The sequence below is a fragment of the Ruegeria sp. AD6 genome (assembly GCF_056542325.1).
Genome location: NZ_JBQFZQ010000005.1, coordinates 1 through 224,183 on the forward strand (window position 1 = coordinate 1; position 224,183 = coordinate 224,183).

The following is a 224,183-nucleotide window of genomic DNA, read 5'->3' on the forward strand; positions in this document are numbered from 1 at the left end:
CCGAAAAGCCGACCATCACGTCGGGCATCCGTCTGGGCAGCCCTGCGGGCACCACGCGCGGCTTCGGCGAGGTCGAATTCCGCCAGATCGCGGATTGGATCATCGAAGTGGTCGACGGTCTGGCCGCCAATGGCGAAGACGGCAACAGCGCCGTCGAGGCCAAGGTCAAAGCCGAGGTTGCAGACCTTTGCGCCAAGTTCCCCATCTATCCGAACCTGTGATCGGATCGGCATGAAAAAAGAGAACGGCGCCCAGAACGGGCGCCGTTTTTTTTTCAGTAGACGTTCCCGCCCCTTTTGGCACACATCAAACATGCGAAGAAAAGGCTAGGGCAAGCGCCGCGCGAAGGACAAAACCTGCGATCAGATCAAGCCGCGCCACAGAAGAAACACCAGAACCAACACGGTCAAGGCCAGCAAGTTGAAGGCCAGACCGCCCAACATGCCAAGGAACCACCCCCAGCGCCGATCCGCCAGATTGATCGCCGTCAGGTGCGACTGAACCTCGTCCGAGGCTTTCGTCAAGGCAGGCGTATCCAGAACGCGGCGCAGTTTGGGGTGCGCCGCCATCTGTTCGGCCCTGGCCAGAATCATCGCCTGTTTGAACACCCGGCGCGGCAAACGGTGTCGGGCGCGGCGGATCGATGCCTCGAGCGTTTTGTCCCGCACACCCAGCTTGGCCCGCAGCAAAGCAACGGTTTCCGTGATCCGGTCCTGAATGTCGGTGTCTTGCGCCATGGCCCCTCCTGACGCGCGACACTAGCCTTTGATGCTGTACGCGACAATGGGGCTGGCTGTTTTGGAGCAAGGGCGGTATCACGCGGCTATGCTGAACACGATCATTCACGGCGAACCCACTGCGCTGCCGCCCCTTATTATCGCTCATGGCTTGTATGGATCGGCCCGGAATTGGGGCGTGATTGCGCGAAGGCTGTCGGATGAACGGCAGGTGATCGCGGTGGATATGCGAAACCATGCGCACAGCTTTTGGGACCCCCGGCACGACTATCCTGCATTGGCCGAGGATATCGCGCAGGTGATCGAAAATGTCGGTGGCCCGGTCGATGTGCTGGGGCATTCCATGGGTGGCAAAGCGGCGATGACACTGGCCTTGCGGCACGGCGCACTGGTGCGCAAGCTTGTGGTCGCCGATATCGCCCCGGTCGCCTATGGGCACAGCCAGATTCAATTCATCGAAGCTATGCGGGCAGTCGATTTTTCAACGATCACCCGCCGGTCAGACGCAGAACAGCAGCTGGCGGATCAAGGCGTTGAAAAAGCACTGCAGAGCTTTTTCACCCAATCGCTGGATGTCGCTGGGAAACGGTGGCTGTTGAACTTGGATGTGCTGGCCGATCAGATGCCAAACATCATGAGCTTTCCAGAGCTGGATGGCGCATGGGATGGCCCGGCCCTGTTTTTGTCAGGTGGCGCGTCTGACTACGTCCTGCCGGAACACCGCGACAAAATCCGGGCGCTACTCCCCGGTGCGCGCTTTGCCAAAATTCCGGGTGCCGGACACTGGCTGCATGCCGAAAAACCGCGCGAGTTCGAAGCCGCCGTCCGGGCGTTTCTGAACGCCTGAATCAATCGCCGTCTGTTGATCGGGCAGGCCACGCTTCAGGTGTCTTCGACCTCGCCGCCGCCATTCACCCAGTCGGCGAAACCGCCTAGATTGAACACCTGTTCATAGCCCATATCTTTCAACAGCTTGCCCGCCAAAGCGGCGCGACCGCCGGAGGCGCAATAGATCACAACAGGCCGGTCTTTGCGCATGTTTGGATCATGAGACTCCAGGCTCTCATCTGCCCGGAATTCGAGCATTCCACGGGGTATATGCACCGCCCCTTTTGCCCGACCGGTTTTCTGCACCTCAGCAGTGCCGCGAATATCTAACAGTAACGCGCCGTGTTCGATCAGCTCGCGCGCCTTGACCATATCAACCCGTGGGACGACAGCGTTGGCCGCCGCCATCATGTCTTTCACTGTAACCGGCATATGCACCTCGTGATTTCTTGCCTTCTGCAAAAGGCTAACATGCGAAAATTGGAAGGTGTAGCCTCAAGATCGCTTGGGTTGCGCCGAAAACAGATGTCGGAACTTGTTGCCAAAGCTCTGATCGAAACAAGATTGGTACCCGCGGCCGGACTCGAACCGGCACGGCGTTTCCGCCTGGAGATTTTAAGTCTCCTGTGTCTACCATTCCACCACGCGGGCATGTCGTGATCAGGGGCGAACCCCGTCCGCCTTCATTACAGGCGCGAATAAATGAAAACAATGCGGTAAGCTCAGGCAATGTGGTAAAATCGCGAGATTTCGAACACGCCCGCGCCCAACTGATTTTTCCACCGCACTGCTACTGCAATTGCAGGATATCCGGAATGCAAAGCTTCCGCTGCGCCGGCATTTGATCCGCACCGTCGGAACGCTTGAGCCGCTTTGGCCCGTCCTTGACCTTGACCTTCGGCTTGGCCAGCGGGCCTTTTAACGTGACCGGCCACGGGCTGCGCGAAAGCGGCTCGCCTATCTTGCGCGGTTGCAGGTTCAGGTCCAGGGCCTTGTCGGCCATGTTGACACCGCCAAAGACGACGACCTGAACCTGATCCGTTTCCAACGTGGTTTGTTTGGTCGAAATGTTGCCGTTGGAAATGCTGAGGGGTGCGCGAAGACATACGATTGGCGCGACCTTTTGCTTTTCTTTGGAGAATACCCAGGGCAGAACGCCCAGCCCTGCCAGATCCAACAACTGCGTTTCGATTGACCCGTCGCGCATGGAAACCGTCGCACTGCCGCTCATCGTGCTGGCAAAGTGTTTGGCGGACTCGGTTCCTCCGGTCACCGAAAAATCTGCATAGATCGTGCCGCTTGCGCCCTTTTTGAAGTTCAGGGTGTGAAGGATGTCGTCTAACTGCCAACCGCCCGCCTTGCCGGTCAGGGTCAGCAGATGCGCCTCATCCGAAAGATCCATCTGCCCACTTACGTCGAACTGGGCCCCGCCATATTCAAATGCCAGCGGACCGGCGCGAAGCTCGTTTTCGTCGAGCGTCAGTTCGCTTTGCAAGCTGCTGACGCCTTTGGCACCTTCGATATGCCGAAGGTCGATATCAACATCGATATCAATACCCGACAGAAGAATGGAACGTCCGATGGGTTTCAGCGTCACATCTCTCAATGCGCCGGGTCCATCGGCTTCGGCGCTGGCGTCTTCGACATCCTGCGCTGCGCTGCCAAGCTTTCTCAATTGCGCGGCGGCCTGAACGATATCACGCAGTTGATCGATCTTAATCAGGTCACTTTCAATCGCGCCCCGCAGCACAGGATCGCTTGTCGCGTCATCAAGATCGGCCTTCACGAGCAATACGGACTCGGCAAGTTCGACGCTGGCGTTTGCATTCCAATCGGTGCCTTCGCTCACCAAATCGATCCCAAAGCGCGCGCGCCCGGTTTCAACGGGGTCCAGCGACAATGCAGCCATCAGGTCTGCACCGGACGGAACATCAACATCGATTGCCAGATCCAGGTTTTCGAACTTGAGGACATTCTTAACCGTACCGTGCACCTCAAGGGACCAGACATCCGTTTCGCTCGTCTTGCCATCAAGGTTGATCAGTGAAAGTTGATTAATGTCCCCGTTCAAATGAAAGTCGCCCGAAAACCGGCCAAGCTGATCGTCTGGCCCCATGAGTTCGGGCGAGATCAAGCTGCTGGCGGGAATATCCATCAGACCTTCGGCTGATACGCCTTGCAATTGCAGCGCATCGTCAACAGATCCGTTCAAAATGACAAACGGATCAGCCGGGTTTCCGATCCGCAGATTGATGTTTCCGACCCGCAAAGCACCGTCCGGCGTTCTGGAAAGTTCCGAAAACTTGACCGGCGGCGGCCCTTCACCTGCGGTGTCCAGCGTGAACCCATTGGTTTTAATGACCATTTGCCGCTGAGGCACCTGCCCCGGCACGCTGTCCATAACCATATCAACCGCAATAAGCTTGAGGTCATAGCGAGATGCCGCAGGGGCCGGTTCCGCATCTTCGGGATAAAGCCGAATACGGGTCGTCAGCGACACATCTGCGGGGTTCCCCAACTCTCCGATTTGGCCCGTCAGCGAAAGGCTTTGCCCGCCATCCAATTCAGCCAATACGCTCAGATCATCAATCCGGGCGACGCCGTCAGCCGATTTGAAGGTTGCCGCCACATTGCCCGACCCTTCCAGCACGCGGTTAAGTTTCAGCACGTCCAGAAGCTGTCCAAGTTCTGCAATCTCCACAGTCGTCTTGAACTGAAACCCGTTCTCTTGGGGGATTTGTTCAGCCGCAATCGATATCTGTTCGAAGTCCAATGCCATCTGAAACGGGTCTTCCGCGGGGAATGTCCCATTCAGGTCAAACGACTCGCCATTTAGGGAACCGGTCCCAACGGCAGACGCGGTGTTCGTTCCCTCATCACGCGCCAGCACCAGATCCTCAAGCCGCAGATCCAGATCAAGTCCGTTCAGGCCGTTCTGGTACAGTATGGTGACGTCGCTCAGGTCAACTCGACGATCCGCCAGAATTCCGCCGACAGAGGGTTTTTGAGAGTTCTCAGGCTTTTCGGTTTCCACCGTAGAAAGCGACTGCCAGTTCGCATTTCCGTCTTTGTCGGTGATCAGGTTCAGGTGAATACCCGATATGGCAAGGTTGCTGAGCGACAGCTTGCTGTTCCAAAGATCGCGGGCGGAGATTTCGAACTCAATCGTGTCGATAGCCGCCAAATTCACGTCAGTCCCGGACGAACCGGGAAGCACCAGCCCCGCCGCCGAGACCTGCAGTTGCCGACCAAGGCCCAAACGCACCTCGTCCTCGATCAAGACGTCCTGACCAAGTTTTTTGGAGATCAGGTTTTCAACGAAACCGGTCCTAAGCGAAGAAAACAGCGCCGAGGACAGGAACAGCCAAGCCGCCAAAACAGCAACAAACGCGATCGCGCAGCAAATCAAAACGCCTTTGAAAATCAAACGCACGTTCTACTCCTTTGGTTTCGATGCACTGTGTGGCCGGGCCAATTCCACGTGCGACACTTGAATACGCGGCTCTGCTGATGTTCTGAGAACTGGGCGCACCTGAGGGATAAGTTGCCAATTTCCAGTGACTTAATCAAACAGGAATCAACTTCGGTTCGCGTGAACAGTTGCGCTGTCGTGATGCCGGGCGGCCCAGTACCAAAAAAACGGGAACACCCGCCCTTTTGGGATTTTTTGAAAACGAACAGTCATTTTATGCGCGATCTTTCTGACGGTTCTGACGGCCAACTCGTCCCGGTTTTTCATATCATCAAATTAATGATATATACGATTTCCAATATATATGAGGGACCAATGAACTCACTGAAAAGAATTACACGGGGCATAGGCGTCGCGTTTCGGGACGGCCGGGTCAAAAGCCTGCTTGCTTTCACGCTTGGAATGATCCTCTGGGCATCCGTTTTTTACCACTATGTTGAAGGCTGGAGCTGGCTGGATTCCATCTACTTTTCTGTCGTGACAATCTCGACCGTAGGGTTTGGTGATTTTTCCCCTCAGACTGCGGCGGGGAAGATCTTTACGATGGCCTATATCATCGTAGGTCTGGGCATCTTTGTGGCTGCGGCGACGACAATCGCAAACATGATCCTGTCTCAGGACGACGAATAGTCACCCAAAAAAATCCATGGGATTCAAACGCAGCAAGGTCGCCTGAAGGTTGGACTTTATTGATTGGGCTGATCGCCGTCCAAGGCGGCGCAAAGGTCCAATTTACGACCAAATCCCGGAAATCACAAAAGATATTCATATTAAATTTTTTGAGTGTATTGTTAACAAAGGAACGGAGGGATGGAATGGAAAAGACACAGGACGCCAAGATCGTCGATCTCGCAATACGTTTGCTCTTTCTCGGGTTATTCCTTTACAGCGCATTGGTAATGATCGCCCCGCTGGCAAGTGTGGTGATCTGGGCCACGATCCTTTGTGTGGCGCTTTACCCGGTATTCGATTGGCTACAGTCCAAGCTGGGCGGGCGAAAGTCGCTTGCCGCAACGATCCTGGTTTTGCTTGGCCTTGTGCTGACCTTGGGGCCGATTGCCACTGCGGTGTCGGGGGCTGCTGAACTTGGGTCCGAGTTTGCCGAACAGGCTGACAGCGGTGAATTGGAAATTCCACCTGCCCCGGACAGCATCAAGGACTTGCCGCTGATCGGAGAAAGAATTGCCGAAGTCTGGGGGTTGTTTGAACGAAATCTGGATGGTGCGCTTGCAAAATACGGGGCGCAGATTCTTGAGATCACAAAATCGCTGTTTGGAAAGGTTCTGGGCATCGGAATCGGGTTGTTGGGTCTTGCCCTTTCGGTGTTGATCATGGGGGGCTTGTTCAGCCCCGGCCCGACTTTGGTGCAAGGTCTTCAGCGCTTTGCCAACCGGGTGTTCGCACCGCGAGGCGGCGAATTCGTGACGCTGGCGGGGGCGACGATCCGGAATGTGACCAAAGGTGTCATCGGTGTTGCAGCCATTCAGGCCGTGGTTGTCTGGATTTTGCTGGCACTGTTCGGGATTTCTTCTGCTGCGACACTGGCATTCATTTGCCTGATCCTCTCGATCATCCAGATCGGGCCGGGATTGGTTCTGTTACCGGTCATCATCTACGCGTGGAGTTCGATGTCAGGTGGTGCGGCCCTGGCATTCACCATTCTGGCCATTCCCACGACGGTAATGGACAGCTTCCTGCGGCCCGTCTTCATCTCAAAAGGTCTCGAAACGCCAATGCTGGTGATCCTGATCGGTGTTCTCGGCGGCATGATGGCCTATGGATTGATCGGCATCTTCATGGGACCGGTTCTGTTTGCCGTTTTCTACGAACTGTTCAAGGTTTGGATCGATGCCTCGCCGGAAGGCAATGACGCCGCGGACGGAGCGGCGCAATGAGGAAGACAATATGGACGACGCTGGCCGTCATTTTGGTTCTTCTCGTCTGGTATCTGGTTGCTGATCGAAAAACGCCATTTACGGGAAACGCCAGGGTCAAGGCCGTTGCAACCCAGATCGTCCCGCAAGTCACCGGAACAGTGATCGAGGTTTTGGTCGAAAATGGTCAGGTCGTCTCGGCCGGAGATGTACTGGTTCGGATCGACCCCAGACCATACGAAATTGACCGCGACAAAGCCGAAGCGGACCTGGAAGCCGCAACACAAGAGGTTGGCGCTTCGTCGGCAGAGGTCAGCGCCGCTCAGGCCAAACTGGCACGGGCGCAAAGTGATCTGGACACCATGCGCATCCAGACAGAACGCGTTTTTGCGCTTGAAAAGAAAGGGCTGATTGCCGTTTCGAAAGCAGATGATGCGCGGGGGCAACTGGCCGAATCCGAGGCGAATTTTGAAAACGCCAAAGCAGATCTGGAGAAAGCCAAGCAGAGGCTCGGCGATGAGGGCATTGAAAACCCGAAAATTCAGCGCGCATTGGCCGCGTTGGCGGATGCAGAGCTGAACCTTGAATGGACGGAACTGCGCGCCCCGGCGACAGGCGTGATCTCAAACCTGCTGATCGCACCCGGAACCTATGCCCGATCCGGGCAGGACCTGCTGACCTTCCTGGATGCGACGGATGTCTGGATCGAAGCGTATTTTACCGAAAACAACCTGGGCCGGGCGTCGGTTGGATCGCCTGTAGATGTGGTACTGGACATGCATCCCGGCAAGATTGTTCCCGGCGTCATAGAAAGCTTCAGCGCAGCCGTTTCCCTAAGCGGCGGCGACACACCCGGACAGTTGGTCAGCCCCCCAAGTACCAAGGGGTTTCTTCGCGAACCCGAGCGCTTCCCGGTCCGTATCGTGCTGCCGGGTTACGAGGCCGGAAGCACCGAGGATGACCTGCGCTTTCAGCTCAACGGGCAAGCCGACGTGATCATGTACCTCAGCGACAGTTCTCTGCTGAACGCGGTGGGCCGCGCCTACATTCGCGTGGTTTCGATCCTGTCCTATGCGTACTGAGGATCGGCGCGCAGTACACAGACTTGCGCTGGGTGTAACTGGCGTCTTCGCGCTGGGGCTGTTTCTGGGGTGGCCTCTGGCCGTTGTCGGGGCCGTGTTCACGGCCCTGTTTCTTCAGGCCCCAGCTGCACTGCCATTGGCGGCCTTCGCGAAGCTGTTTGTCTTCTCGATTGGGTTGATGTTCATTTCCTTCCTTTTGTCATCGACCTTCGCGCCCTATCCGGTGGTTTTCCTCATTCTGGTGGCCATCGGGATTATCCTGTCGTTCATTTGGTCGGTATCCGGCGCAGGTGTTCTGCCCGGAGTCATCGCCCTGATGGGGGCATTGATGATCCCCAACCTTGCGCTGCAATCCCAGGATCTGGCTTTGGTGCTTGTATTCTGGATACCACTGAACCTGCTGTTTGCAGGGTTCGTTTCGACATTGATGTTTGTGCTGATACCAGCCGCACCCCAGACAGCGGCCGAGAAAAAAGCAGCATCCCCAACTGACTTTGACCCGCATCGCCGGATTGTCAGAATGTCACTTGTCACAGTTCCATTTGCCTTGGCGTTCTTTGTGTCCGGCGCATCGGCGTTGCTGGTTCTGTTCTTTGTGGCACTTCTCAGCCAGCAGCTGGCGGCGATGCCTGCCGCGGGCAAAACCGTGGCCAAGGCAATGCTGACGGCAAACCTTTTGGGTGCGGCAGTGTCGATCCTTTGCTACGAAATCAACGTCATCGCCCCGATTATTCTGACGCCAATTCTGCTGTGCTTTTTCTTCTGCATAACGCTTGGAGCACTCGGAAAATCTCAGGCTACGCTCGCCGCCGCGGCAGGCTCAGCGTTGACAACGGTGCTGATCGTCTATGGTGGATCAATCTCTCCGTTTTCGGATGAGGCCGACGTCAAAAGCATCACCCGCGTTTTGCAAGTCGCCAGTGCTGCGATTTTTGTGATCGTTGCCTATGTCGTGGTGGATGAGTTCTGGCCGGAAAAGAAACGACAGATGTCGACAAACACCTGACGGGGTGTTGCCTGCCGTCCTTAATCAAACGCGATAAAGCGCCAGCCAGATCAGAAAGCCGATATACACAAAAACGGTAACGTTCAGAACCGTATCGACAATTGGGCCGGTCATTTCGAAACCTCCTTTGACAGAGACTTGAGAAGGCAAATCACCAGAATCGGTACGATAAAAACAAATGCGATGGCTGAAAGCGCGATGATCGACCGGACCAGAGAAACGTCGTTCACAAAGATCATGGCCAGACCAAGGGCTCCAAGCACCGCGCCCCAGATTGTGCGAATGCCGGGCGACGGGTTTTCGTCCCCGCCTGTTCCAATCATTGCAAGCGTAAAGCCCGCGCTGACAACGCTGGTCACAACAAACAGGAACGCCGCTGCAATTGTCGCCAACTGCGTCACATATTGCAGGGGAAACTGTTGAAGCAACGCAAAAGTCGTCGCATCAAGGCTTTGGTCGTTGACCTCCAACAACTGTCCGTTTCCTTGCAGCATGTCGAAAATGCCGATCCCACCAAAAACACCGAACCAAAAGATTGAAAACAACGTTGGTGCAATAATGACACCGGTCAAAAACTCTCGGATCGTTCGCCCGCGTGAAATTCTGGCAATGAAGATGCCCACAAACGGGGACCATGCCAGCCACCAGATCATGTAATTCAGTGTCCAGTCCTGGAACCAGGTCGATATGGTTTGGTCGAAAAACTCGGTTGTCGAAAACCCGGCGGGAAGGACGTTGAAAACATACCGCCCAAACCCTGAAACGATCGTGTTCATTGCAAAAGACGTGGGCCCGACAACCAACAGAAAGACCAACAGGATGATCGCGATACTCATCGCCAGATTTGACAGTTTGGACATCCCCTCGCCCAGATCCCGTCTGAGCGGGATGAGGAAGGCAACGCACATGACGACAAATATGAGCGCTGTCAGGTAAAACGAGTTGGGTATTCCAAGAACTCCGGCCAACCCCGTCTGGATTTGAAACACGCCCATGGCCAAGGAACCCGCCAAGCCGACTGCGATGGCAACAACCGACAAGAAATCGAACACCCAAGCCAATGCACGAGTCCAGGCCCTGTCTCCGTACACATCCAACACTGGCGCGCTCAGCAACAAAGAGCGTTCTCGTCGAAAGGCGAAATAGGCAATGATCAACCCAACGACCCCGTATATCGCCCAGGCGTGAAAACCCCAGTTCAGATAGGTGACAAAGATAGCCTGACTTGCCGCTTGCGGATCAGGGCTGAACGCGCGAATGACCGAGAAATGCGTCAGCGGCTCGGATGCGCCAAAAAACAGCAACCCCACCCCCATACCCGCCGCAAAGAGCATCGCAATCCACGCGGGCGTGGAAAACTCGGGCTCGGAACCTTCAGGGCCAATTCTGATCGAGCCGAACCTGGAGAATGCAAGGTAGATCGCCAGCAACAAAAGCGCGCTGGCTTCAAGCATGATAAACCAACCTCGGCTTTCGAACTGCACCGCCACGATGCTGGCCGAGACGGACCCCAAGCCTTGAGGGTCAATAATCCCCCATATGGCAATCCCGCTGCTCACCAGCAGCGCGGAAACAAGTAGAGCGTTGATTTTCATCGCTTAACACACTGAATAACTGCGTCTGTGGTAGCACCGTACTCACAAATCATCTGTGCTCAAAGCTGCAAAACTTGGACGGCGTTGCGAGACGACCGACCTTTATCAAGCGGGTTAGTGGCACAGATTTCCAAAAACACGTGCGGCAGACCTGACTGCGGTGTCAATCGTACGGATGCAGCGGGTTGTTGTTCACACTATAATCACTTTTGAATATCAGAACTGTCTGCAATTTACCCCGATTATTAGGGGTGGCAGCCCATTGAAATCAGGTAAATGGTTCTGAGGCGTGATAGTGGTGCCCCCACACGGACTCGAACCGCGGACCTACTGATTACAAATGACTAGGACTAGACGCTAACCCACTTGGAAACGCAGCGTTTTTCAGGGCGTGGGATTGGCATTACAAGGATGTCACAAGGGCGGCAGGGATTGCTTGCATCGCCCTAAGACAAGCAAAAATCCTGAACCGCCTGCTGCAATGATCTGCTACGTTGGACGCGATTTTACAGAGGAGTTGTCCTCAAGCGGGAGATGCACCATCCGAAAAGGTTCTGCATGCTCGCTGCCCCAAATGCAGCCAGCGGAATCTGTAGCCAACAGTGCAGCAGCAAAAACCCGGCGACATCAAAGCTTTGATCGAAAGTCGAACAAAGCGATGCAGGCGAGGAACTGCCGAGACACCACTAGGTTTAGTATTTTTTGAGCCTGAGGGGCCAAGATACGTTGCAGATCGGCATACGATTATGTAGCAATGGGGACCAAAAGAAAAGTCAGGGGCAGCAGTAAAATGAACGTGGAACCAACCGATATCGACCTTGAAAAACTTGAACCGGTTGTCGATCCACGTAACAAGCTTAACGACCTTACTGCTAAGGAATGGATTGCACGAACTGTCTCCGTGATGGTCCAGAAAGGTCTCGGCAAAGGTTCCAAAGAAGCCCAAATTGAGCGCCAGCACCCCGCACCGTTTTCATATCAAGACGTGGCGCGCTTCATCGAGTTCTTTACGAAGTCGGGTGATGTAGTCTTGGATCCGTTCAGCGGCGTCGGATCAACCTCAAAGGCTTGCGCTACAATAGGGCGAAATTCCATCGGGTTCGAATTGAACCCAAAGTTCCACGAACTCTCCGAACTTCGTTTGGAAACGGAGATTCCCGAAGAGATTCTCTCCCGCACTCAACACGAAGTTCAACTAGGTGATGCCCGAGAACTGGCGAATAACCTACCAGAGAACTCAGTCGACTTCATAATCACCAGCCCTCCTTATTGGGGAATCTTGAACAAGATTGATCACAAGGCAAAGCAGGAGCGCTTAGACAACGGTCTTGACCACAACTATGGAGACACGCAGGCGGACCTCGCCAACATTGATGGTTATGAGGACTTTCTTGGCGAACTTGGTTCATTGTTCGGCTCGCTAAGCCGCGCGTTAAAGCCCAAGAAGTATGCAGTGGTCATCATCGGCGACTTTAGAAATAAAGACCGATACTACCTTTTCCATTCCGATCTTTCACGTGCTATCGAAGATCACGGTCCCTTCGCCTTGAAAGGCGTCACGATTATTTACCAGAAATTCAAGAGGGTATTCCCCTATGGTTACCCGTTTGCTTTCGTTCCAAACATTCACCATCAATATGCAATGATACTGCAGAAAAAATGACCGATACTAATCCGGAAAACGTGATCCTAAATGGCGATGTCATTGAGCAGTTGAAGAAGCTCAAGGATGGATCGGTTGATTTGGTTATTGCCGACCCGCCCTACGGCATTGAGAAGGATTTTGGTAAGCCAGATAGCTGGAGTAGCATTGAGGACTGGAAGGATTGGTGTTGGTCGTGGCTCGTCGAGTGCGAACGCATCTTAAAACCCTCTGGCAGTATTCTGCTTTATGGCATCAGCCACTACATATGCTTCAACCAAGTTCAACTTTATGAGCTTGGAATGAAATACCGGCGACAATTAATCTGGCACTATGAGAATGGTTTTTGTGGAAACAGGAACTTAAGGGCTACTTACGAACCCCTACTTTGGTTCTCAAAAACCGATGAGTTCTTTTTCAAGGAAATTCGCGAGCCATATAAAAGCGCGGATCGCCTAAAATACAGCGTGAAGAAAAATGGCAAGGTTTGGACGCCCAACCCAGAGGGTAGATTAGCTGGTGATGTCTGGAATATCCCGACTCTGGCTGGTCGGCGCTTCAAAGATGAAAAAGTTGGCCACCCAACACAAAAACCTTTGACAATTAGCGACCGTCTTGTTCGCCACTTTTGCAAACCCGACGGTAAGATTCTCATTCCATTTGCTGGTTCTGGTTCGGAATGTGTTGCCGCCCATCAGGCTGGGCGACAGTTTATTGGAATCGAACTCAACGAAAAGTACTGCGCAATTGCGGAAACTCGCCTCCGTGACGCAGGCTGGCCTAATTCTGGTTCACGAGAAAAGGTAGCCGATGTCGAAGGCGATCAACTCATCACCGTCAAGTAGCTGAAATTCATTCGGTTCAGTACGCCAGATAGGCAACACACCGTTTTTAGACAGAAATGCCGTGGTCGCATCGCTAGGTTTTTGCGAAAACAAGATGACTTGTTTCAATGCAGATGTGTCCACTTCTTCAGGCAGGTCAAAGTGAACATAGCCTTTGATCTGACCAAGTGCTTTTTCCGATTGGCGACGTTCATCGGAAGGGCTCCCGTCCAGTGTTTTCACCTCGATCAATAACCCCTGACTACCTTTGAGGGCCAAACAATCGAACGGGTCTTCAAAAAGTCGATATCCGTTGTTTGTAAGCACCTCTGCGAACTCTCTGACGACCTCCTGATGAAGCTTCGTCCGTCGATTTCTAAGCTCAATCGCACCCGACAAATCGACCAAGTTATTGCCCATTTGCCCCCCTGAAAATTCAGGGGTTGCGGCAATACTATTGCCATCGACTTCTTTGGTGATACGCTTACCACTCGAAGGTGCCGATTTCTTTTTCTTAGATTTGGCCGATACAGTGGCGACACCGTCCTCCGCAACTTCGACTGCGGCAGAAGGAAAGCTATGAGCCCCGTCTTTTACTAGATCGCCGACTTGGCGAGCTATACTTGGCAGGATTTTTACAGCATTGCGAGCTTTGGCCTCTCCAATTCCAATCGCATCAATCAAATCTTCAAAGTCCAACGCCAGATAATTTGAAACTCTCTCGTATTCAGCTTCTGAGTCGTCAATGGCCTCAAAGGCAAGCATTAGCTTGGACGTCTCAATTCCCGGGTTATCGCTGAGCAAGCGGAGCATCACACGATATGGGTGGCTAATGTTTCCATCCGCATCGCTCAACCGAAGATCGAGCATAGCTTCTCGCCAAAGGGCTTTCCTTACTGCTTCGCTATCGGCACCGAGCAACTCTCGACCCTTCGGGGAAACAGCAAAATGTCCGGCCACTTCATCCTGTTTAATGAAGCCAGAAAGTAACAAGAACCTCCGCATCTCACGCGCTGCGGTTTCAGTACCTCGGCTAGCACGCGGTTTTTCCCTCTCCGCCCGAAGGTTATCTTCCAGGCTGGCGTTACCTCGGAACGTGTAAACATACGCCCTAGCGAGATCGGGCCCAAATACGTCGTCACGGCTAAAATCACGCCCGGCCGCAATAGTGTCCGAGGCAACGTTTAAAGCTTCGGTTAATCTGTCAATGTCAGCAAACTGGTGCGGAAAGTTCTTCATACGGAATCTCATATACTAGTTCGGTAATTGAAGAGGTACTCTTCCGGCAAACCACTGGCAATCCTACAAAAACACTTTCTAACGGCTAGGGTTAAACCTGCGCAGGAATGGTTCCCATGATTACCGAACAACTGATTGACCGACTGAACTATCAGGCGCCACTGAACTTGGCGGAAAGGGGTCGTGTAGGCCGCAGGCGCGCCCTGTCGTCGATTTCCCGCTGCTGCGTTGTACTGACCGACGACGGGGGCGACACGCGCGAGGAGATATTCGACTAGCCGCCCACCATAGGGCAGCTTGAGGCCCGAGTCGGGCCGGATGCGTGGACATATCGGTAAAAATGCGGCGTGTGCCCCGCAGAGCGCGTCAGAGACAGACGATAGTAGCCCAGTAGTCACATTGGGCACAAATTAAACGGGCGGCCTCAGAGCCGCCCGTTTTGTCGTTTTCAAATCTTAGGCGCGGTCCACCATCGCCCTTCCATGAAGATGTAAGTCCGCCCACAATGCGTGAAACGCACATAACTATTGCGGTCGAGGCCTTGGCTGATGAGGCGCAGCCGTTCGCGCACGTTCGGGCTCATGCCGCTTCCCCTTTCTTCATTTCTTTCGCTGCGGCAAACCACACTTTTTGCATGTCGCGCATCACCTCGGCTGCTGTCTCGAAGTGACCTGCAGCAAAACCAAACTCCTTGTCTGCCATAAGGACAGACAAAACCTCTCGATCATCTTCGTCACACACATGTAGTATGTGCCCTTTTACCGATAATCTGTTGCCAAAACATTTGATTTCAGTCGCATCCACTTCCTCAGTCATCATCGCCAAGGCACGCTTGAGATTTTCTGGCTTCACAGTCATGCTGCTTCCTCCTGCAAAAGTTGCCCCGCCGCGTCGATCCAAACCATTTGCATGGAACGCAGTTGCTTTGTGGCATGTTCAATTCCACACACTGCGAAATCAATTTCCCCCAGCCTAGTGCATAAGATTGCAAGAGCACGAGTTAGGTTTTTGTCATGATTAGTCATGGTGCTTTACTCCTTTTTGACATTTAATCGCCACCTTCCTGTTTGATGGTGGCGTGATGGATAAAAAGCACGAAAATCAAAGGTCTGATACGGGATCACAGGGGACTGAACCCAACGAGTTCAAGCCCTCCGGGGATGAGCCAAGTGCAATCTTCCTGCAAGAACTTGAGGATTTTCTTCCTGAAAAGCCCATGGACAGCGGGGATGCGTTTGGCGCGCCTACACCCGCACGTCTGGCGCGAGAGATTGCTTTTCAGGCGTGGAAATACCTCGAACGGCATAATCCAAATCAGCCACTGCCAATCTGGGTTGCGGACTATCTGCGAGAAGTAGCGATTAAGGTGCTTAGTGATATGGGGCAGAGCGGAGGCTTGGAGCCTGCATCGGCCCATGCCGCACTTGGCCTTGTTGGTAAACAATGGCCAAACCACCACCCAGATTCTGTGTATTCAATCATTCAGACTTGGATGGGCACCAAACGGCCCGGTGGACCTATTGTCGATGGGCGAAAAGCGGGCGCGGTACGCTATATCCAAGAATACATGGGCAATGATCCCAACGTTCAAGTTGAGACAGTGATTGAGTGGTACAGGAAGGGACAGAAATCTCATAAGAAGGCGCTAGAAAGGGAACGGGCAAATGGCGACCGCCACCGTGAGCAGGAAAAACTGGTGGATTTTGAGCAAGCCGTTACGGGTAGCAACACCACCTGTGAAGAACCGAAATTAGTGGAATTCGATCACGCCATTTCTGGCGGAGCAACCAACACAGATGTCAAAAACATGACGGCACTTGACCAAGCTATCGCCAACAAAGATTGGCAAGCGTAGACGTCAACACAAGGCCAGAAAGCCCGATGTGCCTGACCGCAATTGCACGAGAATTACTCAGCGATTGGCGCTGGGGCGTCAGTGTCACGCCCACCCGTGCAGCCGGTGCGTTGTCGCCGCCATTGCGTCGTCGAGGTCGGAAGCCGACAGATAGCCAAGTGCGCAGGCAATGGCGCGGTCGGCGTGATGTCCTTTGCCCCCGCCCTGCAAAACCAGATTGCCAGCAGATGTGGACGCCAGTTCGAAACTGGCAATCTCATTCAGCAGGTCTTGCTTCCCCGGCAGATCATCAGCCACCATCAGCGCGCCGGTCTCAAGGCCGACGGCCATGTTCTCGAGCAGGATCGTTTTGCCGACTGTGACGTTCTTGCCTTTCTTGGTCAGGTTCGCACCAGCCGTCATAACCACCGCCCAGTGTTCGATCCCAGCATTGTCCAGTGTTGACGAGAACGGCGCACCAAGGCCCGACGCGTCGATAGCAAGTGACCAATGCGGGATTTGCGCCAGCCGCTTTGCCAGAAAATCAGCAAGGTCGGTGTACGAATAGAGTTGGATCGACTCTTGGAAAACGACGGTACAGCGCCGCGTGCCAAGGCGTTGCTCGAACCCGTTGCCCGTGAACTCAGGATAGCATTCGTCCCGAATGACAACGATAGCTGACGGGTCATTGCGCCCGAGATCAAGGCCGACGCGATGTCTGACCCAGCCGAACACCTGCGTACCGGCGGCGGCTGGATCGGCGTTTGATGGCAGGATAACGCGCCCGTCGGGCAGAAAAACATGCTTGGTCATGACAGTTCCAGTGCTTTGACGCCCGAAGTGCTCGTGCGTTCCAAGGTGTCCCAAGACAACAGCGGCGTGCCGGAGCCAACGAACTCGCAAAGATGTTCCCGGCGAAAGGTCGTCTCTGACATCGTTGCCCGGTCAAACTCGACCTGCGCCCGACGCCGCTCAATGTCGATTGACCTCGCCATGATGCGACGCACCCGCTTTGCAGATGTCCACGTGTCGTAGAAGTAGCCAGTGCGCAGGTTTGGCGTAGACAGCAGGAAAATGCGCCCAGTCTCTTTACGCATAGGAAAGAAAGCCGTCAGCGCGTCGTCGTCGAGAAAACAGGCTTCGTCTGCCAAAATGGTGTCAGCGGTCATGCCGCGCGCCTGATCGGTTGCAGGCACAACGATGATCCGGCCACCGTGCCTTGGGTGTGCCTCCAATTCCGTCTGTGTCTGGCGCACGATTGGCGGGCAGAATGGGTCACTGTTTTTGAACTCCAAAATGCGCCGGAACAACTCCGTCGATTGCCGCAATGATGGCGCGGTCAGTATGACGGTCTTGCCGACAGAAAAGTCATCATAGGCCAGGCATCCGCATGTCGTTGATTTGCCCGACTGACGCCCGCACAAAGCCATGACCATGCGGTCTGCCTCGTTGGCTGCGGGGTCAGTACGGAGCAATTCTTCCTGCCAAGGGTCGGGTTCACCAATCGTCAGCCGGAACCGTTCAATGGGGTCCAGACTGACGGTCAGTCCTTGGAGGAAAGAATGGAGATGCGGGTCGTGGATCATGTGGAATGCTTGATCACTTGCAGGACTTTCATCTGTTCCAGAAAGTCCGCCTTCGCGTCCGGGTGACGCCCCAATACGTCCAGAATGATCTGGCGCAGTTGGATGAACTGCGGGCTTTCGTTCAAGTTCAGATGGACATCCATCTTCTTGTTCAGCTTGCCGTGCAGGTCAGCAAGCGCCATGAGGCTCTGGCGCAACTCTTTCAACGTGCCGAGTTGCAGGACTTTTTCGTCGTCATCCTTGGCCGATTTCAGCAGATCTTTAAGTTCGCGCAGAACCCACTTGAGGTCTTTGTCGGTGTCTTCGCCAAACTGGTTTACGATGTCCGCATTCTCTTGGATTTCAGCCATCTTCGCTTCGCCCATTGCGGCGGCGATGATTTCCAAGCGCTCTTGTTCAGTCACGGTCGCCATGTACCGGCTGACGGAGGTGTCCGAGGTGTTGATCTCTTTTGCGACCGCATACATCGACTTACGCCCGAGAACGATGTCACGGACGACCTCGTTGCGCTGCTCCGTCGGGAGCAGCGCAATCTTATGCTGCTGACCCCGGCTCATTCGTCCGCGACGATTTCCAGTACGACGCCTGCCTTTTCGGCTTGCGCCCGCGCCTCGCGATATTTGCGTACATCGCGGGCATCAGTCCGGCTGAGCCGGATCGGTTCGTTCGGTTTGAAATTCTGCTGGGTGTCGTTGCCCTGCGGGCCATTCATAACGCGCGCCGCCGCATCCGTGATCGCTTGAAGGTGTTTTGCGCTTTCGGCGATCTCTGCGTCTTTTTTCATGTTTTGCAGCTTGTCCAGAAGTTCGTCATTCTTGGCGACGACACCTTTGATCTGGGTTTCTACCTGTTCGGCAATCTGGGGAATGATCGCTTCCGCGATCTTGGGGGCAATGGCCGCAATCAGCGCCTCTGCCTGCGTCGAGTTTTGGTCTTCGTCGGCCATGTTGGGACTCCTGTTTTGACGAATGGGACGAGCCGAAACCCGCCCCTTTTGTCGCCAAACAAGAAGTTGCAGGCCTCACCTACAGTTCGACAATCAGGCAGCTTCCGGTTCCGCTACAACCGAAGAAGAAGGTGCTAAGGAATAGACAAAGGTGCTGCTTCGTACGACCTCGCCTTTCGCAAGCGCATTGTTCAGGAGAGTGCGAATTGCATGGTCAGAAACACCGCCCATCGCTTGCAGTATGTCCTTGAATTTCATTGGTTCACGCCGGAGCAGGTCAAACACCATCAACCGCAACTCAGAATACCGATGCCTAACCGGCGTTCTTTTGCGTTTCTGCGGTTCGGCGCGCCGGTGCGCAACGATCTTTGCCTGACGTTCTCTTGCGGCCTGTGCGCGGTCGGTCTCTGTTTTCTTTTTCGCCCAAAGATCACGAGCAGCGTCCAAGTTGGTGAAAATTGACTGGCGGGCCTCATCCGGTGGATCTTGCCCCTCCAATATCGCAACAACTCTGCTCCGTAGGATGCTTGGTTCGATGTCGCATATCTCGCAGATGGTGTTTCGCGATTGCGCCCAACCACCAGTTTCAGCCGTCAGAAAACTCAACGCGTCGTCACGGGCGGCGCGGGCTTCGTCTTGCTGCGAGGTCAGTGACAGCGAACCAAACAAATCCATGATGGCGCGCGTGACGACGGAGCGGTAGAGGCCGACTTCGCCGACTTCCACAGCTTTCACATTTCCAGCGACATTGATCATGCGGCAGGAAACGGCAACACAGAGTCGTCGGTTTCGATCATCTCCTTTTCGTCGTCGATGGCTCGGTTCACGTCCATCAGTTCGCCTTTCTTGAGGTTCATAAGCAGGGTGTCATGCGAGATAGCGCCCGCCTGCCATGCCTTGACCAAAGCCGTGAGGACAGAGGCGTCCATTTGTGCTGTGATGAAGTCACGGTGCAGTTTGACTTTGACCTGATCGGCTGTGCCAGGGCTGGTCCAGTCAGCCGCAAGGCGCAGCAGTTTCAGGATGGCTGCTTCGACCATGTTGACCGACGAATGAAGCAGGGAAAGTTCGGAACGGTGGCGCAGCTTGGCCGTGTCAGTGGTCTCATTGCGCCCTTTGCCATCATAGACCATTCGCGCGCCAAGCGTTGCCATCTGGGCCGTCAGATCGTCCAGAGCGGCCTTTTGTGCTGCAATACCCGCGCCCGTAAACTCGAGCATCCCGGCTGTTGCGCCTTCGGGCAGAACCCAGAACGCACCGGAGCCAATTTGCTGCGGTTTGTTCTTTTCGTTGATTGAACCCGCAACCCACGGCGTTGGCTGGCTTGTTAGGTACAGGGACCAATAGTAATCCGCAGACAGTCGCCAATGCGCGAGATTGACATTGACCAAATCCAGAAACGGCGGCTTTTCGATATCCGCTTTCAGATTGTAGGGCGAGACGATGACCGCTGGGATTTCGTCAATCGTCTGGCCGTTGACCGATGGAATGATGTCTTCCCCGACCTGCATTTCTTCGACGGATTGGGTGAGATCGCCCGTGCGTTTGGTTTGCACATGAAACCGGCGCACGGTGTAGATGGGGTCCAAAGTCAGAACGAGATGCTGTTCGACGCCATTGTCCAGTTCGTCGTTGCGCTCGTTTAAACGCAGATAGGTCAGCTTCTGCCGACCATCGACCAGTTGTTCTTTCCAGTCCAGAATGCTGTCCGCATCGAAGGTCGAAATGAACGGAGCAGAACCCGGCGCAGCTTGGACAGGATAGTCGAGGACCATAGCGAAGCGACCCATAGACATCGTTTCGCGCAAGGCGTCTTCGATCAGCACATCCAGTGCGTTGCCTTCGAAGGTTGCGGCGTTGCGCATCGGTTCGATGCGGTTCGGCAGTTCGACGATGGGGGTATTCCGCGTGACCGCGCCGACCATGCCGCGTAGGGTGCGTTCGGCCACCGCGTAGAACGACGACCCCTGCACATACCGCGTGTATTGTGCCTGCGTCATGCCTTCGGGTCGCGGCAGGTAAACCGGGCCGCGATTTTTCAGCCGGTCTTCGCCGTGCAGAACGTCGCGGATTTTGTCATAGGCAAGACTCATCTCCGCATAGGTTGCGTGTTCGATCTTGGTCATTGGATCAATTCCTTGACGACGATATTCCAAGGAACGTCCATCCAAGATGTGTTTCTGACATGCTGGACGCGAACGCCCGTGGGCGTGCGGTCAACAGCAACACCGTCTTTCTCGACGCGGGGATGTTCGTCCGGTGTTTTGATCGCGTCCCGGATCAGTTGTTGCAGGGTGTCCGGTTTCACGGGCACATCGAGATGCCATGCGTTGAACAGTTCAGTCGCGCAGAGGCGTGACCCGTGAGGGGTTTCTTTGATGTGACAAGTTTTCACGTTGGGGTCCTTTCAAGACAGTTCACGGGCCCTTGGGAGGCGGGAAAGGGGCCGCTCTGTACGCGGCCCGTGAACGCTCGTGGCGTACACCGAACATTACGGGGATACGCGTGGGCGGCGTTACCGGAGTTTCAGGTCTTGGAGGCGGAAATTTTAAGTTCAGGAACGGGGCCGGAATGTTGCTGGAATTCACAGACTCGCAGAGCACGTCGGAGACGCGGTTTTTGGGGCGGTCGGGTATATGGTGTCAGATTTGATCGTTGCCCCGGTTTGTCGCCCAGTAGATCGTGGCATTCGGTGGATGGCTCAGGGTTAGCTTGCTGACACCAATGGGGTGCAGGGCGAAACGGGGGATTTTGGAAATTGATTTCTTCCAAATTTGCCCGGGCCGGGTTGGGCGTCTGTCAAAAAGGGGGTCGGTTGCGTTGGGACAGGATTTGCCATGCGTACCGGGCGTTACAAGACCGTTTACAAGAATTTCGAGCAACATTGCACTGTAACTTCAATACGTTATCTTCCTAGCCAAAGTGATTGCGCATAAGCGGCTGTGCAAATTTGTGTGCGAAACTGATCAGAGGACGCATTTCTGCGCGCTGAGTGGCAGCTTGCAGAGGAATGAACCAGATTGCTGTGCCATAACGCGCGTACATACGTGTGCATAAAAAAATGATGATGAAATTTTGACCTCAGGATACCAGATTTTTCATCATCATTTTTTTATGCACATGTGCGCGCGCGCCATATAGCGCAGCATAATTCCTGCCCTAACGATCTAGAACCTATAACTGAGTTATCATCACCCGGTATTCCGGTCGTCGAACCAAGCATGCGGCCCGTATATTGATCGCGCGCGAAATGCGCTGCATCAAAACGGAGACAAACCATGTATGACCCGAAATCCCGCGCCCATGAAATGCACGCCGCAGGTGTTGACCGCGAAATCATCCGTCGCTGGTTGATCCCACATGTGAAACGCAAAGAGCGTGCCGAAATCCTCGACACGCTCCCAGGTAGAATGGCTTTTGCTGCGTAGCTACAAACCTGTGTTGTTTAAGGCGTTCTCAAGCGCCTTATCAGCCCTCACAAGCTCCGCTTGAAGCTCGTCGTACTTATGCCGATTTGACCACATCTCGCATTGCTGGCGCAATTGCCTGACTTTTACCCGCGCGGCTTCAACCGCTTGTGTATACTGGTTGTTCGTGTCGCGACCCTCGGCCAGTGCAATGAAGATATCGTCAACGCCGTTAATCCAACCGCGCTTGTGTCGATCATCAGCAGGCGTCCAAGTCTTACCGTCCCTAGAAACCGCAACAATCTCTGAGTTGGAGCGAACCTCACGCTCCTGCTCGTCCACATAGTTTTGGCATCTAGACCGGTAGTGCAGACCATACAGATGTTCGTTGTGATCGACGGGGCCTTCTTCTTGCCGACGATCACCCCATTTGTCCTCGACGAAATACACCTCGTCTGACGCAACGGGCATCGCCATTGCCCTTGGTAGGCCAAGTTTAATGAGCTCATTAAACTCATGTTTCCGGTCTTCGATCTTCCTCTGGACATATTCGCGTTTCGAGGACGAAACCTTTTTCAAAGGTGACACAGGGTCTGCAGGATTGATCATTTCGAGATAGTGATTGTCGAGCTTGTCCGCGCGTTCCAAAAACTTCTCGCGCGCCTGATCAATCGACAATCCACTGTCGAGCAAATCCTTGATGAATGTGTCCCAAGACTGGACGCAGCGATGCGACCCGGATCCGTGTCGCTCTCTGTAACAGGAGTTATAGGCTGCTTGTGCCGCTGTATGTTCATAGGCATCATACAGTGCGGATTCCATGCGCACGTGCCAGTCGTCGTATTTCTCCTGCACCTCGGCCACCTTGGTCTTGCCCATCGTTCGCCCAGAAAACCATGCACTGAACGACGCCTTGGACATGGTGAGGCCGAGAGTTTCGTACCACCAAGGAGCTTTGGCCAGACGCTTCATGTCCTCGCGCAGGTCGTCTGTCCGCGTGATGTCGATGTATTTCCAAGGACGCGCGGTTTGAACGCACAAGAGATCATCCAGCGATTGAACGATACCTTCCCACACTTCCAAGCCATTCAATGCCCGGTTGTAGGTTGAGTAGTCGCGCTCGTCGAGCAACACGTCGTCCTCAAGTTCTGCGTTGCACAGGTCAACAATGCGCTGCTTTGACAAATTGAACCGCATCAACTGAGCGGCGTCGCGCTCGGGAAAAGTTGCAAGCTCAGCGTCGGAAAAGACGTGGCGCACTCGGTTATTCTTTTTAGCCATTACTGATACTCCCGTAGGAATTCGATCAGATCAGAACGCAGATACCGCACGACTCGCGATGTTGGCTGGCTATACTTCGGACCATTACCGTCTTTACGCCAGCGAAACAAAGTCTCGGTTGTGACGCCCAGAAATGTCGCAGCTTCTTCCGGATTCATTACTTGGGGTGGGTTCGCGCGGATCATATCAACGCGTAGGTCAGCAATCTGCTGACCAATATCTTGAATTGTCATGATGACTCCAACAGCTAAGTGATTGCAGTGAGGCCCAATAAGGGCGGTTCAGTTCTCTCTGCGTGCTGTCGCGCGCCTCCCTGTACCCGCAGGTCACAGTTCGGCACTGCCGCATCGCTTCACCGTTGATGATTTGAAATTAAGTGCCTGTTCGACCAATTTCAACAACATTGGAAGGTACATTTTGAAATTGCTTGTTTATTGCCGCCGCAATCGCCTCAGCCGCTGCCTTCTGCTCCTTGAGCATCGGCGCGCCGTAGTGTCCAAGCATCCGTAGATCGTTGTCGATCATGGTCTGTTGAGCCAGCCAGCGGTGGACATGGCGGGGTGCAACTTCGCGAGCAACTGTCATCCAGAAGTGACGCAAATCTCCAGGCAGAGTCTTTGGCAACCGATCCAGCACATCAATATGCCCACGCGTGTCACCCACAACCCGGCGGCTCGGGAACACATAGTCACTGTCCTCATACCTGATGTCTTTGAGGCGTTTAAACAGGCGGAGCGCATCGTCACTCAGAGCAATCGTGCGCGATGACTCCTGCCGTTTCAGCCGGTCGAACGTGACCGTCCCTTCGTCCAGATCAACCTGATCCCAAGTCAGCGCGCGGAACGACCGGCCACGAAACCCTGTGTACCACGTTAGCATCCAGCACAGACGGATATGCTCGTTCTTGATGCCGTCGATCTCTGTTTTGCGGTCTGCCCATGGCACGGACAGATCAAGTTTGCCGGTCTCGACACGGCTTTTCATCTTGGTCCCATCAAGGAGCGCGGGGATCGGCAGAGCAAGGGCACAAAGCCGGTTGATGAACCGCACAACCGCACCAGCTACAGACCCGGCCAGATGCGCCGCGTTCGGACGCGATTCTTGCAGCTTGTTCAGGTATTGATTGATCTCAAGGATAGGCAACTCATCGACGTGGATGTCGCCCCACTGACCGAGATGGTTCTTGAACGAGTTGCGATAGTCGCGCGCCGTTGTCTCCATCATACGGGCTTTGCCTGACGCCCGCGCCGTTGTCCGGTGGGTGATGTATTGCTCCAGCGCGTCCGCAAATGTCGGGATTCCGAGCTTCGCCCGTTCCAGTTCGCGCTCGCCCTTGGTCAGGACATTGCCCTCCTGAATTTCGAGCAGGGCCTTGCCGACCTGTTTCTTGGCCCAAGCGCAGTGTGTGCCTTGGTTCGCCCATTGGCCGAGTTTGACAGCTCGGGTCTTCTGGGCCTCAGAATCCCACTTGTTGACCCACCATGTTTTGACTCCGCCTTTTGTGACGCACAGGCGCAGACCCTTCACGTCGGGGTCGGTGAACCATGTCGTTTTGTCCGCTGACAGGGTTTTGAGGTTCGAATCTGAGAACTTAATGTGTGGCATATCGTGTCCTTGTAAAACCGCGTTCGTTACAAGGTTCACGTTACGTTCTAACCCATATCAAACCCAACCGAAGATTAAGTATGCACCTCAAGTAACTGAGGGAACATCTTATTTTGCCGGTGTTTGACTGGTGTTTAAGTGGTGCCCCCACACGGACTCGAACCGCGGACCTACTGATTACAAATCAGTTGCTCTACCAGCTGAGCTATAGGGGCACTGGCTGCCGATTACTGCCTTCGGAACAGGACTGCAAGTCGGAATTTCAGCATTCGGTTGGGGATTGCCGAAATTTCTGCGATTGTGTGAAACTCAACCTATCGAAGCGGCGGGCTTCGTTCTATGTGATGCGGGTCGAGGAACGCTTGGCAAAACCTTTGGGCGTAAGGAAAATATGCAGGTAGTCATTCACGCTGGGGTCGCCTTCACGGATGAAGGGCAATTGCTGGACTCGCTGGTCGCCAACAAAGGCGTCATCACTCAGACCGGGGCTTTTCCGCTGGGGCCGCGCAAGTGTCGGCATTTTGAAAGGATTATGTCGGATTCGATCCTGAAAAACCTGCCTCTCGCCGACACCCGGGATCAGTTGCGGGCGCTTCTGCCAGATACCTCGGGTTTCGGGCGTTTGATCGTGTCCAGCGAGAAATTCTTTGGCCCGATCAAGACTGCCTTGCAACATGGCCAGATGTATCCGTTTGCCGGACGGCGCATTGCATACTCGCAAGAGGTTCTGGAAGGGGCAGAGGTCGAGGTTTTTGCCGGGCTGATGAACCCGGGATCGTTCATTCCGAAGATTCTGACGGCAATGGACCCTGACCGCGCGCGGTCAATTCTGGACACCACGGACCTGAGCTGCCTGAGCTGGGTCAGCATGATCGAAGACCTGAGCGACCTGGCGCCCAACGTGAAGATCACGCTGTGGGAAAACGAGGACACACCCCTGATCTGGGGCGACATCGTGCGTGCCATGGCCGGTTTGGGGAATGACGTTGCGATAAAGGGCGAGCATACGCTGCTGGCCTCTTTGTTGACCGAGCAAGGCAAACACCAGCTTCTGCCGCTGATCCAACAGGAACAATCGGGGGCCAGGCTTGCCTCGCGCGATGAGTTGATCGCCTTGTTTGAAGACTATGCGCAGCCCGACCAGATCGAAGAGGAACTGGATCTGCCGGGCTGGAACGCAGATATCGTCAGCGCGTTTTCAGAACTTTACGCGCAGGATATGGCGAAAATCCGAACCCTGCCAAACATTCGGGTTCTGGACGTCTAGGCCGGGTTACATCCCCAGCGCTTCCTTATACATCTCCAGAACCGCTTCTTCTTCGGCGATGTCGTCTTTGTCGCGCTTGCGCAGCGCGATCACTTTGCGCATGACCTTGGTGTCATAGCCACGGGCCTTGGCCTCGGCCATCACTTCTTTCTGCTGTTCGGCGATGTCCTTCTTTTCGGCATCCAGACGCTCGAACCGCTCGATAAACTGGCGCAATTCGCCAGCGGTTACGCGGTAATTTGCGGTGGCCTGATCTTCGGTCATATCTTCCATCGACGTCTTTCCCTAAGGCTTGAATTGGATGCAGTTACCTCGCGGATACATCGGGTCCGCGCAGGTCGCAAGCACCCAATCCGTCACCGGGCTTGTCTGTGCCGGTGCGATCCAGTAAGCGCAGGTTCAATTCGCAGCAACTTTTTGGGGCGCCATGTTTGAAGTCATCACCTGGGGCGGGGCCGCCCTGTCACTGGCCGGGCTTGCCGGACTGGTCTGGTGCATTCTGCGCGTGATGAAGGCGCGCAAGGCCGGATTGTCGGATGATGAATTGCGTGCCGTGGTTCAGGGCGTTCTGCCATGGAACCTGGGGTCCCTGTTTCTGTCCGTGATTGGCTTGATGCTGGTCATCCTCGGGATCTCCTTCGGATGACCGCCCGGCGCTAGATCGGCATATTGTCGAACCGCGCTTCCATTGCATCTTCGCACAAAGCGGAATCCAACCGACGCAGGCGGGATGGAACATGCATGCCCTGTCGGCGCATATGATCGACAATCTTGCTGACACTTGGTTGCAGAGCCAGACGCGTATCCAGGCACGCGTTTTCCAGCTTTTGTTCAAGCTTCTCGACTTCGGAATAGATGGATTTCGGTTCCATATCGCTCCTCCCCAGTGATGCCAGTATCTCCGATATAGGTAACGGGATTAAGACCGGAACAGATTACTCTGATACTGTGCGGAAACCCGCCGGAGAGTCCGTCAATTTCGGCAATCCGGCGCGGTACGGTTAAAGTTTAAGCCAAATTAATCAAACCTGCCTTGACGGACATCAAAAACCAAATCGGATATTGCAACACATTCCATGGTCAATATATGAAGTATGGACAGGAGCGGAGGACCCCATGACCCCAAATGTGAAAGCGTTTTTTGACGATCAAACCTTCACGGTGTCCTATGTGGTGAACGAACCCGACGGAGCGGCCTGTGCCATCATCGACAGTGTTCTGGATTTTGACCACGCATCCGGTCGTACCACGACCAAATCGGCGGATGAGATTATCGACTACGTCCGGTCCCAGGGGCTCAGGACCGAATGGATCCTGGAAAGCCATGTGCATGCCGACCATCTTTCGGCGGCCCCCTACTTGCAGGATAAGCTTGGCGGAAAGATCGGAATTGGCGACCAGATCGTGACCGTGCAGGACACCTTCGGCAAAGTTTTCAACGAAGGGACCGAGTTTCAGCGGGATGGCAGCCAGTTCGACGCCCTGTTTGCGGAAGGCGACAGCTTTCACATCGGGCAGATGCGCGGCGACGTGCTGCACACGCCGGGTCATACGCCTGCCTGTTTGACCTATGTGATCGGGGATGCGGCCTTTGTCGGGGATACGCTGTTCATGCCCGATTTCGGCACCGCGCGATGCGATTTTCCGGGCGGTTCCTCATCTACGCTATATGCCTCAATCCAAAAGATCCTGTCTTTGCCCGATGATACTCGCGTTTACGTCGGACACGATTACAAAGCCCCCGGGCGCGATGAATATGCCTGGGAAACCACGGTGGGTGAGCAGAAGGCGCTGAACATCCACATCGGCCAGGGGCGCAGCATCGAAGAGTTTGTCGAAATGCGGGATGCGCGCGACGCGACATTGGCAATGCCGCGCCTGATCCTGCCGTCTTTGCAGGTCAACATGCGCGCAGGTCAGATGCCGCCGGCAGATGAACAGGGCGATGTGATGCTGAAGCTGCCGATCAACAAGCTTTAACAAAGGGATCAATCGAACATGATGACGGCTTGGGTGATGGGCTTGATTGGCGGTGTGCTGATTGGCCTTGGCGGCGCGGTATACCTGTTGGGCAATGGCCGCATCATGGGTGCCAGCGGCATTTTGGGTGGGCTGGTCGATGGCAGTGCGCGCAACGAAGCGGTCGAGCGTTTGGCTTTCCTCGCCGGGGTGATCGGGATGCCCTTGCTGCTGCGGCCATGGATCGCACCGGGGGCCGAAACGCATTTGACCGGCAATCTGGTGCTGGTGATTGTGGCGGGGCTGTTGGTGGGCGTCGGTACGCGCATTGCCAATGGCTGCACCTCGGGGCATGGCGTGTGTGGCATTTCCCGGTTTTCAATGCGTGGGATCGTGGCCACGTTGATCTACATTGCAGCAGGCGGGCTGACCGTGCTGGGCTTGCGGCATATTCTGGGGATCGCATGATGCGAGTATTGATCGCAGCACTTGCCGGGTCCCTGTTTGGCATTGGCCTTCTGGTCTCTGGCATGACCGATACGACCAAAGTGCAAGGCTGGCTGGACGTTTTCGGGGATTGGGACCCGACCCTTGCCTTTGTGATGGGTGGTGCAATCCTGCCAATGATCCTTGCATGGCGTCTTACGACCGGACGGCACCCCATGGCAGGCGGTGAGTTTCCGGCCCCGACGCGCGCCGAGTTTGACCGGAGGTTAATTGTGGGCTCGATCTTGTTCGGGATGGGATGGGGCATGGTGGGGCTGTGCCCCGGTCCGGCGCTGGCCTCGCTCAGCTTTGGCGGCAGCGGCGGGGTGGTGTTTCTGCTGGCCATGATCACGGGAATGTTCCTCGCCCCTCACGTGGGGCCACAGCTAGACAGGGCTGCAAACGCGGCCTAAGGAATTGGCATGGAGATTCGACCTATTACCCCCCGCTACGCCGTCTCACCCCAGATCACGGTCGAGGATGTTCCGGCCATCGCCGAAGCCGGTTTCGTCAAGGTGATCTGCAACCGTCCGAATGCCGAAGTTCCGGCTGACATGCAGTCGGATGCAATCGGCGAAGCCGTGCGTGCAGCGGGTCTGGAATATGAAGTTCTGGAACTGACCCATCAGACAATGACACCTGAAAACGTGTCGCGTCAGCGCGACATGGCCGAGACCTGCAGCGGCCCGGTGCTGGCTTATTGCGCGTCCGGTACACGCTGCTCGGTCGTCTGGGCGCTTGGGCAGTGCGACCGGATGAGCACGGATGAGATTCTCACCGCAACAACCAACGCGGGCTACCAGTTGGAAAACCTGCGCCCAGCCCTGGATCAAATTCGCAACAACGCAGAGTGATCTTGCGGCCCTTCGGTCACATCGGATCTGCGCCATCATCCGGGCCGGTCAGGCCCGCCAGTTGCGAGATTTCCGCGACCATCTGATCCGAATCCGCAAATGAAAGATCGGTGTCCAGCGGATCGGGAATTTCGGTGACATTGGGATATGGGGTGACATCCACTGCGTCAGCGCCCCGGTTCGGCGTCCCGGCGCGGCTTGCGATGAAATCTTGTGCTTCAATATCGGACAGGGCGGGCAAAGCTGCGTGTTCATTGATGCGGACGGCCCGCAGACCGCCACTTTGCCCAAGTCGCCCCACTGCAGCCCGCGTGCGATCGATCGCCAGAACCTCGGTGCGATCAAGACGGGCCCGTTCCAAGGGCAAAACGTCACCAATCCCCAGCCCTGACAAATCGGACAGCGGCACATTCATACGGCACAGCACGGCGTTCAACTCGGCCCGCACAACGCCCGAGGATTGCTCAAGGCGTGCCCCCGCATCCGGTTGCGCCCCGGCATCCTCTTCGACGTCGCAGGGGCGTTGAGGCAACAGGATTGCGATATGGCCCTGCCGGACCCCTCCGGCCAGATCGATTGTCAGTTCGAAACCGCAATAAACCTCTTCCACCAGTGTCAGGCAAAGCGACCGCAAATCCCCGGCGCGGGCCATATACTCGTAACCGGTCAGGTCGACCTCTTCCTCTACCATCTCGGCCAGTTCCGCAGCCTTGACCAACGCTTCTTCCACCAAAGGTGCAACCATTGCCGCATCGGTGTTGGTGAAGGCGCGCGCCTCGGGCGGTGTGGCGGAGAGCTGTCCAATCGTCTGGGTCTGCACAATTGCCGACACAGTGTTCGGGTCCAGACAAGCTGCGGCAACCCCGTCAGGACCCCGGAAGAACAACAGCAACCAATCGTCGCCCACATCCGCAACCAGATCGGCAGCGGGCTGGTTGGACTGTTTGGCCCCGATAACCGCCAAGGGCAGGTTCAGCCGATCCGCTGCGGCCCGCGCAAAACCCAGACGCAAGGCCCGCAGAATCGAGCGGGGCCGGTTCTTCAAATCCTCCCGCCCCGCTGAAAGCTTGCGCGCCAAAGCCGCATTCACAGTCTGTGCCATGCCCAAAGTTCACCAATTTGTCGTGTCCCTGACCACTGGTGTAACCCGGCGAGTGTTACGAAGTTCTTTAGACGACCCCTACTGCGCCGCCTGCTGATAGGCCAGCGGCAGGCTGACACGAAATGCGGCCCCGCCCTGCCCCGGCAGATAGGTGATCTCGCCCCCCAGTCGCTGCATGATCTCGCGGCAGATCGCCAGACCCAGCCCTGCGCCCCCGGCCTTGTCGGCGCCGACACGGGCGAATTTCTCGAAAACCAGCGATTGCGCCTCGGCGGGGATGCCGCCGCCGTTGTCGATGAAATCGATCACCAAGCGCCCGCCGACATCATGGGCCGAGATAGTCAGAACAGGCTCGTCCGCATCGCAGTATTTTTGCGCATTCGAGATCAGGTTGATAAACACCTGCCCCAACCGATCCAGATCGGTATGCAGAGCAAAGCGTTCGGACGTCCGGCTGCGACGCACGGTCAGGCCCCTGTCCGACCCGGCCAGGGCACTGGACACCGCGCGATCCAGAATTGAACGCAAAGTGCCTTCACCCATGTTCAGATTGACCTGCCCGTTTTCCAGAACGCTCAGGTCCAGCAGGTCGTCCAGCAATCGGGTCAGTCGCAGCGCCTCGTCATGAATGATCGCCGCATAGCGCGTTTGCTCTTCGGCGCTCAGCCCCTCGGTGTCGCGCATGATCTCGGAAAACGCTCGGATCGACGTCATCGGCGTACGCAATTCATGGCTGACCTGGCTAAGGAAGCTGTCTTTTTGTTCAGACACCAGCGTCAGCTTTGTGTTCGCTTCACGCAGTTGACGGGCGGTACGGCTCAGCTCGGCCGATTTCATTTCCAACTGGCTGGAATATTCAAGCAACTGAGCGGATTCGTCGGCCACAGCCAGCAGATCCTCGACCGACACCGACGCGCCACCGACGATCTGGCCAATCATCGCATGGGCCGTCGCCGCCCCGACGGAACCGCTGAGTTCCCGCTCCAGCCGGTTCAGGAAGCCCGGCGTCGGTTCGGGCATGTGCGAACGGGCCCCTTGTTGTTCCGCTTCGGCCAGAAAGAACTCCTGCGCGGGACCTGTGCCCAGAATCCGCTGGGTCATGATCATCAGGTCTTCGCTTTGCGCCACCGATCCGGTCCACCCGCGCGGGGCGACGGAATGATCAAAGACGTTGACGAACTGCGCGCCTTGCAGGCGTTCCAGCGGGCTGGGAAAGCTGAGCAGCGAGGCAACGCAGAATGCGATTGTGTTCAGGGACATCGACCACATCACGGTGTGGACCATCGGGTCCATTCCTTCGATGCCGAACATCGCCTGCGGGCGCAGCCAGCTGATCCCGAACGGCCCGTAGTCCAACACCGACTGCGGCATCCAAGCCCCGCCCATCCCGGGTAGAAGCAGCGTGTAAATCCACAGAACAAACCCGACCGACAGCCCAACCAAAGCGCCCGTCCGCGTCGCCCCTCGCCAGAACAGGCCACCGACCAGAGCGGGCAGAATTTGTGAGATACCGGCGAAGGCGATCAACCCGATCGAGGCCAGCGCCGCGCCACCCCCGGACAGGCTGTAGTAGAAATACCCCAGCGCCATGATAACCGCGATGGATACGCGCCGCGCCATCAAAACGATGTTGCGCACATCGCCTGAAACCGAGCCCGCGCTTTCATGGGTATTCAGCCAGATCGGCATGACCACATGGTTCGATACCATCGTCGACAAGGCCATGGCCGTCACGATCACCATCGATGTGGCCGAGGAAAACCCGCCGATAAAGGACAACATGGCCAGCCAGTCATTGCCCTGAGACAGCGGCACCGTCAGAACAAACAAATCCGGGTTTGATCCGGGCGGCAACAGGTCCAGCCCGACGACAGCGATGGGGACGACAAACAAGCTCATCAACAGCAGATACAGCGGAAAGGCCCAGGCGGCGGTTCTCAGGTGGCCTTCGTCGTCGTTTTCCACGACCATGACCTGAAACATCCGTGGCAGGCAGACGAAGGCGGCGGCAGACAGAAAGATGAAGGTGGTCCAGCGCCCGGCATCCACATGCCACTGGCCAATCTCGGACGCATCAATCTTGTCCATCATCGGACCGATGCCGCCAGCAATGCCCCAGACAACGAAGACGCCAACCGCAATCAGGGCAAACAGCTTGACCACGGATTCAACCGCAATCGCCATGACCACGCCATGGTGGCGCTCATTCGCATCTAGATTTCGGGTGCCAAACAGAATGGCAAAGACGGCCAGCCCGGCGGCAACCCAGAACACGTTCGACCCGCCACGATAGAGGCCCGAGGGATCAGCCTCGACAAAGATCGAGAAGGACAGCGTGATCGACTGAAGTTGAAGGGCGATATAGGGTGTGCCGCCCAGAACGGCCAGAATGGTGACGCAGACCGCCAGCGTATTGGATTTGCCATAGCGCGACGACAAAAGGTCCGCGATGGATGTCACCCGCTGGCTGCGCCCGACGCGGACCAGTTTACGCAATCCCCACCACCAGCTGACCATCACCAGCGTCGGGCCCAGATAGATCGTCACATATTCCAACCCGGATCGGGCCGCGTTACCGACCGCGCCGTAAAACGTCCAGGCGGTGCAGTAGATCGACAGGGACAGCGTGTAGATCAGAGGTGAGCGTAGCCACTTCCCCTTCCCTGCCGCAGCCATTCTGTCGGCGGCAAAGGCAACGCCGAACAACAGCACCACATAGCCCAAACTGACCAGAATCAGGATGTTGAGCGTGGCCATCACTCGGCGTCCGCGTCAAAGTCGCCGCGCATGCCCAAACGACGGGCGGTCAGGCCAAAGATCAGGCCAACGGCGATCAGAAACCCCCAGCAGATGAAGATGTAGAACATCGCCGAGGACAACGGCACCGCCTGATCCCCAGACGCCCGGTCAGGCCACAGCAACGGGATCGCCAGCAACGCGGCCCCCATGAAAGGCAACAGCCGCGCCGCGTCGGTCAGCCTGCGGCGGCGATAGCTTTGGCGTCCCAGAAACAGCGAGGGGCGTGTGCCTTTTGGCTTGGGGTCGGTCTCTTCCGGGGGGCTCATAATCGGGATGCCTGCGCGTGCAGATCCCGCACCGCAGTCAGCACCTCTGCATTGGAAAAGGGCTTGGTCATGAAGCGGCTGACACCCGCATTCTCGGCCATTTCCCGATCCCTGGATTGTCCGCGCGCGGTCAGCATCAGGATCGGCAGGCTTTGCATGTCGTCCAGGTCTCGCAAGTCGCGCAGAATATCCATGCCACTTTTCCCGGGCAGCATGACGTCCAGAATCACAAGGTCCGGGTTCGCTGTCCGGATCACCTGAACGGCGTCTGCCCCATCGGCATGTGTTTCAACCTGCCACCCTTCGCGGGTCAGCAGAAATCGGATTGCCTCAGCTATGTTCGGCTCATCCTCGATCAACAGAACCTTGCGGCTCATATTTGCAGTTCCTCCCCATGGCAACTGGCGCACAAAGCCCGCTGCCACCGCCAGATTAAGCGCTCAGTTAGGATACTGTCAAAAGCCTTCGTTTAGAATCGAAGGCTCGCGCCGGGATGCACAGTCTTTGCTGGGGCACACCCGACAGTTTGCCCCAACCCGGGTCGAGGCGACACCCTGTACCCCATCCCCGACCGGGCGCACCAACATCGCCGAGCGATAAGCAGGGTCCTGATCGTATCCGGGCGTTGAATGAAGCCAGGCATAGGCGTGGCATTCAAATTCAGCCGAACTGCGCCCAAGCTGCGCGATCTGCTTTCGAACCGGTACCAAGGGACGGCTTAACGCGGTGAACAGCGGCCATAACGGGCAGGCCTCTCCATGTCGCGGCAGAACAAAACCGGGAAGCGGCTTGAAGAACAGGATGCTGCCGGATGCGTCGCACAGAACCAACCCGGCCGGGCGGTGCAGTACACTTTCCGGCAGAAAGGCCAACCGCCGCAGAACCGTTGCAACATCGACCGAGAACAGGCGGGCCAGTTCGATTGGGTCCGGCTCTTTCTCCTCCATCAGCTTTTTAAGCTGGGCAAGCGGCATCGCCCTTGCGTCCTGTGCGCACAGGTCCAGAACCTCGCGCGCCACGGTGCGCGCGGCGGTTGTGTTCAGCCCGTCCAGATTGACATCGGCGGACCCGCCCTCCTCGAGTTCGGGGAAACTGTAACCGCGTGCAGCAAAATGGCTTTCGACCTCCTCCAAGGGTACGCCCCGCGGGTCCGTGGCCGAGTCGCTTTCGTCCAGATAGGTCACCAGCGCCTTGGAGCTGTCGGCCAACCGCTCGGCATCCTGATGAAGGTTCTTGTGAAACCGCTCCTGCCACTCGGCATCAATGTCCTGCGTGTCCGCCAGAATGCCCGCCGTCGAGCGAATCGCGGCTGCCGTCGACAGAACCTCGTGCATCGCGGCCGCCAGATGCGGGTCGTGGGTCAGGCGGTCTGACAGGGTTTCCACCGTGCGCTCTAACGAGATCACCCGCTGATGCATTTGCGCCAGGACACCCGCCCAGCCCGGAAAGCGCCCGGCGAATTCCTCAAGCCCGTCAACCTCAGCCTCTTGCCCGACCGCATCAACCGCCGCCTCTCGCAAGGCCGAGATCAGCGTAGCCTCGATCCCCTGCGTCAGCAGCGATGGCTCAACCGCCAGTGCCCCGGCAATATCGACCAGCAATTTGCCCCCGATCCGGCGGCGATTGTGCTCGATCAGGTTCAGGTAGGACGCAGAAATTCCGACACGACGCGCCAGTTCAGCCTGCCGCAGCCCGGCAATCTGGCGCCGTTCACGTATGCGGCTTCCGGTAAGAGTGTCGCGCATAGCTCCACCTCCTGAGCGTTGCGAATGATCCAGTTGTTTTCAGATTATTCTATTTTTTGCATTCAGTTAAGTCGTACTTTTCACTATGGATTTACAGCTTTGACACCGACGGCAAAAAGCACGATGGCGCAGAATATCCGGCGACTGCGCAAGGCCCCTTCTAATCCACCTCAATTCCCGGCACCATAAGACCATGAGCGACCCCGCATTCGAATACGCCCCCATTGGTCTGGTTGAACTGGAAAACCGGATCATCCGGCGGTGCAATCTGCAATTCGCACGCACCTTCGGGGGCGAGGAAGTCGATTATCGCAACATGCCGCTTTTGCATCTGTACCCTTCGGTCGCTGATTGGGAACGGATCGGGGAACGCAGCCTGCAGGTGATGCGCAGCACCGGCTATTATACCGACGAACGGGTGATGCGTCGGCGCGATGGCGATCTGTTCTGGTGCCGGGCGCGAGGACGGTCGCTGACACCCGACGACCCGTTTCGCCATGGAATCTGGAGCTTCTCCGATATCTCTGAAGAGCGCCCCCTCGTCGAGTTGACCGTGCGCGAACGCGAGGTCGCAATCCTGTCCTGCCGGGGTCTTTCGGCAAAAGAAATCGGCATGGAACTGGGGCTGAGCTACCGCACGATCGAGGCCTATCGCGCCCGCCTGCTTGAAAAATTCGGGGCGCGTAAACTGCCGGAACTGGTGGCGAAACTGTCAGGCATGCCCCTGTGACGCGAAACTGCCTGTGCAGCAGGGGCAAAAGGTTCGTTTTCTCCTGTCAGACTGCGCTTTTCATGACCGGTCGCTTGGCTTATAACGCTGCGTAATCATACCAAAGCCCGCGCGAACAGACGGGCCAAAGGGGAACCGTCGAGGACACTCATGACAGATACCAAACACGAAGCGGATGTGGCGTTCATCAAGGCACTGGCCGAATTGCTGCGCGAAAACGACCTGACCGAACTGGAAGTCATGCGCGAATATGGCGACGACGACAGCCTGAATGTCCGCGTCAGCCGTGCGGCTCAGGCGGTTGCCGCCCCGGTGCAGGTTGCCGTTCCTGCGGCTGCACCCGTCGCACCCGTTGCCGCAGCAGCCCCGGCCGCCGCGGAAGCCCCCGCCGCACAGGAAGATCCGGCCAGCCACCCCGGCGCTGTGACGTCACCCATGGTCGGCACGGTCTACATGCAGCCCGAACCTGGTGCGCCTGCCTTTATCTCGGTCGGTGCGTCCGTGTCCGAAGGCGATACGCTGCTGATTGTCGAAGCGATGAAAACCATGAACCACATCCACGCGCCCAAATCGGGCACCATCAAGCGTGTTCTGGTCGGCGATGGCGATGCTGTGGAATTCGGCACCCCTCTGGTCATCATCGAGTAAGGCGGGCCCATGTTCGACAAGATCCTGATTGCCAACCGAGGCGAGATCGCCCTGCGCGTCATCCGCGCCGCGCGCGAGATGGGGATTAAGACGGTCGCCGTGCACTCCACCGCCGACAGCGACGCGATGCATGTGCGCATGGCAGACGAATCGGTGTGCATCGGCCCTCCGCCCAGCCCGCAAAGCTATCTGTCGGTGCCTGCAATCATCTCGGCCTGTGAGATTACCGGCGCGCAGGCGATCCATCCCGGCTATGGCTTCCTGTCCGAAAATGCCGAGTTCGTGCAGATCGTCGAAGACCACGGCATCACCTTCATCGGCCCCACCGCTGAACATATCCGCGTCATGGGCGACAAGATCACCGCCAAGGACACGATGAAGGAACTGGGTGTGCCTTGTGTTCCCGGCTCGGACGGTGGCGTTCCCACGCTGGAAGACGCCAAACGCATCGGTGAGGAATTCGGCTATCCCGTCATCATCAAGGCCACCGCAGGTGGCGGCGGCCGCGGCATGAAAGTCGCGATGAACGCCGCCGAGATGGAAAGCGCCTTCATGACCGCCCGGGCCGAAGGCAAAGCCGCCTTTGGCAATGACGAGGTCTATATCGAGAAATACCTGACCACGCCGCGCCATATCGAGATTCAGGTCTTCGGCGACGGCAAAGGCAACGCCGTCCATCTGGGCGAGCGTGACTGTTCCCTGCAACGCCGCCACCAGAAGGTGTTTGAAGAGGCCCCCGGCCCCTGCATCACCCCCGAAGAACGTGCCAGAATCGGCAAGATCTGCGCCGATGCGGTGGCCAAGATCAACTATATCGGCGCGGGCACCATCGAGTTCCTGTACGAAAATGGCGAGTTCTATTTCATCGAGATGAACACCCGCCTGCAGGTGGAACACCCTGTCACCGAAGGCATCTTTGGCGTCGATCTGGTGCGCGAACAAATCCGCGTTGCAGCTGGTGAGCCGATGTCCTTCGGTCAGGACGATCTGGAAATCAACGGCCACGCCATCGAGGTTCGGATCAACGCCGAAAAGCTGCCAAACTTCTCTCCCTGCCCCGGCAAGATCACCGCGTATCACGCGCCGGGTGGTCTGGGCGTACGGATGGATTCGGCGCTGTATGACGGCTATTCGATCCCACCCTATTACGACTCGCTGATCGCCAAGCTGATCGTTCAAGGCCGCGACCGGGCCGAGGCTCTGGCCCGTCTGGATCGCGCTTTGGGAGAGTTGATCGTGGACGGCATCGACACAACCGTGCCCCTGTTTCACGCGCTGTTGCAGGAACCCGACCTGCATAGCGGCGACTATAACATCCACTGGCTGGAGCACTGGCTTGCGGAGAATATGGGCGAATAAAGTCGCAAGGCCGGACGGGTCCACCCGTCCGGGCTCCGGGCATATCCGATGAGCCTGACCCCTGAACTTCTGCTGCATGGATATTCCATCGGCATTTTTCCGATGGCCGAACATCGGGATGACCCGGACCTGTTCTGGGTCGACCCGAAACTGCGGGGCGTGTTCCCGCTGGACGGATTTCACATCTCACGAAGTCTGGCCCGGCGTATCCGTAATTGCGGTTTCGACGTCACTATCAACCGGGATTTTGCCGCAGTCGTCGACGGCTGCGCCGATAGGGCCGACACCTGGATCAACGCCGAACTGCGAGATCTCTATAGCCAATTGCATCAGGCCGGCCACGCGCATTCGCTTGAAATCTGGGACCATGACCAATTGGTCGGCGGCGTTTACGGGGTTGTTCTGGGCACAGCTTTCTTTGGGGAAAGCATGTTTTCGCGCCGCACCGATGCCTCAAAAATCGCCCTGGCCTATTTGGTCGATCGGCTTCGCCAAACCGGGTTTCAACTGTTCGATACCCAGTTTCTGACGGCCCACCTTGCCTCACTCGGGGCCATCGAAATACCGCGCAGCCGCTACAGGAAAGCATTGGAAGATGCGATCAGCGCCAGCGCCGATTTTACGGCCCCGATAACTCAGTCGGCTGGGGGTGTGATACAGCGGATCACCCAGACATCGTAACGCGCGTGATCCAAAGCGTTCAGCGCGGGCGACGTGGCGATCATCCAACCATCAAACAGCTGATCGGCTTTGCCCGTTTCCCAGATCGTCAGATAGGCAAAGGCATCGCCCGTCGGGTTGTCCGCCGGATAGCGGCAATCCCCTAGTGCGACGTCCAGACCAAACACCGGCTGAGTCTCGCCGCTTTGCATTTCGACATCGACCGTCTGACCGCTGACCTTGTCCAGGCCACGCAGCATCGCCCCGGGCCCGGATTCAACCTTCTGCTGTGCCGCCGCGCCCGTCGCGCAGAGCAGCAGAGCGGTCAGCGCCAGCCCCCTCATTCGCCGCCGTCTCCGGCAACGAATTTGACCAGCAATGAGATCAGGCTGACCGCGCCCTGTGTGTCCTCAATCTCGTCCCCTGGCTCAAAAAAGAACGGAGAGCCGCCGGGCATCACCTCGACAAAGTTGCCACCCAGCAACCCCTCGGACGAAATCACAATGGCGCTGTCATCGGGCACCAGAATCCCGTCAGAAATCGTGAAGGTCGTATCCGCACGGTACGTGTCCGCGTTTAGTTCAACACCGGTTACGGTGCCGATCTTGACGCCAGCCAGACGGACATCGGTGCCAACACCAACCCCTTCGAGCGAGCGGAAGGACGCGCCCAACTCGTAACCAGTGCCGCCCTGGGACAGGCCGGTCGATTGGCTGGCATAAACGCCAAATGCAACGGCAACGGCCAATACGGCGCCACCGACGAAAACTTCGGTCCAATTATGGGTCGACATTGCTCGCCTCTGCTATTCGGGGCTCCAGGCCTCGTAATCTTTGCGCTCGACCGGATCAGGCCTGCGCAACGATCCTGCCGGAGTGTATGCCAATGCAGTGCCCGTCAGGTTTTCCTGATGCGGCTTTTCCCAGGATTTGTGGGGCAGCGGCTTGTCGGTCGGCGGCTCATCCCAAGTCCGGTGCAACCAACCGTGCCAGTCCGGATCAACGCGGCTCGCCTCTGCCTCACCGTTGAAAATCACCCAGCGTTTGCTGTCATCCGCATTGCGGTAAAACACGTTGCCTTCATTGTCTTCACCAACTTTGACACCTTTGCGCGCTGTATAAAGTTTCGTGTTCAGGGTCGCCCCGTTCCACCAAGTCACAGCCTGCAAAAGAGTGTTCAGAAGTCCCATAGGTGATCTCCGGCGTGTTCGTCAGGCAAGATATGACCGAAAGGCGGGCAAAGGTCCAGTACCACCCGCGTGACTGCGTCACTCGGGCAAGAATGCCGTCACTTCGATTTCAATACGGTATTTCGGATCGATCAGACCACACTCGATCATCGTCGCCGCCGGAGGGTTTGCGCCAAAGGTTTCGGCCAGAATGGGCCAGCAAGGTTCAAATTCATGACGATCCGGCAACATGTAGGTGACGCGAACAACGTCTGAGAACTCCGCTCCGGCCTCTGCCAGTGCTTTTTCTATGATGGACAACGCAGACCGGCATTGTGAGACAACGTCATCTCCCTGCCCGACGGTCCCGGCAACATGTACCCAACCACCTGCAACCACGGCGCGGCAATACCCGGCCTTGGCTTCGAATTCGCCACCTGAAGAAATACGTTTCACTGCGATCCACCGTACCGAGAATTTAAAAGGACTCCACCACGCAAACCGGATTCATTGCGAGGCTCTGCCTCGCGCTCCGAGATATTTTTAGCCAGATGAAGAAAGGATCCGCACTTCTTCTGTTTCAAAATACCTCGGGGGAATCGTGGCTTGCCACGATGGGGGCAGAGCCCCCCTGAACCGTCGCTTGGGTTAACCTGCGGATGCAGATTCCGGTGCTGCATCTGCGTAAATGATCAGGGGCTGCGCGTCCGAACTGACCGCCTCTTCATTGACGACAACTTCGGTCACGTTCTTCATGCCCGGCAGCTCGAACATCGTATCCAGAAGAATATCCTCAAGGATCGACCGCAGTCCCCGCGCGCCCGTTTTGCGTTCGATCGCTTTCTTGGCAATCGCCTTCAGCGCATCGTCCGTAAAGCCAAGCTCGGCATCTTCCAGTTCGAACAGGCGCTGGTACTGCTTGACCAGAGCGTTCTTGGGCTTGGTCAGGATGGTGACCAGAGCATCTTCGTCCAGATCTTCCAGCGTCGCCAATACCGGCAGACGGCCGACAAATTCCGGGATCAGGCCAAATTTCAGCAGATCTTCAGGCTCGAGATCCTTGAAAATCTCACCCACGCCGCGGTCATCATTGTCACGCACATCGGCGCCAAAGCCCATGGCCGAACCCTTGCCACGTTGCGCAATGATCTTGTCGAGCCCCGCAAAGGCCCCGCCACAGATGAACAGGATGTTCGTGGTGTCCACCTGCAGGAACTCCTGCTGCGGGTGCTTGCGCCCCCCTTGCGGCGGAACGCTGGCCACGGTGCCTTCCATCAGCTTCAACAGCGCCTGTTGAACACCTTCGCCGGAGACGTCGCGCGTGATCGAGGGGTTCTCGGACTTTCGGGTAATCTTGTCGACCTCGTCGATATAGACGATACCGCGCTGCGCGCGCTCGACATTGTATTCGCTGGCCTGGAGCAGTTTCAGGATGATGTTCTCGACATCTTCACCCACGTAACCGGCTTCGGTCAGCGTGGTTGCGTCCGCCATGGTAAACGGTACATCCAGAATACGCGCCAGAGTCTGTGCCAAAAGCGTCTTACCGCAGCCCGTCGGGCCGATCAGCAGGATATTGGACTTGGCGAGTTCAATATCGCTGCCCGCTTTCTGGGCGTGGTTCAGACGTTTGTAGTGGTTGTGCACCGCCACGGACAGCACGCGCTTGGCGGTGGCCTGACCGATCACGTAATCGTCCAAAACCTCGCAGATATCCTTGGGCGTCGGCACACCATCGGATGACTTCAGCCCGCTGGCTTTGGTCTCTTCGCGGATGATATCCATGCACAGCTCGACACATTCATCACAGATGAAAACGGTCGGTCCTGCGATCAGCTTGCGCACCTCATGCTGGCTTTTTCCACAAAAGCTACAGTAGAGCGTGTTTTTGCCGTCACCGCCTGAATTCGTCGCCATGATCTACCTTTCGGGCTTCGTCCCTGCGCCCCTGTCTGCCGGGGCGCCCTTGCGCATGTTCGTGCAGCTTAGGCCAGCACTGTGGCGGCTACAATCTCAAAATGACCCCCGCGCGATGGGCGCGGGGTCCGTCTCTTAGGCCTCTTCCGTGTCCATCTTGGCACGGTTTTCAACGATCTCGTCGATGTGGCCCCATTCTTTCGCCTCTTCCGGGCTCATGAAATTGTCACGATCCAGCGCCTTTTCAACCGCCTTTTTGGTTTGGCCGGTATGACGCACGTAAATGTCATACAGACGATCCTTCAGCTTTTGCGTCTCGGCCGCGTGGATCATGATATCGCTGGCCTGGCCCTGATAACCACCACTGGGCTGGTGCACCATGATCCGGCTGTTGGGCAGCGAGAACCGCATCCCCTTTTCACCACCGGCCAGCAGAACCGACCCCATCGAGGCCGCCTGACCGATCACCAGCGTCGAACATTTCGGCTTGATGTACTGCATTGTGTCGTAGATCGACAAACCGCTGGTCACCACACCACCCGGCGAGTTGATGTAGATCGAGATTTCCTTGTTGGGGTTTTCCGCCTCAAGATGCAGCAGCTGGGCCACGACCAGATGGCTCATCCCGTCATGGATCGGACCGTTGATAAAGATGATCCGCTCTTTCAGCAGACGCGAGAAGATGTCATATGCGCGCTCGCCCCGGCTGGTCTGTTCGACCACCATGGGGACAAGCGTATTCATGTAGGTGTCTACTGGATCGAACATTCGTAACCTGCCTGATTTGCTATGGTTCGGGAGACTATCCCAACAAGTATTACCCGAGTCTTAGTGTCGCCACTGGGGGGCTGCAAGGGGGGCTGCAAACATCGGCCCCCGATTGTGGAATTGTTGGTGGTTTGCGACGGCTGACATGCCTGAAACCGACCTGTTCCGCGAATGCCTCTGGATCATAAGGGACAAGGGTTACGATAAATTCCCCTTACATTCATCACGACATTTTGATTCATGCATATAGGAAAATACGTCCAAACTACGTAACGGAGTGTTTCGCACGCAAAGCACTTATGGAATGAAAACAACGCCCGCTCATCGGGCCTGCAAGGAAAAGAAGTGATGGCCCTTCCCCAGCTATCTTCGGACATGACTCGAGATGATCTAGACCGAATGGTCGACAATGCGACCCGCGCCTCAAACTTTCTGAAGGCGATCAGCCACGAAGGTCGGTTGATGATCCTGTGTCATCTTGTGTCCGGCGAAAAATCTGTAACCGAACTGGAAGAGTTGCTGTCCGCCCGTCAGGCCGCCGTGTCGCAACAATTGTCCCGGCTGCGGTTGGAAGGTCTGGTCTTGCCGCGACGCGAGGGCAAAGCCATTTACTACCGGCTCGCGGATGATCGCCCCCGTAAGATGCTGGAAACCGTCTACGAACTGTTTTGTCAGGACGACGTTGCCTAACGCTGGCCCGTCGTTGGAAAAGGTGCTACCGAACACAGGATCGAGCACTAAGGAGACAAGCATGATCCGCGCAATTCTGATTGGCCTGAGCCTGTTTGCACTGACCGCCTGCGAAACAGCCAAAGGCGCTGGTAAAGACATTGAAAAGGCCGGAGACGCGATCCAGAACGCCGCGACCGACGTTCAGGAAAGCATCTGACACGCCCAGCATATTGCGGGGTCGCGTAGAATTGCATCAACATCTTGTTGAAAACCTGATCCGAAGGCGCTAGGCTGACAAGCATAGGTGCATAGACGCGGCATTGCATTTCTGACGTTAAGACGGGGTTCTTTCGTTCGCGCGAAAGAACCCCGTTGCCATTTGCGGGGTCGTAAGTGGTAGCCTGTATGGAACCCTGATCTGGAATAGGAAAAGGCGTCAGGTGCGCAGACGCGGTCTTTGCATGCATCCTTTCGGACACTCCTGACGCCTTACCGGTCCGACTTGCCCCGAGGGGTGCGTCGATCCAGTTACCTCAGCCCCTTGCGAAACTGCGGCTGCCGCTTTGAACCCGAAGGCCTCCGCAGCGCGCCTGAACCGTTTAAGACGTTGATCTCTCACCACTGGGCGGACACCCAACACTGACCGATCACCGCCTGGCAAACCTTTGCAAACTAAACAAAATCCTAAGATCTGCTCAACTTGCTCCGGCCACCTTGGCCCTTGCGCCCCGCCGCCCTATCCGAAGAAGTGCTGCGGTAATAAGACTGTTACATTGCGCCCTGTTTCCGGCAAGAAAATAGCACTGCAGCATGGAAATTAGACGGGGATAACCTGTTGATATCTGGCTGGAGGGCGATGTGGATAAATCGAGAAGTTTTGCAACCGCGCAGGCTTGGTGCCGGAAAAGTCGAAACACCGGACGCAGGCCCAAAAATCACCCGATGCTGCAGGTGCGAACTTGAAAACAGACGGTCACGCAGCCGAATCCACCCCAAAACCGCCCCGAATCGAACGACTCGGGGCCGTTGATCTGAGAAGCGTTCCGACCTGACCTTAGCTACCTATTACAGGCCGCCGGAATGGACGGCAGGTACCCCCTACATGCGATCAGGCCGGGAACGCTTCAGTTCACCTGTCGTTCCAGAACGGTGCTGTAGGTCGTTCCGGTCCGCAGGCTACGGAAATCCGCATAGATCCTGCCATCCTCATAGCGCGCATCGATCAGCGCGTTCACACCGACGGCTGGCTCGGCCGAGCTTTCGACGATCCCGATCTTGCCCGAGCCGTCCTGACTGATCGAACCGGTCGCCTCATACAGCGTCCAGTCATCCATCGCACTGCGCCGCCACATGCTGGGGCCCCAGAACACGTTGTCCTGCTGCGTCTGGATCTCCAGAACCCATTCCGACTGGTTGAACCGGGGCGCATCGCCCGTGGCCGCGTTCGACGGCGACACCGTCGTCTGGCTGGCCGTCCAGGTGCCGCGCAGATCGGGCGTGGTGTCGGCAGCCGCACTGCCAAGGGCGAGGGTCGAGGCCAAAGCAGCCGCTCCGGCAGTCATATATCTGGTCATGGTCTCTCCTCCGTCAGATCGTGGCCATCACTGGCCTTGTCGTACAGATTGGGAGGGGGAGAGGCGGTTACAACTTACCTAAAGGAAACTTAACGGCAGGCTCAGCTTGGCGTTAGATGACGCGCGCCCTCAGGCCCAGGCCAGCACGGTGCCGAGGATGACAAGGCTGATGCCAAAGACCTCACGATACGAGAAATTCTCGCCAAACAGGAAATATGAGGCGACGGCGATCAGGATGACCTCAGCCCCCAGAATGCCGGTGTAGATGATACCCAACCGCTCCTCGCGCAGCGCGGCGAGTTCCAGCGTCGCGCCCGCCAATAACGTGGCGACGATCAACAGGCCGAGGCCGACACCGGGGATTTTCCACCAGAACTTCATCGCGATCATAGCAACGGAATAGAGGCCAGCCGACCCGAGGGCGATGATGGGGATCATGGATGTCGACATTGGAGCCTCATGCGGAGAGTTTCCGATAGGTCAACAGTATCAGATTGTAGAGTCGATAGATGTGAATTGGGTCACAATAAAAATGCCCCCTCACCCTCGTAGGGCGGGCTTCAGCCCGCCAACGGAAACGCCAGAGTCCCGACAGCCAGTTAGGTCACAGCAAATGGCGGGCTGAAGCCCGCCCTACGGAGCCGCAAAAGTCGGTCAACAAATCAGAGGGCCGCCGGGCGGGTGGGTTCTGCGTTCGCTGTTTTGGACTGCTGCTACAACAGCGATAACCCAAACGGTTCCCTCACTTTCCCTTGATTAACCTACTTAAGGTTGCAATACCGGATTAGATGACTAGACGGAGATAGAATTTGAAGCCTGATCATTTCGACCGATCAATTTTTGAAGTAATTGATAAACGCTGCAAAAGACTGGAGGATGTTCTCGAAAGTGATGTGATTTTCTATCATGGTAGCATCCTACCTCATTACTTCCGAGAATTCAGAGACTTTGTTGAGCAAGTCAGAACAGCAAGTACTCGCGATAACGACAGAATTTCATTGCTGCTGAGAACCGGAGGTGGCTCGGCAGAAACAACCGAACGAATGGTTGGAGTGCTAAGGAAGCACTACGCAGAAGTGAATTTCGTTGTCCCAGACGTCGCGATGTCCGCCGGGACAATTCTTTGTATGTCCGGAGATAAAATCTACATGGACTACGCTTCGACGCTTGGCCCAATCGATCCACAAGTTCCAACGCCTGACACTGGAGATTACGTTCCTGCGCTTGGTTACTTAGATAAAGTTGAGGAGATCACTCAAAAAGGTCATCTAGCACCGGCGGATGTAGTCATGTTGAAAAGCTTGGACCTAGCAAAACTAGCGCTTTTCGAACAAGCAAAGGACCTTTCTGTTGATCTGCTGAAAAAGTGGCTGGTCCAGTACAAGTTTAAGAACTGGACCCACCATCGAACTACCAATGCAGGTACTCCAGTGACAAATCATGAGAAAGCGGAGCGGGCAGAACAGATAGCTCGTGATTTAGCTGATCACAAGCGCTGGAGGTCTCACGGTCGGAATCTAGATGTAGCAAAATTAACGGAATTGCGCATAGAAATTGATGATTATTCGGATAAAGTAGACTTGCGTGAAGCGATACGTGGGTATAACGACCCATTAACCGGCTTCGTTGATCGTGTGCGATTAGAGTTCGTGATGCACAGCCATCATGTACCTCTTTGAGCAGAGGGAGAGCAAAATGGGACTTGTTGGATCCGTAAGACAGAGCCTTAGGGACGCGCCTGAACCACACCCAAATAATGAACTACATGGCGCTCTAGCAGAAGCAGAACGACTGGCAGACCTATACTCAGAGGTCAAACCTCAACCATACGTCGTTCCAATTGAGCGATTTGCTGGCCTACCAGTTTTCAAAGATAAATCTGTGGACGAGCAAGACTGAGCTTGCCGACTTCGCCAATACTTCAGCGTTTTCGCGTCTGAATTTTGGGCGCAAATGTCACGTAAAATGGACAGCTTTTAGCTGTCCATTTTGAGTGCAGAAATAAACGCCTCTTGTGGGATATCCACCTTCCCGAACTGGCGCATCTTCTTCTTACCCGCCTTCTGCTTGTCCAGCAGTTTCCGTTTCCGTGTGGCGTCGCCTCCGTAGCATTTGGCGGTCACGTCCTTGCGCAGGGCCGAGAGGGTTTCGCGCGCGATGACCTTGCCTCCGATGGCGGCCTGGATCGGGATTTTGAACATGTGGCGCGGGATCAGGTCTTTCAGCTTTTCGCACATCGCCCGGCCCCGCATCTCGGCCCGGTCGCGGTGAACCATGGTCGACAGCGCGTCGACCGGTTCGTCATTCACCAGCACCGACATCTTGACCAGATTATCCTCGGTATAGCCGGTCATCTGGTAGTCAAAGCTGGCGTAACCCTTTGTTACGGATTTCAGGCGATCATAGAAGTCGAACACAACTTCGTTGAGGGGAAGGTCATAGACAACCATCGCGCGTGAACCCGCATAGGTCAGGTCCAACTGGATGCCACGCCGGTCCTGGCACAGTTTCAGCACGTCGCCCAGATATTCATCCGGCACAAGGATGGTCGCCTTGATGCGCGGTTCTTCAAGGTGATCGACCTTGGAAAGGTCCGGCATGTCGGCGGGGTTGTGCAGCTCGATCATCTCACCGTCTTTCATGTAGACGTGATAGATCACCGACGGCGCGGTGGTGATGAGCTCGATATTATATTCGCGTTCGATGCGGTCGCGGATGACCTCAAGGTGCAGAAGGCCCAGGAAACCGCAGCGGAAGCCAAAGCCCAGCGCGGCCGAGGTTTCCATTTCGTACGAGAACGAGGCGTCGTTCAGCGCCAGTTTCTCAATCGCGTCGCGCAGATCTTCGAATTCGGCGCTGTCCACGGGGAAGAGGCCGCAGAACACCACCGGCTGCGCGGGTTTGAAGCCGTCCAGCGCGTCTTCGGCACCGTTGCGATCATTGGTGATCGTGTCGCCGACACGGGTGTCGCGGACCTGTTTGATGGATGCCGTCAGAAACCCGATCTCACCGGGGCCTAAGGACTCAACCATCTCCATCTCTGGCCGGAACACGCCGACGCGGTCGACGTGATGCAGGGTGCCGTTCGACATGAACTTGACCCGCATCCCCTTTTTCAGCGTGCCGTCCATAATGCGGACCAGAACAATGACGCCAAGATAGGCGTCGTACCACGAATCCACCAGCATCGCCTTGAGCGGCGCGTCCACGGTGCCCTGCGGCGCGGGCAGTTGGGTGACGATGGCCTCAAGCGTCTCGTGGATGCCCTGCCCCGTCTTGGCGCTGACCTGAATGGCGTCGGTCGCGTCGATGCCGATCACATCCTCGATCTGTTCCGCCACGCGGTCACAGTCAGAGGCAGGCAGGTCGATCTTGTTCAGCACCGGCACGATCTCATGGTCCGCGTCGATGGCCTGATACACATTCGCCAGCGTCTGCGCCTCGACCCCTTGGGTCGAGTCCACGACCAGCAGCGACCCCTCGACCGCACGCATGGACCGGCTGACCTCATAGGCAAAGTCCACGTGGCCGGGGGTGTCGATCAGGTTCAGCACGTATGCCTCGCCATTATCGGCGGTATAGTCGATGCGAACCGTGTTGGCCTTGATGGTGATGCCGCGCTCGCGCTCGATATCCATGCTGTCGAGCAACTGCTCCTTCATGTCGCGATCCTTGACCGTCCCGGTCTCTTGGATGAGCCGGTCAGCAAGGGTGGATTTGCCATGGTCGATATGCGCGACGATGGAGAAATTGCGGATATGAGCGAGGTCTGTCATGGGTTGGGGATATGTAGAGGAATCGTGGGTTGGTCAAGGCGTCATGTTAGCCGAAACCTAGCAAGCTATCCGGAAAAATGGGGGGCCAATGATTGCATTTGATGACCTAGTTTTTCAGCAAGCAAGGACTGTCGCGAGCAGAGAGAGTTTGCGAGCGCTGGGTCTGTTCAGCGCACCAACCGGCTCGGATGCTTTTGGTGAAAACGAACTCGATACTTGGCTACTCGTTGTACTGCGTTCGCTGATCAATTGTGTCGCGGGGGATGAAGATTCTGCGCTCTTCGCTCTGGATCACATGAGACGACATAGAAAGGCTACTAAGCGTGCGCCAGATAAAGAGGCAATTGTTGATCTGAAATCCATAGCCTCAGTAGCTGAAGAAGTTTTATTGGGCATTTGTGCGCCGGGCTTCAGCGTCAATACCGATCAAGATGACTCGGTCGTCGCACTCGCTGACGGAATTTCGTCGGTGTTACCCGGCTCAATAGGTTGGAAATCTCTTCGCTATAGTAACAACGAACTTATCCAGTTTGTGCCTCCAGCGGATCTCGATTTTAGGATTCCACTCTGGGCCAACGATGACGCAACAGCAGAAGAGCCAGATCAATGGATACTCTCCAACCAACCTCAAACCGCACCGCTACTAAGCTATTGGAGCTACGATGAGAAAATATGGGCCTTTTGGCAAACTTGGTATCGAGGATTTGTAGATGGCTCGCCAGTTGATGTGGCACTCCAACGCCGGATAGCTCAGATTCACGATACAATTTGGAAAACGGGCCCAAAGCGGTTGCAGACGAAATCGAACGCATTCAGGCTCAGCTCCGGGTCGAGAGCGCACTAGAAAGTCTCAAGGGCAGCTTCAAAGTTCAGACCTCTGCACGCCATGGCATAGGAGGGAACAACCCTCCTGAGAGCATTCAAGACAAGCATTTGTCTAGTGCTGTCACACTGATTTGGGATGCGGAGAAAAAACTCTCGAAGGCTTTGGAGCAGGAAAATCCTGCTCGCGAGTGGATCGAAGCCATTCTGGATAAACTAAAATCCGGGTTGACTAGTCTTCTCAAATGGTGCGCGAGGAAGGTCAATTTGGCTGTTGGCACCGCAATCGTGGTTGGAACCACCAAAGGCGCAACGGTCGTTGTGGATGCCTACATTGCAAAACATCCAGAGAAACTCGAAGCCTTGATTGAAGCCATCGAACGGTGGCTACCATTCCTATCCTAACGGGTGCCGGGCTGAAGCCCGGCCTACGGGGTGAGGTGTCTTCGGCTCGTGCAATCACTTTTTCGATCCACCCAATTGATCCGCTCCCCACTTTGATTCATACTCCGCCGCAGACCGAGAGGGGCACAAGACCCGTCCGGGCAGGCAAAAAACGAGGCTCGAGTATGAAACAGTTCCTCTTAATCGCATTTTGTGCGACGTCGCTGACGGCGGTTGCTCCGACTGTGGATGCATCGCAGATCAAACGGGCATGTCTGGCGTCAGATCGTCAGGCGGCGACGCGGGATCGGTGCAGTTGCATTCAACGCGTGGCGGATCAGGCGTTGACGCGCAGCGATCAGAAAACCGTCTCGAAATGGTTCGAAGACCCCCATCAGGCGCAGGAATTGAAGATGTCGCGCACGGCGCGCGATGATGCGTTGTGGGATCGGTATCAGAACTTCGGCCAAATGGCGCAGGCAATCTGCAGCTAAGCGCTTCCCCTTCTTGACCTGACGCCCGCTGCCCCTCAGAAAAGGCGCAGCGAAAGGACGTTGCATGGTAATGAAAGGGTTGACCCTGCGCGGTCTCGAAGTGTTCGAGGCGTTGGCGCGGACGGGATCGGTGGCGCAAGCGGCCGAGATCACGGGGCTCAGCCAGCCTTCGGTCAGCCAGCAGTTGCGCAATCTGGAAAAGGCTCTGGGCACCGATCTGGTGGATCACGGGCGGCGGCCCATGCGCTTGACGCAGGCCGGGCGCAGCTTCCTGTCGCGGGCCGAAGCGGTTCTGGCCGAGCTGCAAATGGCGCAAAGCGAACTGACCGTGATGGATTTGGGGCATCTGACCACGCTATCCATCGGGTTGATCGACGATTTCGACAATGACCTGACACCACGGCTGGCCACCTTGCTGGCCGACAGCCTGACCCGGTCGAAATTCAAGCTGATCACCCTGCCCAGTCTGGACCTGTTTGCCGAGCTGGACGCGCAGCGACTGCATCTGGCGGTCTCGGCCCATAGCGGCGAAGTGCTGGAAGGTGTGGTCGAATACCCCCTGGTTCAGGATCCGTTCATTCTGGTGGCCCCTAACGGCGCAGGCTCAGCGGATGCCGTTGTGCAGGAGCTGCCATTCCTGCGCTATGCGCGCGAGCAACTGATCAGCCGCCAGATCGAAAGCCATGTGGCCCGACAGCAGATGGAGTTCGAGGAACGGTTCGAGATCGGCTCGCATCTGGCGCTGATGGCCATGGTCGCGCGGGGGTTGGGCTGGGCGATCACGACACCGCTGGGCTATATGCGCGCAACGCGGTTCCATGATGATCTGCAGGCCCACCCCTGCCCGTTTGGCGCGTTTTCCCGAACAATCTCGCTGTTCACGCGGACAGACTGGTCCGATCAGGTTCCGCAAGAGGTCGCCGGGATGATGCGGCGTCTGATGCAAAGCCAGATCATCGATCCCGCCATGGCGAAACTGCCGTGGTTGAGCGGTCAGTTGAAGGTGATGGACGGCTAATCGCCCAAATGGTCCACAAGGCCGTCAACCGCGACCTCGATCAAATCCAAAACCCCGTCGAAATCCCGCGTGTAGTAAGGGTCAGGCACGTGATCCGCCCCTGTCTGCGGTGCAAAATCTGTCAGCAGCCGCACAGGGGTCTAATTGCCTAATGGACGCAGGGCTTCGATATCGGCGATGTTGTTCGCGTCCATCCCTACGATCAGATCGAACCGGTCAAAATCTTCAGCCACGAACTGGCGCGCGCGCAGATCGCTCAGATCGATGTTGCGCGTGCGGGCAGTCTCTTGCATCGGGCCGTACGGCGGGCTGCCGATATGCCAGCCCGAGGTTCCGGCACTGTCGGACATGTATTGAGGGGCACGGGCGCGAAACACGCCTTCGGCCGCAGGGGACCGGCAGATATTGCCCAGACAGACAAAGAGGATACGGTGTGTCATAACTCATCTCTTAACGCGCCGAGGACATATGGAAAAGATCGTCATTCTGACCGGGGCCGGAATTTCCGCCGAAAGCGGGCTCAGCACGTTTCGCGACGAAGATGGGCTGTGGGCGCAGCACCGGATTGAAGATGTCGCAACGCCAGAGGCCTTTGCCCGCAATCCGGCCCTGGTTCAAGGGTTCTACAACGCTCGCCGCGTCCAGGCCGCGCAGGTGCAGCCCAATGCAGCCCATCACGCTCTGGCCCGGCTACAGCGGGACTGGCCCGGCGAGGTCGTGATCGTGACGCAGAACGTCGACAGCCTGCACGAGGCCGGAGGGGCCGAGGGCGTCATCCACATGCACGGCCTTTTGGCTGGCGCGCTGTGCGCCTCTTGCGGACATCGCTGGACCGCGCCGCCCGAGATGGCCGTGGCCGAGCCCTGCCCGGCCTGCAACGCCCCTGCCGCGCGGCCCGATGTGGTCTGGTTCGGTGAGATGCCCTATCACATGGATGACATCTTCGGCCATCTGGCGACAGCCTCGATCTTTGCCGCAATCGGAACATCCGGCCAAGTCTATCCCGCCGCTGCTTTTGCGAGCGAGGCACAGGCATTCGGGGCGCAAACGATCGAGATCAATCTTGAACCCACAGACAACAGCTTTGATGACAGGCTGGTCGGCAAGGCAACCGAAACTGTGCCGTTATGGGTTGATCGGCTGTTACAGGCCAAGACATAACAAACCATCTATAAGCGGACCACATAACCAAAGCGAGACCATGTCATGACAGACCAAGATCCCCGAACCGGTGAAATCATGGACGAAGGCAGCATGGCGGACCGCGACATGCTGAGCGCGCAATTGGCCAGCCTGTGGTGGACCTTTCTGCTGCGCGGGGTGCTGGCCGGGGCTGTGGGCATCGCCGCCCTGTTCTGGCCCTCGGGCAGTATCGCCTTGTTGCTGAGGCTGGTGGGGGCGTTGCTGATCCTGGATGGCGCGTTGACATTGTTCGGTGTTGGGCGTCGGGGGCTGCTGGGCGGGGCCGCCATTGGCGGTGTTCTGATCGGTCTGATCCTGATGATCTGGCCCGAAGGCACCGTCAAACTGGCGTTTTTCCTGTTGGGGGCTTGGGCGCTTATCATCGGCATCGGTTCATTGGCGGCAGCCGGTCAGATGCACGAACGCGACCCACAGCGCGGCTCGATGCGCGGGTCGGGGTTTGCTGCACTGATTGTCGGGTTGGTGTTGATGATCTGGCCCGCCATTGCGCTCGTGGCGCTGGGATGGGCCATCGCGTTCTCGGCCCTGGCCATTTCAGCCGTCATGGTCTGGCTGGCGATACGTTTTCGCAATGCCAAAAGTCGCGTGGGACTAAAGACGGTGAACCGCTGAACACATACTCACCGACACCGGCCAAAAACGACAACAGGCCGGGCATCGCCCGGCCTGTCGCATGGATGACGGCCGCAGAGCGGCCCGAAGACAGGCGAAGTCTTAGTTCGACTCCGATCCGTGCTCGTGCTTATGTTCGTGGCCGTGCTTATCCTGCCGCTCCAGATCGACCGGAACCTCGATCACAATCTCGCCCGCTTGTTCGAAAACCAGCGTGACCGGAACCGTCGCGCCCTGTTCGAACGGCTCTTTCAGACCCATGAACATGACGTGGTCACCACCACGTTTCAGCATGTGCGTTTCACCCGCCGGGATGACAAAGCCCTCCTCGACATGGATCATCTGGGCGACCCCGTCATCGTTGATCTTGTGCGTATGCAGTTCGACCCGGGCCGATACATCCGAAGTGACACTGAGCAGACGATCATCCGTGTCGCCGGTGTTCTTGATCATCATGAACGCCGCCCCCGCCTTGGCGGCCTTGCCTGCAGACCGGGCGTAGGCGTCGTCGACAACAATTGTGCCCTCGGCAAGGGCAGGACCAGCCAGAATGGCGGTTGCAAGGGCAGCAAACAGAGTGGTTTTGAGGGACATCTTACGTCTCCTTTTTCTCGCGATTTGAGTTTTTTGGAAAAAGTCAGACGATCGAAGGAGGCGCGCGCGCCGGTGTTTGCGGAACAGGCGGTGCAATCAGGCTTTCTGAGGCCCGCAAAAGGGGCGGCATTTCGGGCAACGGGGCTTGGGGCAATGACGGTTGCGCAATCGCAACCGCCCCCAGCAGCGTCAGCGCATAGTCGGGACAATAGTGCGGGGGGGCCGTCGGTTGCCCGTTCTCGTCCATGTAAACGACAACCGGCCCGTTTCCGGTGCACAGCACCATCTGACCCACAGCCTTGTCCACGCCGCGCGAGACGGCGACACCCTGCCCGGTCAGAACCACAAACAGGGAAAGTACAATGGGGAACAGGCTATGAACAGCAGATCTCATCCTGATCCGCATATAATTCACAGAACGAAAACGCTTCAAGCGCCAAAGGGTCGCGCTTGAAGCGGATTTTAGTAGTCCAGCCCGGGCCGTTTGACGGTGCCCTTGGTCAGGCTGGTGTGGGAATGATTCACCCGGCGTTGCATACGGGTACAAGCCAAGTATGCCTTTTTGAAAACACTGGTAAGCAACAGAAAAATATAGAAACTTTTAAATGACATCGGACGGCCCCCGCCAGAAGAATACATCAACGGTACGTCGCGCCCGCCTGACTGTATGTGAACTAGTTCACGGTTTGGTGATTTTATTTCCAAATCGTCAACAATAGCACCACGCCAGAGCACCCCTAACACAGAAAAACCCCGCACCAGACTGGTACGGGGTCAAGAATGCTTGGCAGTGGAAGCAATCAGGCCGAGGCTTGTGCCTTGGCGATTTCCTTCTTCACTTTCAGCGCGTTCGCCGACAGATCTTCGTCCTTGGCTTTGGCCAGGAACGCGTCCAGACCACCGCGGTGGTCAACCGAACGCAGAGCAGCAGCCGAGATGCGCAGCTTGACGCCACGGCCCAGAGCTTCGGACTGCAGGGTGACGTCGTTCAGGTTCGGCAGGAAACGACGCTTGGTTTTGTTGTTGGCGTGGCTGACATTGTTGCCAGTCATCGGGCCTTTTCCGGTCAGTTCGCAACGGCGCGACATGGTTTCTTCCTTTGTTTCTGGAGGCCGGGCAAAATGCCTGCGGCCAAATCACAAGGGGCGCAACCCGAAGTCGCGCCCGAAAACTGGTTGGATGCGTGTAGTGGGAATCGCAGGAAGGGTCAAGACAGCCAGCACGAATTCTTTGCACTATGTCGGCAGGCATTGCCCGGCCCCAAGAACCTGTATCGGGATCAAGGGCGCTGCAACAGGGGTTTGTTGTTTTTCAGATGCCGTGCCACCAGTTTCATCTGATGCCGCCCCTTGGGCACAAAGCGCGCCAGATCCGACTGGTGGTTTATGTCCGCCAGTTCCGGGAATATCCCGAAAATCTCGGCCCGCGCGTCGCGGCTGAGGGATTTCAGCGCCTCGGGGCCGGTGAAAAGGCTTTCGGTCGGTGCGCCTTCGGCTTCGATGATTTCATGCCGGTCGAAGAGAAGGTGAAAATACTCAACCTCCTGCACCTCTTGGTCCACAAAAATACCGGGCAGCGCAGTCAGTTTGATCGCGGGGATCAAAACCTCGGCCGCGCCAAACATCCGTTGGGCGATCTCGGACTGCACCAGCATCCTGTGTTGCCGCGACACCAAAAGGTCCCGGTCCGGCACCCCTTGCCCCAAGGCACCGGCCAATATCCGAACCGGACGCAGCTTGGGGTCACGCTCCATCGCCGCCAGGTCGAACCGCCTTCTGCCCGCCCAGCGGATAGCCTGCAGCCCATTGCCAATGGTGAGAACCATGTCACCGGTCGCTAGGGTTTGAATAGGGCGGTTCCCCTGATCCGTCCGGATCAGGGTATCGCGTGTGAAACAAGGGAAGCCGGCCCCGTTTTCGAACGCCGAATATGTGACAGTCGTGCCCGATGGCAGCGTAAACGATCCGCTGGACAGGGAATAACTGGTCCCTGCCACAACCGTGATCGTCCCGAATGTGCTGTCATTGATCACCGTACCTTCCGGCAGGTTCAGCGTATCGGTGCCCCCGCCGCCATCAATCGAACCCGATACGGTTGAACTTTGAAAGTCCAGCGTGTCGTTGCCATTGCCCAGATTGATGTTCGAGATGTCCGATCCGCGCACAATGACGGTATCGGCCCCGCCTCCGCCGCCCACGGTTCCCACGGTACTGCCGGTGACTGTGATATCGTCATCACCGCCCCCACCGCCTACGATGCCAACAACCGTGCTGTTGGTGACCGTTATCTCGTCATCACCGCGTCGGCCGCGAACGTTGTCAATCGGCGTTCCCTGCGGCGTGCCGTTCAACGTCCCGTTGTCATCGGTGACGTCGATTATGTCATTGCCATTGGTGCCGCGAATATTGGGCATGGTCGGCAGTTCCCGTCTGTCAGCTTAGCACCAGACAAAACCGCCGGGGCCAAGACCGTTTAAAATCAATGTAAAAAGCAACGTATCAACACATTGCGTTCAGACTACACCGACAACCGGTCCCTAGCCAAGCGTTGCGCGCAAGGGCGGCCGGGTCAGTCCGCCGCCAGGGCGGTCAGCATCTGCCGCGCCGCAACCGAGGGGCTGAGCGTGCCTGCGCCGACCTCAGTGCTCAGCCGGTCCATTTCGGCGCGGGCCGAGGGCGTGTCCAGCCGGGCCAGCAGGGCATGCCGAACCTCCTGATCGAACCAGTACCGCGCTTGCGTTGCCCGGCTTGCGGCCCAATACCCCTTGTCGCGTCGCCATTGGCTAAGGGCCTGCATCTCGTCCCAAGCCTGATCCAGCCCATGTTCTTCAACCGCAGAAACGGTCATGGCCTTGGGAAACCCCTCGGGGTCCTGAGGTCGTTTTCGCAGCAGCCGCAGGGCCCCTGCATAATCGGCACAGGTGCGCGTTGCCGTGGCCTTCAGATCGCCATCCGCCTTGTTGACCAGAATGATATCCGCCATTTCCATGATGCCGCGCTTGACGCCCTGCAATTCGTCCCCGCCAGCCGGGGCCAGCAGCAACAGGAACAGATCAGACAGTTCGGAGACCACCGTCTCGGACTGACCGACGCCGACGGTTTCGATCAGCACAACGTCATTCCCTGCGGCCTCGCACAGCGCAATGGCTTCGCGGGTGCGACGCGCGACGCCGCCCAGATGACTTTGACTGGGTGAGGGGCGGATGAACGCGTTTGGCTCGCGGCTCAGGCGTTCCATCCGGGTCTTATCGCCCAGAATCGAGCCACCCGACCGGGCCGAACTGGGATCAACCGCCAGAACCGCGACCCGCAGACCCTGACTGATCAGCATCATGCCGAAGCTTTCGATAAACGTGGATTTGCCGACACCCGGCGTGCCAGACAAACCAATCCGCAACGATTGGCGACCAGATTTGGCGAGGTAGGCCAAAAGCTCGGACGCCTGTGCCCGGTGATCGGCCCGGATGCTTTCGGCCAGAGTAATCGCACGCGCCAAAGCACGGCGTTCGCCCTGCAATATCCTCTCACCCAGTTCAGCAATATCCATGCGTGCGACCCTTTTGGAATTTTGCCCTAAATGAAGGGTCAGAACCCTGTTTGTCCAGAGCACTTATGCGTGGTTCCCGCTGGGCCTTCTGGACCTTGCCACAAGCTTTGGCGATAAGGCGACATGACCCGACTGCCTATCGATGACGCCCTGCCCGAACTGCTCTCGGCCCTGACCGACCATCGCCGCGCGGTGTTGCAGGCTCCGCCGGGCGCGGGGAAAACCACGCGCGTGCCGCTGGCCATGCTGCAGGCCGGACTGTGCGACGGCAGGATCGTGATGCTGGAACCCCGCCGGCTGGCCGCGCGGGCCGCCGCCGAACGGATGGCTGAAACGCTGGGCGAGCGTGCAGGCCAAACCGTCGGTTACCGCGTGCGCGGTGACGCCAAGGTCTCAAAACAGACCCGGATCGAGGTCGTTACCGAAGGCATCCTGACCCGGATGCTGCAATCCGACCCGGACCTGCCCGGGGTCGGAGCCGTGATCTTCGACGAATTCCACGAACGCTCGTTGAATGCCGATCTGGGTCTGGCGCTGTGTCTTGAAGTTGCAGGGGCGCTGCGTGACGATCTGATGTTGGTGGCCATGTCCGCAACACTGGATGCCGAGCCCGTCGGGCAGTTGATGGACGCCCCGTTGGTGACATCCGAAGGGCGCAGCTATCCGGTCGAAACCCGTTGGCTGGATCGGCCATTGGGCACCCAAGCCCGCCGTTTGGATGCGCTTTGCGATCTGGTTGAAACCGCTGTGCACGAGACTCGCTCAATAGGCGGCGGTGTGCTGGTCTTTTTACCTGGCGAAGGGGAAATCCGGCGGGCTGAGGCTGCTCTGACGCGACGCTTGCCGAAGGACTGCGTTCTGAGACCCCTGTTCGGTGCCCTGCCCTTTGCCGCCCAGCGCGCGGCCATTGCTCCGGTTGAAAACGGGCGCAAAATCGTACTGGCCACCTCAATCGCGGAAACATCGCTGACGATTCCCGATATTCGCGTGGTCGTGGACATGGGACAGGCGCGCCGGGCACGGTTCGATCCGGGCTCGGGCATGTCGCGTCTGGTAACCGAGCGGGTCACGCGGGCCGAAACAACCCAACGCATGGGCCGCGCCGGGCGTGTGACCGAAGGCGTCTGCTACCGGCTGTGGTCCAAGGGGGAAGAGGGCGCGCTGGCCGCCTACCCACCTGCCGAAATCGAGTCGGCAGACCTGACGGGATTGGCTTTGGAGCTGTCTCTTTGGGGTGCGGACCCTGGCGATCTGGCCTTTCTGACGCCGCCGCCCGAAGGCGCGTTGACCGAGGCCAGAGCCCTGCTTGGTATGTTGAATGCCATCGACGGCAAAGGACGGATCACCGATCACGGGCGTCATCTGGCGGCTCTGCCTTTGCATCCGCGTCTGGGGCATATGCTGGTAAGCGCCGGGGCTCAGGCCGCGCCGCTTGCTGCCTTGCTGGCCGAGCGGGACCCGCTGCGTGGCGCTCCGGTCGATTTGGCGTTGCGGCTGGATGCAATGAAAGACCTGCGCGCATTTCAAAGGGGGAAGCCCTGGCAGGTGAACGTGAGTGCGCTGGACCGGATCAAGGCCGAGGCAAAACGCCTGCGGGCCGTCGCCCCACCCCAGACCGAAACCCAAAGCCCCGCCGCGATGGCGGCCTTGGCCTATCCCGACAGGATTGGACAGCGACGCAAGGGCGATGCGCCGCGATATGTGTTGTCAGGAGGCAAAGGGGTTATTCTGGAAAACGACGACACACTGGCCGAAGCCCCCTATCTAGTTGCGCTAGACACCGACGGAAACCCGCGCGAGGCACGGGTTCGGATGGCAGTTCAGATCTCGGAACGTGAGATTCGCGATCAATTCGGCGATCAGATCCGTTGGGTCGACAGTTGCGTCTGGTCCAAACGGGATCGTCGCGTCGTCGCCAGACGGCAGGAGCAATTCGGCGCGATCACGCTTGGGGATCGTATCTGGAAGGACGTGCCTGAGGACGCGGTAGCTGAGGCCATGCTGGACGGCGTGCGTGATCTGGGGCTGCGCCTGGACGGAGCCGCCGCGCGCCTTGCCGCGCGGGTGGAACTGGTGCGCGCGGACGGGGTCGATTTGCCCGATTTCTCGGTGGACGGCTTGATGAACGCGCTTGAGGATTGGCTGCTGCCGATGCTCACCGGCGTCCGCTCGGCCGAAGACTGGAAACGGTTTGACCTGTTGCCCGCCCTGCGCGCCCGTCTGGACTGGACGCAAACGCAGGAACTGGACCGGCGCGCGCCGGGTTCATTTGTCACGCCTTTGGGTCGTAAAGTTCCCATTGATTACAGTGGCGCAGCCCCGGAAATTGCGGTGCGCCTTCAGGAGCTTTTTGGGGTTACTCAGCACCCGGTAGTTGGGGGCACACCGTTGAAGATCACCCTGCTGTCTCCGGCACAGCGGCCCATTCAGATCACCCGCGACCTGCCCGGTTTCTGGGCCGGGTCCTACGCGGACGTGCGCAAGGACATGCGCGCGCAATACCCGAAACACCCCTGGCCCGAAGACCCAACGCAGGCCGATCCGACCCTGCGCGCCAAACGCAGGCAGGGTCAGTCGAAAGGCTGAACCAGCCCGATGCACGGCTATACCCCACAAAAAGTCACATATTTCCGCCAAAACAGGCTAAAATTCACCGAAACTTTACGATTTCATTGAAATTACCTGACGTAATTGTTACCTCAGCCGCTCTGAAAGACCGGGGCTTTTTTAGACTGTGCCAATTACACACTGGTTTCGAAACATCTGGGAAGAGGTCGCAAGACCCCTGTTCCTGCGCCCGCGTCGGGTGCAGTTCGCAGCCATGTGCACACGTCAGACCGAAACCGGGATGGAAATTTTGCTGATCACCAGCCGCGACACCGGTCGCTGGGTCATCCCCAAAGGCTGGCCCATCGATGGGCTGGACGGGGCGGAAACGGCTGCGCAGGAAGCGTGGGAAGAGGCTGGTGTCCGGTCCGAGGCGGTCCGGAAAGAGCCGGTCGGTCACTACACCTATGACAAGATCCTCAAAGACGGGTCTGCACAACCGGTTCTGACCACGGTCTACCATGTCACCGTCGCAGAATTGTCCGAGGATTTCCCCGAAGCCGATCAGCGCACCCGCAACTGGGTCTCGCCCGAAACGGCGGCTACGTTGGTTGCCGAGCCGGAATTGCAGTCATTGCTTGCCAAATGTAACGAGATTGCAAAAATTTGATGACAGACACGTTGCCCTGCTGTCCGTAAACCGATAGCGGCCTGTGATCGCATAGATGATCTGATCGAGCCCATGTCGAATACACATTCCAAAGCCCGCTGGCAGTCGCTGGACACTGACCTCCACCGTATTTCGCGCGTCGAGACCGCGAACTCTCATGTCGCGCGCCCGCTGCTGGGACCCGGTCTGGCATTGGCCTTCATGGCATTGGCCGGGCTGACGGCTGCGGTCTTTTTCGGGCGCTTCGACGGGGGCCTGATCGTCGTCGCTGCGGCAGCCTTTGGCGCGTATATGGCGATCAATATCGGCGCAAACGACGTGGCCAACAACATGGGGCCTGCGGTCGGGGCCAACGTACTGACCATGGGCGGTGCAATTGCCATCGCGGCTATCGCCGAAAGCGCTGGCGCGCTGCTGGCAGGGGGCGATGTGGTCTCGACCATATCCAAGGGCATTATCGACCCGATGTCGGTGCAGAACAGCAACGTGTTTATCTGGGCCATGATGGCCGCGCTGATCTCATCTGCGATGTGGGTCAATCTGGCCACATGGGTCGGTGCGCCGGTTTCGACGACCCATTCGGTTGTGGGCGGGGTGATGGGCGCCGGCATCGCCGCCGCAGGGATGAGCGCCGTCAACTGGAGCACCATGAGCGCGATTGCCGCAAGCTGGGTGATCTCTCCGGTTCTGGGCGGATTGATCGCAGCCGCCTTTCTGGCGCTGATCAAAGCCAAAATCCAATATCAGGACGACAAGATCGCCGCCGCCCGCCGCTGGGTACCCATCCTTGTGGCGCTGATGGCCGGTGCGTTCGCCACCTATCTGGCCGTCAAGGGCCTGAAACGGATCGTCAAGATCGAACCGGAGACCGCCCTCCTGATCGGCTTGGCCACGGGAGCGCTGGCCTGGTCGGTCACCGTGCCATGGGTCAAACGAAAATCCGAAGGGCTTGAGAACCGCACGCGGTCGCTGAAAACCCTGTTCGGGCTGCCGCTGGTGATCTCTGCCACGTTTCTGAGCTTTGCGCATGGGGCAAATGACGTGGCCAACGCTGTTGGCCCCTTGGCCGCGATCGTACATGCGGCAGAGTTCGGTGACTTCGCCGCCAAAGTCTCTATCCCGATTTGGGTCATGGTCATCGGCGCGTTCGGGATCTCCTTTGGTCTGTTCCTGTTCGGCCCGAAACTGATCCGGATGGTTGGCAGCCAAATCACCAAGCTGAACCCGATGCGCGCGTTTTGCGTGGCCCTGTCTGCCGCGATCACGGTTATCGTTGCAAGCTGGCTGGGCTTGCCGGTCAGTTCGACCCACATCGCGGTGGGTGCCGTGTTCGGTGTTGGGTTCTACCGCGAATGGCACTCGGACCGACGCTGGAAACAGTCGAACCTGCAACGCCCCAGCGAAAAGCGATTGGCGCGCGAGGAACACCAACGGCGCAAACTGGTGCGGCGGTCGCATTTCATGACCATTGTTGCCGCGTGGGTCGTCACCGTACCGGCAGCGGCGACCATGTCTGCATTGATCTTCTGGGTCCTGACAGCCTTCGCGTGAGGCCAGAGCCGTCAGGGCCGGATTTGATCCGGTGTCAGCCGGGTCGAAGGCTGTTGCAAGATCAGGTCTGAAACGCGCGTGCAAATCGGTGTCGGCACCCCGGTTTTCTGACCCAGACGCATGATCTCACCCTGCAGCGAGTCGATTTCCGTCGGCCGACCCTCCATCAGGTCGTAGGCCATCGAGGTTCGCGCCGCCGGATCGATGGTCAGCATTTTGGACGCGATGCGGGTGAACAGAGGCGTCGGCAGGCGCAGAATGTGCGGCGTCATCCCGGCAGGCAGCGGGGTGGTCGAGGCAACCGGCTGGCCCGCCGCTTTCAGAACGGCCAAAGCCTCGGCCATCTGGTCGGCCATCAGACGCCGCCAGTTGCGATCCGTCAATTGATCCACCAGCGTCAGACCTGACAGCGCATTCAGGGCGTTGTTGAGGTTGATAACCAGTTTGCCCCACTGAACCGCCTCGATCCGGTCGCTTTCCGAGACGGGCAGGTCCGGGCTGCTCAGCCGTGTAGCCAAACCGCCGGGGCCATCTTCGATAACAATGTCGCCCGAGGTTGCCCGGTGATAGGCCCCCGGACCGGTCGGCACCACGTTGAAGGGCACCATCCCGGCGCGAACGTCATAACCGGGCAGGATGTCTTTCAGGACCCGAGCGTTCTCCATCCCGTTTTGCCAGGACAAGACGGGGATGTTTTGTGCAGCGTTGGACGCAATCAATTCGGCCATTTGGGACGTGGCCCCGGATTTCACGGTCACGATGACAAGCTCGGCCTCGCCCAGACAGGCGGGGTCTTCACTCAACACAAGGGCCTCAGCCGACACTGTGCGGTGCAGCCCGGTGAAATCGGTGACTGTCAGACCGTCCTTCCGGATCGGGTTCAGCACGCGCGCGCGCCCCAGCAAAGTGACCTCATGCCCCGAGGCGGCAAGCAAAGCGCCGCAATAGCACCCGATGCTACCAGCGCCCGCGACGACAATTTTCATGGCGATCCCTCCGTTCAGGGAAGGATCACAGCGTTGCGGGGGCAGGACAACCCTGCCGCCGTATGACGTCACGTTCGACGCGCGAGCCTTGGTTTTGTGCGTTCCAGATCCTCGGAAATCGGAATGAACTCCTGATCGTCACCGGGCGGCAGGTGAAAGGCGCCGTTGGCCCAATCAGCCGTCTTCCATTCCCGCGTCGCTGTTTCGATCTTTTCCTTCGAAGAAGAGACGAAATTCCACCAGATATAGCGATCTTCATTCAATGTCGCGCCACCCAGAAGCATCAGCCGCGCGCCCAGAGGCCCCGCCTTGACGGACAGCTTGTCGCCTGGACGGAAAACCATCATGCGCCCGGCTTCGAACGTATCGCCCGCTATTTCAACCGAACCTTCGGTGACATAGACGCCGCGGTCCTCGTGATCGTCGGGCAGAGGGAAGGACGCGCCGGGATCAAGCTGGACATCCAGATAGAAGGTCTCGGACATCATGGTCACCGGGCTTGTTTCGCCGTAGGCCGAGCCAAGGATCAGCCGCGCGGTGACGCCGGTATCTTGAATACAAGGCAGCGCACCCTGTTTGTGATGTTCGAAATCCGGGGCCATATCCTCATGCTGTTCCGGCAGCGCGATCCAGGTCTGAATACCAAACAGGCTGTTTCTTTTGCCGCGCGTTTCGTCGCTTGTGCGCTCGGAATGCGTCACCCCGCGCCCGGCGACCATCCAGTTAACCTCGCCGGGGTAGATCATCTGATGCGTGCCAAGGCTGTCGCGGTGTTCGAACTCGCCCTTATACAGGTAGGTGACAGTGCCCAGACCGATATGCGGATGCGGTCGCACGTCGATGCCGCCTTCGGTGATGAATTCCGCCGGGCCCATCTGGTCGAAGAAGATAAACGGGCCGACAAGCTGTCGCTGAACCGATGGCAGGGCGCGACGCACCTCGAACCCGCCCAGATCGCGCGCACGCGGGATGATCAAAGTATCCAGCGCCGGGTTTTCGGACACGCATTCGGGATTGTGGGTCGGATTCCAACTCATTTCTCTTCTCCCTCAAAAAGCGGCCACTGCACCGCATTGTGTTCATGGGTGCAAATATATACCGCAAAACAAGTAGGGAAAGCGCACGAGCGCACAGTGTCCGTGCAAACCGATGCCGAAGCGGCCGCCTCGGCCCAACCGCTCACACAGGCGTGAGGGGAATCCTGCCGAATACTAAAGGGTAGAAACTCGGAATCCGGCTTGGGTGTGCTATCTTTAGCCATCGATTGCGCCTGGTTGGTTGGATCGTACAAGGTCGCCGCAGGATCGATAGGAGCGTTATTCATGGCCCGTATACTGATGACACGTCGAACCCTTATCGCAACGGGTGCAGCAGCTGCGGTCGGCGTTGCAGCCCTACGCCCAAACCCCGCGCGTGCAGCAGGTCTTGCCCCCACGCCATCGATGCGCGGCGGGTCGAACAATTACCGCCCCGGCGCGCCGATCGTCGAACGGATTGGCGGCGGCGGGTTCTGGATGACCGGAACAGTACGGCGCGCTGGTAACGGGGCACCCCTGCCCGGTCAACGCATCCAGATCTGGGCGCACACCACAGAAGGGCACGAGCGCGATCCGCACAGCCATGGGGCAACCCTGACCGACGCCAATGGTGAATTCCGGCTGGAAATGCCGCAAATCGTGCCCGCCTTTGGCCAGCCACACGGGCATCTGGCCTATGACAGTGGCGACTTCGAAACCGTGTTCCTGCGCCCGGTCATGTCCAGTGCAAGGGACAAAACCCTTGCGGCGCATTTCGTCCTTCAGCCCGTCTGAAGCGTGATCCGCAGCTTGGCAATCTGGGGGGCGCTGACGGCTGCCTTGCTTGTTCCGCTGATTGCAGCGGCGTCCAGCCCGTATCTGCAATGGCGTGACCCCATCTACATTACCGCCGGGTTCGCGGGTGTTCTGAGCATGGGTCTTCTGTTGCTGCAACCACTTCTGGCAGCCAAAGACCTGCCGGGACTATCGCCCGTGACCAGCCGGCGCTTGCATCGTGCGGTTGGAATAATGCTGGTCTTGGCCATCCTGACCCACGTAATCGGGTTATGGATCACAAGCCCGCCGGATGTCGTAGATGCCCTTCTCTTTACATCGCCAACCCCGTTTTCGGCATGGGGCGTGATTGCGATGTGGGCCGCATTTGGGGCCGCAGTTCTGGGCATCTGCCGGGCGCGCCTGAACCTGCGGTTTCGCCTGTGGCGGTTGAGTCATACGGGGCTGGCGATGATTACCATTCTGGGCAGCGTGATCCACGCCATGCTGATCGAAGGCACGATGGAGATCATGACCAAGACCGCTTTATGCGTTCTGGTGGTACTGGCGAGCGCCCGGGCGCTCACCAAATTACGGGTGTGGGATGCCAGACGGCGGGCTTAGACGCCGAGGCACCACCGCATGATCGACTTCTGCGCATGCAGGCGATTTTCAGCCTCGTCAAAAATGACCGAGTTCGGGCCGTCCATCACCTCGGACGTGACCTCTTCTTCCCGGTGCGCGGGCAGGCAGTGCATGAACAACGCGTCGGGCTTGGCGTGCGACATAAGCTCGGCATTGACCTGATAGGGGCGCAGCAGGTTGTGGCGGCGTTCCTTGGCCGATTGGGAATCGTGCATCGACACCCATGTATCGGCAACGATCAGATCCGCGCCTTCTACCGCTTTGTACGGGTCCCGTTCCACCACGATCTTCGAGCCTTTCTGGCGGGCGAACCCCATGAACTCTTGCTCGGGATCGAACTGCGCGGGGCCAGTGAAGGTCAGGTCAAACCCGAACTGACCGGCAGCGTGCAGGAACGAGGCGCAGACATTGTTGCCGTCCCCGGTCCAGACCACCTTTTTGCCTTTGATCGGGCCGCGGTGTTCCTCAAACGTCAACACGTCGGCCATGATCTGGCAGGGATGGGTACGGTCGGTCAGACCGTTTATGACGGGCACATCCGAGTATTCGGCCATTTCCGTCAGGATCGTTTCGTCGAATGTCCGGATCATGATCATATCGACATAGCGCGACAGGACGCGGGCGGTGTCGGCGATGGTTTCGCCATGGCCCAGTTGCATATCCTTGCCCGACAGCACCATGGTCTGCCCGCCCATCTGCCGGACGCCCACATCAAAGGACACACGCGTCCGGGTTGACGGTTTTTCGAAGATCAGGGCGACCATGCGGTCCTTGAGCGGTTGTTCGTCGTCCAGTGCTGCCTTGGGGCGGCCCAGACGGGCCTGTTTCATTGCTGCGGCCTGATCGATCATGGCCCGCAGGTCACCCTGATCGGTCATGTGGATATCAAGGAAATGGTTCATATCGTTTCGCTTTTGGCTGATCGGCAGGTGGGGGCCAGCCCCCACACCCCCAGAGTATTTAGGAAAAGATGAAGATCAGGCAGTGGCAAGTTGGCCTTCGACCTGCGCGGCGGCTTTGTCCAGGCGGATGACAGCCTGCGCGATGTCGTCTTCAGTCAGCGTCAGAGGCGGCAGCAGGCGGATCACGTTATCGGCGGCAGGCACGGTGATAACCTGATTGTCGTAGCCTGCATTCACCACGTCCAGATTTGTCGCCTTGCATTTCAGCCCCAGCATCAGGCCAGAGCCGCGGACCTCTTCAAAAACGTCCGGATGATCGGCGATCAAACCTTCGAGTTTCTGGCGCAGCAGGCCCGCCTTACGGTTAACGCCTTCCAGGAATTCAGGGGTTGCGACGTGATCGATCACCGCGCATCCGACGGCGCAGCCCAGCGGGTTGCCGCCATAGGTCGAGCCGTGGGTGCCTGCGGTCATGCCGCTGGCGGCCTCTTCCGTGGCCAGCACCGCGCCCAACGGGAAGCCGCCACCGATGCCTTTGGCAACCATCATGATATCGGGCGTGATCCCGGCCCATTCATGGGCGAAGAGTTTGCCGGTGCGCCCGACGCCGCATTGGACCTCGTCCAGGATCAGCAGAAGCCCGTGTTCGTCGCAGATCTGACGCAGGGCTTTGAGTTCCGCGTCGGGAACCGGGCGGATACCGCCCTCGCCCTGAACCGGCTCGATCATGATTGCGGCTGTCTTTTCGGTGATCGCATCGGTCACGCCATCCAGATCACCGAAAGTCAGGTGGACAAAGCCCGGCAACAGCGGGCCAAATCCCTTTGTCATCTTCTCGGACCCCGCCGCCGCGATCCCGGCCGAGGAGCGACCGTGGAAAGAGCCATCGAAGGTGATGATCTCGACCCGGTCCGGCTGGCCTTTGTCATAGAAATACTTGCGGGCCATTTTCACGGCCAGTTCGCAGGCCTCGGTCCCGGAATTCGTAAAGAAAACCGTGTCGGCAAAGGTATGCTCGACCAGCTTGTCGGCCAGCGCTTGTTGCTGCGGGATGTGGTAGAGGTTCGAGACATGCCATAGCGCCTCTGCCTGCTCGGTCAGGGCGTTGACCAAAACCGGATGCGCGTGGCCCAGCGCGTTTACCGCGATCCCTGCGCCGAGATCCAGAAAACGTCGGCCATCCGCCTCGGTCAGCCAGGCGCCTTCGCCCTTCACAAAGGTCAGGGGCGCACGGTTATAGGTTGGCAGAACGGACGGGATCATCGGATCATCCTTTTCGGGTAGGTTAAGCCCTGTGGTTGATACACAAGGGCCATGGTCGTCAACTGATTTGGTGGGGTTTGCGCGGATTTACAGCGCGCAATTGGATCAAACGGGCCGGTTACGCTGTGCGGCGTCGGCGTCGGAGGCGCAGGATATGTGCTGTTTTGATCATGGCCGGTCGTATAGCGGGATGTGTCGGATCTGAAAACCCCGAATCTGCGCTGATACCCGAAAGGCATAAGGCGCGGGATTTCCCACTTGCCATTTCCCCGGATGTAACGCACCGCTTGGTTATGACACCCACACCCCAAAACCCGCCGCTTGCGGCTTTGCTGATCTTTGTCGCAAGCGCCCTGATCGCCGCCACGACGCTGTTGGCCAAGGCGTTGGGTACTGACACTCTGGGCCCGCCCCTGCACCCGATGCAAATCAGCCATGGGCGGTTTCTGTTCGCGTTTCTGGTGATCATCAGCGCCGTCGCCGCGCTGCGTCCCAGGCTTCGGCGGCCGCATTGGGGCTTGCACATTGGCCGCACCAGTTTTGGCTGGTTGGGGATCACGCTGATGTTTGCCTCGGTCGCTTACATCCCAATAGCGGATGCCACCGCGATCTCTTTCCTCAACCCCGTCTTTGCGATGGTGTTGGCCATCCCGCTGTTGAAGGAAGGTGTTGGGCCGTGGCGCTGGCTGGCCGCTGTGGTAGCGCTGAGCGGGGCGCTTATTCTGCTGCGCCCGACGCCTGCAAGCTTTCAGCCCGCTGCTTTGTTGGCGCTGACGGCGGCAGCGGTGATCGGGATGGAGCTGATTTTCATCAAAAAGCTGGCGGGCTGGGAAATTCCGATTCAGATTCTGCTGGTGAACAATTCGATGGGTCTGGCCATTGCAACGGTCGCCGTGATCGCCGTGTGGCAGCCGCCTACACCTGCCCAATGGGCGGCGCTGGCTGGTATCGGAGGGTTGATGGCCTGCGCGCAGGCGTGTTTCGTCAACGGAATGGCGCGGGCGGATGCGTCATTTGTCGCCCCGATCAGCTATGCAACGCTGATCTTTGCTGCGCTTTACGATTTCGCGATCTTCGACGTGATCCCCGATGTCGTCAGCGTCATCGGATCCTCGGTCATCCTGACCGGGGCACTGATCCTGGTCTGGCGTGAAACACGGCAGCGTCAGGCCTTGAGCCGGTAACCGGTGCGCAGCATCTGCCAGGTGGCGCAACAGACGATCAACGTGGCCAACCCACACACCGCAAACCCCAAAACAGGTGCGCTGTCCGAGACACCGATCATGCCGTATCGCAACCCGTCGATCAGATAGAACACCGGGTTTACATGGCTGATCCGGTTCAGAAGCGGCGGTAGCGCCTCGACCGAGTAGAATGTGCCCGACAGGAAAGCCAGCGGGGTGACGATGAAGTTTGTGATCGCCGCCATCTGGTCGAACTTGTTGGCGAATATCCCGGCCAAAAGCCCCAGGGCCCCCATGAATGCGCCGCCCATGATGACAAAGATCAACGCGACCAGCGGGTGTTGCGGCACGATCCCCAACACCAAAGCCAGCGCAGCCGCAACGACACAGGCGATCAGCACGCCGCGCGCGATACCACCTGCCAGATAGCCCAGAAGGATCTCCAAAGGAGAAAGCGGCGGCATCAGAGTGTCGACGATATTACCCTGTACCTTCGAGATCACCATCGACGAGGACGTATTGGCAAAGGCATTCTGGATCACCGTCATCATCATGATGCCCGGGGCCAGAAAGGTCAGAAACGGCACACCCATGACGTCCGACCGGCTGGGGCCGATGGCGATGTTGAAGATCAGCAGAAACAGACCGGCGGTCACCAACGGGGCCAGCAAGGTTTGTGTCCAGACCGCCAGAAAGCGCAGCGTTTCGCGTTGCGCCAGCGTATAAAGACCCATCCAGTTGACCGGACCAAACCGTGGTTCACTCTGCTCTGCGGGGCTCTGCATCATCTGACCTCAATCCGATTCGAAGACTGCTTGTAACTCGGGGCGCAGTGATTAGAATAGGGGGCTGACACGAATTCCCAAGGCGGCCCGAATCCGGGGCCGCTTTCCCGTTTTTTGAAAGGCAACCCATGTCCTGGACCGACGAGCGCGTAGAACTGCTGAAAAAGATGTGGGGCGAGGGCCAGTCGGCCAGTCAGATCGCCAAGGAACTGGGCGGTGTGACGCGCAACGCGGTGATCGGCAAGGTGCATCGTCTGGGCCTGTCGAACCGGGCAACCGGCGCCAGCCCGGCGAAATCCGAACCCAAGGAAAAACCGGCACCCGCCCCCAAGGCCGAGGCCAAACCCAAGCCTGCGCCCAAAACCGAACCTGCGCGCCCGGCCCCTGCCCCGGCGGCGGAAGCCAAACCGGCGGTTCCGGCCCGTCGTCAGATCATCCCTGCCGGTCAGCCATTGCCGCCGCAGCCCTCGGCCAACGAAATCAGCCCCGAGGCGCTGGCCAAGGTCAACGAGGTTGAGAAGAAGGCCAAGAAGCTGACGCTGATGGAGTTGACCGAGAAGACCTGCAAATGGCCTGTCGGCGACCCCGCGACCGATGATTTCTGGTTCTGCGGCCTGCCCGTTGAGGCTGGCAAACCCTATTGCGAGGCACATGTGGGCGTGGCCTTCCAGCCCATGAGCTCGCGTCGCGACCGGCGGCGTTAAACGCGGTGCGCCAGAATCCGACCGCGATGGAGGATACCTGGCTCACCCGGGCAAAAAGACTGCTGGCTCTGGCCGAAACCGGCCAGCATTTCACCAAAGACCCGTTCGACCGCGAACGCTATGACGAGATCGCCGACATGGCCCGCGCCATGCTGGCCGATCTGGGGCGCATCCCTCTGTCGGAACTCGACGCTTTGGTATCCGAACATGCGGGCGGCTACGCCACGCCCAGCATCGACATTCGAGGGGCCGTGATCCGCGACGGCCACATCCTGCTGGTGCGCGAGCGCAGTGACGGCAAATGGGCGATGCCGGGCGGATTTGCGGATATCGGAAGCTCTCCGGCGGAAAACATCGCGCGTGAAGTTTGGGAAGAGGCCGGATTGCGCGTTCGTGCACAGCACCTTTATGCGCTTCGGCACTAGGCACGGCACCCGTACCCGGCAGACATTCGGGATTTCTACAAGCTGTTCTTTCTGTGTGATGAGGCGGGTGCGGCCACACCGAAACCGGGACCTGAGACTAGCGACGTGGCGTTCTTTCCGATGAACTCTCTGCCCGATCTTTCTTTGACGCGGAACCTTGAACAGGACATTCAGGCGGCGTTCGAAGCGTTTCGGTCCCAACACCCCTCGGTACTGTTCGATTAAGCCGAAGGTTACTGCGCCGGATGTGACGGGAAATCCGGCATCGGCACCCAACGCGGCAACTCATCCAGCGCGACCGAGACATGCAGCCGTTCCGACCGATCCTTCCCCACTTTTCGATGCTTGCGCAGCAGGAAAATCTTGCCCCACCCGCGCCACGTGCCAACAGACGGCGCGTGGGCATTTGTGGGGAACCGGTCGCGCCACCCTTCGGGCAGCGGCAGACCGTGCATCTCGGCCTTATCCAGCATCCAGATCAGAGAGATATTGCTAAGCGGTCGCGCCTGCTCAAACCCGTTCAACTGGCCGCCCACATCGCCGTGGCTGCCGCGAAACCAGACCTGCTCGACATGGCCTTGAAAGTCGGGCGTGCATTTCCACAAGACGGGCTCAAAGACTTCGCGGGTCTCATCCAGCGCCATGGCGTGATAGCCGTGCCGGGTGGCGCGACCCAGATGATGGTTGTGAAAGGCATGCCGATCCTCGGCCCAGCGCCACAGCAGCGGCAGGCGTAGACCCAGTGCTTTCACCGTGTCCCACACGCCGATCATCTCGATAGCGATCTCGTCATGGCAAAACTGCTGTCGAAAATCCCGCGCCGCGGCGCCGCTGGGGTTGCACTCGTAATGACGGTAGGCCTGCTTGATATTGCGCTCGGTTGCGTGTTCGGCCTTGAGCAACCCGATCATGTCGATCACCCCGGCCAGGCTGCGCACCCCATAAGCCCCCCGCGAATAGCCGATGAAATAGATCCGGTCGCCCGGCTTGTACCGAGACGCCAGATACCCATACGCCCGGCGGATCTGCCGGTTGATGCCGCGCCCCATCATCACGTCCAGCGAAGATTTCCAGTTTTCCCACTGAACACCGGATTCGTAGAAGACCGAGACCTGACTTCCGGCCTCGCGGCACAAACGGTAGGTGTGACCGGCGTGGGTCTCAAACCCCGGCTCCAGCGTCGACATGGTACCGTCAAGAATGATGACATGGCTGATCGGCTCGCGATGCGGCGTCTCGGCGGAATGCTCGGATCGCAATGGCCGTCCGAGCCATCCAAGAACCCTCCTACTCAACCGCGACAAATTCATCTTTCAGCACTTCCTATTCGTTTTGGGGTGTGGCGGACATTTCAGCCCGCTGCACCCTGTACGCCTTGGGCACGTCTCCGGCCGTATCTTCCAAGCGACCGGTGCGCCTGCCAAGCTGCCCCGATCTCTGCCGCCGATCCCGAAGATACAGGTATCGCCAACACAACCGCCGGGGTAAACCTGATCATGGGTATCCCAAACGCCTGGGGCAAGGCACAGGCCATGAACGAAGGCGTGAGCCGTTGCCGATTGGCACCAAGGATCATGGCCCATCTCACCGCCGGATCGACAGCATCCCAAACCAGAGACTTCAAACGCGCTGTGATCTTCATGACACTGAAACCATTAACAAAATACAAACAACACAACATATCAGACCAAAGCCTTCACCTGAGCGTCGCAGCTACCCCAGATATGAGCTTTTGGGCAGCCGATCTGCTCGCGGTATTGCTATCTGAGTTACAATTTGTAGCACATTGTTAGCGCATGGTCTGTGACGCGCCTCACGTTCCGGACCCACGCCAAAGCAGCAACTTTCGGTACCCGTGCGCCCAAATGTTGCCGCGTTACAGAAATCAGGTAGCATGCAAGCTATGGCTTGGACACATGACACCGTTTTCCCATTCACAGCCCCGCTGACCGGTGGGCAGAACACGACGCACGATGTTTACGTCGGCGGCAACGGCCCTCCGATCCTGATCTTGCAGGAATTGCCTGGCATCGGGCCTGAAACGCTGGATCTGGCAACCAAGCTGAACGCATCAGGGTTCCGCGTTTACCTGCCGCATTTGTTCGGCGCCTATGGCAAGATTGAAATGGCCAAGAACGCAGCCCGGTTGTTTTGCGTGCGAAAGGAGTTCAACATCTTCGCCAGAGGCAAACAAAGCCCAATTGCTGGATGGATGCGGGCCTTAACGCAAGAGATCAAACAGCGTGAGGACAGCGCAGGCGTCGGTGTGATCGGCATGTGCCTGACCGGCAGCTTTGCCCTGACGCTGATGGCCGAAGATGCAGTTCTGGGCGGTGTGGCAAGCCAGCCCGCCCTGCCCGTATTCGGCGGCAAGCACCTACATATGAGCCCGCAGGACATCGCGGCTGCCTCAGCGGGCATGGCGGCCAATGGTCCGGGTCTGGCAATGCGCTATGAACGCGACAAAATAGCCCCAAAAAAACTCATGGAAGCGCTGGAACACGCCTTTGGCGATCTGTTGGAGACAGAGGAATATCCCGGCAAGGACCATTCGCTTCTGACCCTCGATTTCCACGACCCCGCCTATCAGCGCGTCGACGCCTATTTCAAAGCCCGCTTTGGCTTGTCCTGAACGCGCAGGCCCTTCCCCTTCCCGCGTCCATTCGCTATTGCAGGCGCTGACCCGAATTCGATGACGCAGGACGCACCCCATGGCGATGGAAAAGACATTCAACGCGGCCGAGGCCGAGGCGCGCATTTATGAGGCCTGGGAACAGGCCGGAGCCTTCAAGGCGGGCGCGAACAAATCGCGCGACGAGAGCTTTACCATCATGATCCCGCCGCCCAACGTGACGGGTGCTCTGCACGTGGGTCACGCCTTCAACAACACGCTTCAGGACATCCTGATCCGCTGGCACCGCATGCGTGGGTTCGACACGCTCTGGCAGCCCGGTCAGGACCACGCAGGCATCGCCACGCAGATGCAAGTTGAAAAGATGCTGACCGCCACGCAGCAGCCGAGCCGGACTGAGTTGGGTCGCGAGCAATTCCTTGAGAAAGTCTGGGAGTGGAAAGGCGAATATGGCGGTACGATCATCGAGCAGTTGAAACGCTTGGGCTCTTCCTGCGACTGGTCGCGCAATGCCTTCACCATGGCCGGAGCGGCGGGTGATCCACGGACGGGGCATGAGAACTCAGCCAACTTCCACGATGCGGTGATCAAAGTCTTCGTCGATATGTACGAAAAGGGCCTGATCTATCGCGGCAAGCGCCTGGTCAACTGGGACCCGCATTTCGAAACTGCGATCTCAGACCTCGAAGTCGAGAATATTGAGGTCGCCGGGCATATGTGGCACTTCAAATACCCGCTGGCCAGTGGCGAGACCTACACCTACGTCGAGAAAGACGAGGACGGGAACATCGTTCTTCAGGAAGAGCGCGACTATATCTCGATCGCCACGACTCGACCCGAAACCATGCTGGGCGACGGCGCGGTTGCGGTTCACCCGTCGGATGAACGTTACGCGCCAATTGTCGGGAAACTCTGCGAAATCCCGGTTGGCCCGAAAGAGCACCGCCGTCAGATTCCGATCATCACCGATGACTACCCCGACCCCGATTTCGGCTCGGGCGCAGTGAAGATCACCGGCGCTCATGACTTCAACGACAACATGGTCGCCAAGCGCGGCGGTATCCCGATGTATCGCCTAATGGACACCAAAGGCGCGATGCGGGCCGATGGCGAGCCTTACGCCGACGAGGCCGACAAGGCGCAGGAATACGCGCGCGGCAAAGCGTTCACTGAGAACGAGATCGACGCGATCAACCTGATCCCCGACCACCTGCGGGGCCTCGACCGGTTCGAGGCACGCGCCAAGGTCGTCGAAGAAATCACAGCCGACGGTCTGGCCGTCATGACCCGCGCGGATGATCCGCGTCTGGGGTCTACTGCGCTCAAGCCCGACCACGAAGGCGCGGACAAGCTGGTCCCGTTGGTCGAGAGCAAACCGATCATGCAGCCCTTCGGCGACCGCTCGAAAGTGGTCATCGAGCCGATGTTCACCGACCAGTGGTTCGTCGACGCCGAAAAAGTCGTCGGCCCCGCGCTGGATGCGGTTAAGGACGGCACGGTCAAGATCATCCCTGAATCGGGCGAGAAGACCTATTACCACTGGCTGGAAAACATCGAGCCCTGGTGCATCTCGCGCCAGCTGTGGTGGGGGCATCAGATTCCGGTTTGGTTCGGACCAGAAAAAGAGAAATGGCAACAAACAACAAATGTTGCGGATTTCACCGTGCAGTTTTGTGGAGCAACGGAAGAGGAGGCTCTAGAGAAAGCGCGCGCTTACTATAGAGATGCGGCAGAAAGCGTTATCGCTGCAACCGATTGGAACGATGCATTTGGAAAGAACTGTTTCGAGGGCGATGAGAACAACACGGTTGCGATTTATCGCGACCCCGACGTCCTCGACACCTGGTTCTCCTCCGGCCTCTGGCCCATCGGCACGCTGGGTTGGCCCGAACACACCGAGGAACTAAAGCGCTACTTCCCCACGGATGTTCTGATCACCGGCTTCGACATTCTGTTCTTCTGGGTCGCCCGGATGATGATGATGCAATTGGCTGTGGTCGATCAGATCCCGTTCCACACCGTCTACCTGCACCAGCTCGTCCGCGACGAGAAGGGCAAGAAGATGTCCAAAACCACCGGCAACGTCATCGACCCGCTGGAGATCGTGGACGAATTCGGTGCCGACGCGCTGCGCTTTACCAATGCCTCGATGGCGGCGATTGGCGGCGTGCTGAAACTGTCCCGCGAACGCATCACCGGTTATCGGAACTTCGGCACCAAGCTGTGGAACGCGGTCCGCTTTGCCGAGATGAACGAAGTCTTCACCGACGCCGTGCCACAACTAGACGTCGCCGACCTGAAACCCAAAGCTGCCGTGAACCGCTGGATCATCGGCGAAACCGCCCGCGTGCGCGAGGAGGTCGACGCCGCGCTGGAAAGCTACCGCTTCAACGACGCCGCCAACGGGCTCTACGCCTTTGTCTGGGGCAAGGTCTGCGACTGGTATGTGGAACTGTCCAAACCCCTGCTGCAAGGCGATGACGCCGAGGCGCAGGCCGAGACCCGCGCCACCATGCGCTGGGTTCTGGATCAGTGCATGGTCCTGCTGCACCCGATCATGCCCTTCATCACCGAGGAACTCTGGGGTCTGACCGGCGACCGCGCGAAAATGATCGTTCACGCCGACTGGCCGAGCTACGCCGCCGCTGACCTGATCGACGCGGACGCGGATCGTGAGATGAACTGGGTGATCTCGGTGATCGAAAACACCCGCTCGGCCCGCGCGCAGATGCGGGTTCCGGCGGGGCTCTACGTGCCGATGCTGGTGACCGAGATCGACGCAGATGGCCAATCAGCATGGGATCGCAACGAGACTCTGATCAAACGTCTGGCGCGGATCGACAGCCTGACCAAAGCGGACGAATTGCCCAAAGGCACCATCTCCATCGCCGCGCCCGGCGCGTCCTTTGGTCTGCCGCTGGCCGATATCATCGACATCGGCGCGGAAAAGGAACGGCTGGAAAAAGCCAAAGGCAAGCTGGCCAAGGAACTGGGCGGCTTGCGCGGTCGCCTGAACAACCCCAAATTCGTGGCCTCGGCCCCGGAAGAGGTTGTCGCGGAAGCCAAAGCCAACCTCGCCGCCCGTGAAGAGGAAGAGGCGAAACTGAACGAGGCGCTCGCCCGTCTGGCCGAAATCGCCTGATCTTCATCTTTTCACAAATACTCAAATCCCGAACCCCGCCTCTCACCCGGCGGGGTTTTCTATGGGCGACACGGCTTTCCACTTGCTCATGATGGCTCGCGATTGTTAGCAATTTGCTCAAACAACCCCGAGGCAGCAATGGCGCACCCGCTTCCCCCCGTGCAGACAATCTCGACCGGCCTCGTAGTGGCGGTGGTCGGTTTCTTCAGCTCTTTTCCGATTGTGTTGCAGGGTCTTGCGGCGATGGGCGCCTCGGGCGCTGAATCCGCATCCGGCCTGATGATGGCGGCAATTGCGATGGGGCTGGCGGCCATCATCCTCAGCCTTTGGCACAAGCAGCCGATCAGCGTGGCGTGGTCCACGCCCGGTGCGGCGCTGCTTGCAGTCTCGGCCACGCCTGCTGCTGGCTTTTCAGGGGCCGTCGGCGCGTTTCTGTGCGCCGGGGCCCTGACCGTTCTGGCCGGTCTCTGGCGGCCGCTTGGGCGGTTGGCGGCGGCGATACCGACGACACTGGCGCAGGCCATGCTGGGCGGGGTGCTGCTGCCCCTGTGCATCATTCCCTTCAAAGCGGCGGTGGAACTGCCGTGGCAGGCCCTGCCGGTGATCCTGACCTGGTTCATTGCGGGCCGTTTCAACCGGCTGCTCGCCGTCCCCGCCGCCGTGGTCGCGGCGGCAAACGTCGTTGTTCTGAACACCGGAGGCAGCCCCGTCCGCCCCGAGCATCTGGTGGCCGCGCCGGTCTGGACCATGCCCACATTCTCGGTCGCATCCGCTGTCGGGATCGGCATCCCCCTGTTCATCGTCACCATGGCCACGCAGAATATCCCTGGCATCGCGGTGATGCGCAGCTTTGGCTACACACCGGATGCGGGCAAGCTGTTCTCGGCGGTCGGAGGGGCCAGCATCCTGTCGGCCCCGTTCGGCGCGCCCGCCACCTGTCTTGCCGCAATCACCGCTGCGATGTGCTCGAACGAGGACAGCCACCCGGACCGGGACCAGCGCTATTGGTCGGCGGTCATGGCCGGTGTGTTCTATTGCCTGTTTGGCGTCTTTGCGGTGGCGATCACCGGGTTTGCCGCCCATGCCGACCCGCTGTTGATGGGAACCCTGACCGGCGTTGCGCTGATCGGCGTGATGGCGAACGCAACCTTTGCCGCGCTCGAAGTGCCGGCCGAACGCGAGGCGGCCATCCTCACCTTTGCCATCACCGCTTCGGGGATTTCGGTCTTTGGGCTGGGTGCGGCGGTCTGGGGATTGGCGGCGGGCGGCATCGCCTATCTGCTCAGCAACCGGGCGCGCTGAACGCTTTTATCCGGTGTGGTTATGGCTTATTGTTGCGCCATGTTTGGACCGCTGGGAAAACTGATCGAACGCCAGATCAAAAAGGCGCAGGCCGAGGGCCAGTTGCAGGGGCTTGAGGGCGAAGGCAAACCCCTGCCCGATCGCTCTGCCGAGTCGCAGGGCGATCCCGCCATTGCAGCCGGGCACCGGATCATGGCGCAAGCTGGTGTGCTGCCCGAAGAATTCGAGATCCGGAAAAAGCTGGACGCCGCCCGCAAGGAATATGCCACGCTGACCGACCCCGAGGCCCGCAAGGCCGCCATGGCCCGCATCGCCGATCTGGAAATGCGATACAACATGGCCCGCGATGCGCGGCGGGCCTTCATGCGGTGACTATTTGAACTCGGGCTTGCGGCCCTGCATCTGGGCCATCACGACCTCCATCTGATCCGGCTTGCCGATCAGTTCCACCTGCGCGGCGGACTCCTCAAGCAAAACGTCGGCGCGGGGCCGGGTCTCGGCCACATCAATCAGCCGTTTCGCAGCGCGGATGGCCGAGGGGCTTTTGCCCGCGATGTCTTCGGCCAGTGCCTGCGCCTCGGTCAGCGGATCGTCCGAGAGTTTTGTGACCAGCCCCCACTCGGCGGCCTGTGCCGCGCCGATGGGGCGCGCGGTGTAGGTCAGCAGGCGCAGCACATCCGAGCGCACAAGATTCGGCAGCAAAACCATGCCACCCATATCGGGGATGATGCCCCATTTCATCTCCATCAGGGCCAGCTTGGCCTCGGGGTGGGCGATGCGGATATCCGCGCCCAGCGCGATTTGCAGACCACCGCCATAGGCCACGCCCTGAATGGCGCAGATCACCGGTACCGGCACGCGCCGCCAGATCATCGCGACCTCTTGCAAGGGGTTGGCGTCCTCATGCGTGCGCGGCATCAGCATCTCGTTTGGATCGGCCTGCGCCAGCCCCGCCATGCTGGCCATGTCCAGCCCGGCGCAAAAGCTTTTGCCTTCACCCGACAGCACAACGGCGCGGGCGTCCGAGGCCGCGACGTCCTGCCCGGCCGACACAATCGCCTTGAACATCGCGTCATCCAGCGCATTCATCTTGTCGCCGCGTGTCAGCGTTACGTGGGCAATGTGGTCTTTGTATTCGACGGATACGCGCGCCATGCAGGGCCTCCCAACTCTGGTTTTTGTCAGCATGCCCCGAAAGGCGGGCCGAGTTCCACTGCGACGTCAGGGCAAAGGCCGGCCTTGGCTGAGCCTTGTCGAGCCGCGCGACTTGCGTTTATCTGCACGTATGACCGGACCACGATACACATCCCTTGCGCAATCCCTGCCTGCCACCGTGCCCTTTGTCGGTCCCGAAACACAGGAGCGTCAGCGCGGTGCGCCATTCACGGCCCGGCTGGGCGCGAATGAAAGCGTGTTCGGCCCCTCGCCGCGCGCCATTGAGGCGATGCGACAGGCAGCGGCCGAGATCTGGATGTATGGAGATCCGGAAAACCACGATCTGCGCGTTGCTCTGGCCGACCATCATGCTGTGTCAGCCGAGAATATCGTGGTTGGTGAAGGCATCGATGGGCTGCTGGGCTATCTCGTGCGTTTGCTTGTAGGTCCGGGCGACGCGGTTGTGACCTCGGATGGGGCCTATCCGACGTTCAACTATCACGTCGCGGGCTATGGGGGCGTTTTGCACAAGGTGCCCTATGCCGCAGACCACGAAGACCCGTCGGCCCTGTTTGCCAAGGCCACCGAGGTTGGGGCCAAGCTGGTTTATCTTGCCAATCCGGACAACCCGATGGGCAGTTGGCACAGCGGGGAGGATATCGTGACCGCGATGGAGGCACTGCCCAAGGGCTGCCTGCTGGTGCTGGACGAAGCCTATGTCGAATGCGCGCCCGAAGGTACGGCAGCGCCGGTATCGGCAGAAGACCCGCGCGTGATCCGAATGCGCACGTTTTCCAAGGTCTACGGGATGGCCGGAGCACGGGTCGGCTATGCGATTGGTGCGTCTGAACTGATATTGGCCTTCAACAAGCTGCGCAATCATTTCGGGATGAACCGCGCGGCACAGGCCGGGGCGCTGGCCGCGTTGGCGGATGGGGCCTGGTTGGCGCAGGTTCAGGGTTTGATCGACGCGGCTCGGGATCGGATCAACCAGATTGCGCGGGACAATGGGTTGGTGCCCTTGCCCTCGGCCACCAATTTCGTGGCGATTGACTGCGGTCGGGATGGTGTCTTTGCCAAGGCAGTATTGGAGTCGTTAGTCGCGCAGGGAATCTTTGTGCGGATGCCTTTTGTTGCCCCGCAAAATCGCTGTATCCGGGTCAGTTGCGGGACGGATGCTGATCTGGATGCATTTGCGGTCGCGTTGCCCAAAGCGCTGAACGCGGCGCGCGGGATGTGATCGGCGCAGGGGGGGCTGTCTGCCCCCCAATCGCGCATTGCGCGATTTCCCCCCGAAGATATTTTTGGCCAGATGAAGCAGCGGATCCTGTTGAGGGGTTACCCCGCAAGAACGGCAGCTGCAGCATCGAGCGCGCCTGAGCCGCGGGGAATGTTCAGCGCAGCAAGGCCGGATTCGACGCCACCCAGCATCCCCATGATCATCTGCCCGTTTACATGGCCCATATGGCCAAGGCGGAAACAGCCGTCTTCATCCGCCATTCCAAGCCCGATCCCCAGTGTCAGGCCCAATTGGGTCTCGGTGTATCTGCGAAGTGATGTTCCGCGTCCATCGGTCAGGCGTAGCGCGGTCACCGCGTGGCTGCGGTGCTGGCGGTCGGCGATGTTGATGTGCAGGGCATCGCCCTGGGACCAGATCTCGCAGGCGGCCCAAACGGCTTGTGCCAGACGTTCGTGGCGGGCCCAGACATGCTCGATCCCTTCGGCATGGATCACGTCCAGCGCGGCGCGCAAACCATATAAGTGGTGGGTGGGCGCGGTGCCGTTGAAATACTGGTAGAACAGATCGGGATTGGCACGCGGCACCCAGTCCCAGTATTGCGAGACGCGGGGCATGGTTGCACGTTTCGCCTGTGCCTTGTCGTTGAAGAAGACAAAACCAACGCCTGCCGGGGTCATCAGCCCCTTTTGGCAGGCGGTCACCATGACATCGACGCCCCAGGCATCCATCTCGAACCGGTCGCAGCCCAGCGAGGCGATGCAATCGGCCATCAGAAGCGCCGGATGATCCAGATTGTCCAGCAGCGCGCGAAGGGTTGGAATATCGTTGCGGACCGAGCTTGAGGTATCGACATGCACCGCAAGCACCGCTTTGATCTGGTGGGCGGTATCCGCGCGCAGGGCCTCGGAGATCTGGTCGAAATCCCACGGCGACGCGGTGCCGAAATCCAGCAGTTGGACCTTGGCGCCGATCCCATCGGCCATCTCGGCCCAGCCATGGGCGAACCGGCCCGAAGCCGGGGCCAGCACCGTTTCACCCGGTGCGATCACGTTGGACAGCGCCGCCTCCCACGTGCCGTGGCCGTTGGAGATGTAGATGGCGACATTGTGATCCGTGCGGGCCACGCGACGCAGGTCGCGGGTCAACGCGGGCATCATCTCGATCAGCGCGCCTTCGTAGATATTGGGCGACGGTCGGTGCATCGCCTGCAGAACCGCGTCGGGTATGACGGACGGACCCGGAATCGCCAGATACCCGCGCCCCTGCGCAAGGGAGATTTGGTTTGTCATGGGATCAACCTGTATGAATTGATCCTTACCCTAGCGTTGCTTTGGGCGGCGTCAATCCGTCAGGCGGGACGCCTCGCGCGCAAGAGTTTCAATGCCTGCCCAGTCGCCATCCTGCACCATCTGTTTCGGCGCGACCCAGCTGCCACCGGCGCAGACCACGTTGGACAGGGAGAGGTAGTCGCGCGCATTTGCCGGGGAAACTCCGCCCGTGGGGCAGAACTTGATCTGGGGCAGAGGTGCTCCGATCGCTTTCAATGCGGGCGCGCCGCCCGAGGCTTCGGCAGGGAAGAATTTCAGCATGTCATAGCCCCGTTCCAGCAGCGCCATCGCCTCACTGGCGGTGGCTGCGCCGGGCAGCAGGGGCAGGCCTTCCGCCTCACAGGCAGCAATCAATGCGTCGGTCGCACCGGGTGAAACACCGAATTGCGCGCCTGCCTCTTTCGCGGCGCGGACATCGTCCGGAGTGATCAGTGTTCCGGCCCCAACGACACCGCCCGGCACGTCGGCCATGGCCCGGATTGCGTCCAAAGCCGCCGGAGTGCGCAATGTGACCTCAAGCGCCGGAAGGCCGCCAGCGACAAGTGCTTCGGCCAGCGGGCGCGCTGTGGCAGCATCGTCCACAACCAGAACCGGAACAATCGGGGCAAGGGCGCAAATCTCGCGCGTGCGTTGGGTTTTGGACATGGCTTACACTCCGAAAATGCTGGCGCCGGTGTCAGCGGGCCCGACATTGGCGCGGAACGTGCCGAACAGATCACGCCCGGCACCGAATTGATTGGCCGACAGATCGGCCTTTGCAGGTGTCCGATCCAGAACGCCCTGGGTGAGGATTTCCAACTGACCTTTCACAGCGTCCACCCGCACCAGATCGCCGTCTTGCAGATAGGCGATTGCGCCACCATCCAGCGCCTCGGGCGAGACATGGATCGCCGCGGGGACTTTGCCAGAAGCACCGGACATCCGGCCGTCTGTCACCAATGCAACCTTTTGCCCGCGTCCTTGCAGGATCGACAGGATCGGCGTCAGTGAGTGCAGTTCGGGCATCCCGTTGGCTTTGGGCCCCTGGAATCGCACTACGACGATCACGTCATCGGTGAACTCACCAGCTTTGAAAGCGGCTTTGACCTCGTCCTGATCGTGGAAGACACGGACCGGGGCTTCGACCACCTGATGTTCAGGCGCGACGGCAGAGACCTTCATGACCGCAGTGCCCAGATTGCCTGTCAGGCGCGACAGTCCGCCGGTGGGCTGGAACGGGTCTTTGGCCGGGCGGACGATCTTTTCGTTCAGGCTGTGGCCTGCGCCCTCTTCCCAGATCAGTTCGCCGCCGATCAGCTTGGGTTCTTTGGTATAGTTATGCAGGCCCTGCCCGGCCACGGTCAGGGTGTCGGGATGCAGCAACCCGTCTTCGAGCAGCGTACCGATGCAGTACCCCAGACCGCCTGCCGCGTGGAAGTGGTTCACGTCGGCCAAACCGTTGGGATAGACCCGCGCGACCAAGGGGACTACAGCAGACACATCCGAGAAATCCTGCCAGTCCAGCACGATACCGCCCGCGCGGGCCATGGCAATCAGGTGGATCAGCAGGTTCGTGGACCCGCCGGTGGCCATCAGACCGACGATGCCGTTCACAAAGGCGCGCTCGTCCAAAATCTGGCACACCGGGGTGTAGTGATTACCCAAAGCGCTGAGCGACAAGGCACGGCGCGCGCCTTCTTCGGTCAGGGCATCGCGCAGAGGCGTATTGGGGTTGATAAAGCTGGAGCCCGGCAGGTGCAGGCCCATGAACTCCATCAGCATCTGATTGGTGTTGGCCGTGCCGTAGAAGGTACAGGTGCCGGGGCCGTGATAAGCGGCCATTTCGGCGGCCATGAGCTCTTCGCGGCCCAGTTCTCCAGCAGCGAACTTCTGGCGGACCTTTGCCTTTTCGTCATTCGGCAAACCGCTGGTCATGGGACCGGCAGGCAGGAACACCGCTGGCAGATGGCCAAACGCCTGTGCACCGATCACAAGACCGGGGACAATCTTGTCGCAGACGCCAAGGAATACAGCCGCATCATAGGTGTTGTGGCTGAGCGATACACCGGTCGCCAACGCAATCACATCGCGCGAAAACAGCGACAGCTCCATCCCCGCCTCACCCTGAGTGACGCCGTCACACATGGCGGGTACACCACCTGCGACCTGCGCCGTACCCCCTGCCGCACGGATGGCCTGACGGATCAGTTCGGGGTAGCGTTCAAACGGTTGGTGGGCCGACAGCATGTCGTTATAAGCCGTGACAATGCCCAGATTGCCGGCCGTACCGGTGGCCATGGCCTGCTGATCTGTGCCCGCCCCCGCATAGGCATGGGCCTGACCGCTGCAGGACAGATGACCGCGCGCGGGGCCCTTGGATTTGGCCTGTTCCATCCGTTCCAGATGCGGGCCACGCAGGTCGGCGCTGCGGTCGATGATCCGCTGGGTGACGTCCTTGATGACGGTGTGAACCATTCCTAACCTCCGATCTGACGCCAGCGGCGTCCATCGCGATGCATCAGCATCAGTGCTTCTTCCGGCCCCGAACTGCCCTGATCATAGCGTGACGGGCGGTCGCCGCGTTGTTCCCACCCCTGAATGATGGGATCGACCCAGGCCCAGGCGGCCTCGGCCTCATCCCCGCGCATGAACAGGGTCTGGTCGCCGCGGATCACGTCCATGATCAAGCGTTCGTAGGCGTCCGGGGCGCTGGCATCGTCGCCCAGCGCGTCGGCAAAGCTCATATCCAGCGAGACGTCGGACAGGCGGAAACCGCCCGGACCCGGGTCTTTGATCGTGGTACGCAGTGTGATGCCTTCATCCGGTTGCAGGCGGATCACCAGCACATTGCCGCGCAAGGGACCGACATTGGGGAAAATTGTATGAGGCGGGTCGCGGAAGAACACCGCGATCTCGGATTCGCGCGCCCGCAGCCGTTTGCCCGTACGCAAATAGAACGGCACACCGGCCCAACGCCAGTTGCCCAGATGGACCTTGAGCGCAATGAAGCTTTCGGTGCGGCTGGCCGGATCGCCCACGTGGTCGACATATCCGCCCTCGCCCTTATCCGCACGGTACTGGCCGCGTGCGATGTCTTTGGCATCAACCGGCTCCAACGCCTCGATCACCTTGACCTTTTCGTCGCGCACCGAGTTTGGCGAAAACTTCGAGGGGGGTTCCATCGCGGTCAGACACAAAAGCTGCACAAGGTGGTTCTGGATCATGTCCCGCATGGCGCCGGACTGGTCGTAATACGCGCCGCGCCCTTCGACCCCCACAGTTTCGGCCACGGTGATCTGCACATGATCAATATGGGTCGAGTTCCAGAGCGGCTCGAACAGCGAATTGGCAAAGCGCAGCGCCATCAGGTTCTGCACCGTTTCCTTACCCAGATAATGGTCGATGCGGTAAATCTGATGCTCCTCGAAACAGGCGCGCAGACCTTCGTTCAGCGCCTTGGCCGAGGCCAGGTCATGACCAAACGGCTTTTCCACCACGATACGGCTGTCGGGTGTCGCAAGGCCCTGATCCTGAAGGCGCTTTGCGATCCCCGAAAACAGGCTTGGCCCCACCGACAGATAGAACGCGCGGACCACATCCTCGCGCAAAGCGGACTTTAGATCATCCCAGCCCGCCGCGCCCAGAGCGTCCACGGGGACATATTCGACCCGCTCAAGAAAGCGGTCCAGCGTGGCCTTGTCAAAGCCGGGCGCGAATTCGTCCATCGATTTGCGCACCTGATCCCGGAACGCGGCGCTGTCCATATCTGACCGCGCTGTGCCGATGATCCTGGCGTCTTCCGGCATCTGGCCCACCTGGAACCGATGATAGAGGCCCGGAATGATCTTCCGCTGCGCCAGGTCGCCTGTCGCACCAAACAGCACCAGGTCGAACGGATCCACCGGAATTACGCGAGACACCATGGCAAGGTTCCTTTCGAATTCTCTGTCGTCAGCTTAGCACGACCGGCTTTTTCGGCACGAAGCGCCCAAAACGCGAAACTGTTATCGCTAACATTTAGGGCGTCAATAGAAAGGCCGCGCAGAAAAATCAAGCTTGGATTTGCGGAATGCGACAGGTTTTCCACCTATGGCTGGTTGCGCAGCCACTCCATCACCGATGGCCTTACGGATTGCTCACCCCTGTGGCGCGCATCCGCAATGATCTTGCGCACATCCTGCAGGTTCGAGCGCAGAAGAAGGGTTTTGACCGGCCCGATCGAAGCTGGACGCATCGACAAGGTCCGAATCCCCATGGCCGCAAGACACAGCGCCTCGACCGGACGCCCGGCATCCTCACCACAGAAGCTGAGCGGCGTGTCCGAGATATCGCAGCGTTCGACGATACGCTCGATAAAGCTCAGGAAGCTGACATTCAGCGTGTCATAGCGGCGGCGGACCAGTTCGTTTTCGCGGTCCGCTGCAAAGAAAAACTGCTTCAGATCATTGCCGCCGATCGAGATGAAATCGACCTCGTCAAAGAATTTCTGCGGCGCGAACCCCAGCGAGGGCGTTTCCAGCATCGCGCCCACTTCCAGCGTTTCGGGCAGCACGTGACCCAGACGCTTTTCCCGTTCTATGGTCTTGTTGACCTCCCACCGGGCCTCGCGGAATTCATCGGCCTGCGCGACAAAGGGGAACATGATCGTCAGCGGCCGCCCGTTTGCAGCCCGGATCAGCGCCTGCAACTGCATCCGCATCACGCCGCGCTTGTCCAGCCCTACACGGATCGCGCGCCAGCCCAGCGCCGGGTTCGGCTCGGCCACGTGCTTCATGTAAGGCAGTACCTTGTCCGAGCCGATGTCGAGCGTGCGGAACACCACACGCTTGTCGCCCGCCGCATCCAGCACGCGCTTGTATTGCGTCACCAGTTCCGACCGTTTGGGCATCTGGTTGCGGACCAGAAACTGCAACTCGGTCCGAAACAGTCCCACGCCTTCTGCGCCCGAATTGTCCAGCGACGGCAGGTCCGCCATCAGTCCCGCGTTCATGACCAGATTTATCCGCGCGCCATCTTGCGTGACGGTCGGCGTTTCCCGGATCGAAGCATAGCGTTCCTGCGCCTTGGCCTGCATCGCGATCTTGTCGCGGAAGGCGCTGACCACAGTGTCCTCGGGGCGCAGATGCACCACGCCCTGATCGCCATCGACAAGGACATGATCTCCGTTCAAAGCCTCGGTCGTGATCCGACCTACATGCACGACCAACGGGATCGCCAAGGCCCGCGCCACAATGGTCGCGTGACTGCCGACAGATCCTTCTTCAAGCACGATACCTTTCAGCGAGCGACCATATTCCAACAGATCACCAGGGCCGATATTGCGCGCCACCAGAATCGGATCGGGCGGCAGGTCGGAACTGTCGGTTTTGCCCTGCCCTGTCAGAATGCGCAGCAACCGGTTGCTGAGGTCATCCAGATCGGCCAGCCGTTCCCGCAGATACGGGTCGGTCACCTGACCCATACGGGCACGGGCCTGCGATTGTTCCTTTTCCACCGCCGCCTCGGCGCTGAGGCCAAGCGCGATGTCCTCTTCCATCCGGCGCATCCAGCCCTTGGAGTTCGCGAACATCCGATAGGCTTCCAGCACCTTCAACTGATCCGAGTCGCCGCCCTGAGAAATCTCGAGCATCTTGTCGACGCCGACACGCAGTTCTTCGACCGCTTCGACCAGACGCTCACGCTCGCGATGCGGATCGTCGGCAATCGGGTTGGTGACCACCACGCGGGGTTCGTGCAGCCAGACATGGCCTTCTGCCGCCCCTTCCTGCGCCGGTCCGCCCCGCAGCAGAACAGATTGCTGGTGCAACGGCGACAGGGCCGCGCCCTCGCCGACAAAGGCGCCAAGTTCGGCCATTTCGGCCAGCACCATGGCGACAACTTCCAGCGCATATACTTCGTCGGATGAAAACTCGCGCGCCTCGCGGGATTGCACGACCAGCACGCCCAGCTTCTGACCAAGCCGCTGCACCGGGACACCCACAAACGAGGAATACCGCTCCTCGCCGGTTTCGGGCATGAAACGGAAACCTTTGGCCGACGGCGCATCGGCCGTATTCACCACTTTTCCGGATTTGGCGACGCGCCCCACCAGACCTTCGCCCAGCCGCATACGGGTCTTGTGAACCGCCTCGGGCGACAGACCTTCGGTTGCGCAAAGCTCAAGGGTTTCCTCATCCCGGAACAGATAGATCGAGCACACCTCGCGCTGAATGCTGTCCGCAATCAGTTGCGTGATCCGGTCAAGACGTTCCTGACCAGCGGCCTCGCTCGCCATTTCTTCGCGCAGCCGCCCCAGCAGCTTGCGGGATTCTGTTTCGGTGCCGTCCGCCATGGCCCACCCAAATTAGCGTGTCAGGCGAAACCTTTGGCCGATCAGCTTAGGCCGCCTTGTCCAGTTCAAAGGCATCATGCAGTGCCTGAACCGCAAGTTCCATGTATTTCCTGTCGACCAGCACGGAAATTTTAATCTCAGAGGTTGTAATAACCTTGATGTTGATCCCCTCATCCGAGAGCACCTTGAACATCTTGGCCGCCACACCCGATTGCGAGCGCATGCCGATTCCCACGACCGAGACCTTGCAGACATCGTTATCCGCAACCAGTTCGGCATAGTTCAGCTCGCCCTTTTCCTTGATCGCCAGCAGCGCCTTTTCGGCGCGCGCCACCTGATCGGTCGGGCATGAGAAGGTCATGTCCGTGCGCCCCTCGTCCGAGATGTTCTGCACGATCATGTCCACATTCACGCCCTCATCGCTGAGTGCAGTGAAGATGATCGAGGCGATACCGGGGCGGTCGGCCACGGAAACGACGGTCATCTTGGCTTCGTCGCGGGAATAGGCCACACCGGCCACAACATTGGATTCCATGATATCCTCCTCGTCGCAGACCAGCGTACCGGCCTCGTCGGATTGTTCCTCAAAGCTTGAGAGAACGCGTAATTTCACCTTATAGCGCATCGCCAGCTCGACCGAGCGGGTTTGCAGCACCTTTGCGCCCAGCGAGGCAAGTTCCAGCATTTCTTCGAACGAGATCCGGTCCAGCTTGCGCGCCTTTTCGCAGATGCGCGGGTCGGTCGTGTAGACGCCGTCCACATCCGTGTAGATATCGCAGCGCTCGGCATCAAACGCGGCGGCGAAGGCCACAGCGGTCGTGTCCGACCCACCGCGACCCAGCGTTGTGATACGACCTTCCGGGCTGATGCCCTGGAACCCGGCCACAACGGCAACCTTCATGCCCTCACCAAACTTCTGGTTCAGGTTATCGGTCGGAATTTCCTCGATCCGGGCGGCGGAATGCGCCCCGTTGGTCAGCAGCGGCACCTGCCAGCCCTGCCAACTGCGCGCCGGAATGTCCATTTCCTGCAGGGTCAACGCCATAAGACCGGCGGTCACATTCTCGCCCGAGGACACCACGGCATCATATTCGCGCGCGTCAAACAGGGGCGAGGTTTCGTTGACCCAACCCACAAGCTCATTGGTCTTGCCGGACATGGCCGAGACGATGACGATCACGTCGTATCCCTTGGCCACTTCGACGCCCACGCGCTTTGCAGCGCGGCGGATGCGGTCAAGGTTGGCAACCGAAGTGCCACCGAATTTCATTACGAGTACGGGCATGGGGGCAGGTGTCTCCGCGCCTTGGACTTATGGTTCCGTGCCTCATATGCGAGGGGGGGAACAAGGGCAAGGGCGCAAACAGGCTTTGCCTGCGACGCAGGGCCGCTTTACAATGGGCAGGCGTGGTGTCAGCCTGCGCATCGCAATCATTCCAAGAGGTTATTCATGCTCCGTCTTGCCGCTGCCTTCGCCCTTTTGTCCTCTGCCGCCGCGGCTCAGGTTACAAGCCTGGCTGGAACCGATGGTCAGAACGCATTGGGCACAATCCCATGCGCCGCAAACGCCGGAGATCCGCTGAAAACCTGCAATGCCGAACTGCGCCGGCGCGACGATGGCAGCGCAACACTTGCCGTTGGTCTGGGCAATGGCGAGGTGCGCAACATCTATTTCACCGATGGCATTCCCGATTCCAGCAGCTCAACCTCGAAACTCACCTATGAGACCCGCGGCGATTTGCTGGTGATCTTCATCGAACCCGGTGAGGTTTACGAACTGCCCAAGGCGGCCCTGAACACTCAGTAGGCGTGCGCCTGCCCGTCATAGGTTTCAAAACACCCCGATGTATCCAGCGACAAGCTGTCGAAACGGTCAATCAGGCCGGATACGGCCTGATCCAAATGGATGTCTGCGGCCGATCCGCCCATATCCGTCTTGACCCAGCCGGGGTGATAAATTCCAACCGCAATACCGTCCGAGCGCAGATCGGTGGCCAGGTTCCGGCCCAGGTTCAGCACAGCGGCTTTGGAAGACCGGTAGATATAGCTACCGCCCGGCGCACGTGTGTGTGACGCCATCTGAGATGAAATGATCGCAATCCGACCCCGCGCCGCACGCAGGTTCGGCAACAGCGCCTGAACGGTCAGAAACACACCGGTCACATTTGTCGCAAAGCTCTGCGCCCACATCTCGGCCGGGTAGCCATCAATGCCCTGCCCCTTGTCCAGATAGACCCCTGCATTGCAGATCAGCAGATCCACCGGCTGTCCCTGCAAACGGTCCGCCATGGCGCTGTGGTGCGCGGGGTCAGACACGTCCAGACGCATTTCGGCACTGTCGTCCCGCGCCGTCCCCGTCACCTGATGGCCGTCGTTACGATACTGATCTGCCAGCGCTTTTCCGATACCGCGATTGGCCCCGGTAATCAGGATATGCATGTCTCAGTTGGTCTTTCTGCTGGGAACAAAAGGAAGCGGCGCAACTGGTACACCATCTTCGATCAGGGCCTTCGCCTCATCCGGTTTGGCCTCACCATAGATCGCCCGATCCGGCGCTTCGCCAAGATGGATTTTCCGCGCCTCGCTGGCAAAATCCTTGCCTACGTAATCCGAGTTTTCCTCGACCTTGCGCCGCAACTCGGCCAGAACTTTTTGGACATCGGGCGCGGGGGTTGCCACGCTGACATCGTTCTGCGCCGGCGCCGGAGCCTCTGGCTGTTTCGCGGCGCTGCGTGCAGGACGAACGCGCGGTGTCATGATCGCCTTTTCCACCTGCGCGCTGCCACAAACGGCACATGTCACAAGCCCCGCCGCCGCAAGCTTGTCATACGCTTCCGCTGACTGAAACCAACTTTCGAAAGTGTGGCCTTCACGGCATTTCAATGCGTATTGAATCATGGTCCGTCCAAAAATCGATTGCCGAATAGATACCGACCGACAAGGCAATATCAAGCCCCTCTGGCCGCCCTTCAATGCAGCCGAGGCTTAAAGTCGCGCAAAATCGCGGCAAGTTCAGGTGACGCAACCTTTGCGGCCGCTTTTTTGGGCGAGAACCACTCTCGCCTGCGCTGCCCTTTCTCGGGAAAATTCCGAGCAACGGATTTTACGTATAGCGGGAAAACATCCACCATACACAGCGCTGGCCCTTTCCTGGCGCGCAGTTTGACAAAGGGAAATTGCCCCAGTTTTTGCGGGCTGCACCGCCCAATGATACCGGCTTCTTCCCAGGCTTCCTGCGCGGCGGTCTCAGCCTCGGACAGCCCCTGCATCAGCCAGCCTTTTGGAATGATCCACCGATGGGTTTGGCGCGTCGTTATCAAAAGAACTTCAGGCCGCCCTTTCTCGATCCGGTAGCACAAGGCGGCTGCCTGCGGCAAAACCGGAAGATTTCCGGTGCCGTGCAACAGATCGGATGAAAGCCGGGCATTCATCGCTGCCAATCCCTTCCGCCATGAGGGTCATGCCTGTCTGCCAGACCGCCGGTTTTTATCCTATTTTGCGGCCCTTACGTGTCTGGATACCACATAATGACGCTCAAGCCAAGGAACAGGCGGATTGGCCTACATTCTGGCCGACAGTTTCCGCACCAGTTCGTCATGTGGAATATCGGCGTCAATGGCCAGTCGGCGCAGGCCGAAATGCACATGAGCGATCTGCTGGTAGTAGCGTGTATAGACGTAATTGGTGCCGCCTCCGGCCAAGGCGCCCAGCACCGGTACAGACTGCGCCGCCAGCTTTTGCCCCAAGACAATCGACAGCCGAGGTGCCACAGCAGCAATCAAGCGCTGCATCGCCGGGCCCGTCAGCGTCAAACGCACGGAAAAGAACCCCAGATCCGCGCCATCATCATAGGACAGCGGTCCAGCCGCCGACAGAACCCGAACGCAATCGAACTTGACGTTTTCCTCAGCCGGATCAAAGCCTTCCCGCGCCGCCGCCCCCTGAATAGAGCGCAGTAGCATCGCAGTCGTTGCAGGCAGTTCCATCAAAGCGGTGGACAGACCGCCCATTCCGCCCGCTGCCCCCATTGCGGTTGTCACAGCGGTATTGACCCAGGGTTTCTGATCCGGAATTGCGCGACGCGAACCCTGTGCCGCATGAATCGCCAACCACAGCGCCCGTTCCGTCGCTCCGGTCAGGCCCTGACGCACAGGGTCGGGCAATTGGTCCAGCAGAGTCTCCGCCGATCCGCCCAGCGCGTTCAGCAGTTTCACTCCGGCCCCGCCAGCGGATTTGTAATGTTCCGCCAGCCGGTCCAGCTCGGCCTCGGCATCTACATTTTCGACAAGAACCACGTCCTGCATCTGTGCCCTCCTGTCATGGAAACATCGGGGCTGACGAGCGCGGTTTCAATAGCTCAGCGCATCCAGCGTGTAACGGGGCCGCGCACACCGACCCACGCATCGGGGTGCAATTCCAGACCCAAAACTCGGTCCGGGTTGGTCGGTGGGGGCATCTCCACCCCGCTCAACCGGGCAAAGCCAAACCGCGCGTAATAAGGCGCATCTCCCACCAACATGACCCGTTTCCACCCTTTGGCCTGCCCGGCCTCGACCCCGGCATGGATCAGGTATCCGCCCAATCCTTCACCCTGATGCGTGGGGTGCACCGCCACTGGCCCCAGCAGCAACGCATCATCCGCACCCACATGGACCGGCCAGAACCGAATAGCCCCTGCCAGAATACCCTGCCCGTCCCGTGCCACCAGTGATAACCCGGAAACCGGAGGGACATCGTCGCGCAGACGATAGGACGACAGCGCCTCGCGCCCCGGTGCAAAGCACAGGTCATAGAGGGCCTCGACCTCCCACCAATCGTCCGGCTCTTCCGGCCTGATCCCGAATTGCTGCACGCTTGCCCTCTTTTCCTTGCTGGCAATCGCCCTAGCACTTCGCTACGCCTTGGGCAAACGCTTGGAGATCAGATGTTCTATCGCCCCGAAGACGGCCACGGCCTGCCGCACAACCCGTTCAATGCCATCATCACGCCCCGCCCGATCGGCTGGATCTCATCCCGCGACGCGGATGGGATCAACAATCTGGCGCCATATTCGTTCTTCAACGGAGTCGCCTACACGCCGCCACAGGTGATGTTTGCAACCACCGGCACCAAGCATGATCAGAACGGCGGCAAGGACAGCATTGCGAATATCGAAGCCACACAGGTTTTTTGTGTAAACGTCGTCGCCCATGCCCATCAGGACGCAATGAACGCAAGTTCAGCGGGTTTGTCAAAAGAGACCGACGAGTTTGCACATGCCGGTTTGACACCTGTCGAGTGCGAAACCATCCCATGCGCCCGGGTCGCTGGCGCGCCAGCAGCACTGGAATGCAAACTGACCAAGATCGTCACCTTGCCGGGCGAAGCCAACAGGGTCGTATTCGGCGAGGTCACAGGCATCCACCTCCACGACGACCACATCCACGACGGGAAATTCGACGTGACCTCATTCAAACCGCTGGCCCGGCTTGGGTATCGGGATTATTCCGTGGTCACCGAGCTATTCTCGCTGAACCGCCCCGACGATTGACGGGGTTGGGGGCTCTGCCCCCGCCGCGCTACGCGCGCCTCCCCCGAGGTATTTTCAGCCAGATGAAACAAGGGATCCTTCATTCATCTGGCCCCAAATACCTCGGAGCGCGAGGCAGAGCCTCGCATAAAGACTCAGTGCCCGCCCAGAATGCCCGTGCGAACAGAATAGTCGACGGCAAGGCCATAATCCGGGTCATCGTCGCTATCCACCATCAGGTGGCCCGCCTTGTTCAGCAGTTTGTGGCAGTCGTGGCTGAGATGGCGCAGCATCACGCGCTTGCCTGCGGCCTCATATTTACCGGCAATGTTCTCGATGGCCTGCAGGGCGGACTGATCGACGACCCGGCTTTCGGCGAAGTCCACGATCACCGTGTCGGGATCGTTGGGCACATCGAACAACTCAACAAAGCCGTCTGACGAGCCAAAAAACAGCGGGCCCTGGATTTCGTAGACCTTTGCGCCTTTCTCGGTTTCGGAGTCGCGCGTGACCGCATGGATGCGCTTGGCATTGTTCCAGGCATAAGCAAGCGCCGAGACGATCACACCGACCACAACGGCAACCGCAAGGTCTTCCATCACGGTCACGACAGTCACCAGAACGATCACAAAGGCGTCCATGGCAGGGACCTTGCGCATGATCTTGAACGAGTTCCAGGCGAAGGTGCCGATTACCACCATGAACATCACGCCCACTAGTGCGGCCAGCGGGATTTGCTCGATCAGCTTCGAGGCAAACACGATGAAGATCAGCAGGAACAGGGCGGCCGCGATGCCCGCGATCCGGGTTCGGCCACCGGATTTCACGTTGATCATCGACTGACCGATCATCGCGCAACCACCCATGCCGCCAAAGAAACCGGTGACAATGTTCGATGCGCCCTGAGCGATACATTCCTGCGAAGCTCCGCCTCGTTTGCCGGTGATTTCACCCACAAGGTTCAGCGTCAGCAGGGATTCGATCAGGCCGATGGCAGCCAGAATGACGGCATAGGGCAGGATGATTTCAAGTGTTTCCCAGTTCAAAGGCACCATCGGGATGTGGAACGCGGGCAGCCCGCCTTCGATCGAGGCCAGATCGCCGACGCGCGGCACGTCCAGGCCAAAGCCGATCACCAGCGCCGCAACCACCAGAATACCGGCCAGTGGCGCAGGAATGATGCGCGTGATCCGAGGCATCACCCAGATCACCGCCATGGTCAGCGCCACAAGGCCCAGCATGGTATACAGCTGCGCGCCCGAGAGCCACTCGCCCCCGCTCATCCCATGGCCGGTGTTTTCCATGGAACCGGGCACTTTGAACTGGCCCATCTGCGCCAGAAAGATCACGATGGCCAGACCGTTCACAAAGCCCAGCATCACCGGGTGCGGCACAAGGCGAATGAACCGGCCCCAATGCATGGCACCGGCGATGACCTGCAAAATACCCATCAGAACCACAGTCGCGAACAGGTATTCCACCCCGTGTTGCGCCACCAGTGCCACCATCACAACGGCCAAGGCACCCGTTGCGCCCGAAATCATGCCCGGGCGACCACCGATCAGAGCCGTGATCAGACCGACCAAGAACGCCGCGTACAGGCCGACCAGCGGGTGCACACCCGCAACAAAGGCAAACGCCACCGCTTCGGGCACCAGCGCCAGTGCCACCGTCAGACCCGACAACAGCTCGATCCGCAGGCGCGAGACGGTCAGCCCCTCGTCCGGAACCCAACGCAGATCGGGTTTGGCTATACGGTTGGCAAAGCTTGCCAGCATGGCTCGGGGCATGAGACGGTCCTGTGGGTCGTTATGTTCGCGCGAAGGGGGCCTTCTACCGGTTAAGCCCGGGCTGAGATACCACACAAGTGGGAACCCGCTATGCATTTCTTGCATAACTTCACCCTTAGGACACGTGCACAAGACACAAACAGTTGACTGCACTTGCCAATTTGATCGCCGGGTCGCAGAACTCGGGTATCAGAAATTCAGTGCGGAGGCCGAACGTGACCCAAACAAAAATCGCCGTGATCGGAGGATCGGGTATTTATGACATCGATGGCCTGCAAAACGCGCAATGGGTCACGGTCGAAACGCCATGGGGCATGCCGTCCGATCAGATCCTGACCGGGTCGTTGGATGGGGTCGAGATGGCGTTCCTGCCGCGCCACGGGCGCGGGCATGTGCATTCGCCCACCGAAGTCCCCTATCGCGCCAATATCGATGCGCTGAAACGTCTTGGCGTGACGGACGTGATTTCAGTCTCGGCCTGTGGATCGTTTCGCGAGCATATGGCTCCGGGCGATTTTGTGATCGTCGATCAGTTCATCGACCGGACGTTTGCGCGCGAGAAAAGCTTCTTTGGCACCGGCTGCGTGGCGCATGTCAGCGTTGCCCACCCCACATGCCCGCGGCTGAACGATGCGTGTGAGACCGCCGGTAAGGCTGCGGGTATCAACATCCATCGCGGCGGAACCTATCTGGCAATGGAGGGGCCACAATTCTCGTCGCTGGCCGAATCCAAAATGTACCGCGAGCAATGGGGCTGTGATGTCATCGGAATGACCAACATGCCCGAGGCGAAACTCGCCCGTGAGGCCGAGCTTTGCTATGCCTCCATCGCGATGGTCACCGATTATGACAGCTGGCACCCGGACCATGGCGAGGTTGATGTCACCGCCATCATCGCAACCCTGACCGGCAATGCCGAAAAGGGACAGGCGTTGGTCAAAGGATTGCCATCCTTGTTGGGGGCCGTGCGCGTGCCCTGCCCGCACGGATGTGACCGGGCATTGGAATATGCGATCCTTACGGCCCCGGAAAAGCGCGATCTGGTCTTGCTGTCCAAGCTGGACGCGGTGGCCGGGCGAGTGCTTTGATGCGCTCAGGGCTGGGGCAGCGTGTCCTGGACCACCTGCCACAGCCCGTGCGACCACAAATCATCATGTGTTCCACCGATGATCAGATACAGGCTGGCCGTATCCTCGGCCAGTGACGCCAAAGCCTGTCCGTGATGGGAAGGAACAACCGTATCCGCCGAGCCGTGGAAGATCAGCGTCGGGACCTCGATATCCGCCATGATGTCACGGGTGGCGAAATGGTCCTTCATCAACGCTTTGACCGGAAGCCACGGGTAACGCTCACCCGCCACGTCAACGGTTGCGGTAAACGGGGCTTCAAGCACGAGCAACTCGGCCGCTGGACGCTGCGCCGCAACGGCAGCCGCAACTCCCGTGCCCAGGCTTTGGCCATGCAAAACGACGGGTTTGTCCTGATCGTTCAGCCAGTCGAACAGTTCCAGCCCATCCGACACGAATGCCACCTCGGACGGCTCACCTGCGCTGCCGGGATAGCCCCGATAGCTGGGCGCAAGCAGCCCGTAGCCGTTGTTGAGGATTTCCCGAAGGCGCGCAGCGCGATCGCCCAGATTGCCGCCCTGACCGTGGAAGAACAACACGGTTGGCGCATCTTCTCTGGCTGGCGGCGCTGACCATGCGGTCAGTTCGGTTCCATCCGACATGGGCAATGAAATGACGTCCACATCCGCCAACCCGATTGCGCCGGGTTCTGGCAAATCCCCCATCGGTTTGAACAGCAAGTTGCGTTGATTGACGTACATGTATCCGACAGCGGCCAGATACAGAACGGCGACCAAAGCAAACAAGGTGACAAACAGCCGGGTCACACGACGCGTACCGGGCGCATCGTTTGGCGCGGTGCCCTTTCCTACTTGTTGAGTTTGGTTCATCGATGACTCCGCCGAATGCAGTGATGCCCTTAGTCTGGGGGCCGGTTTGCCAGATTCAAGAAACATACGCCAAGCTTAATCTGGGGTTAATGTTGTGGCGCTCACAGCAAAACTCTTGACCCCAGCGCGCCAAATGGGCTTGCTGCGGGTTGCACAAATCCGGGTGAACCATGTCTTTCGAACTCTGGCTGGCCTTTGTCGCCGCATCAACTGCGCTGCTGCTGATCCCTGGACCAACAGTGTTGCTGGTCCTCAGCTACGCGCTGTCCAAAGGGCGCAGCGTCGCCGTGGCCTCGGCCACCGGGGTTGCGCTGGGTGATCTGATTGCAATGACGGCCTCGCTTTTGGGGCTGGGCGCGCTGGTTCTGGCCTCGGCGACGTTATTCACCGTCCTGAAATGGGTCGGAGCGGTCTATCTGGTCTGGTTAGGGCTAAAGCTGCTGCGCAGCGCACCGTCTGGCGGATTGACCCCGGTAGAGACCGGGCGCGATGTAACCGCCCGAGGCGTCTTTGGTCACGCTGCCGCAGTGACCGCGCTGAACCCCAAATCCATTGCGTTCTTCATTGCCTTTGTACCCCAGTTCCTGCGCCCCGCCGAGCCTTTGGGTCCGCAATTCGTTATCCTGATCGCCACATTCGTCGGACTTGCCGCGCTGAATGCGCTGGCCTATGCGCTGTTGGCCGACCGGTTGCGCGTGATGATCGGACGCGCGGGGGTGATCACCGCCCTGACACGGGCCGGAGGGATCGCGCTGATCGGAATGGGCATCGCAACCGCGGTACTGCGCCGTCCCGCCTGACCTATTCCTCGGCGTTTTCCTTCATGAAACCGCGAATAAAGCGGCGGATTTCGCGCGCTGCCGAGGTGTCGAGCTCTTTGCACAATTCGACAAAAGCATCGCGCTCATCTTTGTCCAGACGCAAGACCAACTGACTGTTTTTCTTGGTGGAACCCTTACCGTCTTTCTTTGCCACGCGTCTTTTTCCCGTCTGAACCTTGAATCTCTTTGCGATGCAATGTATATACATGGCATAGAGGTTGTAGATATCGGGCACATAACAACAAAAATAGGATTATGGCAATGAACCTTCATACTGCTCAGGCATTTCTTTTGCGAGATCAGCGCAACTGGCGCAAACCACACTTGTCGTGGTTGCCCGCAGCACTGTACCGATATTACGGTTTGCCGAAGGCGTCCCCGGACCGCCGCAAATAGGCGCAGGCGGTATTCTTTTCTTGCATGACTGACCCCGATGGGCCAAACAGCCCGGCGTGTTTTGACGCCAAAGGGTTGCCTCATGTCCAGAAACAAGACGGTCAAAGATTACATCCGGACCATCGTCGATTTCCCCCATGAAGGGATCATGTTCCGCGATGTGACGACCCTGTTTGCCGATCCCCGCGGGTTTCGCATGGCCATCGACCAGATGCTGCACCCCTACGCGGGTGAACGGATCGACAAGGTTGTGGGGCTGGAAGCGCGCGGGTTCATTCTGGGCGGTGCCATCGCGCACCAACTGAGTGTGGGCTTTGTGCCGATCCGCAAAAAGGGCAAACTGCCCGGCACCACGATCAGTCAGGATTACAAACTGGAATACGGCGAGGCGATTGTCGAGATCCACGATGACGCCATTCTGCCCGGCGAGAAAATCCTGGTGGTCGACGACCTGCTGGCGACAGGCGGCACTGCGGCGGCCGGGATCAAGCTGATCGAACGTCTGGGTGGCGAAATCGTCTCTTGCGCCTTTATCATCGACCTGCCCGAGCTGGGCGGCCGCAAGGTTCTGGAAGAGATGGGCATGGATGTGCACATCCTTTGCGAATTCGAAGGTCTTTGACCCAAACAAAATCACATATTTTTGAGTGGAAATCTGAAAAGGCTAGGGCTTAGTCCGGCTTCGCCAGTTTTCAAGCCAATTCTTTGCGCGTTTCATGTGATCTGTTCCATGCGCCCGGCGTATCCCGGTTGATGCTGCTGAGAGCATCCCAAACCAGGGAGACTACGTTATGTTTCGCAAATTCGCCGCCGTCAGTGTTGCTTCGATCCTTCTGAGCACCTCGGCCATGGCCGATGGCCACGGCAAAGACATTGTCGACACCGCCGTCGCCGCCGGAAGCTTTGAAACCCTTGTTGCAGCTGTTCAGGCTGCCGAGCTGGTGGATACGCTGAAGGGTGAGGGCCCGTTCACCGTGTTTGCCCCGACCGATGAAGCCTTTGCAGCGCTGCCCGAGGGCACGGTCGCTGACCTGCTGAAGCCGGAAAACAAAGATCAGCTTGTGGCGGTTCTGACCTACCACGTCGTGCCGGGCAAAGTGATGTCGGGCGATCTGTCCGACGACATGACCGCTGCGACCGTTCAGGGCGGTGACATCACCATCGATCTGGACTCGGGCGTGATGGTCAATGACGCCAACGTTGTTCAGGCCGATATCGAGACAAGCAACGGCGTGATCCACGTCATCGACAAGGTAATCCTGCCTGCGTCCTAAGCATTATTCTTCACGGCCCGGTCCCGGCTGGGCCGTGATCACATCTTTAGAACAGCGCCCGGGTTCATGATGCCCTTGGGGTCCAAAGCCGCCTTGATCGCCCGCATGGCAGAAAGTTTCGTCGGTTCAGAGAAATGCTCAAGATCCTCTGTCTTTAGCCGACCTATCCCATGCTCCGCGCTGACAGATCCTTCGAACGCATGCACGAGATCGTGCACCGCCTGTTTGACCAGCATGCGGTCTTCGGCAAAATCTGCCCGGCTCTGCCCCTTGGGCGGAAATACGTTGTAATGCAGGTTGCCGTCGCCCAGATGACCAAAGCAGTTGATCCGAAACGGCCCCAGCGCCCCGATAATCTCAGCCCCATGCTGAATGAACTCGGGGATCGCCGAAATCGGCACTGAGATGTCGTGGCTCGAGACCGAACCGATCAAGCGATTTGCTTCGGGGATGTTTTCCCGCACCGCCCAAAGCTCCTGACGCTGCGCCTCGCTTTGCGCGATCACCCCGTCATTGACCAAACCCCTTGCACTCGCAGCGCTGAACAGGGCCTCCAAAGCGTCATACGGGTCTTGCCCGGCAGGCAGGCCCAGCTCGATCAGAACGGACCAGTCTGGCGGCGTGTCAAACGGCTGGCGCACATCCGGCAACACCTCGGTCAAGAAGTCCAGCCCCTGCCTATGGATCAACTCAAACGTACTGACCGTCTCGCCCACCTGATCGCGCGCCACGCCAAGCAGATCAATCGCGGCCTCGGGTGAAGCAACCTGAAAAATCGCGGTCCCGGTCGCCGCGGGGCGCGGGAACAGCTTTAGCGACGCCGCCGTGATGATCCCCAACGTGCCTTCGGACCCAATCAGCAAATTGCGCAGATCATAGCCCGTGTTGTCCTTCCGCAACCGGCTGAGACCATGCCAGATCTCACCGGTTGGCAGCACGGCTTCAAGCCCAAGACACAGATCGCGGGCGTTGCCATAGCGCAGCACATTGACCCCACCCGCATTGGTCGCAAGGTTGCCGCCAATCCGGCATGACCCCTGCGCCGCCAATGCCAGAGGAAACAGCCGGCCCGCCGCCTCGGCCGCCGCCTGCACATCGGCCAGCACAGCGCCCGCTTCGGCGATCATGACATTCTCGGTGGGATAGACCTCACGTATCGCAGTCATGCGTTCCAATGAGATCACCAACGGGGTCGGCCCGTCGGGCATCACCTGCCCCCCGACCAGACCTGTACCGCCGCCATAGGGCAGAACGGGCACCGCCTGATCGGACGCAAGCCGGACCAGAGCGGAAACCTCTTCGACCGAATGCGGCAAAGCCAACAGGCCCGACTCCCCGGAAAACCGACCGCGCGGTTCTTCCAGATATCGCTCTGAAATCGGGCGCAGCACATCGATCCCCACGGTTGAGCGGATCAGGTCTGCAAGATGGTCATCAGCGGGGTTCAGGGTCATTGCTCTTCATTGCCCAAGGTGCACGGCACCCACAAGCCTTATTCCAGATCAATCAGATATTCCGGCTCAAGCACCACAACGGTTGGCCGGTCAGGCAACGTGCGCAACGATACGGTGATTTCGGACGTGCCTTCACGCACAACAGGGAACTCATCACGGATATCGACCAGAAACCGATCCAGCGAGAAACTGGAAAACCAGTGCATCGGGATGATGACCGAGCTTTTCAGCCGCCTCAGCACCGAAATCATGTCGGGCAATGGCATTGTCGTACCCCCATCCACCGCCGCCATGACCACATCCAACCGCCCCAGCGCCGCGAATTGCTCATCCGAGGGCACGTGGTGCAGATGCCCCAGATGACCGATGCACAAGCCCTCAACCTCGAAGACAAAGATCGAGTTGCCCTGTTCTTCCACCCCGCCATAGACCGAGCGGATATCGGTCGAAACATTGCGCACCAGCATCTCACCCAGATCGAGGTAGTGATCGATGCCCTGACCGAACTCGCCCCATCCCGGCAGAACATGCGGGATCGCGGGGTCCGGGTGGGCCGTCCAGTGGGTGCTGTGGGCGTGGTTCATGGTCACGATGTCCGGGATCAGGTCGGCACCACCAATGAACCCGGTGAAATCCGTCACTGCGTTCAACCCGCCACGAGTCTGGATCAGAAACGACGCATGGGCGACATAACTGATCCGGACCGAAAACTCAGGCACAGGATCCTGCCAGGCCGCCTTGTGGATATACGCGATCCCCGGAGCTGCATCCGCAATGGCGATGCAATGGCTCGGCCGCCGCTCTTGCGCTGCAGCCCCGCCCGAAATCACCATCAATGCCGCAACCAACCAGCGCATACCCAGAGTGTAGCGCAGAACGCCCCCAAGTCATGCGCTTTAGTTGTGCATGTCCGAGCGGCACAAATCAGGTGCCAACTTTTGTGCGACATGCCCCTTGTTCATCTGGCCAAAAATATCCCGGGGGAGTCGCGGCCTGCCGCGACGGGGGCAGAGCCCCCTACCCTGCGTCCGTCTTGCCGCGCCGATCCGACCGAAGGCTCGCGTACAGAACATGCGTCCGCCATCGCCCATTGATCTGCAAATAAGACTGCGCCACGCCTTCATATTTGAACCCCGAGCTTTCTAACAACCCCCGAGAGGCCGCGTTTTCCGGCAGACAGGCCGCCTCGATCCGGCTCAGATCCAAACGCGTGAAAGCGTGATGAACAACCGCCCCAATGGCCTCGCGCATGTAACCACGGCGTGCGAATGCCTGCCCGGTCCAATACCCCAGCGTGCCCGCTTGCGCCGGGCCGCGACGAATATTGTCCAGCGTGATTGCGCCTAACAGCACGTCATCTTCACGCCGGAACAGGAACAGCGGAATGGCGGTGCCGCTGGTGACCGAGCGCTGCGCCCAGTAGACGCGATTGGTAAAAGATTTCCGGCTCAGATGGTCCTTGGCCCAGATCGGCTCCCACGGGGTCAGGTAATCTTTCGAGGATCGTCGCAGCGCGGTCCAGTTGTTGAAGTCGGAATGGACGGGCGGGCGCAGGCTCAGGCGCTCGGTTTCGAGTTTCAGCTTGCGTCTGCCCAACAGCATCACGCCGCACGCCTCTCCTGCAATTCCGCCAGCAACGGCGCGCCCGAAACGGGGCCATACAGCGCCAGCGCCGCCGGGGCCTGCACCGCCATCTTCTCGGCAAAGGCACATACATCCTCGGTGCTGACCGCGTCGATCTTGGCGACCGTATCCTCAAGCGAGGGCACCCTTCCCCAGATCTGCACCAGACGCGCCAGACGTTCCGCGCGGTTCGACGGGCTTTCCAGCCCCATCAGCATCCCCGCCTTCATCTGGGCGCGGGCGCGGGCGACCTCTTCGGGGCTCATGTCCTCGGCCGCGCGCTTCATCTCATCAATTGTGATCGTCGCCAGTTCGCCCACCTGATCGGCCGAAGTTCCGGCGTAGATCGTGGTCGTGCCGGTGTCGGCATAGGCCCCGGTCTGGGCAAAGATCGTATAGCACAGCCCGCGTGTCTCTCGCACCTCCTGAAACAGGCGTGAGGACATGCCGCCGCCCAAGGCCGTCGAATAAATCTGCGCCGTATAGATCGCATCGTCGCGGTAGCCCGGACTTTCCAGCGCCAGCGCGAAATGGGCCTGCTCCAACTCTTTCTCCTGCCGCGCCTCACCGCCGGTGAAACGGGCCGCTTCGGGGATCAAACCCTTGCGCGGTTGCAGATGGCCAAACATTTCTTCGGCCAGTTTCATCAGCGCATCGTGATCCACGGCACCCGCCGCGGACAGGATCATCTGCTCGGGTCCGTAATGCTCGGCCACAAAACCCGACAAATCCTCACGCGAGAAGGCGCTGACCCGTTCGGTCGGGCCCAGAATGGTCCGGCCCAAAGGCTGGTCGTGATAGCTCTGCTCCTGCAGCCAGTCAAAGATCACATCGTCCGGCGTGTCATAGGCCTGACCGATCTCCTGCAGGATCACACCACGCTCAACCTCAATCTCGCGCGGGTCGAAAACCGGGTTCAGCACGATGTCGCCGATCACATCCATCGCCAGCGCCACGTCGTCTTTCAACACACGCGCGTAATAGGCCGTGACCTCGCGCGAGGTATAGGCGTTGATATAGCCGCCCACATCCTCGATCGCTTCGGCGATTTGCAGCGCGGATCGGCGCTCGGTTCCCTTGAACGCCATGTGCTCAAGGAAATGCGCGATGCCGTTCTGTTCGATCCGCTCATGCCGCCCGCCGGCGGTCACCCAGATGCCGATGGCCGCCGATTGCAGCCCCGGCATATGTTCACTGACGATACGAAAGCCGTTCTTCAGCTGGTCCTGTCTGACTGTCACTCAGCAATATGCCTTCTGATATGATCCTCAAGGGCGCCCAGATCATTGGCAATCCGCGTCACCCGTTCCGGACGTTCATACAGATCAGACATGCGGGATGGAAGAGGCGGATGTTCGCCGCTCGCCGTCTCGACCGCCGCCGGGAATTTCGCCGGATGCGCGGTGGCCAGCGTGATCATCGGCACGTCCGCCGCGCGGTGATCCTCGGCCACCTTGATGCCAATGGCGGTGTGCGGGCAGACCAGCTCGGCGCTACGGGTCAGCGTGGATTTGATCGTCGCCAGCGTTTCCTCCTCGGACACGCGACCAGAGTCGAAATTCTCGCGCAGCGCCTCCATCGCGCCCTGACTGACGTTGAAGCCTCCATTCTTGAGTTCATCCATCAACTGCGCCACAGCGCTGCCATCCTCGCCATAGGCGTAATACAGCGCGCGCTCAAAGTTCGAGCTGACCTGAATATCCATCGACGGGCTGATCGAGGGGATAGTGTCGCCCTTGAAATACCCCTCGCCCGAGAGGCAGCGATGCAGGATGTCGTTCTGGTTCGTCGCCACCACCAGACGGTCGATGGGCAGGCCCATGCGTTTGGCGATATAGCCCGCGAAAACGTCGCCGAAATTGCCAGTGGGCACGGTGAAACTGACCTTGCGATGCGGCGCGCCCAGGCTTGTGGCTGCCGAGAAATAATACACCACCTGCGCCAGCACGCGGGCAAAGTTGATCGAGTTCACACCGGCCAGCTTGACCCCGTCACGGAAGTCGAAATCGTTGAACATATCTTTCACGGCGGCCTGACAATCGTCAAAATCGCCATCTACGGCCAGTGCATGAACATTGCTGTCGGCGGGTGTCGTCATCTGACGGCGCTGTACCTCGGACACGCGGCCATGCGGGAACAGGATGAACACGTCCACCGCGTCCAGCCCCCGGAACGCCTCAATCGCGGCCGAGCCGGTGTCGCCGCTGGTCGCGCCCACGATGGTCACGCGATCATTGCGCCGTTTCAGCGCCACCTGGAATAGCTGACCGATCAGCTGCATGGCGAAATCCTTGAAGGCCAGCGTCGGCCCGTGGAACAACTCCAGCAGGAAGTGGTTCTCGTTCAACTGCTTCAGCGGCGCGCGGGCATCGTGGCCGAAGCCTTCATAGGCGCGGGCGATGATGTCCTTGAACTCACCTTCGGCAAATGAGCCGCTGGCATAGGGCCACATCACCCGGAACGCGATTTCCTCATAGGGCAAACCGGCCAAAGCGGCGATCTCGTCGTGGCTCATCACCGGGATATCGGCGGGCAGGTACAGGCCGCCGTCTCGGGCCAGCCCGGTCAGCATCGCCTCTTCAAAACTCAGTTCGGGCGCCTGCCCACGGGTCGAGATGTATTTCATGTCGCGTCACTTTCAGAATTGGCACGGCTGCGCCACAGGAAGTACCCGGTCATCGCGGCCCAGACCAGAGCCAGACCAAACCAGGTGATTGCATATTGCAGATGATCATTCGGAATGCCCGTCGTGCTGACGGGCAAAGGCGTGATGCCGGGGTCGGTTTGCGACCGCGCGATCAGCAACACCGGCTCTGCCCCCAATGCAGCGGCCAGATTGGGCACGTCTCGGGCAAACCAGATGTTGGCATCGATATCGGCGTCGGGCGTGTAATTGTCGATCTCATCGGGCCAGTGCAGATTGCCGGTGATCTGCATAGGCCCGGTCAGGCGCTCGGCCTGTTTCGCCGTGGTCGGCACAAATCCGCGATCCACCAGAATGGTCCGGTCCTGCGTGCTGAACGACTGGATGATGCGGTACCCTGCCCCGACCTGTTTGACCGAAACCAAAACGTGAATCTCCCCCGGCTCCAGTTCGCCCTCGACGACGACCGGCAGGTATTTGTCAACACCCTCGGACGGTTTCTGCGGCAGCGCCACAGGCTCGGCTGAGATGCGGCTGTCGATCTCGGCCAGCACGCCCTGTTTCCACGCCAGCCTCTGCACCTGCCACACGCCCAGCGACACCAGCACGGCCAGACCGGCGAGGCCGAAGATCAGCAGAAACAAAAAGCGGCGCATGGCGGGGGCAAACCTCATTGCAGGAACCGGCGTCTTGTTAAGGGCGGCGCGGGCCGGATTGCAACCACGCAATTGTATCGGGCGCAATCTTGCGCCCTTGAAGCGCTTTTCGTTTGTTTTGAATCAGAATGCGCTGCCTCTCCCTTCGGTCGAACGCGCATTCTGATGAAGAAATCTAGATAAAACGAAAAGCGCCCTAATCGAGAAAAAGCCGCCCCAAGGGGCGGCTTTTGCAATTGGATCACCTGACCGGTGTTACATCAGCGGGGCCTGGCCCCAGATGTAGACGGCGAAGAACAGGAACAGCCAGACGACGTCAACAAAGTGCCAGTACCAGGCAGCAGCCTCGAAACCCACGTGCTTTTCAGGGGTAAAGTCGCCCTTGAGCGCGCGGATCAGACAGACCGACAGGAAGATCGTGCCGATGATCACATGCGCGCCGTGGAAACCGGTCGCCATGAAGAAGTTCGAGTAGAACTGGTCGCCGCCAAACTTCCAGTCCTCATGCGCGAGCAATTCATAATATTCGAAACCCTGCAGCGCGGTGAAGGCGATGCCCAGAACGATACCAATGGCCAGACCGTTGATCAGCGCCTTGCGGTCATTGTCGTGCACCAGCGCGTGGTGCGCCCAGGTGATCGCACAGCCCGACAGCAGCAGGACCAGAGTGTTGATCAGCGGCAGGTGGAACGGGTCAACCGCATGGATATCCGGCTGGATGTATTCAGTGCCTGCATAGTCGTACATCGGATACATGCGATGTTTGAAGAACGACCAGAACCAGGCAAAGAAGAACATCACCTCGGACATCACGAACAGGATGAAGCCATAGCGCAGGCCGATGCGCACGACCGGCGTGTGATCGCCCTGGCGGCTTTCGACCACCACTTCGGACCACCAGGCGAACATGGTATAAAGAACAGCCACCAAACCGGCCCAGAACATCCATGGCGTGATGCCGTGCATCCACAGGACGGCTCCGAACAGCATCACAAAGCCCCCAATCGCGCCGACAAGCGGCCAGATTGAGGGGTTCAGAATGTGGTAATCATGGTCTTTTGCGTGTGCCATCAGTGTCCCTCACCTAAAGGCGTTAGTTCGTGTTTGTATCGGTCTGCGCGTCCAGGGCGGCAAAGCCCTCGGGCAGGTCAATTTCGTAGAATGTATACGACAGAGTGATCGTATGCACATATTTCGCTTCCAGATCCTCGACCATCTCGGGATCGACGAAAAAGCTGACGGGCATCTCTACCCGCTCGCCCGGTTGCAGCACCTGTTCCTCAAAGCAGAAACAGGCGATTTTCTGGAAATAGCCGCCGGCCGAATATGGCGCCACATTGTACGACGCTTGCCCCGCGATGGGGCGGTCGGTCGGGTTGTAGGCCTCATAAAAGGCCAGACCAGTCTCGCCGATGCGCACTTCCATCTCACGTTCAACCGGTTTGAACTCCCATGCCATGCCCTTGGCCTTTGAGGCATCAAAGCGAATGGTGACGGTGCGGTCCAGGATGTCTTCGGGGGCCGCTTCGGCCACGCCGGTGGTGCCGCCAAACCCAGTGACGCGACAGAACCAGTCGTAGAAGGGGACAGCGGCCCAGGCCAGGCTGCCCATCAGGACAACCACACCCACCGTTTGTGCAACCGTCTTCTGCGGGCCGGTCAATGCCATCAGTTCTGTACCTCCTCAGTCGCCATGCCAAAGTCTGTGCCCGACACTTTCACGACCGTCAGGCCAAAAATGATCACGATGAACGCCGCCAAGGTCAGGCCGACCCCAAGGTTGCGGCCAAAGCGGCGTTTATGCAGTTCGTGGCTTTTGCGCAGGCTCATGACCAGCCTCCCAAGCCGTAAGGTTTCAGCAGGGCTTCGACCAGAATAGCCCCGAAATGCAGGAAGAGGTAGAGAAGCGAAAGCTTGAAGAACCCACGCTCGACTTTGAAGTTGTCTGCCTCGGAATCGTCCTCGGTCCGGCGCGCGATCTGCCATGCGCCGCGCAGGAACAGCGCGTTCAGCACCAGCGCGACGGTCAGATAGACCGGGCCGCCAATGCCCGAGAAGGACGTGCCGACTGCCAGCAGGGCCAGCAGCACGGTGTAAACCAGAATATGCCAGCGTGTTGCGCGACGACCATGCGTGACGGTCAGCATCGGCACGCCTGCGTCGTCATAGTCCGAGCGCATGAACAACGCCAGCGCCCAGAAATGCGGCGGTGTCCACATGAAAGTCAGGGCAAACATCAGCCAGGGCTCGATCGACATCGACCCGGTTGCCGCAACCCAGCCGATCACCGGAGGGAACGCACCCGCAGCGCCGCCGATCACGATGTTCTGCGGCGTCGTGCGCTTCAGCCACATCGTATAGACGACCACGTAGAAAAAGATGGTGAAGGCCAGAAACGCACCCGCGAACCAGTTGGTCGCAAGGCCCAGCATGATTACCGACAGACCGGACAGGGCCAGCCCAACTGCCAGCGCCTCGCCCTCTTCTACCTTGCCGGAAGGGATCGGGCGGTTCTTGGTGCGTTTCATCACCCTGTCGATATCCGCGTCCCACCACATGTTCAGCGCGCCCGAGGCTCCGCCGCCGATGGCAATGAACAGGATGGCGCAAAAACCCACGAAGGGGTGCACCGCAACCGGAGCTGCCAGCAGACCGACCAAGGCCGTGAACACGACCAGAGACATGACGCGGGGCTTCAGCAGGGCGAAGTAATCGCCAAAGCTGGCCTCATCCGCGTGCGCCTGTGCGGTCGTTGCGCTGGCATTGATGCTTGCGTCGGTCATTCCTGGTCCTTTTGCGGCGAAAGCTGCGCGATCCACCGCGCAGCTGGCTGTTTATTGCAGACAGGTCGCCCTGCCCGCACAGTGCTTAGTTCGAAGCAACCTGATAGCTTTGCGGCAGGCCCGCATATTCGTCGATCGCGCCTTGCAGCCACTGTTCATAGGCCGCTTCGCTGACGACCTTCACAGTGATCGGCATATAAGCGTGGTCCTTGCCGCACAGTTCCGAGCACTGACCGAAATAGATGCCTTCCTTGTCAGCCTCGAACCACAGCTCGGCCAGACGTCCGGGCACGCCGTCCTGCTTCACGCCGAAGGACGGGATGGTCCACGAATGGATCACGTCCGAGGCGGTGACTTGCATCACGATAACTTTGCCAACCGGAACAACCACGGCAGTGTCGGTGGCCAGCAGCCACTCATCATCGCTATAGCCCGAGTCGGCCAGCTTGGCGCGCATCGCATCGTCCAGCACGAACGGAGTGACGTCTGCATCCGCAGGCCGCGCACCTTCGTCCAGCGTGGCCGGATGACCCAGCAGATAGCTGTCAAACGCGAAATCGTGATCGACATATTCATAGGTCCAGTACCACTGGTTCCCGACCACCTTGATGGTGATGTCGCCTTCGGGAATCTCTTGCTGCTTGAACAGCACCGGCAGCGAGAAGGCACCGATAAAGACCAGAATCAGGATCGGGCCCAAGGTCCACGCAATCTCGACCGGGGTGTAGTGCGAGAACCGCGCCGGGGTTGGATTTACACGCTGGTTGTAGCGCACGATGCAGTAAACCAGCAGTGCAGCCACAAACACGCAGATCAAGGTGATGATCACCAGAATCATCGTATCCAACTTGTGGATGCCTTCGGCAAGGCTGGTGGCCGCAGGCTGGAACCCAAGGCCGCCATCGACCGGCTTGCCAATAATCTCAAGCTCCTGAGCCATGGCGGGAAGGCTGGAGAGGGCTGTCATAAAGCCCGAAAGCATCAAAGCATTCTTCATGTTCTGTCCTGATCGTTTGATCTTTGCGTCCCTGGCGAAAAGGTGTGAATCGGTCGCACCTCTCCCGTTGTCTTTGGCCGCGTTAAAAACCATATTCCTGCTGGTAGATAAAGCAAAATGCTTGCGTCAAACAGACGCTATTTTTGATCTGGATCAAACCCGAAAGGTCCCAACCCATGGCTCAAGCCCCGTTTCGCCCCTTTGAAAACGCTCTGCCGCATGACGAAGCGCTGTCTATACTGCAGTCCGCGACAGCCGGGGCCGAGGACGGAGAGCTGTTTGTCGAGCGGCGAAAATCCGAGGCTCTGGTCTTTGATGACGGGCGTTTGCGCACCGCATCCTACGATGCGTCCGAGGGGTTCGGCCTGCGTGCGGTACAAGGTGAGGTTGCCGGATATGCCCATTCGACCGAGGTTTCGATCCCGGCACTAAAGCGCGCGTCCGAGACGGCGCGACTGGCCGTTGGCGACGGTGGCGGCACTCTGGCTGATGCCCCGCGCGCCACCAATACGCGGCTTTACACGGACGAGGACCCCATCGAATCCGCCGCCTTTCCGGTGAAAATCGAAACCTTGCGCGAGATTGACGCCTTCGCCCGCGACCTTGATTCCCGCGTCGTGCAGGTCAGCGCCTCGATCAGCGCCGAGGTGCAAGAGGTCGAGATTCTGCGCCCCGATGGTGTGCTGGTGCGCGATGTGCGCCCGATGACACGGGTCAATGTCTCGGTGATTGTCGAACAGAATGGCCGTCGTGAAAGCGGCTCGGCCGGCGGTGGTGGGCGCATTGGCCTAAGCGGACTGCTGGATCCGACCGATTGGCAGGACAAGGCGCGCGAAGCGTTGCGAATCGCTCTGGTCAATCTGGATGCGGTCCCTGCCCCGGCTGGCGTGATGGAAGTGGCGCTTGGCCCCGGCTGGCCCGGCATCCTGCTGCACGAAGCCATCGGTCATGGGCTTGAAGGCGACTTCAACCGCAAGGGTAGTTCTGCCTTTGCCGGGTTGATGGGCCAGCAGATCGCCTCGAAGGGCGTCACGGTGGTCGATGACGGCACGATCTCTGACCGTCGCGGCTCGATCAGTGTGGATGATGAAGGCACGCCCAGTTCGCGGACCGTGTTGATCGAAGACGGTGTGCTGACCGGCTATATGCAGGACCGCCAGAACGCGCGCCTGATGGGCGTTTCGCCCACCGGCAATGGGCGGCGGCAAAGCTATGCGCACAAACCCATGCCGCGCATGACCAACACCATCATGCTGGGCGGTGAGGCTGATCCGGCCGCGCTGGTGGCCGATATCAAGGACGGTATCTGGGCCGTTGGCTTCGGGGGCGGTCAGGTGGATATCACCAACGGCAAGTTCGTGTTCTCCTGCACCGAGGCGTATCGGGTCGAAAACGGCAAGATCGGCGCGCCGGTCAAAGGGGCCACGCTGATCGGGGACGGGCCGTCGGCGCTCAAGCGGATTCGTGGGCTGGGCAATGACATGGCACTGGATCCGGGGATGGGCACCTGCGGCAAGGATGGCCAATGGGTTCCCGTTGGGGTCGGTCAGCCCACGGTTTTGATGGATGGTTTGACGGTCGGTGGCTCGGCCGCCTGAGTCGGACGAACCAGTTATTCGGAAGGCGCAGGGTTAACCTGCGCCTTTCTTTTGGCTTCGTGTCAACGCGTTCCACCGATTGACAAAAAATTCACTGCAGATTTTGTTTTGTTAAATTTCAACAGTTTAGCGAATGTTCTTGCCATTTCTCGAAAGAGATTGCGTATAATTTTCCAAGATTCACAGGCTGTTAACCCGCGCAATCGTAAACCAGTTCTGCAATCAGGCGGAGCATCGGATGACCGAAGAGCAGCTTTCTTCCAATCACCCCCCACTCCCACCCACCACGGAAGAGGACAGGTTTTCCTGGCTCCGTCTGTTGCGCTCGCGCAAGGTTGGTCCGGCGACGTTTCGTCGGCTTCTGCGCGAACATGGCTCGGCGCAGAATGCGCTGGCCGCGCTGCCGGAAATGGCACGCGCTGCCGGAATTGAAGGGTATGAAATTTGCCCCCCCGGCGTGATTGAGGCGGAGCTCAAGGCCGCAAAAGCCGCCAAAGCGCGGCTTTTGTGCCTTGGGTCCGCCGATTTCCCAGATGCCTTGAACGATTTGTCCGACGCCCCGCCGATGCTGTGGGCGATTGGGGATACGTCCGTCCTGAAACGGCGGTCGATTGCAATGGTCGGCGCGCGCAATTGCTCGTCCCTGGGGGCCCGCATGGCGCGCGGGCTGGCGAAAGAGCTTGGCGAGAAAGGGTTCGTCATCGTCTCGGGGCTGGCCCGAGGGATCGATACGTCCGCACATTTGGCCTCGGTCGATACCGGGACGATTGCGGTTATGGCCGGTGGTGTGGATGTGATCTACCCGGCTGAGAATACGGATCTTGCACGGGACATTGCCGAAACCGGCCTGCGCCTGTCCGAACAACCCATCGGCGTGACCCCGCAGGCGCGGCATTTTCCGCGCCGCAACCGGATCATTTCAGGTCTGGCGCAAGCGGTTGTGGTGGTTGAAGCCGCAGCCAAATCCGGCAGCCTGATCACGGCCCGCGACGCTTTGGATCAGGGGCGCGAGGTTCTGGCCGTGCCCGGACATCCGTTTGATGCACGCGCCGCGGGGTGCAATCTGCTGATCCGCGACGGGGCAACTTTAGTGCGCTCGGCGGAGGATGTGATTGACGCCTTGCCACCTGAACACGCCGAGATGTTCAGGGAACCGCTCTCCCCGGTTGCACCCGACCCAAAGCCAGCATCCAACCCTGCCGCGCTGCATAACGAAATTCTGATGCGGCTGGGGCCCTCACCCATTGCCGAGGACCAGTTGATCCGAGACATCGCCGCGACCGCAGGGGAAATCGGCCCCATTCTGGTCGATCTGGAACTGGATGGGCGGATTCAACGCCAACCCGGCGGTCTTCTGTCCTTGGCCGGTTGACGCCAAAGTGGCGACAAAACGGGCCGTTAGCCCACCGGAAGACGCACCAAATCGACGCGCCCCCGCCGGTGACCAAAGGAACGCATTGACAATTCGATCTTGCCGCACACATTTTGCACGGCCATACAAAGCGCAAAGCCCGTCGAGCGAGGATTCCTCTTAAATGCCCGTAGTTGTTGTAGAATCTCCGGCCAAAGCAAAAACGATCAACAAGTATCTTGGCCCCGACTACACGGTTCTGGCCTCATACGGTCATGTTCGCGACCTGCCGCCCAAGGACGGATCTGTCGATCCCGACCATGAATTTTCGATGAAATGGGAGGTTGGAAATGACAGCCGTAAGCATGTCAAAGCCATCGCCGACGCGCTGAAGGAAGACAACGCGCTGATCCTCGCCACCGACCCCGATCGCGAGGGCGAGGCGATCAGCTGGCACCTGCAAGAGGCGCTGACCAAGCGCCGCTCGATCAAAAAGGACACACCGGTCAGCCGCGTCACCTTCAACGCCATCACCAAAGAGGCAGTGACCGAGGCGATGCAGAACCCGCGTCAGGTCGACATGCCGCTGGTCGAGGCGTATCTGGCCCGTCGCGCGCTGGACTATCTGGTGGGCTTCAACCTCTCTCCGGTTCTATGGCGCAAACTGCCGGGTGCCCGGTCGGCAGGCCGGGTGCAATCGGTCTGCCTGCGCCTGATCGTCGAGCGCGAGATGGAGATCGAGGCGTTCAAACCGGTTGAATACTGGTCCGTGCGCGCGCTGTTCGAAACACCGCGCGGCCAGACCTATGAGGCGCGTCTGGTCACTCTGGCCGGGAAGAAACTGGATAAGCACGATCTGGCCAATGCCACGCAGGCGGAACTGGCGGTTCAGGCGATCACCAGCCGTGCGCTGAGCGTTACCTCGGTCGAGGCCAAGCCTGCGGCCCGCAACCCCAGCGCGCCCTTCATGACCTCAACCCTGCAGCAGGAGGCCAGCCGCAAGTTCGGCATGGGCGCACGTCACGCGATGCAGGTGGCGCAGCGGTTGTATGAGGCCGGATATATCACCTATATGCGGACCGACGGCATCGACATGGCGCCCGAGGCTGTAGCCGCCACGCGTGAGACAATCGCGGATCGTTATGGTTCCGAATATGTGCCAGACAGCCCGCGCATGTATAAGAACAAGGCCAAGAACGCGCAGGAAGCCCACGAATGTATCCGCCCGACAGATATGTCGCGCGACGCCAAGGCACTGAAAGTCACGGATGAAGATCAACGCAAACTTTACGATCTGATCTGGAAACGCACCATTGCCTGTCAGATGGCCGCTGCACGGCTGGAACGCACAACCGTCGAGATCGGCAGCGATGACGGTCAGGTCGGCCTGCGCGCCACCGGTCAGGTGGTGCTGTTCGACGGATTCATGCGCGTCTACGAAGAAGGCCGCGACGATGTGGCCGACGATGACGAAAAGCGCCTGCCGCAGATCATGCAGGGCGATCCGGCGCGGTTCGCCAAGGTGTCGCTGCGTGATCAGTTTGCCAAAGCCGAAGATAAAGCCGCCATTCTGTCCGACAACGAAGCCGTGCTGGCGCTGCAACATCACACTCAACCGCCCCCGCGCTATACCGAGGCCACGCTGGTCAAGCGGATGGAGGAATTGGGGATCGGTCGCCCCTCGACATACGCCTCAATCGTGACAACGATTCAGGACCGCGAATATGTGCGCAAGGACAAGAACCGGCTGATCCCCGAGGAAAAGGGCCGGATCGTCACGATCTTTCTGCTGAATTTCTTCCGTCAGTATGTGGGCTACGAATTCACCGCCAATCTGGAAGAAGAACTGGATGATGTCAGCGCCGGTGACCGCGACTATAAGGACCTTCTCGGCAAGTTCTGGCGCGACTTCTCGGCTGCGATTGGTGAGACGTCGGAACTGCGCATTTCGGAAGTGTTGGACAGGTTGGACGAAGCGCTTGCGCCTCAGTTGTATCCGCCGCGCGAGGACGGGTCCGATCCGCGTGTCTGCCCGAAATGCGGCGTGGGCCAGTTGCACCTGAAAACCTCACGCACCGGCGGCTTTGTCGGTTGCGGCAACTACCCTGAATGCAACTACACCCGTCCCATCGCAGGTGAAGGGGCCGAGGGCGAGGAACGTCTGCTGGGCGAAGATGCGGGGGACGAGATCTGGCTGAAATCCGGACGGTTCGGCCCATATGTTCAGCGCGGCGAACCAACGCCCGAGAACAAGAAACCTCCGCGCGCCTCGCTGCCCCGCGGGTGGAGCAAGGATGACTTGGATCTGGAAAAGGCGCTGACCCTGCTGTCCCTGCCCCGCCAGATCGGCGAACACCCCGAGGGCGGTATGATCACCTCGAACTTTGGGCGGTTTGGGCCTTACCTGATGCATCAGCTGGCCGACGAGGCCAAACCGGTTTACGCCAATCTCAAAGACCCCAACGATGTGTTCGAGATCGGCATGAACCGCGCCGTTGAGCTGCTGGCCGAAAAACGCGCCAATCCGGGGCGCGGTCGCCGTGCAGCCGCCAAACCCTTGAAGGAACTGGGCGAGCACCCCGATGGTGGCGCGATGCAGGTCCTGGACGGACGTTATGGGCCCTATGTGAAGTGGGAGAAGGTGAACGCCACCATTCCCAAGGACATCAAGCCCGAAGACGTAACGCAAGAGATGGCCATCGAACTGGTCAACGAGCGGGCGGCGAAGAAGGGCACCAAGAAAAAGGCGGCCCCAAAGAAGAAAGCCGCAGCGAAGAAGACGACCAAGAAGACAACGGCCAAAAGCTCTTAACTGCGCGTTGCGGCCTCGATCAGTCGGGTCATGACCTGAACATAAGGCTTTTGCGGTTGTCCTTGGGCAATGGCCAATGCTGCGCGGTCGTAAGCGGCCGACAAGACGTCGGACAGCGCCTCAAGTTCAGCGGATTCAACTTGCGGCAACGCCGCTGCAAGCCCCTCGTGCAGACTGCGGCGGCCGCCGCCTGCATCGATGGCTGCCATTTCCTCGTGTCCCAGCACGGCGGGGCCGTCAATCAGTAACAAACGAGCCCGCCCGGATACACGCATGGCCTGAAAGAACGCCATGCTGCCTGCAGTCATCGGCGCCTCGCCCGCGGACTGTGCGCTTTTGTCGATCGCTTGCGCCAAGGCTTCAGCCTCGGCCCTGACAACAGCGCGGAAGAGGTCCTGCTTGTCCGTAAAGTGATGGTACAGCGCGCCACGCGTGACATTTGCGGCGCGCACGATCTCGGGTGTCGACGTGTCCGCATACCCTTTTTCAACAAACAACGCGCGGGCGTATGAAATCAGACGGGCACGCATCGCTGCGCGACGATCTGCATTCGGTATGGGTGTCGTAGTTTTTTCTTGCATACATACAGCCTGTATGTTTATTTCAACATACATACAGATTGTACGTAAATTTGAAGGAGCGCAACATGAAGACCACACAATATTACCCCGTCATCCAAACAAACGATGTGCAAGGCACTGCCGAATTCTATCAAACTCACTTTGGGTTCAGCCCTGCCTTTGCCGCCGACTGGTACGTTCACCTGCAATCCGACACGGACCCCAGCGTCAATCTGGCGATTCTGGATGCCCATCATGACACTATTCCAGCCGCTGGGCGTGGTTGTGCCGCCGGGCTGATCCTGAACTTTGAAGTGGCCGACGCAGCAGCTGAATACGAGCGACTGACCCACGCTGGTCTGCGAATTCTGAAACCGCTCTGCGATGAAGATTTCGGTCAACGGCACTTTATCGCTGCTGACCCCAACGGGGTATTGATTGACGTGATCACCCCGATCCCGCCCTCTGCCGCCTTTGCGGAACAATACAGCGCAGATGCTTTGCCGACCGGGTAGAAATACCTACGCGCTTTGGTTTCATTGACTTCCCAATGACGTGGCGGCACAACCTGCGGCATCACCATGTCATTGGGGGAGTTTTCCATGAAGAAAATCTATGCCAATGCCTCTGAGGCACTCGACGGAGTGCTGTCGGACGGCATGCTGATTGCGGCTGGCGGGTTCGGCCTGTGCGGTATTCCCGAACTGCTGCTGGATGCGATCAAACAATCCGGCGTGCAAAACCTGACTTTCGCGTCCAACAACGCGGGCGTCGACGATTTCGGCATCGGTATTCTGCTGCAGACCAAGCAGGTCAAAAAGATGATCAGCTCGTATGTCGGTGAGAACGCGGAATTCATGCGTCAATATCTGAGCGGCGAGTTGGAGTTGGAGTTCAACCCGCAAGGCACTTTGGCTGAACGGATGCGGGCTGGCGGCGCGGGCATCCCCGGGTTCTACACCAAGACCGGCGTCGGCACCGTGATTGCCGACGGCAAAGAGCACAAAGACTTCAACGGCGAAACCTACATCATGGAAGAAGGCATTTTTGCCGATCTGGCCATTGTGAAGGCGTGGAAAGCGGATGACACGGGCAACCTGATTTTCCGCAAGACCGCTCGTAACTTCAACGTCCCTGCTGCGACCTGCGGCAAGATCTGCGTGGCCGAGGTGGAAGAGATCGTGCCGCGCGGCTCGTTGGACCCTGACCAGATCCACCTGCCCGGCATCTACGTGCACCGCATCATTCAGGGCGATCATGAAAAGCGCATCGAACAGCGCACCACCCGCAAGAAGGAGGACGCATAATGCCCTGGGACCGCAATCAGATGGCCGCCCGCGCGGCGCAAGAGCTTGAAGACGGCATGTATGTGAACCTCGGCATCGGCATTCCGACGCTGGTGGCGAACTATGTGGGCGACAAGGACATCACCCTGCAATCCGAGAACGGTATGCTGGGCATGGGCCCTTTCCCCGTTGAGGGGGAAGAGGATCCCGACCTGATCAACGCAGGCAAGCAGACGATCACCGAATTGTCCCGTACCTCGTATTTCGACAGCGCCACGTCCTTTGCGATGATCCGGGGCGGCAAGATTGCCGCAGCGGTACTGGGCGCGATGGAGGTCGATGAAGAGGGCGATCTGGCCAACTGGATGATCCCCGGCGTTCTGGTCAAGGGTATGGGCGGCGCAATGGATCTGGTGGCCGGTGTGGGCCGTGTGATCGTTGTGATGGATCACACCAACAAACACGGCAAATCCAAGCTGCTGAAAAAATGCACCCTGCCGCTGACCGGCAAGAAAGTGGTGGACCGCATCATCACCAATCTGGGCGTTCTGGATGTGGTCGAGGGCGGTCTGAAGATCATCGAATTGGCCGAGGGCGTGACCGAAGACGAGATCCGCGCCGCAACCGAAGCGCAATTGGTCAACTGAACCTGACCAAAAAGAAAGCCCGCCATCCAAGGCGGGCTTTTCTATCTGCTGGTTTGAAACACGCACCCGTCCGAGATCAGATCGGGCGGTGTGGTGCACAAAGCCCGCGCGATCTGAAACGCCGCCAGAACTTTGGGCACATAGTCCCGCGTTTCCGCATAGGGCGGCACTCCGCTGTGTTTGCGCACTGCGCCCTCGCCCGCATTATAGCCAGCCAGAACAAGAATCGGGTCGTTCCCGAACTCTTCCATCAGCCAGTTCAGGTATTTCACCCCCCCGGAAATGTTCTGTCCGGGCTCGAAGCTGTCGCTGACGCCGAACCGAGCCGCCGTTGCGGGCATCAACTGCATCAATCCCTGCGCACCTGCGGAGCTTACGGCATCGGCGCGCCCGGCGGATTCGACGGCGATCACGGCTAGAACCAAAGCAGGCGAAACATTGGTCCCGACGGTCGAGCGCAGAATCTCGATCCCCTGCTCTTGCGCGATGTTCTGCAATGTCTGCAAACGGGGGGACCTGACGCTGGTCGCGGCCAGCGCGTTGATCGCATCATCCAGACGCCCTGCCCCAGCCTGCGCCATCTCGGGCGATACGCGATCCCAGAACGCCTTATAGGACCCTTTGGGATTGCTTTTGACGCCTGCGTCAGGCGCGGTGGCGGGCGGAACCTTGGCGCGTTTGATGATTTCTGGCACCACAAGCTCGGTGCCGGTGCTGGGCGCAGAGGGCCGTGCTGCGTGTTCTTCAGGTGAAATCTGCACGGTCACGCGCCGACGCTCGCCGGGCTGTGGTGCCTTGATCCTTTTGTATACGCCACGGGGTTCGGGCTCGGTCGCGACCGCGGGCGCAGCACCAGATGCCAGAAACACCAGTGCACCGGCGCATGTAAGTGCGTCCCGGAGATTCATTTGCCTGCCTCATGTTCTCTTTTTAGGTGATTTGAACCTCAAAACGTCCCGCAAGGCCAGAAAAACAAAGCGAATTGGGGCAATTTCGCCTCATTTGGCGCAATTTTGCACCGCCCACCCCTGTATCACATCGATTGTTTGTATTTTTATCTCTTGTATTTCAATGCTTTACGCAAATCGTATCTAAAAAGTTAAGGTTGACGAAAAAAAATATGCGTTTGGCCCAATTCCTGCCACGCGCAACGGGCAAACATAGATGCATACCGAGACGGACTGGAGCGGACTGAGAGAGAAAGCTCTGAAACACGCCAAGGTTTAACAGACTTATTTTGATCCTTTAGGAGGGACGTAACATGATCAAGTTCTTCAAGAACTTCCGCAAAGACGAAGACGGCGCAGTAACAGTTGACTGGGTTGTTCTGACCGCAGCAGTCATCGGCCTGGCAGCCGTTGCATACAACCAGATCGAAGGCGGCGCGACCGGCCTGGCGACTGACGTGAACACCGCTCTGAACGCAGCGACCATCTCGACCGGCGACAACACCGGCGCAGAAGGCGGCATCACCACGGCTGGCAGCAACTAAGCCAGCGCTTCGCAAAAAAACAAACCGCGCCAGTTTGGCGCGGTTTTTTTGTTGGTGCACAAACATCAATAAGATGCACGCTGGGCTTTGCACGCAAGGGTCTCTTTTTCTGACGGCTCAAAGTGAGAAATCCGGCAATCCTCGGACTAAGGCGTGAAATTCAATCTTTGGCCGCATTTCCGCCACTGACATCACGCTAAAATGAACCCAGGAAACTTGCACCCGGAAATAGGGCTATTGGGCTCTCGGGAACTGAGAGGGCGGAGAGGAAACATGCTCAGATTCGTTAACCGATTTTCGAGAGAAGAAGAAGGTGCCATCACCGTTGATTGGGTTGTGTTGACCGCCATGATCATTGGGCTGGGCTCGGCATTGTTTTTTGCTATCTCCACTGCGACGGACGACTTCGGCGGGAATGTGAACACAGCCCTAACAAGCGCAACCATTAGCACTGGTGACAACGACAATGCCGGCGGTATCACCGTTGCCGGTACCGCTGGCGGAAGCTCAGGGGCTGGATCATCTGGTGGTAGCTCCAGCGGAGGGTCTTCTTCGGGCAGCAGTTCCAGCGGAGGATCGTCTTCAGGTGGCGGAACAGTGGGTGGCGACGGCTAAGGCCAGACGCAACTTCCCAAAAAATGAACGTGTTGATACGACCGTTGTTAGCGTGGCTTTGACGGTCGTTTTTCGCGTACCCCGCCAAACGAAGTTGCGCCCTCTCTTCCTCCTAGGTTCGGCTGCAATCCTGTAGACGAATAGTAAGAATCCACGCTTACTGGCAATTTTGTCCCACATTTCGACACAATTGCCGTTTAGGAATAATGCTGTTCAAAAGTCGCGCTACTGTCGCTAACTTTTTGACCGACGAAATTATGAGGTGCATACATGCGAGCGGTATTCGGACTTGTTCTGATTGTCGGGGTGGCTTTGGCCGGGGGCGCGGTTTATATGGCGCGCAACTATATTGCCGAGTACCAGAATGAACTCGCCCGCCAGAAGCAGGCTGCGGCCGAAGCGCTGGCGAATGCTCAGGTCGAAGTTGTTCCAACGGTGACGGTATACGTTTCGAATCGACCTCTGAAATATGGTGAGCGCCTGACACAGGAAGATGTGCGTGCCGTCGACTGGCCCGAAAACGCGATCCCGGAAGGCACGTTCACTGAAATTGCCGCCCTGTTCCCGGAGACCGGCCCGCAAGAGCGCTTTATTCTGAGAACAATGGAAAAAGACGAGGCCATTCTGGCCGTTAAGGTCACCGAACCTGGTGAGAAGGCCGGGCTGACGTCTCGTCTTGAAAAAGGAATGCGCGCTTTTGCCATCAGCGTTGATGTGGCATCCGGCGTTTCGGGTTTTCTGCGCCCTGGCGACAACGTGGACATTTACTGGACCGGCTCCAGCGGTACGACCGAAGGGAACACCGGCGGGATCACGCGCTTGATTCAGACGAGCATTCAGCTTGTTGCCGTGGACCAAAGCACAGGTTCAGATGTGACAGGGACAACGATTGCACGAACTGTCACCGTCGCAGCCACACCGGAACAGGTCGCTGCGTTGGCTCAGGCACAAAACACGGGCCGGCTTTCTCTTGCCCTTGTAGGGGTTAGCGATGAATCGGTTGCAACTGCGATCGAAGTCGACCAGCGAAAGCTCTTGGGTATCGAAGAGACAGCGCCTGCACCGGAAGTCGCCAAGGAACAGATTTGCACCACGCGCATCCGCCGTGGCGGCGATACGTTCGAAACCCAGATCCCCTGTACAAACTGACGTCAATTCAGAGCGTTACAGGTTAAGAGCCGCGCCATTCGCGCGGCTCATTTTTTTGTTATTGTTGCCTATTGTCCACATAAACAAAATTCCAGAAACCATTGATTATTGCAATAAATTCGGAATTCGCGCAGTCTTTTGAACCATAGGGCATAAGACCCAAAAACGAGGCGTGATCGGAGAGGCAGGTCACATGACAATACGTTCCTGGATCAGCGCAACCCTGCTGGGGTTGACGCTTGTTGTGGGCCCGGTCGGCGATGCCGCCTGGGCTGAAACCCTTCGCGTGGTCAAAAAGGGCACAGTGGAAACACTGGAAGTTCCAATGAACCGCGCGATCGTCGTTGAAAGCGAGCAACCTTTTGCAGAACTCAGCATTGCCAACGCGGGCATTGCTGATATTTCGTCGCTTTCCGATCGTACCATTTATGTTTTGGGTAAAGCACCCGGTCTGACGACACTGACGCTGTTTGACGGCGCCGGTATGCTGTTGGCCAACGTTCGGGTCCGGGTTGCCCCGGATGTGACCGAGTTCAAAGAGCGTTTGCGCCAGATCCTGCCCGCCGAACCGATTGAGGTTCGCACAGCGAATGACGGCATCGTTCTGTCCGGTACGGTTTCAAGCGCAGCCAAACTGGCCCGCGCACTGGAACTGGCGGAACGTTATGCGCCTGAGCGCGTTTCGAACCTGATGTCTGTTGGCGGCGTCCAGCAGGTCATGTTGAAAGTGCGGTTTGCGGAAATGAACCGCTCTGTCGCGAAAGAGCTCTCTTCAACGCTTTCCATTGCAACCGATGACTTTGTTGGTGGTTTCAACCCGCAAAACCTCGTGCCGCCTGTCACTGTTGAAAACGGTGTGCTGCTGTTTGGCTTCGGGGTCGGGTCGGCGCAGGTCAATCTGCTGTTGCAAGCCTTGGAAACCAAGGGCCTTGTCCGCAACCTTGCTGAGCCGAATCTGTCAGCTCTGTCCGGTCAGGAAGCGTCCTTCCTTGCGGGCGGCGAGGTTCCAATCCCGGTTCCTCAGGACGATGGTGTCGTGGCCATCGAATTCAAACCCTTCGGTGTCGAAATGCTGTTCACGCCACGGGTTGTGGACGGCGATCTGATTAATCTTGAAATGGGCACGTCGGTATCGAGCATCGACACCAGCTCAAGCTTCACGATCAACGGGGACAACGTTCCCAGCTTTATCGTGCGTCAAGCAAAGACCACCGTGGAACTGCGCGACGGTGAGAGCTTTGCCATCGCCGGGCTTCTTCAGGACAACTTTGTCGATCAAGCCAGCCAAGTTCCCTGGCTGGGCGATGTTCCCGTCCTTGGCGCCCTGTTCCGCAGCGCCGATTTCCAGCGGGATCAGAGCGAACTCGTTATCATCGTCACCGCACATCTGGTATCACCGATACGCGGCGAGGCGCTTGCTCTGCCAACCGACCGTGTCAAGCCACCCAGTGAGTTCGACCTGTTTATTAACGGTAAGACAGCACGCACGACCCGCGCAGGTGTAGGTGCCGCTTCTGAAGTCGCCAAACAGGATTTCGGCAGCTCATACGGCTACGTCCTGGATTGATGAGGAGGATAGACCAATGAACAAGTGGATCATCACACTGGGTCTCACGGTCGCCGTCTCGGCCTGTACACGTGAGGCCGGTTACGAAGCCGACCAAGGGGCCTTTGGCAACGCGACGCTTAACAACGTTCAGGTTTTGAATGGTGAACTGTCTTATGCTCAGATCCTGAGCCGTCGCTTTGCAGCCGATGTGCCCAGCCAGATCAACTTTGCCTTCGACAGCTCGCAACTGGATGCATCCGCCCAAAGCATTTTGTTGCAGCAAGCAGACTGGATCAAACAATTCCCCGAGGCGCGGTTCCGGGTCTATGGGCACACTGATGCCGTCGGTTCGAACAGCTACAATCAGAGCCTGGGTTTGCGCCGGGCGCAGGCAGCGGTGAATTTCCTGGTTCAACAGGGTATTTCCCGCTCCAGATTGGAAGCCGTCGTATCCTTCGGTAAAACCCAGCCCCTGGTTGCTACTTCGAATCGAGACCGCCGCAATCGCCGTACAGTGACCGAAGTGTCAGGCTTTGTGGACGGTGGCCCGCAGACGCTGGACGGAAAATACGCAGAAGTCATCTATCGCGAATACGTCGAAAGCGCGACGCGACCCAGTTACATTGAAGATACCTCCAATGTTTCCGGAGATGGTGGATAATACGACAGAAATGGGCGACATCGTCGCCCATTTCCCTACAATTGGTTCTTTTGCGCCAAATTCTCGCCCAACTTCACAGCGACATTGTCAACAATTGGGTGACCTGCGGCCTGAATTGACCGCATAGGGGCGACAGCAAATCAACCGGCACGATATCCGTCCGCAAGAGAAGCTGGCCTCTCTCAACGAGGATATTGTTTATGACCAGCGCGACGCCGCAAGATGACAACACCGGTATCTTGGCTTGCACGATCAGCCGGGATGTCCAGAACTTCGACTTGCTCATCGAAGACATGGAAGCCGCGCTGGGCGAACGATGGGGTGATCTGGGCTTTGCCGAAGCGCTGGCCTTTTTCAGCCAGCCCGAAGCCGAATCACTGCAGTTTGTTGCGCTGGCCATAGATGGCGAGGATGAGGACAACCTGTCTTTGATGGGCGAGATCATCACCCAGGCAAAAGACAAAAAAATCAAAGTGGTCCTGATCGCCGAGGACGTCACACCTGCTGCTCTTCACCAATTGCTGCGCAAGGGCGCGGACGAGTTTGTCCCCTACCCTCTGCCCGAAGGCGAATTGCAGGAAGCCATCGAGCGGATGAACCAACCTGACCCGGTTGCCGTTGCGCAAGCGGCTGCGGTGCCGCTGGCGGGCGGAGATGCCAAGGAAGGTGCCCTATTCGTTGTGCATGGTCTGGCCGGTGGTGTCGGATCGACCACAATGGCGGTGAACCTTGCGTGGGAGCTTGCCTGTGTTTCCGACAAGGACGCACCGACTGTTTGCCTGATCGATCTGGATCTTCAGTACGGCACCGTTTCCACATATCTGGATCTGCCGCGCCGCGAAACCGTGTTCGAAATGCTGTCGGATACGGCCAATATGGATGATGAGGTTTTCTCGCAAGCACTTCAAAGTTATGAAGAAAAGCTTCAGGTGCTGACAGCGCCCTCCGATATGGTACCGCTGGACCTGATCACGCCGGAAGACATTCAGCGCGTCATCGACATGGCGCGCAAGCATTTTGACTATGTGATCGTGGACATGCCCAAGACGCTGGTTCTTTGGTCTGAAACCGTTTTGCAGGCGGCGCATGTCTATTTTGCCATGATCGAGCTGGACATGCGGTCGGCCCAGAACGCGCTGCGCCTGAAACGCGCTTTGCAGGCCGAAGAGCTGCCCTTCAACAAGCTGCGCTTTGCCCTGAACCGTGCACCCAAATTCACCGACCTGAATGGAAAAGGCCGGGTCAAACGCATGGGCGAAAGCCTTGGGATTTCGATCGATCTGCAACTGCCGGATGGCGGTAAACCCGTGATGCAAAGCGGCGATCACGGTCTGCCCTTGGCAAGTTCTGCGGCAAAGAACCCATTGCGCCGCGAATTCGCAAAACTTGCGAAATCACTTCACAGCCTGGGCAGCAGCAGCGCCGAGGCCGCGTAAAACCATCCCAAGGGGGGATAAGCCGTGTTTTCAAGATACAAGAAACAGCCCGAAGCGCAGCCAGTACAAGCGCCGTCGAAAGCGCCTGAAGCGGCTGCACCGGCAGCGGCCCCTACCCCAAACGCCGTGGCCCGCAAGCCACTGCAAAAGAAATCGGCCGAGGCGATGGGTTCGGACCGCGACCGCAAACGCAAAGAGCGTCTGGGCGAGATTAAGATCGAACTGCATCGCGAGCTTCTGGAAAATCTGAACCTCGCAGCGTTGGAGAACGCGGGTGAAGCGGAACTGCGCGCGGAAATCAGCGCAATCGCCAGCGAAGTGCTGGAAGCCAAGAACATTGTTCTGAACCGCGACGACCGGACCCAGCTGAACAAAGAGCTCTACGACGAAGTCACCGGCCTCGGCCCGCTGGAAACGCTGCTGCAGGACGACACGGTCAACGATATTCTGGTCAATGGTCCGCAGCAGATCTTTGTGGAACGCGCCGGTAAGCTGGAACTCAGCGACATCACGTTCAAGGACGAAAAGCACCTGATGCGGATCATCGACAAGATCGTGTCCGCCGTGGGCCGTCGTGTTGATGAATCAAACCCTTATGTTGACGCCCGTCTGGCCGATGGCTCGCGTTTCAATGCGATGGTGCCGCCGATTGCCGTCGATGGCTCGCTGGTTTCCATTCGTAAGTTCAAGAAAGACAAGCTGGGCATTGACGATCTGGTCAATTTCGGCGCGTTTACGGAAGAAATGGCCGCCTATCTACAGGCTGCCGTATCGACCCGTCTGAACATCATCGTATCGGGCGGTACGGGTTCCGGTAAAACAACCACCCTGAACGCCCTGTCCAGTTTTATTGACGATGCCGAACGCATCCTGACCATCGAGGATACGGCGGAACTCCAACTACAACAGACCCATGTGGGCCGCATGGAAAGCCGCCCGCCCAACGTCGAAGGCAAGGGTGAGGTCAGCCCGCGCGACTGTCTGAAAAACGCCCTACGTATGCGCCCCGACCGCATCATCGTGGGCGAGACGCGTGGCGCCGAGGTGATCGACATGCTGCAGGCCATGAACACCGGTCACGACGGATCAATGACCACGATCCACGCCAACTCGGCCCGCGATGGTATATCGCGTCTGGAAAACATGATCGCGATGGCCGGGATTGAAATGCCGATCAAGGCCGTACGCAGCCAGATCTCATCCGCTGTGAACCTGATCGTGCAAGCCAGCCGTCTTCAGGACGGCTCGCGCCGCATGACTTCGATCACCGAAATCACGGGGATGGAAGGCGACGTGATCTCGATGCAGGAAATCTTTAGGTTTCAACGTGTTGGTCTGACACCCGACAACAAAATCATCGGGCATTTCACCGCCACGGGTGTGCGCAGCCACTATTCCGAACGCTTCCGTCTTTGGGGCTTTGATCTACCGGCGTCGATCTACGACCCAACCACAATGTAGGAGAAACTTACATGCAAGTGCCTATGGAGGCGATCATCTATGTCGCCATCTTTGTGGGGGTTCTCGCCTTGGTCGAAGGCATCTATCTTGTCGCCTTCGGCAAGTCGATCAGCCTGAACAGCCGCGTCAACCGTCGCCTCGACATGCTGGAAAAAGGCGCCGGGCGCGAGCAGGTGCTGGAACAGCTGCGCAAGGAAATGCAACAGCATATGAAATCGCAGAGCATCCCTCTGTATTCATTGCTGGCAGACAAGGCGCAGAAGGCGGCCATCGCGTTCTCGCCCCGCCAACTGATCATGATCATGTGCCTTGTGTCAGTTGTGGCATTCATGGGGCTGAGCATCGGAACCGCCACTGAGATGGTTCTGCGCGTCGCCATCTCGATCGCGATTGGCGTTGGTGGCGTCTACGCCTGGGTCAACCACAAGGCCAAAAAGCGCATGGGAATGATCGAAGAGCAATTGCCTGACGCTGTTGAACTGATGGTACGCTCGCTGCGGGTTGGTAACCCGTTTGTGTCGACTATTCAGGTGGTTGCGAACGAAGTGCAGGACCCGCTAGGCACCGAATTTGGTGTCATCGCGGATGAATGCGCCTATGGTCGCGACGTGGGCGAAGCGCTGAAGGATATGGCCGAACGTCTGGATATGCAGGACTTGCGGTTCCTAGCGGTTGCCGTGGGTATCCAACAGCAATCCGGTGGCAACCTTGCTGAGATTTTGGCAGGCCTGGCCCAAGTCATTCGCGCCCGGTTCCGCCTATTCCGCCGCGTCAAGGCGATCACGGCCGAAGCACAATGGTCCGGTAAATTCCTGTCCGGCTTCCCAATCTTCTGTCTGGTTTTCGTTTTGGTAAAAGATCCCGGATACTACGACGAGGTTCTGGACCACCAGTGGTTCATCCCGGCCTGTTTCATCGTTGGTATCATGTTGACGCTGAACCTGATCGTCATGAAGATCATCACAAACATCAAGGTCTGAGGGCGATCCCATGAAGTTTCTGACAAAAATCAATGATTTGCTTACGGAGAACTTGGGAGAGTTTGGCCCTCTGATCGTGGTTGGAATTCTTGGCCTTGTCCTGATCGGTGTTGCTGTCTCGCTGATGATGAGCCAGCCCGAGGATCCGCTCAAAAAGCTTCAGCGCGCCAATGCGGCACCAAAGGCAACCAAGAAGGACAAGAAAGACAAGCTGCGGCACGGCAGCCAGAATGAGCAGCTTGAGAAATTCGCAACTTTCCTTGAGCCGAAGGACCAGGAAGAATACTCGGCCGTCCAGCTGAAACTGAGACAAGCAGGTTATCAGTCCAAGGACGCGGTTCGGTTTTTCCACTTTGCGCAGTTCGCCCTAGGGATCATTGGTATTGTTCTGGGCGTTCTGTTGATAACCGTGTTTTCCGGTGACCAGGAATTCACCACTCAGCAAATGGTCATCCGGGTGCTGTTGCCGGGCGGCGTGGGATACATGATCCCGAAATACTGGATCACGCGCCGGGTCGCCGAACGGCAAGAGGCAATCACGTCCGGGTTTCCTGATACACTCGACCTTATGCTGGTCTGTGTCGAAGCAGGGCAGTCCCTTGATCAGGCCATCGTGCGCGTCGCAAGTGAAATGAAATCCTCCTACCCCGACATCGCTCAGGAATTTGAGGTCGTCGCCTATGAGATGAAGGCCGGTAAGGACAAGGACACCGTTCTGCGGGACTTTGGAACCCGTTGCGGTGTGCAGGATGTCAGTTCATTTGTGACCGTGATGATCCAATCGGCAACATTTGGTACATCGATTGCCGAAGCTCTGCGGGTTTATGCCGGTGAAATGCGTGACAAACGGGTCATGCGGGCAGAAGAAGCCGCAAACAAGTTGCCTACGAAAATGACTCTGGTCACAATGATGCTGACGGTGCCGCCGCTGTTGATCATTCTGGTCGGCCCCTCGGCAAACGTGATTTCGAGCTTCGGTCGCTGATGGATCGCTTATGAAAACAAAACTCAGGTGTGTCCTGTCCCGGCTACGCCGATTGCTTCAAGCCACTGTGGTTATCGCCACGGTGGCTTCTTGCACTGAAGGCGGTCTGTCCAATGGGCTGGATGCGCCGGGCGTCGATCCCAAAGGCAAGTCGGTCGACCACATCACCGTTGGCAACCGGTTGATGGCAGCGGGTGAATACGAACTTGCGTTGGAGAGCTTTACCCGCGCCGCATTGGATCAGGGGATGACCCCGGAGGTCCTGACCTCGATGGGAACCGCCAATGTTGGGCTGCGTCGATTGGGTCAGGCGGAGCCCCTGCTACGGCAGGCGGTCGAGGATGATACGGACTGGCCCATCGCCTGGAACAATCTGGGTGTTCTGCTGATGGAATTGCAGGAATATCCCGAGGCCGCTCAGGTCTTTCAACGGGCCTTTGCGCTGGACAATGGCGAAAGTGACGCAATTCGCGACAATCTGCGCTTAGCACTCGCAAAAATGGAAAATCCTGTTAATAATACCCCCCAAGAACAAGAATATACGCTGGAGCAGCTTGGCGACGGGCAATTTACGCTACGCAAAATCCAGTAATCGAGGCAAGAGCAGTAAAGGACGCAAAAATGCGCCACCAATTCTTGATTCCATCCCTCATTCTCAGTGGGCTCATTCTAGCCGCTTGCGAAAAGGAAACCGCCGAAGAAAAGGTTGAACGCACGTTTCAGGAAGTGAACGTCATCGACGAAACCAACCTGAACGATGTTTTGCTGAACGCAGCCGACCCGAATGAGGCGGTGACTTATTTCCACAACGCAGCCAGCAAAAGCCCCAACCGGATCGACCTTCAACGCGGTCTGGCCATTTCACTTGGGCGCGCCAAACGCACGACCGAAGCGGTATCGGCCTGGAAACGCGTGACGACAATGAAAGGGGCCAACAGCTCGGACAAGGTCGAGTACGCGGATGCTCTGGTCAGAAATGGCGATTGGGCGCAGGCCAAATCGGTTCTGGACACGGTTCCGCCAACCTATGAGACGTTCAAACGTTACCGGCTTGAGGCGGTCGTGGCCGATTCCAGAAAAGAATGGAAACGCGCCGACCATTTCTATGAAACTGCGGTCGGCCTGACCACCCGCCCGGGCAGCGTGATGAACAACTGGGGGTTCTCAAAACTCTCACGCGGGCAATACGCCGAGGCAGAGCGTTTGTTCACCGATGCAATCCGGCAGGACAGTTCGCTGTTTACCGCAAAGAACAATCTGGTTCTGGCCCGCTCTGCACAGGGAAATTACAGCCTGCCGGTTGTTCCCATGTCACAGATCGAACGGGCGCGCCTGCTGAACACCATGGGGATCTCGGCTGTGAAACAGGGCGACGTGACCACAGCCAAGAACCTGTTCCGCGAGGCGATCTCGACCCATCCGCAGCATTTCGACGAAGCCGTCCGTTCGCTGCGTGCGCTTGAGGAATCCACCTAAATGGACATCCCTGTTCGGGCGGCGGTGTGGTTTCTGCCGTTCATTCTGCCGATCTGTTTCTACGTCGCCTTCACCGATATGCGTGAAATGCGGATCAAGAACCACGCCGTTGTGGCTTTAGCGTTGGTCTATGTGGTTGTGGGGCTGATCGCCCTGCCCCCTTGGTCGACCGGCACACTCAGCGGAAAGCTGGGGCCATTCCCCGTCGCCTTTCCGCCTTATGTCTGGCAATTGCTGCATCTTCCCGTGATCCTGATCGCCGGAATGGTCCTGAATGCCATCGGCGCTGTTGGCGCGGGTGATGCCAAGTTTCTGGCGGCGGCTGCACCGTTTGTCTGGGTTCAGGACTTGGGTGTCGTGCTTGCGATTTTGATGGCAACCGTGTTGGGTGCCGTAGTCACGCATCGGCTGGCCCGCCACACCCGCTTGCGCGCAATCGCGCCGCATTGGGAAAGCTGGGACCGGGGCAAAAAGTTCCCGATGGGCCTTGCCCTTGCCGGGGCTTTGGCGATGTATTTGATTTTGGGCACTGTTTACGGTTCGTAAACTATCATCACCGCGCCATGCCGCTGCCTTGGTCCCGCCATAAAGCTGGGCCAGATTTCCCACAAGTCGCCCGTTTGCGGGCATTTGTGTGATTTTTTGGATGGACGAGCGTCGCTCATGAATATGCAAGCTTCCTCTGTTATGGCCCCTCCTGCCCCCAAAGGTTTGGGGGAGATGCAGCTTCCGCTGGTGATGATGCGGGACATTCTGCTGAAAACGATCTTCCGTAAGAACGCCAGTACTGTGTCCGAAGTTGCCGAGGCGGTCTGCCTGCCCGGTTCGGTCACGCAGGAACTGATCGACATCGCGCGCGAACAGAAACTGATCGAAGCGACAGGCACCCTGAACGCCAATAGCGGCAATGAGATGGGCTATCAGCTGACCGATGCAGGCAAGGCCCGCGCATTGGACGCGCTGAGCCAGTCTGAATATTTCGGCGCGATGCCGGTGCCGCTGGACGTTTATCGCGAGCAGGTCAAGCGCCAGTCGATCCGTAACATTCAGGTCACGCGTGAGCAATTGGTCGGTGCCATGGGCCATCTGGTCCTGCCCGACAGCCTGTTGGACCATCTTGGTCCGGCGGTCAGTGCGGGCCGCTCGATCCTGATGTATGGCCCTCCGGGCAATGGTAAATCCTCGATCTCGAACGGTATCCGCGATGCTTTGGGCGACAATGTTTATGTGCCCTATGCTATCGAATATGCCGGTCAGGTAATCACCGTCTATGACCCGATCGTGCACACCGCGATCGAGCAGGAAGCCGACGACCCCAACAGCCTGCGCCGCCGCAAACGGTTCGACTCGCGCTATGTGCAATGCGAACGCCCCACCGTTGTAACGGGTGGTGAACTGTCGCTGTCCATGCTGGATCTCGTCTACAACCCCACCGCGCGGACCTATCAGGCCCCGTTGCAGTTGAAATCGACCGGCGGCATCTTCATCGTGGACGACCTTGGCCGTCAGGCGGAACCGCCGCAGGCGCTGGTCAACCGCTGGATTGTTCCGCTGGAAGAGAACAAGGATATTCTGGGCTTGCAATCGGGTGAAAAGTTCGAGGTGCCGTTTGACACGCTGGTCATCTTCTCGACCAACTTCCACCCGAACGAGATTTTCGACCAAGCCGCCCTGCGCCGGATCTTTTTCAAGATCAAAATCGACGGCCCGAACCAGGAGAACTTCCTGAAAATCTTTGCCATGGTGGCCCGCAAACGCGGCATGCCGCTGGATGAGGCCGCTCTGGTCCACCTGTTGAAGGTCAAATACCCGACCATCGACAATATCTATGCGAACTATCAGCCGATCTTCCTGATCGATCAGATGATCTCGATCTGCGAATTCGAGGGCATCCCTTATCAGATGAGCCCAGACCTGATCGACCGCGCCTGGGCCAACATGTTCGTCAAGGACGAGAAAATCGTCAAATAACGCCGTGCCATTCCGGCACGAGGGCGGTTAATCTGCGCCTATGACGCAGATTCCCGCCCGGATCACCGATTGGTTTTCGGCCAAAGGCTGGTCCATCCACCCCCATCAGCAAGACATGTTCGACCGGGCGCGTGATCCGGCCACGCTGCTGACCGCCCCCACCGGGGGCGGCAAGACAATGGCCGGGTTTCTGCCGTCTCTGGCTGAACTGGCCGAGGGCGCACATAGCGGGTTACACACGATCTATGTCTCACCGCTGAAAGCCTTGGCGGCAGATATCAAACGCAACCTTCGCACGCCGGTGGATGAGATTGGCCTGCCCATCCGCATCGAAGACCGGACCGGCGATACATCCGCGACGCAAAAGAAACGTCAGCGCGCTGACCCTCCGCATATTCTACTGACAACGCCCGAAAGCCTTGCCCTGCTGACCTCTTACGAGGACGCTCCGCGCATGTTTGATGGGGTGCAGAGGGTGATCGTGGATGAAATCCATGCCCTTGCCGAAAGCAAGCGCGGAGATCAGTTGATGCTGGCGCTGGCACGGTTGCAAACCCTCTGCCCCGATCTGCGCCGCGTCGGCCTGTCGGCGACGGTCGAAGACCCCGAAGGGATCGCCCGCTTTCTGGCGCGGCACCCGGACCCTTGCCGGATCATACAGGCCGACCCCGGCCCTGACCCCGACATCGCGATGCTGGCAACCGAGGAAATGCCCCCGTGGTCGGGTGGCGGCGCGGCTTATGCGATCCCGGCAGTGCTGGAGCAGGTCCGGCAGCACAAGACCACGCTGATCTTTCACAATACCCGCGCGCAGGCCGAGATTTTCTTTCACAATCTGTGGCTTGCAAATGACGAAGGCCTGCCCATCGGCATCCATCACGGCAGTCTGGACCGTCAGCAGCGTGAACGGGTCGAGGCCGCCATGGTGCGTGGTGATCTGCGGGCCATCGTCTGCACCGGCTCTTTGGATCTGGGCATCGACTGGGGGGATGTCGATCTGGTCATCCAGATCGGTGCGCCCAAGAACGTCAAGCGATTGGTGCAGCGGATCGGGCGGGCGAACCACCGCTACAACGCGCCGTCCAAGGCCCTTTTGGTGCCTGCCAACCGGTTCGAAGTGGTGGAATGCGTCGCCGCGTTAGAGGCTGCAAAAGCGCATGAACTGGATGGCGAGCCACGCGGCGCAGGCCCCCGAGATGTGCTCTGCCAGCATATCCTGATTGCGGCGGCGGCGGGGCCGTTCGAGGCTGACGCACTGTTCACGGAAATGACCTCAGCCGGGCCATTTGCCGATCTGACCCGTCTGGAATTCGACGCATGTCTGGAGTTCTGCGCAACCGGTGGCTATGCCCTGCGCGCCTATGACCGCTGGCAGCGGCTGCTGCAGCGTCCCGATAGGCTGTGGCAGTTGCGCGACCCCCGTGCCGCCGCGCGCATCCGCATGAACCTTGGGACCATACAGGACACCGACACCCTGAAGGTGCGCCTGAAACGCAACCGCGGCGGCAAGCCACTGGGCGAGGTCGAGGAAGGCTTTGCCGCCTCGCTTACACCCGGAGATACCTTCCTGATCGGCGGCCAGATCGTGCGCTACGAGGGCCTGCGCGAGATGGTGGTCGAGGTCAGCCGCCGGGCCGACAAAAAGCCCAAGATCGCCACTTTCATGGGGACGAAATTTGCCACCTCGACCCAGCTGAGCGACCGTATTCTGCGCATGTTCGCCCAACCCGACTGGCCGCAACTGCCCCGCCACACCGCCGACTGGTTGGCCCTGCAGCGGGACATGTCCCGCCTGCCCCAGCGCGACCGCCTGCTGATCGAAAGCTTTCCCAGCGACGGGCGCGAGCATCTGTGCGTCTACGGCTTTGCCGGGCGCAATGCGCAGCAAACGCTCGGCCTGTTGTTGACCAAACGGATGGAGGAGACGGGTCTGGCCCCCCTTGGCTTTGTCGCCACGGATTATGCCACCCTGATCTGGGGTCTGGACGCGGTCACGGACCCCAGCCCGCTGTTCCGTCTGGACGCGCTGCGGCAGGGGTTGGACACGTGGCTGGCGGGAAATGCCGTCATGAAACGGACCTTCCGCGCCTCGGCCACAATCGCCGGTCTAATCGAGCGCAACACGGGCGGGCAACGCAAAAGCGGGCGGCAGGCGACGTTTTCATCGGACATCCTGTATGACACGCTGCTGAAATACGACCCGGACCACCTGTTGATGCAAATCACCCGCGAAGAAGCCATGCGCGGTCTGGTCGATTTTGGCCGGATCGAAGCGATGATCGCGCGTATCGGCGACCGGATTGATCTGATGCGCCTTGATCGGGTTTCACCGCTGGCGGCACCGCTGTTTCTGGAAGTCGGCAAAATCCCGGTCAAAGGCGCGGCCGAAGAACGCTTGCTGGCAGAGGAAAGCGCCCGTCTGCTGGAAGCCGCCGGGCTGGACAATCTGTAAAATACCTTGCGCGCAACGCTGAAACATATAATGAACTTACCATGAACAAATTGGGATTTTCCTTTTGCGGTGCGGATCTTTTTGCCCTGCCCTCCGGCGCGCTCTGGTGGCCGGGGCAGAGCATGCTCTGTGTCTCGGACCTGCATCTGGGCAAGTCCGAAAGGATGGCGCGGCGCAGTGGATTGACCCTTCCGCCTTATGACAGCCGTGAAACGCTGGATCGGTTGTCGGCGGACCTTGACCGGACAGGGGGTGAGGTCGTGGTTTGTCTGGGCGACAGCTTTGACGATCTGGACGCTTCCAGCGCTTTGGCAGCGGATGAAAAGCTGCGAATAGCGGCGCTGCAAGCTGGTCGACGTTGGATTTGGATCGAAGGCAATCACGATCCGGGACCGATCGAGCTGGGCGGCGCACATCTGTCTGAATGGACCTGCGGGCCGCTTGTCTTTCGCCACATCGCACAACCCGACGCAACAGGCGAGGTTTCAGGGCATTTTCACCCCAAAGCGCGTTTGACGCTCAGGGGCAGGTCGATTTCCCGGCCTGCCTTCCTGCTGGACCACGCCCGGCTGATCCTGCCAGCCTACGGCACCTATACCGGCGGGCTGCGCAGCACAGATCATGTTCTGACGACGCTATTGGGACCTCGGGCCAAGGCCATTCTGACCGGCCCAACCCCTCAGATGGTGCCGATGCCACGTTAGGCTCAGATCAGCCCGTCCTCTTCCAGCATGGGCTTGTACTTGCGGCTGACGGGCACGAGATCGCCATTGACCAGTCGCAGGAAGGTTTTGCCCTCGGCCTTCTCGACACCCATGATCGACGCGTCCGTAACCCAATGCGAGCGATGCGAGCAATGGCCCGGTACAGGCTCCATTTCATCGATGGCGTCTGTCAGTCGGGATCGAATTGTGAAAGTCCCCTCAGAGGTGACGACATCCACGTTGTGGTCCTTCACGGTCAGGCGGAAAATCTTGCCTTCGAACCCGGCGGGCAACCGTCGGACCAGTCGCGGCTGGACAGGTTTTTCTTCGACCTCCCGCGTATGCAGATCACCGCGGCGGACCAGCACAAGACCTGCGGCGAACAGGATGCCGTAGACGGCGACCGCATGCGCCTCGGGCGCCATCTTGCCGATACAGGTGAAACACACCCAGGCCAGCAACCACAACATCGGCGTCAGCAAAGCCAGCATCACGGTGGCAAAAGCAAGATCACGCCACGGCAGTTTGACCAGCACCAATTTGTCACGCAGCAGTTTCCGGGCAGTCCATGTCGCGCTGAGCGCGATGATCATCACACCGACCCAGAACACAAGGCGCAGACCGAACGGCAATTCCCCGTCCATGAAGGGCGGAAACACATAAGCCAGCAATGGTAGAAAAACGAGCGCCGCGACGATGCGCTGAGGGCTTAGAACAGTTCTGATCTCACTGACTTCGATATTCATACGTATTCCGAGCGCAATTTCCCGCGTCACACAAACACTTGCCCGGAAAACTGCGGTCTTACTTAGTAACCACTTGGAATATCGGACATATCACGAAATCGAATACAAGCAAACCCATTCAAAGAAATGCCCTGCCCCCGGATATAGGGGACAGGGCATCTTGAATATTCCGGGTTATGGCACAGGGTGCACCCGCGCCAGCAGGATCAGGCGGTCAGACCTTCGGGTTCCGGCAGACCGTTGGCGCGGCAGCACGCGGTCAGTGTGTTGGCCAGGAGGCAGGCAATGGTCATCGGGCCGACGCCCCCCGGAACCGGAGTGATCGCGCCTGCGCGCTCAGCCGCGCTGGCATAATCCACGTCGCCCACCAGCTTGTTCTTGCCGTCACGTTCGATGCGGTTAATGCCCACGTCGATCACTGTGGCCCCTTCCTTGATCCAGTCGCCGGGCACCATCTCGGGGCGTCCCACCGCGGCCACGACGATATCGGCGCGGCGGACCACATCCGGCAGGTCCTTAGTGCGAGAATGCGCGATGGTCACGGTGCAGCTATCGCCCAGCAGCAGTTGCGCCATCGGTTTGCCGACGATGTTCGACCGCCCGATCACAACCGCATCCATCCCGGACAGCGAGCCATGGTGGTCGCGCAGCATCATCAGACAGCCCAGTGGCGTGCAGGGCACCATCGACTTCTGACCGGTCCCCAGCAGACCCACATTCGAGATGTGGAAGCCATCCACATCCTTGGCCGGATCGATCGAGTTGATCACCAGGTCTTCGTTCAGATGCCCCGGCAGCGGCAGTTGCACCAGAATGCCGTGCACCGCCGGATCATTGTTCAGCCTGTCGATCAGCGCCAGCAGATCCTCTTCCGAAGTGTCGGCCTCCAGCTTGTGCTCGTACGAGTTCATGCCGACCTCGACAGTCATCTTGCCCTTGGACCGCACATAGACCTGGCTTGCCGGGTCCTCGCCCACCAGCACCACCGCTAGACCGGGCGTGATGCCGTTTTCTTCTTTCAGCTTTGCGACCTGATCGGCGACCTGAGCGCGCACCTTGGCGGCAAAAGCCTTCCCGTCGATAACCTGGGCTACCATCCTGTGATCCCTTCTTTCAAAACGGATCGGGCGCAGGAAGCGCCCGGTTTCTCAGTCAGGGCCGAGCACGCGCTCTTCCCGCGCGATCGACCAGTCAATCAAAATGCGCCACAGCTTTTCGGCCAAATCCGGGTCCATGCCCAGTTCGTCAGAACTTGCGCGCACGCGCTGCACCACCTCTTCAACACGATCCGGGATACGGGCCGGCAGGCCCTCGGCCGGTTTCAACTGGGATGCGCGGTCGATATAGCCCGCGCGCGTCACCAGCAATTCGATCAGTTGGCGATCCAGCTTGTCGATCTGAACCCGCAACTCCGGCATCGAGTGACAGTCTTGCGGCAGTATCAGAATGGACATTTTAATCTCCTGTGGTCCGGGGATACCCCCGAACCACGAGATGTATCATTCAGGCGCTTAGAACAAGCCCTCGATCTGGCCTTCGTCGTTGAGGCGAATCGTCTCAGCCGCGGGTTTGCGGGGCAAACCGGGCATGGTCATGATCTCACCGCAGACAACCACGATGAAGCCAGCACCGGCGGACAGGCGGACCTCACGCACCGGAACCGAGTGGCCGGTAGGCGCGCCCCGCAGGGTCGGGTCGGTCGAGAACGAATACTGGGTTTTCGCCATGCAGACCGGCAGGTTGCCATAGCCCGCGTCTTCCCATTCGCGCAGCTGGTTGCGGATCTTGTTGTCGGCCAGAACCTCGTCAGCGCGATAGATGCGCTTGGCGATGGTTTCGATCTTCTCGAACAGCGCCATGTCGTCAGGGTAGATCGGCGCGAAGTTCGCGGTGCCGCCTTCGACGATTTCCACAACCTTCTCGGCCAGCGGAGCCGAGCCTTCGGACCCCAGTTCCCAGTGACGCGACAGAACCGCCTCGACCCCGTGATCGCCGCAATAGTCTTTCACGGCCTGCACTTCGGCATCGGTGTCGGTGACAAAGTGGTTGATGGCCACAACAACCGGCACGCCGAACGATTTCACGTTTTCGATGTGACGGCCCAGGTTGGCGCAGCCCGATTTGACGGCATCAACATTCTCGGCACCCAGATCGGCCTTGGCCACGCCGCCGTTCATCTTCATCGCGCGCACGGTGGCAACCAGCACCACAGCCGACGGAGCGATGCCCGCTTTGCGGCACTTGATGTTCATGAATTTCTCAGCACCCAGATCGGCCCCGAAACCGGCTTCGGTCACTACATAGTCGGCCACTTTCAGCGCGGTCTTGGTTGCGATGACCGAGTTACAGCCATGTGCGATGTTGGCGAACGGACCACCGTGGACAAAGGCCGGGTTGTTTTCCAGCGTCTGCACCAGGTTCGGCTGCATTGCGTCCTTCAGCAGCACGGTCATTGCGCCTTCGGCTTTGATGTCGCGGCAGTAGACCGGGGTCTTGTCGCGGCGGTAAGCGACGATGATGTCACCCAGACGCTTTTCCAGATCTTTCAGGTCGGTCGCCAGGCACAGGATCGCCATAACCTCAGAGGCCACGGTGATGTCAAAACCTGCTTCGCGCGGGAAGCCGTTCGATACACCGCCCAGAGACGCCGTGATTTGACGCAGGGCCCGGTCGTTCATGTCGACCACGCGACGCCATGCAACGCGACGGGTGTCGATCTCGGCCTCGTTACCCCAGTAGATGTGGTTGTCGATCATCGCCGACAGCAGGCTGTGCGCGCTGGTGATCGCGTGGAAGTCGCCGGTGAAGTGCAGGTTCATTTCCTCCATCGGAACAACCTGCGCATACCCGCCACCTGCAGCGCCGCCCTTCATGCCGAAGTTCGGGCCGAGCGAGGCCTCACGGATACAGATCATCGCGTTCTTGCCGATGCGGTTCAGACCGTCACCCAGCCCCACAGTGGTCGTGGTCTTACCCTCACCTGCCGGGGTTGGGTTGATCGCGGTTACAAGGATCAGCTTGCCGTCTTCACGGTCCTGCACCGAGTTGATGAAGTCCTGGCTGACTTTCGCCTTGTCGTGGCCATAGGGCAGCAGATCGGCGGAATCGATGCCGATCTTGGCGCCGATTTCCTGAATCGGCTTCTTGTTCGCTTCGCGGGCGATTTCGATGTCGGATTTGTAGCTCATTGGCCAGGGTCCCTGATTGAATGCCTTGCAAAACCGACGCAGCGCGTCGGCGCTGTGCAACCCATACAGTCGTACACAATTCCGATGGCTATGGATTCCGACATATTCATGCCGCGAAACGGCGTCGCCGGATATCGTGAGTTTCAAATCGGAAACGAATGGGCCTTATGGCTGCCAGATTGGCTGATCAGGGACAAACAATCGCATTTTGCCGCCAATTCGCAGGGAACCGGGTCGTTCGACCCAACCCGTCACCCCGCGCCGCCCTTTGGCTGCGGGTTTGAAGGCGGCACCGTGACCGCTGTGATCCTGTTCAATCTCACGCCCCGGCAGAACGCAGGGGGCGTTTTCCATATCCACGGTGATCGTCGCACCGTTGTCGGCCTGCAAGCGCGAGGATGGGGGAATATGTGAAAAATCGGGAATGCCCTTCACGACAATCGACGCCCCAAGGTACGACGGATCAAGATCATCCAACCCCATCTCAGTCGCGATCCCGGCCAATTCCTCGGCCGACAGGACCGACAGCTGCCTGACGTTCCTGATCTCGGTGCCCTGCGGATACAGGTTCTTGACGCGCACGCAGGACGCCCGGTTAAGCCCTTCATGCCGTTCGCCGCGCACACCGTCGAAATCTAGCTGCAAGGTATCAACCGGCTCAGCCCGCAACGACTGCCCTGCCGGTACATGGCCCAGCCATATCACTTCGCCAGTGAACTCGGTTTCGCGCAAAAACGGCATAGGCCTTCCCTTCTTATCAGCGTCCTTGCGCGCATAATGCCCAGCACCGACCTGATGAAAAGAAAAAACCCGGAGGCTGGCTCCGGGTTTTTTTGTTTATGCAGTCGGCTCAGGTTCCATCCCACCTTCGGGCGGAGATTTCTTCGGCTTGGTCTTGGGAATGGCCGTGACGCTGGGCGCGCTGCCCTCATCCGGCTTGTCGCCTTCGTCGTCGCCTTCGGTGGGCGACTCGCCATTCATGACCCGCTTGATCTCGTCGCCGGTCAGGGTTTCGTATTCCAGCAGCCCCTGCGCCAGACGTTCCCAAGCCTCGTTCTTGTCGGTCAGGATTTTATGGGCACGCTCATAGCCTTGCTGGATCAGGCGCTTCACCTCTTCCTCGATCAGCTCTTTGGTGTGCGCTGAAACCGAGAAACCGGCGGTGTTGCCCTGATAGCCTTCATGCGCTTCGGCATAGTCGATATTGCCGACCTTGTCCGACATGCCCCAGCGCATCACCATCGCGCGGGCCAGTTGGCTGGCCTGCATGATGTCGCCAGCCGGACCGTTCGAGACGTGATCTTCACCGTATTTGATGACCTCGGCAGCTTTACCGGCCATGGTCATGGCCAGTTTCTGCTCACACTCATCGCGGTGATAGTTCAGGCGGTCCATTTCGGGAAGCGACACAACCATACCCAACGCACCACCGCGCGGAATGATCGTCGCCTTATAGACCGGATCGCACAGCGGTAGTTCCAGACCGACCACAGCGTGACCAGCCTCGTGATAGGCCGTCTTTTCCTTCTGGTCCTGGGTCAGCACCATCGAGCGACGCTCGGCCCCCATCATCACCTTGTCTTTCGCGTTCTCGAAATCCTCCATGGTGACAAAACGACGACCCACACGTGCGGCCATCAACGCGGCCTCGTTCACGAGGTTTGCCAGATCGGCACCCGAGAAGCCCGGTGTCCCGCGCGCGATGATGCGCAGATCGACATCGGGGCCCAAGGGGGTCTTGCGCGCGTGAACGCCCAGGATCTTCTCTCGACCTTTGATATCTGGGTTGCCAACGGTCACATTCCGGTCAAACCGGCCCGGACGCAGCAGCGCTGGGTCAAGAACGTCTTTTCGGTTGGTCGCGGCCAGAATGATCACGCCTTCATTGGCCTCGAACCCGTCCATCTCGACCAGCAACTGGTTGAGCGTCTGTTCGCGTTCGTCATTACCACCACCATAACCGGCGCCACGATGGCGACCAACGGCGTCGATCTCGTCGATGAACACGATACAAGGTGCGTTCTTCTTGGCCTGCTCGAACATATCGCGCACGCGCGAGGCACCGACACCCACAAACATTTCAACGAAATCCGAGCCCGAAATGGTGAAGAACGGCACGCCTGCCTCACCCGCAATGGCACGGGCCAGCAGCGTCTTACCGGTACCCGGAGGGCCAACCAGCAGCGCGCCCTTGGGGATCTTGCCGCCCAGACGCGAGAATTTTTGCGGGTTGCGCAGGAATTCAACGATTTCTTCCAGCTCTTCCTTGGCCTCGTCGATACCCGCCACGTCGTCAAAGGTCACACGGCCATGCTTTTCAGTCAGCATCTTGGCCTTGGACTTGCCAAAGCCCATCGCGCCACCTTTGCCGCCCCCCTGCATCCGGTTCATGAAATAGACCCAGACACCGATCAGAAGAAGGAAGGGCAACAGCGTGATCAGGAACGACTGGAAACCCGATTGCTGCTGTTTCTCAGCGCGTACGGGGATGTTTTCGTCGATCAGCAGTTTGGTGACCTCGGCATCGCCGGGTTTGATCGTCACGAATGTCCCGCCGGTTTCTGTGGTATAGCGAATCTGTTCGCCATCCAGCGTCACATTCTTGACCTCACCGTTCTGCACGGCGCTGACAAAGTCGGAATAGGTTCGTTCATTGCTCTGAAGTGTTCCGCCTGGTCCGCTGAACAGATTGAACAGTGCAAGGATCAGCAAGAACAGAACGACCCAGAAGGCGATATTGCGAGCGTTGCCCAAGGAAATTCTCCCAAAAGATATCAGCAGATGGGGATCTGCCGGGTTGTCTCTTAAAATAGAGAGGATTGTGGCAGGTTCAATGTGATAAAAAAGAAGCGTAGAACTCGGGCCAGTCTGTCGCGGGCTTTGCGACCCACCCGTTTGGGAAACCTGCCAGAGGGGCCGCGCACAGGTCATCCCCGCGCCAGACCGCTGGCGAGGACTGCAACGCAAGGCGCGGGCGACCGGTCGCCCGCCAATCCGGCAGCAACGCCAGACCGGCCTCACCCAATGCGCGAATTTCTACGCCTTGGGGTGCAGGACCGGTCAGGACCCAGCGACCGTCCCAACTGTCTGACGGGGTTGATGAGAGGTTGCAGACGGCCTGAAACTCTCTGCAAATCCAAGTATTCCCGCCCCTTGGCACCAGCAGGCAGCCGTTCAACGACCCGGCCTGCCCGCTTTGCAGGGCGTCAATGGCCTGATCCACGGTCGTTTGGCGCGGGGGGTAACCGGGTCCAGAAATCCAGGCGACTATGCCAATCAACACGCGCCGCTGGATCTCAGCGGGCAGCGCGGCAAACGCCGACCGATCAAGACACACGTCCCCGCCAACAACTGTGGTGGTCTTGCGGGCGGAATCCTGCGCATAAAGCGCCAGTGCCTCACGCGCTTGTGCAAGATTTTTTGCCACACGCGAAAGGGATTCTGCAGTTACGCCCAAAGGTTCCAGCCCGGCCAAAGCCTCGCGCGCCTTGATCCGGTCGAACCTTTTGTCCTGATTCGATGGGTCCTCGACCCATGTGGCACCGATTTGGATCAGGTAATCTCGCAGGCGTTGACGTGTGATCCCCAGCATGGGGCGGATCATTTCGATGCCGTCCCGATGATGCGATACAGGCATCGCCGCCAAACCGGTGACACCAGCGGCGCGACCCAGTCGCATCAGCACCGTTTCTGCCTGATCATCCGCCGTGTGACCCAAGGCAATCATCGGAATCTCATTCTGCCGCGCCCAGTCGGTCAGCAGCGCATAGCGCGCCTGACGCGCCTGATCCTGCAGATTGCCCTTGCCGTCCCAACCTTGCCATTTCAGAACGTCGTGTCGAAGCCCAAGTTCAGCCGCCTGCCCTGCAACCAGCCGGGCCTCTTGCGCGGCTTCTGGGCGCAGGCCGTGATCCACGGTTGCGACGCGTAGGTTAACACCTTCGTACGCCGCAATCTCAGCCAGCAGATGCATCAACGCCACCGAGTCGCCCCCGCCCGAGACGGCAACACCCAACCGTTGCGGCAACCGTTCAGGCAGCCGCGCGCGAATCTCGGACGTCAGGCTGGTGGGGGTCTTGTTCAAGAACACCCCAAAGTGGCCATTTCCTGCGTAGCACTTGTGGCCGGGCCAGAGGATGGGAAACGCACGCCGACCTCGCTGAGTGTGATGCAGGCTTGTTCGGTCTGGCCCAAACGGCCCAGGGCCGCACCCAGTTCGAACAGGGCGTCGGGCGCAACGGACCCCTCGGAATCTCCGGTGAAGCTGGCCAGAAACGCCCGCGCCGCTTCGCGTGTGTCACCTAGACCTTCAAGCGCCTGTCCACGTTTTAGATGCGCTTCGGGGGCCAAAGGACTACCGGGGTACGAGGTATCAAACTGTGCAAACATCGTCGCGGCGGTCTGGAAATCGCCATCGGCCAGCGCTTGCGAGGCATCGTCGAAATCGGCCCGCTCACCCACCGCCAGTTCACCTTGGTCCGAGGTACTGGGCTGCGTGGGCGCAGGGGTGATCGCGGCGGTCGTCTCAGTTTCTCCGCCCAGCGTTGACGTCTCTCCCAAAGTGGACAGATCGCCACCTTCCAGTTCGACCAATCGGAACTCAAGATCCCCGATCCGGTTGGTTCCATCGGTCACGATATTCTGCACCCGCTGGTTCAACTGCTCGGTCTGGCGTGTCAGCCGCTGCAACTCGGCCTCAATCGCGTCTACGCGCTCAAGGACCGAACTGCCGGACAGGTTTGGCGCGGGCGAGCCGGTGGTCGAAAACTCGCGCTTCAGGCGCTGTATTTCCACATGCAGCACCGTCAGTTCCTGCCGGATATCCGCCAGCGTCTGCTGATCCTGCGCTTGTGCCACGCCCGCCGTTGCAACAACTGCGGCCAAAACCCATCCTGCAAGTCTCATCGTCTTACCCCAAGGTTGAACCGGTCAGCACCGTCACCGCGCGGCGGTTTTTGGAATAGCAATCCTCGGTGCTGCAAATCTCGATCGGGCGTTCTTTGCCGTAGCTGACAGTGGTCAGACGGTTGCCCGCCACCCCGCGCGAAATCAGAAACTCGCGCGCTGCATTCGCGCGCCGTGCGCCCAGTGCCAGGTTGTATTCGCGCGTTCCCTGCTCGTCCGCGTGCCCTTCGATTGTGGCCACGTAGTCCGGGTTGGCCAGCAGCCAATCCGCCTGCCCTTGCAGTACCGTTTGCGCCTGTGGCGACAGGGTCGACTGATCCACCGCAAACAACACCCGATCCCCAACCGTCTGCTGGAAATACGCGGGTGAGCGTGGATCACTTGGCGAACCCGGTACAAGCGCGCCACCAGCACCGCCCGAGCCGAAGCCCCCCAAATCCGAAGGATCATTGCTGGTGCAGGCCGCAACAACGCTCAGCGCGCCCACGGCCAGGATTTTGCCCAATACGTTCATCTCATGTGCCTCGTCGTTTTGTTTATTGCCGCCTGTCTATCACAGAGACGGTTTCTTGTGAACTTTGCCGCGCTTTTGCGGTGATCAATTCTGCAACGGTCCCCAGGACGGGTCGCTGCCCCCGTCCGGCGTGCGCACCGGGCGCAGGTTTCGACCTGATATATCCACCGAATACAGTGTCGCCCGACCGCTGGCACCCTGCGTTTCGCGGGTAAACATGATGACGCGCCCGTTCGGCGACCATGTTGGCCCTTCATCCAGGAAGGAAGAGGTCAATAGCCGTTCCTCATCTCCATTGGTGCGCATCACACCGATATGGAACCGGCCTTTGTTTTGCTTGGTGAACGCAATCAGGTCACCGCGCGGAGACCAGACGGGCGTGCCATAGCGGCCCTGACCAAAGCTGATCCGCGTCGCCTCACCGCCATTAGCGGGCATGACATACAGCTGAGGCGTGCCCGAACGGTCGCTTTCAAAAACGATCTGGCTGCCGTCCGGCGAATAACTGGGGGCAGTTTCAATGGCAGGTGTGTTGGTCAGGCGTGTGCTTTGGCCCGAGGCCAGATCCATTTTCCACAAGTCAGTATTCCCGCCTTGGATCAGCGAATAGACAATCGACCGCCCATCCGGCGAGAAGCGGGGCGAGAAGCTCATGGTGCCGCCCTGCGTGTTCAACTCCTGCCGCCGAACGCTGCCCACGTCCAGCACGTAAATGCGCGGGCTGCCGGTTTCGTAACTGGTATAAAGCAGCCGGTCCCCGGTCGGCGAAAAGCGCGGGGCGAGAACGATGGCGGAACTGTCGGTCAGGTACTGAACATTCGCCCCGTCGTAATCCATGATCGCCAACCGCTTGAGGCGCTGATCCTTGGGGCCGCTTTCCGACACAAACGCAACACGGCTGTCGAAATACCCGCCCTCGCCGGTAATCCGGCTGTAGACCTGATCGGCCACCTTATGCGCCATCCGCCGCCACCCGTCGGTGGTTCCGGCCAGTTGCAGACCGTTGCCCAACTCCTGCCCCGAGAACACATCCCACACCCGGAACCGGACCGTCAGACGCTTGCCCGAGACATTCACCGCCCCGGTCACCAGCGCCTGCGCGTTGATCGCTTTCCAGTCCACGAACTGGACCGGCGCATCAAAGCTGCTGACACGGCTGATGAACGCGTCCGAAGAGATTTCACGGAACAGCCCCGTTCCAGTCAGATCAGCCGCGACGACCCGCGAAATATCAATTGCATATTGCGACGCCGAAGGCCCGTCGGGCACGAAATTCGGAACCGCAAAGGGCAAGGGTTCGATGATCCCTTCGTCAATTTCCAGACGCAACGGCCCGCTTTGCGCGTATACCGGGGCCGACATCAGGGTCAGACCAAGGAAGAGGCTGGTCAGAAGTTTCATCATTTGATCCGCATCCTCTCGGGATTGAATGTAATCTCAATATCCTGCCACTGATCGTATTTGTCAGCAGGCAGATCGTATCCACGCGCGCCACAGCGCAAAATTGCACGCCTTGCCGCCTGATAAGCCTGATTTTCAGCACCCGCAGACCCGCCAGAGCTGTCCAGCAGCCGAACGCTGCCCCCAATAACCGTTCCATCAGGGTTGAGCGAAAAGCCGACGACCACAACCACATTCAGCGCGTCGGTCGACAACGACCCGACATTCCAGCACTGGGACACCGCCACGCGCATGGCGTCTTTCTCGCCACTGGTCAGCGGCGGGCCGGACGGTTCGCTGCCTCCGCCCAAGGCTTCGGCCAAGGCGTCATTGATGGCATCATCATTGGTTTGCGCCGGGGCTTCCGGCTCGGGATCCGGGGTTTCGGCGACCTCTGGTTGCGGCGCGGGCGCAGGGCGGTTCGGACGCACACGTGGACGGGGCGAGGTCAGCGGCGATTGCTCCTCGGTTTCCTCGGCCTCGGTCACGATCTCGGGCGCGGCCTCTTCCGGGGCGGTCTGATCCTGCTGTTCCTGCTGCGTCTCGGCTCCCTCGTCCAAGGACACTGGCGGCGTTTCCACCTCGTCCGGCTTGGCTTCGGGCGGCGGTGGCGCGATGGCTTCGGGCGCGACCCGCTCGGACGGGCTGGGCTGCGCCTCGGGGCCCGGCGGCAAGGGCAAGGCTGCCGTTTCCGGCTCGGTCAGGGTTGGCGGTTCTTCCGGCAACTCGGGCTCTGGCGGGATTTCAACCGTTTCCGGGACGGTCTCAGGTTCCGGCTCTGGCGGGGCCACGGGTTCCGGGCGCGGCTGTTCTTCCGGGGTCGCCTCGGGCGTGCTGGCCTCGATCTCGGGCTCCGGGGGTTGTTCCAAAGTGCCAGGCTGTTCCGGCACTTCCGGAGCATCCGTCTGCGCCTGAAGCGCCGCAAACTGCTCAGACGAAATCACGGACACATCCTGCACGGCCATCGGCAACGGCTCGGACCGGAAGGTGCCGCCGAACAGGGCCCAGCCGATCAGGCCGACATGCGCAATCGCCGAGATTTTGGTGCCGGTATCCACCGCGCAACCCCACCTTTACCCATCGTCCAGCGTCGGCCCGCCGGTATCCGTCACCAGACCCACATTCGAAAACCCGCCCGCGTTCAGCGCACCCATAACCTGCATGACCTGCGCGTAGGGGATCGCCCCATCCGCCCGCAGGAATACGCGGTCGCTGCTGCGCTCCGCCGCGATGGCGCGCAACCGTCCGACCAGTTCTTCCCGCAACACATCCGTGGTCTGGATCTGAACGCGCCCATCGGCTGTCAGGGTGACGGTCAGCGGCTCTTCACTGTCGCCGGGCAGCGCACTTGCGGCGGTTTTGGGCAGATCAACCGGCACACCAACTGTCAACAACGGGGCCGCCACCATAAAGATGATCAGCAAAACCAGCATGACATCGACAAAAGGCGTCACATTGATCTCGGCCATCGGCTGCGCGCGCCCACGCCGCCGTCCGCGTCGGCGCCCATTCCCGCCCGCAGGTTGCTGAACCGCCGCCCCCATGTCTCAGCTATCCAACTGACGCGACAGGATCGTCGCGAATTCATCGGCAAAGGCTTCGTAACCGCCAACAATGCGGTCACTATCCGCGCTGAGCTTGTTGTAGAAAATCACCGCCGGGATCGCAGCCAGCAGGCCCAAACCAGTGGCCAACAACGCCTCGGCAATCCCCGGAGCGACCACGGCGAGGTTGGTGTTCTGCTGCTCGGCAATCTCGATAAAGGCATTCATAATGCCCCAAACGGTTCCGAACAGGCCGATAAACGGAGCGGTCGAACCGACGGTGGCCAGAATGGGCAAGCCTTTTTGCAAGGTCTCAGCCTCTTTCGCGATGGCCACATCCATCGACCGGTCGATCCGCGCCGTCGCCCCGGCAATCAGCCCGCCATCGGTACGATGCGACCTGCGCCATTCGATCATCCCCGCTGCAAAAATCTTCTCGGAACTGCCATCGGGTTGCGAGCCGATCTGCTCGAACAGCTCGTCCAGAGGGTTCCCGGACCAAAAGCTTTCATCAAACACCTGCGCCTCGCGCCGCGCGGCCCGGTAGTTGATGAGTTTCTGGATGATGATACCCCACGACCAGATCGATGCCCCGATCAGCATCAGCATCACCAGTTTGACGATAAAGGTCGCGCGGGCGTACAGCCCCCACATGGAGAAATCGATCTCCTGCGCCAGCGCCAGCGTTTCAGCTTCCATGAACCTGCTCTTTGTTTTGCCTGACGGCCGTTCGTTTGGCCTTGTTTTGCCAAACGCTAACGCAGTTGGGGCTGAAAAGCCAACAGAACCACCCTTGCCCTACAAATTGTTACATCAATGCGCGAATCTCTGCCGGAAGGCGGATCGGCTTGCCGTCCTTGTTGATGCACACAGCGGTGACCGAGGCGCGGAATATCTCGGTCTCACCCCGCCGCACAAGCTGCGCCATGGTCAGGCGCACGCCCGATATGTCGGTCACTTCGGTTTCGACAATCAACTCATCATCGAACTTCGCAGGCGAAAGGTAATCGGCCTCGACCCGGCGCACGACCCAGACAATGCCTTCCTCGCGCATGGCGTTCTGGTCGTTGCCAAGATTGCGTACCCAATCCGAACGCGCGCGCTCGATAAACCGCAGGTAATTCGCGTGATAGACGACGCCGCCCATGTCGGTGTCTTCATAAAAAACGCGCACCGGGTAGATGTGTTTCATTGCGGCGGCTCCAACCGGGCAAACAGCCTGAGCGCATGAGACGCATCCTGCGCCGCCCCCGGCAAAACAGGATCATAAGCAGCCCGGATCAGCCCGGCAATGTCAGGCCGCAGGATCGTCGCCCCGCCCGCCACAGCCAAGGGCGACTGCGCGCGAAACGCGGTGTCGGACCACAACAAGATGGTCTGCACCACCTGACTCAGCGCAAGGGTTTCCGCGGGCACCTTGGACAATTCCTTGTCCATTCGCAGGAACACAAAGGCCGCCCGGATCGCGCCATCCTCTTCAAACCTGAAAATCCGGTATTGATTGGCATCCACTGCCAACAATCGCTCGACCAAAGGGCTAAGGTCGGGAACAAGACGATCCAGATCCGGCACCTCCAGCAGTTCCTGCCAATCGCGAAAGAAGAACACCATGCAGTTGGCACCCAATTCAGGGTCGGTCTCGGCCATCTTGTGCCCGGCCAGCGTCACGATCGCCTCGAACGCGCCCTTCACTGTTGCAAGCGTCTCATCCTCAACCCCAAAAACGATCGGCACGATGGGACGACCCCACCGCGCAAACAGGAACTCACCGCTTTCACGCGTAAACAGCGCCTCGATCTCTTCTGGTGTCACGCCCAACCCTTCTTCTTGTTTCAAATACGGCCGCCGGAGGCTTAAAATCTAACGCGCGCCGCTTCAACCAAACAGATCGCTCTGACCCTTTGGTGCAGCCATCCCCAAATGCGTCCAGGCCTTCTGCGCCAGCATCCGCCCGCGCGGTGTGCGCTGGATCAGACCCTGCTGCAACAGATAGGGCTCAATCACCTCTTCCAGCGAATCCCGACTTTCCGACAAAGCCGCTGACATTGTCTCAATCCCCACAGGCCCACCGCCGTAATTCTCGGCGATCAGCTTCAGATACCGCCGGTCCGCACCATCCAATCCCAGATGATCCACACCCAGCCGCGTTAGTGCTCCGTCAGCCAGGTCGCGGGTAATCCGCCCGTCGCCTTCAACAATCGCAAAATCCACCACCCGCCGCAGCAACCGCCCTGCAATACGTGGCGTTCCCCGCGACCGCCGCGCAATCTCACGCGCGCCATCATCATCTGCGGGCGCCCCCAGCTTGCGTGCGTTTCGGGTTACGATCTCGTGCAACTCATCCACCGTATAGAACTGCAACCGCGTCGGGATTCCGAACCGATCCCGCAGCGGCGTCGTCAGCAGCCCCATCCGCGTCGTCGCCCCCACCAGTGTAAACGGCTGCAACTCGATCCGAACCGTCCGCGCAGCGGGGCCTTCGCCGATCACCAGATCCAGCTCAAAATCCTCCATCGCGGGATAAAGCACCTCTTCCACCGCAGGGTTCAGGCGGTGAATCTCATCGATAAACAGCACATCGCGCGCTTCGAGATTGGTCAGGATCGCCGCCAGATCGCCCGCCTTGGCCAAAACCGGGCCGGACGTCATGCGAAAGTTCACCCCCAACTCGCGCGCCATGATCTGCGCCAGAGTCGTTTTCCCAAGCCCCGGAGGCCCATGGAACAGCGTGTGGTCCATCGCCTCGCCGCGTTGCTTGGCGGATTGGATGAAAATGCGCAGGTTGGCCCGCGCCTCGGCCTGACCAATGAACTCATCCAGACCCTGCGGGCGCAGGGCACGGTCGTTATCCTCGGGCAACGGATCGGGGCGCAGGGTGGGATCAGCGTCTACCATTCACTCACCCTTTCGGTGCCAGTAGTTTCAGCGCAGCGCGGATCAGGTCCGCCTCACCCGCCTCCGGCAGGTTGGCCGCCGCTTCGGCCACGGCCGAGGCCGCCTCGGACGGGCCATACCCCAGATTGGACAGCGCAGACAAAGCCCCGGCCGATGCCGCAGCCGAGCCCGAGGCCGCTTTTGCCGCCCGCCTTGGTGCAGGCGCAGGTTCGGACGGCTCAACCACGTCCAGCGCGGGACCATCCAAAGCCTCGGTCACAGTGCCGCCCATGGCCATCACACCCGGCGCCTTGTCTTTCAGGTCCAACACGATCCGCTGCGCCGTTTTAGGGCCCACGCCCTTGGCCGCCTTGACGGCAGCCCAATCACCCAGCGCAATCGCACGGCTCACGCCATCCGGCCCCAACGCCGACAGAATGGCCAGCGAGACCTTAGCCCCCACACCCTGAACCGAGCAAAGCAGCCGATGCCACTCCTTCTCGACCAGCGACAGGAATCCGTAAAGCTGCATCAGATCTTCGCGCACGACCATGTCGGTATAGATCGAGGCCGCCTCGCCTACGCCGGGCAACGCCGCCATTGTCCGGTCCGAGCAATAGACGATGTACCCAACCCCGCGCACGTCGATCAGAATGTGATCCGCCGCGCGATAGTCCAAACGCCCCGTCAGCTTTCCGATCATGCCCGTACCTCTTTCACCCGCGATTGCTGCGTCTTGCCGTAATACGCATGACAGATCGCAATCGCCAGCGCATCCGCCGCGTCCGCGCCTTTCGGCGCACAGCCGGGCAGCTGCAGTTTGACCATGTGAAGAACCTGTTCTTTCTCGGCATGGCCGACGCCGACCACGGTCTTTTTGACCCGGTTGGGTGCATATTCCCCCACCGGCAGACCGGCCTGCGCCAGTGTCAGCAGGGCAACCCCTCGCGCCTGACCCAGTTTCAGGGTCCCTGCCCCGTCCTTGTTCACGAATGTCTGTTCGATTGCGGCCTGATCCGGCTGATGATCCGCGATAACCTCGACAATCTGATTGTGCAGGGACAGCAGCCGTTCACCCAGATCATCCCCATCCGACTTACACAAGCCATTGGCAACGTGGCTCAGGCGGCTGCCATTTGATTCGATGACGCCCCATCCCAGGGTTCTCAGCCCCGGATCAATGCCCAGAATTCGCATGTTGTGCCTCGGCCTGCTCGGGTTATGTGATGTTTTTTCAACGCCTAGCACGAAGCGTGAACATTTTCCAAGCGAATTGACCGGAAGTCTGAAAACGACACCAGTATCCCACCCGCGACCCAAAGGTGTATTTGCGACCTGAAACGGGTCTGAAAGCGGCACCCGGATGAAGGTAAATTCACCAAATATTTAAGGGGATTACAGCCTCGTGAAGCCTTGCAAAAAATGCATGGGACACATGCAAAAAATGATCTTGTGAAGGTTATATGACAACACTAGATGCCGCTCAGATCGACTGATCAAACGTAAACACAAACCAGAAGGAAACAGGATATGGCTGCACTGGACACCACCCGCATCGCCACCACTGGCTCGTTCGGCCTCGCTGGCCGTATCGGCGCGTTTTTCGTATCGGCGTTCAACGTCGCTGCAGAATGGAACGACGCCCGCGCAACCCGCAAGGCGCTGGCTGGCCTGACGGATCGTGAACTGAGCGATATCGGCCTGTGCCGTGGCGATATCGACGACATCATCCAGCGTCGTCGCTAAAAGCGGCGACCGCGTATAGGCCCCTTCCTCCTCCCTGAGGGGCAAAAAAGAACACCGCGTGCCATTCAGCATGCGGTGTTTTTTTCTTCAGGAGGTTCGTTTAGTAGAGAATTTTGTTCAGTTGGACCGCGAGAGTCTCGGACAGAGGGTCAATCTGCATGACCCAGGCACCCGCTTTCTCGACCGAGGTTCCTTCGTTCAGGCTGTCGATCCGGAACTGGTACCCCGTTGGTCCGAGGCTGGAGAGCAGGAACGCCTTGAACCCGAAGAACCCGAGCAGACAGAACAGCAGCACCTTTGCGGGCACCGCAGATCGGACCCGCTGTGGTTTCATGACAACCAGGCCGTCTTTGCGCATCGTGGCGCGGTAGCCCCGGCTCATCTTCTGATGTTTCTTGTTCAGGCGATGAACGCGCTGATCGAAATCCAGTTGCTTTATCGTCATGGCAGCCTCCTCAAAACCGCCCCCCTCGACTTGATTGGAAAACGGTAAGTAGAGATTGCGACAAAAGCGTGGCGAAAATCCACAAAACTCCTGTAAATGGCCTAAATTCAGCCCTGTTTGCTTAAGATTAGCGTCGTCCATTCACCAATCTCGGCTCGATTTGCCAGATTAAATCCATTTTGGGAATAAACGGTTACAACATCATCGGCCTGCTCATTCAGGATTCCCGACAGAATGGCATAGCCTTCGGGCCGCAGATTCGCGGCGATTTCCGGAGACAGGGCCACCAGCGGACCTTTGAGGATATTGGCGAAGATCAGGTCGTAAGGTGCCAGGGCCTGCAACTCGGAATGGTCAAATCCCGCCGCCTCGACACAGCGCACGGCACCGGACATGCCATTGGCGGTCAGGTTTGCTTCGGCTACATCGACGGCAACCTGATCGATGTCGCTGGCGATGATGTCGCCGTCCCAAACGCGCGCGGCGGCCATGGCCAGAACGGCGGTTCCGCAGCCGATATCGGCCACTTTCGAGGCCGTGAAGCCTTGGTCCAACAGGTGATCCAACGCCTTCAGACAGCCCAGAGTCGTGCCGTGATGTCCGGTGCCAAAGGCCATCGCCGCCTCGATCAGCAGCGGAATGCGGCCTTCGGGCAGTTTGTCGGCATCATGGCTGCCATAGACAAAGAACCGACCCGCCTCGACCGGGGCCAGTTCGCGGCGCACATGAGCGACCCAATCGGTTTCGGGCAGTTCCGAGACGACAAAGGGCTTGGCGTCAAACGCAGCCGCAAGCACGGCCAGCGCGGTCTCATCCGGCGCTTCGGTGAAATAGCCGCCAACCTCCCACAGGCCCGAGCCGTCTTCGACCTCGAACACGCCAACGCCAGTCGGTTCCGGGTCCAGACGCTCCATCGCTTCTCCCAGACCTTCGGCGGCGGTCTTGCCGGTCAGAGTGGTAAGCGCGGTGAATGTGGGCATGGGGGCCTCCTGTCTCAGTTGAAACAGCGCCTATGGCGCGGGCCCGGCAAGGTCAAGCACTGGTGGTTATTCAGCGGGGGCCGGGGCGTATTTCGCCAGGATTGTTTCATTGCCCGGTTCCGGGTGGCGCGGGATCAGCAGCGACAGCAGCAATGAGATCATGGCCATCGCTGCGGCGAGCCCGAAAACAGCACCGGGTGAGACAACCCACAGCAAGCCCAGAAGCGCAGGCAGGAATACCGCCGCGATGTGATTGATGGTAAAGGCCACTGCCGCTGTGGGCGCAATATCCGCCGGATCGGCGATTTTCTGGAAATAGGTTTTCAGCGCGAGGGCCAGTGCAAACAGCACATGGTCGATCACGTAGAGGATCGCCGCCAGCAGCACGCCCCAGCCGAACCAGTAGATGCCGCCATAGGCTGCGAAGACAATCGCAAGACCGGCGTATTCGAAGATCAGCGTGCGGCGTTCGCCAAACCTGGCCACCGCTTTGCCCAGCAGAGGCGCGGCCATCATGTTGATCATCAGGTTGATCAGATACAGGCTGGTCAGCTCGTGCACTTCGAACCCGAATTTCTCGACCATCATGAAGCCCGCGAACACGACAAAGATCTGCCGCCGCGCGCCAGCCATGAATTGCAGCGCGTAGTACAGCCAGTAGCGGCGACGCAGTATGATCTTTTTGGTCTGCGGCGTCGGCGCGTCGAATTGCGGATAGGCAATCAGGCTGAACAGCGCCAGCAGGACGGTCACGCCGCCCGCAGCCATGAAGACGAAGTTATAGGACAGATCGAACCGGTCCCAGGTCAGCACGATCAGCCCATAGACCACCATCGTCGCGGCTGAGCCCATCGCCACCAGCCAGCCCAGCACCTGCGGCGCGCGGTCCTTGGGCAGCCATTGCAGTTGCAGCGACTGGTTCACCGTCTCGTAATAGTGAAACCCGATCGAGCTGAACAGCGTCACAAACAGCAGCCCGCCAAGGCTGGGAAACCACGCCGTGACCGCCGTTGCCACGCCCAGCATGATCAGCGAGATCATCGCTAGAACCTGCTCGCGGATAAAGATGATCACCGCGATGACACCGACCGCCAGAAAGCCGGGGATCTCGCGCACCGTATGCAGCAACCCGATATCCGCGCCGTCGAAATTCGCCACTTCGATAACGAAGTTGTTCAGCAGCGCGCTCCACCCGTTGAAGGCAATCGGCATGGTCATCGCCATCACGAACAACAGCGTGATGGGGCGGCGCCAGAACGGTAGGCTTTGCGCCTCGGAAAGCGGCATGGGTTTCAGCATGAGACCCCTCTACGCCCATTTTCGCAGCTTGGCGAGGGGTATGCTGCACAGCCGCCCTGCGCAGATGCAGAGGTCAGTAGAAACTCTGCGGATCGATATCCACGGTCAGGCGAATATCGCCTTTCAGACGCAAAGGCGCGATCCAGCGGGCGATGGCGTCCTGAATAGGAGCACCCTTGGGGGCCTTGACCAGCAAACGCACGCGGTGGCGGCCCCGAATACGCGCAATCGGCGCAGGCGCGGGGCCAAACACCTGCGCGCCGATCTGGCGCAAAGGCGCATCGTTGCGGGCCATGGCGTTGCCGATGTCGAAAACCGGCCCAACTTCGGGCCCCGACAGGACGATCCCCGCCATGCGCCCGTAAGGAGGCACCCCGGCGGCCTGCCGCCCGGCGGCCTCGGCCTTCCAGAACCCCTCTTCATCCCCCGATAAGATCGCCCGGATCACCGGATGTTCCGGCTGAAAGGTCTGCAACAGCGCCTGCCCCGGCTTGTCCGCCCGCCCTGCGCGCCCGGCCACCTGCCGCATCAACTGGAACGTCCGCTCCGCCGCCCGCAGATCGGCGCCATGCAGGCTGAGGTCGGCGTCAATCACGCCCACCAGCGTCAGCTTGGGGAAATTGTGCCCCTTGGCCACCAGTTGCGTGCCGATGACGATATCCGCATCCCCCTCGGCAATTTCTTCGATCTTGGCCTTCAGCGCCCGGGCCGAGCCGAACAAGTCGGAACTGAGCATCGCAATCTTCGCCTCGGGGAATGTCGCTTCGGCCTCTTCCGCCAGCCTCTCGATCCCCGGCCCTACCGGGGCAAGCTTACCCTCGACCCCGCAGGACGGGCAGGTCTCGGGCATCGGCTTGGTTTCACCACATTGGTGGCACATCAGGCGTTTCAGGAACCGATGCTCGACCATCCGCGCGTCGCAATGGTCGCAGGCGATCTGTTCCCCACAGGCCCGGCACAGCGTCACGGGGGCATAGCCGCGACGGTTGATGAACAGCAACGACTGCTCGCCCCTCTCGATCCGCTGCCGCACCGCCTGCCGCAGTGACGGAGATATCCACGTCCCCGGCTGCATCTGCTCGGCCCGCATGTCGAGGGGTTTCATCTCGGGCAGAACCGCCGCCCCAAAGCGCGAGGTCAGGTCGAGCCGCTCATATTTCCCCGCCTCGGCATTCGCCCAGCTTTCCAGCGACGGCGTCGCGCTGGCCAGAATCACCCGCCCACCGCAGATGGCCGAGCGCAAAACCGCCATGTCACGGGCGCTGTAATGCACGCCGTCTTCCTGTTTGTATGAGGTGTCATGTTCTTCATCGACCACGACCAGCCCCAGATTGCGGAACGGCAAAAACAAAGCCGAGCGCGCGCCGACCACAAGTTGCGCATCCCCCTGCCCGACCATGCGCCAGACCCGGCGGCGTTCGGTCATCGTCGCGCCCGAATGCCATTCCGCCGGGCGCGCCCCAAACCGCGCCTCAACCCGGCTCAGGAACTCGGCTGTCAGAGCGATCTCGGGCAGCAGCACCAAAGCCTGCCGCCCTTGCCGCAACGCCTCGGCCACGGCTTCCAAATACACTTCGGTCTTTCCAGATCCCGTCACGCCTTTCAGCAGCGTAGTGCCATAATCCCCGGTCCGCTGCCCGGCCTGCAACCGCGCCACGGCTGCGGCCTGATCCTCGGTCAGGTCTTTGCCGGGCAAATCCGGGTCCAGATGCGGATAGGGCAGATCGCGGGGGCTGTCCTCTTCGCGCACCGCGCCCTGCTTGACCAACCCTTTGACAACAGACGAGGTCACACCCGCCTGCTCGGCCAGTTCCTTCAGCGTGAAAGCCAGGCCGCCATAGTCGCGCAACACCTCAAGCACCCGCGTCCGGGCATCGGTCATCCGGTCCGGCTCACGGTCGCCCAACCTGTAAATCTTGCGCATCGATGGCGGATCACCCAACCCCGGCGCGCGCGTCGCCAGACGCAGCATCGCAGGCATGGGTGTCAGCGTGTAGTCGGCCACCTTGCCCAGAAACAGGCGCATCTCTTCCCGCATCGGCGCAACGTCCAGAACGCGGATCACCGACCGCGCCTTGGCAAGGTCAAAACCGCCCTGCCCCGGCCCCCAAACCACGCCCAACACCTTGCGCGGCCCCAGCGGCACCTCGACAAACGCGCCCAGAAAGCATCCACCCTCGGGCGCTTTGTAATCCAGCGTCCGGTCCAGCGGCTGCGTTGTCAGCACCGCTACCAGCTCTCCTTCGTCGAAAAATCCGTTAGCGCTCACGGCATATCCTATGCAGGGGGTTCCAGCAGGGGTTTCTTTGAGGTAAAGCCATCCGCGACCAAGGCCAACCCATCAAAGGACTGCCCTCATGAAATTCTTCGTAGACACAGCCGAGATCGACGCCATCGCCGAACTGAACGATCTGGGCATGGTGGACGGTGTGACCACCAACCCCTCGCTGATCCTGAAATCGGGCCGCGACATTCTGGAAGTGACCAAGGAAATCTGTGATCTGGTCGACGGCCCCGTCTCGGCCGAAGTGGTCGCGACCGAGGCCGAGGACATGATCGCCGAAGGCCGCAAGCTGGCCAAGATCGCGCCAAACATCGCGGTCAAAGTGCCGCTGACATGGGCGGGCCTGAAAACCTGCAAAACCCTCAGCGACGAAGGCCAGATGGTTAACGTGACCCTGTGTTTCTCGACCAATCAGGCGATTCTGGCGGCCAAAGCGGGCGCGACCTTCATCTCGCCCTTCATTGGCCGGTTGGACGACATCAACCTCGACGGCATGGACCTGATCGCCGATATCCGTCAGGTCTATGACAATTACGGGTTCGAGACCGAAATCCTGGCCGCCTCGATCCGTACCGTGAACCATGTGACCGACAGCGCCCGCATCGGTGCAGACGTGATTACCGCACCGCCTGCCGTTATCAAGAAACTGGCCGATCACCCGCTGACCGACAAGGGCCTTGAAACCTTCCTGGCCGACTGGGCCAAAACCGGTCAGAAGATCCTCTGACCTCAAAGCCTTAGCGCCCGCGCGGCACCGACAGGTGCCGCGCCCGGCCCAACTGCAAACGCCTGATCCCCGGATCAGGATGTTGCAGGCGGGAGCCGTTCGAGCACAGATCGCACCAAAATCCACCCATACGTGCATTTTTTCCAAGGCAATCCCGACCTGTCATGGTATAAGCCGCCAAAACAAAAAACCGACCGGACGGGACATGAGCAGCAACCCAAAACTCGAGGATAACCTCCGCGCCGCGATTCTGGCCAAGCCCGACGCGTTGCTGGACGACAAGGATCTGATGCAGGCGCTTGTGGCCGCCAATGAACAGGCGCGCGGCGACAATGTGATCGACCTGCGCGGTATCGCCATGCAACGGCTCGAGGCGCGGCTGGACCGGCTGGAAGACACGCACCGCTCGGTCATCGCCGCCGCTTACGAGAATCTGGCGGGCACCAATCAAGTGCACCGCGCCATTCTGCGGCTGCTGGAACCGGTCGAGTTCGAGGACTTCCTGAAGGTTCTGGGCAATGACGTGGCCGAGATCCTGCGGGTCGACCGCGTCACGCTGGTTCTGGAAACCACGGTGGTGCAGGACGATCCGGCCATCGACAAGCTGGGCGGTGTTCTGACCGTCGTCGAGCCCGGTTTTGTCGATACCTACCTGACCTATGACCGCGGCGGCCCGGCCCGCGAGGTCACGTTGCGCGAAATTCAACGCGCAAACCCGCGCGTCTATGGAACCGGAGCAACCCATCTGCGGTCCGAGGCCTGCCTTAAGCTGGATCTGGGCGCGGGCCGTTTGCCCGGCATGATCGTGATGGGCGCGTCGGATCCGCGCCACTTTACCCCGCAGCTTGGCACTGATCTTCTGGCCTTTTTTGCAGGCGTTTTCGAACGGTCGATGCGTCACTGGCTGTCGTGAGCCTGATCTCCCCGGCCTGCCGGGACGCCCTCCAACACTGGTTGGAGAGCCTCAGCGCGCTGGCCGGGCGATCGGACAACACACAAACCGCCTATCGCGGTGACGTCACCGATTTCCTGTCCTTCATGACCCTGCACCACGGGGATCGTCAGGGTTTGGCCGCTTTGGAACGCATTACCGTATCGGACATGCGGGCCTGGATGGCGGATCAGCGCGGATCGGGCGTCGGCGCGCGGTCGCTGGCGCGTAAACTCTCCGCTGTCAAAAGCTTCTACCGCTGGCTGGCCGAACGTGAAGGCTTTGAACCCACCGCCGTCCTGTCCACCCGCGCGCCCAAGTTCACAAAGAAACTACCCCGCCCCCTTGCAGAAGACGCCGCCCGCGCGATGATCGACACGGTCGAGCTGCAATCGACCTCGGACTGGGTTTCTGCCCGCGATGTGGCGGTGGTCACTCTGCTTTACGGTTGCGGTTTGCGGATATCCGAAGCCTTGTCCCTGACCGGAGCCGACGCCCCGCTGCCTGCAACCCTGCGCATCATGGGCAAAGGCGGGAAAGAACGCATTGTTCCGGTCATACCCGCCGCCCGTGAGGCCGTGACCCGATACCTGAAACTCTGCCCGCACCCTCAGGCCGACGATGCGCCCTTGTTTCGCGGCGTGCGCGGCGGGCGGCTGAACCCGCGGGCCATTCAGGGCGCGATGGCCAAGGCGCGGATGCAACTGGGCCTGCCGTCAACGGCCACACCTCATGCCATGCGACACAGCTTTGCCACCCACCTGCTTACGGCCGGGGGGGATTTGCGTGCAATTCAGGAACTGCTGGGCCACGCCTCATTATCGACCACTCAGGCTTACACTGCCGTCGATACCGCGCGGTTGATGGAGGTTTACAACCGTGCGCATCCCAAAGCGTGACGCCTGGAACGCTGCGTCCTGAAGACTTCTGCAACTTAAGCGGGCTTTTGATTTGCATCTCGCCAACGCATCGTACATGACAGCCGCATGACACTTAGATTCAAAGCATTAGCCGTCCATCTTTTCACCGCAACGGGCGCCGTTTTCGCCATGCTGGCCATGCTGGCCGCCGTCGAGGAAAAGTGGAGCCTGATGTATCTCTGGCTTGTCGTTTCCTTCATAGTCGATGGCATCGACGGTCCTTTGGCCCGACACTATCACGTCAAGAAAAACGCGCCTGAATTCGATGGCGTCCTGCTGGACCTGATCATCGATTACCTGACCTACGTGTTCATTCCGGCCTATGCCCTGTTCAAATCCGGGTTGATGGATGGCTGGACCGGATGGTTTGCAATCATTGTCATCACCTTTGCAAGCGCGATGTATTTTGCCGATACGCGCATGAAAACCAAGGACAACTCGTTTTCCGGCTTCCCTGGATGCTGGAATATGGTGGTTATCGTGATTTTCGCGCTTGAACCCAACTTCTGGTTCAGCCTGGTGCTGGTGACGTTGCTGTCGATTGCAATGTTCCTGCCGCTGAAATTCGTCCATCCCGTACGGACCGAACGCTGGCGCAGCCTGACCTTGCCGATGGCCCTGGCCTGGACCTTCTTTGCGGGCTGGGCAGCCTGGGTCGATTTCCACCCTGAAAGCTGGGCGCATTGGGGGCTGGTTGTCACCAGCCTGTATCTGACCTTTGCCGGTATCGCGCAGCAGATCATACCGCAGCGCAATACCTAGAGGGGGTTACAGGACGTCCTGAACCTCGAACTCGGTGCCGTTATGGGTAAAGACATCTCCGGCCTGTAGCCCAACCATGGCCAGATAGATCGGGCTTTGCGTTGAAATGCCCATATAGGTCTTGCCGTCCACGTCAAACCGCGTCGTGGAAACGCAGACAACAAAGCGGCGGTTGTTGAACTTGATGATCGCGCCCGGCTGCACCGTATCGGTCAGGCCGAAATCGGTGTTTTCAATGACGTCGATCTTGGCATGGTGCGCATGGACCGGGGCGTCAAAAGCGGCCGCCAGATCCGCATTCTCACGCGAGGCCGCGATATCGTCCTTGTCGTGGCCCTCGCGGTCATCCAGCTGAGCGTCTTTCAGGAAGGCATCGTAATGCGCCTGAGCGGTCGCCAGTTCCTGCGCCTCTAACGACATCAGCTTGTCAATAATGGCCTTCTTGCGGGCGGCACGGTCTGCGTCGGTCATCATGCAATAGGATCCTTCAAATTCAGCATCAAATATAAGTTGAGCATCCGGATTTCGGATTGCAACTGATTTCCGTCACTCAGATCAACAGGCCCGCTGCCTTTTCATGACGCAAAAGGGCCACCTTCGTCTCGATCCCGCCATCACCGGAAAACCCGCCCAGACCGTTGGCGGCCAGCACCCGATGACAGGGAATAATGACCGGGATCGGGTTTGCCCCGCAGGCTTGCCCCACCGGCTGCGCAGGTTGGCCCAGCTCTTTTGCGATGTCCCCGTATGTGCGTGTCTCACCCAATGGGATCGCGTACATCAGATCGCAAACCTGCTTTTGAAACGCGGACCCTTCGACACGGTACGGCAGGTCGAAACGGTCAAGCTGACCCGCATCATAGGCCCGCAACTGGGCCGCGGCCTCGTGCAGCAGAGCCGTCGGTTCACCTTCGTCTGCACCATGCCAAACAAGACGCCTGACAAAGCCGTCCTGCTCTTCCACCCCAAGGCATCCAAAACGCGTTTCAACGGCAATCATCGGCATGTCGCGATGCTGTCAGAGCGGGCTCAGTTTCGCAAGGCTCGGCGCTCATCCACTTAAACAAACACGCATTCACATAAAACGTTGTCGTGATGAATTGTTATCCCTAACGTGAGGGCAGCTGAAATCAACGCCAATGGGGGATGGGATGCGAAATCAGATTCGCGTTATTGTTGTAGGTTCGCTTGTTTTATCAGCTTCAGTTGCTTTGGCCGAAACGCCTCCGCCGGTCGATCAGAAAGACCTGATGTCGCGGTTGGGCAAGGACCGGCTCAAGGCTTTCGTCTATGCCTTTGAGGCCGGCGACGAAATAACCGAAGCGGACTATACGATGGAGCGCGGGGTTGGTGCACGTGTCTCAGATGGCCAGTATTTCTCGCGCCTGCCACGCGCCGATCTGGCCAGCGCCGGGGATTGGGCCGAACATTTTCCCGCCCGCGAAGGCGGCCCACAGGCGCATTCGTGCATTTCCTGCCACTCTGCCCCGCTGGCCAACGGGGCGGGACCGATGGCGATGAACGTTGTGATCGACCCGACGCATTCGGGTGATCCATCCAGCTTTCTGGAACGCAACACCCTGCATCTGTTCGGCCTTGGAGCAGTGCAGCGGGTCGCCGAGGAAATCACCCAAGACCTGAAGCAACAGGAAGCCGCGCTGGCCAAGGAAACCTGCGAGGAAAGCTTCCCGATCAAGCACTATCTGGTGTCCAAGGGTATTTCCTTTGGCGCGCTTACAGCCTCGGCCGAGCTGGACGGAACGACCTGCAAGGCCAGCATTAACTACGATGAGGTCTACGGAATCGATGAGGACCTGATCGTGCGTCCTTTCGGTTGGAAAGGCTTGCACTCGACCCTGCGCAGCTTCGCCAGAAGTGCGGCCCATAACGAGATGGGAATGCAGGCGGTCGAGTTGGTCGGAAACGAGGACGGGGATTTCGATGGTGTGACCGGCGAACTGACGGTCGGAGACGTCACCGCTGTCACGCTCTATATGGCTGCGTTAGAGCGGCCAACCTCCAAGCTGGAACTTGCGGAACTGGGTTTGGTCGAGTTGACCCAGGATGAGAAATACAAGCTGTTGCGCGGCGAACAGCGGCTGGTGGATGCCGGGTGCACGTCCTGCCACGTGCCAAGCGTCGATCTGAACAATGCGGTGTTTGCCGAACCCAGCGCCGTGCCGGGATATAGCGAGGAAGAACTGCCCAGCGGCGCAATCGCCGCCAAACTGGGTTTGGACGGGAAAAACCCCATGTGGTTTGACCTGACCAAAGATCAGCCCAACAACCGGATCGCAATGGCCGACGGCAGCGAGGTCCATTTGGGCGCGTTCCCAAGCAAGGGCGAGACCGGCGCAACCGTGTTCTGGTACACCGATTTCCGCCGTCACGACATGGGTCCCAAGCTTGCCGATCCGATTGACGCTTATGGCTTTGGTGCCTCAGTTTGGCCCACGCGGTCGCTGGCGGGTGTCGGCTCGACGGGTCCGTGGCTGCACCACGGCCATGCCACCACATTGCGAGAGGCGATTATGGCCCATGGCGGCGCGGCGGAGCTTAGCAAGAACGCGTTCATTGCGCTGCCCGAGGAACAGCAGGACGAGTTGATCGCATTCCTCGAAAACCTTGTGATCGCGAATTTCGATCCCGAGGAAGAGGAAGGCTGACCGTCCGCCTGACAACGCCGCAGAAGCCCAAGTTCATCCTGCGCCTGCCTGCTGAAACAGCGCGGGCGCAGTTGGTCTTGGCCGGGCCCAGTTGGCCAATTCCCGCGTCGCAAATTTAGACAAATCGCCAGATAAGCGCGTCCTTTTGGGAAAACCCTCGGCCCGTGCTATGCTGATGGCATTGTTTTATGCGTTGGAGTTTTGGGGGAATGGGACGGCATCTTGTCCTCACAGTTCATGGTATCGGCGAACAGAAACCCGGTGAAACGGTAGATCAGGTCGTTGGCGCGGCCACGACCTGGCTGGACGGGCGACCCAAACCCCCGATCGAGGTCGAACGCGGCATGATCGAGCTGGCCGAGACAACGTTCAACGGCACCCCGCGCAATGCCAAGCTCTATAAGGTTAATCTGCGGAAAGTAACCAAACCCTCGGTCCCCAGCGACGTGGCCCTGTTTGCCGAGGTTTATTGGGCAGATCGTTCGCCCGCGCCAAAAGGGGCCATCAAGACAATACTGGATCTGATCTGGGTGGTTCTGGCGCTGGGCTATCTGGCGATGGACAATGTCGAACAGACCCATCAGCGCAAGAATATCGCCCCGGACGCCCCCAACGGCAGGAACACTTTCGCCGCACAGTTGGTTCATCTGTTCACCTGGATCTTTTTTGGCGCGGTCGCGACCCTGAACGCCTATCTGTTGCTGGGCGCGGCGGTGATAATGATCGACAGAATTCCGGTCGGATTTTTTCAAAGCCCGACATTGCTGTTCTGGCTGCTTCTCGCGCTTTACGCGGGCGGAGCTGTTGTTGGTCTGCTGCGTGGTTTTTCCGCCCCGACCTATCTGCGACGGGTGTTTTGGCGCGGCATGTTCGGGATGGGCGTCGTTCTGGCGCTTGGCCTGGCCCTCGGGCCGGTTGGCGCTGAATTTCGCAACTGCATCCCGTCAGAGACAACTTTCTGTCCTTTGATCCTGGAACCCTTTGTTGGCTTTCAGATCTACATATTGTCGGTCTTCTGGGCCACGCTGATCTTCCTGACACTACTTCTGTACTTGATGTCCGCCGCCCCCATTCAGATCAACGACAATCTGACAGAACACAGGCGGCTTTATCCAAGCATTTGCGCCGGCATGATGATCTTCTGGATGTTCTTCATTTCGGGCTTGTGGCTAACCATCGAACAGATGTTGAAAACCGTTGATTTCTTGTCGGACGGTCAGCTCCAGACCTTGTTCGACGCCAACCTGCGCGACTCGATCGAAACGCTAAGCGCCGTGTTCATCGCCATCGTTCTGTTGCTTTTGGTCGGTGGCGGGCTGTTTGCCGGTCGCCGAAAGTTCAAGGCGAACCTGCATGCCCGCAACGGGCTGATCAGCCGCGCGATTGTCAATCGGTTTGCGCAATGGGTCTTTTTGTTTGGGGCGATTGTGCTGGTTCTGGTGACGATCCGCGAGATTGTCACGAACCCGCACCATGGCTCTGTCTGCAAAACCACCCTGAACGACGCTTATGTCATTGCCTGGGCTTTGGATCGGCTTGCTTGTTTTCACGGTGAGATCGGCCTGATCGTGCTGGGCGCGACGGCCTTGATGTACCGGTTTTCGGATTTTGTTGCTGCCGGGCTGGGCGTGGCGCGGGACATTGTGACTTATGCCATTCGCGACAGATGTTTCATCAGCGCAGATCTGAACAGCAGAATCCACAACTACCCGGACCGTACCGCCATTGACGAACGGTTCTATCGCACAATGCACTATGTGCTGGACGTCTTTCCGGCGGACCATATCACCGTGATCTCGCACTCTCAGGGCACTGTGATTGCGACCCAGATGTTGGCCGACCCGCGGGTGCAACGGCTGATAAACGGGCGGAACCTGACATTGATCACGATGGGCTGCCCGGTCACGCATATCTACCAGCGCTATTTCCCCGAGATGTTTACGGTCGTTGCCGGTAAACTGAATGCCGCGTGGTTCAACATCTTCCGGCAGGATGATTTCGTCGGCACTGAAATCGAAGGCGGCCTGATATTCTCGGATCGCAACATATCGGTCAATCCCGGAGGGCATTCCGGGTATTTTACCGATTATGAGGTCTGGAAAGCTTTGACGGATCCGAAAATCGGGTTCGACCTGTTCAACCCGACACCTCAGACCAAACAGTCCTGAACTGAAATCGCCCCCTCAGATACCCGAGGGGGCGGTTCGCTTTAGCCCAGTGCTTCGTTGCAGCGTCCACATACGCCTTCATGCGCGTGCAGCCCGACATCCGGCAGGATCTTCCAGCAGCGCTGACATTTTTTTCCCTCGGCTTTCTCGAAAATCACTGCGACGCCTTCGATTTCCGGCACGCGGAACGCCTCGGCCGGGGCTGGATCGCCCGTGACGGTCAAGCCGGAGGTGATGCACATGTCATCCACGTCAAACGTCGCCAGCAAGTCGCGGGTTTCGCCATCCTCGACATTTACAATCGGCGCGGCCTCAAGGCTCGATCCGATCACCTTGTCCTGGCGCTGCACCTCAAGCGCGGCGGTCACGGCGCGGCGCACGCGACGAACCTTGGCCATGTTGGTTTCCAACTCGACGTCGCGCCAATCGGCGGGCGTTTCGGGGAAATCCACCAGATGGACCGAACTGTCGTCGCCCGGGAACCGCTCCAGCCAAACCTCTTCCATGGTGAAAACCAGAACAGGGGCCAGCCATGTGGTCAGGCGGTGGAACAGGATGTCCAGCACCGTACGGGCCGAACGGCGGCGCAGGGTATCACCGTCGCAATAGAGCGCGTCTTTGCGGACGTCGAAATAGAAAGACGACAGATCGACCGTGGCAAAGGTAAACACCGCGCTGAACACACCCTGGAAGTCGAAGGACGCATAGCCCTTGCGCACCTGTTCATCCAGTTCCGCCAGACGGCTGAGCACCCAGCGTTCCAGACGCGGCATGTCCTGCGGATCGACCCGGTCGGCTTCGGTAAAGTCTGCCAGAGAGCCCAGCATGAACCGCATCGTGTTGCGCAAACGGCGATAGCTGTCAGCGGTGCCCTTCAGGATTTCCGGCCCGATCCGCTGGTCAGCGGTATAGTCGGTCTGAGCAACCCACAGGCGCAGGATATCCGCGCCGTATTGCTTGACGATCTCCTCCGGGACAATGGTGTTGCCCAGCGACTTGGACATCTTGTTGCCCTTGGCGTCCAGCGTGAAGCCGTGGGTCACCACGTTCCGATATGGCGCGCGTCCCTTGGTGCCGCAGGCCTGCAGCATGGACGAATGGAACCAACCACGATGCTGGTCGGTGCCTTCCATGTAGACATCGGCGATGCCGTCCTCGGTCCCGTCCTCACGGTCGCGCAAAACGAAGGCGTGGGTCGAACCCGAGTCGAACCACACGTCCAGCACATCGAACACCTGGTCGTAGTCGTCCGGGTTGGCAATGCCGTCCAGCACTTGCTCTTTGAAGCCTTCGGTATACCAGATATCCGCGCCGTCCTTCTCGAACGCCGCCTTGATGCGGGCGTTCAGGTCTGCGTTGCGCAGCAGGTAATCCGCGTCGGTGGGCAGAGCACCTTTCTTGGTGAAGCAGGTCAACGGCACACCCCAGGCGCGCTGGCGCGACAGAACCCAGTCCGGGCGCGCCTCGATCATCGAATACAGACGGTTGCGGCCGGTCTGCGGCGTCCATTTCACCAGCTCGTCGATGGACCGCAGCGCACGTTCGCGGATGGTGTCGCCCATCTCACCCATGCCGTCATCCAGCTTGCGGTCGACCGAGGCAAACCACTGCGGCGTGTTGCGGTAGATGATCGGCGCTTTCGAGCGCCACGAATGCGGATAGCTGTGCTTGATCTTGCCGCGTGCCAGCAGCCCACCAACCTCGACCAGCTTGTCGATCACGGCTTTGTTCGCATCACCCTCACCGCCCTTGCGGGACAGGATGTATTTGCCGCCGAAGAACGGCAGATCAGCGCGGAACGAGCCATCGTCCATCACGTTATAAGTGATGACCTGCTCGAGCATCCCCAGATCGCGGTACAACTCGAATTCTTCCATCCCGTGTGACGGCGCACAGTGGACGAATCCGGTGCCTTCGGTGTCGGTCACAAACTCAGCGGCGCGGAAATCGCGAAGATCATCCCACTCGCCATTGCCGCCCTCGGCCCCGGCCAGCGGGTGGGTCAGTTGCACGCCTTCCAGTTCATCGGTGGTTACATCGCGGACACGGGTCCACTGGTCGTCGTTCAGACGGGCACGGCCCAGCACATCCGCGGCCAGATTGTCGGCCAGCAGGAACTTGTCGCCAACACTGGCCCAGCATTCGTCCGGCGTGTCGGTGACTTCGTACAGGCCGTAGGAGATATCCTTGCCGTAAACGACCGCCTTGTTCGACGGCATGGTCCACGGAGTCGTCGTCCAGATCACCACATAGGCATCATCCAGATCGCCTGCATTCACGACCCTGAACTTCACCCAGATGGTAAAGCTTTCCTTGTCGTGATACTCGACCTCGGCCTCGGCCAGCGCGGTCTTTTCAACAGGCGACCACATTACGGGTTTCGAGCCCTGATAGAGCGTGCCGTTCAACAGGAACTTCATGAACTCGTCGGCGATCACTGCCTCGGCGTGGTAGTCCATGGTGATATAGGGATCGGCCCAGTTGCCGGTGATGCCCAGACGCTTGAACTCTTCGCGCTGGATATCGATCCAGCCCTCGGCGAACTTGCGGCATTCCTGACGGAAGTCGACGACGTTCACCTCGTCCTTGTTCTTGCCTTTCTTGCGGTACTGCTCCTCGATCTTCCATTCGATGGGCAGACCGTGGCAGTCCCAGCCGGGCACATAGCGCGCGTCAAACCCCATCATCTGATGGGACCGCACGATCATGTCTTTGATGGTCTTGTTCAGCGCGTGGCCGATATGCAGGTGGCCGTTCGCGTAGGGTGGGCCGTCATGCAGGGTAAAGGGCGTGCGGCCCTCTTTCTCGCGCAGGCGGTCATAGACGCCGATCTTTGCCCAACGGTCCAGCCATGCGGGCTCGCGCTTGGGCAGGCCGGCGCGCATGGGGAAATCGGTCTTGGGCAGGTTCAGCGTGTCTTTGTAGTCAGGTGTTTGGGTCGTGTCGGCGCACATTGGGGGCGTCCTTTGGGTGATCTGGTCGTACTAGGATCGAAGCGGTCGGTGCGAAGTCTCAAACACCTTTGCCCGGCGTCTCGAGGATCAGAGCGCCGGGGATATAATTCGAATAACGATGGCCAAACGGTCAAACATGGCCGCGCTTATATGACGCCCGCTCTCAATGGTCCAGAGGTTCCGAGCCTTGCGGCAAATGGCGCAGCTTGGCCCAACGATTGAGCCATGCAAGCCCCGCCAGCGCGAGGCCCAGCGCCAGCAGCGAGAAGACGCGGATCAGACCGCCAAGGCCCGCGATGTCGATCAGGAACACCTTGGCCACGGCCAGCCCGATCACCGCCAGCCCCGCCTTGCGCATCAGGTCGGACCGCCGCGCGAGCGATTGGTAGAACAACGCCGCACCGACAATCAAAAGGGTCAGGGTATAGGTATAAAGCTCGGGCTGGGTTACGCCGTTGCCCTCGTACATGCCCTCGGCACCCTGCCAGACATGGCGGATGGTCAGGCCTAGCCAGACGGTCACTAAACCCGCAGCCACACCATAGCTGACCTGCCGCAAATGCTTGGGCATGGACGTAATCCTCCAGGCCGAAAACCCGATGGCCAGTGCGGGGATCAGATAGGCCACCGCCAGTGTGTTCAACAGCGGAGGGCCCAGAACCGGCTCGGCCAAGGGGTTCAGCAACGGATTGCGATCTACCAGAGCTTCGACCAGACGCAGCACCCCGTGACCAGCGAAGAAGATCGCCAGAGCATAGCGCGCATAGGTCAGCTTGCCGCCCAGTTCGAAGCGTTGCACCTGCGCATAGGCCAGCAGCAGCCAGATGACGGACAGCAGGCCCAGACCCCAATGGCTGTTCTCGGCCCCGCCCTCACCAAACGCCTCCAGCCAGCGCAGCAGAAGCAGCGATAGCAAAATGCCTCCGGTCGCCCAGGCCGCGCTTTCGAGCAGCAGCTTGGCAATCGGGCGATCCAGCGGTTTGATCAGCACCCAGCCGACAAAGAACCCAAGCGTCGCCGAAGCGTAGACCAGCGCCATCTCGGCAAGTGGTGCGCTTTCGGCCCAGCGCAGACCGGGGTCCAGAACCAGCCGTACGGTTACCGTGAACACACCTGCCCAGATAAACCAGCTCATCGGCGGCAAAGTGAACCGGCGATCCAACGCCGCAGCGACCACGATGGTCACGACCAGCGCAATCGTTAGCGCTGCGGAACTGAGGACGATCACGCAGGCAAAGGCCAGACAGGACAGCGCTGAAAGCGTGGCCAGCGCGGGCCGCATCCGGTTCTCGCCATCAACGCGGGCGAAGCGTTCCGCTATACCAACCATCACCGCACCCAGAACGATGGCGTGCAGCGCCCAGGGGTACGGGCCGATCACCTTGGCCGGATGCCAGCCGACCTCCAGCGCGATGGCCATGGCGGGCGCGAACACGGCGGCCGCCCCGGCCCATATGGCGGCGTATCGGTCTGCGTTGCAGGATCGCCAAGCCGCAAGAACTGAGACCAGCACGCCCAATGCGACCAGTATCGTGACAACTAACGGGGCGTCTGCTTCGGGCGTCTCGGCATAGGTGGCCGCGAAGGTGCGCGCGACGGTGCCGTTTTCGAGGCCATGCGCGACGACAAAGCCGATCAACCCAACAGCCGGGAACACCGTGACATCCTGCAAGGCAGGCGCGTCCTTGGCCCACAAAAGCAGTGCCAGAGCCAACCCGAGCAGCAAGCATATGGTCAGCCAGAACTCACCCGCCGAATCCGCCCAGTGCAGGGACAGGATGGCCGAGCTGACGGCCACTGCGGAAAATGCCACGCGGGTTGGGAAGGCGGGCCACGGATCACCTTTCTTGCGCCGGATGATCTCGGCCACCATGGGGCCCGCGTGATCGGGCCAGATGCGCTGGTTGGGAATTGCAATGGCCAGAAGTGCCAGCACGGTGACGCTGATCAGATAGCCCGGCTCGGTCAGTGGTGAGGACAGAACCAGCAGCAGGCACGAAACATAGGCAGCAAAAAGCGTCAGCACCGTAATCCACGCCCAGCGCCGCACCGTATCGATACCCAGACCCAGCAAGGTCAGGATGACAAAGTAGCCATAAAGCCAGGTCGGATCATCGGATGAGCCGCCGACCATAAAGGGGGCCGCAAACGCTCCTATCAGTCCCACAGCAGCCAGCAGCGGCCCGTGGAACCAGCCAAGCACCAGACCCACCAGCGCGACCAGAACCATGCCAACCAGCGCCGCTTCGGGCGAGATCAGGTCATAGAGTTGCCGGGCGGCCAGAATGCCGCCGAACAATGTCACCAAGCCCGCGCCGGAAAAGACCGATGGCAGATACGCGGTCGAGGCTGTTTCGTCATCGCCGAACCTGCGGCGAATGACTTCGCCCACCACGATCAGCGCGACCCCAAAGGCCAAAGATGCCGCGACCCGCGCAGCCGGTGGCAGCAGCCCATTTTCAACCCCGTACTGAACCAGAAAGATACCGGCCAAGGCCAAGGACAGGGCCGAAACCGCATAAAACCAGTTCTCGCGCAGCCACAGCCCGAGGACCGCAAAGCGATCCTGCCGGAAAACAACGGCCCCTGATGGCTCGGTCTCTTCGGCAACCGGAGGATCCTGCTTTTGGTCAGGTGGCGACCATGGGCCGGGCGCGGCCTCTGATGCGGGCAAATCCACCTCGGCTTTTGGCTCTGGCGCCGATGCCACGGCCTCTGGCAGTTCGACCTCAGCCTGACCCGGCGACAGCGCCTGTACTTGCCGCTCAAGGTGCTCAACCCGGCGGCGCAAGCGCGCTTGGCCAACCAAAAGCACGACAATCGTTACCGGAATGGCCAGTACAATCAGGCCAAGAAGAACAAGCAGCGATTCCAATTCAGGCTCCGTTCAATATCGTCCGGGCAAGCTATACCGCGCGAGCTATCGGGCGACAGTACGGAAATCCCGGTACCGTCGCGGTGTTGCGGGAAACACGCTAAAGGACCGAGATCGCCGGGCGCGCGATCATGAGCCAAAGGATCACCAGCACCGACAGAAAAGCCGGAATTCCGCATATAAACCAGATACGGAACAGGCGGGTGTAGTCTGCGGGCATTGGGCTTCCTGCATCCGCAGCAACCCGCGCATAGGCCCGCAGCCTGATCTGTATCCACACCACCGGCAACCAGAACAACCCGGTCAGCACATACAGCACCAGCGACAAGGCGATCCAACCCTCGCTCAGCGACCAGCCCAACCGCCAGGCCAGCGCGGTCCCGGTGATCGGCTGCAGGATGACGGCGGTTGTTGTGAAGATCAGATCAGCCAGCACCACGATGCCTGCGGTATGCGCAATCAGATGTGCGTCCCGGCTACGGTGTGCCATCAGCATGAAAAACGCGATGCCAGCGCCGGTTCCCAACAACACGCACGCTCCAATGACATGCAGCCAGAGCAGGATCAGATCGGGGTCCATCAGCGGCTCTCCAACATCGGAATGGCAATCAGGGACAAGGTCATTGCAGGAAGCACTTTGACCAACGGACCCAGCGGATCGGCCCACAAGCCGGGCACCAGAACCGAGGCTGAAATCAGGTAAATCAGCGCCACCCCGATCTGCGCCAAACATGCGCGGGTGGCCCAGGGCCGCCACAGAATGGCCAGCCCAAGCGCAATGTCGACCACCGACCAGAACGCCACGCCAAGCATCGCGACGGGCACCGCCCATCCTGCCCCGATCAGGACCTGCGCCGCATTGGACAGCCCCAAAAGCCCGAAAAGACCTGAGAGCAGCCAAAACAGGCTCAGCACCCCAACGACCAGTGGCATCAGAAGGGTCATGCGCGCGGTCAGCCTGTGTTCGCGACCGCAGGGCAATCCGGCGTAGATCTGCGGCAAGGACGCCAGCGCCTGCCCCGAGGCCTGCCGAAATGGTGCAGGATCACCGATCACGCCTTGCGCCATGACCGTCATTGCCGTGCTGCGCAGCGGGGATCGCCACCCCAACCGACCCAGCAGATCAGCCCCGGCAGCGATGGGTTTGATCAATGCGGACGGAATCCTCAAATGGGTCGAGGCTGGGCGAAACCCAAGCCAACGACGCGTGGCCGCAACCACCTCTGCCAGCGGATGGGGCGTATCCTCGACCAGATCATAAGTGCCTTGCGGCAGCCGATCCATGGCGGCAGACAGAACGACGCGACACAGATCCGGCATTCCGATGCACTGCACAGGGGTGTCCGGATAAGCCAGCGGCTGTACCCACGGGATCGCGGCCAGCATGCGCAGCAGCGCGGTACCACCGTAGTCGCTCTGCCCAATCACCAGCCCTGGCTTCAGCACCCAAAGCGGCATGCCCGAGGCCCGCAAAGCGGCGTCCCCGGCGGCTTTGGTGTTCAGGAATGGCGTCGGCGCATCCGGCTCGGCCCCAATGGCCGAGATTTGGATCACCGCGATTTCCCGTGCAGCGCAAGCCTGACCCAAGGCCGCGATTGCAGTGTGGTGGACCACTTCAAGATCGTCCTGCCCGCCATCCTGCAGGGCACCTGCGCAATTGACCACGATATCGACCGATTGCAGCAGGTCCTGCCAGTCCTTCGATCGGTTCAGATTGCGCAGATCGCCCTGTATGAGTTGTGTCCCCGGAAGAACCTTGTTCCCCATCGGCAAGTTGCGCACCAGCCCGCGCACGCTTGCACCTTCAGCCGTCAGCGCACGCGCAACAGCGGCGCCGATAAACCCGTAGGCGCCCAGAATCAGTATGTTTTTCCCACACAGATCGTCAGAATGCATTGGTTGTCAAATCCGTTTTGCCTCAGCCTAACGGAAACATCGGAACACGCCAGACAGGTCAGGCGATCTGCGACAAAGCCGCAGGGTCAGGGGTGAAACAAGGACCCCACCAGATAGGCAATAAGTGCCGCCACGCCGCCGATCAGCAGCGTCTCCAAGCCCGAACGCCACCACGGGGCCAGCGACCAGCGGCTTTTCAGCGCTCCGATGGCGAAAAAGACGCCCATCGTCATCCACGCCGAAACAGCGAAGGCGTTGTTCAGCGACACCAGAAACGGCAACAAAGGGATCATCCCGGCCACCAGAAAGGCAAAGAACGTGGCAAGAGCGGCCTTCATCGGGTGCGGATCGACACTGCCCAGCCCATATTCGCCTTCGATCATCAGGTCTATCCAGCTTTCGTGGTTCGAGGTTATGGCCGCGGTCGCATCCTCCAGCACGGGCCCCGATAGACCCTTCTGCGCCAGAATCGCGCGCACCTCGTCGCGTTCGCCTTGTGGGTAAAGGGCGATGTGGCGTTCCTCGATGGCGCGGATCCGCTTGATGTTGTCCAGTTCCGCCTTGGTGCCCGAGTAGTTGCCCGCCGCCATGGAAAACCCATCGGCCAGAACATTCGCCAACCCTAGCGCCACGATGACAAAGGACGACAACCCTGCCCCCGCAACACCTGCCACGATGGCGAAGGTGGTGACCGAACCGTCGATACCGCCATAGACCACATCGCGCAGAACGCCGCGCCCGGGCGGGGCATTGATCCGCTGGGCGATCTCCTGCTGGCTGTGACCGTGATCTGTCATGGCTGGCCCTCCGTCACATTCAGTGTGACGAATGGCTGGCAGGTGCGCTTTGCGTCAGATCAACCCTTGGAAAACAGACCCTTCAAGGCGCGTTTGATCACGGCCCTGGTCGACGGTTTGTGACGATCCGAGAACGGCAAGGGTCTGCACACCTCCATCGCGGCAACGCCAACCCGGGCGCTGAGTGCGCCGTTCACCAGCCCCTCACCAAACCGGCGGGACAGTTTGCTGAGGACCGAGCCGCCCAAAACCGGCTCCAACAAATCGTCGCCCACTGCGACTGCGCCGGTTGCGACCAGATGAACAAAAACGGCGCGGGTCAGACGCCAACTGCCCAGAAACCCGGCCCGCCCGCCATAGATTTCCGCTATCCGCCGGATCATCCGCAGCGAGGCGGCCAAAGCCGTCACCACATCCGCCAGCGCCAGCGGCACCAAAGCGGTCACAGTCGCCACCTGCCGGGCAGCCGCCTCAACCTCGCGGCTGGCGGCAGCGTCCAGAGGGGCCAGAATTTCATCTTCGGCTAAACCCAGAAGGCCTGAGGCGTCAAATTGCTCGGGCATTCGTTCGGACAGGCGGTCGCGGCCCCATTGGGTCTCATGCCGACCTTTGTAGAAGGCGATCAGGCGAGACGTAACAGCACGGGCCTTGGCAAGATCGGCGTCGGCCAGCGCTTCATCCGCAGTGCGGCGCAGCCCGTCGACACGGGACAGACGGCCAATCGCCGCCAACTCCCGGATTGCGATGATCAGCGCGACAAAAACCAGCGCCGCGATCAATCCAGTGACGATCCACCCCAGCACAGGCGCGCGGGCGACCAGCGAGGTGGCGAAATCCCATGCGGCGACCGAGATCGCAGCGCCAACAACCGCCAGCGCCAAGCCCCAGAACCACCGCGACAGGGCCGAGGGCTTGCGGGCAGCAATTCGGGCCGCGCTTTGCATCGCCTGACCCTGAGGCTGCGCAAGGTCCGGCACCGGCGGGGCCATGGCCACGTCGGCGGCGGGCGCATCTTCCTCGAGATCGATCAGTACCGGGCCTTTAGCCATGTGCTGCCCTTTCGATACGCCAGACATATTTGATGTCCGGCAGGTTTTCATCATTGTCGGCCCCGTCGCTGCGGGCAACCTCGGCAAAGCCATGACGTTCGTAGAACCTGCACGCGTCGGTATTGGCCTGAAAGGCAAAGAGGCTGAGTTGCGGGTGTCGCGCCTTGGCATGGTCGAGCAACTGCGCCCCGATCCCCTGCCCGCGCGCAGAGGCCGTCAGGTACAGCGAATGAATATCCGATCCATTCAACGCCAGAAACCCAACCACCCCATCCGAGGTTTCAGCCACCGTGACCCAGCCCTGATCAATCATGCGACCGCAAAAGGCGATGGTTTCGGCGCAGCTATGCAGTTCCGGCATCCAGTCGTTTTCGCGGGCAAACCCGTGCAGGATTTCCCCGGTCGTTCCGGCATCGGTGCTGCGGGCCGGGCGCAAAGTGACCATCACAACCGGTCTCCGATCAGGAACTGCGCGGCCCGGTCCAGCCGGATATGCGGTGGGCCATCGCCGGGGCGTAGGGTCAGATGCGCCGGAGCGAACCTCATGAAGCCAAAATCATCGCCCAGCCAAGTCTCGGCCCCGTTCCGGGCCGGGCCCAGCAAGTGGGCCGGATCGTCCGGCAGCTCACCGGGGTAAAACGCCGCCTGCTTGCCACTGTCCTGCAACGTGCCGCGCACGCAGGGCAATTCGACCCCGTCATGGCTGCGCATCTCTTCGGTTGTGGCCCGCAACGAGGCCAGCGACAGCGCCGCTGTTTCGGCCCCCGCAAAGCTTGCCCGGTCGCGCGCCTCACGTGTCAGCGCCTCCATGATCGCGGTCAGGCGGGGGTGCTGCGTGTGATGCAGGTGATCGGCCTTGGTGGCGGCGAACAGGATGCGTTCGACCCGTTTGCCCAGCAGCAACTGGCTGAGCCACGCGTTACGGCCCGGACGGAAAGCCGACAGGATATCGCCCATGGCCCGGCGCATATCCTCGACCGCTTGCGGGCCTTTGTGGATCGCGCCCAGCGCATCGACCAGAACCAACTGCCGATCAATGCGCGAGAAGTGGTCGCGGAAGAACGGCTTTACTACCTGCGCCTTGTAGGCCTCATACCGCCGCTCCATCTCGCGCTGGAGGGTACGGCGGCGCGAGGGCTCGGACACCGGCAATGGCGCGAAGGTCAGAACCGGAGAGCCTGCCAGATCGCCCGGCAGCAGGAACCGCCCCGGCGTACAATCGTAGAACCCGACCTCGCGTGCCTGATTCAGATAGGTGGTAAATGCGGAAGACAGGGCCTGCGCGGTCGGTTCGTCATGAATGGCTGTCAGATCGGTTGCGCGGGCTTGTTTCAGAAACTCTGCCGCGTCAGGTCGGTTTTCGATGCGCGAGAGGGTCTCGCGCGACCAATCCTCATAGGATTTGTCCAACAGCGCGAGGTCCAGTAGCCATTCACCCGGATAGTCCACGATGTCCAGATGCACGGTGCGCGGCCCCTGTAGACCGGCCAGCAACCCGGCAGGACGTGCCTTGAAAGACAAGCGCAACTCGGACACGGCGCGGGTGCTGTCGGGCCAGTGTGGTTGAGGGCCAGTCAGGTCGGAGAGGTGCGATTCATAGTCAAATCGGGGGACGATGTCGTCAGGTTGCGGTTGCAGATAAGCGGCGTTGATCCGGCCTTCCTGCTGCGCGACAAGGCCGCTCATGCGGCCCCGGTCAAGCAGGTTTGCCACCAGCGAGGTGATGAAAACCGTCTTGCCAGATCGCGCCAGACCGGTGACGCCCAGACGGATGACCGGCTCGAAAAATGTCTCGGACACGCTGTCGCCAATGGTTTCGACGCCGCGCACAAGACTGTCTGCCAGGGATGAGATGACCAAACTGTCGCCCCGCAATTATCGTTTTGCCCAAGATAGGTAGCCGCCTTCGGACATGCCAGTGCTTTCGCCCCCTTGCCCGTTTGCGCGCCGCACGCTACCAGCGGCGCATGCCCAGATATGCGTTGAAAGTCGAATACCAGGGGGAACCGTTTGCCGGTTGGCAGCGGCAGAAGGACTTGCCGTCGGTACAGGGTGCCATCGAGTACGCCTTGTCCCGCATTCAACCGGGCGATCACACCATTGCCGCCGCCGGGCGTACCGATGCGGGCGTGCATGCGCTGGGGCAAGTGGCCCATTGCGATCTGATCAAGGATTGGGATCCGTTCCGCCTGTCCGAGGCGCTGAACTATCACCTCAAGCCGCAACCGGTGGCCATTGTGCAGGCCGCGCAGGTCGCGGACGACTGGCATGCGCGGTTCACGGCGGTCGAACGCCAATACCTGTTCCGCATCCTGATGCGCCGTGCGCCCGCGACCCATGACAAGGGGCAGGTCTGGCGCGTCAATCATAAACTGGATGTCGATGCCATGCAGAAGGGTGCCGACATGCTGATCGGGCGGCATGACTTCACCACGTTCCGCTCGTCGATCTGTCAGGCGGCCAGCCCGGTCAAAACTCTGGATGAGTTGCGGGTCGAGCGGGTTCAGGGCTTTTCCGGCCCCGAGGTTCATTTCCACGTCCGCGCCCGGTCCTTCCTGCACAATCAGGTGCGCAGTTTCGTCGGCACGCTGGAACGCGTTGGCGCGGGCTCGTGGTCACCCGAGGACGTGCGCGATGCGTTGCAGGCCACCGACCGGGCGGCCTGTGGGCCTGTATGCCCGCCGCAAGGGCTGTATCTGGCGCGGGTCGGCTACCCCGAGCCGGTCTTCGACTGACCTAGATCGCGCGCAACAGCAGACCACCGGCTATAACCGCGATCACCAGCCCCGCCACCAGTTCGATGGTCGGTGCCAGAACGGAGGCGAACCGGGTGGCCGAGGCCGAAGCAAGCAGCCCGCCGCGCAGCCCAAATGACGTCCAGCCGACCAAGGTAGTAACCAGTGCCGTGCCCAGCGCCATCGAGAAGGCTCCGGCGATACCGACCATCGCAATACCCATCTGCCAGGTCAGAATCAGCACGAAAAGCGCGCCGGTACAGGGGCGCGCGGCAATACCTGCGATCAGGATGATCGCCTCGCGCAGGCTGCCGACATTGGCGACTTCTTCCGCGCTGGGGCCGTGGCGGTGGCCGCAATCCGAACAGACCTCGCCCTCGTGGTGATGATGGTGGTGGTGATCATGGGCATGGGAAGGCTTGGCGTCGTTACGGGACCGCCTGACAAAGCTACGCACACCCCGAAAAACCAGCCACAGGCCAATCGCTGCAATCGCCGCGTAGCTGATGGGGGCCATTACCTGCTCGGTCGTGCCTACCAAGGTCTCGCGCGACAGCTGAAAGACCAGCACTCCGGCATAGACCAGAACAACCGCCGTCACCGCCTGACCAAGACTGGACAGCACACTGATCGCGGACAAGCGCCAGAACGCGACGCGGCGGCCCAGACCGTACCCTCCGATCAGGACCTTGCCGTGACCGGGACCGATCGCGTGAAAGAACCCGTAGGCGAAACAAACGGTCAGCAGCGTTGCCACGGCTTGCGGCTGCTCGGCCCGCGCTGCCCGCAAGGCCCGTGCGATCTGGTTCTGAAACTCGCGCTGCTCACCCGCGGCCCAGGCGGCGAGGCTGTCAAAGCCACCGCTTCCCCAGAACCAGGCCAACAGGCCAAAGGCGATGGCAACCGGAACGATCAGGTATTTGGACATGACACGAGGATCTCAGTCGCGAAGTTCTCGCCCACCAGAGGGATGTCGTTTTCCTCCAGATCGTAATCCGCATCCAATGTCAGCAGAAACGCCCGCATCTGCGCCAACTGACCATCGATATCGGGATCGACACGCTCGATAAAACATGTGGACGGGCCGGACACGGTCACGGGCCGGTTGACTTCGTATGCGGTATAGTAGGTCTCATCAAACGGTTTGGCCGACAAGGCGTAAGCTGGCACGGCACCCCCTTCGACCTCGCGCAGATGCGTGGTCACGACGCGCCCGTTCTCGGCTGTCGCGTGGGGTTCCAGCGGACCGGACAGCTTGACCGGCGCACCACCGGCAGTCACGACCAGATCGCCGTTGTAGCCTTCGACCCATTGCGCGTCGAACCCGGTCAGATACGCCTCTTCGCTTTCTGTCAGAACGCCATCTGCGTCCTGATCCAGCTTCAAATCCTCCAGAACCAGCAGCGAGTAGAATTCGTCATACGCCCAGGTCACGCGCACATGGGTCAGGTTGCCTGCTTCGTCCACGATGAACTCCAGCCCGGTGTCAATGAAGACATGCGGGTGGGCCAGCGCGGGGATCGGCAGGCAGCAAGTCAGAATGGGTATCAGCCAACGCATGCCGGCAAGATAGGGCGGCAACACCGCAGCGGCAATGCGTTTCCCGGCTTCACCGCAGAAACCGGCCGAGCGCATCATGTGGGTGGGAACAGAACCAACGTTTGCAGCGCTGTCCCCACTGGCCCTTCGGCATCATACAGAACCGATTGCGACATGCCGACGCCCGAAGGTTGCCAGTGCGAGATCGAGTCGGCTGCCAACCATTCCGAGACAGGCTCGCGATGGATGTTCACCGTCAGATCGGTGTTCATGAACCCCATTTCCGCCGTTGGCGCATTCCACGAGATACCGTTGCCGCAATCGGCCAGCGGACAAAGCGACTGGATCGGCGATTGCACCTCACCCTCCAACAGGTTCGGCGTGCGCATCCAGATGGCTTTCGGCCCGGCCCCCTGTTTGCCCCCTGCCGGGTATCTGATGTCGCTGTAATGGGCAAATCCCGGAAGGTCGTGGCGCAGTTCACCGATCGGGAAAGGCCCATCAACCGCATCTTCGAACCGCAGCTGAGTGACGTGGACATTGGGCACTGTGCCCAGATCACGACGCGCCAGATGCATGGTTGTCGCCGTAGCGCACAGGGTGTCGTCCAGATCGTGCACCGTCACCCGCGTGGTGGCTAGCGTTTTGGTGTGCCGTGTAGTCTCTGCCGCCACCCGCAAGCCCGACAGGGGCAGAGGGCGCAGCAGATCAACCGTCAGACGGGTCAGCATCTTCTCGGGCCCAACCTCGGTTTCAGCAGCGCGCACGATCAGGCCGCTGACGGGCCCCGCGTGACAATGATCGGCTGACCAGGGGCCGCGCGCCGGGTCGTTGCCGACAAAAGCCCCATCTTCTCGCTGATGAAAATAGGCGAGATTGTCGAATTCGTACCTGGTCATGCGGTGCGTCAGACCTTTTCCTGCGTGTGTTTCTTCAATTCGGCCCGCGCGACCTGACGGCGGTGAACCGCGTCTGGTCCGTCGGCCAGTCGCAGGGTTCGCACATGAGTCCAGGCGGTGGCAAGTGGTGTGTCCTGACTGACCCCTTGCCCGCCGAACATCTGCACCGCCTCGTCGATCACCTTCAGCGCGACCCGAGGCGCAACCACCTTGATCTGGCTGATCCACGGGGCCGCGGCCCGCGCATCGCCCTGATCCATGTACCACGCCGCTTTCAGACACAGCAGGCGGGCCATCTCGATCTCCATCCGGCATTCGGCGATGATGTCGTAATTGGCACCCAGCTGCGCCAGCTTCTTGCCGAACGCCTCACGCTGCATGGAACGCTTGCACATCTGCTCCAGTGCGCTTTCCGCCTGACCGATTGCGCGCATGCAATGGTGAATGCGCCCCGGCCCCAAGCGGCCCTGCGCAATCTCGAACCCGCGGCCTTCGCCCAAGAGGATATTCTCTGCGGGCACGCGCACGTCGGTAAACCGAATATGCATATGGCCGTGCGGCGCGTCGTCGTGGCCGTAGACCTGCATGGGTCGCAGAACCTCGATCCCGGGCGTATCGGCGGGCACCACGATCATCGACTGGCGCTTGTGCTTGGGCTGATCCTCGCCGCCGGTTTTGACCATCACGATATAGACCTTGCAGCGCGGATCGCCCGCGCCGGATGACCACCATTTCTCGCCATTCAGGACATAGTCATCGCCGTCCCGCACGCAGGACATCGACACATTGGTCGCATCGGATGAAGCCACATCCGGTTCGGTCATCAGATAGGCCGAGCGGATCTGGCCGTCGAGCAGTGGCTTCAACCACTGTTGTTTCATCGCCTCGGTGCCGTAACGCTCGAACACTTCCATATTGCCGGTGTCGGGGGCGGAACAGTTGAACACCTCGGCCCCAAGGGGGGTCTTGCCCATCTCTTCGGCGAAATAAGCATATTCAACCGTGGTCAGCCCGAACCCTTTGTCGCTGTCGGTCAGCCAGAAATTCCACAGACCGGCGGCCTTGGCTTTGGCTTTCAGCCCCTCAAGGATTTCGGCCTGGCGTTCGGTATATTGCCAGCGGTCGTCCTTGTTGATCTCGGCCTGGTATTCTTCTTCCAGCGGCATGATCTCATCCCGGACCATGTCGGCGACACGTTGCAAAAGGGCGCGGTTTTCCTCGCGCAAACCAAATGACATATTCATGAAATTCCCTCCTGCCGGGTGAAATCCGGGCTGTACCTTACGGACCGAGGATGGCTTAACTGTTGCGACTCTGTCCAGTTGCGTGACGGAACGTCACCACGTTCAATTTCAAGGGAAGGAACCGCCCATGGCGCTGTTGATAGACACCGGCCTGACCAACTGGATCAGCGATGCGGACATCGCCAATGGTATCCGGTCCGCGATCCCCGGTGCCGATATTCGTACGCCGGACGCAATCGGCAACGCCGATGAGATCACGATGGTTGCGGTCGTGGGCCTGAAAGACGACCACCTGCACCAGCTGCCGAACCTGAAACTGGTGCAAAAGCTTGGGGCGGGCGTAGAAACGATTGTCGGCAATCCCAACCTGCCGGATCACATGCGGGTTGCGCGCCTGAAACCGGATGCACCGGCACAAGGCATTGCCGAATGGTTCGTCGCCTACATTCTGCGCGCCCAGCGTCACATGGCATTTCACGAAGCCGCGCAGGCCCGTGCTGAATGGCTGCCCAAGGAACCAACCTTCACGCCCCATACAACCGTCGGCGTTCTGGGTCTGGGTCATATCGGGGACCGCACGGCGCGAATGCTGCGCGCTGTCGGGTTTCAGGTTCTGGGCTGGAGCCGGTCACCTAAGCAGATCGAGGGCGTCACCTGCGTGCACGGCGACGATGCCTTGCCCGGTCTGCTGGGGCAGTGCGATCATGTCTGCGCCATCCTGCCCTCGACCCCGCAAACGGTGGGTCTGTTCGACGCGCAGATGCTGGCGACTATGAAACCCGGCAGTCAGCTATTGAACGCCGGTCGCGGCGATCTGATTGACGAGGGTGCGCTGATTGCCGCGCTGGATCAGGGCACGCCCGGCCATGCAATTCTGGATGTGACGTGTCACGAGCCGCTGCCAGCCGACAACCCGCTTTGGCAGCACCCAAGCGTGACGATCACGCCCCATGTGTCCGGTTGGCATCTGGGCGATGCGCTGTCGGATGTGGCAGAAAACTTCCAGCGGCTGACAACCGGCGCGCCACTTCTGAATGAGGTCGACAGGGCGCGCGGTTACTAGCGCAATCAGGGCGCCATCACCCAGTTGCCGCCCGCGTCCTTGCATTGACGGGTTCTGACCCCGCGCGAGGCCTCTTTGCCTTCGGGCTGAATGTCGTGTTGCAGCCGGACGCAATTGCCTTCGACCGCATCAATCCGGATTGTCCCCTTTGATCCGGTCTCGACATTGCTCCACCCGATCTCCTTGCCGACGCTGGGCGTGCCGTCGGTCAGCAAGCTGCGCGAGGCTTTGTTTGCCACCTCGAAATCCGCAGGCGAAAGCCCCATTTCGGCGATGATTCGGGACAATGGTTTGGCCGAGGCGGTCGTCGTAACGCCTGCCATGCTAAGTAGTGCCAATGCGAAAAAGACCCGGGCTTTCATTTCTGCCTCGCTGAACTGAAATCAATTTTGACTTCAAGGATATACCTGCGCGGGGGCGTGGCCAACCCCTATGGCGGCGACCTTCAAATTATCCCGAACAAACCTATCGCAAGCCCAGCGCTAGAGGCCGCACCCGGTTTGGTCACATAGTGCAACGCAAACGAACCCGAGGCACATGATGACACAACCAACCTATTTTTCGCCCCTCGGCGGGCACCCCGGCCAGGACCAGCTTTTGACCGACCGGGCGGTGTTCACAGATGCATATGCCGTCATTCCCAAGGGCACGATGCGCGACATCGTGACCAGCTACCTGCCGTTTTGGGAGGGCACGCGCCTGTGGGTCCTGTCCCGTCCGCTCAGCGGCTTTGCCGAGACGTTTTCGCAATACATTATGGAGGTTCAGCCCGGCGGCGGCAGCGATCAGCCTGAAACAGACCCGCGCGCTCAGGCCGTTCTGTTTGTGGTTGAGGGGGCCGTGCATCTGACGTTGAACGGAACGGAATATAATTTGGATACAGGGGGGTACGCCTATATCCCACCCGGCGCGGACTGGACGTTGCACAACCGATCCGACGCCGTGGCGCGGTTTCACTGGGTTCGCAAGGCCTATGAGGCCGTGAACGGGCTGCCCGTCCCCGACCCGATCATCACCAATGAACGAGACGTGACGCCGATCGAGATGCCCGGAACCGAAGGGCGCTGGTCCACAACGCGCTTTGCCGACCCGCAGGACTTGCGTCACGACATGCATGTCAACATCGTCAATTTCGAACCCGGCGGCGTGATCCCCTTTGCTGAAACCCATGTGATGGAACACGGGCTTTACGTGCTGGAAGGCAAGGCCGTCTACCGGCTCAATCAGGATTGGGTTGAGGTTGAGGCAGGCGATTACATGTGGCTACGCGCCTTTTGCCCGCAGGCCTGTTACGCGGGTGGACCGGGGCGTTTCCGGTATCTTCTGTACAAAGATGTGAACCGGCATATGCCGTTATCCTTGCCCCGCTAAACCCGGTTTCATCGCCTTTTACCCCTGCAGGGGTTCACAGCGGCCCCGGAATTTGCTGAAATCCCAGCAAATTCCATTGTTTGAGTATTGGAGACTGGCTGATGAAACTGCGTACCCCCCTGATGGCTCTGGCCGCATGCGCCATGGTGGCCGCAACCTTGTCCACGCCGGTCGCTGCCAAGGATGAGACCAAATCGGTCTTTGTCATGAGCCGCACATGGGCCGTGACCAAAGTCTCGGACGAGCCAGTCATCTACCGCGCCACCCGTGACAACAACAACCTCAACCCGTTCGGCCCGCCACCACGCCTGCGCACCCTGCAGGCCATCGCGGCGATCCAGCAGGCAACCGGATGCAAACCGATCGTGGCCAGCATGTATCAGAACATCTCGGGGCAGTTCTTCTCGCAGGTCAGTTGCGGTTGAAATTGGTACAATACTTTCGTTGAGATCGCCTGATCTGCCTGCCATAGCTTGCGCATGAAACTCGCGATCAACGGATTCGGCCGCATTGGCCGCACGATCCTGCGGCAGGTTCTGGCCCAGCCGCAAGGATCAGATATCGAGCTGGTGCTGATCAACGACATCGCACCGCTGGACACCTGCGCCTATCTGTTCAAATACGACAGCACCTTTGGCCCCTATGCGGGGGACGTGTCCGCCGGTGACGAAGCCCTGATCATTGACGGGCGCACGGTGCCGATGACGCACAGTTCCGATCTCGCGAATATCGATCTGTCAGGCGTTGACGTTCTGCTGGATTGCACCGGCATTGCACGCACGTCCGATGTCGCCCGCCGGGGTCTGGCGGCTGGCGCACGCAAGGTGCTGATCTCGGGGCCCTCGCCCGCCGCTGAACTGACGGTGGTTTTGGGTGCCAATGAGGATCAGCTGGGCGATGCCAGCATCGTCTCGAACGCGTCCTGCACCACCAATGGCCTTGCGCCGCTGGTTCGGGCACTGGATCAGATCGGCGGCATCGTCTCGGGCCATATGACAACCATTCACTGTTACACCAACAGCCAGCCGATGGTTGACGCGCCGCGCGGCGATCTTGCCCGTTCGCGCGCAGGGGCGCTGTCGATGGTGCCGACCACGTCCAGCGCAACCCACCTGATCGACGTTGTTCTGCCGCATCTGGCCGGACGGATTTCGGGCGCAGCGGTACGGGTTCCAACCGCCAGCGTTTCGGCGGTGGACCTTGTGGTGACGCTCGGGCGCGGCATGAGCGAACAGGCTTTTGACACCGCGTTTCGCGATGCGGTCGAGGCTTCGGCGGTTCTTGGCTGGACCGATCTGCCTTTGGTCTCGTCCGATCTGCGATCCCGCCCCGAATCGCTGGTTATCGCAGGCCCCGAGACCCGAATGGTCGGCAACAATCAGGTGCGCGTCTTCGGCTGGTATGACAATGAATGGGGCTTTTCCGCCCGCATGCTGGACGTGGCCCGTTTGATGGCGACGGGTTGATCCGGACTGACCGCAGCGGGCGGGCCTGCCCGCGCGCTGCCCGGCCCAACGGGTCAGCGCGCATCTTCGATGCGTTCTGACCGGGCGGGAGCCTTCCGGGGTTAGCCCGCGATCACCTCATAAGGGGTGTCGAACCAGAATTCCTCGAGGTTCGCGCCCTCACCGATGCGATCCACCACGGCAAACAGGCCCGGGCCGTGCAAAGGCGTCAGCACCCCATGCCACGTAGCGCGGTGATAGTTCACGGCCTGCCCGGCCCGTGTCATGAACGCCCTGGGCCGCCCAGGCTGTCCTCCCTCATCGGGTGCTACGACAACCAGAAACGGCTGATGCGTCATCGGGATAAAGGCCTGACTGCCTTCGGGATGCCGCTCGACCATATCCAGCGCATATGGCAGCGCGCGCGGGTTGGCGTTGAACAGGCTGATCCCGGCGCGCCCGTCGGTGAAATCCAGCAGCGCCCGATCATGATACCGGCCACACTGCCCCTGATTGATGATCTTGTCGGCATCGCCAGACACTTCGATCACATCCCCAAAAGGCGCAAATTGCTCAGCGGTCAGCGGCTCGGCAACGATACGGCGGCTCATGAGGGCAACACGTCCCGCAGCCGGAATTCGGCGATGCGTTCAACCTGACGGCAGGCCTCGGCAAACTCGGTATCGCGATCCTGTTCAATCCGCCGCTGAAAGGCCGCAAGGATTGAAGCCTTGTCATGATCCCGCACCGCAATGATGAACGGAAATCCGAACTTCTCAGTGTACCGCGTATTCAATTCGGTAAAGGCCGCGCGCTCCTCATCCGTCAGCGCGTCCAACCCGGCCGAGGCCTGCTCGGACGTGCTTTCCTGCGTCAACCGCTTGGCCTGCGCCAGCTTGCCCGCCAGATCAGGATGTGCTGTCAGAACCCCCAACCGCTCGGCCTCAGAGGCCGACCGGAAGATCCGCGCCAAAGCGTTGTGCAACCCGCCTGCGGTGTCATGAGCAGGCCCAAGTTCCAGATCATAGGCCCGCTCGGCAATCCAGGCCGAGTGTTCGAAGATGCCCCCATAGGCTTCGACAAACGCATCCCGCCCCATCTGCGATGGCTTCGGATGGGATTGCGGCGGGTGGGTCTGCGCCCAGTGTTCGGCAATCTGCAACCGAGTGGCAAACCACACGTCCGAAAAGCTGCGCGCGTATTCCAGAAAGCGTTTCAACGCCATAAAGCGCCCCGGTCGCCCAATCAAACGGCAATGCAAGCCGATGGACAACATCTTGGGTGCGCCCGCCTGCCCTTCCTCATACAAAGCGTCGAAACTGTCCTTGAGATAGGAAAAGAATTGATCGCCCGCATTGAAGCCTTGCGGCGTGGCAAAGCGCATATCGTTGCAATCCAGCGTGTAGGGCACGATCAGCTGATCCCGACCGTCGATCTGTGTCCAATAGGGCAGATCGTCGTCATAGGTGTCGGCGACATAATCGAACCCGCCCTCTTCGGCCACCAGACGCACCGTGTTCACAGAACAGCGCCCGGTGTACCAGCCGCGCGGGCGCTCACCGACGACCTCGGTGTGAAGCCGGATCGCCTCGGCAATTTCGGCGCGCTCCTGCGTCTCGGGCATGTCTTTGTGTTCCACCCATTTCAGCCCATGGCTGGCAATCTCCCAACCGGCGTCTTTCATCGCGGCCACGTGATCCGGCGACCGGGCCAAAGCCGATGCCACGCCGTAAACCGTGATCGGCAGGTCCTGCATCAGGCGATGCAAACGCCAGAACCCGGCCCGCGCGCCGTATTCATAGATCGATTCCATATTCCAATGACGCTGGCCCGGCCATTGCGCCGCGCCGACGATCTCGGACAAAAACGCCTCAGACGCTGCATCACCGTGCAGAACGCAGTTCTCGCCGCCCTCTTCGTAATTCAGTACGATCTGGACGGCCAGCTTGGCCCCGCCCGGCCATTGCGCCGCTGGCGGGTTGGCACCGTATCCAATCATGTCGCGGGGGTATCGAGGCGGTTGCATGGCGTCTTCCGGTTTTGGATGTTTCGACAGGCTTATCCTAGAAATTCGCCAATGATTATCAAATCAATCCGAACGCTGTTTCCGGTTCTTTCGGCATTTCCCCTGTTTTGATCTTTGCGCCACACTGTGTCACAGCAAAGCGACGCATCTGAGGGAGGCATTCGTGGCAGGCTATCTGACAACTCATGTTCTGGACACCGCCCGGGGCTGCCCCGCCGCCGGGTTGAAAATCGCGTTGTACAGCGTGTCCGGCAATTCCCATCGCAAGCTGGTCGAGATGGAAACCAATGCCGATGGTCGCACGAACAGCCCGATCCTGCCGCAGGAGACATTCAAGACGGGCACATACGAGCTGATCTTCTTCGCCGGCGATTACCTGCGCGCGACAGAACAAGACGGGGATGACCCTCTGTTTCTGGACCAGGTGCCGATCCGTTTCGGCATGTCCGACCCCGAGGCACATTACCACGTGCCCCTGCTGCTTTCCCCTTACGGCTATTCGACCTATCGCGGCAGCTAACCCTCCCGCCGGTCAGAGACCCTTTCAGGGCCCCTTCCCGTTGGGCCCGGCGCGGTTGCGCTTTTATCAATGGCAGCGCCACCCCCGATCCCGCCGCACCCGCGCCGCAGCATAGCTGCGGCGCCCGGCCCAACGCTGTGCGGTGCCGGAACGGCACAAACAGGGGCGGGAGCGCTACCCGGCTGGCAATTCCGAGTTTCGGACGACTTTTCCGATCCGCTCGATCATGAAATCCATGAACAGGCGCGCCTTGGGGTCCTGATGGCGGCGGTGTGTATAAAGGCACGCCATCTGCACCGGCACGGGCGGCGTATCCTGCGCGACGGCCACCAGACGGCCCGCGCTTAGGTGATCGGCCACTTCAAACACCGGCTTCATGGCAATGCCCTGCCCGGACAGCGCCCAATCTGTCAGGACGTCTCCGTCGTCACATTCGAACCGGCCTGACACCGCATAGCGTTTCGGGCCGTCGGCGGTTTCCAGCATCCACTGAAACTCGGTCGCGCCAGGAAAGCGCAGGTTCAGGCATTCGTGTTTGTCCTTCACCAGATCAGCCCCCGTTGCAGGCATACCCCGCCGCGCCACATAGTCGGGGGCAGCGCATAGCACGCGCTGGCAATCGGCGATTTTGCGGATGCGCAAGGTGCTGTCCTCGGGCTGACCGATGAAAAAGGCCAGATCCAACCCCTCGGTCGTCAGATCAACGGACCGGTCCGTCAGGCGCAAACGCACATCGATCTCGGGGTATTCCGCCAGAAAATCAGGCACATGCGGGGCAAGTAACCGCCGCCCCACCCCCAGCGGAGCCGCCACGAACAGAGACCCGCGCGGGGCTTCGGTCAGGTGCGTCACCTGCGCTTCGGCCTCATCCACCGCATCCAGCACCGCCACCGCGCCGGGATAAAACGCTTTGCCCTGCTCGGTCGGTGACAGGTTCCGCGTCGTGCGTTGAAACAGACGCACGCCCAGATGATCCTCAAGCTGAGAAATCCGCGCCGAGGTCACAGCCGGTGAAATCCGCAAATCGCGCCCGGCGGCGGACATGCTGCCCAGATCATAAACCCTGACGAAGGTGCGGATATTGTCGAGATAGGACATCTTATCGTTTTTTTTGATACAGTTTGACAATATACGGGAATACCGAAGAAAAGCCCGTTTGCCTAGTGTGGCGGCAACCAATCGGAGACCTCATTCATGTACGACTTTGCCGTGTTCTGGGACTGGATGGCATTTGCCGTGCGCTGGCTGCATGTGATCACGGCCATGGCGTGGATCGGATCGTCCTTCTACTTCATCGCGCTGGATCTGGGCCTGAATCGCAATATCCCCGGCCCTGCGGATGGCGAGGAATGGCAGGTGCATGGCGGCGGCTTCTACCACATTCAGAAATATCTGGTCGCGCCCGAGCGGATGCCCGACCATCTGACCTGGTTCAAATGGGAGAGCTATTCAACCTGGCTCAGCGGTGCGGCGCTGTTGATGATCGTCTACTGGGTCGGCGGAGAACTATACCTGATCGACGCCGAAAAGGCCGATCTGGCACTGTGGCAAGGCATTCTGATCTCGGCAGCGTCCCTGACTATCGGATGGCTGGTCTATGACTTTCTGTGCAAATCCGGTCTGGGCGAGCGTCCAACCCTGTTGATGGTACTGCTGTTCGTCCTGCTGGTGGCTATGGGCTGGGGATACAACCAGATTTTCACCGGGCGCGCGATGATGCTGCATCTGGGGGCCTTTACCGCCACGATCATGACGGCCAACGTGTTCTTCATCATCATGCCGAACCAGCGCATCGTTGTGGATGACCTGAAGAACGGGCGCACACCCGACCCGAAATACGGCAAGATCGCCAAGCTGCGTTCGACCCACAACAACTATCTGACCCTGCCGGTTCTGTTCCTGATGCTGTCCAACCACTACCCGCTGGCCTTTGCGACCCAATACAACTGGATCATCGCCGCGCTGGTGTTCCTGATGGGCGTCACCATCCGGCACTATTTCAACACCCGCCACGCGCGTGCAGGCAACCCCACCTGGACCTGGCTGGCAACCGCCATGCTGTTCATCGCCATCATGTGGCTGTCGACCGCACCGATGTATGAACCGGTTGAAGAGGCCGAGGCGCAGCCGTTGACGCCCTATGAACAGAAATTCGCAGCAGCCGAAGGGTTTGAGCAGGCACACGACATCGTTCTGGGGCGCTGTTCCATGTGCCATGCACGTGAGCCGGTTTGGGAGGGCATCCTTTGGGCCCCCAAAGGCGTTTTGCTGGAAACCGAGGCGGATATTGCCCGCAACGCGCAGCAGATTTACCTGCAGGCCGGTGTGACCCATGCGATGCCGCCGGCCAATGTGACCTTTATGGAACCAGAAGATCGCGATGCCATCATCCGATGGGTCCGCAACGCCGGGCTGTAACGCGGTCACGGATCACGGCAATTCGGCGCATCGCGCGATTAACCCCTTCCCCCAAACGGTTTCAGATGCTCTAACTTGAATTCAAAGAGCCGTGCAGAAACACGGCACAAGAGATTTCGACTCGGGGGCAGTTGGAGCCAACTGATGCAGGGAAGCAAGCCGCGACGCGGTCTGAGATGCTGGCTATTGGGCGCTGTCGCCGCCCTTGCGCCAACAACGCTGGTTGCGTTGGAAACCACACTGACCGCCCCCGGAGCCCCCAAGGAAGTTGTCGAGCGCCTGAAAGAAACCTCTTCCGTCGCCACCGCCGAAGATCGCGGGCTGGACACGCCGCTGGAAATTCTGTCTGCCGCCCTGTCGGATTATCGGACGCTGGTGCAGATCCTATATGACGAGGGGTATTTCAGCCCGGTCGTCAGCATCAAACTGGACGGGCAGGAAGCAGCCGAGATGAGCTCGCTCACCGTTCCCAATCAGATCAACCGCGCGGTTATCACAGTGGAAACCGGCCCGACCTTCAAATTCGGCACGGCAATTGTGCAACCTCTGGCCCCCGACACGGTGCTGCCCGAGGAATTCGCCACCGGCAAGCTGGCCACCACGGGCGCGATCCAACAGGCGGCCTCGGCCGGTGTTCAGGCGTGGCGGGACGCGGGTCATGCCAAGGCAAGTGTGGCCGGGCAGCGAGTGATCGCGCGCCATGCTCAGGCGCGGCTGGATGCAGAGATTGATCTGGACCCGGACAGGCGACTGACTTTTGGCCAGATGTTCATCAAGGGCGACACCGATGTTCGCCACCGGTCGATCGAAAAGATCGCGGGCTTTCCCAGCGGCGAGGTCTATTCGCCCGCCAAAATCCAGAAAGTCGGCACGCGCCTGCGCCGCACCGGAACCTTCAACGTGGTGTCCCTGCAAGAGCGTGAGAAACCGAACCCAGATGGTACGCTGGATTTCGATGCGACCTTCGAAGACCTACCCAAACGCCGTCTGACCTTCGGTGTCGAGCTCGCATCCCGCGATGGTGTCGACGTCACCGCCACCTGGACCCACCGCAATGTCTTTCGCCGGGCCGAACGTCTGCGGTTCGAGGCCGCCCTACGCAATATCGGCGGGGCCGAGGATCTGGACGGACGCATTGGCCTGCGACTGGATCAACCCGACCGGCTGGGCCCGGACGACAACACCTTCTGGAGCGCGCTGCTGGAGCGTCGAAACACCGACAATTACAACGTGACCGTGGCATCGCTGGCTTATGGTGCGCGGCGCACCTTTTCGGATCAGCTATACGCCGAAGCGTCGGCGGGCTTTCAGTGGTCGAACGCAGATGATGCCTATGGTGACGGGCGCAAGTTCCGGTATTTTATCCTGCCATTCCGATCCGAATGGGATCAGCGCGACAGCAAGGTCAGTGCGACAAAAGGGTTTTATCTGGATTCGCAGGTCATGCCGTTTGTTGGGCTTTCGGGTACGGATACCGGCATCCGGCTGTTCTTTGACGGTCGCGCCTATACCAGCCTTGGAACCGGTGGCAGGCTGGTTCTGGCGGGTCGGGTCCAGCTGGGCTCGGTCATCGGGCCACCACCGGATGGGGTGACGCCGGACTTTCTGTTCTTCTCAGGCGGGGCCGGGACGGTGCGCGGGCAACCGTTTGAAAGCCTTGGCATTCCGGTCGGCACCGGCGTTGCGGGCGGCAAATCGTTCCTGGGCTTTTCGGGCGAGGTGCGCGGCAAGATCACCGACACCCTGTCGCTGGTCGGGTTTTATGACTACGGTATCGTAGACACGTCCTCATTCGTCGGCACCGGGGCCGAGGATCATGCCGGGGCTGGGCTTGGGGTCAGATATGATCTGGGCGGTTTTGGTCCGCTGCGCTTTGACCTCGCAGTGCCTGTTCAGGGCGACACGGGCGATGGGTTGCAATTCTATATCGGGATCGGACAGGCCTTTTGATACAGCGTCTTTCATACCCCGTTCTGGTCGTCACACTGACCTGCGCGCCGGTTGCGGCATACGCACAGGACGAAGGCGGCAGCATGATCGAGCGGTTCCTGCAGGACACGCTGTCGGGAGACGATCAGAACGTCACTGTAAAAGGCTTGGAAGGCGCGCTGAGTTCACGCGCAACGATAGAAGAGATCACGGTGGCCGATGACGAAGGCGTCTGGCTGACGATCAAAGGGGCGGAACTGGACTGGAACCGTCTTGCCCTGATCCGGGGCCGGTTTTCAGTCAACGCCCTGACCGCGCAAGAGATCGACGTGGCCCGCGCTCCGGGCACTACAACGACTGAAGCCCCACCCCCGTCAGCAGAAACCCAGCCGTTTCAATTGCCGGAATTGCCGGTCTCAATCGAAATCGGCGAGATTCGGATCGATGAGCTGGCCTTGGGCGAGCCCTTGATCGGCGTGGCCGCGGAACTGACGGTCACTGGCGACCTCTCGTTGGCGGACGGTACACTGGACACAAATCTCGACATTACAAGGCTGGACCGTGCAGGGGATGAGATCACGCTGGCGGCAGGGTTCCAGAACTCGAACAGTCAGATCGATCTGGATCTGAACGTGACCGAAGCCTCGGGCGGGTTGATCTCGACTGCGTTGAAAATCCCCGATAGCCCGCCCATTGGACTGACCGCCAAGGGATCAGGGCCGCTGACAGATTTCACCGCCGATATCGGACTGAGCAGCGACAACCAGCAACGGGTGGCCGGTCAGGTCAGGTTGCGTTCGGCAACGGCCGAGGATGAAACGGCCGAAGACGGGATTGCCTTCACTGCGGACCTAAGCGGTGATCTGACCCCCTTTGTCGCCGACGACATGGATGTATTCTTTGGTCAGGACACGCGCCTGTTTGTCGACGGCAAAACACAGCCCGAGGGCGCATTGCAGATCAGCGATCTGGATTTCACGTCCCAGGCCCTGAATCTGGAAGGCGAATTGCAACTGGCGGCGGGTGGGACCTTGCAACTGGCCGCATTGCAGGGGCGCATATCACCGCCCAATGGGGAAACTGTTGTCTTGCCAGCCTCGGGCGGCGAAACTTCGATTGAAGCCGCTCAAATCTCGGCCCTGTTCGATCAGGCGAATGGCAATCTGTGGGACCTGAGTCTGACGGCCAACGCGTTCAAATCGCCTCAGATCAGTCTGGACCGGGCGCAGATCACCGCGCAGGGCACGCTGGAACAGGGCGACATCGTCAACGTCGATGGCGACGTGCAGGCGGCGCTGGACGGGCTTGACCTAGCAGACCCTGCGCTGAACACCGCGCTGGGGGGGCGGATCACGCTGGACGGGGTGTTCGACTATGGCAGCGATCAGTCGCTTGACCTGTCGGGGTTCGAGCTGGTGGGCTCGGACTATACGCTGGGCGTCGATGCGCTGATCAGCGGTTTGACCAGCGGGCTGGCCGTGGATGGCTCGGCCTCGCTGGACGCAACAGATCTGTCCCGGTTCTCTAATCTCGCGCAGTTGCAACTGGGCGGGCAGGCCTCGGCCCGGCTGGTGGGCAAAGGCTCACCGCTTGAGGGCAGCTTTGATGGCAAGCTAGAGGTCAAGGGCAGCGATCTGTCCACCGGGCGCGACGACATCGATCCGGTAATCCGGGGCGAGACAACAATCATAGTCGATGCCAAGCGCGGAGCCGATGGAATCACGCTGCGCGACTTTACCTTGATTGCGGATGCGGCACGGGCGCAGGCAAGCGGGACGGTCACAACCCCTGATGGCAACCTGTCAATCGACGGTCAGGCCAAACTGTCCGCGCGCGATCTGTCAGTTTTTTCCGGTCTGGCGAAACGCGAACTTGGCGGCTCGGTTCAGGCCAGCCTGCAAGGGGCCGGAACGGTTCAGACCCTTGAATTCGACGGCACAGCCAGTGTTACGGCACGCGACATCAAAACCGGGATGGCCGAGATTGACCCCCTTCTGAAAGGCGAAACCATTGTCGAATTCGAAGGGGCGTTGTCGCAAGATCAGATCACGATCCGCGAGGCAACGATCAATGGGAATGCCGTGACGGCCCAAATCGCGGCGACGATTGACGATCCAACCGGCGACATTGCTTTCGATGGCGCAACCAGTGCGTCTATTCCCGACCTGTCGCTGTTCTCGGGAATTGCGGGCCGCGATCTGGCGGGGTCGGTCAACGCCAGTGTCCAAGGGAGCGGGGCCGTTAAAACGCCTCGGTTTGATGGCAAGGCCAGCATGACAAGCCGGGACATCAAAACCGGGATGGCGGATATCGATCCGCTTCTGACAGGGCAAACTTCGGTCGAGTTTGACGGGGCCGTGTCTAAGGATCAGATCACGATCCGCGAGGCCAAGGTCAACGGAAACGCCGTGACAGCCCAGATCGCGGCTACGATTGATGATCCCACCGGAGATATTGCGGTTGATGGTACGGCCAGTTTGGATGTTCCCAACCTGTCCTTGTTCTCGGGCCTTGCAAACCGCGATCTGGCGGGATCGGTCGAGGCGCAGCTTCAAGGCAAGGGCGCAGTGGGCAGCAAAGCCTTCGATGTGAACGGCAGCGTCAAGGCAGATGACATCCGCGCGGGGATCGAGCAGGTGGATGCGCTGCTACAGGGGCGCACGACCCTGACCGTGGATGCCCTGAACGATGAGAATGGGTTGAACATCCGCACCTTCCGCCTGAAAGGAACAGCCCTTTCCGCCAATGCTTCGGGTCAGTTGAGCCGCGAGACCGGGGGGCTGAACTTTACCGCCGCCCTCGACGATCTGGGGCGGTTGTCGGAAACACTCACCGGACCCCTGAAACTGGACGGCAATGTTGCGCCAACCGGATCGGGGCTGGAAGGCACGGCCAATTTGCAGGGGCCCGACAGCTCTTACGCCAGCCTTGTCGGAACGGTTGATACCGATGGCTCTGCCGATCTGGACTTTGACGCCAAGCTCAACCGGATCGAGCGGTTTGTGCCCGATTTCCCCGGCACCGTCGCAGCAACCGGCAATGCAAAGCGGTCAGACGGGGTCTGGACCATTGATGCCAAGGCTGAAGGACCTGCCGGGATCAACAGCACCGTGGCGGGGACCTTCGACGAAACCGCCAGCACGGCTGACCTGAGGGCACAAGGCGGCGTAAACCTTGGCATCGCCAATATCTTCATCACACCGAACAAGATCGAAGGTGCGGCCCGGTTCGATCTGGCGCTGAAGGGCGCCCCGGCGCTTGAGTCCCTAAGCGGGTCTATCACCACATCCGGAACGTCCTTTGCGATTCCAACTGCGGGACAGACGGTGACCGGGATCAGCGGGTCGGTCGATCTGGCGCAAAGCCGCGCCACCATCTCAATGAATGGCGGCATGCGCGCCGGTGGCGGGTTTACCGTGTCTGGCCCGGTCGATCTGACGCCGCCGTTCAACGCCCAAATCACCACCGCATTGAACAGCCTCGTGCTGACCGATCAACTGCTGTATGAGACCACGCTCAACGGTCAGATTGTCATGGCGGGGGCTTTGGCCGGAAACAGTTCCCTGTCCGGCCAGATCACGTTTGAGGAAACCAATATCAACCTCGCCGCCGCCTCGGGTGCCGTCGGCTCGGCGCCGATCCCCGAGATCACGCATATCGGCGAAAGCAACGCGCAATATGTCACCCGCGAACGGGCGCAATTGGTGGTGAAAGAGGAAACCGCCCAAAGCGACTCGCGCATTGCGCTGGATATCAGTCTGCTGGCCCCCAAAGCCGTCTTTGTGCGCGGGCGCGGCGTGAACGCGGAACTGGGTGGGCGGATTTTCATCGGAGGTACAACGCGATCCGTTGTCCCCTCGGGCCAGATTGAACTGATCCGGGGTAATTTCGATATTCTGGGCCGCAGGCTGGCCCTGACTAAAGGGATCGTGACACTGCAAGGCGATCTGACCCCGTATATCGAGTTCGAATCGTCTGCCAGCACCTCGGATGGGACCGCCACGATTGAAATCGCCGGGCCGCTGGATTCACCGGAAGTCGATGTATTCTCGGACCCCGAACGCCCCGCCGAAGAGGCGCTGGCCATGTTGTTGTTCGGCAACCGGTTCTCGGAACTCTCGCCGTTTATCATCGCGCAAATGGCGGCGTCGCTGGCGCAGCTCAGCGGTGCGGGCGGCGACGCCACCAAAGGGCTGCGCGACTCTACCGGCGTCGACACCATCGATATCGGCGCGACCGAGGGCGGCGCAGGTCGTCTGGGCGCGGGCGCGTATCTCAGCGACAACCTTTACACGGACTTTACGGTCAACACCGAGGGCGATACCGAGGTGAACCTGAACCTGGACGTGAATGATAACTTTACGGTCCGGGGCACGGTCGATGGCCGGGGCGAAACCGGCATCGGTCTTTTCTTCGAACGCGATTACTAACGGCGAATACCGATTGGGTGACCGATCTGAGGGGCGCTCTCCAAGGTGTTGTGGTCCTCCACCATCCGCGCCAGGCGCGCAATGGCCCAGTCGGGGTAAGCAACCGACCGCCCGGTCTGATGGCTGACATTCATGAACAGCGCCTCTTGCGTCGCGCAGACGGCGTCGTCTTCCTCTGAGATCATCTGAGCGAAATAGTGGCCGCGCTTGTGATCGGCGTCCAGCAATCGGAACCGAAAGTAGAACGGCGCGCCAGCGACCACCTCACGCAGAAAATGCAGATGCGACTGCAGAATATACGGCCCCTGCCCGTAGGCCTGTACCTGAGGTTCACCAAGGCCCAGATGCTCGACCAGCAGAACCTCGAAGGCATTATCGAAGGCGACGCCATAATAGCCCACATTCATATGGCCGTTATAATCGATCCATTCCGGTTTCACGTCAAAGCCCCGGATTTCCACTGGTGCCGGGTAAGGTCCGTCATATCCGGACAGGGGACTATTGGTCATCTCATGTCGTCTCCGCTGGGTCAGAATATGAGGCCGATAAACTTCCCGTCTGTCCAGTGTGGAAGTGCGTGACCACAACGCTGCGCTACCTACGTCGGGTAAAATCCAATCCTCTCTCAAAAAAGAAAAAATCTGATTTCTATATGTGAAACGTGTCACTGAACCCAGCACCGGATCGGCGCAAAAAAGGCTTCGAAATCAATACGGAGAGCCATTTATGAAAGCGGAAGAAGCCGAGAAAATCGTCGGGGCATTGAAAAACAAAAAGGCGAAAGTAAAGGCGATCGCAACCGAAGTGTCTGGGACCAAGGCAACCAAGCTGGAAAAGAAACTGCGCGACGGGTTGGAAGGCGCGTTGGGTGCCGACCTGTCCAAGGTCCGCGTTCACATCGGCGGGAATGCCGCCGATATTTGCAAAGAGCTAAAGGCTAAGGCCTTCACCAACGGAAACGACGTCTACTTTGGCAAGGGTGCGGATTCAAAGAACAATAAGCTGATCGCCCATGAAATCACCCATGTCGTGCAGCAGGCAAAAGGCAAGATGCCAAAACCCCAGAAAGGCAAGGTTCTGGTCTCGGGCTAATTCTTTCCGGTCATGGGCAACAGAAACAGTGCAACCAAGGTCGGCTCTTGCTTGGGCCGACCTTGGTCGTTTCAGATGGCTTTCCTGCCTATTCCGCCGCGATAGCGTCTTCGATCTTTTCGACGCGAATGGCCGAGAACTTGAACTCGGGGATTTTGCCATAGGGGTCGATGGCCGAGTTGGTCAGGATATTCGCCGCCGCCTCGACATAGGCAAACGGGATGAACACCATATCTTCGGCAATTGCCCGGTCGGCCCGCACCATGATCTCAATCGATCCACGGCGCGTGGTCAGGCGGATCGTTTCGCCCGGCTCGATCCCCATCAGCTTTAGCTGACGCGGGTTCATCGAACAGTTCGCTTCCGGTTCCACGGCGTCCAGAACGGTGGCACGGCGGGTCATCGACCCCGTATGCCAATGCTCCAACTGACGGCCCGTGGTGGCGATCATCGGGTATTCGTCATCCGGCGCTTCATCCGGCGGGATGACACTGGCCGGGGTGAACCGCGCCCTGCCATCGGCACGGGGGAAGCCATCGCCAAATACAATCGCCTGCCCCGGATCGGTCTCGGACAGCGACGGGTAGGTGATGGTTTCGGTCTCAAGCCGTTCCCACGTGATGTTGTCCAGCGAGGCCATGGTCAGCTTCATCTCGGCAAAGACCTGAGACACATCGGTGTAATCCCAGTTCAGCCCGATCCGCTGCGCCAGATCGACGGTGATCTTCCAATCCTCGCGCGCCTCACCCGGAGGGGTCACCGCAGGACGCACTCGCTGCACCTGACGGTTGGTGTTCGACACCGTGCCGTTTTTCTCATACAGCGCCGAAGCCGGCAGGATGATGTCGGCATAGTTCGCCGTTTCGGTCAGGAAGATGTCCTGCACGATCATCAGATCCAACTTGGCCAGCGCGTCACGCGCGTGATTCACATCCGGGTCGGACATGGCCGGGTTTTCGCCCAGAATATACATGCCCTTGATGTTGCGCGCGTAAATCTGGTCGATGATCTCGGTCACGGTCAGACCCTTCTCGTTCGAGAAATCGTCCGAGTTCCAGACAGTGTTGAACTTGGCCCGGATACTGTCATCCGTCACCGTCTGGTAATCCGGCAGGAACATCGGGATCAGGCCTGCGTCGGATGCGCCCTGCACGTTGTTCTGACCGCGCAGCGGGTGCAGACCCGCGCCGGGTTTACCGACATTGCCGGTCATCAGAGCCAGCGAGATCAGGCAGCGCGAATTGTCGGTGCCGTGGATGTGCTGGCTGACGCCCATACCCCAGAAGATCAGACCGGCCTTGGCCTGCGCAAAGGTGCGCGCAACGCGGCGCAACTGATCCGGTTCGATACCGCAGATCGGGGCCATCGCCTCGGGCGTGAAGGCGCGCAGATGCTCTTTCTCGGCCTCCCAGTTTTCGGTCCAGCGGTGGATGTACTGGCTGTCATACAGCTCTTCCTCGACGATCACGTTCATGATCGCGTTCAGCATCGAGACATCGGCCCCCGGACGGAATTGCAGCATCTCATCCGCAAACTTGCGCATGCCGACACCGCGCGGGTCCATCACGATCAGCTTGCCGCCGCGCTTGGTGAACTGCTTGAAATAGGTCGCAGCAACCGGGTGGTTCTCGATCGGGTTGGCCCCGATGATGATCGCCACATCCGCGTTTTCAATTTCGTTGAAGGTCGCAGTCACAGCGCCGGAACCCACGTTCTCGATCAGCGCTGCCACGGATGAGGCGTGGCACAGACGGGTGCAGTGGTCGACGTTGTTGTGCTTGAAGCCCTGACGGATGAACTTCTGGAACAAATACGCCTCTTCATTGGTGCATTTGGCCGAACCAAAGCCCGCAACGCTGCGCGGGTCTTCGTTACGCAGGGCTTTCAGCTTCGAGGCCGCCAGATCCATCGCCTCTTCCCAGGTCGCTTCGCGGAAATGAGTGTCCAGATTGCCGGGATCGACGTTCAGCCCCTTTTCAGGCGCATCCTCGCGCCGGATCAGCGGTTTGGTCAGGCGGTGCGGGTGGTGGATATAGTCGAACCCAAACCGGCCTTTGACGCACAGACGGCCTTCGTTCGCGGGGCCGTTGATCCCTTCGACATATTTGACCTTACCGTCCTTGACCTTCAGCGAGACCTTGCAGCCAACGCCGCAGAACGGGCAGACGCTTTCGGTCTCGGAATCGTAATCCTTGCTGTCGCCCTTTTGCTGATCGTCCAGCACGGTGGCAGGCATCAGGGCGCCGGTCGGGCAGGCCTGAACGCATTCGCCACAGGCCACACAGGTCGAATCCCCCATCGGATCGTTCTGGTCGAACACCACCTGCGCCGTATGCCCGCGACCGGCCATGCCAATCACGTCATTCACCTGCACTTCCCGGCAGGCACGGACGCAGAGGTTGCAGTTGATGCAGGCGTCCAGATTGACGCGCATTGCAACGTGGCTGTCGTCCAGCAGCGGGATTTTCTCGGCCTCTTTTGCCGGGAAACGGCTGTCTGAAACATCGTTCAGCTTGGCCATATCCCAGAAATGGCTTGAGGTGTCATGCGCCTCTTCGGGCTGGTCGGCGACCAGCAGTTCCATGACCATGGCGCGCGATTTCTCGGCGCGGTCGCTGTCGGTTTTCACGACCATGCCGTCCACCGCCGGACGGATGCACGAGGCGACCAACGTGCGCTCGCCTTCGACCTCGACCATACAGGCGCGGCAGTTGCCGTCGGGGCGATAGCCCGGCTGCGGCTTGTGGCACAGGTGCGGAATGGTGAACCCCTGCCCCTTGGCGGCTTCCCAGATGGTCCAGCCTTCGGGCACGGTGACGTCTTCGCCGTTCAGGTTGAAGGTGACGGTCTTGTTTGGGCTTGCATCAAGCATGGCTCTGTCTCCCCTCAGATTTCATCAGCGAAATGTTTCATGACAAGGCGGATCGGGTTCGGGGCCGCCTGCCCCAGACCGCAGATCGAGGCGTCGCCCATGACCTGACACAGATCCTCCAGCAGGTCCTGATCCCACTTGTCCGCCTGCATCAGCTTCACTGCCTTTTCACAGCCCGCCCGGCAGGGCGTGCACTGGCCGCAGCTTTCATCTTCGAAGAAGCGCAGCATGTTCAGCGCCGCATCGCGGGCGGTGTCCTGATCGGACAGGACCACCACGGCGGCCGACCCGATAAAGGTGCCATGCGGTTGCAGCGTGTCGAAATCCAGCGGGATATCATCCATCGATGCGGGCAACAGGCCCGAGGACGGCCCACCCGGCTGATACGCCTTGAAGGTCTGCCCTTCGGCCATGCCACCGGCAGCCTCGATCACGTCCAGAATGGTCGAGCCCGCAGGCAGCAGGTAGACCCCCGGCCGCGCCACCCGGCCCGAGACCGAATAGCTGCGGAGGCCCTTACGACCATTCTTTTCTGTGCTGTTGAGGCATTCCGGACCTTCGCGGCAGACTTTGGTGACCCAATACAGCGTCTCAACGTTGTGCACCAAGGTCGGACGGTTAAAGACCCCAACCTGCGCCACAAACGGAGGACGATGACGCGGCAAGCCCTTCTTGCCCTCAATCGACTCAATCATCGCGGATTCTTCACCGCAGATATAGGCACCGGCACCGCGGCGCAGATCGATATAGCCTTTCTCGACAATCCCCGCGTCTTCCAACGCGGCGATCTCGGTCGCGAGAATTTCTAGCACCGCCGGGTATTCGTCGCGCATGTAGATAAAGCAGGTCTCGGCCTCGACCGCCCACGCGGCGATCAGCATCCCTTCGAGGAAGACATGCGGCGTGCGTTCCAGATAGTAACGGTCTTTAAAGGTGCCCGGTTCGCCTTCATCGCCATTGACGGCCAGATAACGCGGGCCTTCGTTCATCCGAACGAAACCCCATTTCTTGCCGGACGGGAAGCCAGCGCCGCCCAGACCGCGCAGGCCCGAGGCCAGAACGTCCTCTTGCACCTTCTCCCAATCGCCGCTGTCGCGCAGCTCTGCCAGCTTGGCGTAGCCGCCGTTTTCGGCGTAGGCGGCAAAGGTTTCGTAGTCGGGCAGATGCGCATGCGTATCACCTGCCGCAATCGCCGCCTGCACCTTTTCTGGGGTCGCGTGGTCGATATGGTTGTGACCGATCTCCAAAACCGGAGCCGTGTCGCAGCGGCCCATGCAGGGCGCGCGCACCACGCGGACCTGCGACGCGTCCAGCCCATCCTCCAGCGCCTTCTGCAACTGCTGGGCACCGGCCATTTCGCAGGACAGAGAATCGCAGACCCGGATGGTCAGCGCGGGCGGCGGCGTCTCGCCCTCTTTCACCACATCGAAATGGGCGTAGAAGGTGGCGGTTTCGTAAATCTCGGCCTGACCGATCCGCATATCGACCGCCAGCGCGGCGATATGGTCGGCGCTGATGTGGCCATGCGCATCCTGAATCAGATGCAGGAACTCGATCAGCAGGTCACGGCGGCGCGGGCGGTCGCCCAGCAGGCGTGTGATTTCCGCCTGCGCCTCATCCGTGAACTGACGGCCTTTGGGCGTGTGCCGCCCCTTGCCTTTACCTGACTTCCAGACGCCCTTGGGTGCGCCTGATGGCTTGGTGTCTAATGGTGCCATGATGCCCTCCGATTAAGGCCCGTGTCTCATCAGACCAGCATATCGTCAAATCGCTTGTCGCAATCGCACGATAACGACAGCTTATCACCGCAAAGACGTCACCACAGCGCGCAGTGCCTCGACCGTGGGCAGCTCCGGGTCGCGGGTCAGGGTCGCCAGACATATTGGTTTGCTGACAATCGGATCGACTAGAGGCAGCACCCGCGTCCCCCTCAGATCGCCCAGCGCCCGCACCAGAACGCGGGGGACAACGGTGGCCGCCAACCCCTCACGCGCCATGACCATCGAGGCGGTGAAGCCGCTGGTCTCGGCCACCACATCCGGGTGCAGGCCCTGTTCGGCGAAAATCCGATCAAGGATGCGCCGGTTCTGCATCTGCGGCTCCAACAGGCTGAGCGGGAATTCGGCCACCTGCGCCCATGGGATCGGGCCGGTTTCATCCGTCATGTGAGACGGAACCAGCAGCACATAGGTCTCTTCATAAAGCGGCTGCACCTGCCGCAGATCGGTGCCGATGCTGTCGCCATAGGTGATGCCCGCATCCAAACTGCCCTCGTCCAGCCGGTGCTGGATCGCGGTCGCGGACATGGTCTCGATCCGGGTTACAATTCGGGGATGAGCGTCCCGCAACCGCTTGACCAGACGCCCGGTAAAGGCAATCGCGGTCGGAATCACGCCGAGGATCAGCGTGCCCGTTATCTCACCCTTGGCGGCCAACACCTGCTGTTCCAGCGCCTTAGTGTCGTCCAGAATACGCCGCGCCCGCTGGACGATCATCTCGCCCTCTTCGGTCAGGCCCTGAAACCGGTTGGCACGGCGGACGATTGACACACCCAGCCGGTCTTCGAGATTGCGGATGCGCATCGAGAAGGCAGGCTGAGAAATCCCGCATTCCTCAGCCGCCTTGGCAAAGTGGCGATGCCGCGCCAAGGCGCTGAGGAGCTGGAGGTCGCGGATTTCGATCATTTGGGGTCTTCTCGGATGACGGGCTAGAGTTCAGTTCTAGCGAGGTTTTCAATGCTTAGGAACGCGTGATCTGACCGGAATGTCCGCGTAACGCAATCGCACAATGCAGCGTCACGCCTATTGAAAAGTTGTTCAATAGCCAGACCAGTGGGAGCGTTCCTTAACCTTAAACTAGAGCAGTCATAATTTTGACTCAGTTCCATGTGAACGAGCGGTAGTGATAGAGCCGACAGTCATCCAAGCATCAAAGCTGCGCGTCGCCAGCCTGCATATCGTGTTGGTCAGCTTGGGATTGGCTTGGCCTCTAATTTTCATTCTGGCAATTTACCCGGCCGACAATATTGGGTCCCTTTTCAAAGCAATCTTCGCTTTTTGCGCTTTGATTAGTGTGGCTTTTGTATTGGCCGAGGGTCGAAAAACTTGGCGCATCTTCACCACGTCGGGCGATTGGAAAGTTACCGTTTCTTCAAACCGACTGATTTGGGATGTCGCTATACCTTCAGAAAACTTGCCGATGGACGTGGCGCTCACGGAAATTGCAAAGGCACTCCGTATTAAGATCAGACGCACGAGCAAAGACAGCGATGGTGAGTACACGGAATTCGACGAACGCTTCGAGCTTCATTTAATCGATGGGCGTGTGCTGACCATAAATCGCGAAACCGGCGGATTGAACCCTCACTGCGTGTTTCTGACCATTTCTGAACAAGGGATTGCTTATGAGCTTTGGTCGCAGGATCTCACCAAAGACAGCATCAACACGTCAAGGATCTTTAAGCTTTCTTATTAGGCACATCTCTTCAATTCGACCACTAGACCGACACTCAGAAACTGTAACTTTGGGCTCAAAGAGGTCATTGCCCTTAGCGCGAAAAAACCACGCCAAAGGCTTCTCACATCAGGTATTAAACAAAAAGTGCATCACATCGCCGTCCTTGACGATGTAGCCCTTGCCCTCGGCCCGCATCTTGCCCGCCTCTTTGGCCCCTTGCTCACCATTGGCGGCAATGTAGTCGTCATAGGCGATGGTCTCGGCGCGGATGAAGCCCTTTTCGAAATCTCCGTGGATCACACCTGCGGCCTGCGGCGCGGCGGTGCCAGTGCGGATGGTCCAGGCGCGGGCCTCTTTCGGGCCGACGGTGAAATAGGTTTCCAGTTTCAACAGGTCGTAGCCCGCGCGGATCAGGCGGTCGAGGCCGGGTTCTTCCAGGCCCATCTCTTCCAGGAACATCTGCGCTTCGTCCTGTTCCAGCAGGCTGATCTCTTCTTCGATCTTGGCGCTGATGATGACATGCGCGTTACCCTGCGCGGCGGCCATTTCGGCCACGCGGGCCGAATATGCATTGCCCTCGGCGGCTTCTTCCTCGGACACGTTGCAGACATAGAGCACCGGTTTGGTGGTCAGCAGCTGCAGCATTTTCCACGCTTTGGCGTCCTCGTCGGAGACTTCAACCAGACGCGCGGGTTTGCCGTTTTCCAGCATGGCCTGCGCCTCGGCCAGCAGACGCTCCTGCTGCTGCGCTTCTTTGTCGTTACCTTTCAGCTTGCGCACCAGATTGGCACGGCGCTTTTCGATGCTTTCCAGATCGGCCAGCATAAGCTCGGTCTCGATGGTATCGGCATCGGCTACCGGATCAACGCGGCCATCCACATGGGTCACATCGCCATCTTCGAAACAACGCAGCACATGGGCAATGGCATCGGTCTCGCGAATATTGGCCAGAAACTGGTTGCCCAGCCCCTCGCCCTTCGAGGCCCCTTTGACCAGACCGGCAATGTCCACGAACGTCATCCGGGTCGGGATGATCTGCTTCGATGAGGCAATCGCCGCCAGCTTGTCCAGCCGGTCGTCAGGAACCGCCACATCCCCCACATTGGGTTCAATGGTGCAGAACGGGAAATTCGCCGCCTGCGCGGCCGCGGTCTTGGTCAGCGCGTTGAAGAGGGTCGACTTGCCCACATTCGGCAGACCCACGATTCCCATTTTAAAGCCCATTGCGGCCTCCTGAAAGCGATGTGACGGCGTCTTCTATGCACCTGCGGTGGAATGCGCAAGCAGTAGCGTGACGCGAAACGAACCGAGCCCAAATGGCCACATCACGAAACTGTTCCTAAATCGTGTTCTTGCGCGAATTGAAATTTACATCTTACGATAACCACTTAGCGCGTAACGATGTAACAGCCTTAGAAATACGGTTATGAAGAAGTTCCTTTTCGCCTCTGCTTTGGCGCTTGCCCTTCCTGCAGCAGCCCAGGCTCAATCCTTGATTTTTGGTGCCGGATACGCGGATTTTTCCGATGATGCCGCCGATGATCAGGCCCTTGTTTCGCTGGAATACCAGCATCAACCCTTTCACCAGGCGACCCGGTTCAGCGCCGGTTGGGGTGCGGCCCTGTCAGTTGACGCCGATGGCGGCGCCCATCTCGGGGCCGGTCTGATCGGGGTATACAGCCTCAATGACCGCTGGTTTGTCGAAGGCAGCGTGATGCCGGGATACTACAATGAAGGCAGCGATGAAAACGATCTGGGCGGCAGTTTCCAGATCCGCAGCCTTCTGGGCCTCGGCTATACGCTGAATGGCGGCGACAAGATCTCGGTTGCGATCACGCACAAGTCGAACGCCAGCACGCAGGACCCGAACCCGGGCGTGAACACCCTGCTCTTGCGGTATCATCTGGGCTTCTGATCCGTTCTGGTCCGGGCGGGATTGATTTTCGGTGAAACTTTCTGCACATCAGGTCCAAACCTGATTGCAAGGACATCCGATGACCCGTATCGACGCCAAGTTTGCCGCCCTGAAAGCTGAAGGCAAGAAAGCATTTGTTGCCTATGTCATGGCCGGCGACCCCGATTATGACACCTCGCTGGAGGTGGTCAAAGGGTTGCCGGGCGCAGGCGTGGATGTGATCGAGCTGGGTTTACCCTTCACCGACCCGATGGCGGACGGCCCCACCATTCAGGCCGCAGGCCAACGCGCGCTGGACGGTGGGATGACGTTGCAGCGGACACTGGATCTTGCGCGCGCTTTCCGTGAAAGCGACGACACCACGCCGATTGTGCTGATGGGCTACTACAACCCAATCTACAGCCGGGGTGTGGACGCGTTTCTGGCGGATGCCAAGGCCGCTGGCATCGATGGCCTGATCGTTGTTGACCTGCCGCCGGAAGAAGATGAAGAGCTTTGCCTGCCCGCTCAGGCGGCGGGCCTGAATTTCATTCGCCTGGCCACGCCCACAACCGACGACAAACGCCTGCCGCGCGTCCTGCAGAACACCTCGGGCTTTGTCTACTATGTCTCGATCACCGGCATCACCGGCGCGGCAGAGGCCGAAGCCACCAATGTCGGACCCGAGGTCGCCCGGATCAAATCCGCGACCGATTTGCCCGTCATCGTAGGCTTTGGCATCAATACGCCTGAAAAATCGCGCGCGATTGCAACTGTTGCAGACGGCGCGGTCGTCGGTTCGGCCATTGTCAGCCAGATCGGCGCAGGCAAGCCGGTTGCCGAGGTGCTGGATTTTGTCAAATCCCTGTCCGACGGGGCCCATTCCGTCTGAATAAACGCATCCTAAACTACTTGAGCAAAGCCGCAGCCGGGTCACCCCGCTGCGGCTTTTGTTTTACCGGGGAGTGAACACGGAAAAGGCAATCACGAAAGGCGTAGTGAGGATCTTCAAAACTTGGTAAGAAATTCTAACCAAAACCTCAAAGGTCTGCTTCATGCCCGTGATTACCAATATCGAAGACCTCAAACGCATCTATGAACGCCGCGTGCCGCGCATGTTCTACGACTATGCGGAAAGCGGCAGCTGGACCGAGCAGACCTTTCATGAAAACAGCTCGGATTTCGAACAGATCCGGCTGCGCCAGCGGGTCGCGGTGGACATGGCGGGGCGTTCGACAGCGTCGCAAATGATCGGACAGGATGTATCGATGCCCGTTGCGCTTGCACCTGTCGGGCTGACCGGAATGCAACATGCGGATGGGGAAATGAAAGCCGCCAAGGCCGCCGAGGAATTCGGCGTGCCGTTCACCTTATCCACCATGTCCATCAACTCGATCGAGGATGTGGCCGAGCACACAACCAATCCGTTCTGGTTTCAGCTTTATACAATGAAGGATACAGATTATGTCAGCCGACTGATCCAGCGCGCGAAAGATGCAAATTGTTCCGCTCTGGTCATAACGCTGGATCTGCAAATCCTGGGCCAGCGGCACAAGGATCTGAAAAACGGCCTGTCCGCACCGCCAAAGCTGACCCCGAAAACCATCGCGAACCTGATGACCAAATGGTCTTGGGGCATCGAAATGCTGCGCGCCAAACGGCGAGAGTTCGGGAATATCGTTGGCCATGTCGAGGGCATTTCGGATGCGTCCTCGCTGGGCGCATGGACCGCGGAACAGTTCGATCCAAGCCTGGACTGGACGAAGGTCGAAAAGCTGATGGAGCAATGGGGCGGTAAGGTGATCCTGAAGGGTATATTGGACGCCGACGACGCAAAAATGGCGGCCAAACTGGGGGCAGACGCTATTATTGTGTCAAATCACGGCGGTCGCCAACTGGACGGCGCGCTCAGTTCGATCCGGGTGTTACCGGAAATCATGGATGCGGTTGGCGGAGATACCGAAGTGCATCTGGACAGCGGCATCCGGTCGGGGCAGGACGTTCTGAAAGCTTTGGCGCTTGGCGCGAAAGGCACCTATATCGGCCGCGCCTTCGTCTATGGCCTGGGTGCGATGGGACAAACCGGTGTGACCACCGCCCTTGAGGTGATCCAAAAAGAGCTCGACACCACTATGGCGCTTTGCGGAGAACGCAAAGTGACCGATTTGGGCCGTCACAACCTGTTGGTCCCCGAAGATTTCGGTGGGCGTTGGCAAAGCTGATGGGCGTGTGCTGGGGGCTCAGCCCCCGCCGCCCTTCGGGCGACTCCCCCGGGATAAGTGTCGCCAGATGAAGCATGGATCCTTTATTCATCTGGCTATAAATATCTCGGAGCGCGAGGCAGAGCCTCGCAAAAAGGAAAACCGCCAAAAACCCCTTTCCAAACCCAATGAATCAAGCTAAGGACGCGGCTTCACGCGGGCATACAGCCTTGGAGGATGCCCGCCCTAACATTGGAGAATTATCATGGCTGGAGAGATTCCTGATCTCGTAGCTCTGGAACGGACGGGGACAGGCAAGGGCGCCGCTCGTCAAGCACGCCGCGATGGCATGGTTCCGGGCATTGTATTTGGTGGCGACAAAGAGCCTCTGCCGATTCAGATCCCGTTCAACGTCCTGTTCAAGCGCCTGAAAGCGGGTCGGTTCAAGTCGACCCTGTGGAACCTGAAGGTTGAAGGCCACGAAGACGTTCGCGTCATCTGCCGCGACGTTCAGCGTGACGTCGTCAAAGACCTGCCGACCCACCTGGACCTGATGCGCCTGCGCCGGACCACCAAGATCGCGCTGTACATCCCCGTTGAATTCATCAACGAAGAAGCAGCCCCCGGCATCAAGAAGGGTGGCGTTCTGACCGTTGTCCGCCCCGAGGTTGAGCTGATGTGCACCGCCGGTGACATTCCTGAGAAGATCACCGTTGATCTGACCGGCCTGAACATCAACGACGTTGTCACCATCTCGTCGGTTGATCTGCCTGCTGGCACCAAGCCGACCATCGACCGTGACTTCGTGATCGCCAACATCTCGGCGCCGACCGGTCTGTCGACCAGCGACGATGAAGAAGGCGAAGAAGTGGCCGCGGACGAAGTGGAAGTCGTCGGCCAGGAAGCTGCAGAAGAATAAATCCGGACCCAACGGTTTGGATTTTGAAACGGGGCTCATTTCGGGCCCCGTTTTCTTTTGGTCGGGCTGGAAACGGGTGGTATTCCGTGCCATCAACCCTCTGCGCTGCACGAAGGACGAGACGATGAAACTGTTTGTCGGATTGGGGAACCCGGGTTCAAAATACGCCCGCAACCGGCACAATATCGGCTTCATGGCCGTGGACCGGATTGCCGAGGATCACGGGTTTAGCCCCTGGAAGTCCAAATTTCAGGCCGAGATCGCCGAAGGGCGTCTTGGCGGCGAAAAAGTGCTGCTGATCAAGCCCCAGACCTTCATGAACCGATCGGGTCAATCCGTAGGCGAGGCGATGCGGTTCTACAAGCTGGACTCGACCGACGTGACGGTATTTCACGACGAATTGGATCTGGCCCCCGGCAAGGTGCGCGTCAAGGCGGGCGGCGGGCACGCCGGGCATAACGGTCTGCGTTCGATCCACGAACATATCAGCCCGGCTTATGACCGGGTTCGGCTGGGCATCGGGCATCCGGGGCGCAAGGAAATGGTGTCGCCCTATGTGCTGGGCGATTTTGCCAAAGCCGATGGCGATTGGCTTGAGGATGTGCTGCGCGGTGTCTCGGATGGTGCTGGGCACCTGGCCGATGGCGATGGCGGCAAGTTCATGAATGCGGTCGCCCTGCGCACCGCTCCACCGCGATCATCCAAACCCCCTGCAAAACCGGCTGCGCCTGCCATCAAAGCCGAACCAGAGCCCCAGCCGGACGACCGTTCGGCGATGCAAAAACTGCTGGATAAGTTCAAGTAGAATCCGCGTGCAGTGCCGCCACGTCCCAATTGCGAATTGAACGAACCGCGTTCTACAACAATCCGCAAATTGGAGGAGATCTATGAGAAAATTGTTGAAGTGGGTGCTGCGCATCCTGCTCATTCTGGTGCTGGCAGCGGCGGTTGTCGGATTCTGGAAGCGCGAAGAGATCAAGCGCCTGATGGCCGTGAACTCTCTGTTTTCGGAGGAGAAAATTGTCTACAATTTCTCTCATATGGATGAGGCATTCCTGACGGCGAACCTGCCGCGCGGTGACGGGCCGGTGTCCGAACTTCCTTATGGCGCTGGTATCGAGCTGCCTGACGGAACCGACCAATGGCTTGAGGAACGGTCGCTGACATCCTTGCTGGTGATCAAGGACGGGCAGATTCTGTTCGAAGACTATTATCAGGGCACCACGCCCGAGGATCGGCGAATCTCCTGGTCGGTCGCCAAAAGCTATCTTGCCACCTTGTTCGGTATCGTGATGGCCGAGGGGGCTATCGACTCGCTGGATGATCCGGTGGTGAAATACGCGCCAAGCCTGAAGGGCACAGCTTATGACGGCGCGACGATCCGCAATGTGTTGAACATGGCCAGCGGCGTCACCTTCGACGAAGACTATCTGGACTACGACTCGGACATTAACCGGATGGGCCGCGTTATTGCTTTGGGCGGTGAGTTGGACGATTTCGCGGCCTCGTTGCAGGACACGTTCGTAACCCCGGGCGAGGATTGGCAATATGTATCGATCGACACCCATGTCATCGGCATGGTGATCCGTGGTGCGACCGGGCGCAGCGTGACAGACCTGTTGACGGAAAAGGTCATACAGCCGCTGGGTCTGGAACAGGATGGCTTCTACATCACCGATGGTGACGGGGTTGCGTTTGTGTTGGGCGGTCTGAACTTCACCACCCGAGACTTCGCCCGGTTCGGTCAGATGATCCTGCAAGAGGGCGAATACAACGGAAAGCAGATCGTTTCGGCTGAATGGATCGCCGAAGCCGTTGCGCCCAGCGCCCCGACAGCGCCCGATGAATACGGCTACGGCTATCAATGGTGGATCCCGCCCGGCGCGCATGAAGGTGAATTTATGGCCCGTGGTGTCTATGGACAGCACATCTATATCGACCGGGCGCGCGGTGTTCTGATCGTCTCGACGGCTGCGGATCGTAAGTTCCGTGAACCGGGCATGAACGATGTGAATTTGGGAATGTTTCGCAAGATTGCCGAAAGCCTGTAAGGTAGGTCCATGCAAAAGCAGGACAGCATCAATGTGTTGGGGGGCGTTCTCGCCCCCTGCTCGCGCGATCCCCTGACCGGGTTCTTCCGCGATGGGGCCTGCAACACCTGTCCCGAGGATCAGGGCAGCCATACGGTCTGCGCCGTGATGACCGCCGAGTTTCTGGCCTATTCGAAATATGTCGGAAACGATTTAAGCACCCCACGTCCCGAATTCGATTTTCCCGGCCTCAAACCCGGCGATAGCTGGTGCCTGTGCGCGGGTCGGTTCCTGCAAGCCCATGACGAGGGCTGCGCCCCGCAGGTGCATCTTGAGGCCACGCATCATCGGGCGCTGGAGATTGTGCCGCTGGACATATTGCGTCAACACTCCACCAAGACCGACTGACGCCACCTGAAATTCGGCATCAAAGACCACAGCCCGCCACGACCCGATAAGCCAACGCACCCCGAGAACTTACGAGGGAGCACCTGAGCTTTATCGCAATGAACCGTTTTTAGGTCCGTTTGGCACCGCGTAATTCGAAGGGCTAGAGACCGCTCAGCACGAAGGACAAAGAAAAACCGGCCCCCACATGTGGGCCGGTTCTATCCGTTCGAAGGTTTCAGCGCTTAGTCCGCCGTGCGGCCTTCGGTGTCTGACATGTCGAAGTTCAGGTACTTCGCAACGGTCTGCACATCCTTGTCCCCGCGACCGCACATGTTCATGCAGATCAGGTGATCTTTGGGCAGATCGGGCGCGATTTTCATCACATGGGCCAGCGCATGGCTGGGCTCAAGCGCCGGAATGATACCTTCGGTGGCGCAGCACAGCTGGAACGCCTCCAGCGCTTCTTTGTCGGTGATTGCGACATAGTTTGCGCGACCAATATCATTCAGCCACGAGTGTTCGGGCCCGATACCCGGGTAATCCAGCCCGGCAGAGATCGAATAACCTTCGAGGATCTGGCCATCGTCATCCTGCAACAGATAGGTGCGGTTGCCGTGCAGCACACCGGGGCGACCACCGGTCAAAGAGGCGCAGTGTTCCATCTTCTCGTTCACGCCCTTACCGCCGGCCTCGACGCCGATGATATTGACCTCTTTGTCGTCGAGGAACGGATAGAACAGGCCCATCGCGTTCGAACCACCGCCAATGGCGGCGATGATCGTGTCAGGCAGACGGCCCTCGGCCTTCATCATCTGCTCTTTGGCTTCCTTGCCGATGATCGACTGGAAGTCACGGACCATTGCCGGATAGGGGTGAGGGCCAGCGACGGTGCCGATGCAGTAGAACGTGTCGCGCACATTGGTTACCCAATCCCGCAACGCGTCGTTCATCGCGTCTTTCAGCGTTCCTCTGCCGCTTGTCACCGGGATCACCTCGGCCCCCAGCAGACGCATGCGGAACACGTTCGGGGCCTGACGCTGTACGTCATGGGCACCCATGTAGACGATGCATTTCAGGCCGAACTTGGCGCAGACGGTGGCGGTGGCAACGCCGTGCTGCCCTGCCCCGGTTTCGGCGATGATCCGGGTCTTGCCCATACGGCGTGCCAGAATGATCTGGCCCAGCACGTTGTTGATCTTGTGTGCGCCGGTGTGGTTCAGCTCGTCACGTTTCAGGTAGATCTTCGCGCCGCCCAGATGCTCGGTCAGGCGTTCGGCGTAATACAGCGGCGAGGGGCGGCCCACATAATTGGCCCACAGATCATCCATCTCGGCCCAGAAGGTCGGATCATCCTTGGCCTTGTTGTATTCCTCTTCCAGCGACAGGATCAGGGGCATCAGCGTTTCACTGACGAACCGTCCGCCGAAGATACCGAAACGCCCCTGTTCATCGGGGCCGGACATGAAAGAGTTGAAAAGATCGTTGGCCATGGGTGTCTCCACTCGTCGTACCCGTTGTTCATAGGAGGTGGCGGCGGGATTTGCCATGGGCAAAACGCATCATGACGCGCGATCTGTGTACTGCTGCCAAACGTCCACGGCCTGTTCGGGCGTCGGGACGCCAATGCAAGGAAAGTGATAAAACCGGTTCACATTTGCCAGCCGGTCAGCCGCCAGCATCACGCGGCGGTGCGGGCCGGATTGCGCGAAGGTCAGCATCGCCTCGATATCCTGCCAGACGCTGAGCGAGAAATAGAGGCCCGCCTGATGGAACACGTCCGCATGGACGCATAGCGGGTCGCCCTTGGCCTGATGCAACGCCTGTCGCGTGCGCCAGAAGAACTCGGGCGCGTTATACCAATGTTTCAACGAAATACCGCCAATGGCTGCCAGCATGTTCCATCTCCCCTTGCAGGAGATACGAAGCAAGGCGCGGATCAGATCACCCCAGCGCGGCTGCGAAGTCTTTGATCAGGGCCGCGTCCTTTTCGCCCGGGGCCGATTCCACGCCGGAAGAGACATCGACCTGCTGCGCACCGGTCATGCGCACCGCTTCAGCCACGTTTTCAGGCGTCAGGCCGCCGGCCAGCATCCAGGGACGCCTCCAGTATTTGCGACCGGCCAGCAAGCGCCAGTCAAAGGCCAACCCGTTGCCGCCGGGAAGCTCTGCATTGCGGGGTGGCTTGGCATCGATCAGCAGTTGGTCGGCCACATCTGAATATAGGTCAATCGCGGCCAGATCCTCGGCCTCGGCCACGCCAATGGCTTTCATCACGGGCAGGCCGTAGCGTGCACGCACCTGCGCCACTCGGTCGGGGCTTTCTTTGCCATGCAGTTGCAACATGTCCAGCGGGACGGTCGAGGTAATGGCGTCCAACTCCTCATCCGTCGCGTTGACGACCAAAGCCACTTTTGCAACGCCTGCCGGAACCAGATGCGCTAGCTCAGCCGCGTCTGCTGCCGTCACATTACGGGGCGATTTGGGAAAAAACACAAACCCAACATAGCCCGCCCCGGCCTCGACCGCAGCGCGCACATGTTCAGGGGCGGACAAGCCGCAGATCTTGAACCTTACATCGGACATTGGGTGCGCCTTAGCTGGCTTCGTCCAGAATGGCCAGAACTTCGTCTTTGCCTTCGTTCTGCTTTTTCTTCAGCTTCTTGACTTCACGCTCAAGCTTGCGGACTTCGCCTTTTTTCACGGTCGCGTCCTTGCGATGCTTGTGCTCGCGCAGCCATTCCCAAAGGAACCCGATGACCAGACCGGCCACAACGCCACCCAGCACCACCAGAAACAAGGGCAAAGTGGTAGTCAGATTGAACCCCAGCAATTCGGCCAGAGCGTCAGGCATCAGCTTGAGTTCAACCGATTGAACATTGGCCAGAGACACCGAAATCAGGATGATCCCAAGGGTCCCGAGAAAAGCATATCGAAGGTAGCGCATCATGGGGTCAGGCTTTACCGTTCAATCGGTCCCTTAGCAACTTACCCGTCTTGAAAAATGGTACACATTTTTCTTCGACCTGAACGGTCTCACCGGTGCGAGGGTTTCGCCCGACACGGGCATCGCGCTTTTTCACAGAAAATGCACCAAATCCGCGCAGCTCGACCCGGTCGCCGCGGGCCATGGCATCTGTCACTTCCTCAAATACGGTGTTCACGATCCGCTCGACGTCACGCTGATAAAGATGTGGATTTTCGTCGGCAATCTTCTGAATCAATTCTGAACGGATCATTCGTACTACCCCTCCCAGGCGGCCGGTGTGACAGGTCTACTGTTCTGACAGTATAGGGAAAAAGCCGGATCAGGGGAAAGCAAACTATGGGCGAAGGCATGGGAATTTGGCGCGGACTCACGCGATTTTTTGCCAGTTTTCCCGTTTTCCACACTTAATGCGCGAGCGATACCCCGAATAAGCCGATGAATCGGAACATATTGATTCGCAACAAAAACGGCCCCGCGCGGGTGCGCGAGGCCGTAATTCATGTTTGGGACTGCGCCCGGGCTTAGTCGCCCGATTTCAGCGCTGCACCCAGGATATCGCCCAGCGATGCGCCCGAGTCGGAGGAACCGTACTGTTCCACGGCCTCTTTCTCTTCGGCGATCTCGCGTGCCTTGATCGACAGGCCCAGACGGCGGGTCTTGCTGTCGACATTGGTGACGCGGACGTCGACCTTGTCGCCAGTGTTGAAACGCTCGGGGCGCTGTTCAGCGCGGTCACGGCTCAGGTCCGAACGGCGGATGAAGGACTTCATGCCTTCGTACTCCACCTCGATGCCGCCATCTTCGATTGCGGTCACTTCGACGGTCACGATCGAGCCACGTTTCACGCCGCCCACGGCTTCGGCGAACTTGTCACCGCCCAGGGCTTTGATCGACAGCGAGATACGCTCTTTCTCGACGTCCACTTCCGAGACAACCGCCTGAACGACGTCGCCTTTGCGGTAGTTCTGGATCGCATCCTCGCCACGTTCGTCCCAGGACAGGTCGGACAGGTGAACCATGCCGTCGATGTCGCCTTCGAGGCCAATGAACAGACCGAATTCGGTGATGTTCTTGACTTCGCCTTCGACTTCGGTGCCCTCGGGGTGCGTTTCTGCAAACACTTCCCACGGGTTGCGCATGGTCTGCTTCAGGCCCAGAGACACGCGACGCTTGGCGCCGTCGATTTCCAGAACCATGACGTCGACTTCCTGGCTGGTCGAAACGATCTTGCCGGGGTGGACGTTTTTCTTGGTCCAGGACATCTCGGACACGTGCACCAGACCTTCGACACCAGCTTCCAGTTCGACGAACGCGCCGTAGTCGGTGATGTTGGTGACGCGACCCTGATGGACCGAGCCCAGCGGGTACTTGGCAGCAACCAGATCCCACGGATCTTCCTGCAGCTGCTTCATGCCCAGGCTGATGCGGTGGGTCTCTTTGTTGATCTTGATGACCTGAACCTTGATGGTTTCGCCGATCGTCAGGATCTCGGACGGGTGGTTGACACGACGCCATGCCATGTCGGTGACGTGCAGCAGGCCGTCAACGCCGCCCAGGTCAACAAATGCACCGTATTCGGTGATGTTCTTGACAACACCCTCGACGGTCTGGCCTTCGGACAGGTTGCCGATCACTTCGGCACGCTGTTCGGCACGCGATTCTTCCAGGATGGCGCGACGCGACACAACGATGTTGCCACGGCGGCGGTCCATTTTCAGAATCTGGAATGGCTGCTTCAGACCCATCAGCGGGCCAGCGTCGCGCACGGGGCGGACGTCAACCTGCGAGCCGGGCAGGAACGCAACCGCGCCACCCAGATCGACGGTGAAGCCACCTTTGACGCGACCAAAGATTGCACCTTCGACGCGCTGGTCGTCGGCATATGCTTTTTCCAGACGGTCCCATGCCTCTTCACGGCGGGCCATCTCACGCGAGATGACGGCTTCGCCACGGGCGTTTTCTGCGGCGCGCAGGTAAACTTCGACCTCGTCACCAACAGCGATTTCAGGGGCTTCGCCGGGATTTGCGAATTCTTTCAGATCAACGCGGCCTTCCATTTTGTAGCCGACGTCGATGATGGCCTGGCCGGCTTCGATCGCCAGAACCTTGCCTTTGACAACAGAACCCTCTTCGGGTGTGTCCATTTCGAAGCTTTCATTCAGGAGGGCTTCGAATTCCTCCATGGATGCGTTAGCCATGTGGCGTTGTTTTCCTTTACATACGTTTTTGCTGGCCGAGCGGTTGTCTCCGCCGGTCTTGTTTCATGGTGCCTTCAGGCGTGATCCGGGGCGCATCCGATTAAACAAACACAAAGGGCCGAGGTGACCCGGCCCTGCTCAGATACGTCATCCGGACGTTGACCGCCCGTGTTAAGACGGGTGCTCTATAGCGGGTTGGGTCCGGTCCCGCAAGTCGAAAGCCATCTGCGCCCGAAGACATGCCCGAACTTGCCGGTTTCACAATTACTTGATGCCGCGCGTGTCCGGTTGCACCCGCAGACGGGACACGGCACCTGACGGTCAATCACAACAAGACACGGAGCCGTTGCCCCATGGGAGAGTTCGACCTTATCGTTTCACAGCAGCCACAGTGGATTCAGATCTGGATGAAAATCCTGACCCTCGGGGCCTTCATCCTGCCATTTGCCCTGCTGATCTGGCGGCAATCGCGCCTTGTCGCGGTTATCACGGTCGTCGGCACCGTGCTGGCGGCGCTGGGGGTCAAGTTTATCTTCACTCAGATGGGCTATGTCCGGCTGATGGGGCTGGGCCATATCCCGTTCTGGACACCGCTGGCCATTTACCTGTGGTTCCAGCAGGCCCGCGCCGATATGCCGACGCCGCCCCGATGGATCATCCGCTTCGCCCTGCTGACAATCGTGATCTCGCTTGCCTTCGACTACATCGATGTGATCCGCTATCTGCTGGGTGAGCGGACGCCGGTGCCTGTACCGGCGTAAACCGTCACCATCTTGGTTTTTCGCGCACCCGAAGGGCTTGCTAGAACAACTGCAAGTCCTTCTCGCCGCGTTGAATCTCGGCAAGGTTCGGCATGTTCTGCACCACCAGCGGCGCCGGAGCCGTACCGGGCATCGCCACTGTAGGTTTCGCCGCAACGGCCTTGTCAAAGGCAGGTCGCTTCAGCTCACCCCGGATATCGCGCAGCAGGGTCTTGTGGTCCGGCATCGTCTTGAGGATCTGCGCAAGGTCCACTTTCGCGCCCTTCCACCACTGGAACCAGATCGGCTTTTTCAACGGACGAATACGATCCCGAATGCCGGTGCCATATCCCGTGTCATAGACCTGTTTGCCCAAAAGCACCGTCTGATAGACGCGGAAATTGAAAAGCGTTGCAAACTCGATATCGTGTTCCATCGGCAGGCGGTGCTGCCACAGTTCCAGATTCTCGGCCAGTCGATCCGGGATTTTCATCTCGGTGCGCGCGTCGATCCAATATTGATCATCCGTGCGGTTGCCCAACCGGTAGTGCAGACAGATGAAATCCAGAACCTCGTCATACAGCTTGTTCACCTGCCGATTGTATCTGTCGCGCAACTGCGGCTCGATGTCCCGCGTGGGCAGATGCTCGGCAAACCAGCGGACGGCGTGGTCGATCATGTGGATCGCGGTGCTTTCCAGCGGCTCGATGAATCCACCGGACAGGCCGATAGCGACGCAGTTCTTGACCCAGGCATTGCGCACGCGCCCGACGCGCATCGGGATGACGCGCGGCGTCAGACCTTTGCCGCTGTCGCCCAGCCATTCAAGGTATTCATCCGCCGCCTGATCATCGGTCCGATGCGCCGACGAATACACATATCCGGTGCCCACACGGTTATAGAGCGGCACCCGCCACGTCCAGCCCGCACCCAATGCAGTCGACCGCGTGACGCTTTCGATCTTTTCCGGATCGGGATGTTCGACCTGCAACGCCATGGCGCGATCATTCGGCAGGTATTCAGAGTAGTCCTTGAACGGCTCGCCGAGGGCCTGATTGATGATCAATCCGCGGAAGCCGGTGCAATCTATGACCATCTCGACGTCATGGCGGCCCTTGCGTTCCAGCATCAGGTGGCTGACATTGCCCTGCTCGTCCAGTTCGACCGCCTGCACCTCATCCTGAATATGTTCGACGCCGCGCTTGGTGCAGACCTTAGTCAGCATGCCTGCAAATTTCACGGCATCCAGATGATAGGCATAGCCAAAGCGCTGCTCGAATTCCGGCTGCCCCAAGGCCCGCGCGCCTTTGCACAGACGGGCCAGATCGTCATGAGGTGAGATCGATTGCGTAAAGTCCCGATCCCCATTGCCAAAACGCAGGAAATACTCGGCGGCCTCCAACCCCTCAAGCAACTGCCCATGGGCAAAGGGGTTTACGTAGTCGATCCGATTGCCCTTGGCGTCTTTGTTCCAGTTGCAGAACTTCACGCCCAGCTTGAACGAGGCATTGGTTTCACGGAAAAAGTCACGCTCGGAAATACCCGCCTGACGCAGTGTGACCGGCATGCGCGGTACTGTCGCCTCGCCCACACCCACGGTCGAGATATTGGGGCTTTCGATCAGGCAGATGCGCGGGCGGTCTTTGGGGGCGGACGTGCGGGAAAGCACCATTTCGAGGATAAGCGCGGTCATCCATCCCGCCGTGCCGCCACCCACGATGGTGATTTTGCGCAAACGATTGTTCATGTATTTCTGTCCCTGTTGGCTTGGGGGATTTTATGGCTGCTTCCCCTTATTGTTTGGGGTTTTTGTAGCAGCTGTCCCTTTTTTGCTATGGGAGACTATAGCATCATTCTTGTGTCCAGCTAGGGTCTATGACGCTATATTTTGTTGGGGGTTCCTACACTGCCCGGACCTGTGAACGCTGCAAGCGACAAGCATCAAGTTCAACGTAAACCCCTAGATTTCCTCGCCCTTCTTCAGCAGATCCTCGATCAGCTGCCGCTGCAACTCATCGCTGTCGCCGCCACCGAATTGAATCGCGCCGCCGGTGTAGGATGTGCCATAGGTCGCAGCGATATTCACTGTCTGCGCCAGACCCGAGATCAGCTGGTCCTTTTGCAAGGATGCAAGCGGGTGGATGAACGTCGCCCAAACGGTTCCGTTGGCAATCGCATAACGGGCATCAAGGGCGGTGTCGAAATTGGCCTGCATCATGCGGTGAAGTTCCTCTTTCGACAGCTCATCGGCACTGCGAACCGCCACCATCGCGCGCATCCGATTGGTGCTGACATCGGTGACAACCAAAACCGGCACGTCCGAGATTGTAAGCTGAAACCCCGGCCCAATCGGCTGCGCCTCGGGGTCCAGGGCAAACAGGATCTTGCCCAGCCTTTCATAATCCATCGGAGGCTCAGCCTCTTGGGCGGCAAGACTTCCGGCCAGTAACATCAGCGCAAGGGCGAGGCGGATCATGATCAATCTCCTGCAAGTGTCCAGCTAACCATAGGCGCTGCCATGGCCCCTGACCAAACAAAGCTTAGTGAACAGGATTTTATGCAAGGCCCGCAGGTTTGAACGATCTGCAAAAAACGCGGGCCTTCCTGCGATAACGCGTTCAAAACCCCGCCTCTATGTCTGTTTCACAGGCCGACACCCGGTTCGGCCCGAAAAAGAAAATGAAAAGGACTACACCATGAAGAAACTTGTTTTGACCTCTCTGATCGCAACCCTGCCGCTGGCCGCCGCACCCGCTTTTGCGGCAGATGAAATCAATGTGTCCAACGGCATCTCGGCCGCCGGAGCGCCATTGGCCGCCCACGGAGTCGACCTTGTTGCGCTGGTCAATGACGGCAACCCGGTCGAAGGTTTTGCGACCCATTCCGCCACCTATGACGGGGCGTCCTACTACTTTACCACCGCCGCAAACCGCGAAGCGTTCGAGGCCAACCCAGCCGCCTTCCTGCCACAACATGGTGGCTTCTGCTCGTTTGGTGTTTCGGTCGGCAAGAAGTTCGACGGCGACCCGGATCAATATCTGGTCGCAGATGGCAAGCTGTATCTGTTCCTGAACGCCGAAACCCGCGCCGCCTTCCTGAAAGATGTTGCGGGAACGGCGAAAACTGCTGACGATCAGTGGTCAAAGATTCAAAGCATCGCCGTGGGCGAGTTGTAATCTGACCGATCTGCCCGCGTCGCTACCGTGTCGCGGGCAGTTTCTTTGTTATCACCGCAAGCGCCTCGGCCAGGGCTTCGTCGATGCTCAGGTCGGACGTATCCAGAAGAACGGCATCATCCGCCGCTTTCATCGGGGCTGTGCTGCGTTCGGCGTCGCGGGCATCGCGCTCGCGCACATCCTCAAGCACCTGTGCCCGCGTCACGTCGGCCCCTTTGGCGTGAAGTTCCAGAAACCGCCGTTCCGCCCGCACCTCGGGGCTGGCGGTGACGAACAGTTTCACCTCGGCCTGCGGGCAAATCACGGTACCAATGTCGCGCCCGTCTAGAACCGCCCCCCCTGCCCGCCGGGCAAAGGCACGCTGGAAATCAACCAATGCGGCTCGTACCTCGGGGATCACAGCCACTTTGGACGCGGCCTGAGCGATTTCTGCCGTGCGCAGATCACCCTGATCCAGTTCTTCTGCCGTCAGGGACTGCGCCGCTTCCACAGCTTCCACACCTTGCAGCGTACGGCGGCCAACCGCGCGGTACAGAAGCCCCGTATCCAGATGCGCAAACCCGAAATGCGCCGCGACGGCCTTTGATACTGTGCCCTTGCCCGCCGCAGCCGGACCATCAATCGCAACGGTGAAACTGCTTGTCATTGTCCGACTTACCGATTGTTTCTGACAAGCTGCGCCCCAAGGCGCGCCATCAAAGGCTCGAAGATCGGGAACGAGGTCGCAATCGGGCCCGCATCATCCACCGTCACAGGGCTCTTGGCGCCCATCCCAAGGATCATGAAGGACATTGCAATGCGGTGATCCAGAAAGCTTTCACAGGTGCCGCCGCCGGGGGTGTTGCCAATGCCCAGCCCCTCAACCGACCACCAGTCGTCGCCTTCGTTCACCGTGACGCCGTTGGCCCGCAAGCCGCGCGCCATCGCGTCGATCCGATCGCTTTCCTTGACGCGCAGCTCTTTCACGCCGCCCATCATGGTGGTGCCGGTGGCGTTGGCCGCAACGACGGACAACACCGGGTATTCGTCGATCATCGACGCCGCGCGCTCGGGCGGAACTTCAATCCCCTGCATATTCGGAGAGTATTTCGCGCGCAGATCGGCAACCGGTTCGCCGCCCTCTTCACGCTCATTCTCATAGGTCAGGTCCGCACCCATTTCGCGCAGCGTGGTGAACAGGCCCGCGCGGGTCGGGTTCAGGCCGATGCCCGGAACCAGCACGTCCGAGCCGGGCGTGATCAGCGCCGCGCAGACGGGGAAGGCCGCGCTGGAGGGATCACGCGGCACGGCAATGACCTGCGGTTTCAACTCGGGGCGACCGGTCAGGGTGATGACCCGCCCCTCATCGGTGTCCTCAACCGTGATTTCGGCCCCGAAGCCCGCCAGCATCCGTTCGGAATGGTCGCGCGTGGCCTCTTGCTCGATCACCACGGTTTTGCCGGGCGCGTTCAGACCGGCCAACAGAACAGCCGACTTCACCTGCGCCGAAGGCACGGGAACCTCATAGCGCACCGGCACAGGCTCTGCCGCGCCCACGATGGTCATCGGCAAACGCCCACCCGAACGGCCCACCGATTGCGCCCCGAACAGCGCCAGAGGATCCGTAACCCGCGCCATCGGCCGTTTGTTCAGGCTGGCATCGCCAGTGAAGGTCGCCGTGATCGGGCAGGTCGCCATCGCACCCATGATCAGCCGCACGCCGGTGCCCGAGTTGCCGCAGTCGATCACCTGATCGGGTTCGGCAAAACCGCCGACACCCACACCGTGAACGGTCCATTCGCCGCCGCCGTGATCTGTCACCTCGGCCCCGAAGGCGCGCATGGCCTTGGCGGTGTCCAGAACGTCCTCGCCCTCCAGAAGGCCCGAGATCCTTGTCTCACCAACCGCCATCGCGCCCAAAATCAAGGACCGGTGCGAGATCGACTTGTCGCCGGGGACTTCGGCAGTACCGGTCAGCGGACCGCAGGGATGCGAAGTCATCGGAATGGGCGTACCGTGTCCGGACATGGGGGCTCCTTTTGCGCTATCAGTGCCCAAGCCGCTTAGCGAATTGGGACCGGTTGGTCCAGCGTCAAAGGTCCCGCAAAACGCCGCTTTGGTCCGGCGAACGGCTAATTCTGTGAGAAACGCCGCTTCGGTGCTACAATACCGCCATTCGATTTGATTGATTTTTGAACCTGACATTGAAGGAACACGCCATGGCCGACGCCTTACCCCTGATGGCCCGAGGGCCCCGAGACCTGTTTCACCCCAAAGATCCACTGCGCCCTGAAAGCAAGATTGAACAAAGGCTGGCTTTTCTTGTCGGCCTCGTTGCCTTCGGCCTGCCGTTGATTCTGGCTGGCGGGGCAATCTTTGGCGGCAGCTGCTTTCGCGACAGTATCAGCCATTTCTACTATGCCCAGTTTCTGGGGGCGATCTTTGTCGGGTTGCTTTATTTCGTTGGTGGATTCCTGATCGCCTATACAGGTGATACATTCTTTGAGGACACGCTGAGCAGCGTCGCCGGGTTCGGCGCTTTTATCGTTGCCTCAGTCCCCACATTAGACAGCGGCTGCGAAAGCCATCAGACATTCCTGTCGCGCGTCTTTGTCGAGGTTAAGAACGCCCCGCCCATCAAGGTCGGACAGGCACCGGATCAAGGCTTTTTCAACCTGTTCAGCACCGCCAGCAACTGGCACATGATCGCCGCAGGCATTCTGTTCGTCTATCTGGGTCTCTACTGCCTGATCGTGCTGAAACGGGTCATCCCGCAACGGCACGAGAAGGACGGCGTGATGATCGACAGCAAGCGGCGGCGCAACAAGCTTTACAGCATTTGCGGATTGACCATTCTGGCCTGCGTCGCGGTGCTGGCGATCAAAGGCGAAATCGGCGGGCCGGGTTTCCTTAAATGGTGGAACAGCCTGAACCTGACCTTCTTTGTCGAGGCCATCGCCTTATGGGCCTTTGGGATCGCATGGTTTGCCAAAGGGCGTGCATTCCCTGCGCTGAACGACAGCTAACCCAGTCGACGGAACGTCAGATAGTGGGGCGTACGCCCTTCGCGCAGCGCCTTCTGTTCGTACCGGGTGGAAATCCAGTCGTCCCACGGCTCGCGCCAGTCCGAGGGGCGCTCGGCCAGCCATTCGAACCCTGCGCGGGGGACTTCCTCAAGCGTCTGGCGAACATAATCGGGAATGTCGGTCGCAACCCGGAAGATCGACCCCGGCTTCAGGGCGCGGGCCAGAGGTTCCAGATGCTCGGGCGTGACAAAGCGGCGGCGGTGATGCCGGGTTTTGGGCCAGGGGTCGGGATACAGCAGGAAGGCGCGTGAGATACTCACCTCAGGCAAAACGTCGAACAAGTCGCGGGCATCGCCGGGATGTACGGCCAGGTTTTCGACCCCGGCCTGACGGATTTTGCCCAGCAACATGGCGACGCCGTTGATATAGGGCTCGGCCCCGATGATCCCGATATCCGGATTGCTTGCGGCCTGATGCACCAGATGTTCACCACCGCCAAAGCCGACCTCAAGCCAGACATCCTTGCCACCGAACAGGGTATTCAGGTCCAGAGCGTGGCGTTCAGGGTTGCTTTCCCAATCCACCGCGCCGGGCGACAGGGCGTCGAGGTCTTCGTTCAGATACGTCTTCTGGCTCTGCTTCAGGGTCTTGCCCTTGAAGCGGCCATAGAAGTTTCTGCGGGGGCGTTGGGGGGTCTCGGTGCTCATGGCGGTCGCCTTACTGTGACAACTCACGAGTGGCAAGAGGCAGAGGTGGGGGCCAGCCCGTCGCCATTGGTTTCGCGGACCAATGGCGCAACCAATAGCGACCCCCAGGGTATTTTCAAAAAAGGGAAGAGCGCCCCCGTTAGGGCGCACCTTTTGA

At 59.4% G+C, this 224,183-nt stretch carries 223 protein-coding genes, 2 tRNA genes and 2 pseudogenes; 97 read left to right on the forward strand and 130 right to left on the reverse strand.

The window, feature by feature from the left end:
• A pseudogene (gene glyA / locus ACR0KJ_RS11635) lies at positions 1 to 221 on the forward strand (serine hydroxymethyltransferase); the annotation flags it as partial.
• 141 nt (positions 222 to 362) lie between these two features.
• On the opposite strand, the gene ACR0KJ_RS11640 reads toward glyA, so the two are convergent.
• The gene (locus ACR0KJ_RS11640) at positions 363 to 737 is read right to left on the reverse strand and encodes a hypothetical protein (protein WP_170454046.1); all 375 of its coding nucleotides are present in this window, start codon (positions 735 to 737) and stop codon (positions 363 to 365) included.
• A gap of 46 nt (positions 738 to 783) precedes the next feature.
• Between ACR0KJ_RS11640 and ACR0KJ_RS11645 the strand changes: the two genes are divergently transcribed.
• Positions 784 to 1,584 carry an alpha/beta fold hydrolase gene (locus ACR0KJ_RS11645; protein ID WP_480626866.1) on the forward strand — a complete coding sequence of 267 codons (801 nt, stop codon included), beginning with the start codon at positions 784 to 786 and terminating at the stop codon, positions 1,582 to 1,584.
• Between the two features lie 35 nt (positions 1,585 to 1,619).
• Here the strand turns inward: ACR0KJ_RS11645 and ACR0KJ_RS11650 are convergent, their stop codons facing one another.
• From ACR0KJ_RS11650 to ACR0KJ_RS11660, 3 genes are all read right to left on the reverse strand, one after another.
• A complete protein-coding gene (locus tag ACR0KJ_RS11650) occupies positions 1,620 to 1,997 on the reverse strand; it encodes a rhodanese-like domain-containing protein (RefSeq protein WP_170737011.1) in 378 nt (125 codons plus the stop codon).
• Between the two features lie 133 nt (positions 1,998 to 2,130).
• Positions 2,131 to 2,216: transfer RNA gene (locus ACR0KJ_RS11655), tRNA-Leu, on the reverse strand.
• 139 nt (positions 2,217 to 2,355) lie between these two features.
• Positions 2,356 to 4,998 carry an AsmA family protein gene (locus ACR0KJ_RS11660; RefSeq protein WP_480626754.1) on the reverse strand — a complete coding sequence of 881 codons (2,643 nt, stop codon included), beginning with the start codon at positions 4,996 to 4,998 and terminating at the stop codon, positions 2,356 to 2,358.
• Positions 4,999 to 5,352: 354 nt separating this feature from the next.
• On the opposite strand from ACR0KJ_RS11660, the gene ACR0KJ_RS11665 reads away from it, so the two are divergent.
• The 4 genes from ACR0KJ_RS11665 (at position 5,353) to ACR0KJ_RS11680 (ending at position 8,999) form a co-directional block, all read left to right on the forward strand.
• Positions 5,353 to 5,667 (forward strand): potassium channel family protein, encoded by a 315-nt coding sequence (locus ACR0KJ_RS11665; RefSeq protein ID WP_480626755.1) that lies wholly within the window; start codon positions 5,353 to 5,355, stop codon positions 5,665 to 5,667.
• 185 nt (positions 5,668 to 5,852) lie between these two features.
• A complete protein-coding gene (locus ACR0KJ_RS11670) occupies positions 5,853 to 6,932 on the forward strand; it encodes an AI-2E family transporter (protein ID WP_480580448.1) in 1,080 nt (359 codons plus the stop codon).
• Positions 6,929 to 7,993, forward strand: a complete 1,065-nt coding sequence (locus ACR0KJ_RS11675) for an HlyD family secretion protein (RefSeq protein WP_480626756.1) — start codon at positions 6,929 to 6,931, stop codon at positions 7,991 to 7,993. Before ACR0KJ_RS11670 ends, ACR0KJ_RS11675 begins: the two co-directional genes overlap by 4 nt.
• Entirely contained in the window at positions 7,983 to 8,999 is a 1,017-nt protein-coding gene (locus ACR0KJ_RS11680; protein WP_480626757.1) for a DUF2955 domain-containing protein, read from the forward strand. Before ACR0KJ_RS11675 ends, ACR0KJ_RS11680 begins: the two co-directional genes overlap by 11 nt.
• A gap of 110 nt (positions 9,000 to 9,109) precedes the next feature.
• Here ACR0KJ_RS11680 and ACR0KJ_RS11685 read toward each other — a convergent pair whose 3' ends face one another.
• Positions 9,110 to 10,594, reverse strand: a complete 1,485-nt coding sequence (locus ACR0KJ_RS11685) for a BCCT family transporter (RefSeq protein WP_480626758.1) — start codon at positions 10,592 to 10,594, stop codon at positions 9,110 to 9,112.
• Between the two features lie 754 nt (positions 10,595 to 11,348).
• On the opposite strand from ACR0KJ_RS11685, the gene ACR0KJ_RS11690 reads away from it, so the two are divergent.
• Positions 11,349 to 12,257 (forward strand): TRM11 family SAM-dependent methyltransferase, encoded by a 909-nt coding sequence (locus tag ACR0KJ_RS11690; RefSeq protein ID WP_480626759.1) that lies wholly within the window; start codon positions 11,349 to 11,351, stop codon positions 12,255 to 12,257.
• Entirely contained in the window at positions 12,254 to 13,081 is an 828-nt protein-coding gene (locus tag ACR0KJ_RS11695) for a DNA-methyltransferase (RefSeq protein ID WP_480626760.1), read from the forward strand. The genes ACR0KJ_RS11690 and ACR0KJ_RS11695 overlap by 4 nt, the downstream gene beginning before the upstream one ends.
• Here ACR0KJ_RS11695 and ACR0KJ_RS11700 read toward each other — a convergent pair.
• Both ACR0KJ_RS11700 and ACR0KJ_RS11705 read right to left on the reverse strand, forming a co-directional pair.
• A complete protein-coding gene (locus tag ACR0KJ_RS11700; RefSeq protein WP_480626761.1) occupies positions 13,028 to 14,299 on the reverse strand; it encodes a hypothetical protein in 1,272 nt (423 codons plus the stop codon). The genes ACR0KJ_RS11695 and ACR0KJ_RS11700 overlap by 54 nt on opposite strands.
• A 579-nt stretch (positions 14,300 to 14,878) precedes the next feature.
• The gene (locus ACR0KJ_RS11705) at positions 14,879 to 15,157 is read right to left on the reverse strand and encodes a hypothetical protein (protein WP_480626762.1); all 279 of its coding nucleotides are present in this window, start codon (positions 15,155 to 15,157) and stop codon (positions 14,879 to 14,881) included.
• A 223-nt stretch (positions 15,158 to 15,380) separates the two neighbouring features.
• Between ACR0KJ_RS11705 and ACR0KJ_RS11710 the strand changes: the two genes are divergently transcribed.
• Positions 15,381 to 16,154 carry a hypothetical protein gene (locus tag ACR0KJ_RS11710; protein ID WP_480626763.1) on the forward strand — a complete coding sequence of 258 codons (774 nt, stop codon included), beginning with the start codon at positions 15,381 to 15,383 and terminating at the stop codon, positions 16,152 to 16,154.
• Positions 16,155 to 16,238: 84 nt separating this feature from the next.
• Here the strand turns inward: ACR0KJ_RS11710 and ACR0KJ_RS11715 are convergent, their stop codons facing one another.
• The 7 genes from ACR0KJ_RS11715 to ACR0KJ_RS11745 all read right to left on the reverse strand — a co-directional run bounded on the left by ACR0KJ_RS11715 (position 16,239) and on the right by ACR0KJ_RS11745 (position 20,973).
• A complete protein-coding gene (locus ACR0KJ_RS11715) occupies positions 16,239 to 16,946 on the reverse strand; it encodes a hypothetical protein (protein ID WP_480626764.1) in 708 nt (235 codons plus the stop codon).
• On the reverse strand, positions 16,943 to 17,719 hold the full coding sequence (locus tag ACR0KJ_RS11720) for a terminase large subunit domain-containing protein (RefSeq protein ID WP_480626765.1): 777 nt from the start codon (positions 17,717 to 17,719) through the stop codon (positions 16,943 to 16,945). The genes ACR0KJ_RS11715 and ACR0KJ_RS11720 overlap by 4 nt, the downstream gene beginning before the upstream one ends.
• Positions 17,716 to 18,276 carry a hypothetical protein gene (locus ACR0KJ_RS11725; protein ID WP_480626766.1) on the reverse strand — a complete coding sequence of 187 codons (561 nt, stop codon included), beginning with the start codon at positions 18,274 to 18,276 and terminating at the stop codon, positions 17,716 to 17,718. The genes ACR0KJ_RS11720 and ACR0KJ_RS11725 overlap by 4 nt, the downstream gene beginning before the upstream one ends.
• Positions 18,273 to 18,665, reverse strand: a complete 393-nt coding sequence (locus ACR0KJ_RS11730; RefSeq protein ID WP_480626767.1) for a hypothetical protein — start codon at positions 18,663 to 18,665, stop codon at positions 18,273 to 18,275. Before ACR0KJ_RS11730 ends, ACR0KJ_RS11725 begins: the two co-directional genes overlap by 4 nt.
• Before the next feature lie 93 nt (positions 18,666 to 18,758).
• On the reverse strand, positions 18,759 to 19,421 hold the full coding sequence (locus ACR0KJ_RS11735) for a hypothetical protein (RefSeq protein WP_480626768.1): 663 nt from the start codon (positions 19,419 to 19,421) through the stop codon (positions 18,759 to 18,761).
• A complete protein-coding gene (locus tag ACR0KJ_RS11740) occupies positions 19,418 to 20,791 on the reverse strand; it encodes a DUF4055 domain-containing protein (RefSeq protein ID WP_480626769.1) in 1,374 nt (457 codons plus the stop codon). The genes ACR0KJ_RS11735 and ACR0KJ_RS11740 overlap by 4 nt, the downstream gene beginning before the upstream one ends.
• Complete coding sequence (locus ACR0KJ_RS11745; RefSeq protein ID WP_480626770.1) at positions 20,788 to 20,973, reverse strand: hypothetical protein; 186 nt, start codon at positions 20,971 to 20,973, stop codon at positions 20,788 to 20,790. The genes ACR0KJ_RS11740 and ACR0KJ_RS11745 overlap by 4 nt, the downstream gene beginning before the upstream one ends.
• A gap of 970 nt (positions 20,974 to 21,943) precedes the next feature.
• On the opposite strand from ACR0KJ_RS11745, the gene ACR0KJ_RS11750 reads away from it, so the two are divergent.
• Entirely contained in the window at positions 21,944 to 22,093 is a 150-nt protein-coding gene (locus tag ACR0KJ_RS11750) for a hypothetical protein (protein WP_480626771.1), read from the forward strand.
• Here ACR0KJ_RS11750 and ACR0KJ_RS11755 read toward each other — a convergent pair whose 3' ends face one another.
• From ACR0KJ_RS11755 to ACR0KJ_RS11770, 4 genes are all read right to left on the reverse strand, one after another.
• The gene (locus ACR0KJ_RS11755) at positions 22,094 to 23,353 is read right to left on the reverse strand and encodes a hypothetical protein (protein ID WP_480626772.1); all 1,260 of its coding nucleotides are present in this window, start codon (positions 23,351 to 23,353) and stop codon (positions 22,094 to 22,096) included. It abuts the gene before it with no gap.
• Positions 23,353 to 23,586, reverse strand: coding sequence for a helix-turn-helix transcriptional regulator (locus ACR0KJ_RS11760; RefSeq protein WP_480626773.1), 234 nt, complete (start codon positions 23,584 to 23,586; stop codon positions 23,353 to 23,355). The genes ACR0KJ_RS11755 and ACR0KJ_RS11760 overlap by 1 nt, the downstream gene beginning before the upstream one ends.
• 139 nt (positions 23,587 to 23,725) lie before the next feature.
• Positions 23,726 to 24,997, reverse strand: coding sequence for a tyrosine-type recombinase/integrase (locus ACR0KJ_RS11765; RefSeq protein WP_480626774.1), 1,272 nt, complete (start codon positions 24,995 to 24,997; stop codon positions 23,726 to 23,728).
• 100 nt (positions 24,998 to 25,097) lie between these two features.
• A tRNA-Thr gene (locus ACR0KJ_RS11770) sits at positions 25,098 to 25,173 on the reverse strand.
• Positions 25,174 to 25,349: 176 nt separating this feature from the next.
• Between ACR0KJ_RS11770 and ACR0KJ_RS11775 the strand changes: the two genes are divergently transcribed.
• The gene (locus ACR0KJ_RS11775; protein ID WP_170454062.1) at positions 25,350 to 26,225 is read left to right on the forward strand and encodes a hypothetical protein; all 876 of its coding nucleotides are present in this window, start codon (positions 25,350 to 25,352) and stop codon (positions 26,223 to 26,225) included.
• 6 nt (positions 26,226 to 26,231) lie between these two features.
• On the opposite strand, the gene ACR0KJ_RS11780 is transcribed toward ACR0KJ_RS11775, so the two are convergent.
• Positions 26,232 to 26,498, reverse strand: a complete 267-nt coding sequence (locus ACR0KJ_RS11780) for a DUF2312 domain-containing protein (protein WP_170454064.1) — start codon at positions 26,496 to 26,498, stop codon at positions 26,232 to 26,234.
• Between the two features lie 154 nt (positions 26,499 to 26,652).
• Here ACR0KJ_RS11780 and ACR0KJ_RS11785 point away from each other — a divergent pair, with 154 nt between their 5' ends.
• On the forward strand, positions 26,653 to 26,871 hold the full coding sequence (locus ACR0KJ_RS11785) for a hypothetical protein (RefSeq protein WP_170454066.1): 219 nt from the start codon (positions 26,653 to 26,655) through the stop codon (positions 26,869 to 26,871).
• 10 nt (positions 26,872 to 26,881) lie between these two features.
• Here the strand turns inward: ACR0KJ_RS11785 and ACR0KJ_RS11790 are convergent, their stop codons facing one another.
• A complete protein-coding gene (locus ACR0KJ_RS11790; RefSeq protein ID WP_170454068.1) occupies positions 26,882 to 27,097 on the reverse strand; it encodes a hypothetical protein in 216 nt (71 codons plus the stop codon).
• Positions 27,098 to 27,341: 244 nt separating this feature from the next.
• Between ACR0KJ_RS11790 and ACR0KJ_RS11795 the strand changes: the two genes are divergently transcribed.
• Genes ACR0KJ_RS11795 through ACR0KJ_RS11810 form a run of 4 tightly spaced genes read left to right on the forward strand, consistent with a single transcriptional unit; the run spans position 27,342 to position 29,524 of the window.
• Entirely contained in the window at positions 27,342 to 28,205 is an 864-nt protein-coding gene (locus tag ACR0KJ_RS11795; protein ID WP_170454070.1) for an MBL fold metallo-hydrolase, read from the forward strand.
• An 18-nt stretch (positions 28,206 to 28,223) separates the two neighbouring features.
• Positions 28,224 to 28,652: a YeeE/YedE thiosulfate transporter family protein gene (locus ACR0KJ_RS11800; RefSeq protein WP_170623649.1), complete on the forward strand. Its 429-nt coding sequence runs from the start codon at positions 28,224 to 28,226 to the stop codon at positions 28,650 to 28,652.
• Positions 28,652 to 29,083: a DUF6691 family protein gene (locus ACR0KJ_RS11805; RefSeq protein ID WP_480626867.1), complete on the forward strand. Its 432-nt coding sequence runs from the start codon at positions 28,652 to 28,654 to the stop codon at positions 29,081 to 29,083. The genes ACR0KJ_RS11800 and ACR0KJ_RS11805 overlap by 1 nt, the downstream gene beginning before the upstream one ends.
• Before the next feature lie 9 nt (positions 29,084 to 29,092).
• Positions 29,093 to 29,524, forward strand: coding sequence for a TIGR01244 family sulfur transferase (locus ACR0KJ_RS11810; protein ID WP_170454074.1), 432 nt, complete (start codon positions 29,093 to 29,095; stop codon positions 29,522 to 29,524).
• A gap of 16 nt (positions 29,525 to 29,540) precedes the next feature.
• Here the strand turns inward: ACR0KJ_RS11810 and ACR0KJ_RS11815 are convergent, their stop codons facing one another.
• The 5 genes from ACR0KJ_RS11815 to ACR0KJ_RS11835 all read right to left on the reverse strand — a co-directional run bounded on the left by ACR0KJ_RS11815 (position 29,541) and on the right by ACR0KJ_RS11835 (position 35,436).
• The gene (locus ACR0KJ_RS11815) at positions 29,541 to 30,626 is read right to left on the reverse strand and encodes a FliM/FliN family flagellar motor C-terminal domain-containing protein (RefSeq protein ID WP_480626775.1); all 1,086 of its coding nucleotides are present in this window, start codon (positions 30,624 to 30,626) and stop codon (positions 29,541 to 29,543) included.
• A gap of 78 nt (positions 30,627 to 30,704) precedes the next feature.
• Positions 30,705 to 33,383, reverse strand: coding sequence for a sensor histidine kinase (locus ACR0KJ_RS11820; RefSeq protein WP_170454078.1), 2,679 nt, complete (start codon positions 33,381 to 33,383; stop codon positions 30,705 to 30,707).
• Complete coding sequence (locus tag ACR0KJ_RS11825) at positions 33,383 to 33,691, reverse strand: hypothetical protein (RefSeq protein ID WP_170454080.1); 309 nt, start codon at positions 33,689 to 33,691, stop codon at positions 33,383 to 33,385. The genes ACR0KJ_RS11820 and ACR0KJ_RS11825 overlap by 1 nt, the downstream gene beginning before the upstream one ends.
• Positions 33,688 to 34,068: a response regulator gene (locus ACR0KJ_RS11830; protein ID WP_170623657.1), complete on the reverse strand. Its 381-nt coding sequence runs from the start codon at positions 34,066 to 34,068 to the stop codon at positions 33,688 to 33,690. The genes ACR0KJ_RS11825 and ACR0KJ_RS11830 overlap by 4 nt, the downstream gene beginning before the upstream one ends.
• A gap of 78 nt (positions 34,069 to 34,146) precedes the next feature.
• Positions 34,147 to 35,436: a helix-turn-helix domain-containing protein gene (locus ACR0KJ_RS11835; RefSeq protein WP_480580400.1), complete on the reverse strand. Its 1,290-nt coding sequence runs from the start codon at positions 35,434 to 35,436 to the stop codon at positions 34,147 to 34,149.
• 193 nt (positions 35,437 to 35,629) lie between these two features.
• Between ACR0KJ_RS11835 and ACR0KJ_RS11840 the strand changes: the two genes are divergently transcribed.
• The 4 genes from ACR0KJ_RS11840 to aat all read left to right on the forward strand — a co-directional run bounded on the left by ACR0KJ_RS11840 (position 35,630) and on the right by aat (position 38,854).
• On the forward strand, positions 35,630 to 36,166 hold the full coding sequence (locus tag ACR0KJ_RS11840) for a LuxR C-terminal-related transcriptional regulator (RefSeq protein WP_170454086.1): 537 nt from the start codon (positions 35,630 to 35,632) through the stop codon (positions 36,164 to 36,166).
• A 150-nt stretch (positions 36,167 to 36,316) separates the two neighbouring features.
• Complete coding sequence (accB, locus tag ACR0KJ_RS11845; RefSeq protein ID WP_170520700.1) at positions 36,317 to 36,814, forward strand: acetyl-CoA carboxylase biotin carboxyl carrier protein; 498 nt, start codon at positions 36,317 to 36,319, stop codon at positions 36,812 to 36,814.
• A 9-nt stretch (positions 36,815 to 36,823) separates the two neighbouring features.
• Entirely contained in the window at positions 36,824 to 38,173 is a 1,350-nt protein-coding gene (gene accC / locus ACR0KJ_RS11850; protein WP_170520698.1) for an acetyl-CoA carboxylase biotin carboxylase subunit, read from the forward strand.
• Positions 38,174 to 38,221: 48 nt separating this feature from the next.
• The gene (aat, locus tag ACR0KJ_RS11855; RefSeq protein ID WP_170454091.1) at positions 38,222 to 38,854 is read left to right on the forward strand and encodes a leucyl/phenylalanyl-tRNA--protein transferase; all 633 of its coding nucleotides are present in this window, start codon (positions 38,222 to 38,224) and stop codon (positions 38,852 to 38,854) included.
• Here the strand turns inward: aat and ACR0KJ_RS11860 are convergent.
• The 6 genes from ACR0KJ_RS11860 to ACR0KJ_RS11885 form a co-directional block, all read right to left on the reverse strand.
• A complete protein-coding gene (locus ACR0KJ_RS11860) occupies positions 38,809 to 39,177 on the reverse strand; it encodes a DUF2155 domain-containing protein (RefSeq protein WP_170520694.1) in 369 nt (122 codons plus the stop codon). The two genes, aat and ACR0KJ_RS11860, sit on opposite strands and share 46 nt — an antisense overlap.
• Positions 39,174 to 39,626: an outer membrane lipid asymmetry maintenance protein MlaD gene (gene mlaD / locus ACR0KJ_RS11865; RefSeq protein ID WP_170454095.1), complete on the reverse strand. Its 453-nt coding sequence runs from the start codon at positions 39,624 to 39,626 to the stop codon at positions 39,174 to 39,176. Before mlaD ends, ACR0KJ_RS11860 begins: the two co-directional genes overlap by 4 nt.
• A 12-nt stretch (positions 39,627 to 39,638) precedes the next feature.
• Positions 39,639 to 40,022 (reverse strand): NADH:ubiquinone oxidoreductase subunit NDUFA12, encoded by a 384-nt coding sequence (locus ACR0KJ_RS11870; protein ID WP_170454097.1) that lies wholly within the window; start codon positions 40,020 to 40,022, stop codon positions 39,639 to 39,641.
• A gap of 78 nt (positions 40,023 to 40,100) precedes the next feature.
• Positions 40,101 to 40,463 carry a RidA family protein gene (locus tag ACR0KJ_RS11875; RefSeq protein ID WP_170454567.1) on the reverse strand — a complete coding sequence of 121 codons (363 nt, stop codon included), beginning with the start codon at positions 40,461 to 40,463 and terminating at the stop codon, positions 40,101 to 40,103.
• A gap of 186 nt (positions 40,464 to 40,649) precedes the next feature.
• Positions 40,650 to 41,918 carry an ATP-dependent Clp protease ATP-binding subunit ClpX gene (clpX, locus tag ACR0KJ_RS11880; RefSeq protein WP_170454099.1) on the reverse strand — a complete coding sequence of 423 codons (1,269 nt, stop codon included), beginning with the start codon at positions 41,916 to 41,918 and terminating at the stop codon, positions 40,650 to 40,652.
• Between the two features lie 135 nt (positions 41,919 to 42,053).
• Positions 42,054 to 42,686: an ATP-dependent Clp protease proteolytic subunit gene (locus ACR0KJ_RS11885; RefSeq protein WP_170454101.1), complete on the reverse strand. Its 633-nt coding sequence runs from the start codon at positions 42,684 to 42,686 to the stop codon at positions 42,054 to 42,056.
• Positions 42,687 to 43,034: 348 nt separating this feature from the next.
• Between ACR0KJ_RS11885 and ACR0KJ_RS11890 the strand changes: the two genes are divergently transcribed.
• Together ACR0KJ_RS11890 and ACR0KJ_RS11895 are read left to right on the forward strand one after the other, a co-directional pair.
• A complete protein-coding gene (locus ACR0KJ_RS11890) occupies positions 43,035 to 43,376 on the forward strand; it encodes a metalloregulator ArsR/SmtB family transcription factor (protein WP_170454103.1) in 342 nt (113 codons plus the stop codon).
• Between the two features lie 61 nt (positions 43,377 to 43,437).
• Positions 43,438 to 43,575, forward strand: a complete 138-nt coding sequence (locus ACR0KJ_RS11895) for an entericidin A/B family lipoprotein (protein ID WP_170454105.1) — start codon at positions 43,438 to 43,440, stop codon at positions 43,573 to 43,575.
• A 907-nt stretch (positions 43,576 to 44,482) separates the two neighbouring features.
• Here ACR0KJ_RS11895 and ACR0KJ_RS11900 read toward each other — a convergent pair.
• Both ACR0KJ_RS11900 and ACR0KJ_RS11905 read right to left on the reverse strand, forming a co-directional pair.
• Entirely contained in the window at positions 44,483 to 44,932 is a 450-nt protein-coding gene (locus ACR0KJ_RS11900) for a hypothetical protein (RefSeq protein WP_480626776.1), read from the reverse strand.
• A gap of 129 nt (positions 44,933 to 45,061) precedes the next feature.
• Positions 45,062 to 45,382, reverse strand: coding sequence for a hypothetical protein (locus ACR0KJ_RS11905; protein ID WP_480626777.1), 321 nt, complete (start codon positions 45,380 to 45,382; stop codon positions 45,062 to 45,064).
• Between the two features lie 359 nt (positions 45,383 to 45,741).
• On the opposite strand from ACR0KJ_RS11905, the gene ACR0KJ_RS11910 reads away from it, so the two are divergent.
• The gene (locus ACR0KJ_RS11910; RefSeq protein ID WP_480626778.1) at positions 45,742 to 46,611 is read left to right on the forward strand and encodes an SDH family Clp fold serine proteinase; all 870 of its coding nucleotides are present in this window, start codon (positions 45,742 to 45,744) and stop codon (positions 46,609 to 46,611) included.
• 297 nt (positions 46,612 to 46,908) lie between these two features.
• Here the strand turns inward: ACR0KJ_RS11910 and lepA are convergent, their stop codons facing one another.
• Entirely contained in the window at positions 46,909 to 48,708 is a 1,800-nt protein-coding gene (gene lepA / locus ACR0KJ_RS11915) for a translation elongation factor 4 (protein WP_480626779.1), read from the reverse strand.
• Between the two features lie 88 nt (positions 48,709 to 48,796).
• On the opposite strand from lepA, the gene ACR0KJ_RS11920 reads away from it, so the two are divergent.
• The 4 genes from ACR0KJ_RS11920 (at position 48,797) to ACR0KJ_RS11935 (ending at position 51,426) form a co-directional block, all read left to right on the forward strand.
• Positions 48,797 to 49,552, forward strand: a complete 756-nt coding sequence (locus tag ACR0KJ_RS11920; protein ID WP_170623674.1) for a hypothetical protein — start codon at positions 48,797 to 48,799, stop codon at positions 49,550 to 49,552.
• A gap of 89 nt (positions 49,553 to 49,641) precedes the next feature.
• Complete coding sequence (locus ACR0KJ_RS11925; protein ID WP_170454117.1) at positions 49,642 to 49,935, forward strand: hypothetical protein; 294 nt, start codon at positions 49,642 to 49,644, stop codon at positions 49,933 to 49,935.
• A 164-nt stretch (positions 49,936 to 50,099) separates the two neighbouring features.
• A complete protein-coding gene (locus ACR0KJ_RS11930; protein WP_170454119.1) occupies positions 50,100 to 50,408 on the forward strand; it encodes a hypothetical protein in 309 nt (102 codons plus the stop codon).
• Between the two features lie 64 nt (positions 50,409 to 50,472).
• Complete coding sequence (locus tag ACR0KJ_RS11935; RefSeq protein ID WP_170454121.1) at positions 50,473 to 51,426, forward strand: LysR family transcriptional regulator; 954 nt, start codon at positions 50,473 to 50,475, stop codon at positions 51,424 to 51,426.
• Here the strand turns inward: ACR0KJ_RS11935 and ACR0KJ_RS11940 are convergent.
• Positions 51,423 to 51,866 (reverse strand): annotated as a pseudogene (locus ACR0KJ_RS11940) (low molecular weight protein-tyrosine-phosphatase). The gene ACR0KJ_RS11935 and the pseudogene ACR0KJ_RS11940 overlap by 4 nt on opposite strands.
• A gap of 28 nt (positions 51,867 to 51,894) precedes the next feature.
• Between ACR0KJ_RS11940 and ACR0KJ_RS11945 the strand changes: the two are divergent.
• Together ACR0KJ_RS11945 and ACR0KJ_RS11950 are read left to right on the forward strand one after the other, a co-directional pair.
• Complete coding sequence (locus ACR0KJ_RS11945; protein WP_480626780.1) at positions 51,895 to 52,587, forward strand: NAD-dependent deacylase; 693 nt, start codon at positions 51,895 to 51,897, stop codon at positions 52,585 to 52,587.
• Between the two features lie 45 nt (positions 52,588 to 52,632).
• Entirely contained in the window at positions 52,633 to 53,241 is a 609-nt protein-coding gene (locus ACR0KJ_RS11950; RefSeq protein ID WP_170623676.1) for a DUF308 domain-containing protein, read from the forward strand.
• A gap of 102 nt (positions 53,242 to 53,343) precedes the next feature.
• Here the strand turns inward: ACR0KJ_RS11950 and ACR0KJ_RS11955 are convergent, their stop codons facing one another.
• From ACR0KJ_RS11955 to meaB, 5 genes are all read right to left on the reverse strand, one after another.
• Positions 53,344 to 53,835, reverse strand: a complete 492-nt coding sequence (locus ACR0KJ_RS11955; RefSeq protein WP_480626781.1) for a copper chaperone PCu(A)C — start codon at positions 53,833 to 53,835, stop codon at positions 53,344 to 53,346.
• 43 nt (positions 53,836 to 53,878) lie between these two features.
• Positions 53,879 to 54,229 carry a hypothetical protein gene (locus ACR0KJ_RS11960; RefSeq protein WP_170454131.1) on the reverse strand — a complete coding sequence of 117 codons (351 nt, stop codon included), beginning with the start codon at positions 54,227 to 54,229 and terminating at the stop codon, positions 53,879 to 53,881.
• A gap of 406 nt (positions 54,230 to 54,635) precedes the next feature.
• Positions 54,636 to 54,923 (reverse strand): 50S ribosomal protein L28, encoded by a 288-nt coding sequence (rpmB, locus tag ACR0KJ_RS11965; RefSeq protein WP_170454133.1) that lies wholly within the window; start codon positions 54,921 to 54,923, stop codon positions 54,636 to 54,638.
• Positions 54,924 to 55,114: 191 nt separating this feature from the next.
• Positions 55,115 to 56,248 carry a Hint domain-containing protein gene (locus ACR0KJ_RS11970; RefSeq protein ID WP_170454135.1) on the reverse strand — a complete coding sequence of 378 codons (1,134 nt, stop codon included), beginning with the start codon at positions 56,246 to 56,248 and terminating at the stop codon, positions 55,115 to 55,117.
• A gap of 155 nt (positions 56,249 to 56,403) precedes the next feature.
• On the reverse strand, positions 56,404 to 57,381 hold the full coding sequence (gene meaB / locus ACR0KJ_RS11975; protein WP_480626782.1) for a methylmalonyl Co-A mutase-associated GTPase MeaB: 978 nt from the start codon (positions 57,379 to 57,381) through the stop codon (positions 56,404 to 56,406).
• A 123-nt stretch (positions 57,382 to 57,504) separates the two neighbouring features.
• On the opposite strand from meaB, the gene hrpB reads away from it, so the two are divergent.
• The 3 genes from hrpB to ACR0KJ_RS11990 all read left to right on the forward strand — a co-directional run bounded on the left by hrpB (position 57,505) and on the right by ACR0KJ_RS11990 (position 62,149).
• A complete protein-coding gene (gene hrpB, locus ACR0KJ_RS11980; protein WP_480626783.1) occupies positions 57,505 to 59,967 on the forward strand; it encodes an ATP-dependent helicase HrpB in 2,463 nt (820 codons plus the stop codon).
• 154 nt (positions 59,968 to 60,121) lie between these two features.
• Complete coding sequence (locus ACR0KJ_RS11985; protein ID WP_170454141.1) at positions 60,122 to 60,598, forward strand: NUDIX hydrolase; 477 nt, start codon at positions 60,122 to 60,124, stop codon at positions 60,596 to 60,598.
• A gap of 72 nt (positions 60,599 to 60,670) precedes the next feature.
• Entirely contained in the window at positions 60,671 to 62,149 is a 1,479-nt protein-coding gene (locus tag ACR0KJ_RS11990) for an inorganic phosphate transporter (protein WP_480626784.1), read from the forward strand.
• 11 nt (positions 62,150 to 62,160) lie between these two features.
• Here ACR0KJ_RS11990 and ACR0KJ_RS11995 read toward each other — a convergent pair whose 3' ends face one another.
• Together ACR0KJ_RS11995 and ACR0KJ_RS12000 are read right to left on the reverse strand one after the other, a co-directional pair.
• Positions 62,161 to 63,135 carry a 2-dehydropantoate 2-reductase gene (locus tag ACR0KJ_RS11995; RefSeq protein ID WP_480626785.1) on the reverse strand — a complete coding sequence of 325 codons (975 nt, stop codon included), beginning with the start codon at positions 63,133 to 63,135 and terminating at the stop codon, positions 62,161 to 62,163.
• A gap of 68 nt (positions 63,136 to 63,203) precedes the next feature.
• The gene (locus ACR0KJ_RS12000) at positions 63,204 to 64,172 is read right to left on the reverse strand and encodes a pirin family protein (RefSeq protein WP_170520661.1); all 969 of its coding nucleotides are present in this window, start codon (positions 64,170 to 64,172) and stop codon (positions 63,204 to 63,206) included.
• A gap of 285 nt (positions 64,173 to 64,457) precedes the next feature.
• Here ACR0KJ_RS12000 and ACR0KJ_RS12005 point away from each other — a divergent pair, with 285 nt between their 5' ends.
• Both ACR0KJ_RS12005 and ACR0KJ_RS12010 read left to right on the forward strand, forming a co-directional pair.
• Positions 64,458 to 64,946 carry a twin-arginine translocation pathway signal gene (locus ACR0KJ_RS12005; RefSeq protein ID WP_480626786.1) on the forward strand — a complete coding sequence of 163 codons (489 nt, stop codon included), beginning with the start codon at positions 64,458 to 64,460 and terminating at the stop codon, positions 64,944 to 64,946.
• A gap of 15 nt (positions 64,947 to 64,961) precedes the next feature.
• Positions 64,962 to 65,549 (forward strand): ferric reductase-like transmembrane domain-containing protein, encoded by a 588-nt coding sequence (locus ACR0KJ_RS12010; protein ID WP_480626787.1) that lies wholly within the window; start codon positions 64,962 to 64,964, stop codon positions 65,547 to 65,549.
• On the opposite strand, the gene argF is transcribed toward ACR0KJ_RS12010, so the two are convergent.
• Both argF and ACR0KJ_RS12020 read right to left on the reverse strand, forming a co-directional pair.
• Positions 65,546 to 66,472: an ornithine carbamoyltransferase gene (gene argF, locus ACR0KJ_RS12015; protein WP_170454153.1), complete on the reverse strand. Its 927-nt coding sequence runs from the start codon at positions 66,470 to 66,472 to the stop codon at positions 65,546 to 65,548. The genes ACR0KJ_RS12010 and argF overlap by 4 nt on opposite strands.
• Before the next feature lie 75 nt (positions 66,473 to 66,547).
• On the reverse strand, positions 66,548 to 67,735 hold the full coding sequence (locus ACR0KJ_RS12020) for an aspartate aminotransferase family protein (protein WP_170520653.1): 1,188 nt from the start codon (positions 67,733 to 67,735) through the stop codon (positions 66,548 to 66,550).
• Between the two features lie 293 nt (positions 67,736 to 68,028).
• On the opposite strand from ACR0KJ_RS12020, the gene ACR0KJ_RS12025 reads away from it, so the two are divergent.
• Positions 68,029 to 68,919 carry a DMT family transporter gene (locus ACR0KJ_RS12025; RefSeq protein WP_480626788.1) on the forward strand — a complete coding sequence of 297 codons (891 nt, stop codon included), beginning with the start codon at positions 68,029 to 68,031 and terminating at the stop codon, positions 68,917 to 68,919.
• Here the strand turns inward: ACR0KJ_RS12025 and ACR0KJ_RS12030 are convergent.
• Positions 68,901 to 69,704 (reverse strand): ABC transporter permease, encoded by an 804-nt coding sequence (locus ACR0KJ_RS12030; RefSeq protein WP_480626868.1) that lies wholly within the window; start codon positions 69,702 to 69,704, stop codon positions 68,901 to 68,903. The two genes, ACR0KJ_RS12025 and ACR0KJ_RS12030, sit on opposite strands and share 19 nt — an antisense overlap.
• A gap of 128 nt (positions 69,705 to 69,832) precedes the next feature.
• Here ACR0KJ_RS12030 and ACR0KJ_RS12035 point away from each other — a divergent pair, with 128 nt between their 5' ends.
• Together ACR0KJ_RS12035 and ACR0KJ_RS12040 are read left to right on the forward strand one after the other, a co-directional pair.
• Positions 69,833 to 70,408, forward strand: coding sequence for a GcrA family cell cycle regulator (locus ACR0KJ_RS12035; protein WP_170454159.1), 576 nt, complete (start codon positions 69,833 to 69,835; stop codon positions 70,406 to 70,408).
• Between the two features lie 5 nt (positions 70,409 to 70,413).
• Entirely contained in the window at positions 70,414 to 70,833 is a 420-nt protein-coding gene (locus ACR0KJ_RS12040) for an NUDIX hydrolase (RefSeq protein ID WP_480626789.1), read from the forward strand.
• Positions 70,834 to 71,066: 233 nt separating this feature from the next.
• Here the strand turns inward: ACR0KJ_RS12040 and ACR0KJ_RS12045 are convergent, their stop codons facing one another.
• On the reverse strand, positions 71,067 to 72,143 hold the full coding sequence (locus ACR0KJ_RS12045; RefSeq protein ID WP_480626790.1) for a DUF2235 domain-containing protein: 1,077 nt from the start codon (positions 72,141 to 72,143) through the stop codon (positions 71,067 to 71,069).
• Positions 72,144 to 72,736: 593 nt separating this feature from the next.
• Between ACR0KJ_RS12045 and ACR0KJ_RS12050 the strand changes: the two genes are divergently transcribed.
• The 4 genes from ACR0KJ_RS12050 (at position 72,737) to ACR0KJ_RS12065 (ending at position 78,281) form a co-directional block, all read left to right on the forward strand.
• Entirely contained in the window at positions 72,737 to 73,465 is a 729-nt protein-coding gene (locus ACR0KJ_RS12050; RefSeq protein ID WP_480626791.1) for a dienelactone hydrolase family protein, read from the forward strand.
• A 79-nt stretch (positions 73,466 to 73,544) separates the two neighbouring features.
• The gene (locus tag ACR0KJ_RS12055; protein WP_480626792.1) at positions 73,545 to 76,607 is read left to right on the forward strand and encodes a valine--tRNA ligase; all 3,063 of its coding nucleotides are present in this window, start codon (positions 73,545 to 73,547) and stop codon (positions 76,605 to 76,607) included.
• Positions 76,608 to 76,745: 138 nt separating this feature from the next.
• Positions 76,746 to 77,909 carry a benzoate/H(+) symporter BenE family transporter gene (locus ACR0KJ_RS12060; RefSeq protein ID WP_480626793.1) on the forward strand — a complete coding sequence of 388 codons (1,164 nt, stop codon included), beginning with the start codon at positions 76,746 to 76,748 and terminating at the stop codon, positions 77,907 to 77,909.
• A 39-nt stretch (positions 77,910 to 77,948) separates the two neighbouring features.
• The gene (locus ACR0KJ_RS12065) at positions 77,949 to 78,281 is read left to right on the forward strand and encodes a DnaJ family domain-containing protein (RefSeq protein WP_170520640.1); all 333 of its coding nucleotides are present in this window, start codon (positions 77,949 to 77,951) and stop codon (positions 78,279 to 78,281) included.
• On the opposite strand, the gene ACR0KJ_RS12070 is transcribed toward ACR0KJ_RS12065, so the two are convergent.
• Complete coding sequence (locus ACR0KJ_RS12070; protein ID WP_480626794.1) at positions 78,282 to 79,064, reverse strand: crotonase/enoyl-CoA hydratase family protein; 783 nt, start codon at positions 79,062 to 79,064, stop codon at positions 78,282 to 78,284. It lies immediately after the preceding gene.
• 130 nt (positions 79,065 to 79,194) lie between these two features.
• Here ACR0KJ_RS12070 and ACR0KJ_RS12075 point away from each other — a divergent pair, with 130 nt between their 5' ends.
• A complete protein-coding gene (locus tag ACR0KJ_RS12075) occupies positions 79,195 to 80,304 on the forward strand; it encodes a pyridoxal phosphate-dependent aminotransferase (protein ID WP_480626795.1) in 1,110 nt (369 codons plus the stop codon).
• A 98-nt stretch (positions 80,305 to 80,402) separates the two neighbouring features.
• Here ACR0KJ_RS12075 and ACR0KJ_RS12080 read toward each other — a convergent pair whose 3' ends face one another.
• The 6 genes from ACR0KJ_RS12080 to ACR0KJ_RS12105 form a co-directional block, all read right to left on the reverse strand.
• On the reverse strand, positions 80,403 to 81,593 hold the full coding sequence (locus ACR0KJ_RS12080; protein ID WP_480626796.1) for a pyridoxal-phosphate-dependent aminotransferase family protein: 1,191 nt from the start codon (positions 81,591 to 81,593) through the stop codon (positions 80,403 to 80,405).
• Between the two features lie 51 nt (positions 81,594 to 81,644).
• Positions 81,645 to 82,277, reverse strand: coding sequence for a bifunctional 4-hydroxy-2-oxoglutarate aldolase/2-dehydro-3-deoxy-phosphogluconate aldolase (locus ACR0KJ_RS12085; protein ID WP_480626797.1), 633 nt, complete (start codon positions 82,275 to 82,277; stop codon positions 81,645 to 81,647).
• 3 nt (positions 82,278 to 82,280) lie between these two features.
• Complete coding sequence (edd, locus tag ACR0KJ_RS12090; protein WP_480626798.1) at positions 82,281 to 84,086, reverse strand: phosphogluconate dehydratase; 1,806 nt, start codon at positions 84,084 to 84,086, stop codon at positions 82,281 to 82,283.
• A 2-nt stretch (positions 84,087 to 84,088) separates the two neighbouring features.
• The gene (zwf, locus tag ACR0KJ_RS12095) at positions 84,089 to 85,534 is read right to left on the reverse strand and encodes a glucose-6-phosphate dehydrogenase (protein ID WP_170454185.1); all 1,446 of its coding nucleotides are present in this window, start codon (positions 85,532 to 85,534) and stop codon (positions 84,089 to 84,091) included.
• A 164-nt stretch (positions 85,535 to 85,698) separates the two neighbouring features.
• On the reverse strand, positions 85,699 to 87,942 hold the full coding sequence (ptsP, locus tag ACR0KJ_RS12100) for a phosphoenolpyruvate--protein phosphotransferase (RefSeq protein ID WP_170454187.1): 2,244 nt from the start codon (positions 87,940 to 87,942) through the stop codon (positions 85,699 to 85,701).
• 46 nt (positions 87,943 to 87,988) lie between these two features.
• Positions 87,989 to 89,227 (reverse strand): aspartate kinase, encoded by a 1,239-nt coding sequence (locus tag ACR0KJ_RS12105; protein ID WP_170454189.1) that lies wholly within the window; start codon positions 89,225 to 89,227, stop codon positions 87,989 to 87,991.
• Between the two features lie 165 nt (positions 89,228 to 89,392).
• On the opposite strand from ACR0KJ_RS12105, the gene ACR0KJ_RS12110 reads away from it, so the two are divergent.
• On the forward strand, positions 89,393 to 89,749 hold the full coding sequence (locus tag ACR0KJ_RS12110; protein ID WP_480626799.1) for a hypothetical protein: 357 nt from the start codon (positions 89,393 to 89,395) through the stop codon (positions 89,747 to 89,749).
• On the opposite strand, the gene ACR0KJ_RS12115 is transcribed toward ACR0KJ_RS12110, so the two are convergent.
• The 5 genes from ACR0KJ_RS12115 to ACR0KJ_RS12135 all read right to left on the reverse strand — a co-directional run bounded on the left by ACR0KJ_RS12115 (position 89,743) and on the right by ACR0KJ_RS12135 (position 92,794).
• Positions 89,743 to 90,381 carry an SDR family NAD(P)-dependent oxidoreductase gene (locus ACR0KJ_RS12115; RefSeq protein ID WP_170623707.1) on the reverse strand — a complete coding sequence of 213 codons (639 nt, stop codon included), beginning with the start codon at positions 90,379 to 90,381 and terminating at the stop codon, positions 89,743 to 89,745. The two genes, ACR0KJ_RS12110 and ACR0KJ_RS12115, sit on opposite strands and share 7 nt — an antisense overlap.
• 3 nt (positions 90,382 to 90,384) lie before the next feature.
• The gene (locus ACR0KJ_RS12120) at positions 90,385 to 90,840 is read right to left on the reverse strand and encodes a DUF1178 family protein (RefSeq protein WP_170454195.1); all 456 of its coding nucleotides are present in this window, start codon (positions 90,838 to 90,840) and stop codon (positions 90,385 to 90,387) included.
• Between the two features lie 71 nt (positions 90,841 to 90,911).
• Positions 90,912 to 91,373, reverse strand: a complete 462-nt coding sequence (locus ACR0KJ_RS12125) for an NUDIX hydrolase (protein WP_170454575.1) — start codon at positions 91,371 to 91,373, stop codon at positions 90,912 to 90,914.
• A gap of 129 nt (positions 91,374 to 91,502) precedes the next feature.
• A complete protein-coding gene (locus ACR0KJ_RS12130) occupies positions 91,503 to 92,246 on the reverse strand; it encodes an EcsC family protein (RefSeq protein ID WP_480626800.1) in 744 nt (247 codons plus the stop codon).
• Positions 92,247 to 92,299: 53 nt separating this feature from the next.
• Positions 92,300 to 92,794: a GNAT family N-acetyltransferase gene (locus ACR0KJ_RS12135; RefSeq protein ID WP_170454200.1), complete on the reverse strand. Its 495-nt coding sequence runs from the start codon at positions 92,792 to 92,794 to the stop codon at positions 92,300 to 92,302.
• A 72-nt stretch (positions 92,795 to 92,866) separates the two neighbouring features.
• Between ACR0KJ_RS12135 and ACR0KJ_RS12140 the strand changes: the two genes are divergently transcribed.
• A complete protein-coding gene (locus tag ACR0KJ_RS12140; RefSeq protein ID WP_480626801.1) occupies positions 92,867 to 93,472 on the forward strand; it encodes a flavin reductase family protein in 606 nt (201 codons plus the stop codon).
• A 134-nt stretch (positions 93,473 to 93,606) separates the two neighbouring features.
• Here ACR0KJ_RS12140 and ACR0KJ_RS12145 read toward each other — a convergent pair whose 3' ends face one another.
• Entirely contained in the window at positions 93,607 to 95,241 is a 1,635-nt protein-coding gene (locus ACR0KJ_RS12145; RefSeq protein ID WP_170454204.1) for a SulP family inorganic anion transporter, read from the reverse strand.
• 215 nt (positions 95,242 to 95,456) lie between these two features.
• Between ACR0KJ_RS12145 and ACR0KJ_RS12150 the strand changes: the two genes are divergently transcribed.
• A complete protein-coding gene (locus ACR0KJ_RS12150; RefSeq protein ID WP_480626802.1) occupies positions 95,457 to 96,329 on the forward strand; it encodes an S-methyl-5'-thioadenosine phosphorylase in 873 nt (290 codons plus the stop codon).
• A gap of 5 nt (positions 96,330 to 96,334) precedes the next feature.
• Here the strand turns inward: ACR0KJ_RS12150 and ACR0KJ_RS12155 are convergent, their stop codons facing one another.
• Positions 96,335 to 97,198: an alpha/beta hydrolase gene (locus ACR0KJ_RS12155; protein WP_480626803.1), complete on the reverse strand. Its 864-nt coding sequence runs from the start codon at positions 97,196 to 97,198 to the stop codon at positions 96,335 to 96,337.
• A gap of 170 nt (positions 97,199 to 97,368) precedes the next feature.
• Between ACR0KJ_RS12155 and ACR0KJ_RS12160 the strand changes: the two genes are divergently transcribed.
• Positions 97,369 to 97,998 carry a LysE family translocator gene (locus tag ACR0KJ_RS12160; protein WP_170454209.1) on the forward strand — a complete coding sequence of 210 codons (630 nt, stop codon included), beginning with the start codon at positions 97,369 to 97,371 and terminating at the stop codon, positions 97,996 to 97,998.
• A 1-nt stretch (position 97,999) separates the two neighbouring features.
• On the opposite strand, the gene ACR0KJ_RS12165 is transcribed toward ACR0KJ_RS12160, so the two are convergent.
• Positions 98,000 to 98,173 carry a hypothetical protein gene (locus tag ACR0KJ_RS12165; RefSeq protein WP_170520607.1) on the reverse strand — a complete coding sequence of 58 codons (174 nt, stop codon included), beginning with the start codon at positions 98,171 to 98,173 and terminating at the stop codon, positions 98,000 to 98,002.
• 324 nt (positions 98,174 to 98,497) lie between these two features.
• On the opposite strand from ACR0KJ_RS12165, the gene ACR0KJ_RS12170 reads away from it, so the two are divergent.
• Together ACR0KJ_RS12170 and ACR0KJ_RS12175 are read left to right on the forward strand one after the other, a co-directional pair.
• Positions 98,498 to 99,037 carry an adenine phosphoribosyltransferase gene (locus ACR0KJ_RS12170; protein WP_170454211.1) on the forward strand — a complete coding sequence of 180 codons (540 nt, stop codon included), beginning with the start codon at positions 98,498 to 98,500 and terminating at the stop codon, positions 99,035 to 99,037.
• 169 nt (positions 99,038 to 99,206) lie between these two features.
• Positions 99,207 to 99,689: a fasciclin domain-containing protein gene (locus ACR0KJ_RS12175; RefSeq protein ID WP_170454213.1), complete on the forward strand. Its 483-nt coding sequence runs from the start codon at positions 99,207 to 99,209 to the stop codon at positions 99,687 to 99,689.
• A gap of 38 nt (positions 99,690 to 99,727) precedes the next feature.
• Here the strand turns inward: ACR0KJ_RS12175 and ACR0KJ_RS12180 are convergent, their stop codons facing one another.
• The 11 genes from ACR0KJ_RS12180 to coxB all read right to left on the reverse strand — a co-directional run bounded on the left by ACR0KJ_RS12180 (position 99,728) and on the right by coxB (position 109,846).
• Positions 99,728 to 101,143, reverse strand: a complete 1,416-nt coding sequence (locus ACR0KJ_RS12180; RefSeq protein ID WP_480626804.1) for an FAD-binding oxidoreductase — start codon at positions 101,141 to 101,143, stop codon at positions 99,728 to 99,730.
• Between the two features lie 38 nt (positions 101,144 to 101,181).
• A complete protein-coding gene (locus ACR0KJ_RS12185; protein ID WP_480626805.1) occupies positions 101,182 to 102,000 on the reverse strand; it encodes an MBL fold metallo-hydrolase in 819 nt (272 codons plus the stop codon).
• A 160-nt stretch (positions 102,001 to 102,160) separates the two neighbouring features.
• Complete coding sequence (locus tag ACR0KJ_RS12190) at positions 102,161 to 102,745, reverse strand: GNAT family N-acetyltransferase (RefSeq protein WP_480626806.1); 585 nt, start codon at positions 102,743 to 102,745, stop codon at positions 102,161 to 102,163.
• Positions 102,745 to 104,007, reverse strand: coding sequence for a M16 family metallopeptidase (locus tag ACR0KJ_RS12195; RefSeq protein WP_480626807.1), 1,263 nt, complete (start codon positions 104,005 to 104,007; stop codon positions 102,745 to 102,747). Before ACR0KJ_RS12195 ends, ACR0KJ_RS12190 begins: the two co-directional genes overlap by 1 nt.
• Entirely contained in the window at positions 104,004 to 105,392 is a 1,389-nt protein-coding gene (gene thrC / locus ACR0KJ_RS12200; RefSeq protein ID WP_480626808.1) for a threonine synthase, read from the reverse strand. Before thrC ends, ACR0KJ_RS12195 begins: the two co-directional genes overlap by 4 nt.
• Positions 105,389 to 106,066, reverse strand: a complete 678-nt coding sequence (locus ACR0KJ_RS12205; protein WP_480626869.1) for an SURF1 family protein — start codon at positions 106,064 to 106,066, stop codon at positions 105,389 to 105,391. Before ACR0KJ_RS12205 ends, thrC begins: the two co-directional genes overlap by 4 nt.
• A 255-nt stretch (positions 106,067 to 106,321) precedes the next feature.
• The gene (locus ACR0KJ_RS12210; protein WP_170454227.1) at positions 106,322 to 107,137 is read right to left on the reverse strand and encodes a cytochrome c oxidase subunit 3; all 816 of its coding nucleotides are present in this window, start codon (positions 107,135 to 107,137) and stop codon (positions 106,322 to 106,324) included.
• Positions 107,138 to 107,159: 22 nt separating this feature from the next.
• A complete protein-coding gene (locus ACR0KJ_RS12215) occupies positions 107,160 to 107,735 on the reverse strand; it encodes a cytochrome c oxidase assembly protein (RefSeq protein ID WP_170454229.1) in 576 nt (191 codons plus the stop codon).
• Positions 107,735 to 107,896 (reverse strand): hypothetical protein, encoded by a 162-nt coding sequence (locus ACR0KJ_RS12220; RefSeq protein ID WP_170454231.1) that lies wholly within the window; start codon positions 107,894 to 107,896, stop codon positions 107,735 to 107,737. The genes ACR0KJ_RS12215 and ACR0KJ_RS12220 overlap by 1 nt, the downstream gene beginning before the upstream one ends.
• The gene (gene cyoE / locus ACR0KJ_RS12225) at positions 107,893 to 108,849 is read right to left on the reverse strand and encodes a heme o synthase (RefSeq protein WP_170454233.1); all 957 of its coding nucleotides are present in this window, start codon (positions 108,847 to 108,849) and stop codon (positions 107,893 to 107,895) included. The genes ACR0KJ_RS12220 and cyoE overlap by 4 nt, the downstream gene beginning before the upstream one ends.
• Positions 108,850 to 108,934: 85 nt before the next feature.
• Positions 108,935 to 109,846 carry a cytochrome c oxidase subunit II gene (gene coxB, locus ACR0KJ_RS12230; protein ID WP_170454235.1) on the reverse strand — a complete coding sequence of 304 codons (912 nt, stop codon included), beginning with the start codon at positions 109,844 to 109,846 and terminating at the stop codon, positions 108,935 to 108,937.
• Positions 109,847 to 110,022: 176 nt separating this feature from the next.
• Between coxB and tldD the strand changes: the two genes are divergently transcribed.
• The 3 genes from tldD to topA all read left to right on the forward strand — a co-directional run bounded on the left by tldD (position 110,023) and on the right by topA (position 115,607).
• Positions 110,023 to 111,444, forward strand: a complete 1,422-nt coding sequence (gene tldD / locus ACR0KJ_RS12235; protein WP_480626809.1) for a metalloprotease TldD — start codon at positions 110,023 to 110,025, stop codon at positions 111,442 to 111,444.
• 238 nt (positions 111,445 to 111,682) lie between these two features.
• Positions 111,683 to 112,816, forward strand: a complete 1,134-nt coding sequence (gene dprA / locus ACR0KJ_RS12240) for a DNA-processing protein DprA (RefSeq protein ID WP_170520587.1) — start codon at positions 111,683 to 111,685, stop codon at positions 112,814 to 112,816.
• A gap of 163 nt (positions 112,817 to 112,979) precedes the next feature.
• Positions 112,980 to 115,607, forward strand: a complete 2,628-nt coding sequence (gene topA, locus ACR0KJ_RS12245) for a type I DNA topoisomerase (protein WP_480626810.1) — start codon at positions 112,980 to 112,982, stop codon at positions 115,605 to 115,607.
• Here topA and ACR0KJ_RS12250 read toward each other — a convergent pair.
• The gene (locus ACR0KJ_RS12250) at positions 115,604 to 116,188 is read right to left on the reverse strand and encodes a TetR/AcrR family transcriptional regulator (RefSeq protein ID WP_480626811.1); all 585 of its coding nucleotides are present in this window, start codon (positions 116,186 to 116,188) and stop codon (positions 115,604 to 115,606) included. The genes topA and ACR0KJ_RS12250 overlap by 4 nt on opposite strands.
• 65 nt (positions 116,189 to 116,253) lie before the next feature.
• Between ACR0KJ_RS12250 and ACR0KJ_RS12255 the strand changes: the two genes are divergently transcribed.
• From ACR0KJ_RS12255 to ACR0KJ_RS12265, 3 genes are all read left to right on the forward strand, one after another.
• Positions 116,254 to 116,682, forward strand: a complete 429-nt coding sequence (locus tag ACR0KJ_RS12255; protein ID WP_170454244.1) for a VOC family protein — start codon at positions 116,254 to 116,256, stop codon at positions 116,680 to 116,682.
• Positions 116,683 to 116,769: 87 nt separating this feature from the next.
• Positions 116,770 to 117,474, forward strand: a complete 705-nt coding sequence (locus tag ACR0KJ_RS12260; protein ID WP_170454246.1) for a CoA transferase subunit A — start codon at positions 116,770 to 116,772, stop codon at positions 117,472 to 117,474.
• Positions 117,474 to 118,100, forward strand: coding sequence for a CoA transferase subunit B (locus ACR0KJ_RS12265; RefSeq protein WP_170454248.1), 627 nt, complete (start codon positions 117,474 to 117,476; stop codon positions 118,098 to 118,100). The genes ACR0KJ_RS12260 and ACR0KJ_RS12265 overlap by 1 nt, the downstream gene beginning before the upstream one ends.
• 41 nt (positions 118,101 to 118,141) lie before the next feature.
• Here ACR0KJ_RS12265 and ACR0KJ_RS12270 read toward each other — a convergent pair whose 3' ends face one another.
• On the reverse strand, positions 118,142 to 119,008 hold the full coding sequence (locus ACR0KJ_RS12270; RefSeq protein WP_480626812.1) for a lytic transglycosylase domain-containing protein: 867 nt from the start codon (positions 119,006 to 119,008) through the stop codon (positions 118,142 to 118,144).
• A 353-nt stretch (positions 119,009 to 119,361) separates the two neighbouring features.
• Here ACR0KJ_RS12270 and ACR0KJ_RS12275 point away from each other — a divergent pair, with 353 nt between their 5' ends.
• The 15 genes from ACR0KJ_RS12275 to pdeM all read left to right on the forward strand — a co-directional run bounded on the left by ACR0KJ_RS12275 (position 119,362) and on the right by pdeM (position 135,031).
• Positions 119,362 to 119,592, forward strand: coding sequence for a hypothetical protein (locus ACR0KJ_RS12275; protein WP_170632898.1), 231 nt, complete (start codon positions 119,362 to 119,364; stop codon positions 119,590 to 119,592).
• A 273-nt stretch (positions 119,593 to 119,865) separates the two neighbouring features.
• A complete protein-coding gene (locus ACR0KJ_RS12280; RefSeq protein ID WP_170632696.1) occupies positions 119,866 to 120,207 on the forward strand; it encodes a hypothetical protein in 342 nt (113 codons plus the stop codon).
• Between the two features lie 270 nt (positions 120,208 to 120,477).
• Entirely contained in the window at positions 120,478 to 121,356 is an 879-nt protein-coding gene (cpaB, locus tag ACR0KJ_RS12285; protein ID WP_170454253.1) for a Flp pilus assembly protein CpaB, read from the forward strand.
• Between the two features lie 193 nt (positions 121,357 to 121,549).
• The gene (locus tag ACR0KJ_RS12290; RefSeq protein ID WP_170454255.1) at positions 121,550 to 122,923 is read left to right on the forward strand and encodes a type II and III secretion system protein family protein; all 1,374 of its coding nucleotides are present in this window, start codon (positions 121,550 to 121,552) and stop codon (positions 122,921 to 122,923) included.
• A gap of 16 nt (positions 122,924 to 122,939) precedes the next feature.
• A complete protein-coding gene (locus tag ACR0KJ_RS12295; RefSeq protein WP_170454257.1) occupies positions 122,940 to 123,566 on the forward strand; it encodes an OmpA family protein in 627 nt (208 codons plus the stop codon).
• Positions 123,567 to 123,766: 200 nt separating this feature from the next.
• Positions 123,767 to 125,002: an AAA family ATPase gene (locus tag ACR0KJ_RS12300; protein WP_170454259.1), complete on the forward strand. Its 1,236-nt coding sequence runs from the start codon at positions 123,767 to 123,769 to the stop codon at positions 125,000 to 125,002.
• A 24-nt stretch (positions 125,003 to 125,026) separates the two neighbouring features.
• Positions 125,027 to 126,463: a TadA family conjugal transfer-associated ATPase gene (locus ACR0KJ_RS12305; RefSeq protein ID WP_170454261.1), complete on the forward strand. Its 1,437-nt coding sequence runs from the start codon at positions 125,027 to 125,029 to the stop codon at positions 126,461 to 126,463.
• Between the two features lie 11 nt (positions 126,464 to 126,474).
• Entirely contained in the window at positions 126,475 to 127,443 is a 969-nt protein-coding gene (locus tag ACR0KJ_RS12310) for a type II secretion system F family protein (protein WP_170454263.1), read from the forward strand.
• Between the two features lie 10 nt (positions 127,444 to 127,453).
• Positions 127,454 to 128,428 (forward strand): type II secretion system F family protein, encoded by a 975-nt coding sequence (locus ACR0KJ_RS12315; protein WP_480626813.1) that lies wholly within the window; start codon positions 127,454 to 127,456, stop codon positions 128,426 to 128,428.
• 10 nt (positions 128,429 to 128,438) lie between these two features.
• Positions 128,439 to 129,020, forward strand: coding sequence for a tetratricopeptide repeat protein (locus ACR0KJ_RS12320; protein WP_170454267.1), 582 nt, complete (start codon positions 128,439 to 128,441; stop codon positions 129,018 to 129,020).
• A 29-nt stretch (positions 129,021 to 129,049) separates the two neighbouring features.
• Positions 129,050 to 129,904, forward strand: a complete 855-nt coding sequence (locus ACR0KJ_RS12325) for a tetratricopeptide repeat protein (protein ID WP_170454269.1) — start codon at positions 129,050 to 129,052, stop codon at positions 129,902 to 129,904.
• On the forward strand, positions 129,905 to 130,450 hold the full coding sequence (locus ACR0KJ_RS12330; RefSeq protein ID WP_170520570.1) for a prepilin peptidase: 546 nt from the start codon (positions 129,905 to 129,907) through the stop codon (positions 130,448 to 130,450).
• Between the two features lie 117 nt (positions 130,451 to 130,567).
• On the forward strand, positions 130,568 to 131,875 hold the full coding sequence (locus ACR0KJ_RS12335) for an ATPase (protein WP_170454273.1): 1,308 nt from the start codon (positions 130,568 to 130,570) through the stop codon (positions 131,873 to 131,875).
• A 40-nt stretch (positions 131,876 to 131,915) separates the two neighbouring features.
• Positions 131,916 to 134,327: a ligase-associated DNA damage response DEXH box helicase gene (locus ACR0KJ_RS12340; RefSeq protein ID WP_170623745.1), complete on the forward strand. Its 2,412-nt coding sequence runs from the start codon at positions 131,916 to 131,918 to the stop codon at positions 134,325 to 134,327.
• Between the two features lie 41 nt (positions 134,328 to 134,368).
• Positions 134,369 to 135,031 carry a ligase-associated DNA damage response endonuclease PdeM gene (gene pdeM / locus ACR0KJ_RS12345; RefSeq protein ID WP_170454277.1) on the forward strand — a complete coding sequence of 221 codons (663 nt, stop codon included), beginning with the start codon at positions 134,369 to 134,371 and terminating at the stop codon, positions 135,029 to 135,031.
• 2 nt (positions 135,032 to 135,033) lie between these two features.
• On the opposite strand, the gene ACR0KJ_RS12350 is transcribed toward pdeM, so the two are convergent.
• The 18 genes from ACR0KJ_RS12350 to ruvC all read right to left on the reverse strand — a co-directional run bounded on the left by ACR0KJ_RS12350 (position 135,034) and on the right by ruvC (position 151,439).
• On the reverse strand, positions 135,034 to 135,777 hold the full coding sequence (locus ACR0KJ_RS12350) for a LytTR family DNA-binding domain-containing protein (protein ID WP_170520564.1): 744 nt from the start codon (positions 135,775 to 135,777) through the stop codon (positions 135,034 to 135,036).
• Positions 135,778 to 135,983: 206 nt separating this feature from the next.
• Positions 135,984 to 136,874 carry a bifunctional methylenetetrahydrofolate dehydrogenase/methenyltetrahydrofolate cyclohydrolase FolD gene (gene folD, locus ACR0KJ_RS12355; RefSeq protein ID WP_170454281.1) on the reverse strand — a complete coding sequence of 297 codons (891 nt, stop codon included), beginning with the start codon at positions 136,872 to 136,874 and terminating at the stop codon, positions 135,984 to 135,986.
• A 51-nt stretch (positions 136,875 to 136,925) separates the two neighbouring features.
• On the reverse strand, positions 136,926 to 137,231 hold the full coding sequence (locus ACR0KJ_RS12360; protein ID WP_480626814.1) for a chorismate mutase: 306 nt from the start codon (positions 137,229 to 137,231) through the stop codon (positions 136,926 to 136,928).
• A 57-nt stretch (positions 137,232 to 137,288) separates the two neighbouring features.
• A complete protein-coding gene (locus tag ACR0KJ_RS12365; RefSeq protein WP_480626815.1) occupies positions 137,289 to 138,965 on the reverse strand; it encodes a formate--tetrahydrofolate ligase in 1,677 nt (558 codons plus the stop codon).
• A gap of 165 nt (positions 138,966 to 139,130) precedes the next feature.
• Entirely contained in the window at positions 139,131 to 139,706 is a 576-nt protein-coding gene (locus ACR0KJ_RS12370) for an MOSC domain-containing protein (RefSeq protein ID WP_480626816.1), read from the reverse strand.
• 96 nt (positions 139,707 to 139,802) lie between these two features.
• Positions 139,803 to 141,719, reverse strand: a complete 1,917-nt coding sequence (gene ftsH, locus ACR0KJ_RS12375; RefSeq protein ID WP_170623751.1) for an ATP-dependent zinc metalloprotease FtsH — start codon at positions 141,717 to 141,719, stop codon at positions 139,803 to 139,805.
• Positions 141,720 to 141,795: 76 nt separating this feature from the next.
• Positions 141,796 to 143,055, reverse strand: a complete 1,260-nt coding sequence (gene tilS, locus ACR0KJ_RS12380; RefSeq protein WP_480626817.1) for a tRNA lysidine(34) synthetase TilS — start codon at positions 143,053 to 143,055, stop codon at positions 141,796 to 141,798.
• On the reverse strand, positions 143,046 to 143,870 hold the full coding sequence (gene ybgF / locus ACR0KJ_RS12385; protein ID WP_480626818.1) for a tol-pal system protein YbgF: 825 nt from the start codon (positions 143,868 to 143,870) through the stop codon (positions 143,046 to 143,048). Before ybgF ends, tilS begins: the two co-directional genes overlap by 10 nt.
• Before the next feature lie 4 nt (positions 143,871 to 143,874).
• The gene (gene pal, locus ACR0KJ_RS12390; RefSeq protein WP_170454291.1) at positions 143,875 to 144,384 is read right to left on the reverse strand and encodes a peptidoglycan-associated lipoprotein Pal; all 510 of its coding nucleotides are present in this window, start codon (positions 144,382 to 144,384) and stop codon (positions 143,875 to 143,877) included.
• An 84-nt stretch (positions 144,385 to 144,468) separates the two neighbouring features.
• Complete coding sequence (tolB, locus tag ACR0KJ_RS12395) at positions 144,469 to 145,788, reverse strand: Tol-Pal system beta propeller repeat protein TolB (protein WP_170454293.1); 1,320 nt, start codon at positions 145,786 to 145,788, stop codon at positions 144,469 to 144,471.
• A complete protein-coding gene (locus ACR0KJ_RS12400) occupies positions 145,785 to 146,882 on the reverse strand; it encodes an energy transducer TonB family protein (protein ID WP_170454295.1) in 1,098 nt (365 codons plus the stop codon). The genes tolB and ACR0KJ_RS12400 overlap by 4 nt, the downstream gene beginning before the upstream one ends.
• A 15-nt stretch (positions 146,883 to 146,897) precedes the next feature.
• On the reverse strand, positions 146,898 to 147,368 hold the full coding sequence (gene tolR / locus ACR0KJ_RS12405; RefSeq protein ID WP_170520550.1) for a protein TolR: 471 nt from the start codon (positions 147,366 to 147,368) through the stop codon (positions 146,898 to 146,900).
• A 3-nt stretch (positions 147,369 to 147,371) separates the two neighbouring features.
• On the reverse strand, positions 147,372 to 148,067 hold the full coding sequence (gene tolQ / locus ACR0KJ_RS12410) for a protein TolQ (protein ID WP_170520548.1): 696 nt from the start codon (positions 148,065 to 148,067) through the stop codon (positions 147,372 to 147,374).
• Positions 148,068 to 148,176: 109 nt separating this feature from the next.
• Positions 148,177 to 148,560, reverse strand: coding sequence for a tol-pal system-associated acyl-CoA thioesterase (gene ybgC, locus ACR0KJ_RS12415; RefSeq protein ID WP_170454300.1), 384 nt, complete (start codon positions 148,558 to 148,560; stop codon positions 148,177 to 148,179).
• The gene (locus ACR0KJ_RS12420) at positions 148,557 to 149,180 is read right to left on the reverse strand and encodes a hypothetical protein (RefSeq protein WP_480626870.1); all 624 of its coding nucleotides are present in this window, start codon (positions 149,178 to 149,180) and stop codon (positions 148,557 to 148,559) included. The genes ybgC and ACR0KJ_RS12420 overlap by 4 nt, the downstream gene beginning before the upstream one ends.
• A gap of 63 nt (positions 149,181 to 149,243) precedes the next feature.
• Positions 149,244 to 150,263 carry a Holliday junction branch migration DNA helicase RuvB gene (gene ruvB, locus ACR0KJ_RS12425; protein ID WP_480626819.1) on the reverse strand — a complete coding sequence of 340 codons (1,020 nt, stop codon included), beginning with the start codon at positions 150,261 to 150,263 and terminating at the stop codon, positions 149,244 to 149,246.
• A 4-nt stretch (positions 150,264 to 150,267) separates the two neighbouring features.
• Entirely contained in the window at positions 150,268 to 150,945 is a 678-nt protein-coding gene (gene ruvA, locus ACR0KJ_RS12430) for a Holliday junction branch migration protein RuvA (RefSeq protein WP_480626820.1), read from the reverse strand.
• Positions 150,942 to 151,439, reverse strand: coding sequence for a crossover junction endodeoxyribonuclease RuvC (gene ruvC, locus ACR0KJ_RS12435; RefSeq protein WP_170623761.1), 498 nt, complete (start codon positions 151,437 to 151,439; stop codon positions 150,942 to 150,944). The genes ruvA and ruvC overlap by 4 nt, the downstream gene beginning before the upstream one ends.
• A 333-nt stretch (positions 151,440 to 151,772) precedes the next feature.
• On the opposite strand from ruvC, the gene ACR0KJ_RS12440 reads away from it, so the two are divergent.
• Positions 151,773 to 151,988 (forward strand): DUF1127 domain-containing protein, encoded by a 216-nt coding sequence (locus tag ACR0KJ_RS12440; protein WP_170520539.1) that lies wholly within the window; start codon positions 151,773 to 151,775, stop codon positions 151,986 to 151,988.
• A 100-nt stretch (positions 151,989 to 152,088) separates the two neighbouring features.
• On the opposite strand, the gene ACR0KJ_RS12445 is transcribed toward ACR0KJ_RS12440, so the two are convergent.
• The 4 genes from ACR0KJ_RS12445 to ACR0KJ_RS12460 all read right to left on the reverse strand — a co-directional run bounded on the left by ACR0KJ_RS12445 (position 152,089) and on the right by ACR0KJ_RS12460 (position 156,981).
• A complete protein-coding gene (locus ACR0KJ_RS12445; RefSeq protein ID WP_480626821.1) occupies positions 152,089 to 152,433 on the reverse strand; it encodes a hypothetical protein in 345 nt (114 codons plus the stop codon).
• Positions 152,434 to 152,540: 107 nt separating this feature from the next.
• Positions 152,541 to 153,413: a 50S ribosomal protein L11 methyltransferase gene (locus ACR0KJ_RS12450; RefSeq protein ID WP_170623763.1), complete on the reverse strand. Its 873-nt coding sequence runs from the start codon at positions 153,411 to 153,413 to the stop codon at positions 152,541 to 152,543.
• 66 nt (positions 153,414 to 153,479) lie between these two features.
• The gene (locus tag ACR0KJ_RS12455; protein WP_480626822.1) at positions 153,480 to 154,712 is read right to left on the reverse strand and encodes an MFS transporter; all 1,233 of its coding nucleotides are present in this window, start codon (positions 154,710 to 154,712) and stop codon (positions 153,480 to 153,482) included.
• 73 nt (positions 154,713 to 154,785) lie between these two features.
• Positions 154,786 to 156,981, reverse strand: a complete 2,196-nt coding sequence (locus tag ACR0KJ_RS12460) for a primosomal protein N' (RefSeq protein WP_480626823.1) — start codon at positions 156,979 to 156,981, stop codon at positions 154,786 to 154,788.
• Between the two features lie 88 nt (positions 156,982 to 157,069).
• Here ACR0KJ_RS12460 and fsa point away from each other — a divergent pair, with 88 nt between their 5' ends.
• The 4 genes from fsa (at position 157,070) to ACR0KJ_RS12480 (ending at position 160,336) form a co-directional block, all read left to right on the forward strand.
• Complete coding sequence (gene fsa, locus ACR0KJ_RS12465; protein WP_170520531.1) at positions 157,070 to 157,723, forward strand: fructose-6-phosphate aldolase; 654 nt, start codon at positions 157,070 to 157,072, stop codon at positions 157,721 to 157,723.
• Positions 157,724 to 157,928: 205 nt separating this feature from the next.
• The gene (locus ACR0KJ_RS12470) at positions 157,929 to 158,636 is read left to right on the forward strand and encodes a DUF484 family protein (RefSeq protein WP_170454322.1); all 708 of its coding nucleotides are present in this window, start codon (positions 157,929 to 157,931) and stop codon (positions 158,634 to 158,636) included.
• Positions 158,633 to 159,553 carry a tyrosine recombinase XerC gene (locus tag ACR0KJ_RS12475; RefSeq protein WP_170623766.1) on the forward strand — a complete coding sequence of 307 codons (921 nt, stop codon included), beginning with the start codon at positions 158,633 to 158,635 and terminating at the stop codon, positions 159,551 to 159,553. The genes ACR0KJ_RS12470 and ACR0KJ_RS12475 overlap by 4 nt, the downstream gene beginning before the upstream one ends.
• 87 nt (positions 159,554 to 159,640) lie before the next feature.
• Positions 159,641 to 160,336: a CDP-alcohol phosphatidyltransferase family protein gene (locus ACR0KJ_RS12480; protein ID WP_170454326.1), complete on the forward strand. Its 696-nt coding sequence runs from the start codon at positions 159,641 to 159,643 to the stop codon at positions 160,334 to 160,336.
• Between the two features lie 6 nt (positions 160,337 to 160,342).
• Here ACR0KJ_RS12480 and ACR0KJ_RS12485 read toward each other — a convergent pair whose 3' ends face one another.
• Positions 160,343 to 160,810: a hypothetical protein gene (locus ACR0KJ_RS12485; protein ID WP_480580196.1), complete on the reverse strand. Its 468-nt coding sequence runs from the start codon at positions 160,808 to 160,810 to the stop codon at positions 160,343 to 160,345.
• A 76-nt stretch (positions 160,811 to 160,886) separates the two neighbouring features.
• A complete protein-coding gene (locus ACR0KJ_RS12490) occupies positions 160,887 to 161,342 on the reverse strand; it encodes a methylated-DNA--[protein]-cysteine S-methyltransferase (protein ID WP_170623768.1) in 456 nt (151 codons plus the stop codon).
• Between the two features lie 145 nt (positions 161,343 to 161,487).
• Here ACR0KJ_RS12490 and ACR0KJ_RS12495 point away from each other — a divergent pair, with 145 nt between their 5' ends.
• On the forward strand, positions 161,488 to 163,002 hold the full coding sequence (locus ACR0KJ_RS12495; protein ID WP_480626824.1) for a di-heme oxidoredictase family protein: 1,515 nt from the start codon (positions 161,488 to 161,490) through the stop codon (positions 163,000 to 163,002).
• Between the two features lie 209 nt (positions 163,003 to 163,211).
• On the forward strand, positions 163,212 to 165,170 hold the full coding sequence (locus ACR0KJ_RS12500) for a hypothetical protein (RefSeq protein ID WP_480626825.1): 1,959 nt from the start codon (positions 163,212 to 163,214) through the stop codon (positions 165,168 to 165,170).
• 41 nt (positions 165,171 to 165,211) lie between these two features.
• Here the strand turns inward: ACR0KJ_RS12500 and ileS are convergent, their stop codons facing one another.
• From ileS to ACR0KJ_RS12540, 8 genes are all read right to left on the reverse strand, one after another.
• Positions 165,212 to 168,124 carry an isoleucine--tRNA ligase gene (gene ileS, locus ACR0KJ_RS12505; protein ID WP_480626826.1) on the reverse strand — a complete coding sequence of 971 codons (2,913 nt, stop codon included), beginning with the start codon at positions 168,122 to 168,124 and terminating at the stop codon, positions 165,212 to 165,214.
• A gap of 163 nt (positions 168,125 to 168,287) precedes the next feature.
• Positions 168,288 to 170,999, reverse strand: coding sequence for a DUF2339 domain-containing protein (locus tag ACR0KJ_RS12510; RefSeq protein ID WP_480626827.1), 2,712 nt, complete (start codon positions 170,997 to 170,999; stop codon positions 168,288 to 168,290).
• Positions 171,000 to 171,099: 100 nt separating this feature from the next.
• Complete coding sequence (locus ACR0KJ_RS12515; RefSeq protein WP_170623777.1) at positions 171,100 to 171,579, reverse strand: DUF2269 domain-containing protein; 480 nt, start codon at positions 171,577 to 171,579, stop codon at positions 171,100 to 171,102.
• The gene (locus tag ACR0KJ_RS12520; RefSeq protein WP_170454341.1) at positions 171,579 to 172,895 is read right to left on the reverse strand and encodes an SDR family oxidoreductase; all 1,317 of its coding nucleotides are present in this window, start codon (positions 172,893 to 172,895) and stop codon (positions 171,579 to 171,581) included. Before ACR0KJ_RS12520 ends, ACR0KJ_RS12515 begins: the two co-directional genes overlap by 1 nt.
• A gap of 86 nt (positions 172,896 to 172,981) precedes the next feature.
• The gene (locus tag ACR0KJ_RS12525) at positions 172,982 to 173,692 is read right to left on the reverse strand and encodes a VIT1/CCC1 transporter family protein (protein ID WP_170454343.1); all 711 of its coding nucleotides are present in this window, start codon (positions 173,690 to 173,692) and stop codon (positions 172,982 to 172,984) included.
• Positions 173,693 to 173,751: 59 nt separating this feature from the next.
• Positions 173,752 to 174,741, reverse strand: a complete 990-nt coding sequence (locus ACR0KJ_RS12530) for a YcjF family protein (protein ID WP_480626828.1) — start codon at positions 174,739 to 174,741, stop codon at positions 173,752 to 173,754.
• On the reverse strand, positions 174,734 to 175,186 hold the full coding sequence (locus ACR0KJ_RS12535; RefSeq protein ID WP_480626871.1) for an N-acetyltransferase family protein: 453 nt from the start codon (positions 175,184 to 175,186) through the stop codon (positions 174,734 to 174,736). Before ACR0KJ_RS12535 ends, ACR0KJ_RS12530 begins: the two co-directional genes overlap by 8 nt.
• Positions 175,186 to 176,601 carry a YcjX family GTP-binding protein gene (locus ACR0KJ_RS12540; RefSeq protein WP_170623779.1) on the reverse strand — a complete coding sequence of 472 codons (1,416 nt, stop codon included), beginning with the start codon at positions 176,599 to 176,601 and terminating at the stop codon, positions 175,186 to 175,188. Before ACR0KJ_RS12540 ends, ACR0KJ_RS12535 begins: the two co-directional genes overlap by 1 nt.
• A 107-nt stretch (positions 176,602 to 176,708) precedes the next feature.
• Between ACR0KJ_RS12540 and truA the strand changes: the two genes are divergently transcribed.
• Positions 176,709 to 177,476, forward strand: coding sequence for a tRNA pseudouridine(38-40) synthase TruA (gene truA / locus ACR0KJ_RS12545; protein WP_170623781.1), 768 nt, complete (start codon positions 176,709 to 176,711; stop codon positions 177,474 to 177,476).
• 1 nt (position 177,477) lies between these two features.
• On the opposite strand, the gene ACR0KJ_RS12550 is transcribed toward truA, so the two are convergent.
• From ACR0KJ_RS12550 to ACR0KJ_RS12565, 4 genes are read right to left on the reverse strand one after another with little or no spacing between them, the layout of a single operon-like run.
• Positions 177,478 to 178,404, reverse strand: a complete 927-nt coding sequence (locus tag ACR0KJ_RS12550; protein ID WP_170623784.1) for a HoxN/HupN/NixA family nickel/cobalt transporter — start codon at positions 178,402 to 178,404, stop codon at positions 177,478 to 177,480.
• Complete coding sequence (locus tag ACR0KJ_RS12555) at positions 178,389 to 179,114, reverse strand: DUF1007 family protein (protein ID WP_480580163.1); 726 nt, start codon at positions 179,112 to 179,114, stop codon at positions 178,389 to 178,391. Before ACR0KJ_RS12555 ends, ACR0KJ_RS12550 begins: the two co-directional genes overlap by 16 nt.
• A complete protein-coding gene (locus ACR0KJ_RS12560; RefSeq protein ID WP_170623786.1) occupies positions 179,111 to 179,914 on the reverse strand; it encodes a thioesterase family protein in 804 nt (267 codons plus the stop codon). The genes ACR0KJ_RS12555 and ACR0KJ_RS12560 overlap by 4 nt, the downstream gene beginning before the upstream one ends.
• An 8-nt stretch (positions 179,915 to 179,922) precedes the next feature.
• Positions 179,923 to 181,158, reverse strand: a complete 1,236-nt coding sequence (locus ACR0KJ_RS12565) for an acyl-CoA dehydrogenase family protein (protein ID WP_170454357.1) — start codon at positions 181,156 to 181,158, stop codon at positions 179,923 to 179,925.
• A gap of 127 nt (positions 181,159 to 181,285) precedes the next feature.
• On the opposite strand from ACR0KJ_RS12565, the gene ACR0KJ_RS12570 reads away from it, so the two are divergent.
• The gene (locus tag ACR0KJ_RS12570) at positions 181,286 to 182,221 is read left to right on the forward strand and encodes a 2-hydroxyacid dehydrogenase (protein ID WP_480626829.1); all 936 of its coding nucleotides are present in this window, start codon (positions 181,286 to 181,288) and stop codon (positions 182,219 to 182,221) included.
• Positions 182,222 to 182,226: 5 nt separating this feature from the next.
• On the opposite strand, the gene ACR0KJ_RS12575 is transcribed toward ACR0KJ_RS12570, so the two are convergent.
• The gene (locus ACR0KJ_RS12575; RefSeq protein WP_480626830.1) at positions 182,227 to 182,583 is read right to left on the reverse strand and encodes a hypothetical protein; all 357 of its coding nucleotides are present in this window, start codon (positions 182,581 to 182,583) and stop codon (positions 182,227 to 182,229) included.
• Positions 182,584 to 182,761: 178 nt separating this feature from the next.
• Here ACR0KJ_RS12575 and ACR0KJ_RS12580 point away from each other — a divergent pair, with 178 nt between their 5' ends.
• The 3 genes from ACR0KJ_RS12580 (at position 182,762) to ACR0KJ_RS12590 (ending at position 185,058) form a co-directional block, all read left to right on the forward strand.
• Positions 182,762 to 183,592: a bifunctional allantoicase/(S)-ureidoglycine aminohydrolase gene (locus ACR0KJ_RS12580; protein WP_170623793.1), complete on the forward strand. Its 831-nt coding sequence runs from the start codon at positions 182,762 to 182,764 to the stop codon at positions 183,590 to 183,592.
• A 101-nt stretch (positions 183,593 to 183,693) separates the two neighbouring features.
• Positions 183,694 to 184,017 (forward strand): hypothetical protein, encoded by a 324-nt coding sequence (locus tag ACR0KJ_RS12585; RefSeq protein ID WP_480626831.1) that lies wholly within the window; start codon positions 183,694 to 183,696, stop codon positions 184,015 to 184,017.
• A gap of 54 nt (positions 184,018 to 184,071) precedes the next feature.
• Positions 184,072 to 185,058, forward strand: coding sequence for a type I glyceraldehyde-3-phosphate dehydrogenase (locus tag ACR0KJ_RS12590; protein ID WP_480626832.1), 987 nt, complete (start codon positions 184,072 to 184,074; stop codon positions 185,056 to 185,058).
• Positions 185,059 to 185,159: 101 nt separating this feature from the next.
• Here ACR0KJ_RS12590 and ACR0KJ_RS12595 read toward each other — a convergent pair whose 3' ends face one another.
• The gene (locus ACR0KJ_RS12595) at positions 185,160 to 185,648 is read right to left on the reverse strand and encodes an ureidoglycolate lyase (protein WP_480626833.1); all 489 of its coding nucleotides are present in this window, start codon (positions 185,646 to 185,648) and stop codon (positions 185,160 to 185,162) included.
• A complete protein-coding gene (gene puuE, locus ACR0KJ_RS12600) occupies positions 185,645 to 187,063 on the reverse strand; it encodes an allantoinase PuuE (RefSeq protein ID WP_480626834.1) in 1,419 nt (472 codons plus the stop codon). Before puuE ends, ACR0KJ_RS12595 begins: the two co-directional genes overlap by 4 nt.
• Positions 187,064 to 187,226: 163 nt before the next feature.
• Here puuE and uraH point away from each other — a divergent pair, with 163 nt between their 5' ends.
• Positions 187,227 to 187,583, forward strand: coding sequence for a hydroxyisourate hydrolase (uraH, locus tag ACR0KJ_RS12605; RefSeq protein WP_170632822.1), 357 nt, complete (start codon positions 187,227 to 187,229; stop codon positions 187,581 to 187,583).
• A 174-nt stretch (positions 187,584 to 187,757) separates the two neighbouring features.
• Here uraH and ACR0KJ_RS12610 read toward each other — a convergent pair whose 3' ends face one another.
• Complete coding sequence (locus ACR0KJ_RS12610) at positions 187,758 to 188,681, reverse strand: LysR family transcriptional regulator (RefSeq protein ID WP_480626835.1); 924 nt, start codon at positions 188,679 to 188,681, stop codon at positions 187,758 to 187,760.
• A gap of 96 nt (positions 188,682 to 188,777) precedes the next feature.
• Here ACR0KJ_RS12610 and ACR0KJ_RS12615 point away from each other — a divergent pair, with 96 nt between their 5' ends.
• The 3 genes from ACR0KJ_RS12615 (at position 188,778) to ACR0KJ_RS12625 (ending at position 196,360) form a co-directional block, all read left to right on the forward strand.
• Positions 188,778 to 190,001, forward strand: a complete 1,224-nt coding sequence (locus tag ACR0KJ_RS12615) for a urate hydroxylase PuuD (RefSeq protein WP_170623801.1) — start codon at positions 188,778 to 188,780, stop codon at positions 189,999 to 190,001.
• A 144-nt stretch (positions 190,002 to 190,145) separates the two neighbouring features.
• On the forward strand, positions 190,146 to 191,951 hold the full coding sequence (locus tag ACR0KJ_RS12620) for a BamA/TamA family outer membrane protein (RefSeq protein ID WP_170520482.1): 1,806 nt from the start codon (positions 190,146 to 190,148) through the stop codon (positions 191,949 to 191,951).
• A complete protein-coding gene (locus tag ACR0KJ_RS12625) occupies positions 191,951 to 196,360 on the forward strand; it encodes a translocation/assembly module TamB domain-containing protein (protein ID WP_480626872.1) in 4,410 nt (1,469 codons plus the stop codon). Before ACR0KJ_RS12620 ends, ACR0KJ_RS12625 begins: the two co-directional genes overlap by 1 nt.
• Here the strand turns inward: ACR0KJ_RS12625 and ACR0KJ_RS12630 are convergent.
• Positions 196,357 to 196,869, reverse strand: coding sequence for a thioesterase family protein (locus tag ACR0KJ_RS12630; protein ID WP_480626836.1), 513 nt, complete (start codon positions 196,867 to 196,869; stop codon positions 196,357 to 196,359). The two genes, ACR0KJ_RS12625 and ACR0KJ_RS12630, sit on opposite strands and share 4 nt — an antisense overlap.
• Before the next feature lie 217 nt (positions 196,870 to 197,086).
• Here ACR0KJ_RS12630 and ACR0KJ_RS12635 point away from each other — a divergent pair, with 217 nt between their 5' ends.
• A complete protein-coding gene (locus tag ACR0KJ_RS12635) occupies positions 197,087 to 197,452 on the forward strand; it encodes an eCIS core domain-containing protein (RefSeq protein WP_480626837.1) in 366 nt (121 codons plus the stop codon).
• An 88-nt stretch (positions 197,453 to 197,540) separates the two neighbouring features.
• Here ACR0KJ_RS12635 and fdhF read toward each other — a convergent pair whose 3' ends face one another.
• From fdhF to ACR0KJ_RS12650, 3 genes are all read right to left on the reverse strand, one after another.
• Entirely contained in the window at positions 197,541 to 200,324 is a 2,784-nt protein-coding gene (fdhF, locus tag ACR0KJ_RS12640; RefSeq protein WP_480626838.1) for a formate dehydrogenase subunit alpha, read from the reverse strand.
• Positions 200,325 to 200,338: 14 nt separating this feature from the next.
• Entirely contained in the window at positions 200,339 to 202,042 is a 1,704-nt protein-coding gene (locus tag ACR0KJ_RS12645) for an NAD(P)H-dependent oxidoreductase subunit E (protein WP_480626839.1), read from the reverse strand.
• An 84-nt stretch (positions 202,043 to 202,126) separates the two neighbouring features.
• Positions 202,127 to 203,008, reverse strand: a complete 882-nt coding sequence (locus ACR0KJ_RS12650) for a LysR family transcriptional regulator (protein WP_480626840.1) — start codon at positions 203,006 to 203,008, stop codon at positions 202,127 to 202,129.
• A gap of 217 nt (positions 203,009 to 203,225) precedes the next feature.
• On the opposite strand from ACR0KJ_RS12650, the gene ACR0KJ_RS12655 reads away from it, so the two are divergent.
• Entirely contained in the window at positions 203,226 to 203,798 is a 573-nt protein-coding gene (locus ACR0KJ_RS12655) for a hypothetical protein (RefSeq protein ID WP_480626841.1), read from the forward strand.
• Positions 203,799 to 203,906: 108 nt separating this feature from the next.
• Here ACR0KJ_RS12655 and ychF read toward each other — a convergent pair whose 3' ends face one another.
• A complete protein-coding gene (ychF, locus tag ACR0KJ_RS12660) occupies positions 203,907 to 205,004 on the reverse strand; it encodes a redox-regulated ATPase YchF (protein WP_480626842.1) in 1,098 nt (365 codons plus the stop codon).
• A 202-nt stretch (positions 205,005 to 205,206) separates the two neighbouring features.
• Here ychF and ACR0KJ_RS12665 point away from each other — a divergent pair, with 202 nt between their 5' ends.
• The 7 genes from ACR0KJ_RS12665 (at position 205,207) to ACR0KJ_RS12695 (ending at position 211,232) form a co-directional block, all read left to right on the forward strand.
• Positions 205,207 to 205,695 (forward strand): acyloxyacyl hydrolase, encoded by a 489-nt coding sequence (locus ACR0KJ_RS12665; RefSeq protein WP_170454392.1) that lies wholly within the window; start codon positions 205,207 to 205,209, stop codon positions 205,693 to 205,695.
• Between the two features lie 79 nt (positions 205,696 to 205,774).
• The gene (gene trpA / locus ACR0KJ_RS12670) at positions 205,775 to 206,566 is read left to right on the forward strand and encodes a tryptophan synthase subunit alpha (RefSeq protein ID WP_170454394.1); all 792 of its coding nucleotides are present in this window, start codon (positions 205,775 to 205,777) and stop codon (positions 206,564 to 206,566) included.
• Positions 206,567 to 206,729: 163 nt separating this feature from the next.
• Positions 206,730 to 207,896 carry an alpha-hydroxy acid oxidase gene (locus tag ACR0KJ_RS12675; RefSeq protein WP_480626843.1) on the forward strand — a complete coding sequence of 389 codons (1,167 nt, stop codon included), beginning with the start codon at positions 206,730 to 206,732 and terminating at the stop codon, positions 207,894 to 207,896.
• Between the two features lie 244 nt (positions 207,897 to 208,140).
• Complete coding sequence (locus tag ACR0KJ_RS12680) at positions 208,141 to 208,794, forward strand: 50S ribosomal protein L25/general stress protein Ctc (protein WP_170454398.1); 654 nt, start codon at positions 208,141 to 208,143, stop codon at positions 208,792 to 208,794.
• A gap of 124 nt (positions 208,795 to 208,918) precedes the next feature.
• Entirely contained in the window at positions 208,919 to 209,599 is a 681-nt protein-coding gene (gene pth / locus ACR0KJ_RS12685) for an aminoacyl-tRNA hydrolase (protein ID WP_170454400.1), read from the forward strand.
• Positions 209,600 to 209,681: 82 nt separating this feature from the next.
• Positions 209,682 to 210,845, forward strand: coding sequence for a serine hydrolase domain-containing protein (locus tag ACR0KJ_RS12690; RefSeq protein ID WP_170454402.1), 1,164 nt, complete (start codon positions 209,682 to 209,684; stop codon positions 210,843 to 210,845).
• A 9-nt stretch (positions 210,846 to 210,854) separates the two neighbouring features.
• On the forward strand, positions 210,855 to 211,232 hold the full coding sequence (locus tag ACR0KJ_RS12695; protein ID WP_170623822.1) for a DUF2237 domain-containing protein: 378 nt from the start codon (positions 210,855 to 210,857) through the stop codon (positions 211,230 to 211,232).
• Positions 211,233 to 211,456: 224 nt separating this feature from the next.
• Here ACR0KJ_RS12695 and trpB read toward each other — a convergent pair whose 3' ends face one another.
• The 6 genes from trpB to rpsA form a co-directional block, all read right to left on the reverse strand.
• On the reverse strand, positions 211,457 to 212,704 hold the full coding sequence (trpB, locus tag ACR0KJ_RS12700; RefSeq protein WP_170454406.1) for a tryptophan synthase subunit beta: 1,248 nt from the start codon (positions 212,702 to 212,704) through the stop codon (positions 211,457 to 211,459).
• 69 nt (positions 212,705 to 212,773) lie between these two features.
• On the reverse strand, positions 212,774 to 213,109 hold the full coding sequence (locus ACR0KJ_RS12705; RefSeq protein WP_170454408.1) for a hypothetical protein: 336 nt from the start codon (positions 213,107 to 213,109) through the stop codon (positions 212,774 to 212,776).
• A 46-nt stretch (positions 213,110 to 213,155) separates the two neighbouring features.
• Positions 213,156 to 213,797, reverse strand: a complete 642-nt coding sequence (locus ACR0KJ_RS12710) for a phosphoribosylanthranilate isomerase (RefSeq protein WP_480626844.1) — start codon at positions 213,795 to 213,797, stop codon at positions 213,156 to 213,158.
• Between the two features lie 10 nt (positions 213,798 to 213,807).
• Positions 213,808 to 214,158 (reverse strand): LapA family protein, encoded by a 351-nt coding sequence (locus tag ACR0KJ_RS12715; protein ID WP_170454588.1) that lies wholly within the window; start codon positions 214,156 to 214,158, stop codon positions 213,808 to 213,810.
• 7 nt (positions 214,159 to 214,165) lie between these two features.
• A complete protein-coding gene (gene ihfB / locus ACR0KJ_RS12720) occupies positions 214,166 to 214,450 on the reverse strand; it encodes an integration host factor subunit beta (RefSeq protein ID WP_050603110.1) in 285 nt (94 codons plus the stop codon).
• Positions 214,451 to 214,721: 271 nt separating this feature from the next.
• Entirely contained in the window at positions 214,722 to 216,398 is a 1,677-nt protein-coding gene (gene rpsA, locus ACR0KJ_RS12725; RefSeq protein ID WP_170520458.1) for a 30S ribosomal protein S1, read from the reverse strand.
• A gap of 353 nt (positions 216,399 to 216,751) precedes the next feature.
• Here rpsA and ACR0KJ_RS12730 point away from each other — a divergent pair, with 353 nt between their 5' ends.
• Positions 216,752 to 217,159 (forward strand): hypothetical protein, encoded by a 408-nt coding sequence (locus ACR0KJ_RS12730; RefSeq protein ID WP_480626845.1) that lies wholly within the window; start codon positions 216,752 to 216,754, stop codon positions 217,157 to 217,159.
• Positions 217,160 to 217,199: 40 nt separating this feature from the next.
• On the opposite strand, the gene ACR0KJ_RS12735 is transcribed toward ACR0KJ_RS12730, so the two are convergent.
• Together ACR0KJ_RS12735 and ACR0KJ_RS12740 are read right to left on the reverse strand one after the other, a co-directional pair.
• Positions 217,200 to 218,885, reverse strand: a complete 1,686-nt coding sequence (locus ACR0KJ_RS12735; protein WP_170454413.1) for a tryptophan halogenase family protein — start codon at positions 218,883 to 218,885, stop codon at positions 217,200 to 217,202.
• Between the two features lie 213 nt (positions 218,886 to 219,098).
• Positions 219,099 to 219,614 (reverse strand): hypothetical protein, encoded by a 516-nt coding sequence (locus tag ACR0KJ_RS12740; RefSeq protein WP_170454415.1) that lies wholly within the window; start codon positions 219,612 to 219,614, stop codon positions 219,099 to 219,101.
• Positions 219,615 to 219,834: 220 nt separating this feature from the next.
• Between ACR0KJ_RS12740 and ACR0KJ_RS12745 the strand changes: the two genes are divergently transcribed.
• Complete coding sequence (locus tag ACR0KJ_RS12745; RefSeq protein WP_170454416.1) at positions 219,835 to 220,314, forward strand: YHS domain-containing (seleno)protein; 480 nt, start codon at positions 219,835 to 219,837, stop codon at positions 220,312 to 220,314.
• A 22-nt stretch (positions 220,315 to 220,336) separates the two neighbouring features.
• Here ACR0KJ_RS12745 and ACR0KJ_RS12750 read toward each other — a convergent pair whose 3' ends face one another.
• Both ACR0KJ_RS12750 and aroA read right to left on the reverse strand, forming a co-directional pair.
• Entirely contained in the window at positions 220,337 to 220,960 is a 624-nt protein-coding gene (locus ACR0KJ_RS12750) for a cytidylate kinase (RefSeq protein ID WP_170454417.1), read from the reverse strand.
• A gap of 8 nt (positions 220,961 to 220,968) precedes the next feature.
• Entirely contained in the window at positions 220,969 to 222,321 is a 1,353-nt protein-coding gene (gene aroA / locus ACR0KJ_RS12755; RefSeq protein ID WP_170454419.1) for a 3-phosphoshikimate 1-carboxyvinyltransferase, read from the reverse strand.
• 191 nt (positions 222,322 to 222,512) lie between these two features.
• Between aroA and ACR0KJ_RS12760 the strand changes: the two genes are divergently transcribed.
• Complete coding sequence (locus tag ACR0KJ_RS12760; protein WP_170520454.1) at positions 222,513 to 223,319, forward strand: hypothetical protein; 807 nt, start codon at positions 222,513 to 222,515, stop codon at positions 223,317 to 223,319.
• On the opposite strand, the gene trmB is transcribed toward ACR0KJ_RS12760, so the two are convergent.
• Positions 223,316 to 224,026 (reverse strand): tRNA (guanine(46)-N(7))-methyltransferase TrmB, encoded by a 711-nt coding sequence (gene trmB / locus ACR0KJ_RS12765; RefSeq protein ID WP_480626846.1) that lies wholly within the window; start codon positions 224,024 to 224,026, stop codon positions 223,316 to 223,318. The two genes, ACR0KJ_RS12760 and trmB, sit on opposite strands and share 4 nt — an antisense overlap.
• Between the last annotated feature and the right edge of the window lie 157 nt (positions 224,027 to 224,183).

Coding starts and splice junctions, on each gene's coding strand:
- ACR0KJ_RS11640 (WP_170454046.1), bottom strand. CDS start 737: ATGGCGCAAGACACCGACATTCAGGACCGGATCACGGAAACCGTTGCT.
- ACR0KJ_RS11645 (WP_480626866.1), top strand. CDS start 784: ATGGGGCTGGCTGTTTTGGAGCAAGGGCGGTATCACGCGGCTATGCTG.
- ACR0KJ_RS11650 (WP_170737011.1), bottom strand. CDS start 1,997: ATGCCGGTTACAGTGAAAGACATGATGGCGGCGGCCAACGCTGTCGTC.
- ACR0KJ_RS11665 (WP_480626755.1), top strand. CDS start 5,353: ATGAACTCACTGAAAAGAATTACACGGGGCATAGGCGTCGCGTTTCGG.
- ACR0KJ_RS11670 (WP_480580448.1), top strand. CDS start 5,853: ATGGAAAAGACACAGGACGCCAAGATCGTCGATCTCGCAATACGTTTG.
- ACR0KJ_RS11675 (WP_480626756.1), top strand. CDS start 6,929: ATGAGGAAGACAATATGGACGACGCTGGCCGTCATTTTGGTTCTTCTC.
- ACR0KJ_RS11680 (WP_480626757.1), top strand. CDS start 7,983: ATGCGTACTGAGGATCGGCGCGCAGTACACAGACTTGCGCTGGGTGTA.
- ACR0KJ_RS11685 (WP_480626758.1), bottom strand. CDS start 10,594: ATGAAAATCAACGCTCTACTTGTTTCCGCGCTGCTGGTGAGCAGCGGG.
- ACR0KJ_RS11690 (WP_480626759.1), top strand. CDS start 11,349: ATGGGGACCAAAAGAAAAGTCAGGGGCAGCAGTAAAATGAACGTGGAA.
- ACR0KJ_RS11695 (WP_480626760.1), top strand. CDS start 12,254: ATGACCGATACTAATCCGGAAAACGTGATCCTAAATGGCGATGTCATT.
- ACR0KJ_RS11700 (WP_480626761.1), bottom strand. CDS start 14,299: ATGAAGAACTTTCCGCACCAGTTTGCTGACATTGACAGATTAACCGAA.
- ACR0KJ_RS11705 (WP_480626762.1), bottom strand. CDS start 15,157: ATGACTGTGAAGCCAGAAAATCTCAAGCGTGCCTTGGCGATGATGACT.
- ACR0KJ_RS11710 (WP_480626763.1), top strand. CDS start 15,381: ATGGATAAAAAGCACGAAAATCAAAGGTCTGATACGGGATCACAGGGG.
- ACR0KJ_RS11715 (WP_480626764.1), bottom strand. CDS start 16,946: ATGACCAAGCATGTTTTTCTGCCCGACGGGCGCGTTATCCTGCCATCA.
- ACR0KJ_RS11720 (WP_480626765.1), bottom strand. CDS start 17,719: ATGATCCACGACCCGCATCTCCATTCTTTCCTCCAAGGACTGACCGTC.
- ACR0KJ_RS11725 (WP_480626766.1), bottom strand. CDS start 18,276: ATGAGCCGGGGTCAGCAGCATAAGATTGCGCTGCTCCCGACGGAGCAG.
- ACR0KJ_RS11730 (WP_480626767.1), bottom strand. CDS start 18,665: ATGGCCGACGAAGACCAAAACTCGACGCAGGCAGAGGCGCTGATTGCG.
- ACR0KJ_RS11735 (WP_480626768.1), bottom strand. CDS start 19,421: ATGATCAATGTCGCTGGAAATGTGAAAGCTGTGGAAGTCGGCGAAGTC.
- ACR0KJ_RS11740 (WP_480626769.1), bottom strand. CDS start 20,791: ATGACCAAGATCGAACACGCAACCTATGCGGAGATGAGTCTTGCCTAT.
- ACR0KJ_RS11750 (WP_480626771.1), top strand. CDS start 21,944: ATGTATGACCCGAAATCCCGCGCCCATGAAATGCACGCCGCAGGTGTT.
- ACR0KJ_RS11755 (WP_480626772.1), bottom strand. CDS start 23,353: ATGGCTAAAAAGAATAACCGAGTGCGCCACGTCTTTTCCGACGCTGAG.
- ACR0KJ_RS11760 (WP_480626773.1), bottom strand. CDS start 23,586: ATGACAATTCAAGATATTGGTCAGCAGATTGCTGACCTACGCGTTGAT.
- ACR0KJ_RS11775 (WP_170454062.1), top strand. CDS start 25,350: ATGCAGGTAGTCATTCACGCTGGGGTCGCCTTCACGGATGAAGGGCAA.
- ACR0KJ_RS11780 (WP_170454064.1), bottom strand. CDS start 26,498: ATGGAAGATATGACCGAAGATCAGGCCACCGCAAATTACCGCGTAACC.
- ACR0KJ_RS11785 (WP_170454066.1), top strand. CDS start 26,653: ATGTTTGAAGTCATCACCTGGGGCGGGGCCGCCCTGTCACTGGCCGGG.
- ACR0KJ_RS11790 (WP_170454068.1), bottom strand. CDS start 27,097: ATGGAACCGAAATCCATCTATTCCGAAGTCGAGAAGCTTGAACAAAAG.
- ACR0KJ_RS11795 (WP_170454070.1), top strand. CDS start 27,342: ATGACCCCAAATGTGAAAGCGTTTTTTGACGATCAAACCTTCACGGTG.
- ACR0KJ_RS11800 (WP_170623649.1), top strand. CDS start 28,224: ATGATGACGGCTTGGGTGATGGGCTTGATTGGCGGTGTGCTGATTGGC.
- ACR0KJ_RS11805 (WP_480626867.1), top strand. CDS start 28,652: ATGCGAGTATTGATCGCAGCACTTGCCGGGTCCCTGTTTGGCATTGGC.
- ACR0KJ_RS11810 (WP_170454074.1), top strand. CDS start 29,093: ATGGAGATTCGACCTATTACCCCCCGCTACGCCGTCTCACCCCAGATC.
- ACR0KJ_RS11815 (WP_480626775.1), bottom strand. CDS start 30,626: ATGGCACAGACTGTGAATGCGGCTTTGGCGCGCAAGCTTTCAGCGGGG.
- ACR0KJ_RS11820 (WP_170454078.1), bottom strand. CDS start 33,383: ATGGCCACGCTCAACATCCTGATTCTGGTCAGTTTGGGCTATGTGGTG.
- ACR0KJ_RS11825 (WP_170454080.1), bottom strand. CDS start 33,691: ATGAGCCCCCCGGAAGAGACCGACCCCAAGCCAAAAGGCACACGCCCC.
- ACR0KJ_RS11830 (WP_170623657.1), bottom strand. CDS start 34,068: ATGAGCCGCAAGGTTCTGTTGATCGAGGATGAGCCGAACATAGCTGAG.
- ACR0KJ_RS11835 (WP_480580400.1), bottom strand. CDS start 35,436: ATGCGCGACACTCTTACCGGAAGCCGCATACGTGAACGGCGCCAGATT.
- ACR0KJ_RS11840 (WP_170454086.1), top strand. CDS start 35,630: ATGAGCGACCCCGCATTCGAATACGCCCCCATTGGTCTGGTTGAACTG.
- accB (WP_170520700.1), top strand. CDS start 36,317: ATGACAGATACCAAACACGAAGCGGATGTGGCGTTCATCAAGGCACTG.
- accC (WP_170520698.1), top strand. CDS start 36,824: ATGTTCGACAAGATCCTGATTGCCAACCGAGGCGAGATCGCCCTGCGC.
- aat (WP_170454091.1), top strand. CDS start 38,222: ATGAGCCTGACCCCTGAACTTCTGCTGCATGGATATTCCATCGGCATT.
- ACR0KJ_RS11860 (WP_170520694.1), bottom strand. CDS start 39,177: ATGAGGGGGCTGGCGCTGACCGCTCTGCTGCTCTGCGCGACGGGCGCG.
- mlaD (WP_170454095.1), bottom strand. CDS start 39,626: ATGTCGACCCATAATTGGACCGAAGTTTTCGTCGGTGGCGCCGTATTG.
- ACR0KJ_RS11870 (WP_170454097.1), bottom strand. CDS start 40,022: ATGGGACTTCTGAACACTCTTTTGCAGGCTGTGACTTGGTGGAACGGG.
- clpX (WP_170454099.1), bottom strand. CDS start 41,918: ATGGCGACGAATTCAGGCGGTGACGGCAAAAACACGCTCTACTGTAGC.
- ACR0KJ_RS11885 (WP_170454101.1), bottom strand. CDS start 42,686: ATGTTCGATCCAGTAGACACCTACATGAATACGCTTGTCCCCATGGTG.
- ACR0KJ_RS11890 (WP_170454103.1), top strand. CDS start 43,035: ATGGCCCTTCCCCAGCTATCTTCGGACATGACTCGAGATGATCTAGAC.
- ACR0KJ_RS11895 (WP_170454105.1), top strand. CDS start 43,438: ATGATCCGCGCAATTCTGATTGGCCTGAGCCTGTTTGCACTGACCGCC.
- ACR0KJ_RS11900 (WP_480626776.1), bottom strand. CDS start 44,932: ATGACCAGATATATGACTGCCGGAGCGGCTGCTTTGGCCTCGACCCTC.
- ACR0KJ_RS11905 (WP_480626777.1), bottom strand. CDS start 45,382: ATGTCGACATCCATGATCCCCATCATCGCCCTCGGGTCGGCTGGCCTC.
- lepA (WP_480626779.1), bottom strand. CDS start 48,708: ATGACAGACCTCGCTCATATCCGCAATTTCTCCATCGTCGCGCATATC.
- ACR0KJ_RS11920 (WP_170623674.1), top strand. CDS start 48,797: ATGATTGCATTTGATGACCTAGTTTTTCAGCAAGCAAGGACTGTCGCG.
- ACR0KJ_RS11930 (WP_170454119.1), top strand. CDS start 50,100: ATGAAACAGTTCCTCTTAATCGCATTTTGTGCGACGTCGCTGACGGCG.
- ACR0KJ_RS11935 (WP_170454121.1), top strand. CDS start 50,473: ATGGTAATGAAAGGGTTGACCCTGCGCGGTCTCGAAGTGTTCGAGGCG.
- ACR0KJ_RS11945 (WP_480626780.1), top strand. CDS start 51,895: ATGGAAAAGATCGTCATTCTGACCGGGGCCGGAATTTCCGCCGAAAGC.
- ACR0KJ_RS11950 (WP_170623676.1), top strand. CDS start 52,633: ATGACAGACCAAGATCCCCGAACCGGTGAAATCATGGACGAAGGCAGC.
- ACR0KJ_RS11955 (WP_480626781.1), bottom strand. CDS start 53,835: ATGTCCCTCAAAACCACTCTGTTTGCTGCCCTTGCAACCGCCATTCTG.
- ACR0KJ_RS11960 (WP_170454131.1), bottom strand. CDS start 54,229: ATGAGATCTGCTGTTCATAGCCTGTTCCCCATTGTACTTTCCCTGTTT.
- rpmB (WP_170454133.1), bottom strand. CDS start 54,923: ATGTCGCGCCGTTGCGAACTGACCGGAAAAGGCCCGATGACTGGCAAC.
- ACR0KJ_RS11970 (WP_170454135.1), bottom strand. CDS start 56,248: ATGCCCAATATTCGCGGCACCAATGGCAATGACATAATCGACGTCACC.
- meaB (WP_480626782.1), bottom strand. CDS start 57,381: ATGGATATTGCTGAACTGGGTGAGAGGATATTGCAGGGCGAACGCCGT.
- hrpB (WP_480626783.1), top strand. CDS start 57,505: ATGACCCGACTGCCTATCGATGACGCCCTGCCCGAACTGCTCTCGGCC.
- ACR0KJ_RS11990 (WP_480626784.1), top strand. CDS start 60,671: ATGTCGAATACACATTCCAAAGCCCGCTGGCAGTCGCTGGACACTGAC.
- ACR0KJ_RS11995 (WP_480626785.1), bottom strand. CDS start 63,135: ATGAAAATTGTCGTCGCGGGCGCTGGTAGCATCGGGTGCTATTGCGGC.
- ACR0KJ_RS12000 (WP_170520661.1), bottom strand. CDS start 64,172: ATGAGTTGGAATCCGACCCACAATCCCGAATGCGTGTCCGAAAACCCG.
- ACR0KJ_RS12005 (WP_480626786.1), top strand. CDS start 64,458: ATGGCCCGTATACTGATGACACGTCGAACCCTTATCGCAACGGGTGCA.
- argF (WP_170454153.1), bottom strand. CDS start 66,472: ATGAACCATTTCCTTGATATCCACATGACCGATCAGGGTGACCTGCGG.
- ACR0KJ_RS12020 (WP_170520653.1), bottom strand. CDS start 67,735: ATGATCCCGTCCGTTCTGCCAACCTATAACCGTGCGCCCCTGACCTTT.
- ACR0KJ_RS12025 (WP_480626788.1), top strand. CDS start 68,029: ATGACACCCACACCCCAAAACCCGCCGCTTGCGGCTTTGCTGATCTTT.
- ACR0KJ_RS12030 (WP_480626868.1), bottom strand. CDS start 69,704: ATGCAGAGCCCCGCAGAGCAGAGTGAACCACGGTTTGGTCCGGTCAAC.
- ACR0KJ_RS12035 (WP_170454159.1), top strand. CDS start 69,833: ATGTCCTGGACCGACGAGCGCGTAGAACTGCTGAAAAAGATGTGGGGC.
- ACR0KJ_RS12045 (WP_480626790.1), bottom strand. CDS start 72,143: ATGAATTTGTCGCGGTTGAGTAGGAGGGTTCTTGGATGGCTCGGACGG.
- ACR0KJ_RS12050 (WP_480626791.1), top strand. CDS start 72,737: ATGGCTTGGACACATGACACCGTTTTCCCATTCACAGCCCCGCTGACC.
- ACR0KJ_RS12055 (WP_480626792.1), top strand. CDS start 73,545: ATGGCGATGGAAAAGACATTCAACGCGGCCGAGGCCGAGGCGCGCATT.
- ACR0KJ_RS12060 (WP_480626793.1), top strand. CDS start 76,746: ATGGCGCACCCGCTTCCCCCCGTGCAGACAATCTCGACCGGCCTCGTA.
- ACR0KJ_RS12065 (WP_170520640.1), top strand. CDS start 77,949: ATGTTTGGACCGCTGGGAAAACTGATCGAACGCCAGATCAAAAAGGCG.
- ACR0KJ_RS12070 (WP_480626794.1), bottom strand. CDS start 79,064: ATGGCGCGCGTATCCGTCGAATACAAAGACCACATTGCCCACGTAACG.
- ACR0KJ_RS12075 (WP_480626795.1), top strand. CDS start 79,195: ATGACCGGACCACGATACACATCCCTTGCGCAATCCCTGCCTGCCACC.
- ACR0KJ_RS12080 (WP_480626796.1), bottom strand. CDS start 81,593: ATGACAAACCAAATCTCCCTTGCGCAGGGGCGCGGGTATCTGGCGATT.
- ACR0KJ_RS12085 (WP_480626797.1), bottom strand. CDS start 82,277: ATGTCCAAAACCCAACGCACGCGCGAGATTTGCGCCCTTGCCCCGATT.
- edd (WP_480626798.1), bottom strand. CDS start 84,086: ATGGTTCACACCGTCATCAAGGACGTCACCCAGCGGATCATCGACCGC.
- zwf (WP_170454185.1), bottom strand. CDS start 85,534: ATGGTGTCTCGCGTAATTCCGGTGGATCCGTTCGACCTGGTGCTGTTT.
- ptsP (WP_170454187.1), bottom strand. CDS start 87,942: ATGGCGGACGGCACCGAAACAGAATCCCGCAAGCTGCTGGGGCGGCTG.
- ACR0KJ_RS12105 (WP_170454189.1), bottom strand. CDS start 89,227: ATGCCCGTACTCGTAATGAAATTCGGTGGCACTTCGGTTGCCAACCTT.
- ACR0KJ_RS12110 (WP_480626799.1), top strand. CDS start 89,393: ATGCTCCGTCTTGCCGCTGCCTTCGCCCTTTTGTCCTCTGCCGCCGCG.
- ACR0KJ_RS12115 (WP_170623707.1), bottom strand. CDS start 90,381: ATGCATATCCTGATTACCGGGGCCAATCGCGGTATCGGAAAAGCGCTG.
- ACR0KJ_RS12120 (WP_170454195.1), bottom strand. CDS start 90,840: ATGATTCAATACGCATTGAAATGCCGTGAAGGCCACACTTTCGAAAGT.
- ACR0KJ_RS12125 (WP_170454575.1), bottom strand. CDS start 91,373: ATGAATGCCCGGCTTTCATCCGATCTGTTGCACGGCACCGGAAATCTT.
- ACR0KJ_RS12130 (WP_480626800.1), bottom strand. CDS start 92,246: ATGCAGGACGTGGTTCTTGTCGAAAATGTAGATGCCGAGGCCGAGCTG.
- ACR0KJ_RS12140 (WP_480626801.1), top strand. CDS start 92,867: ATGTTCTATCGCCCCGAAGACGGCCACGGCCTGCCGCACAACCCGTTC.
- ACR0KJ_RS12145 (WP_170454204.1), bottom strand. CDS start 95,241: ATGCCCCGAGCCATGCTGGCAAGCTTTGCCAACCGTATAGCCAAACCC.
- ACR0KJ_RS12155 (WP_480626803.1), bottom strand. CDS start 97,198: ATGAACCAAACTCAACAAGTAGGAAAGGGCACCGCGCCAAACGATGCG.
- ACR0KJ_RS12160 (WP_170454209.1), top strand. CDS start 97,369: ATGTCTTTCGAACTCTGGCTGGCCTTTGTCGCCGCATCAACTGCGCTG.
- ACR0KJ_RS12170 (WP_170454211.1), top strand. CDS start 98,498: ATGTCCAGAAACAAGACGGTCAAAGATTACATCCGGACCATCGTCGAT.
- ACR0KJ_RS12175 (WP_170454213.1), top strand. CDS start 99,207: ATGTTTCGCAAATTCGCCGCCGTCAGTGTTGCTTCGATCCTTCTGAGC.
- ACR0KJ_RS12180 (WP_480626804.1), bottom strand. CDS start 101,143: ATGACCCTGAACCCCGCTGATGACCATCTTGCAGACCTGATCCGCTCA.
- ACR0KJ_RS12185 (WP_480626805.1), bottom strand. CDS start 102,000: ATGCGCTGGTTGGTTGCGGCATTGATGGTGATTTCGGGCGGGGCTGCA.
- ACR0KJ_RS12190 (WP_480626806.1), bottom strand. CDS start 102,745: ATGCTGTTGGGCAGACGCAAGCTGAAACTCGAAACCGAGCGCCTGAGC.
- thrC (WP_480626808.1), bottom strand. CDS start 105,392: ATGAAATACATCTCGACCCGTGGGCAGGCGCCCGAACTGAGTTTTGAA.
- ACR0KJ_RS12205 (WP_480626869.1), bottom strand. CDS start 106,066: ATGCGCCGCTTTTTGTTTCTGCTGATCTTCGGCCTCGCCGGTCTGGCC.
- ACR0KJ_RS12210 (WP_170454227.1), bottom strand. CDS start 107,137: ATGGCACACGCAAAAGACCATGATTACCACATTCTGAACCCCTCAATC.
- ACR0KJ_RS12215 (WP_170454229.1), bottom strand. CDS start 107,735: ATGGCATTGACCGGCCCGCAGAAGACGGTTGCACAAACGGTGGGTGTG.
- ACR0KJ_RS12220 (WP_170454231.1), bottom strand. CDS start 107,896: ATGAGCCTGCGCAAAAGCCACGAACTGCATAAACGCCGCTTTGGCCGC.
- cyoE (WP_170454233.1), bottom strand. CDS start 108,849: ATGACCGACGCAAGCATCAATGCCAGCGCAACGACCGCACAGGCGCAC.
- coxB (WP_170454235.1), bottom strand. CDS start 109,846: ATGAAGAATGCTTTGATGCTTTCGGGCTTTATGACAGCCCTCTCCAGC.
- tldD (WP_480626809.1), top strand. CDS start 110,023: ATGGCTCAAGCCCCGTTTCGCCCCTTTGAAAACGCTCTGCCGCATGAC.
- dprA (WP_170520587.1), top strand. CDS start 111,683: ATGACCGAAGAGCAGCTTTCTTCCAATCACCCCCCACTCCCACCCACC.
- topA (WP_480626810.1), top strand. CDS start 112,980: ATGCCCGTAGTTGTTGTAGAATCTCCGGCCAAAGCAAAAACGATCAAC.
- ACR0KJ_RS12250 (WP_480626811.1), bottom strand. CDS start 116,188: ATGCAAGAAAAAACTACGACACCCATACCGAATGCAGATCGTCGCGCA.
- ACR0KJ_RS12255 (WP_170454244.1), top strand. CDS start 116,254: ATGAAGACCACACAATATTACCCCGTCATCCAAACAAACGATGTGCAA.
- ACR0KJ_RS12260 (WP_170454246.1), top strand. CDS start 116,770: ATGAAGAAAATCTATGCCAATGCCTCTGAGGCACTCGACGGAGTGCTG.
- ACR0KJ_RS12265 (WP_170454248.1), top strand. CDS start 117,474: ATGCCCTGGGACCGCAATCAGATGGCCGCCCGCGCGGCGCAAGAGCTT.
- ACR0KJ_RS12270 (WP_480626812.1), bottom strand. CDS start 119,008: ATGAATCTCCGGGACGCACTTACATGCGCCGGTGCACTGGTGTTTCTG.
- ACR0KJ_RS12275 (WP_170632898.1), top strand. CDS start 119,362: ATGATCAAGTTCTTCAAGAACTTCCGCAAAGACGAAGACGGCGCAGTA.
- ACR0KJ_RS12280 (WP_170632696.1), top strand. CDS start 119,866: ATGCTCAGATTCGTTAACCGATTTTCGAGAGAAGAAGAAGGTGCCATC.
- cpaB (WP_170454253.1), top strand. CDS start 120,478: ATGCGAGCGGTATTCGGACTTGTTCTGATTGTCGGGGTGGCTTTGGCC.
- ACR0KJ_RS12290 (WP_170454255.1), top strand. CDS start 121,550: ATGACAATACGTTCCTGGATCAGCGCAACCCTGCTGGGGTTGACGCTT.
- ACR0KJ_RS12295 (WP_170454257.1), top strand. CDS start 122,940: ATGAACAAGTGGATCATCACACTGGGTCTCACGGTCGCCGTCTCGGCC.
- ACR0KJ_RS12300 (WP_170454259.1), top strand. CDS start 123,767: ATGACCAGCGCGACGCCGCAAGATGACAACACCGGTATCTTGGCTTGC.
- ACR0KJ_RS12310 (WP_170454263.1), top strand. CDS start 126,475: ATGCAAGTGCCTATGGAGGCGATCATCTATGTCGCCATCTTTGTGGGG.
- ACR0KJ_RS12315 (WP_480626813.1), top strand. CDS start 127,454: ATGAAGTTTCTGACAAAAATCAATGATTTGCTTACGGAGAACTTGGGA.
- ACR0KJ_RS12320 (WP_170454267.1), top strand. CDS start 128,439: ATGAAAACAAAACTCAGGTGTGTCCTGTCCCGGCTACGCCGATTGCTT.
- ACR0KJ_RS12325 (WP_170454269.1), top strand. CDS start 129,050: ATGCGCCACCAATTCTTGATTCCATCCCTCATTCTCAGTGGGCTCATT.
- ACR0KJ_RS12330 (WP_170520570.1), top strand. CDS start 129,905: ATGGACATCCCTGTTCGGGCGGCGGTGTGGTTTCTGCCGTTCATTCTG.
- ACR0KJ_RS12335 (WP_170454273.1), top strand. CDS start 130,568: ATGAATATGCAAGCTTCCTCTGTTATGGCCCCTCCTGCCCCCAAAGGT.
- ACR0KJ_RS12340 (WP_170623745.1), top strand. CDS start 131,916: ATGACGCAGATTCCCGCCCGGATCACCGATTGGTTTTCGGCCAAAGGC.
- pdeM (WP_170454277.1), top strand. CDS start 134,369: ATGAACAAATTGGGATTTTCCTTTTGCGGTGCGGATCTTTTTGCCCTG.
- ACR0KJ_RS12350 (WP_170520564.1), bottom strand. CDS start 135,777: ATGAATATCGAAGTCAGTGAGATCAGAACTGTTCTAAGCCCTCAGCGC.
- folD (WP_170454281.1), bottom strand. CDS start 136,874: ATGGTAGCCCAGGTTATCGACGGGAAGGCTTTTGCCGCCAAGGTGCGC.
- ACR0KJ_RS12360 (WP_480626814.1), bottom strand. CDS start 137,231: ATGTCCATTCTGATACTGCCGCAAGACTGTCACTCGATGCCGGAGTTG.
- ACR0KJ_RS12365 (WP_480626815.1), bottom strand. CDS start 138,965: ATGAGCTACAAATCCGACATCGAAATCGCCCGCGAAGCGAACAAGAAG.
- ACR0KJ_RS12370 (WP_480626816.1), bottom strand. CDS start 139,706: ATGCCGTTTTTGCGCGAAACCGAGTTCACTGGCGAAGTGATATGGCTG.
- ybgF (WP_480626818.1), bottom strand. CDS start 143,870: ATGAGACTTGCAGGATGGGTTTTGGCCGCAGTTGTTGCAACGGCGGGC.
- pal (WP_170454291.1), bottom strand. CDS start 144,384: ATGAACGTATTGGGCAAAATCCTGGCCGTGGGCGCGCTGAGCGTTGTT.
- tolB (WP_170454293.1), bottom strand. CDS start 145,788: ATGATGAAACTTCTGACCAGCCTCTTCCTTGGTCTGACCCTGATGTCG.
- tolR (WP_170520550.1), bottom strand. CDS start 147,368: ATGGGGGCGGCGGTTCAGCAACCTGCGGGCGGGAATGGGCGCCGACGC.
- tolQ (WP_170520548.1), bottom strand. CDS start 148,067: ATGGAAGCTGAAACGCTGGCGCTGGCGCAGGAGATCGATTTCTCCATG.
- ybgC (WP_170454300.1), bottom strand. CDS start 148,560: ATGAAACACATCTACCCGGTGCGCGTTTTTTATGAAGACACCGACATG.
- ruvB (WP_480626819.1), bottom strand. CDS start 150,263: ATGGTAGACGCTGATCCCACCCTGCGCCCCGATCCGTTGCCCGAGGAT.
- ruvA (WP_480626820.1), bottom strand. CDS start 150,945: ATGATCGGAAAGCTGACGGGGCGTTTGGACTATCGCGCGGCGGATCAC.
- ruvC (WP_170623761.1), bottom strand. CDS start 151,439: ATGCGAATTCTGGGCATTGATCCGGGGCTGAGAACCCTGGGATGGGGC.
- ACR0KJ_RS12440 (WP_170520539.1), top strand. CDS start 151,773: ATGGCTGCACTGGACACCACCCGCATCGCCACCACTGGCTCGTTCGGC.
- ACR0KJ_RS12445 (WP_480626821.1), bottom strand. CDS start 152,433: ATGACGATAAAGCAACTGGATTTCGATCAGCGCGTTCATCGCCTGAAC.
- ACR0KJ_RS12450 (WP_170623763.1), bottom strand. CDS start 153,413: ATGCCCACATTCACCGCGCTTACCACTCTGACCGGCAAGACCGCCGCC.
- ACR0KJ_RS12455 (WP_480626822.1), bottom strand. CDS start 154,712: ATGCTGAAACCCATGCCGCTTTCCGAGGCGCAAAGCCTACCGTTCTGG.
- fsa (WP_170520531.1), top strand. CDS start 157,070: ATGAAATTCTTCGTAGACACAGCCGAGATCGACGCCATCGCCGAACTG.
- ACR0KJ_RS12470 (WP_170454322.1), top strand. CDS start 157,929: ATGAGCAGCAACCCAAAACTCGAGGATAACCTCCGCGCCGCGATTCTG.
- ACR0KJ_RS12480 (WP_170454326.1), top strand. CDS start 159,641: ATGACACTTAGATTCAAAGCATTAGCCGTCCATCTTTTCACCGCAACG.
- ACR0KJ_RS12485 (WP_480580196.1), bottom strand. CDS start 160,810: ATGATGACCGACGCAGACCGTGCCGCCCGCAAGAAGGCCATTATTGAC.
- ACR0KJ_RS12490 (WP_170623768.1), bottom strand. CDS start 161,342: ATGCCGATGATTGCCGTTGAAACGCGTTTTGGATGCCTTGGGGTGGAA.
- ACR0KJ_RS12495 (WP_480626824.1), top strand. CDS start 161,488: ATGCGAAATCAGATTCGCGTTATTGTTGTAGGTTCGCTTGTTTTATCA.
- ACR0KJ_RS12500 (WP_480626825.1), top strand. CDS start 163,212: ATGGGACGGCATCTTGTCCTCACAGTTCATGGTATCGGCGAACAGAAA.
- ileS (WP_480626826.1), bottom strand. CDS start 168,124: ATGTGCGCCGACACGACCCAAACACCTGACTACAAAGACACGCTGAAC.
- ACR0KJ_RS12515 (WP_170623777.1), bottom strand. CDS start 171,579: ATGGACCCCGATCTGATCCTGCTCTGGCTGCATGTCATTGGAGCGTGC.
- ACR0KJ_RS12520 (WP_170454341.1), bottom strand. CDS start 172,895: ATGCATTCTGACGATCTGTGTGGGAAAAACATACTGATTCTGGGCGCC.
- ACR0KJ_RS12525 (WP_170454343.1), bottom strand. CDS start 173,692: ATGACAGATCACGGTCACAGCCAGCAGGAGATCGCCCAGCGGATCAAT.
- ACR0KJ_RS12530 (WP_480626828.1), bottom strand. CDS start 174,741: ATGGCTAAAGGCCCGGTACTGATCGATCTCGAGGAAGATGCGCCCGCC.
- ACR0KJ_RS12535 (WP_480626871.1), bottom strand. CDS start 175,186: ATGGTCACTTTGCGCCCGGCCCGCAGCACCGATGCCGGAACGACCGGG.
- truA (WP_170623781.1), top strand. CDS start 176,709: ATGCCCAGATATGCGTTGAAAGTCGAATACCAGGGGGAACCGTTTGCC.
- ACR0KJ_RS12550 (WP_170623784.1), bottom strand. CDS start 178,404: ATGTCCAAATACCTGATCGTTCCGGTTGCCATCGCCTTTGGCCTGTTG.
- ACR0KJ_RS12555 (WP_480580163.1), bottom strand. CDS start 179,114: ATGATGCGCTCGGCCGGTTTCTGCGGTGAAGCCGGGAAACGCATTGCC.
- ACR0KJ_RS12560 (WP_170623786.1), bottom strand. CDS start 179,914: ATGACCAGGTACGAATTCGACAATCTCGCCTATTTTCATCAGCGAGAA.
- ACR0KJ_RS12565 (WP_170454357.1), bottom strand. CDS start 181,158: ATGAATATGTCATTTGGTTTGCGCGAGGAAAACCGCGCCCTTTTGCAA.
- ACR0KJ_RS12570 (WP_480626829.1), top strand. CDS start 181,286: ATGGCGCTGTTGATAGACACCGGCCTGACCAACTGGATCAGCGATGCG.
- ACR0KJ_RS12575 (WP_480626830.1), bottom strand. CDS start 182,583: ATGAAAGCCCGGGTCTTTTTCGCATTGGCACTACTTAGCATGGCAGGC.
- ACR0KJ_RS12580 (WP_170623793.1), top strand. CDS start 182,762: ATGACACAACCAACCTATTTTTCGCCCCTCGGCGGGCACCCCGGCCAG.
- ACR0KJ_RS12585 (WP_480626831.1), top strand. CDS start 183,694: ATGAAACTGCGTACCCCCCTGATGGCTCTGGCCGCATGCGCCATGGTG.
- ACR0KJ_RS12590 (WP_480626832.1), top strand. CDS start 184,072: ATGAAACTCGCGATCAACGGATTCGGCCGCATTGGCCGCACGATCCTG.
- ACR0KJ_RS12595 (WP_480626833.1), bottom strand. CDS start 185,648: ATGAGCCGCCGTATCGTTGCCGAGCCGCTGACCGCTGAGCAATTTGCG.
- puuE (WP_480626834.1), bottom strand. CDS start 187,063: ATGCAACCGCCTCGATACCCCCGCGACATGATTGGATACGGTGCCAAC.
- ACR0KJ_RS12610 (WP_480626835.1), bottom strand. CDS start 188,681: ATGTCCTATCTCGACAATATCCGCACCTTCGTCAGGGTTTATGATCTG.
- ACR0KJ_RS12615 (WP_170623801.1), top strand. CDS start 188,778: ATGTACGACTTTGCCGTGTTCTGGGACTGGATGGCATTTGCCGTGCGC.
- ACR0KJ_RS12620 (WP_170520482.1), top strand. CDS start 190,146: ATGCAGGGAAGCAAGCCGCGACGCGGTCTGAGATGCTGGCTATTGGGC.
- ACR0KJ_RS12630 (WP_480626836.1), bottom strand. CDS start 196,869: ATGACCAATAGTCCCCTGTCCGGATATGACGGACCTTACCCGGCACCA.
- ACR0KJ_RS12635 (WP_480626837.1), top strand. CDS start 197,087: ATGAAAGCGGAAGAAGCCGAGAAAATCGTCGGGGCATTGAAAAACAAA.
- fdhF (WP_480626838.1), bottom strand. CDS start 200,324: ATGCTTGATGCAAGCCCAAACAAGACCGTCACCTTCAACCTGAACGGC.
- ACR0KJ_RS12645 (WP_480626839.1), bottom strand. CDS start 202,042: ATGGCACCATTAGACACCAAGCCATCAGGCGCACCCAAGGGCGTCTGG.
- ACR0KJ_RS12650 (WP_480626840.1), bottom strand. CDS start 203,008: ATGATCGAAATCCGCGACCTCCAGCTCCTCAGCGCCTTGGCGCGGCAT.
- ychF (WP_480626842.1), bottom strand. CDS start 205,004: ATGGGCTTTAAAATGGGAATCGTGGGTCTGCCGAATGTGGGCAAGTCG.
- ACR0KJ_RS12665 (WP_170454392.1), top strand. CDS start 205,207: ATGAAGAAGTTCCTTTTCGCCTCTGCTTTGGCGCTTGCCCTTCCTGCA.
- trpA (WP_170454394.1), top strand. CDS start 205,775: ATGACCCGTATCGACGCCAAGTTTGCCGCCCTGAAAGCTGAAGGCAAG.
- ACR0KJ_RS12675 (WP_480626843.1), top strand. CDS start 206,730: ATGCCCGTGATTACCAATATCGAAGACCTCAAACGCATCTATGAACGC.
- ACR0KJ_RS12680 (WP_170454398.1), top strand. CDS start 208,141: ATGGCTGGAGAGATTCCTGATCTCGTAGCTCTGGAACGGACGGGGACA.
- pth (WP_170454400.1), top strand. CDS start 208,919: ATGAAACTGTTTGTCGGATTGGGGAACCCGGGTTCAAAATACGCCCGC.
- ACR0KJ_RS12690 (WP_170454402.1), top strand. CDS start 209,682: ATGAGAAAATTGTTGAAGTGGGTGCTGCGCATCCTGCTCATTCTGGTG.
- ACR0KJ_RS12695 (WP_170623822.1), top strand. CDS start 210,855: ATGCAAAAGCAGGACAGCATCAATGTGTTGGGGGGCGTTCTCGCCCCC.
- trpB (WP_170454406.1), bottom strand. CDS start 212,704: ATGGCCAACGATCTTTTCAACTCTTTCATGTCCGGCCCCGATGAACAG.
- ACR0KJ_RS12705 (WP_170454408.1), bottom strand. CDS start 213,109: ATGCTGGCAGCCATTGGCGGTATTTCGTTGAAACATTGGTATAACGCG.
- ACR0KJ_RS12710 (WP_480626844.1), bottom strand. CDS start 213,797: ATGTCCGATGTAAGGTTCAAGATCTGCGGCTTGTCCGCCCCTGAACAT.
- ACR0KJ_RS12715 (WP_170454588.1), bottom strand. CDS start 214,158: ATGCGCTACCTTCGATATGCTTTTCTCGGGACCCTTGGGATCATCCTG.
- ihfB (WP_050603110.1), bottom strand. CDS start 214,450: ATGATCCGTTCAGAATTGATTCAGAAGATTGCCGACGAAAATCCACAT.
- rpsA (WP_170520458.1), bottom strand. CDS start 216,398: ATGGCTAACGCATCCATGGAGGAATTCGAAGCCCTCCTGAATGAAAGC.
- ACR0KJ_RS12730 (WP_480626845.1), top strand. CDS start 216,752: ATGGGAGAGTTCGACCTTATCGTTTCACAGCAGCCACAGTGGATTCAG.
- ACR0KJ_RS12735 (WP_170454413.1), bottom strand. CDS start 218,885: ATGAACAATCGTTTGCGCAAAATCACCATCGTGGGTGGCGGCACGGCG.
- ACR0KJ_RS12740 (WP_170454415.1), bottom strand. CDS start 219,614: ATGATCCGCCTCGCCCTTGCGCTGATGTTACTGGCCGGAAGTCTTGCC.
- ACR0KJ_RS12745 (WP_170454416.1), top strand. CDS start 219,835: ATGAAGAAACTTGTTTTGACCTCTCTGATCGCAACCCTGCCGCTGGCC.
- ACR0KJ_RS12750 (WP_170454417.1), bottom strand. CDS start 220,960: ATGACAAGCAGTTTCACCGTTGCGATTGATGGTCCGGCTGCGGCGGGC.
- aroA (WP_170454419.1), bottom strand. CDS start 222,321: ATGTCCGGACACGGTACGCCCATTCCGATGACTTCGCATCCCTGCGGT.
- ACR0KJ_RS12760 (WP_170520454.1), top strand. CDS start 222,513: ATGGCCGACGCCTTACCCCTGATGGCCCGAGGGCCCCGAGACCTGTTT.
- trmB (WP_480626846.1), bottom strand. CDS start 224,026: ATGAGCACCGAGACCCCCCAACGCCCCCGCAGAAACTTCTATGGCCGC.